This is a genomic window from Curtobacterium poinsettiae, from assembly GCF_025677645.1.
Lineage (GTDB): Bacteria > Actinomycetota > Actinomycetes > Actinomycetales > Microbacteriaceae > Curtobacterium > Curtobacterium poinsettiae_A.
Map to the genome: position 1 here is coordinate 1306485 of NZ_CP106879.1, position 230686 is coordinate 1537170.

Below are 230686 nucleotides of genomic sequence, written 5' to 3' on the forward strand. Positions count from 1 at the left end.
TGTCGGCCAGGATCAGCCCCGGCACGGTGTTGAGCAGACCGAGGTCGTTGTACGCCGCGTACAGGGCGTTCGCGACGACGATGCCGGGGATCATCTGCGAGATGAGGATGCCGAACAGCACCGCGTTGATGCCCTTGACCTTGAACTGGGCGAGCGCGTAGGACGCCGGCGTCGCGATGAGCAGGCTGACGACGACACTGCCCAGGGCGATCCCCAGGCTCGTGACCAGGGCGCCGCCCTGGTCGGCGATCGCCTGCGCGTAACCGCCGAGCTGCGCGTTGATCGGGAACCAGGCGGCCTCGATCGCGGAACCGGCCGGCTGCAGCGAGATGTTGATCATCCAGTAGACGGGGAACAGCATCACGGCGAGGATCAGGATCCCGACGCCGGACAGCACCCACTGCTTCGCGCTCGTGGGACGGACGGGTCGCCGGGTGCCGCGGGTGACCACCGCGCGGGTCCGGAGGAGGTCGTTGGTCGGCGCTGCGTCAGTCATCGACGGCCTTCCTGTTGAGGCGGAGGTAGACGATCGCGAACAGGGCGGAGATCACGATGAGGATGTTGCTCAGCGCGGCGCCCTGACCGAAGTCGAACTGCTTGAACGACAGGTCGTAGGACTGGGTCGCGATGGTCTGGGTGGCGTTCGCCGGACCGCCGTTCGTCAACCCGAGGATGATGTCGAGCACCTTGATCGTGTAGACGACGCCGAGCACGAGCGTGACGCTCACGACCGGTCGCAGCATCGGCCAGGTGATCGCCCAGAAGGCCTTCCACCCGGTCGCGCCGTCGAGTGCCGCTGCCTCGTACAGCTCGGTGGGGATGTCCTGCAGACCGCCGTACAGGATCGTGGTGTTGAAGGGGATCCCGATCCAGATGTTCACCGCGATGACGGTGATGAGCGCCACGGCGGGGCTCGTCAGCCACGGGACCGACGGGATGCCGAAGGTGCCGAGGAACTGGTTGACGACGCCCGAGTCCTGGTCGAGCATCCACTTCCAGACCGCGCTCGAGACGATGAGCGGCAGCAGCCAGGGCAGCAGGAGCAGCGAGCGCAGGAGGCCGGACAGCGGGAAGTTCCGGCGGAAGAACAGGGCGAGCAGCAGGCCGAGGACGAACTGGCCGACGATCGACCCGATCGTGAACAGCGCCGTGTTGAGCATCGCCGTGCCGAACAGCTGTGACGAGACGACCGAGGCGTAGTTCGCCAGGCCGACCCACGGGGCCTCGCCCGTGTAGAACGTCGACGTCGTGTACGCCTGGAAGCTCATGACGATGTTCTTGACCACCGGGTAGCCGAAGAACAGCAGCAGGAACAGGACGGCCGGCAGCAGGAACAGCAGCTGCGCGATCCGTTCGAAGCGCAGCGAGCGGCCCGGGCGGGGCCGCCGGGACGGAGCGGGTGCTCCGTCCCCGGCGGCCCGCCGTGGGGCGACGGGGGTCGCGGTGCTCGTCATGCTCAGTTGCTCGACTGCGCGTTCTGCAGGGCGTCGGCCGGCGAGTCCTGCCCGGTCAGCGCCGACTGCACGGCCGTGTAGATCTTCGTCGCGGCCTTGGGCCAGTCGGCACCGAGCTCGCCCGTGCGGGCGCGGGCATCGGCGACGAGGTCGACGAACACCTGCTCCTCGGGGACGTCCTTGCCGAACTGCTGCGCGACGTCGGTCTTCGAGGGGATCGTGTACCGCAGCTTCGCCATCGCGAGCTGGTTGGCGTCGCTGTTCATGCAGTCCACGATCTTCGCCGCGACGGCCTGCTTCGCCTTGTCACCGGTGTTCGGGACGGTCCAGACCTCGCCACCGAGCGGGGCCACGGCCTTGTCGCTGGCCGACTGCACGGGGATCTGGGCGATCCCGTAGTCGACCTTCGACTCCTTCAGACCGGGGATCTGCCACGGGCCGTTGATCATCATCGCGGCCTTGCCGGCCATGAACTGGTCGTTCACGTCGGCCTGGGTCCAGTTCACGACGCTCTTCGACATCGAGCCGTCGTCGACCAGGCCCTTCCAGAGCGACAGTGCTTCCTCGGTCTCCGGGGTCGCGATGTCCTTCTCGTCGCCGCCGTTCGACCACATGAACGGCAGGAACTGCCAGGTGCCCTCGTAGGTGGCGTTGGCGTCGACGGCGAACCCGTACTGGTCGCCCTTCGTCAGCTTCGCCGCGGCGGACTGCAGCTCGTCCCACGTCTTCGGCGGGGTGACACCTGCCTCGGACAGCACCTTCTTGTTGTAGAAGAGCGCGATGGTGTTCACGGTGGGGGCGAGGCCGTAGACCTCGTCCTCGTAGGTGCCGGCCTGCAGCACGCCCTTGGCGTACCCGTCGGTCGAGATGTCGTAGTCGGACAGCGGCGACAGCGCACCGGTCTCGGCGATCTGCTGCAGGTCCGGGTTGTCGAGCATCAGGACGTCCGGCAGGGTCTTCGACGACGCCTGCTGCAGGACCTTCTGGATGAGCGACGAGCCGGGCACCAGACTGCGCTTGATGGTGACGTCGTTCTCGGCCCCGCACTTGTCGAGGTACTCGCCGATGACCTTCTTGTCGTTGCCCTGGTTGTAGTAGTCGAGCACGGTGATGGAGTCCACCTTGCCGCCGGAGCTCGCGGACGAGCCACCGGAACAACCGGCGAGGACGAGGGGGACGGCCGCCAGCATGGCGACCGCGCTGAGGACCTGAGGCGTCCTGCGGTGTCGAGGCTTCATTGCTTCGCTCTTCTCTGGATGGTTGCCGGACACGAGTCGAACGTGTCGCTCGTGGATCGGGGACGACCGGACCAGAACCGCTCCGTCGCGTCCCGAGTGGGGTCGAAGCTAGCATCGAAGCGGTGAGATGGTAAAGCGCTTAGACGAACTTTTTCGGGCACCGCCCCCGCTACAGTGAGCGGGACAGGGTGAGGGGGCGGCATGGCGACGATGCAGCAGGTCGCCGACCGAGCGGGCGTCTCGATCGCGACGGTGTCCTTCGTCGTGAACGGCAACAAGCGCGTGTCCGCCGACACCCGTGCCCGGGTCACGGCGGCGATGCGCGAGCTGGGCTACCGGAACAACGTGGTCGCCCGGGCGCTGGCATCGCGCCGCACCCGGATCCTCGCGCTCGTGTTCCCGGTGCTCGAGCACCGACTCGGCCAGACCGCGCTGCAGTTCTTCACGAGTGCCGCGAGCCGCGCCTCGGAGCTCGGGTACCACCTGGTGCTCTGGCCGGCGGTGACGACGGCGGACGACGTGCAGGACCTCATCTCGGGCGGTCTCGCCGACGGGGTCGTGGTGATGGAGGTCACGATGCACGACCCCCGGATCGCCCGGCTGGCCGAGCTCGAGGTCCCGTTCGTCGCGATCGGCCGCACCGCCGACCCCTCGGGCATCTCGTACGTCGACATCGACTTCGAGCGCACCGTCGAGGATGCCCTCGACCACCTCACCGGGCTCGGGCACCGTCGGATCGGGCTCGTGGTCGAGGACCTCGACGGCACCACCATGGCCGACTACGGGCCGAAGGTCCGCTCCGAGGCGGCGTTCCACGCCGGCATCGAGCGCCGCGGCCTGATCGGCACCGTGGTCGCCGCCGGTGCCTCCGCCGAGGGCGGGCGCCGTGCGGCGGCGGACCTGCTGGTGCGCGACCCCGACGTCACGGCCGCGATCATCATGAAGGACGACTCGAACTTCGGGCTCGTCAGCGGGTTGCGGGCCGGCGGGCGCCGGGTCCCCGCGGACGTCTCCGTCATCGCGATCGTGTCCTCCGACGGCGCCGGGGCCGCGACCGAACCGGTGCTCACGACGCTGAACGCCCCCGGCCCGGAGCTCGGCCGCCTGGCGGTCGAGTCGCTGGTCGATCGCCTGGAGGGCGGCAGCACCGAGCGCACGCACACGCTCATCCCGTGCGCTCTGCACCTGGCCGACTCGACGGCCCCCGCCCCCGCCTGACCCCCTGCCGGCCTGGAGGCACGGGGCGGCCCCGCCACGTGCCTCCAGGCCGCCGGATGGTGAGCCGAGTCTCGGCTGGCCGGACGGGATGCGCCGTCGTGTCCCCGTGGGATGTCCGCGGACCCGAGACTCGGCTCCGCTCCTCGCCGCCGGCACCGCCTGGCGGACAGACCAGGCTCCGCCTGGTTGTGTGGACGTACAGGTTCGCAGCACCACACGTCGAGGAGGACGGATGGCAATCGACCGGAGGACGTTCATGCTCGGGGGAGCGGGGGTGCTGCTGCTCGCCGGCTGCTCCACCCGACCCGAGCGCACGCGGGTCGAGGACTGGCCCACCGAACCGCCCGAGGGCGAGGCGACGATCAGCTGGTGGGCCGGTCAGGTCGCCTCGAAGGACGGCGGGGACCTGCGGCGCCGGCTCATCGCGGAGTTCCAGAAGGAGCACCCGAACATCCGCGTCCGGATCGTCAGCGCCCCGAGCGACACCGACACGAACCGCACCAGCCTGACGACCCAGATCGCGGCCGGCAGCAGCACGCCGGACGTCTACCTCGGTGACGTCGCCTGGCCCGGGCAGTTCGCGAAGAACAAGCTCGCGACCCCCGTGAACCAGCTCGTCGGCGAGGACTTCTTCGACCAGTTCCCCGAGGGCCTGCGGCTGGCGGCGAGCGTCGACGGGACGTACTACATGTTCCCGCTCTACATCGACGAGTCGTTCTTCCTGTACCGGAAGGACCTGCTCGCGAAGCACTCCCTGCAGGTGCCGGGGTCGTGGGAGGAAGTGCGCGAGACCGCCGCGAAGCTCGTCGACACCGGCGACGTGTCGTACGGGTTCGCGTTCCAGGGCGACGTGTACGAGGGGCTGACCTGCAACGTCACCGAGTTCGTCGCCGACGCGGGCGGGTCGCTGCTCAACGACGACCTCACGAAGCCCGAGACCACGAGTTCCGAGACCAAGCGCGCGTTCGAGTTCATGCGGTCGCTGGTCACGTCCGGAGCGTCTCCACGGGCCACCCTGACGTACCAGGAGCAGGACACCAACGACGCCTTCTCCGGCGGCCGTGCGGCCTTCCTCCGCAACTGGTCGTACGCCTGGGGGATCGCGAACGGCCCGGACAGCCACGTCGCCGGCAAGGTGGGTCTCGCCGCCCGGCCGACGTTCGACGGCATGGACGAGCACCACTCGACGATCGGGGGGTGGGGGAACTACATCAACCCGCACACCCAGGAACCCGCGGCGGCGCTGACCTTCGCGCGCTGGATGTCGAGCGAGCCCGCGCAGCAGTTCCTGACCCGCGAGGGCGGGGTCCTGCCGGCTCGGTCGGCGAGCCTCGTCAGTGCGGACGCGAAGCGGCAGGAGCGCCCGACCTACGACACGGCAGCGGGCATCACGCTCGTGCCCCGCCCGACCTCGACGGCCTACTACCCGAAGGTCTCGCAGGGCGTCTACCAGAACGGCAACAGCATCCTCGGCGGGCAGGCGTCCGTCGACGGCGGCACCAGCGCGATGGCCTCCGCCATCTCGCTCGCCCTGCAGGGAGCGGCGCTGTGAGCGTCGGCACGGCGACACGACCGGCACGGCCTGGAGGCACGGGTCGCGTCGATCCGCCGCCCCGACCGACGGGGCGGTCGCGTCTCGACCGCATCCGCGCGCGGGGCGCGTGGGGCTTCGCAGCCCCGGCGCTCCTGGTGGTCGCCGCCGTGACGATCTTCCCGGTCGTGTACTCGGTCGTCCTGAGCTTCGCGGACGTCGAGGTCGGCTACGAGGGCTTCACGATCCAGTCGTTCGGGTTCGACAACTACGCGGCACTGCTGCAGAGCGCCGACTGGTACCGGGCGCTCGGCTTCACGGTGCTCTACACGGTTGTGACGGTGTCGGTTGAGCTCGTGCTCGGCATGCTCGTCGCACTGGTGCTCGAGCGGCTCGGGGTCACCCGCGGCTGGATGCTCGCGCTCATGCTCGTCCCGTGGTCCCTCGTCACCATCGTCAACGCGCAGCTGTGGAAGTACATCTACGACAGCACCTACGGCGTCGCGACGTGGTTCTTCGGCCTGTTCGGGGACGCCCCGGTGATCCTCGGCGAACCGGTGCCCGCGATCACCGGGCTCATGGTCGCGGACATCTGGAAGACGACGCCGTTCGTCGCGATCATCCTGCTCGCGGGGCTCGTGCAGATCTCCGAGGACCACTACGAGGCCGCCGAGCTCGACGGCGCGAGCACCTGGCAGACGTTCTGGCGCGTCGTGCTGCCGCAGCTCACCCCGACCCTGACGATCGCGGTGCTGTTCCGCATCCTGCAGGCGTTCGGTGTGTTCGACCTGCCGTTCGTGCTGACGAACGGCGGACCGGGAACCGCCACCCAGTCGCTCGCGATCATGGGCTACAAGGTGCTCTTCCAGGACATCAACATCGGACCGGGCGCGGCGATCGCGACCTCCACCGCGGTCATCGTCGCGGCCGGGTGTCTGCTGTTCCTCCGGGCGTTCCGGAACCAGGCGAAGGGAGGGGACGACTGATGCCCCGTCAACGTGTGCGCAAGGGATGGCGCAAGTGGGTCAACACCGTCAACGTCAGCGGTGTCGTCATCGCGGTGCTCACCGCGCTGCCGCTCTACTGGCTCGTCACGACGTCGCTCAAGCCGGCGTCCGAGATCGGGCAGTCGCCGCCCACGGTCTGGCCGCGGTCGTTCACCTTCGACAACTTCGTGGTGGCCTTCCGCGACAACGCGCTCGGTCAGTACATGGTGAACAGCGTCATCGTGTCGGTGTCGACCACGGTGATCGTGCTCGCGCTGGCGTTCCTCGCCGGGTACGCCCTGGCCGGCCGGTTCATCCGGGGGCGCACGGCGATCATGACCTCGCTGCTCATGCTCTCGGTGTTCCCGGCGATCGCGGTGCTGACGCCGCTGTACCTGCTCGAGCGAAACCTGGGGCTGCTCAACTCGTACCCGGGCCTGATCGTGCCGTACGTGGCGTTCAACCTGCCGTTCGCCATCTGGATCATGCGGAACTACCTGCAGGGGATCCCGTCGACGATCGAGGAGGCGTCCGAGATCGACGGCGCCGGCGCGTGGCGGACCGTGCTGTCGGTGATCCTGCCCATGGCGAAGCCGGGCCTGTTCACGGTCGGCGTCTTCACCTTCACGGCCTCGTGGAGCGAGTTCCTGATGGCGCTGACCTTCAACAGCGAGAACTCGTTCCGGACGATCCCGGTCGGCATCGCGCTCTTCGGGACGCAGTTCACGGTGCCGTTCGCGCAGATCTTCGCCGCGAGCGTCGCTGCGACGGTGCCGATCGTCATCCTGGTGCTCGTGTTCCGTCGCTCGATCGTGTCCGGTCTGACCTCCGGCGCAGTGAAGGGATGACGGGTGTCGGGCACGCGGAGATACGTAGGGATCTTACCTAGCTGCGCATGCTGGACATTCGTCCGGGCGTCGTCCTGACCGCCCGTACCCTGCCGTCAGGGGCTCGGTGCGCCGAGGTCGACGGCTGCGACGATGCGGTCGATGATCCGCACGAACCTGGCCCGCTCCCGTTCTGAGAAGGAGGCCATCAGGTCGTGCAGGTGCTTGTTCGTGCCGTCCATCGCGCGCGCGTAGTCGCGGCGGGCAGCATCGGTCAGCTCGATGTGTCGGCTCCGGCCGTCATCCGGGTTCGGGACACGACTGAGGTGTCCGCTGTGCTCGAGGCGGTCCACCATCCCGGTGACCGCCGGGCCGGTGAGCCCCAGGTGCTTCGACAGGTCCTTCACGCGAACCGTCCGGCCCGCTTCCTCGGCGCGCGAGACGAACTGCAGCAGCGTCAGGTCGCCGCCGGAGACGCCGAGCTCGTCGCGCAGGCGCCCGCGCAGTTCGGACACCGCGGCCTCGAGCCGGGTCAGGGCCGCGTCCAGGTCGAGATCGCTCACGACAACGCCCCCTCTGCACGGGTCTCGTCAGCATCACGATACGCCGCAGTCACCGACCCAGCGTATCCACATAACGCGGGGCGTGGAACGGCGCAGGTGACGACGACGGATGCGCGGCACCGTGGCTGACCGCTTCCCGACCCCGGTGTCCGCTCTCCGCGCCGGTGAACCGGTCCGTTTCGAGGTGTCCGGCGGGGACCCCGACTCGGCTGAGCGCGACCTCGCTGCCGTCCACGGCGCCGATCGGTGGTCCGTCCGGCGCATCGACGACGAGTTCTCGTACCGGTACACGGCCGTCGGGGACTCCGACGTGAGCATCCGGCGTTCGCAGCTCCGCGGTGCCGTGCGCGGCTCGGTGCCCGTCGGTGCCGACTACGTGGTGACGTGGATCACCAGCGGGACCGCGCACCTGGACTCGGGGCACGTCCGGATGGAGTTGCACCGGGACGTCCCCGTGCTCCTGCCACCCGAGGACGAATTCGTGTTCACGGCCGAGGACCACGACCAGCGGTTGGTGCACTTCGGGCGGGAGTACGTGCACCGCGTCGCGTTCGAGTACCTGGAGGTCGAGACGACGCCGCTGCGGTTCGACCCGACCCGCATGCCGGAACCGGAGACCGCCGTGCGCTGGCAGGGTGCGCTCGTCGCGCTGTCCCGGGCCCTGCGGGCCGAGGGGCCCGACTCCGACGCCTGGCACGAGGCCAAGTGGTCGGCGGCCACAGCGTTCCTGGACACCTTCCCGCCGCAGGCCGACGACCTGCCCGCGGTGCTCGGCCTGCCCCGGAACGCCCGACTGCGCGCCGCGGTGGAGTACATCCACGCGCACGCCGCCGAGCCCGTCACGGTCCAGGAGCTGTCCGAGGTCGCGGGCCTGAGTGTGCGGTCGGTCCAGGAGTCGTTCCGTCGGGTCTTCGACGTGTCGCCGCTGACGTACCTGCGCGAGGTCCGACTCGACCGGGTGCGCGGCGAACTGCTCGAGCTCGACCCGCAGTCCGGTGTCGTCGGCGACGTCGCCCGACGGTGGGGGTTCGCCCACCTCGGCCGGTTCTCGGCGGCCTACGCTGCGCGGTTCGGCGAGTACCCGAAGCAGACCCTGCGCCGCTGACGACGGCCGGTGCTCAGCGGCCGGACGCCGACCTCGGAGCGGGGCCCGTGCTCGCACGCACGCGCAGGGTCGTGGGGAGCCGGACGTGGTCCGTGGTCGGTTCGCCACGGAGCATGGTCAGGAGCATCTGCACCGCGTGCGACCCGAGTTCGGCGAGTGGCTGGGACACCGTGGTGAGTGGCGGCGTCGTGGTGGACGCCTGCGGCACGTCGTCGAAGCCCACGACCGACAGGTCCTGGGGCACGCGGAGCCCGACCTCGGCCGCCGCGCGCAGCACACCGATCGCCGACGAGTCGTTCGCGGCGAACACCGCGGTGGGGCGGTCGGCGAGGGTCAGGAGCTCGCGGGCGACGGCAGCGGACTGGTCCTCCTGGTAGCCGCCGTCACGCAGCAGGCACTCGTCGACCGTGATGCCCGCGGCCGTCAGGGCCGAGCGGTACCCGGCCGCCCGCAGCTGGGCGGAGGCCAGGTCGGCGCGCCCCTGCAGGTGCGCGATGCGGGTGTGCCCGAGTGCGAGCAGGTGTTCGACAGCCTGCACGGCTCCGGCCTCGTTGTCGGCGTCGACGGTGGCGTGCCCCTCGGGCCCGGTGTGCGGGTCGATCGCCACGACGGGGATCGACGAGCTCGACAGTGCCGTGGTCGGGGTGACGACGATCGCGCCGTCGATCAGGGTGCCGGACAGGCGGGACAGCGATCGGCGCTCCCACCCGGGTCGGTCGGCGCCGGTCATCAGGCCGGCGTAGGCGAGGAGCTCGTAGCCGGTGCCGGTGGCCGCCCGCGAGATACCGCGGAGCAGCTCGGTCGAGAACGGCTCGAACTCGGGCACCAGGATGCCGACGACCCCGGTCCGCGAACTCCGCAGGCTCCGGGCGACCAGCGAGGTCTCGTACCCGAGGTCCTCGACCACCTGCTGCACGCGGAGCATCGTGGCGGGTGCGACCCCGTCGCGCTGGTTGATCACCTTGGAGACCGTCGGGATCGAGACCCCGGCCACCCGCGCCACGTCGCCGATCGTCACCCGGCCGGCACCGGGACGCGCGCCGACTGCCGAGTCCATGTGCACACCGTACCGCTGCGCCACCGCGCTCTTGGTAAAGAAAACGTTATCGATATCGATTGACACCGGCCTGGAGCAGCAGGCATGCTCTCCGCAGCGGCAGTCGATGTCGCGCATGTCAACGACGACACTTCAGGAGTTCCACGATGACGAGGAAGATCCGTGCCGCGGCAGCCATCGCGCTGATCGGGGCCACAGCACTGGTGGCCAGTGGGTGCTCGGCGGGCAGCGATGCCTCCGAGGACGGCGGGAAGGTCACGATGACCTTCTGGCACAACTCGACCACCGGACCGGGCAAGGCCTACTGGGCCTCGACGGTCAAGGCGTTCGAGGACAAGTACCCGAACGTCACCATCAAGACCCAGGCGATCCAGAACGAAGACCTGGACGGCAAGCTCCAGACCGCCCTCAACTCCGGCGACGCACCCGACGTCTTCCTGCAGCGTGGCGGCGGCAAGATGGACGCGATGATCGCTGCCGGGCAGCTCATGGACATCTCCGACTCCATCAGCGCCGACGCGAAGAAGTCCATCAGCGCGGGCACGTTCGCCGGGTACGAGAAGGACGGCAAGACCTACGCGATGCCGGGCGCGGTGCTCCCCGAGGGCATCTGGTACTCGAAGGACCTGTTCAAGGAAGCCGGCATCGAGGGCACGCCCACGACGATGGACGAGCTGAACGACGCGATCACGAAGCTCAAGGCCAAGGACATCGACCCGGTCGCCGTCGGCGCGAAGGACGCCTGGCCGGCTGCCCACTGGTACTACAACTTCGCGCTCCGCGAGTGCAGTCAGAAGACGCTCGAGGACGCTGCGAAGTCGCTGAAGTTCGACAACGCCTGCTGGACGAAGGCCGGCGAGCAGCTCGAGGACTTCAACGCCACCAAGCCCTTCAACAACGGCTTCCTGACCACCGCCGCACAGCAGGGTGCCGGCAGCTCCGCCGGTCTCCTCGCCAACCACAAGGCGGCCATGGAGCTCATGGGTGCGTGGGACCCGGGCGTGATCGCGTCGCTGACGCCGGACGCCAAGCCGCTGCCCGACCTCGGCTGGTTCCCGTTCCCCGCGATCGACGGTGGCAAGGGTGACCCGAAGTCGATGATGGGCGGTGTCGACGGCAACTCCTGCTCGGCACAGGCCCCGAAGAAGGCGTGCACCGACTTCCTGAACTTCATCGTGCAGAAGGACAACCAGGAGGCCTACTACAAGGCCTTCAACGCCATCCCGGTCAACAAGGAAGCGCAGTCGGTCGTCGACTCGGACTACCTGAAGTCGGCCCTGGCCGCCTACCAGGAGGCACCGTTCGTCTCGCAGTACCTCGACACCCTGTACGGCCAGAACGTCGGCAACGCGCTGAACACCAGCGTCGTCGACCTGCTCGCCGGCAAGGGTGACGCGAAGGACATCGTCGAGACCACCAACCAGGCTGCGGCCAAGGGCTGAGCATGACCCTCGACACCTCGCTCGGTACGACTCCGGCCACCGGGTCGGACACGGCCGCGGGGACGTCCCCGGCGGGGAGCGGTTCGCCGCTCCCCGCCGGTCGGCGGACCAAGCGCCGCATCGCCGACTGGCGGAAGCGCGTCGAGATCGCGGTCCTCGCCGGACCCGCGGTCATCGTCTTCGTCACGTTCGTGATCCTGCCCGTGGCGCTCGCCGCGTACTACGGGTTCTTCAAGTGGCAGGGCTACGGGCCTCCCACGGACTTCGTCGGGCTGCAGAACTACCTGATCATCTTCCAGGACAAGGCGTTCCACGCGGTCCTGATGCACAACGGCTTCATCGTCGTGCTCTCGCTGGTGCTGCAGGGGCCGATCGCGATCGTGCTCGCCCTGCTGCTCAACCAGAAGATGCACGGCCGCGGGCTCGTCCGCGTGCTCGTCTTCGTGCCGTACGTCATCTCCGAGGTGATCGTCGGCACCGGGTGGAGCCTGATGCTCCAGTCGAACGGCGCCGTGAACGACCTGTTGCAGAGCATCGGCCTGGGCGGACTCCGTGCGGACTGGCTGTCGAACCCCGACATCGCCATCTGGACGCTGCTCGTGATCATCTCGTGGAAGTACATCGGCTTCGCGGTGATCCTGTTCCTCGCCGGCCTGCAGAGCATCCCCGAGGAACTGTTCGAGGCCGCCGCGATCGACGGCGCCGGCTACTGGCAGATCCAGCGGCGCATCACCCTGCCGCTGCTCGGTCCGACCATCCGCATCTGGGCGTTCCTGTCGATCATCGGCTCACTGCAGCTGTTCGACCTCGTCTACATCATCTGGGGCCAGTACATCGCGTCGACCGCGGGCACCTCGACGATGGCGACGTACATGGTCGCCAACGGCCGGACCTCGGGCAACTTCGGCTTCGGCAGCGCCGTCGCGGTCGTGATGTTCGTGATCTCGCTCGTGGTCGCCCTGATCTACCAGCGCTTCGTGCTCCGCCGCGACACCGCGGGTGCACTCACCGAGAGGAAGAACTGATGGCCACCACGAGCATCGTCGCCCCCGGGCGCCGGGCCGTGCGGGAGCGCCGGTCCAGTGCCGCGATCGGACGCGCGAACCCGTTGACCTACGTCGTCGCGATCCTGTTCGTCGCCGCGAACCTGGCACCCGTGCTCTACATCGTGCTGGGCGGCTTCCGGACCAACTCGCAGATCACCACGAGCCCCGCCGGGCTGCCGGCGCCGTTCGAGTTCGGCAACTACGGGTCCGTGCTGTCCAGCGGGATCTTCTGGCAGCAGCTCGGCAACTCCACGATCAGCGCCGTCACGACCACCATCGGGGTCGTCGTGCTCGGGCTGATGGTGAGCTTCGTGCTCGCCCGCTACCGGTTCGCCGGCCGCGGGGCGCTCTACGCCCTGTTCGCCGCGGGCCTGATGTTCCCGATCACCGTCGCGATCACCCCGCTGTACCTGCTCGTCAAGGACCTCGGACTGACGAACAGCCTGGCCGGCGTGATCCTGCCGCAGATCGCGTTCGCGCTGCCGACCACCGTCATCATCCTGGTGCCGTTCCTGCGGGCGATCCCCGACGAGCTCGAGGAGGCCGCGTCGATCGACGGGGCGAGCCGTCTCGGGTTCTTCTTCCGGATGGTCGTGCCGCTGTCGCTGCCCGGGGTCGTCACGGTCGGCATCCTGGCGTTCATCGCCAGCTGGAACAGCTACATCCTGCCGCTGTTCATCCTGAACAACGAGGCCGCGTACACGCTGCCGCTCGGGGTCCAGTCGTTCTCGTCGCAGTACTCCGTCGACACCGCCAAGGTGCTCGCGTTCACCTCGATGTCGATGATCCCGGCGCTCGTGTTCTTCACGATCTTCCAGCGCCGCATCGTCGGCGGCCTGACCGGGGCGGTGAAGGGGTGACCGCGACCGACGCGACGCGGACCGCCGGACGCGACCCGCGCCTCCAGGCCGACAGCGCGACGGACGCGACCGCGACGGACGCGACCGCGACGGACGCGACCGCGACGGACGCGACCGCGACCACCGCCGGCCCCCGCGCCGACGCCCTGCTCGCCGTGATGACCCTCGACGAGAAGGTCGCCCAGCTCGTCGGCTACTGGCTCGACCAGAACGGCGTCGTCGCCCCCATGCAGGGCGAGATGGCGGCTGTGCAGCAGGGCAGCACCCTGGCAGACATCACCCGCGACGGCATCGGGCAGTTCACCCGCGTCTACGGCACCCGCCCCGTCGAACCCGACGAGCGTGCCGCCTGGCTCTGGGCCGAACAGCGCCGCCTGCAGCGCGAGACCCGGCTCGGGATCCCCGCGCTCGTGCACGAGGAGTGCCTGACCGGCCTCGCCGCGTGGAAGGCCGCGACGTTCCCGACCCCGCTGGCGTGGGGTGCGTCGTTCGACCCGCAGCTCGTCGAGCAGGTCGCTGCCGCGATCGGTGCGTCGATGCGCCAGCTCGGCGTCCACCAGGGGCTCGCTCCGGTGCTCGACGTGATCCGTGACCCCCGCTGGGGCCGGGTCGACGAGTGCATCGCCGAGGACCCCTACCTGGTCGGCACGGTCGGCACCGCGTACGTGCGCGGGCTGCAGTCCGCCGGGGTCGACGCGACCCTGAAGCACTTCCTCGGGTACTCGGCGTCGCAGGCGGGGCGGAACCACGCCCCCGTGCACGCCGGGGCGCGCGAGGTGGCCGACGTCTACCTGCCGCCGTTCGAGATGGCGCTGCGCGACGGCGGCGCCCGGAGCGTCATGAACTCGTACGCCGAGATCGACGGCGTGCCCGTCGCGGCGAACGGCGAGCTGCTCACCGACCTGCTCCGCGACCGGCTCGGCTTCGACGGCACGGTCGTCGCGGACTACTTCTCGGTGGCGTTCCTCGAGGTCATGCACGGCATCGCCGCCGATCGTGGCGAGGCCGCGGCGCTGGCGCTCGAGGCCGGCATCGACGTCGAGCTCCCGACCGGTGACGCGTACCTCGAGCCGCTCATCGAGCGCGTCCGCAGCGGTCAGGTGGACGAGGCCCTCGTCGACCGGGCGGTGCTCCGGGTGCTTCGGCAGAAGGAGCGGCTCGGCCTGCTCGAACCGGACGCCTTCGCCGGGGACGCCCCCACCGGCATCGACCTCGACACCCCGCAGCACCAGGTACTCGCACGCCAGCTGGCGGCGAAGTCGCTCGTGCTGCTGTCGAACGGCAGCGCCACCGTCGACGGCGGCAGCGCCACCGTCGACAGCACCGCCCCCGTCCTCCCGCTCGCGCCGGGGGTGTCGGTCGCGGTCATCGGCCCGAACGCCGACCGCGCCGAGGCCCTGCAGGGCTGCTACTCGTTCGCGAACCACGTGCTCGCCTCGCACCCCGACCTGCCGCTCGGCTTCGCGATCCCGACCGTCCGCGAAGCCGTCGCCCAGGCACTCGGCCCGTCGGCGGTCCGCTTCGCAGCGGGCTGCGCCGTCACGGGCGACGACCGGGCCGGCTTCGCCGACGCGGTCGCCGTGGCCTCCGCCTCGGACGTCGCGGTGGTCGTCGTCGGCGACCAGGCAGGGCTCTTCGGCCGCGGCACGGTCGGCGAGGGCAACGACACCGAGTCGCTCGACCTGCCCGGCGTGCAGCGTGAGCTGGTCGAGGCCGTCGTCGCGACCGGTACCCCCACCGTGATGGTGCTGCTCACCGGCCGGCCGTACGCGATCGGCTGGGCGCTCGACGGCGACCAGCCGCGTCCGGCCGCGGTCGTGCAGGCGTTCTTCCCGGGCGAGGGCGGCGGGCTGGCGATCGCCGACCTGCTCACCGGTGCCGCCTCGCCCTCGGGCCGCCTGCCGCTGTCCCTGCCCCGGTCCGCCGGTGCGCAGCCGTTCACCTACCTGCACCCGCGGCTCGGCGGTCCGTCGGACGTCACGGCCGCCGACTCGACGCCGGTGCGGCCGTTCGGCTTCGGTCTCGGCTACACCGACTTCGCCTACGACGAGCTCGTCGTCGATCCGGACGTCCGGTCCGACGGCGTCTTCACCGCGTCGGTGACGGTCCGGAACACCGGGGCCCGTGACGGTGAGGACGTCGTGCAGCTCTACGGGCACGACGTGCACGGCAGCGTCACCAGGCCCGAGGTGCAGCTCCTCGGGTACGCGCGGGTCGCGGTCGCCGCGGGGGAGTCCGCGCGGGTCCGCTTCCGCGTCCCGGTGCAGCGCTTTGCGTTCACCGACCGTCGGATGCGCAAGGTGGTCGAGCCGGGCGACGTGCAGGTCTGGGTCGCGTCGCACGCGGCGGCGTCACGGCCGGGAGGCCCGGTGGCAGCGGGTGGGATCGTCGCCTCGGGCGACGGGCCGGTCCGACACCCCGTCCCCGGCACCGCCACGGAGCGCGCCACCGTCGCGATCACGGGCGCGGTGCACGAGGTCACCCCGGACGATCCCCGCCTGGTGGAGTGGTCGGTCGTCTGACCTGGTGACGGACCACCCGCCCTGGGCGTGACCGGACGACGGACAGGAGGCGCGGTGCGGGCCCGCACCGCGCCTCCTGTCCGTCAGCGGGTCGCGGTCACCCGACCGGTTCGATCCGGTCGGACAGGTCGAGTGACCAGACGGCGACGCCGGTCAGGCCGAGCCGCTCCGCCAGGGCGACCCGTTCGCGCAGGGAGCGTGCGTCGGACCACCAGAGCACCTCGCCGCTCCGCAGGGTCGCGGTCCACTCGCCGACCGTCGTGTCCCACCGGGCGGTCGCGCCCGCCTTCCGGACCCGCAGTCGTGCCTGGGCGTCCGAGAGCTGGCCGGCCGGACGCGTCCCCTTCCAGTGGTAGCCGTACCCTGCGACGCCGAGCACGATCTGGTCGGCGGGGGCGAGGGTCGCGAGGGCACGGGCGGCCTTCGACGACCACGCGAGCGACCCGACGGGGCCCGGCGCGTCCGGCTCCCAGGGGCCGTGCTGGTCGTACGCCATGAGCGTCAGGTGGTCGAGCGGGGCACGGAGGGCTCGCACGTCGTAGCCGAGACGGGCGTACCCGGCGGCGGTGGTCGACGCGGACAGGGCGATGTCGAGCCGGACGTCGTCGCCGACGGCTGCCCGGAGCTCCCGGGCGAAGGCGGTGAGACCGGGCTTCTCGGCCGGGGTCAGCGCCTCGAGGTCGATCATGACCGAGTCCCAGCCGCCCGTTGCCACGTCGGCGGCGAGCGAACGGACGACCCGGGCGCGGTTCGCGGGCGAGGTGAGCAGTTTCCGCGCGATCGGCTCGCTGAAGTCCCCGTCGGCCTCGGAGTAGTTGCTCACGAGCAGCTGCGCGGTGAGGCCGTTCGCGTGGGCCCGGTTGCGCTGGGCCTTGGCGGCGCGCGACGGGGCGGTGACCTTCGTCCCCGTGCTGTTCAGCAGCAGCCCGTCGACGCCGACCACGTCCATCGCGGCAGCGTTCGCGTCCACCAGTGCCGTGTCGGCGTTCTCTGGCTGGAAGCCGGTCACGTCGAACCCGTCGGCCCGGGCGGCGGTCGGGGCCGTGCAGCCGGCGAGCGCGAGTCCTGCGGTGAGCGCGGCTGCGAGCAGTACCGTCCAGCGGGCACGGTGGTCGGGAGTCATGCGGAGGGTCCGTCCTGTCGTTCGGGGTGGTCGGGTGCCGACCACGGCGTGAGCTCGGTCGCGGCGGACCCCTTCGAGCCGTACACCGCGCAGGTACGACGCGGGAGAGGTCTGCAGCTCTCGTCGGAGCGCGCTCTGCAGGCCGCGGGTCGACAGGTGGGCAGCGGCGGCGTTGTCCGGTACCGAGATCGCTTCGCGGGCGTGGGCGTGCACGAACCGCAGCGCCTCGTGCACGGTGCGGGACAGCCGTGCTCCGTTGTGCTCGGGACCACTCGCCGTGGTCGGTACCTGGTCCATACGTGGAGCGTACGAGGCGGTCGGGCGGATCGGCCTCCGACGCCACGACGCCGCCGGTATCCGGGGTGCGCGGATGTGGATCGCACCCGTTCGGGGGCCATTGTGGACCCCGGTGAGGGCGCTTATCGTCCGAGACGTACTCACACTGTCCCCCTCCGAACAGGGTCGGAGGCCCGGGGACAGATCGGAGGATCTGATGAGTGGTTACGAGCGTGCACCGGGGGTCACCCCGGTCCACATCACCTCCTACCGGGCGCGGGCACGCGCCGCCCGACGCGGGTGGATCGTGCAGTCCGAGGACGACGTCGACCGCGAGCGGTTCACCTTCGCGGACCTCCGTGCCCGGAGTGGGTCGGGTCGATGAGCAGCGACACCGTCCCGCGGGTCGCCGTCGGCCACGCGCTCCGGACGGCCCAGCGGTGCGGCCAGACCCCCGGGGACGCCGTCCGGACGGTGCGTGCCGTGTACGGCGGTCGCGACGTCCGGTTCGCGCCCACCGACCGGTTCGCGTTCCGGCACCGGACGGTGCGCCACCACAACGTCGCGCTGCTCTCGTCGGCGGTCTCGACGGCCGCCGCCGCCTCGTTCACGCCGGACGGCACGCCGGTGCTGGCGTGGTCGACCGCGGGCTGCCTCCGGGTCGACGACGATGCGCCCACCCGGCCCGGCCTGCCGGTGCTCCTGCCGACGGACCGGCCGTTCACGCTGCTCGTGCCGGCGGGGACCGTCCAGGTGCTGCGGGTGGAAAGGGGATTCCTCGACGCCGTCGACGGCGTCGTGTTCGACCACCGCTTCGCCGGCCGACTGCGATCACGCCCGACCGAGGCCGAGGTGCCCCACCTGGTCGCCCGCATCAACGCGGTCGCGGTCAACGCGTTGCACCCCGACCGCAATCCGGGCGGTCACCTGTCGGCGCAGGTGCTGCTGGCCGAGTCCGTCCTGCGGGCCTACGGCGGGGCGGACGCCGAACCCGACGCCCGGACGCTGCCCCGGACGGTGAACACCGTGCAGCTCGCGCAGGCCTGGCTCGCGGAGCACTGCGACCGGCCGCTCCAGCTGGCGGACGTCTGCGGTGCCATCGGGGTCAGCTCCCGCACGCTCCAGGAGAACTTCGTGCAGCACGTCGGCGTGAGCCCCATGACGTACCTGCTGCAGGTCCGCCTCGACCGGGTGCGGATCGCACTGCAACTCGCCGACTGTGCGCAGACGACGGTGGCCGAGGTCGCGCACCGGTGGGGCTTCCGCCACATGGGGCGGTTCTCGAGCACGTACCACCAGCGCTTCGACGAGTACCCGAAGGAGACGCTCCGGACGAGCGCCTGACACCCGACGCCCGTCAGCGCAAGCGGTCGGCCAGGAACGCCGCCTGACGCTCCCAGTGCCGGAACCCGCCACCCTCGTGCCCGTTGTACGGGTACACGACGATCTCGCGGTCGGTGGAGCCGAGGGCGTTGAACGCGGCGAAGGTCGTGCGTGGCGGTACGACGTCGTCCATCAGCGCGACCGAGAACAGCGCGGGAGCGGTGATGCCGGCGGCGTGGTTCACCCCGTCCAGGTAGGCGGCGGTGGCCCAGACGGTGTCGGCAGCGTCGCGGTGGACGGCGAGGTACTGCGCGAGCTCCAGGTACGGCCCACCCACCGCGACGTCGGTGCCGTTCCGCCAGTCGGCCAGGAACGCCACGTCGGGCAGCACCGCCGCGACCGGTCCGACGTGCGCCTCGACCAGGGACGCCGCGGCGATCGTGATGCCGCCGCCCTGGCTGCCGCCGGTCAGGGCGATGCGCTCCGGGTCGACCCCTGGCAGCGTGCGCACCGCCTCGACGAGCCGCACGGCGTCGGTGTAGACGCGGCGGTAGTAGTGGTCGGCGGGCGAGCCGATGCCGTTCGTCATCCAGCCGCTGGCGTGCGGTGCGGAGCCGTGCGGGTCCGGGGTGTCGCCGCCGGCCCACCCGGAGCCCTGGCCGCGGGTGTCCATCACGACGTGCACGTACCCGGCGAGGGCCCAGTGCACGCGCTCGCCCGGGCGACCACGGCCGCCGCCGTAGCCGAGGAACTCGACGACGACCGGTAGTGCGCCCGGGTCGTCCGACACCGGACGGTTGACCCAGGCGCGCACCGGATCGCCGGCGAACCCGGGGAACGTCAGGTCCTCGACGACGAGACCGGTCACCGGGGTCTCGGCCGGCACGAGGGTCGTCTCGACCCCCTCGCCCGCGGTTCGGGCGGCGACGATCGTGTCCGCCCAGAAGGCGTCGAAGTCGGCGGGACGACGGACGTCCGAGCGGTGGGCGCGGAGCGCGTCGAGGGGCAGGTCGGTCAGTGGCATGGGGGTCCTCCGGGGACGATGATGCCCCCGGTGCCCTGGTGGAGGGCGCCGGGGGCGGGGAGTGTCGGATCCGGTGCGTCGGTCAGCGCGCCGCGGCGCGGTACTGCTCGAGCACCTCGGGGTGCGGGTCGGACGGCACGGTGGTCGTCGCGGTGTCCCACGTCGGCAGTGCGCCGGTGAGCGCCCACGCGGCCTGCTTCGCAGCACCCGCGGCGACGTACTCGCCGGGCTCCGGCACCAGGACGTCACGGCCGAACACCTGCGCGGCGACGGTACGGACCGCCGGGTTCCGAGCAGCGCCGCCGATGAGCAGCAGCCGCTCGACGGTCACCCCGGTGCCCTGCACCGCGGCCAGTCCGTCGGCGAGGGCGCAGAGCATCCCCTCGACGGCCGCCCGGGCCAGGTGCGCCCGGTCGGTGGTCGCCGGCGTCATGCCGAGCAGCGATGCGGTCGCGTCCGGCCGGTTGGGCGTGCGCTCGCCGACGAAGTACGGCACCAGGACGAGGCCGTCGGCCCCGGCCGGCGCCTGCAGCGCCAGCTCGCCGAGCGCGTCGTGGTCCACGCCGAGCAGGCCGCCGATCACCTCGAGCACGCGGGCCGCGTTGAGCGTGGTGACGATCGGGAGGCGCGACCCGGTCCCGTCGGCGAAGCCCGCCACGGTCCCGCTCGGGTCGCGCACCTCGGCGTCGCTGACCCCGAAGACCGTGCCGCTCGTGCCGAGGGACACCGCGACGTCGCCCGGGCCGAGACCCAGGCCGAGCGCTGCCCCCGCGTTGTCGCCGAGTCCGGCGCCGACGACGAGGCCCGACCGCGCGACCGCGCCGCCGGGCAGCTCGACGTCGGTGGACAGGGTGCCCATCGCCTCGTCGGGAGCGACCACGCGGGGCACGACCACGGCGTCGTCGTCGCCCGTCGACGCCGGACGCATCGGCCGTCCGAGCGCGAGCTCGAACAGCTCCGGGTCGTACTCGCGGCGCACCGGGTCCCAGTACCCCGTGCCGCTGGCGTCGGACGCGTCCGTCGCCAGGGCGTCGAGGTCGGGGCCGAGCGGGCTCTCGTCCGCCGGGCCGTGGCCGCGGAGCCGCCACGACAGCCAGTCGTGGGGCAGCGCCACGGCCGCGATGCGGGCGGCGTTCTCGGGCTCCGCGTCGCGGAGCCACCGCAGCTTGGTGCCGGTGAACGACGCCACGGGCACCAGCCCCGTCCGGGCGACCCAAGCCTCCCGGCCGAGCTCCTCGACCATCTGCGCGGCCGCATCCGCACTGCGGACGTCGTTCCACAGCAGCGCGTCGCGGACCACGCGGCCGTCGGCGTCGAGCGCCACCATGCCGTGCTGCTGCCCGGCGATGGCGACGGCACCGACGTCGTCGAGGCCGCCGGCGTCGGCGATGGCGGCACCGAGGGCGTCCCACCAGTGGCGAGGGTCGACCGAGGTGCCGTCCGGGTGGGACGCGCGTCCCTCACGGACGACCGCACCGGTCGCGGCGTCACGGATGGTGACCTTGCAGGACTGGGTCGACGAGTCGACCCCGGCGACCAGCTGGCGCTCGCCCGTGTTCTCAGCCCCTTCGGCGGCAGGCCGCCTCAGCGCGCGGAATGCAGCCGCTGGCGCGTCTGCGGTCAATTCCGCGCGCCCATCAGGTGCTCGATCGCGAGCTGCTGCAGGCGGACGAAGCCGAAGCCCTTGCCGCCGAAGTAGGCGTCGGCGTCGAAGTCCTCGTAGGCGGAGCGGTCGGCGAGGAACGTGTCGTACGACTCGCCGTCGTTCAGCGTCGGCGTCGACAGCTCGCCGACCTTCGAGGCCTCGAGCGCTGCCTGCACCTCGGGGTCGGCGCGGAACGCCTGCGCACGCTCCTTGAGGAGCAGGTACATGCGCATGTTGGCGGACGCGGAGTCCCAGACGCCGGTGATGTCCTCGGTGCGGCTCGGCTTGTAGTCGAAGTGGCGGGGGCCGTCGTAGGCCGGGCCGCCCTGCGGTGCGCCGTGCTCGAGCAGGTCGACGAGCGAGAACGCGTTCTGCAGGTCGCCGTGACCGAACACCAGGTCCTGGTCGTACTTGATGCCGCGCTGGCCGTTCAGGTCGATGTGGAAGAGCTTGCCCTGGTAGAGCGCCTGGGCGATGCCCGCCGTGAAGTTCAGGCCCGCCATCTGCTCGTGGCCGACCTCGGGGTTGATGCCGAACAGCTCCGGACGCTCGAGCGTCTCGGTGAAGGCGATCGCGTGGCCGAGGGTCGGCAGCAGGATGTCGCCGCGGGGCTCGTTCGGCTTCGGCTCGATGGCGAAGCGGATGCCGTAGCCCTTGTCGGTGACGTACTGGGCGAGCAGGTTGACGGCCTCGCGGTAGCGCTCGAGCGCGGCCTGCACGTCCTTCGCGCTGTCGTACTCGGAGCCCTCGCGGCCGCCCCACATCACGAACGTCGACGCGCCGAGCTCGGCGGCGAGGTCGATGTTGCGCAGGACCTTGCGGAGCGCGAACCGGCGGACCTGCCGGTCGTTCGAGGTGAAGCCGCCGTCCTTGAACACGGGGGCGGAGAACAGGTTCGTCGTGACCATCGGCACGACGATCCCGGTCGACTCGAGCGCGCCCTTGAGGCGGTCGATCTGGGTCTGGCGCTCAGCGTCGGTGGAACCGAACGCGAACAGGTCGTCGTCGTGGAAGGTCAGGCCGTAGGCCCCGAGCTCGTCGAGCTTCTCGACCGCCTCGACCACGTCGAGGGCGGGTCGGGTCGGCCCGCCGAAGGGGTCTGAGCCGTTGTAGCCGATGGTCCAGAGACCGAAGGAGAACTTGTCTGCACGGGTGGGCGTCGTTGCCATGGTGGTCACCGTTCGTCGTCGAAACAAAATGTTGCCGCGCCCAACATAAGCGGTAGTGTTGGCTGTGGCAAGCACGTGATCGCAAAGGAGCGAGCGGATGGCAAGTGAGTCGACGGTGCAGCAACGACTGCGGGTCGCGATGGTGGGGCACGGCTTCATGGGAGCCGCGCACTCGCAGGCGTGGCGGACCGCCCCCAGGTTCTTCGACCTCGGCGCCGAACCCGAGATGGCGGTGGTCGTCGGGCGTGATGCCGGACGCACCGAGGCTGCCCGTCAGCAGTACGGCTGGCAGGCGGCGTCCACCGACTGGCGTGCCGTCGTCGCCGATCCGGAGATCGACGTGGTCGACGTCGTGTCCCCGGGGTCGTCGCACGTCGAGATCGCGATCGCCGCGCTCGAGGCCGGCAAGCACGTCCTGTGCGAGAAGCCGCTCGCGAACACCGTCGCCGAGGCCGAGGCGATGACCGCCGCCGCCGACGCAGCACGTGCGCGGGGCGTCCGCGCCATGGTCGGCTTCAGCTACCGACGCGTGCCGGCCATCGCGTTCGCCCGGCAGCTCGTGCAGGACGGCCGGATCGGCACGGTCCGCCAGGTCCGCGCGCTCTACCTGCAGGACTGGCTCGCCGATGAGGACGGCCCGATGACCTGGCGGCTCGACAAGTCACTCGCCGGTTCCGGTGCGCTCGGCGACATCGGTGCGCACGCCATCGACCTCGTCGAGCACGTCACCGGCGGTTCCCTCGCCACGGTGTCCGGCACGCTCGAGACCTTCGTCACCGAGCGGCCGCTCATGGCCGAGGGCGTCGGGCTGTCCGGTACCGCCTCCGAGGAGCGCGGCCAGGTCACGGTCGACGACGCCGCGTTCTTCACCGCACGGCTGACCGGCGGCGCGGCGGACGGCGCGATCGGCACGTTCGAGGCGACGCGCTACGCGACCGGCCGGAAGAACGGCCTGACGCTCGAGATCAGCGGGTCCGAGGGGGCGATCCAGTTCGACCTCGAGGCGATGAACGAGCTCCGCCTGTACGAGTCGAACGCCCCTGCGGGGGAGCAGGGCTTCCGCCGGATCCTGGTCACCGAACCCGAGCACCCCTACATGGCCGCGTGGTGGCCGACCGGGCACCTCATCGGGTACGAGCACACCTTCAGCCACCAGGTGAAGGACTTCGTCGACGCGATCGCGTCCGGCACCGACCCGTCGCCCTCGTTCGAGGACGGCCTGCACGTGCAACGCGTGCTCGACGCCGTCGAGCGCAGCGCCGCCGACGGCAGCAGCTGGACGGTGACCTCGTGAGCGCCGCCGACGGCACACGCCAGGCCCTGGTGGTCCGCGGCGGGTGGGACGGCCACCAGCCCGTCGAGACCACCGACCTGTTCGTGCCGTTCCTGCAGGACAGCGGCTTCGCGGTCCGGGTGTCCGACTCGACGGCCGTCTACGCCGACGAGTCCGTCATGGACGAGGTCGACCTGATCGTCCAGGTCGTCACGATGTCGACCATCGCCGACGACGAGTTCGCCGGGCTGCAGCGGGCCGTTGTGAACGGCACCGGCCTGGCCGGGTGGCACGGCGGCATCGCCGACGCCTTCCGGAACACCGCCGACTACCTGCACATGATCGGCGGCCAGTTCGCGCACCACGCGGGCAAGCACCCCGACGAACGGGTCGGCGAGCAGTCGGACAACTACATCCCCTACACCGTGCACATCACCGACCTCGGGCACGAGCACCCGATCACGCAGGGCATCGAGGACTTCGACCTCGTCACCGAGCAGTACTGGGTGCTCAGCGACGAGTACAACGACGTGCTGGCGACCACGACGCAGGAGGCCCGGGACTTCGACGCCTGGAACCGGCCGGTCACCGCGCCCGCGATCTGGACCAGGCAGTGGGGCGAGGGACGGGTGTTCGTCTCGGCTCCGGGTCACCGGCTCGAGGTCGTCGAGTCGCAACCGCTCCGCACCATCATCGAACGGGGACTCCTGTGGGCAGCACGGTGAACGAGGGGGTGCTCCGCGGCGCTGCTGCCAAGCCGCTCCGCGTCGGTGTCGTCGGCGTCGGGGTCATCAGCCAGCAGTACTTCGAGCACTTCGCGGCGCTGCCCGGCCTCGAGCTCGCCGCGGTCGCCGACCTCGACGTCGCCCGTGCCCAGCAGGTCGGTGCGGCACAGGGCGTGCGCGGGACCACCGTGGACGACCTGCTCGCCGCCGACGACGTCGACGTGGTGCTCAACCTGACGATCCCGGCCGCGCACGCCGACGTCGCCACCCGCGCGATCGCCGCGGGCAAGCACGTCTACGGCGAGAAGCCACTCGCGATGTCGACCGACGAGGCCGTACCGGTGCTCGAAGCCGCCCGCGCCGCAGGCCTGCGCGTCGGCAGCGCCCCGGACACCGTCCTCGGCACCGGCATCCAGACCGCGCGGGCCGCCCTGGACGACGGCGCGATCGGCACCCCGGTCGGTGCCGCCGTCGCCTGGAGCGCACCCGGGCACGAGCTCTGGCACCCCGCCCCGGCGTTCTACTACCAGCCGGGCGGCGGACCGCTCCTCGACATGGGGCCGTACTACCTGACCAGCCTCGTCACGTTCTTCGGGCCGGTCGTCCGGGTCAGCGGCAGCGCCACCCGCTCCACCCGCGAACGGACGATCGCGACCGGGCCGAACGCCGGCACGTCGATCCCGGTCGACATCGACACGCACGTCGTGGCGATCCTCGAGCACGAGGGCGGCGTGGTCTCCACCGTCACCGTCTCGTTCGAGGTCTGGGCCACCCGCGCCCCGCTGTTCGAGGTGTACGGCACCGCCGGCACCCTGGGCGTCCCGGACCCGAACCGGTTCTCGGACACCGTCGCGATCGCCACCGCCGACGACCGCTCGTGGCGTGACCTGCCGGTCGCCGCCGGGTACGCCGACGCCGGCCGCGGCTACGGCCTCGCCGACATGGCACACGCGATCGCGACGGACCGGCCGCACCGAGCCTCCGGCGACCTCGCGTTCCACGTGCTCGAGGTCATGGAGGCGGTCTCCGCCGCCGCCCGAGAACACACGGTCGTCGACGTGCACTCACGCGTCGAGCGACCCGCCACCGTCGCCGCCGGGTCCGCACCCGGATCCTGGTGACGGAACCCGACCACCGCGAAGAAGGACGACGACGATGACGACGACGGACGCGAGCGACACGACGGAGACGACCCGGGCCTCCAGGCCGGTCACCCTGTTCACCGGACAGTGGGCCGACCTGCCCTTCGAGGAGGTCGCCCGGCTCGCCGGCGACTGGGGCTACGACGGGCTGGAGATCGCCTGCTGGGGTGACCACCTGGACGTCCGGCGCGCCGCGACGGACCCTTCGTACGTCGCCGAGCGCAGGGCGATCCTGGAACGCAACGGGCTGCAGGTCTGGACGATCGCGAACCACCTGGTCGGCCAGGCCGTGTGCGACGACCCCATCGACCAGCGGCACGAGGACATCGTCCCGCCGCACGTGTGGGGCGACGGCGACCCCGAGGGCGTGCGGCAGCGTGCGGCCGAGGAACTGCAGTGGACCGCCCGTGCCGCCGCGGCGCTCGGTGTCGACACCGTCACCGGCTTCTCCGGCTCGTCGATCTGGAAGACCGTCGCCGGGTTCCCGCCCGTGCCCCCGGGGATGATCGACGCCGGGTACCAGGACTTCCACGACCGCTGGTCACCGATCCTCGACGTCTTCGAGGAGGTCGGGGTCCGGTTCGCGCTCGAGGTGCACCCGTCCGAGATCGCCTACGACTACTGGACCGCTCGTCGGGCGTTGGACGTCTTCGCGGACCGGCCGGCGTTCGGGTTCAACTTCGACCCGTCGCACTTCGTCTGGCAGGACCTCGACCCGGCCGCGTTCCTGCTCGACTTCGCCGACCGGGTGTACCACGTGCACTGCAAGGAGTCGGTGAAGCAGCTCGACGGCCGCAACGGTCGACTGGGCTCACACCTGCCGTGGGGCGACCCCCGGCGCGGGTGGGACTTCGTCACCGCCGGCCACGGGGACGTGCCGTGGGAGCGGGTGTTCCGCGTGCTCAACCACATCGGCTACGCCGGCCCGACCAGCGTCGAGTGGGAGGACGCCGGCATGGACCGGCTCGTCGGCGGGCCCGAGGCGCTGGCGTTCGTCCGGCGGCTCGGTACCATCGCGCCGCCGGACGCCGCGTTCGACGCCGCGTTCTCGCGGTCTCGCTGACCGGGCCGTCGCGGTCGCCGAGGTCTCGCGCTGCGCGACCGTCCACGGGCCGGCCGGTGCGAGACTCGTCGCGCAGCCCGGAACCCACCCACGACCCCACCCACCAACGAGGAGGACCCATGGCACGGCAGCCCACGGCCACACCGGGCAACGCCGCGCGCGTCCTCCGGCTCGTCCACGAGGACGGCCCCGTCACCCGCGCCGAGCTCACCCGGCGCACCGGCCTGAACCGCTCGACCATCCTCGCGCTCGTCGGGGAACTCGTCGACGCCGGTCTCGTGCACGAGGAGACCCCCGCCGCGGGGACCCCCGGTGCCGGTGTCGGACGGCCGAGCGGGGTCGTCCGGGCGTCCGGCGACGTCCTCGCCGCCGCGGTCACGGTCGAGATCGACGCCGTCGGTGTCGCCCTCGTCGGCCTCGACGGCACCGTCCGCGACCGGCTGGTCGAGCCGCAGACCACCGTGCCCACCGCGGCGCAGGCGATCGACGCCGTCGCCCGGGTCCTCGCAGCACTCCTCGCCCGCACCTCACCGGCGGCCCGGGTCGTCGGGGTCGGCGTCGCCGTGCCCGGCATCGTCCGGGTCGAGGACGGCACCGTGCGCGACGCCCCGCACCTGGGATGGCGCGACGAACCCCTCGCCGCACCGCTCGCGGAACGCCTGGGTCTGCCGGTCCGGGCCGCGAACGACGCCAACCTCGGCGCCTGGGCGGAACGGCTCTACGGCAGCGCGCGCGGCGTCGACGACCTCGTGTACCTGAACGGTGGCGCGAGCGGCATCGGCGGCGGGATCGTCAGCGCCGGCCGGCCCTTCAGCGGCGCCGACGGGTACGCGGGCGAGCTCGGGCACACCTTCGTCGCGGCGAACGGGATCCGCTGCCACTGCGGTGCGGTCGGCTGCCTGGAGACCGAGGCCTCACGCTCCGCCCTCACCGCGGTGACCGGGACGCCGCCGGACGACCTCGACGCGCTCGCCGCGGCGCTCGCCGAGGGCCGGCCCGAGGTCGAGCTGGTCGTCGACCGACAGGTCACCGCACTCGCGACCGCACTGCGGAACGCCATCCACACCGTCGACCCCGAGGTCGTCGTGCTCGGCGGGTTCCTCGGTGCGCTGCTCGGGCACGTCGGTGACCGGGTCGAGACCGACGTCCGGGCGCAGACGATGGCCGCCATGACCGACCGGCTCCGCATCGTCCCGGCGGCACTCGGCCGCGACGTCCTGGTCCGTGGCGCCGCCGAGATCGGCTTCGCGGAGCTGCTGCGCGACGCCACGATGCCGTCGGCATCGGCATCGGCATCGGCGCCGGCACCGGCACCAGTGCCAGCGACCACGCCCGCGGCACCCGCAGCCGCCCCCTCCACCACCCACACGTCCGGCCGCGACGACGCGACCGAGGAAGCGAGAACCGCATGACCTCCACCCAGCGCACCAGCGTCCTGCTCGGCACCCAGGACCTCACCGTCGAGGACCGCCCCGTCCCCGCCGTCGACCCCGGCGACGTGCTCGTCCGGGTCGCCGCCGTGGGCGTCTGCGGCTCCGACGTGCACTACTACCGCCACGGCCGCATCGGCGACTTCGTCGTCGAGGAGCCCCTCGTCCTCGGGCACGAGCTCTCCGGCACGATCGAGGCCGTCGGCGAGGGCGTCGACCCGTCCCGCGTGGGGGAGCGCGTGGCCATCGAGCCGCAGCGTCCGTGCCACCGCTGCGCGCAGTGCCTGGCCGGCCGCTACAACCTCTGCCCGCACATGCGCTTCTACGCGACGCCGCCGGTCGACGGGGCCTTCACCGAGTTCGTCACCATCGAGGCCGAGTTCGCGCACGTCCTGCCCGACGCCGTCTCGTTCGAGGCCGGCGCGCTCCTCGAGCCCCTGTCCGTCGGCATCGCCGCCGTCCGCAAGGCCGGCATCGTGCCCGGTTCGTCGGTGCTCATCGCCGGCGCCGGTCCGATCGGCATCATCTGCGCCCAGGTCGCGAAGGCCTTCGGCGCCTCGCGCGTCGTCGTGAGCGACCTGGTGCCGGAGCGCCGTGCGCGGGCCCTGGAGTACGGCGCCACCGAGGTCGTCGACCCCACCGCCGTGTCCGTCGCGTCCGACATCGTCCCCGTCGACGCGTTCATCGACGCCAGCGGTGCACCCCGAGCGGTGTCGGACGGCATCAAGGCGGTCGGCCCGGCAGGTGCCGCGGTGCTGGTCGGGCTCGGCAACTCCGAGATGACGCTGCCGGTCGAGCACATCCAGAACCTCGAGGTCACGGTCACCGGGATCTTCCGGTACACGAACACGTGGCCGGTCGCCATCGAGCTGGTCGCGTCCGGGCAGGTCGACCTCGACTCGCTGGTCACCGGTCGCTTCGGGCTCGACGACGTCCGCGAGGCCCTCGAGAGCGACACCGACCCGGAGTCGCTCAAGTCCGTCGTCTACCCCGGTGGCGTCCCGGCCTGAACAGGCACGGTGCGGGTTCCGCCGGCCCGGGCCGCGTTGCGGACCTGGTGCGGCGTTGCAGCCTGGCACGGTGCGTGGAAGCGCGCACGGGGTGGCGACGGACGCACGGTGCGGACGGGAGGCGCGGGGCGAGGCCGCCCCGTGCCTCCCGTCCGGCACGTGACCCGGAACGGGGCCACCGCCGCGTCACCGGGACGCGCTACGGTTCGCGCATGACCGCTTCACCGGCCGCCGTCGTGCCGCAGCGCACCGACCGGCGCGCGCTCGTCTCCTGGGCGCTCTGGGACTGGGGGTCCGCCGCGTTCAACGCGGTCGTCACCACCTTCGTGTTCAGCACGTACCTGGCCAGCCGGGCGTTCGTGGACCCGGCGCTCGTCGGCGACACGTCCGCGGCCGGCAAGGCGATCGTGGAACGCGAGCTCGCGCACAACGCCGCCGTCGTGTCCACCGCACTGACCATCGCGGGCATCGTCGTGGCCCTGGTGGCACCGGCCATGGGGCGGCTCGCGGACTCGTCCGGACACCGCCGCAGGTCGGTCCTCATCGCCACGATCGGCGTCGCGCTGTCGATCGGTGGCATGGTCTTCGTCGCGCCGAGCCAGCCGTACCTGTTGCTCGGAGCGGCGCTGCTCGGCATCGGGACCGTCGCCTACGAGATCGCGAGCGTCGGCTACAACGCCATGATCGGGCAGATCGCCTCCGGGGAACGCACCGGCCGCGTCTCCGCCATCGGGTGGGCGGCCGGGTACTTCGGGGGGATCGTGCTGCTCGTCCTGCTGCTCGTGCTCTGCATCCAGGACTTCCGGGGCGACGGGGTCGTCGGCGGGCTCCTGCAGCTGCCGGCCACCGTCGCCACCGGCCAGTGGGACGTCCGCGTCGCGATCGGCATCGCCGCCGTCTGGCTGGCCGTCAGCTCGATCCCGCTGTTCCTCACCGTGCCTGAAGCGGTGCCCGACCGCACCCGCGGCGGCGGCGTGTTCAGTGCCTACGCGGACCTCGGCCGGGACATCGCGCGGCTGTGGCGCGAGCGGCGCAACGTCCTCGCGTTCCTGCTCGCCAGCGCGGTGTTCCGCGACGGCGTCGGGGCCGTCTTCACGTTCGGCGGGATCGTCGCCGCGCAGGTGTTCGGGTTCACGCCGTCGCAGGTGATCCTGTTCGCCATCGCCGCGAACGTCGTGGCCGGCATCGCGACGTTCGTCTCGGGACGCCTCGACGACCGGTTCGGGTCGCGTTCGCTCATCATGGTCTCGCTCGTCGGACTCGCCGTGTGCGGGGTCGGGGTCTTCGCTGCCGGCAACGAGACGCAGTGGTTCTGGGTGCTCGGGCTGACCCTCGCCGTGTTCGTCGGCCCGGTGCAGTCGTCGTCCCGCGCGTACCTGGCGCGGCTGGCGACCCCCGGCCGCGAGGGCGAGCTCTTCGGCCTCTACGCCACCACCGGCCGGGCCGCGTCGTTCCTCGCGCCGGCGCTGTTCGGCGTCGCGGTGACCGTCGGTGGGTCGACCCGGTTCGGGATCCTCGGCGTGGTGGTCGTGCTCGTCGCCGGGCTGGTGCTGATGGCGTTCGTCAAGCGGGAGCCGCAGGGCGCGCGGGCCTGATCCACGGCGTGCCGTCGGCGCGGCCTGGAGGCGCGGTGCCGGTCCGTCCACAGGCTGCGGTTCTGCGCACGGTTCCGCACAGTGCCGTGGTCGCGTCGGGCGGCCCGGGCCGCGGTGCGCCAGGATGGGTGCATGACCGACCAGCGCATCGCCGTCGTCGTCCTCGCCGCCGGGCAGGGCACGCGCATGAAGTCGTCCACGCCCAAGGTGCTGCACCGGCTCGCCGGACTGCCGCTCATCGGGCACGTCCTGCGCACGGCGTCGTCGCTCAGCCCCGAGCACGTCGCCGTCGTCGTGCGGCACGAGCGTGACCTCGTCGCGGCCGAGGCCGTCGAGCGCGCCCCCGACGCGATCATCGTCGACCAGGACGACGTCCCCGGCACCGGGCGCGCGGTCGAGGTGGCGGTCGAAGCACTGCCCGACGACTTCGACGGCGCCGTCGTGGTGCTGTCCGGCGACGTCCCGCTGCTCGACGCCGCATCGCTCCGGCTCCTCGTCGACGCCCACGTCGGCGGCGGCAACGGGGCGACCTTCGTGAGTGCGATCGCCCCGGACCCGACCGGCCTCGGACGGATCGTGCGGGACGCTTCCGGCGCCTTCGTCAGCGTCGTCGAGCACAAGGACGCGACGGCCGAACAGCTGACCATCACCGAGGCGAACGCGGGCATCTACGCGTTCGACGTGGCACGCCTCCGGGCGGCCCTTCCGTCGCTCACCACGGCGAACGCCCAGGGCGAGAAGTACATCACCGACGCGCCCGCGCTGATCAGCGAGCGGGGCGGCCGCATCGACGTGGTCACCCTGACCGATCCGTGGCTCGTCGCCGGCATCAACGACCGGGCGCAGCTCTCCGACGCCGCGCGTGAACTCAACGCCCGCATCGTCCGCCGGCACCAGCTCGCCGGCGTCACCGTGCAGGACCCGGCGACCACCTGGATCGACCTCGACGTCACCATCGAGCCCGACGCCGAGGTGCTGCCGGGCACCCAGCTCATCGGTGCCACCGCGATCGCCGCCGGCGCCGTCGTCGGGCCGGCCACCACGCTCCGCGACACCGAGGTCGGGGCCCGCGCCACCGTGAACCGCGTCGACGCCACCCTCGCCGTGATCGGGGACGGCGCCTCGGTCGGCCCGTTCGCCTACCTGCGGCCGGGCACGATCCTCGGCGACGACGGCAAGATCGGCACCTTCGTCGAGACGAAGAACGCCCGGATCGGCCGCGGCAGCAAGGTCCCGCACCTGTCCTACATCGGCGACGCCGAGGTGGGCGAGGACTCGAACATCGGCGCGAACACCATCACCGCGAACTACGACGGCGTGCACAAGCACCGCACCGAGGTCGGCTCGAACGTCCGGACAGGCTCGCACAACGTGTTCGTCGCCCCCGTTAGGATTGGTGACGGTGCGTACACCGGCGCCGGGACCACCGTCCGCAAGGACGTTCCGGCAGGATCGCTCGCGATCAGCTACGCCCCACAGCGCAACACCGACGGATGGGTCGAGGAACACCGACCCGGCACACCGGCGGCCGAGGCTGCTCGGCTCGCGAACGGCGAATAGATCCCGGCGACCACCCGTCGCCGACATCGACCCCTCGTGGGTCAGGGAGTGAGCACCGCACTTGTCCGGAATCAAGACAACCGGCCAGAAACGACTCGTCCTCGTCTCGGGGCGAGCACACCCGGCGCTCTCTGCCGAGATCGCGGAGGAGCTCGGGGTCGACCTCGTGCCGACCGATGCCCGGACCTTCGCGAACGGTGAGCTCTACGCCCGCTTCGACGAGTCGGTCCGTGGCTGCGACGCCTTCGTCATCCAGTCGCACACCGCGCCGATCAACGAGTGGCTCATGGAGCAGCTCATCATGGTCGACGCGCTGAAGCGTGCCTCGGCGAAGCGCATCACGGTCGTCGCGCCGTTCTACCCCTACGCCCGCCAGGACAAGAAGGGCCGCGGCCGCGAGCCGATCTCGGCCCGCCTCGTCGCCGACCTGTTCAAGGCCGCCGGCGCGCACCGCATCATGAGCGTCGACCTGCACGCCGCGCAGATCCAGGGCTTCTTCGACGGCCCCGTCGACCACCTGTTCGCCATGCCGGTGCTGCTCGAGCGCTTCCGCCAGATCCTCGACCCGGAGACGCTCACCGTCGTGTCGCCCGACATGGGCCGCGTCCGTGTCGCCGACATCTGGTCCGAGAAGCTCGGCGCCCCGCTCGCCATCATCCACAAGCGCCGCGACCCGCTCGTGCCGAACCAGGTCTCGGTGCACGAGATCGTCGGTGACGTCAGCGGCCGCGTGTGCCTGCTCGTCGACGACCTCATCGACACCGGCCGCACGATCGCCAAGGCTGCCGAGGCGCTCAAGAACGCCGGCGCCACGGGTGTCGTCGTCGCCGCGACCCACGCCGTCTTCTCCGACCCCGCCACCGAGCTGCTGCAGAGCGAGTTCATCGACCGCGTGGTCGTGACGGACACCCTGCCCCTGCCGATGGAGAAGCGCTGGGACCGCCTCGAGGTCCTGCCCATCGCCCCGCTCATCGCCCGTGCCATCCACGAGGTCTTCGACGACGGCTCCGTGACGTCGATGTTCGACGGCGCAGCGTAGCGGAGCCGGCGAACCATGGGCACAGCCGACGGCGCAGGACGACCTCCGCGGCGTGACGCGTCCCGTCGCCCGTGGTGACCCACCCCGCGCGTGACGCCCTCGCGGCCCGGCTCCGGGCCGCGGGGAGCGTCTTCGCCGAGGACGAAGCCGACCTGCTGCTCGAGGCCGGTGACGGCGAGCCGGTGCGACTCCGCACCCTCGTGCAGCGTCGGCTGGCCGGAGATCCGCTCGAGTACGTACTCGGCTGGGCTGCCTTCGACGGGCACCGCATCCGGGTGACCCCCGGGGTCTTCGTGCCGCGAGCCCGCACCACGGTCGTCGTCGAGCAAGCTGCGCGTCGGCTGCAGCGCTACGACCGCGTGGTCGACCTGTGCTGCGGCGCCGGTGCGATCTCGGTGGCCCTGTTCGGTCGGGTCGGCGCGCTCGACCTCGTCGCCACGGACATCGACCCGGACGCCGTCGACGCCGCGGCCGAGAACATCGGCGACCGCGGCATCGTCGTCGCGGGTGACCTGTTCGCGCCGTTGCCCGATCGGTTCCGCGGGGCCGTGGCGGTCATCGCGGTGAACGCCCCGTACGTGCCGACGGCCTCGATCGAGCTCATGCCGGCAGAGGCCCGCGAGCACGAACACCGCGTCGCCCTCGACGGTGGTGCGGACGGCCTCGACCTGCACCGGCGGATCGCCGCGGGTGCGGGGGAGTGGCTCCGCCCCGGTGGTGCCGTCGTCATCGAGGTGTCCGAGGCCCAGGCCGAGACGTCCGCCGCTGCCTTCACGGCCGCGGGCTTCTCCACCGTGGTCGAACGGGACGCCGAGGTCGACGGCACCTGCGTCGTCGCGACCTTTCCCTGACCCCGCTCTGCCCGCCTGGTCCGGTGCTGAGCGGTCACGACATGCCGCTCAGGTTCGCCGAGGCGGCACGAGGTGTCGCTCGCGCGTCTGCGAGCCGACACGTTCTGCGACCTCGACGGCAGTCAGCGGGCGTGTCGCCGACCCGCTCCCGGACGGTCAGCGCGCGTCGACCGTCACCGTGTGCCAGCCCGTCGCACCGTTCGGCGCCGGCGGCCGGTCCACGCTCGTCTGCACCTCGCCGTCCGCACTGGTCGCACGCACCTCGATGCGGTGCGAGCCGGCGGTCGGCGTCCACCGCACCACCCACTGCCGCCAGGTGTCCGCGGAGACCGAGTCGGCGAGTTCGGCGCGCTGCCAGTCGCCGCCTCCGACGCGGACCTCGACGGCCTTCACACCCTTGTGCGGCTGCCACGCGACCCCCGCGATCGCAACCGGCTTGCCCGCGGTCACGGTCGAACCGTTCCGGGGTGTGTCGATGCGGGACTCGAGCTTGACCGGGCCACGTTCCGACCAGCCGCGCGGTGTCCAGTAGCCCTGCGCGTCGGCGGACCGGGTGACCTCGAGCTCGGTGACCCACTTCGTGGCTGAGACGTACCCGAACAGGCCCGGCACGACCATGCGTACCGGGAACCCGTGCTCGGTCGGCAGGGGCTCGCCGTTCATCCCGACCGCGAGCAGCGCCGCGGTGCCGTCGTCCTGCAGCACGTCGAGCGGGGTGCCGGCGGAGAACCCGTCGATGCTCCGTGAGAGCACCATGTCGGCGTCGGCCGTCGGACGTGCCCGGGCGAGGAGCTCCCGGATCGGGTAGCCCAGCCAGCGGGCCGTGCCGATGAGGTCACCACCCACCTCGTTCGACACGCAGCTCAGGGTCGCCACGTGCTCCTCGAGGGGCAGCGCGAGCAGCTCGTCCCACGTCAGCGTGATCTCGTTCTCGACCGCGCCGTGGATGCGGAGCGACCAGTCGGCCGGATCGACCTGCGGGACGCGCAGGGCCGTGTCGATCCGGTAGAAGTCGGCGTTCGGTGTGATGTAGGGGGTGATGCCGTCGACGTCGAGCGACGCACCCGAGGGGACCGCCGGTGCAGCGGTCGCCGCGGCTGGCAGCCGGACGGCCCGCCTGGCAGCAGCGGCCGCCTGCATCGCGGACGACCCCAGCCGGGAGGCGGTGCCCACCACGATCGCGAGGGTCGCCGTCGCGACCCCCCAGACCAGGAACGTGCGGCGCTCCGCCGAGGCGGGTCGCGGTGCCGCCGTCGGCACGGTCGCCGCGGCCTCCCACCGGCGCAGCCGCTGGAGCAGCAGGCGCAGGACGACCACGGCCGCCGCGATGCCGAGGACCGTCGGGGCGCCGTCGAGCGTCCCGCTGCCCGAGCGGGTGCTGACGGCGAGCAGCGCCAGCACACCCCCGGCGGCGAACACGAGGGCGCCGAAGGGTGGCCGCACACGTTCGAGGACCCCGGCACCGGCACTGATCGCGATGACGATCACCGTCATGAGCACGAAGAGGGCGACCTTGTCCCCGGTGCCGAACACGGCGACCATGAAGTCCTTGGCACCCGGGGGAGCGAGGTCGATGACGGCGGACCCGACGGCGACCAGGGGGCTGCCCGCTCCGCCGAGCAGCAGCGCCCCGAACTCGGCGACACCGAGGAACGCGGCGACGGCCAGGACGCCGACGATCGCGGCGATCAGCGTCCAGCGTCGGGCCACAGGGCCGTCGGGCCTGTTCGGGCCGTCCGACGGACCCGCCGTCGATCGACCGATCGGTTCGTCCGTCGTCTCGGTGGTCACCGCCCGAGCGTAGGTCGCCCGGCCGCTCGTGGGCTGTGTGTGCGTGCTTCCCCGCGCGTTCATCGGGATCGGCCAGCAGGTGGCGCGCGGCTCGTGGGAGGATCGGACCGTGCTGCAGCGTCCGGATGGTCTCCCGCGGTCCGGTCGCGCCCGCGGTGCACGGCGGACACCGATGTCTCCGGCGCGTCGACTCGCCACCCTGCGCTGGGTCATCGTCGCCGTCTGGCTGGCCCTCCTGATCACCCGGATCGTCGTCGTCTCGACGGCGCCGGGTGTCGACCTCTCCTGGTACGGCATCGTCGAGTTCGGCGCGATCGCCCTCGGCGTCGTGGTCATCGTGGTCGCTGTCGTGCGGACCGCGACGGCACGGCGGCGGCAGGCGGACGAGGCGCTCGCGCTCGCCATCCGGCGGATCGACCCGACGGTGTGGCTCGTGCCGGCGGCGCCGACACCGGAACTCCGAGGCGTCGTCGACGAAGTCCGTCCGGACACCCACCTCGGTTCGCGCGTGACCTGGGCCTTCGGCGCCACCGAGGCCTCCCTGTGGGAACTCGACGAACGGCGGGCGACCCGGCTGCTCGTGATCCGATGGAGTCGCGTCGTGCACGTCGGGCTCGAAGACGTGGCGGACGGCGTCGACGGCTCGGACTGCCCGGGGCGAACTGGCCGTTCCGGTGGTGCTCGCCGCGCGTGCGCGGTGGCGATCCACCACGTGCGGCCGGACGACACCCCCGCCGTGGCGACCTTCTTCGTCCGGACCGCCCCTGGTTCGCGTCGGCTGCTCGGGCGCGGGCCGCGGCTGGACCGGCTCGTCGCCGACCTGGCACGGGAACGCATCGTCGCCTGACGCGACGGAGGGCCCCGCGGTCAGCGAGGCCCTCCTCGAGAGCCCGCACCGACCGCCGTGGTCGGCAGCGGGCGCGGCCGTCAGTGCGTGGACGGCTCCTGCTCGACCTCGCGGCGGTCGTCGTCGGACCACAGCGTGTGGAAGGTGCCGTCCTTGTCGATGCGCTGGTAGGTGTGCGCGCCGAAGAAGTCGCGCTGGCCCTGGATCAGCGACGCGGGCAGACGGTCGGACGCGAGCGAGTCGAAGTACGACAGCGCGGACGAGAAGCCCGGCGCGGGGACGCCCGACGCGGCCGCGATGCCGACGATGCGGCGCCAGGCGGCTTCGCCCTCGGCGACCGCGTTCGCGAAGTACGGGTCGACCAGCAGCGACTCGAGCTTCGGGTTCTCGGCGTACGCGTCGACGATGCGGTTCAGGAACTGGGCGCGGATGATGCAGCCGCCCCGCCAGATCTTCGCGACGTTGCCGAGGTCGATGTCCCAGCCGTACTCCTTCGCCCCGGCGATGATGAGGTCGAACCCCTGCGCGTAGGCGACGACCTTCGAGGCGTACAGCGCCGCACGGACGTCGTCGGCGAAGGTGTCCGGCACCTCCGCGATCTGTGGACGGTTCTTGATCGACTGCTGCACGGCGGCACGCTGCGTCGGCTTCGACGAGACGGCGCGGGCGAAAACGGCTTCGCCGATGCCCGAGACGGGGATGCCGAGGCCCACGGCGTTCTGCACGGTCCAGACGCCGGTGCCCTTCGAGCCGGCCGCGTCACGGATGACGTCGACGAGCGGCTTGCCGGTGTCTGCGTCGCGCTGCTTGAGGACCTCCCCGGTGATCTCGATCAGGTAGGACTCGAGGTCGCCTTGTTCCACTCGTCGAAGACCTGCACCAGGTCCTCCACCGAGAGCCCGCCGACGCGACGGAGCAGGTCGTACGACTCGGCGATGAGCTGCATGTCGGCGTACTCGATGCCGTTGTGCACCATCTTGACGAAGTGCCCGGCGCCGTCGGTGCCGATGTGGGTCACGCACGGTTCGCCTTCGGCCACCGCGGCGATCGACTTGAGGATCGGCCCGAGCGTCTCCCAGGCCTCCTTCGAGCCACCGGGCATGATCGACGGGCCCTTGAGCGCGCCCTCTTCACCACCGGAGATGCCGGTGCCGACGAAGTTCAGCCCCTGCTCGCGCAGGTCGTGCTCACGTCGGATGGTGTCGTGGAAGTTCGCGTTGCCGCCGTCGACGATGATGTCGCCCGGTTCGAACCGTTCGGCGAGCTGGCCGATCACGGCGTCGGTGCCCTTGCCGGCCTGCACCATGATGATGGCGGTCCGGGGCTTCGACAGCGAGGCGACGAACCCGTCGATGTCCTCGGACGCGATGAACCCGGCGTCGCCGTGCTCCTGGAGCAGCTCCTCGGTGCGGGCGTACGTGCGGTTGTAGACCGCCACCGTGTTGCCTTCGCGCGATGCGAGGTTGCGGGCGAGGTTCGAGCCCATCACCGCGAGTCCGACGACTCCGATGTTCGCCTGACCGTTGTTGTCTGCCACGAGGGTCTCCTTTGTCCTGACGTTGGCGCCCAACCTACGACCGGTGGTCTGGGACCGCACAGGTGTTCCGGGAACTGGGGACCAGAGTTCACCGGATCAATACTGTGGAGGGATGAGCGAGCTCGCTGTCCACCCGCCCGTCCTCGTGATGGGCGTCTCCGGCTCCGGCAAGTCCACCATCGGCCAGGCGTTCACCGACGCCCTGGTCGCGCAGGGCGAACCGTGCGTCTTCGTCGACGCCGACGACCTGCACCCGGTCGCCAACAAGGAGAAGATGCGGCAGGGCATCCCGCTCACCGACGATGACCGCTGGCCGTGGCTCGACGCCTGCGCCCAGCGGATCGCGGCGGTCGAATCGGACGGCTCCCGGTGCGTGATGGCGAACTCGGCGCTCAAGCGCGCCTACCGGGACCGTCTGCGCGAGTCCGCGCCGGGTCTCGTCATCGCCTTCCTCGACGGGTCGCGCGACCTGATCGCCGAACGGCAGTCCCACCGCCAGCACGAGTACATGCCGACGACGCTGCTCGACTCGCAGTTCGCGACCCTCGAGCGGCCGCAGCCCGACGAAGCCGCCGTCGCGGTGCCGATCGACGGATCGGTCGACGACACGGTGCGGGAGATCCTCGCCGCGCTCGCGGTCACCACCGGCTGACGAACACCGACGACCTGCAAGGACACCGCGTCGTGAGCGCCTCGATGCCGTGCCGGAGATCGCTGCGGCTCTGAGCTCGATGGTCGCGGACGTCCGACCGGTCGCTTGAACGGACAGCGATCAGCGGCGCACCGCACTGATCGCCCCGTGCGGCCGGTGCCCCGGGTCCGTGCGGGTGTGGACGTCCACGACGTCGAAGCCCGCTTCGTCCAGCACCGTCACCAGGGACGCGACCGGCCAGCGGTACGCGCTGACGACCGCGTGGTCGAAGACTTCGACCGCGTCGCCCTCGAAGAACCCGAGCAGCAGCCCACCGACGGGGGTGAGCACCCGGCGGAACTCGGCGAGCGGCTCACCGATCCGCGACGGTTCGTGGTGGATCACCGAGTACCAGGCCAGGACCCCGTCGACGCTGCCGTCCGCGAGCGGGAGCGCGTCGAGCGACCCGACCCGGAACTCGACCGAGGGGCGGTGCGTCCGACGTGCGTGCTCGACGAACTCCGGCACCGCGTCGATACCGCTGACACGGTGCCCCTGCCGTGCGAGGTGCGCCGTCCAGTGACCGGGGCCGCACCCGGCGTCGACCAGGGGACCGCTGCGACCGGCTGCCCAGTCGTCGACGAGGGATCGGTCGTCGGGGTGGACGGCGTCCATCGACCCGAGCAGTGCCGCGTACTCGTCGGCTCGAGCGCTGTACGCCGCCGTCACCCGCTCCGTCATGCGCCCGACCGTACCGCCGCAGCGCCGGACCGTGCGAGGTTCCGTGTTCCGTGCGACCCGGCAACCCTCGCACCAGGCACGGAACCTCGCACCACGCGGCAGCGCCTCGCACCACGGCAGCCACGCGGCAGCGCCGCGCGCCGCGGCATCCAAGCGTCAGAGCTTGAACGTCGCCTTCGGGATGTCGGACACGATGCGCCGGGCGGTGCGGACGGCGTCCTCCTCGGAGACCTGGTGCGTGACCACGAGCGACGCCAGGTACGCCGCGTCCGCCCGCCGCGCCATGTCGTGCCGCGCGGGGATGGAGCAGTACGCGCGGGTGTCGTCGATGAACCCGGAGGTCTTGGTGAACGACGCCGAGTCGGTGACGGCCGCCCGGTAGCGCTCGATGGCCGCCGGGGTGTCGATGAACCACCACGGCGCGCCCGCGTACACGGCGGGGTAGAAGCCCGCGAGCGGCCCGATCTCGCGCGAGAAGACGGTCTCGTCGACGGTGAACAGCACGAGGTGGAAGCCCGGAGCGGTGCCGAAGGACTCGAGCAGCGGCCGGAGCGGCTCGGTGAAGGACCCGACGGCCGGCAGGTCGTGCCCGGTGTCCGGCCCGAAGCGCTCGAGCGTCGGGGTGTGGTGGTTCCGGATCACCCCGGGGTGCAGCTGCATGACGAGGCCGTCCTCGACACTCATCTCCGCCCAGCGGTAGAGCATGTCGTGCCGGTACGCCGCGGCCTCGGCCTCGGTGACCGACGACGCATCGCGCAGTGCCGCCGCGTGGATGCGTTCCCGCTCGCTCGGCGGCAGGGGAGCGGAGCCCGCGTCGAGCACCCCGGTGTCCGTGGCGGTCGCGCCGTGCTCGATGAAGTGGTGGCGACGTGCGCGGAGCGCCGCCAGCAGCCCTGCGTGGGTGCCCGTGTCGATGCCGGCGGCTTCGCCGATCGACGCGACCACGGGCCTCCAGTCCGACCGCGTCGGGTCGAACACGGCGTCCGCGCGGAAGGTGGGGAGCACGCGGCCGGTGAAGCCGGGGTCCGCCGCGAGCTGCGCGTGCGCAGCGAGGTCGTCCGCCGGGCCGTCCGTGGTGGCGAGGACCTCGATGCCGAAGGCGTCGAAGAGCGCGCGTGGCCGGAACGCGGGGGAGGCCAGCAGGCCGGCGATGTGGTCGTACTGGTCGTCCGCGTTCGCGGCGGACGGCGCCTGATCGAGCCCGAACACGTCGTGCAGCTCCGTCTCGAACCAGTAGCGCACGGGGGTTCCGAGGAAGTCGTCCCAGTGCTCCGCCAGCTGCCGCCAGACGGCGCGGCCTGGAGGAACGGGGGTGGTTCCCGACACGTCGGCGCGTCCCAGGGCGGCCAGGTCCACCCCGTTCGCGTGCAGCAGGCGGAGCACGTAGTGGTCGGGGGTGATGAGCAGCGACGCGGGGTCGCTGAACGGCTGGTCCGAGGCGATCAGCGCCGCGTCGACGTGCCCGTGCGGCGAGATGATCGGGGCGTCCTTGACCGCCTCGTACACGGTGCGTGCCACGGCTCGCGCTCCGGGGTCGGCGGGGAACAGCCGGTCGGGGTGCGGTGCGAGCCGGGTGGGGGTGCTGGTGCGGGTCATCATCGACTCCTTCGGGGCGGCGAGTTCGGGTCTGCGAGTGCGGGGGCTGCTCGTGCGGGATCAGCCGGTGCCGGCGCGGGCCGCCGGCCCGGTCGACTCCCGCACGGTCAGGTGGGTGGGCAGGGCGACGGCGCCGGACATGTGCTCCCCGGGCAGTTCGTCGGCGGGCAGGGCACCGAGCCGTCCGAGCAGCATCCGGATCGCCACCCGGCCGGCCCGCTCGATCGGCGAGGTCATCGTGGTGAGCGGCGGGTTGCAGAAGTCGGCACCGAAGATGTCGTCGCAACCGACGATGCTCATGTCCTCGGGGACGCGGACCCCGCGCTCCCGCAGCCGGGCGAGCATCCCGATGGCGATCAGGTCGTTGAAGGCGATGCACGCGGTCGCACCGGCGTGCACGGCGGCGTCGGCGGCCGCGGCACCGGAGTCGACGAAGGGGGCGTGCGGTCCGACCCGGGCGACGCGGATCCCCAGGCGCTTGGCGACCTGCACGAGCGCGCGCCACCGACGCTCGTTCGACCACGAGCTGTCCGGCCCGGCGACGTACAGGATCTCCCGGTGTCCGAGCGACACCAGGTGCTGCACCGCCTGCTCCACTCCGCCGGGGGTGTCGATGAGCACCGACGGCACGCCGGTGGGCCGACGGTTCACCACGACCAGGGGGATCCGCTCGGCGAACCGCGCGATCTGCGCGTCCGACAGTCGTGACGCCGTGAGCACGACCCCGTCGGCCTTGGCCCCCACGGCGGTGAGCGCGGCCATCTCGGCGTCGGCGGACTCCTCGGTGTCGACGAGCAGCTGCGTCCAACCGGCCCCGGCGAGCTGGTGCTGGGTGCCGCGGATGACGTCGAAGTAGAACGGGTTCGTGATGTCGGACACGAGCACCGCGACGGCGCGGGTACGGCCTGAGGTCAGTGCCCGGGCCTGTGAGTTGGCGACGTAGCCGAGCTCGCGGGCCGCCCGCTGGATGCGCTCCTGGGTGACGGCGTTGACCCGGTCGGGCAGGCACAGGGCGCGGGAGACGGTGGACGCAGCGACCCCGGTGGCGTCGGCGATGTCGCGGATGGTGACGCGACGCGCAGCGCCCGTGGCACCGCCCGTGCGCCCGCCGCCGTCCGTCGAGAGGTCCTTCACGAGGCCGAACGTATTCGCGTCTGGCAACAAGTGGCAACCGGTTGCCGCATGTTGCCAACGGCGGAACAGTGGTGCCACCGAGCAGCGCCGCTCGGAGGAGGTCTCGAGGAGGAAACCCCCGTGAAGACGCGAAGACTGCAAGTCCGCACCCTCGTCGGTGCCGTCGCCGTGGTCGCCCTCGCCGCACTGTCCCTGCAGGGATGTGCCGTGGTGAACGGCAGCGGCGACGACCCGAACACCCTCCGCGTGATGATGGGCGCGGACACCACCTACCCCGAGGAACGCAAGCAGTGGCAGCGGGAGACCGCCGCCGAGTTCGAGCGCACGACCGGTGCCGACATCCAGTGGGAGACCTACTCGTCCGCGCAGGAGGAGTTGACCGCGATCCAGACGAGTGTCATCTCCGGGCAGGGCCCCGACGTCTACGCGATCGGCACCACCTTCACCCCGACCGCGTACGCCACCGGGGCCTTCGTCGAGATGGGCACGAAGGAGTGGGACGCGATCGGCGGCAAGGACCAGTTCGACCCCGCGTCGTTCGGCATCTCCGGTCCGAGTCCGTCGAAGCAGATCGGGATCCCGTTCGCCAGCCGTCCGTTCGTGATGGCGGTGAACAAGGACCTGCTCGCCGAGGCGGGGATCACCGACATGCCCACGACGTGGGACGAGCTCACCGCCGACGCGAAGGCCACCACGGGTGACGGACGCCACGGCATGGCGATCGCCTACGCCGACGGCTTCGACCCCTGGAAGTTCGTCTGGGGGATGGCCCAGAACGCCGGCAACACGATCGTCGACGGCTCGAAGGCCGAGATCGACAGCGAGGTCGTCGAGAACGCCTACCGCACCTACTTCGACTGGGTGACGAAGGACGGTGTCGTCGACCCGGCCGCGATCGGCTGGAACAACGCCCAGGCCCTCGCGCAGTTCACCGAGGGCAAGGCGGCGTTCTTCCCGATGACGACCACCACCGCCATCAACTCGTTCCAGGACACCAAGGTCGACGGCAAGTACGAGTTCGCACTGCTGCCCACCGTCCCGCCGGGGGCGTCCGAGCGGCCGTCCGGCGGCATCGAGGCCGCCAGCATCCTGTCCGGCGACAACTGGGTCGTCGCCGACTACGGCACCAAGCAGGAGCTGTCGTTCGCGTTCGTCAAGCAGCTCAGCGCCCCGAAGGCCCAGCTCGAGTACTACGACCTGTTCGGCAACCTGCCGACGAACGCCTCGGCCGCCGCCGACCTGGCGGCCGACAACCCGCAGCTCAAACCGATCATCGACGCCGGCCGCCTGTCCAAGCCGACCGCGTTCACCGGCGCCTGGTCCGACATCCAGCTCGCCCTGGTCGACGTCGTCGTGCAGTCGATCCCGTCGCTGAAGTCCGGCGAGGTCACCGACGACCAGCTCCGCAAGCGACTGCAGGACGCCCAGCAGGACGCCCAGGCCACCCTCGACCGTCAGAAGAACGGAGGTCTGTGATGACCAGCACGCAGACCAGGCCCCGCACCGACGCGGCGCCGCCCCGGCCCGTCCGCCCGGTCGGCGGGACGCCCCTCTACAAGCGCGAGCGTCCGCTCTGGATGCTCGTCCCCGGCGGGGTCCTCATGCTCGCCGTCATCGTGGTGCCGCTCCTGGTGGGCTTCTGGATCGCGATGCTCGACCTCGACCAGTACACGCTCCGCCAGTGGTTCAGCGCCCCGTTCGTCGGGTTCGCGAACTTCACCGAGGCCTTCACGAACTCGCCCCTGCTCCACTCGATCTGGATCTCGGTGTCGCTGTCGGTGCTGGTCACCGCGGTCACCGTGCCGATCGGGGTCGCTGCGGCGATCTCCACGCAGAACCGGTTCCCGGGGCGCGGCCTCGTCCGGTCGATCTACCTGATCCCCTACGTGCTGCCCGCGTTCGTCGTCGGCACCTTCTTCCGCACGATGCTCCAGCCGCAGGGCGTCGTGAACTCGATCCTGCACACCGACGTGCTGTGGCTGAACGGCTCGGCGTCGTACTGGGCGCTCGCCGGCGTGATGATCTGGACGAGCTGGCCGTTCGTCTACCTGCTGTCCCTTGCCGGGCTGCAGGCCGTGGACAACGAGGTGCACGAGGCCGCCGCGCTCGACGGGGTGACCTGGTGGGCGAGGCTCCGCTACATCATCTTCCCGTACCTGCGCGGACCCCTCAGCCTCGCCGTGATCATCGCGATCCTGCACAACATCAACAACTTCACGCTGCCGTTCGTGCTGTTCGGCATCCCGCTGCCGTCCAGCGTCGAGGTGATGCCCGTCCTGACGTACATCGCGAGCTTCCAGTCGTTCCGCTTCGGTCTGTCCGCAGCGATGGCGATCTGCTCGCTCGTGATCGTCGCGATCCCGCTGTTCGTCTACCTGCGAGCCGTCAAGCTCGACACCGGTGACGACGCCGGGCCCAGCCGGAAGCAGCGTCGCGCCGACCGCGCCACGCTCGCAGCCGCCCCGACCGCCGCCGACATCGACGGAGCACGCGCATGACCACCCCGAGCACGTCCTTCAGCACCCGAACCCGCCCCACCGCGACGCTCACCGAGAGCATCACGACCGGCAGCGGCGGGCGACGGAGCAAGCGCCCCTACGACACCGACGTCACCCGGCTGCTGCCGCGCTGGCTGCTCGTCACCGTCATCGCGGTGATCATCGCCTTCATCGCCGTCCCGGTGCTCTACATCCTGTTCGGCTCGGTCAACTCCGACGTCGCGGTCGCCCGCGGCGAGTACTTCCCGTCCGAGTTCACCCTGTCGAACTACGTGGAGATCTGGTCCACCGTCGCCCTCGGCGAGGGACTGGTGAACTCGATGCTCACCGCCGGTGCCGTCGCCGTCGCGAGTGCCGCGCTCGCCGTGTCGACGGCCTACGTGCTCGTCCGGTTCCGGTTCCTCGGGCGGCTGACCATCCTGCGTGGGCTCCTCGCCCTGCAGTCGATCCCCGGCACGCTCCTGCTCCTGCCGGTCTTCGTGGTGTTCTCGAACATCGCCAGCGCCACCGGCGTGCAGATCATCGGCACCCGGTGGGGCCTGTTCGTCACCTACCTGACCTTCGCCCTGCCGTTCTCCACGTGGGTCATGGTCACGTACCTGCGCGGCCTGCCGAAGGAACTCGAGGAAGCGGCCCGCATCGACGGCGCCAGCTCGACGAAGATCCTGACGAAGATCGTGCTCCCGCTGTCGTGGCCCGGCATCGTCGTTTCCGCGATCTTCGCCTTCCTGCTCGGCTGGAACGACGTCCTGTTCTCCACGATCATGACGACCCCGAACACCCGGACGGTCGCCGTCGTCCTGCAGGTGCTCGGCACCACCCAAGAGGGCGGCGCAGTCCCGATCTACGGCCAGATGATGGCCGCCTCGATCGTCTGCGCCGTCCCCGTCGTCGCCCTGTACCTGATCTTCCAGCGCTACCTGGTCGGCGGGCTCACCGCCGGCTCCGTCAAGTAGGCCGCAACCCAGAACCGGACCGGAGGCCCGTGGCGGCCCCGCCGCGCGCCTCCCGTCCGAACGAAAGGACACCATGACCGACCAGCCCAGTTGGGAACTCTCCGGCTTCGGCGACGAGATCGACGCCGACCCCGTCGTCCAGGTCGCGGTCCTGCAGGCGCTCGGCGCGAGCGCCATCGAGGTCCGCAGCGCCTGGGGCGTGAACGTCGTCGACCTCGACGAGGACCAGCTCGCCGGACTCCACCGCCTGCTCGAGGAGCGCGGACAGACCGTGTCCGCGATCGCCTCGCCGATCGGCAAGGTGCCCGTCGACGAACCCGTCGAGCACGAAGTGTCCCGACTCGCCCGTGCGATCCGTGCCGCGCACGCCCTCGGCACGACGAACATCCGGATCTTCTCGTTCTACTTCGAAGGCCGGCAGCCGGAGGACGTCCGCGACGACGTCCTCGTCCGGATGCGCGCCCTGGCCGACCTCGCCGCACGCGAGGGCGTGACCCTGCTGCACGAGAACGAGAAGGACATCTACGGCGACGTCCCCGCGCGGGTGCTCGACATCGTCGAGAGCGTCGGGTCCCCGGCGCTCCGACTGGCCTGGGACAACGCGAACTACGTGCAGTGCGGCGTCAAGCCGTTCACCGACGGGTGGGCGCAGCTCGCCCCGTACGTCGACTACCTGCAGGTCAAGGACGCACTGGCCGCCGACTCGTCGGTGGTGCCCGCGGGCGAGGGCGACGGCGAACTGCTCCAGACCCTCACCGCGCTGCGCGACGCCGGGTACTCCGGGTACGCCTCGCTCGAGCCGCACCTCAGCGACTTCACCTCCCTCGGCGGGTTCTCCGGCCCCGCGGCCTTCGGTCGTGCCGGACGGGCCTTCCGCACCCTCACCGACCAGATCGGAGTCACCCTGCGATGACCGACCCCACCAACCCGCTCCGCCTGGCCGTCGTCGGCACCGGCGTCATCGGACGCCACCACGCCACCGTCGCCGTCCGCCACCCCGACCTGCAGGTCGTCGCCCTCGTCGACGCCGTGCCCGAAGCCGCCACGAGCGCCGCGGACGCGGTCCAGGAGCTGGGTGCCGCCCGCCCGATCACGACGTCCACCATCGAGGAGGCGATCGAACAGACCGACATCGACGTCGTCGCGATCTGCTCGCCGTCCGGCATGCACGTGCAGCTCGCCGAGGCCGCCCTGGCCGCCGGCAAGCACGTCGTCATCGAGAAGCCGCTCGACACCACGATGCCCCGTGCACGGCAGATCGCGGCGCTCGCCGCAGCCGCTCGTGACCGCGGGCTCGTCACGAGCGTCATCAGCCAGCACCGCTTCGACCCGGCGTCGGCAGCCGTCGCCCGGGCCGCGCACGACGGCGGGTTCGGCACCGTGACCTCGGGGCTCGCGAGCGTCGCGTGGTACCGGTCGCAGGGGTACTACGACTCCGGCGACTGGCGCGGCACCTGGGCCCTCGACGGCGGCGGGGCGGTGATGAACCAGGGCGTCCACACCGTCGACCTGCTCGTCTGGGCACTCGGTCGCCCGGTCGAGATCTCGGCGCAGACCGGGCTGCTCGCGCACGACCGCATCGAGGTCGAGGACACCGCCGTCGCCACCGTCCGGTTCGCCGGCGGCGCGCTCGGCGTCGTCCACTGCACGACCGCCGCGTACCCGGGGCTGTCCGCTCGCTACGCCGTGTACGGCACGCACGGCTCCGCCATCGTCGACGACGACCGGCTCGCGTACTTCCACATCGCCCCGGACACCGCCACGCTCGAGTCCGCCGCGACCACGTCGAACGCCACCGCGGTCGCCGGAGCCGTCGACCAGAAGGACAACGTCGTCCCGCCCGAGCACGTCGTCGGCGGCCCCGCTGAGCCCGACCACTTCGCCGCGGGGCACGCTCGGCAGTACACGGACATCGTCGACGCGATCCGGCACGGACGCGAACCGGGTGTCACCGTCGACGCAGCCCTGGTGTCGCTCGCCACCGTCCGCGGGCTCTACGTCAGCGCGACGCTCGGACGACCCGTGCGCATCGACGACGTGATCGAGGGGACGTACGACGACGTGGTGCCGGTCGTCGGAACACCCGCAACCGCCCCCACGACCGAAGGAGCCACCCGATGAAGTTCTCCGTGTTCACCGCCTCGACCCCCGACTGGACCCCGTCCGAAGCCGCCGAGACCCTGGCCGCGCAGGGCTGGGACGGCATCGAGTGGCGCATCGTCGACGACCGCCCGGCCGACGGCGCCGAGGTCCCCGCCGAACGGTCGTTCTGGGCGGGCAACAACTCGACGTGGCAGTACACCGGCATCCGCGACCGGGTCGGTGAGATCGCCCGGGTCACCGACGCCGCCGGGCTCGAGTACTCGGGCATCGGCGGCTACCAGCCGGCCGCCGACCACGACGGCGTCGAGACGATGCTGCGCGTGACCAGCGAACTGGGTGCCCGGCAGGTCCGCGTCACGATGCCGAACTACCGGGCCGAGAAGGAACGCGCCGGCGAGACCTACCCCGAGCTCTTCGACCGCACCCGCACCGACCTCGAGTGGGCGGCGGACCGCGCGGCCGAACTCGGCGTCAAGGTGTTGGTCGAGCTGCACCACATGACGATCACACCGTCGGCCTCCGCAGCGCTGCGGCTGATCGATGGTCTCGACCCCGCACACGTCGGCGTCATCCACGACCTCGGCAACCTCGTGATCGAGGGGTACGAGGACCACCTCGCCGCGTTCGAACTGCTCGGGCCGTACCTGGCACACGCCCACGTGAAGAACGCCCGCTGGGTCGACAGCGGCGACACCCGGGCCGACGGCAGTTCGATCTGGCAGCACGAGTGGGCACCCCTGCGCACCGGCCAGGCGTCGGTGTCCGAGTACCTCGACGCGCTCCGCCAGGTCGGGTACGACGGGTGGGTCACCATCGAGGACTTCTCCACCGACCTCCCGCTCGAGACCCGCACCGCCGACAACCTCGCCTACCTCCGCTCCCTCGTCCCCGTGTCGGCATGACCGATCGCCGTCCGGGGATCGTCCACCTGGGGGTGGGCGCCTTCGCGCGCGCCCACCTCGCCTGGTACACCGCCCACACCACGGGGGAGCCGTGGGGCATCACCGCCTTCACCGGCCGCTCGCCCGCGGCCGCCGACGCGTTGGCCGCGCAGGACTGCCGGTACACGCTGGTCACGCGAGCCGCGTCCGGCGACGGAGCCGAGGTGGTCGACACGATCGTGGCCGCCCACCCGGGCAGCGACGACACGGCCTGGAGGCACGTGGTCGCGTCCCCCGAGACGACCATCGTCACGCTGACGGTCACCGAGCAGGGCTACCGGCCCGGTTCCGACGTGCCGTCGCGGTTGGTCGCGGGGCTCGACGCCCGCCGTGCCGCCGGCTCCGGGCGCATCGCGCTGGTCAGTCTCGACAACCTGACGCACAACGGGGTGGTCCTCCGCGGTGCCGTGCTCGAGGCCGTCACCGACGACGACCTGCGCGACTGGATCGAGGCGAACGTCGCGTTCCCGAGCTCGATGGTCGACCGGATCACCCCCGCGACCACCGACGCCGACGTCGCGCACCTGTCGGAACTGCCGGGTGCGCTCGCCGGAGACCGGGTCCCCGTCGTCACCGAGCCGTTCGCCGAGTGGGTGCTCGAGGACGCCTTCGCGGGCATCGACCGGCCCGCGTGGCAGGCGGCTGGCGTCCGGATCGTCGACGACGTCACCCCGTACGAGCAGCGGAAGCTCTGGCTGCTGAACGGCTCGCACTCGCTCCTCGCCTACCTGGGGTTGCAGCTCGGCCACGACACGGTGGCCGAGGCGATGGACGACCCGGTCTGCCGCACCGCCGTCGAGCAGCTCTGGGACGAAGCCGCGCTCGAGCTCCCGCTGCCCGAGGCCGAGGTCACCGACGCCCGCGCGGCCCTGGTCGAGCGGTTCGCCAACCCGCGCATCCGGCACACGCTGCGGCAGATCGCGTCCGGCGGCTCGCAGAAGCTGCCCGTCCGCGTCGTCGACGTCGTCCGCCACCGGCTCGCCCGAGACCCCTCGGCCGGCATCGGCACCGGAGCGGCCACCGCCCTCGCCGCCTGGTGGTTGCACGTCACCGAGCAACCCGACCTGGTGGACGACCCCGGTGCCCCCGGGCCAGACTCGGACGTGCACGACGTTCTGGCCGTCGTCGCGCCCGAACTCGACACCACCCCCGTGGTCGCCGCCGTGACGGCGGCGGCCGACCGCATCCGCACCGCCGCGGCACGCGCCCGCGAACGCTCCAACGGAGGAGTCCACGCATGACCGACACGAACACCACCAACCCTGCGGCCCCGGTCCCCGGCGCCACCGACAGCGGGCCGGCCGAGACCACCGCCGGCCGTCCGGACACCTGGGCCTCGGCGGACCGCGGCCAGCTGATCGAGCGGGCCGAGGTCATCGTGACCAGCCCGAACCGGAACTTCGTGACGCTCAAGCTCACCACGGCCGACGGCGTGACCGGACTCGGCGACGCCACCCTGAACGGCCGTGAGCTCGCGGTCTCCGCCTACCTGTCCGAGCACGTCGTCCCGCTGCTCGTCGGCCGTGACGCCAGCCGCATCGAGGACGCCTGGCAGTTCCTGTACCGGTCGTCGTACTGGCGCCGTGGTCCGGTCACGATGGCCGCGATCGCCGCCGTCGACATGGCCCTCTGGGACATCAAGGCGAAGGTCGCCGGCATGCCGCTCTACCAGCTGCTCGGTGGGGCATCGCGCACCGGGCTCATGGCGTACGGCCACGCCTCGGGCAAGGAGCTGCCCGAGCTGTTCGACTCCATCCGCGAACACCAGGAAGAGGGCTACCGCTCGATCCGGGTGCAGACCGGCGTCCCCGGCCTCGAGTCCATCTACGGCATCGCGTCGAACAGGACCACCGAGGGCAACGCCGGCGTCCGCTACGACTTCGAGCCCGCGCAGCGCGGTGCCCACCCGGCGATGGAGGACTGGGACACCCGCGCCTACCTGCGCCACGTCCCCACCGTGTTCGAGGCCGTCCGCAACGAGTTCGGTCCCGAACTGCCGCTGCTGCACGACGGGCACCACCGGATGACCCCGCTGCAGGCCGCCAAGCTCGGCAAGTCGCTCGAGCCGTACGACCTGTTCTGGCTCGAGGACTGCACCCCCGCCGAGAACCAGGAGGCCCTGAAGCTCGTCCGGCAGCACACCACGACGCCGCTGGCGATCGGCGAGGTCTTCAACACCATCTGGGACTTCAAGGACATCATCCGCGACCAGCTCATCGACTACGTCCGCGGAGCCGTCACGCACATGGGCGGCGTCACCCCGCTCAAGAAGACGATGGAGTACGCGGCGCTGTACCAGGTCAGGTCCGGCTTCCACGGGCCGACCGACATCTCCCCGGTGGGACTCGCCGCGCAGATGCACCTCGGGCTCGCGATCCACAACTTCGGCATCCAGGAGTACATGCAGCACGGGCCGCAGACCAACCAGGTGTTCCACCAGACGTTCACGTTCACCGACGGCTACCTGCACCCGGGCGACGAGCCGGGCCTCGGGGTCAGCCTCGACGTCGACGAGGCCGGCAAGTACCCCTACGAGCAGGCGTACCTGCCGTTCAACCGCCTGGCCGACGGCACCGTCCACGACTGGTAGTCCTCGACGCGTGGCGGGCGCGGTGTTGAACGGGCGCGGTGTCGAACGGGCGCGGTGTTGAACGGGCGCGGTGTTGAACGGGCGCGGTGTTGAACGGGCGCGGTGTTGAACGGGCGCGGTGTTGAACGGGCGCGGTGTTGAACGGGCCTGGTGTTGAACGGGCACAGTGGTCGCGTGGAGTTCGCCGACGTCGCCAGGGAGCTGCTGCTCGTCGCGCCGCAGGACTTCGTCGCCGAGCGCACCGCTCGGCAGCGCGCGGTGCGGAAGGACGACCGTGCCCTCGCCACGGCGATCGGGCGGCTCCGGAAGCCCGCCCCGGCGGCCTGGGTGATCGACCTGCTCGCCCACGACGGTGCCCTCGACGACGCCGTCGACCTCGGGCCGGCGCTCCGCAGGGCCCAGGCCGACGCCGACCCCGACGCGATCCGGACCCTCCGTCGGCAGCGCACCGAGGTCGTCGACGCCCTCGCGCAGGCCGGTGCGGACCTGGCGTCCGACGCCGGACACCCCGTGACCCCGGCGGTGCTCGAGCAGGTCCGGGCGACGATCGAGGCGGCGATGGCGGACCCGCACGCCGGCGCGGCCGTCCGGTCGGGGCTGCTCGTGACGGCCCTCGAGAGCGTGGGGTTCGACGCGGTCGACCTCGACGGGGCACTCGCGGACCCGGACGCGGTCCCCGATGCCTGGTCCGGCAGCGATGCCCCGCCCATCCCCATCTCCCAGGCGAGGGGTGCGCGGCAGGCGAGCCGTGCCTCCAGGGCCGCGCAGCGCGATGCCCCGGAACCGGACGCCGAACCCGAACCCGAGCCCGAACCGGAACCGGCCAGCGACCCGGCCGCCGACCGGAAGGCCGCGCGCCAGGCCGAGACCGCAGCGCGCACGGAGTCCCGCGACGCCGACGCCGCACTCGACACGGCCGAGGCCGACCTCGAACAGGCGGAGGAGCGCCGCGCGGAGCTCCAGCGTGCCCTCGAGCAGGCCGAAGCCGACATCACCCGCCTCGAGGCAGCCCGCGACGAGGCCGAGGCGGCGAGCGACCGGGCCCGCGACGTCCTGCACGCCGCGCAGGAGCACCGCCGCAAGGTCGGCCGCTGAGCCGTCCGGTCGGACCTCATCACCTCGGATGAAAAGCGGCCGCACGGCTCGGTCCCCGTCCGGCGCGGCCCATACGCTCGCGTCATGACCTCCCTCCTCCGCCGGTACCGGCACCTGCTGGCCCCCGCCACCGGCGCCGTGTACCTCGTGCTCTGGATCGTCGCCGAAGCCGGGCGCGCGGAGCTCGCCGATCACGTCGTCGTGGTGTCGGCCTTCGCCGTCGCCATCGGCCTCGCCGCGTGGATGCCCGGGACCGCGCTCGGACTGGTCGTCGGCATCCCGCTCCTGCAGGCGGCCCGACTGCTCACCCGGCCGACCGACACGACCTGGCCGGAGTACCTGGCGATCGCGATCGTCGTCGGCGTCGTCGGCGCCGGCCGGTCCGACCTGCTCCGCTACCTGGCCCTCCCCGTGCTCCTGCTCGCGAGTGCGGCGGCCGCCTGGGCGATGGCGGTCCCGACCGCTGCCGACCAGGATGTCTGGAGCAGCTGGGTGGGGCACTCGGGCGGGACCCGGTCCGACCTCGTCACGATCGCGTTCGCGTTCGTGGGGGTCAGCGGTGTCGCCTGGGCGGTCGGCGTGGCCATCGGTGCCGCGTGGCGGATCGGCCTCGCCCGGGTCCGGGTGGTCGAGGCACAGCGCCGCACCGAGGTGACCACGACAGAGCTCCGGGCCGAGCAGGACCGCGCGCGGATCGCCCGTGACGTGCACGATTCGCTCGCCCACTCGCTGGCGGTCGTCGTCTCCCAGGCCCAGGGTGCCGCGGCCATCGCCGTGCGGGACGACCACGCCGCCCGAGCGTTGCAGGACATCGCCGACGTGAGCCGATCGGCACTGGGCGACGTCCGCGCCCTGGTGGAACGCATCCAAGCGAGCGACGACGCCGATCACCACGGGCTGCGCGATGTCCCCGACATGGTCGAGGACATGCGGGAGCTCGGCATGACCGCGACGTTCGAGGAGCACGGGGCCGGGCTGTTGCCCGCGGGCGGCGCCAGCGCGGTGCACCGGATCGCGCAGGAGAGCCTGACGAACGTGCTGAAGCACCAGGGCCGGACAGCGACGGCGCGGGTTGCGCTCGACTGGCGCGGACCGGGGCTCGGCGTCGTCGTGTCGTCGCGCGGGAGCGAACCCCTCGTGGAGCTCGACGGCACGGGGTCCGGTGTGGCCGGGATGCAGGAGCGCGCCCGACTGGCTGGCGGCTGGCTGCGCGCCGGTGTCGGCGACACCCCGGACGAGTGGGTGGTCACGGCGTGGTTCCCGACGACCGCGGTGGTGCCGACCGCGGCGACGGCCGGTGTGCTGCCGACCGCAGCGACGGCTGAGACCGAGACCGGCCTGCCGGAGCACGTCCGATGACCGCCGTCCGCGTCGCAGTCGTCGACGACCAGCGACTGTTCGCCACCGGGATGCAGATGCTCGTCGACGCCCAGGACGACATGTCCTGCGTCGGGACCGCCGGTGACGGTGCCGCCGCCCTCGAGCTCTGCGCCGCCGAGCACCCCGACGTGCTGCTGCTCGACCTGCGGATGCCGGTCATGAACGGCATCGAGACCTTGACGCGTCTCGCCGACTCGACCCACGACCGCCCGCGGGTCGTCGCGCTCACCACCATCCGCCGCGACGACGCCGTCCTCGCAGCACTCCGTGCCGGAGCCGCCGCGTTCCTGACGAAGGACGCCCTGCCCGATGTCGTGACCGCGACCATCCGCGACGTGCACGCCGGCCGACCGGCACCGACCGAAGCCGAGGCGCTCGACCTGCTTCGCGCGCAGGGCACCCCGGCCGTGACCGATCGGCGAGAAGAGGTCCTCGACGCGTTGACCGCCCGCGAGCGCGAGGTCTTCCTGCTCGTCGCGAAGGGGCTCAGCAACGCCGAGATCGCCGAGTCCGTCTTCCTGAGCGACGCCACCGTGAAGACCCACGTCCGCGCCGTCCTGATGAAGCTCGGACTCCGGAACCGGATCCAGGTCGTCATCACCGCACACGAACGCGGCCTCGTCCGCGCCTAGGGGGAACCATGCAGATCACCGACCGCATCGCGAAGACCGGCACCCTCGTCGTCGTCCTCGCCGGACTGGCCAGCGCCGTGGTCCACGGGCTGCCCGATCGCGCCGACGTCGCGGTCGCACCCACCGTCGAACAGGACAGCACGGCGTGGACGATGCCGCTCGACGCCTTCGCCGCACCGGCCTCGTCGAAGAGCACGTACGCGGAGAACCTGGTGGCACAACCCTGCCTGCGGAAGGCTGGCATCGACGACGCGGCTCCCTGGGCGACCGGGGCCGGGCTGCAGGCCGACGACGACGCTGGCGACACCGCCGCTCGGGCGAACCCGTCACCCGCACTCGCGACCACCCGGCCCTTGACCGCGGCGCTCGCCGAGACCCGCGGCTACCACGGGCCGTCCACCGCCGGTGCGAACCAGGAGGGCATGCGGAAGTGGGGGTACGACCCCGACCGCCAGGCGGCTTTCGCCGCGCTCCCGGACGGCGTGGCCGCCCGCTGCTGGAACGCGGCCCGGATGACCCTCGGTACCACGCTGCGCGGCACCGAGCAGGCGGCATCAGAACTGGCCCAGCGCCTGACCTACCTGGCGGCGCTGGACGCGCGCCAGGACGACCGGGTCCGTACAGCCGCGGCCGGGTGGCGTACCTGCATGGCGCCGTCCGGTGTGCCGGACCTGCCTGAGGGTCCGGAGGGCATGCCGACCCCCTCGATGCACGTCAGCGCACGTGACGGCGACCAGGTCGTCCTGTTCTCGGACGATCCGGGGAAGGCCGAGATCGCCGTCGCCGGACGGGACGTCGCGTGCCAGGGGTCCTCCGGCTACCGCAACGCGCTGTACGCGGCGGAGTGGGAGCGGCTGCTGCACGTCACCGCGACCGATGCGGTCGTGCTCCGGAAGGGCTCGACGAGGCAGCTGCAGGTCGACGCCCGCCTCGACAGGGCGATCGCGCGGCTCGCGCCGGCGGCGCCTGCAGACGTCGACTGACCCGGCAGTCGCGGGGAGCGGTCCTGGGGGGAGCGCCCCGCGCCCGCCGCGCGGGGCGACGGACGGGAGGCCCGTGGCGGGACCGCCACGGGCCTCCCGTCCGTCACTGGTGTGTGTCCGGACCGTGGCGCGCGACACGCCCGGACGGTCCTGCTAGACTCAGTCCCTGACTTCGGCGAGGGCTGCGTACGCGCGGCCGTGATCGACGCGGTGGGATACCCGGCAAGACCCTGGGATCGTTCCTCACGCGTGCACGCGTTCGAGTTGCAACACCACAGACCCCCACGATGCCGGCACCCCGGCGTCGTCCCAGACACCAGGAGGCACCATGGCCGACTACACCAAGCTCGCAGCGGAAGTCCGCACCAAGTTCGGCAAGGGCGCTGCTCGCAAGCTCCGCGCGGCCGACAAGATCCCCGCGGTCGTCTACGGCCACGGCACCGAGCCGAAGCACATCTCGCTGCCCGGTCACGAGACCATGCTGCTCGTCCGTACCGCCAACGCGGTCGTGGACCTCGACATCGAGGGCGCTGCGCAGCTCGCCCTCGTCAAGGACGTCCAGCGTGACCCGGTGCGCCAGATCATCGAGCACATCGACCTCGTGGTCCTCCGCCGCGGCGAGAAGGTCACGGTCGACGTGCCCGTCGTCGTCGAGGGCGAGTCCTTCTCCGGCACCATCCACGTGCAGGACCTCAACACGGTCTCGCTGCTCGTGCTCGCGACCGACATCCCGGAGCACGTCACGGTCGATGTCGAGGGCCTCGAGGACGGCAAGCAGATCACGGCCGCCGAGCTGACCCTCCCCGAGGGCGCCGAGCTCGAGACCGACGGCGAGGCGCTCGTCGTGCAGATCGTCACCCCGCGTGGCACCGCGGATGACGACGCCGCGGACGAGGCATCGGCCGAGGCCGGCGCCGAAGCGGGTGCCGAGGGCGGCTCCGAGCCGGTCTCCGAGTAACACCCCTCCGAAGACATCTGGTCGACGCTGTGACGGATCGAATCCTCGTCGTGGTCGGGCTCGGGAACCCCGGGCCCGACTACGCCGGCAACCGCCACAACGTCGGCCAGATGGTCCTCGACGAACTCGCCTCGCGCATGGGTGCGACGTTCAAGAAGCACAAGACGCCGAACCAGGTCGCCGAGGGGCGCCTGGTGCCCGGCGGCACGCGACTCGTGCTGGCGAAGCCCGGGTCGTTCATGAACACCTCGGGCGGACCGGTCTCCTCGGTGCTCGGTTTCTACAGCGCCACCCCGGCCGACCTCGTCGTCGTGCACGACGAACTCGACCTGCCGTTCGACACCGTCCGCCTGAAGGGCAACGGCGGGCACGGCGGCCACAACGGTCTGCGCGACATCATCAAGGCCACCGGCACGAACGAGTTCACGCGCGTCCGGGTCGGCATCGGACGTCCGCCCGGTCGGCAGGACCCGGCCGACTACGTGCTGCGTGACTTCTCCGCAGCCGAGAAGAAGACCCTCCCGATCCTGTTGGCCGACGCCGCCGACGCGGTACAGGCGATCGCCGAGGTCGGGCTGCTCGCCGCACAGCAGCGCGTGCACGCCCCGTCCTGATCCCGTCCGTCAGCCCGGCGCACGCGCTCGCGCGGGCTCGGTCCCGTCGCTGTCCTGTTCCCGCGCAGTCCCCGAACTGGGGGACCGACGGCGTACCCCGCCGCGGGTAGGTTCTCGTCGGGGCGACGGGTCCCACGACGAGGGCCGGGGGCACGGATGACGCAGGGCACGACGATCTCCGGCGGTCTCCGGGCCGCGGTGCTGCCGGGCGGCGTCGCCGTACTCGTGGCCGGGTTGGTCACCGTCGGTGTGCTCAACGGGTTCACCGTCCCCGCGGTCGGCGCCGTGCCGGACGAGTGGGCTCCCCAGACCGCGGAGACCACAGCACCGCCGGTGGCGGCGTCCTTCTCGGCACCGAACGACGTCGACCACGACGCACTCGGACGCCTCGTCGTGGCCGACTTCGCGGCGAACGGGGTCCTGCGTCGCGACGTCGACGGCGCCTGGGAGACCGTCGCCGGGTTCGGTACGCACGACGCGGCGATGTGGAACCCATCGGCCGTCGTGGCCCTGGCGGACGGACGCTTCGTCGTGGCGGAGGCCGGTCGACGCACCGTCGCGGTGCTCGACGGTGGCTCGGTCCGACGCATCCCCGCACCACCCGTCCGCCGGTCGGTCTCCGAGCTCGCCGTGGACGGCACGACGGTGTGGGCTGCCGTCCCCGGGAGCGGCGAACTGTGGACCGCGGACCTGGGATCGGGCGACTGGACGACGGTCACCGGCCCCTGGACGGACCCGGGCGGGGTCGCCCTCAGTGCGGACGGCAGCGCGCTCGTCGTCACCGATGCCCAGCGCGACGAGGTCTGGCGGATGCAACGGTCGGACGGCAGCGTCCAGGCCCTCGGGTTCCCGGCCACCGAGCGCGCCCGTCTGCTCGGGGTCGCGGTGGACGACGACGACTCGGTGTTCGCCGTCGACAACAGTGGCGGGAGGGTGTGGTCGTACGACGGTGAGGCCTGGACGGTGGCACTCGACGCAGCGCCTGACGGGTCCCCGCTCGCGAACCCGACGGCGGTGTCGGTCGACGGACCCCGGATGGCGGTCGCGGACTACAACCGGCGTCGCGTCGTCACGGCCACGCGCTCCCTCGCGGCCGAGCCGACCGCGAGCACGACGGTCGTGGGGCCGCCGACGACGCAGGCCCCGGAACCGGTGCCGACGACCCCTGCACCCGAACCGACCGGTGCGCCGACGCCGACGCCGGTTCCGGTCCCGACGGCCACGGTCACCCCGACGGAACGGCCGACGACCGCCCCTGTTCCGGTACCGACCGTGCCCGACCCCACGACCGGGCCCGTGCCACCGACCCCCGAGGTCTCCACGCCGGTCGCTCCGACACCCGGGGCGACGGCCCCCACGGCGCCGGTGCTCACCGGGGGCGCGGCAGCCGCGGGTCCCACCACAGCCGGCGGTGCTGCCACTCCGACCACGGCCGCCGGGACCGCTGCCCCTGCCGTTCCTCCGACACGGTCGGCCCTCGCCGTCACCGGTGCCTCCGTCGCCGGTCCGCTCCTCGCCGCCGCGGTCCTGCTCGGGCTCGGGCTCGTGGTCCGCAGCTCTCGCACCCGCCGGAACCGCGGCTGACCGCACGACCACCCCGCACACCGGCCCCTGTTCGCCCGCTGCGCACACCGGTCCGGGTGTCGGACCTCGCCGGTACCATGGGCGGAGTGACGATCTCGGGCATCATCCCTGCGCTCTCGCGCGCCTCCGCCTTCGATCGCGTGCTGCGCGCCGCACCGCGCGACGCCGACTTCTCCGTCGTGGACGGCCTGCGCGTGCCGCTGCTCGGCGCGCTGCTCGCCGAACGCAACGGTCCGCAGTGCGTCCTCGTGATCACGGCGACCGGGCGTGAAGCCGAGGCGGTCCGAGAAGCGTTCGGCAGCTACGTCCCCGACGCCGACGTGCTCGAGTTCCCGGCGTGGGAGACCCTGCCGCACGAACGCCTCAGCCCGAGTGCCCAGACCGTCGGCACGCGCATCGCGACGCTCCGGAAGCTCGCGGCGTGGCAGGCGGCGGACCCGGCCGAGCGTCGCCAGACCATCGTCGTCGCGAGCGTCCGCGCCGCGCTGCAGCCGATCGCGAGCAACCTGACGTCCCTGGCGCCGGTGGTGCTGCGGACCGACTCGCGGGGCAACGATCTGGCGGCGATCGCGTCCCAGCTGGTGGACCTCGCCTACTCGCGCGTCGACCTCGTCACCCGCCGTGGTGAGTTCGCGGTGCGCGGTGGCATCCTCGACGTCTTCCCGCCGACGGCCGACCACCCGGCACGCGTCGACTTCTTCGGCGACGAGATCGAGGCGATCAAGGCGTTCTCCGTCGCCGACCAGCGCACCACAGAGGACGACCTCGGCTCGGTCGAGCTGACGGCCTCGCGCGAACTCCTGCTCAGCGACGACGTCCGGCAGCGGGCGCGCGAGATGCTGCACGAGTTCCCGAACCTGTCCCAGATGCTCGCGAAGATCGCCGAGGGCATCCCGGTCGAGGGCATGGAGTCCCTCGCACCGGCGCTCGTGCAGGACCTCGTGCCGATGACCTCCTACCTGCCGGACGAGGCCACCATCGCGGTGTTCTCGCCCGAGCGGGTGAACGGCCGCGCGAACAGCCTGGCCGAGACGAACACCGAGTTCCTGCAGGCGGCCTGGAGCGCCGCGGTCGCCGGTGCCCAGGCCCCGATCGACCTCGACGCGGGCAACTTCCTGACCGTGCAGCAGCTCAAGAACACCCGCGGCCAGCGCACCTGGTGGACAGTGTCGCCGTTCGACTCCGGCCTCGACGAAGGGGACACGGAGCGCGTCCTCACCGACGCCGAGGCCGCCGCCGAGGCCGGCGAGTACATCCGCGTCCGGGCCGAGGCCGTCCCGAGCTTCGCCGGCAGTGCCGACGGGGCGATCGCGCACGTCAAGTCGCTGACGGACGACGGGTGGGCGGTCGTCGTGACCGCGCAGGGCCAGGGCCTCGTCGAGCGTGCGGTGCAGGTCCTCGCCGACGCCGGGGTCGCCGCACGTGCCGACGCCGTGACCGCGCCGCCCGAGCCCGGCGTCGCCGTCGTGACGACGGCGAGCGTCGAGCACGGCTTCGCGATCCCCGACCCCCGCATCGTGGTGCTGAGCGAGGCCGAGTTCTACGGCCGCAGCGTCCAGCAGGGCGCCCGCACCGTCAAGAAGCTCGCGAGCCGGCGCAAGAACGTCGTCGACCCGCTGCAGCTCAAGCCGGGGGACGTCGTCGTGCACGCGACCCACGGCATCGGCAAGTTCGTCGAGCTCGTCAGCCGCGAGGTCTCCAGCGGCGGCCGCAACGCCGTGAAGACGCAGCGCGAGTACCTCGTGCTCGAATACGCGCCGTCGAAGCGCAACTACCCGGGCGACAAGCTCTTCGTGCCGACCGACCAGCTCGACCAGCTGTCACGGTACGTCGGCGGCGAGTCCCCGACCCTGTCGAAGATGGGCGGCTCGGACTGGTCCGCCGCCAAGTCGAAGGCGCGCAAGGCCGTCCGCGACATCGCCGTCGACCTGGTCAAGCTGTACTCGGCGCGCATGGCGTCGAAGGGGCACGCGTTCGGTCCGGACACCCCGTGGCAGCGCGAGCTGGAAGAGGCGTTCCCGTTCGCCGAGACCGCCGACCAGCTCACCACGATCGACGAGATCAAACGCGACATGGAACGCCCGATCCCGATGGACCGCCTGCTCTCCGGCGACGTCGGCTACGGCAAGACCGAGGTCGCGATCCGTGCCGCGTTCAAGGCCGTGCAGGACGGCAAGCAGGTCGTCATGCTCGTCCCGACGACCCTGCTCGTCCGCCAGCACATGGAGACGTTCCAGGAGCGCTTCGCCGGGTTCCCCGTGCACCTGCGCGCCCTCAGCCGGTTCCAGACCGAGAAGGAGTCGAAGGAGACCATCGCCGGGCTCGCCGACGGCACGGTCGACATCGTCATCGCGACCCACCGGATCCTCTCGCAGGGCATCACGTTCAAGGACGTCGGGCTGGTCATCATCGACGAGGAACAGCGGTTCGGCGTCGAGCACAAGGACCAGCTCAAGAAGTTCAAGACGAACGTCGACGTCCTGGCGATGTCGGCGACCCCGATCCCGCGCTCGCTCGAGATGGCGGTCACGGGCATCCGCGAGATGTCGACCCTCGCCACCCCGCCCGAGGACCGCCACCCCATCCTGACCTTCGTCGGGCCGCAGTCGGACCTGCAGGTGGCGGCGGCGATCCGCCGCGAGCTGCTGCGCGAGGGGCAGGTGTTCTACGTCCACAACCGCGTGAAGGACATCCAGTCGGTCGCCGCGCACCTGGCCGAGATCGTGCCGGACGCCCGCATCGCCGTGGCGCACGGGCAGATGTCGGAGAGCACCCTCGAGCAGGTCATGGTCGACTTCTGGGAGCGCCGCTTCGACGTCCTGGTCTCGACGACGATCATCGAGACGGGCCTCGACATCGCCAACGCGAACACGCTCATCATCGACAAGGCGGACAAGTACGGTCTGTCCCAGCTGCACCAGCTGCGCGGTCGGGTCGGCCGCGGGCGGGAGCGCGGGTACGCGTACTTCCTCTACGACTCCGAGAAGCCGCTGTCCGAGACCGCGCAGGACCGCCTCGAGACCATCGCCGCGAACAACGAGCTCGGCGCGGGCATGCAGGTCGCCATGAAGGACCTCGAGATCCGCGGGGCCGGAAACCTGCTCGGCGGGGAGCAGTCCGGCCACATCGCCGGCGTCGGCTTCGACCTGTACCTGCGGATGATCGGCGAGGCGGTGTCGCAGTTCCGTGGCGACGTCGCCGAGGGGCAGACCGAGCTCCGGCTCGAGATCCCCGTCGACGCGCACATCCCCGAGGACTACGTCGAGTCCGAGCGACTCCGGCTCGAGGCGTACCAGAAGCTCTCGGCCGCCTCGGCCCCGACGGCGCAACCGAACGCGATCGACATGGTCCTCGACGAGCTCACCGACCGCTACGGACAGCCGCCGCAGGCCGTGCAGACCCTGGTCGAGGTCTCCCGCCTCCGTCGCATGGCGCAGCAGGTCGGCCTGTCCGACGTCGTGGTGATGGGCTCGAACCTGCGGGTCGCCGGCAAGGAACTCGCCGACTCGTCGCAGGTGCGGCTGAAGCGCATGTTCCCGGGGGCGCGCTGGTTCCCGCAGCAGAACGCGACGAGCATCCCGATGCCGCGTCCGCACGACCAGGCGCTGCCGGACGACGCCCTCATCCGGTGGGTGGAGAGCATCCTCACCGCCGTGTACGGGGCGACGACCCCGGCCGAGGCGCCGGCCGCGTAGACGCGAGCGCAGACGGACCGGAGGCACGGTGCCAGCTGGCACCGTGCCTCCAGTCCGTCCGTCGCCACGTCCACGGCGCACACGCCGTCTGCGACGGTCCACGCGTCGAACGACGCGTGCTCTGTCGCGGAACGGGTGCGAACCCCGGCCCGCGAGTCGCTACTCGGTGTATTCGGCCTCGGACAGCTCGCGGCGTGCGCGGTAGGCGCGCGCCCGGAGGGTGACGACGACCGCCGACGCGACGATCGCGATGCCCGATCCGACGAGCACGGCGAGGACGCCCTCGTCGAGGATCTCCTCGTTGCGGGCGAACGCCAGTTTGTTCATGAGCAGCGACACCGTGAACCCGATGCCGCCGAGCACACCGACGGTGATGATCGAGAAGAACGACAGCGACGAGCGGCCGGGCGAGCGGAAGATCCGCGTGGCGATCGTGCCGAACAGCGTGATGCCGATGACCTTGCCGACCGGCAGGGCGACGACGACCGCCCAGAACGTGGGGGAGAGCTCGCTGATGCCGACCGCGGGGATGACGACGGCGGCCGATGCGAACGCGAACACCGGAAGCACGACGGCGTTCGACCACGGTTCGACGTTCTCGTGCAGGGTGTGGCCAGGGCGGCGGGGGAGCACGAGACCGAGGGCGACGCCGGCGATCGTGGCGTGCACACCGGAGTGGTACACGAGCCACCACGTCACGAGCCCCACCAGGACCATCACCACGATGATCAGCGTCTGGCCGCTGCGCCCCGGGCGGAGCATGCGGCCGAGCAGCCAGAACGCCGCGAGCGCGACCACGGCACCCACGAGGGCCAGGAAGTCGGTGTCGTGGGCGAACACCACGGCGATGATGATGATCGCGATGAGGTCGTCCAGCACAGCCAGCGCGAGCAGGAACACCCGGATGCCGCTCGGCAGCCCGCGGCCGAACATGGCGAGCACCCCGAGCGCGAACGCGATGTCCGTCGCCGTCGGGATCGGCCACCCGTGCGTGTACGTCGTGCCCGCGGTGACGAGCAGGAAGATGCCGGCCGGGACGAGCACCCCGCCGACCGCCGCGATGGCGGGGATGATCGCGGTCTTGGGGTTCGACAGCTCGCCGTCGACGAGTTCCTGCTTGAGCTCGATGGCGACGAGCAGGAAGAAGACCGCGAGCAGACCGTCGCTGATCCAGTGCGCGATCGACAGGTCGAGGCCGAGGGCACCGAGCGGCAGGTGCGCGTCGAGCAGCCGTTCGAGGCCGGGGCCGATCGGGGAGTTCGCCACGACCAGGCCGAGCACGGCGGCGGTGAGGAGCGCGATGGCGCTGAAGCGGGGAGAGCGGACGAGGGACGACATGGATCTCCGTCTCGAGGGGTCGGGTGAGTGTCCGTCGACCAGACTTCCCGACACACCACGGCCAGTCTACGCGGGTGGCACGATGACCAGATGACCGCCGTACCCGACCTCGTGACCGTCGTCGACCGCCTGCTCGCCGAGGACGGCGGGTGCGTCTGGAACCGGGCGCAGACCCACGCCTCGCTCGCCCGCTACGCCGTCGAGGAGTCGTACGAACTCGTCGACGCCGTCGACGACGGCGACCCGGACGACGTCCGCGAGGAACTCGGCGACCTGCTCTACCAGGTGGTCCTGCACGCGGGGATCGCCGCCCGGGCGGGGGACTTCACCCTCGAGGACGTCGCCGCCGGGGTCCGGGACAAGATGACCCGGCGGCACCCGCACGTGTTCGGGGACGAGACCGCGGACACCGTCGAGGACGTCGTCCGGGTCTGGCGTGCGGCCAAGGCGGCCGAGAAGGCGAGTCGGCGGAGTGCGTTCGACGGGGTGCCGCGGGCGATGCCGCCCCTGGAGCGTGCGGTGAAGCTGCTGGAACGCCTGGAGGAACGTGGGGACGCCGACGCGGTCGTCGCGTCCGTCGTCGGCGTCGGTTCCGGCGCTGGCCTGGAGGCCCGTGGTGCGTCCGCCGCGCCGGCTGCGGACGACGGGGTGGGGACGGTCGACGCCGAGTGGGGGCGAGCGGTGCTCGGGGAGGTCGCGGCGGCGGCAGGACGCGGGGTGGACCCGGTCGCGAGTCTGCGGGCCGCCGTGTCAGCGCTGGAGGAGGCCGGTCGCGCTGTGGAGTGATCCCCGGCGCGCGACGTCGTCCCGTTGCGCGACGTCGCCTCGGGGCTCGGAGGATCCGGGCAGGGGGAACGGGCGCCCTCCCAACCCGAAAAAGAGAGGGCGCCCGGGAGCGGGCGTCGGCTCCACCAGGGAGAGGGGCCGACAGGGAAGCCCGCTCGAACCGCGGGACGCACTGCAGCACGTCGCCCCGCGAATCGGTCCGGAGCGCGGATCAGGCACGATCCGGACCGAGGTTCTGCATGCAGTATGTCAGTGAGTCGGAGGATGCGCAAGGCCGGGACGCCCATCTGCCAGGATTGACCGCATGGCAACGACCGTGACGGCACCCCGTGGCATGCGTGACTTCCTCCCGGCGGACAAGGCCCGGCGCGAGCACGTGCTCGGTGTCGTGCGGGACGTCTACTCGCGACACGGTTTCGACGAGATCGAGACCCCGGTGGTCGAGGACGCTGCGCGGCTGCACTCCGGACTCGGCGGTGACAACGAGAAGCTGGCCTTCGCGGTGATGAAGCGCGGGCTCACCACCGACGACCTGCGGGCGGCCGAAGCACCGCTGGACCTCGCCGACCTCGGTCTCCGGTTCGACCTGACGGTCCCGCTGGCCCGGTTCTACGCCTCCCACCGCGCGGAGCTGCCGTCGGTGTTCCGATCCGTGCAGATCGCCCCGGTCTGGCGTGCCGAGCGCCCGCAGAAGGGCCGCTACCGCCAGTTCGTGCAGTGCGACATCGACATCCTGGGTGAGCCGGGGCAGCTCGCCGAGATCGAGCTCATCCGCGCGACGACCGCGGCCCTCGACGCCCTCGGGGTCAGCGGGACGACGATCCGGATCAACGACCGCCGGATCCTGCTGGCGCTCCTCGCGTCGTGGGGGATCACCGGGACGGCCGCCGCCGACCGCGCGCTCATCACGATCGACAAGCTCGACAAGATCGGCGCGGACGGCGTCGCGGCGGAACTCCGCAGCACCGTGGGCGCCGACCTGCCCGGGCTCGAGGAGACCATCCGCGCACTCGAGGCCGCCGACTGGACGTCGGTCGAGGGGGCGCCGTGGCTCGACGCCGAGGCCTTCGCCGACCTGCTCCGCCTGCGCGAGGCGCTCCCCGGGGTGGACCTGCGCTTCGACCCGACGCTCGTGCGCGGCATGGGCTACTACACGGGCACGATCTTCGAGGTCGCGCACCCCGACTTCGGCTACAGCCTCGGTGGCGGCGGCCGGTACGACGGGATGATCGGCCGGTTCCTCGGGCAGGACGTCCCCGCGGTCGGGTTCTCGCTCGGGTTCGAGCGGCTCGTCGACCTCGTGACCCTCCCGGAGTCCGCCGAGGCCGACGCCGTCGTGCTCGTGTACGACAAGGACGTCGACCCGGTCCGGCTCGCCGCGCTGAAGACCGAGGCGATGGCGTCCCACCGACGCGTCCGGCTCGAGCGCCGCACGAAGAACACGAAGAACCTGCTCGCCGGCCTCGCCGCCCAGGGCTTCACGGCGTTCGCGACCGTCTCGGCGGACACCGCGTCGCTCGAGGGCGTCGAGTTCCGCCCGCTCGACTGAGCACCCGGTCCTCGTTCCAGCGCGGACTCGTCCACGGCGGGGCGTCACGGCCGACGTCGTGTTCACCTCCGCTCGCTAGGATCAACACCGCAATCACCACAACCAATGTGTAGGGAGTACCCCGTGGCCCTGATCGATGCCGTAGGCGCACGCGAAGTCCTCGATTCCCGAGGCAACCCGACGGTCGAGGTCGAGGTCCTCCTCGACGACGGCGTCGTGTCCCGCGCGCTCGTCCCGTCCGGTGCATCCACCGGCGCGTTCGAGGCGTACGAGCTGCGCGACGGCGACGCCTCGCGCTACGGCGGCAAGGGCGTGCTCAAGGCCGTCGACGCCGTCCTCGACGAGATCGGCCCGGCGCTCGAGGGCTTCGACGCCACCGACCAGCGCCTCGTCGACGCCGCGCTCATCGAGCTCGACGGCACCGAGAACAAGTCCCGCCTCGGCGCGAACGCGATCCTCGGTGCCTCGCTCGCCGTCGCCCGTGCCGCGGCCGACTCGGTCGACCTGCCGCTCTTCCGCTACCTCGGCGGCCCGAACGCGCACACGCTGCCCGTCCCGCTGATGAACGTCGTCAACGGTGGTGCCCACGCGGACACCAACGTCGACATCCAGGAGTTCTTCCTGGTGCCCTACGGCGCCGAGTCCTTCTCCGAGGCACTCCGATGGGGCGTCGAGACGTACCACGCCCTCAAGGGTGAGCTGAAGAAGCAGGGCCTGGCCACCGGCCTCGGCGACGAGGGCGGCTTCGCGCCGGAGCTCGCGTCGAACCGCGCGGCGCTCGACTTCCTGCTCACCGCGATCGAGAAGGCCGGCTACACGCCCGGCAAGGACATCGCCGTCGGCCTCGACGTCGCGTCCACCGAGTTCTTCTCGGACGGCAAGTACCAGTTCGAGGGCAAGCAGCTCTCGAGCCAGGAGTTCACCTCCTACTTCGCCGAGCTCGTCGCGAACTACCCCCTCGTCACCATCGAGGACCCGCTGGCCGAGGACGACTGGGAGGGCTGGTCGCACCTGACCGCCGAGCTCGGCGACAAGGTCCAGATCGTCGGCGACGACCTGTTCGTCACCAACCCGAAGCGTCTGCAGCGGGGCATCGACGAGAAGGCCGCGAACTCGATCCTCGTCAAGGTCAACCAGATCGGCACGCTCACCGAGACCCTCGACGCGGTCTCGCTCGCGCACCGTCACGGCCTGACCTCGATCCTGTCGCACCGCTCCGGCGAGACCGAGGACACCACGATCGCGGACATCGCGGTCGCGGTCGACGGTGGCCAGATCAAGACCGGTGCCCCGGCCCGCTCGGACCGTGTCGCGAAGTACAACCAGCTGCTCCGCATCGAGGAAGAGCTCGGCGACGCCGCGGTGTACGCCGGTCGCTCGGCCTTCCCGCGCGCCGCGTCGCTGTAACCAGCCCGACCAGCAGCACCCGCACCACCGAGACGCCGTTCTCCTCCGGGAGGACGGCGTTTCGTCGTGCGTGTGGCCCCGGAGTGCCGAGCGGTCAGGACGTGCCGCGCGTGCTGCGTCGAGTGGTCACCAGTCGTCGGCTGGACCGGGTCTGGCCGACGGGACGTGACCACCGGACGTGAACCGGGCGGTGTGTGGTGACCACTCCAGGTGCGGGACGGGAGGGACGGGCCGGAGCCGTGCCTCCCGGCTGCCTCGGCGTGACGAGGCGGGACGCTGGGAGGGCGCCGAACGGCCGCGTGCCGGGCGGCCCCGACCGACCGTGCCGGGTTATCGTCGGACCGTGCCCAGCCAGAAGCCCCGCGTCCGCCGCGTCCCCGTGGCGTTGCCCGACGGCAGCACGCCCGCGCAGCCCTGGTACCGCTCGATCCACTTCTCCGGGTTCAGCCTGCTCATGCTCGCGATCATCGTGCTCTTCGTGGTGGTGCTCGCGCCGTCGCTCCGGACGCTCATCCAGCAGCAGGAGCAGATCGCCCAGCAGCAGCAGGAGGTCGCGAGCCAGAAGGCCGACGTCGCGCAGAAGAAGCAGGACGTCGCGCGCTGGGACGACCCGGCGTACATCGAGGCACAGGCCCGCGATCGGCTGCTCTACGTGTACCCGGGCGAGGAGAGCTACCTCGTGATGGGCGCCGAGGACGGGGCCGCCGACACGACCCCCACCACCGACTCGGGCACCCCCGTGAGCGCGAAGGTGCAGACGCCCAAGGTCGACTGGGTGCAGGCGATGCTCTCGTCGGTGCTGCAGTCCGGGCTCACCGACGAGCGGGCAGCCGACCTCGTCGCCCCCGACGTCTCCGGGACGGGCGAGAGCAAGTAGTCGCGGGGGCGCGGGGCGCGGGGCGCGGAGCCGTCCGGCCCGACGGTGCGAGGGGTTCCGCTTCTCCGGTAGGCTCACGTTCCCGTGACGACCCCTCCCTTCGACCCGCCCTCCGACCACGACGTCCAGGTCGTGTCGGCGCAGCTCGGCCGACCGGCACGTGACGTCATCGGGATCGCGGCACGCTGCGTCTGTGGCAACCCCACCGTCGTCTCCACGAAGCCCCGGCTGTCGAACGGCACCCCGTTCCCGACGTTCTACTACCTGTGCCACCCCGCGGCCACCGCTGCGGTCAGCACCCTCGAGGCCAACCAGGTCATGCCCGAGCTGGCAGCCCTGCTCGAGGACCCCGAAGTCGCCGCGCAGTACCGCGCGGCCCACGAGTCCTACCTGGCCGATCGCGAGTCGATCGAACACGTCGACGAGATCGACGGCATCAGCGCCGGTGGCATGCCCACCCGCGTGAAGTGCCTGCACGCCCTCGTCGGCCACGCCCTCGCCGCCGGACCCGGCGTCAACCCCATCGGTGACCTCGCGCTCGAGCGCGCGGACTGGTCGCCCTCCCGGTGTACATGCCGGGCGTATGATGACGGTGCAGACGCTGGAGTCGGGGCGGGTGGCGGCGAAGTCTGACTCGACTCCCGCACACCCCCATCCAAGGAGATCATCCCCCGTGCCCAAGATCCTCGTCGTCGGCGGCGGTTACGCCGGTTTCTACACCGCATGGAAGCTCGAGAAGCACCTTCGCCAGGGCGAAGCCGAGGTCGTCATGGTGGACCCGCTGCCGTACATGACGTACCAGCCGTTCCTGCCCGAGGTCGCCGCCGGTTCCATCGAGCCGCGTCACGCGGTCGTCGCGCACCGTCGTCACCTCAAGAAGACCCGCGTCGTCACGGCGAAGGTCACCGGGGTCGACCACGCCACCAAGACGGCGACGATCACCCCGACCGAGGGCGAGGCGTGGGAGGAGTCCTACGACCAGATCGTCATGACCGCCGGCGCGGTGTCCCGCACGTTCCCGATCCCGGGCGTCGCGGACGAGGCCATCGGCCTGAAGACCATCGAGGAAGCCGCGTCGATCCGCGACCGCATCCTCAGCAACTTCCACAAGGCGGCGAACCTGCCGGCCGGTCCCGAGCGCGACCGCCTGCTCACCGTCGTCGTCGTCGGTGGTGGCTTCGCCGGCATCGAGGTGTTCGCCGAGCTCCGCTCCTTCGTCACCGACCTGCTGAAGAGCCACCCGCAGCTGTCCTTCGACGACACGCACTTCCACCTGGTCGAGGCGATGGGCCGCATCATGCCCGAGGTCTCGCTCGAGACCTCGCACTGGGTGCTCAAGAACCTCGCCGAGCGGGGCGCGACCGTGCACCTCGAGACCCAGCTGGCCTCGGCCGTCGGTGGCGTCTGCGAGCTCAAGACGAGCGACGGAGCGATCGAGACGATCCCGTCCGACCTCATCATCTGGACCGCCGGTGTCATGGCGAACCCGATGGTCAAGGGCACCGACTTCCCGCTCGAGCAGCGTGGCCGCATCCGCGTGCAGCCCGACCTGCGCGTGGTCGACGACAACGGCGTGATCGCCGACGCATGGGCCTGCGGCGACGTCGCAGCCGTGCCGGACCTGACCGGTGGCGGTGTCGGCGGGTTCTGCGTGCCGAACGCCCAGCACGCCGTGCGCCAGGCCAAGCAGCTCGCGAAGAACGTCGTCGCGACCATCCGTGGCGAGGCGACGACCGATTACAAGCACGAGAACCTCGGCGCCGTCGCCGGCCTCGGCCTGGGAACCGGTGTGTTCCAGTCCGGCAAGTTCGCCATGAAGGGCTTCCTGGCCTGGGGTGCGCACCGCGGCTACCACGGCCTGGCCATGCCGTCGTGGGAGCGCAAGTGGCGCGTCATCGGCGACTGGGTCGGTGGCTTCTTCCTCGGCCGCGACATCGTGTCGCTCGACGACCGCGAGACCCCCCGTGCCGCGTTCGAGGCGTTCGCGTCCCGTCCGAAGCCCGCTGCCGAGGCTCCGGCCGCGCCCGCCGCAGCCCAGGCTCCGGAAGAGGGCAAGGTCGCCGGTGCCGCCGGCCCCGTCTACGGCGAACCCGCGAAGGACGTCTCCAACGCCGCCGAGCCGGTGACGGCCCCGGCCGACGCCAAGTAGCACCACTCGTCACGAAGGCGGTCATCTGCGAAGGGTGACCGCCTTCGTGCATCGGTAGGCTGTTGCGGCCCGCCCCCGTGGCCCAACCGGTAGAGGCATGCGACTTAAAATCGCCGAGTTGTGGGTTCGAGTCCCACCGGGGGTACCGACTTCGTGAACCGACACGCGACTCACAATCGCCGAGTTGTGGGTTCGAGTCCCACCGGGGGTGCCGAACACCGCGCGCCCAGTAGCATCGACGATCGTGGTCGGACTCGGAAGCGCACTCGCCAACCTGCAGAACGCCCTCCGCCGACCGGAGGCCCACGTCGAGGTCGTCGACGGCGAGAGCGTCCCGGTCGGCATGCTCCTCGGCACCCTCGGAGCCCTGCTCCTGGACGCCGGCAGCTCCGTCACCGACGTCCGGTCGGCGCTCGAGAAGGCGCGGGACGCCGCCGGGGTCGGACCGACGCTCGCGATCGGCGTCCTGCCCGCCCTGGTGATGGTGAGCGAGGTCTCGACGGGCGCCGCCACCATCGTCAACGCCGAGGGCGTCGAACTGTCCTCCCGCCAGGCCGCCCGCGCCAACCGCGTCGTGCTCGGGCTCGAGAGCGGCTCCATCGCCCTCGCCGAGATCCCGGCCCGCGTCCGGGCCATCCGCGCCGGCACCGTCCCGCCACCCGCCCTGCCGTGGATCCTCGGCAACGCCCTGACCTCCGCCGGCCTGGCCGTCGTCTTCCGGTGCCCGTGGTGGGCGATCGTGCTGGCGCTCGTCGTCGGTGGCCTGGTCGGCGTGATCGGACTGGTGCTCCGACGCTTCCGCGAGGCCGTGGCGATCATCCCGTTCCTGGCCGCGTTCGTGTCGACGGCGATCGTCGGCCTGGTCGCCGCGGGCACCGGGTTCGAGCAGGTCCCGCTCTTCGCGGTCTGCGCCCCGGTGGCGGTGTTCGTCCCGGGCGCGCTCATCACCAACGCGTTGCTCGAACTCACCGCCGCGGACATCGTCACCGGGTCGTCGCGGCTGGTGCAGGGCCTCATCATGCTCGGCTTCATGGCCGCCGGCATCGCGTCCGGCAGCGCCCTGACCGGGTTGCACGTCGACCCGTCGTCGGCCGCGCTCGTCGGCGAGGTCGCGGGGGTCGGCACGGACCTGGCCGGCTGGGAGTCCGTGCCGGCGTACTGGGTGTCGTGGGTCGCCGTCGTGGTGCTCGCGGTCGGGCTCGGTCTGGTGTTCCGGTCCGGGTGGCGCCTGACGCTCGTGTCGGTGGCGGTCATGGTCACCGCCTACGCCGTGGTGAGCACGACGACGCCGCTCTGGGGCAGCGTCGTCGCGACCGGTGCCGCAGCGGCGCTGCTGTTCGTCGCGACCCGGTTGCTCGAGCGGCTCGTGCCGGCGATCCCGGCGACGGTGTCGTTCTTCCCGGCGTTCCTGCTGCTCGTGCCGGGGACGGTCGGGCTCGTGGCGGTTGCCACCTTCGATCCCGAGGCGCTCTCGACCCCGCTCGCGACCTTCGTCAGCCTGTGCATCGGGACGAAGATCGGCGGGCTCCTACCTGGGCTCTTCGCCCGCAACGCGCCCCGGCGCGCGGTGGACGCGACCAGCTGACGGACCGGAGGCCCGGTGCGGCGCCGCCACGGGCCTCCAGTCCGTCACCGGTCGGGTACCGGGCCCGCTACGGCTCGATCAGCCGGCCGGCTGCCTGGTCCGCCGCGGCCGTGTCCTTCGCCAGGTAGTGCACCTTCTTGCCGGTGGCGTTGTAGGGGACGTCCGTGACGAAGCGGTACCGCCGCGGGCGCTTGTACCGGGCGAGGCCCGGATGGGATCCGGTCCACTCCTCGAGCACGGCGGCTGCCTCGGCGTCGTCGGCCGGCAGCCGATCGCCGGCACGGACGACGTACGCCGTGACGACCTCGCCCCACCGCGGGTCCGGCACGCCCACCACGATGGAGTCGGCGACCCCGGGGTGCTCCTGCAGCACCGCCTCGACCTGGACGGGGTGCACGTTCTCGCCGCCGGAGATGACCATGTCGTCCTTGCGGCCCACGATCGTCACCCGCTCGTGTTCGTCCCACGTGGCGAGGTCGCCGGGGTAGAACCAGCCGTTCGCGAACTTCTCGGCCTCGAGCCCGGGGTTCCGGTACGAGTAGCCGGACTTCACGGTCCGCACGGCGAACTCGCCGATCTCGGCGCCGTCCTTCGCCACCGTGTCGGTCGGGTCTGCCAGACGGTCCTCGTGCACGCGGACGACGGCGACGTCGTCGTCCGTCGATGCGCGACCGGTCGAACCGGCGCCGTCCGGGAAGTCCTCTGGCCGGAGGAACGTGTTCCAGAAGGTCTCGGTGGTGCCGTAGCCGTTGAAGATCCGCGGCGACAGCAGCTCCTGGTAGCGCAGGGCCGCGGCGCGGTCGAGCGGTGCGCCCATCGTGACGATGCCGTTCAGACTCGACAGGTCCCGCGCCTGACGTTCCTGCGCGTCGGCGAGCTGCACCAGGTTCGGCGGAGCGCCGATCAGGAACGTCAGGCGTTCGGACTCGACCAGGTCGAGCACCCGGTCGGCGTCGAAGTGGCGCAGGGTCGTGAGTTCCGCGCCGACGTAGAACACCGGGTTCGGGCCGCCCGAGTACAGGCCGCCGCGGTGGAACAGCGGCGACATGTTGAGCGTCTTGTCGAACGGACTGAGCGGGAAGTGCATGACCACGTCGTGCGCGCTGAGCACCTCGACCAGGCTCGGCAGCGGCACCGGCTTCGGCCGACCGGTGGTGCCCGAGGTGTAGAGCCGGGTGGACTCGTCGTAGGTGCTGCGCGGACCGATCGTCGCGAGCTCGTCCGGTGAGAGGGGCTCGGACGCGAGCAGCTCGGCGAACCGGTCGTGGTCGCCGCCGACCGGGACGACCTGGTCCGGCCGGTGCGGCGACGACCCGAGCGCGGCGGCGATGGCAGTCGTCCGCTCGGTGTCGTGCACCAGGACGGCGGGTGCGGAGTCCTCGATGATGAACGCGACCTCGTCGGGGGCGAGCCGGAAGTTCGTCGGCGAGAACACCGCGCCGATGCGGTGGCAGGCCAGGTAGAGCATCGCGAACTCGGGTGTGTTGAACAGCTCGACCATCACGACCGAACCCCGTCCGCCACCGTGCCGGACGAGCCACCCGGCGATCCGGTCGACGACGTCGCCGAGCTCGGCGTAGGTCCACGAGCGGTCCGACTCCGGCTCGCGCAGAGCGAGTCGGCCGGCGAAGCGGTGGGTGTTGCGGACGAAGCCGTTCGCGTAGGTGAAGCTGCCCTCGAACACCTCGCGGAAGCGCGTCGCGTCGTAGTCGGACCGCGTGGGGGTGCCGGTGTCGGGTCGGGTGTCGGTCATCATCGCTCCTGCCGCGGTCGTGCGGTGCACGCTGAGTGTCCTGCGCGGGCACCGGTCACGAGGCGCCGCTGCCCCGCTGGTCCGGTGCGGCGTGGTCGGCCGCGCGCGACGGCGAAGGTGCTCCGTGCGGTGCGACGTGCACCGCTCGTCACACTATCCCGCCGTCCGCGAACCGGGTCCGATGTGCGGTTCCTGTCCCACGGCCGGTGCGGAGCGCCGCTCGGGAGGCTCGGCTCCGCTCAGACGCGGGCCGCGCGCCGGCCGGTGCGCAGCCAGACCAGGGCCGCGATCGCGGCCGCCACGCAGGCCGCGGCGATCCCGACGAGCAGGGCCGGTGCGGCGTGCGTGCCGGTCGTCCCCGAGTAGACCGCGGTGGTCAGCGCGACGGCGACCACCGCGAGCGCGACGTACCGAGCGCGCGAGGCGGCGAGCAGCGCGCTGCCGGCGGACCCCGTGACGGGCAGCAGGGTCGCGACCACGGCACCGAGGCCGCCGACGCACAGTGTGATGGCGAACTCCGACCCGAGCGACACCCAGAAACCACCGCCCGCGAGCAGGCTGTGCAGCACCCAGCCGGCCGCGGCGAGTCCGAGCAGCGCCAGCACCCGCCAGGTCGCATCCCGGGCGCTCGTCGCGATCCCGGTGCCGAGGCGGAGCGGGCCGGTCCCGAGTCCGGGGCGGACGGACGGCACGAGGACGACCCCGACGATGAGTGCGGGGGACAGGTCCGCCGCGCGGGTGACGCCGCACGCCACGAGGGCTCCGAGCACGAGCCAGGGCGACACCCGGAACCCGACCGTGCGGTGGTCGCTGCCGGCTGCCCACCGCGTGGCGAACACGACGGCGGCGGTCAGGACGCCGGTACCGGCGAGGACGGCGATCGCCAGACGGGCGTAGCGGGCCTCGAGCTCGACGCCGACCCCGAGCAGGGTGCACAGCGCCGCGACGGACACCGCGACGGTGATCGACGCCCAGGTCGGCAGGACGTCGTCGCCGCGGGAGCGGTCCGACCGCGAGCGGTTGCGTCCGAGCAGCCCGGCGAACGGCGAGCGGAGGCGGCCCCGGGTGACCGCGGCCACGAGGGCGAGCGGCGCGGCGACCAGCACGAGGAACCCGGCGGCGACGGCGGTGGCGACCAGGACGGTCCGCCACGAGAACGCGGCCTGGATGGTCGGGACGGTGCGGTCGTACGTCGTCGCCGCGGTCCAGTCGCCCGCGGGGCCGGACCAGTCGGGGTGGCCTCCGGCGCTGCCGGCGCCGACCGGGGCGCTGCCGGTGCCGGTGCCGTTGCCTGCTGCGCCGCCGGCTTCGTCGCTGTTGCCGCCGTCGCCCCCGTGACCCGCGGCGTTCGTGCCGTTGCCGTTGCCGCTGCCGTTGCTGGTGCCACCGTGGCCGGTCGCGCCGGGGGTGCCCGTCGTCGTGCCGGACCCCGGCGTCGACGCGCCCGGCGTCCCCGGGGTGTCGGTGGCGCCCGGGGTCGGTGTGGCGGTCGGGGCCGTGGTGGTCGACCACGCCGTGACACGGACGGCGGCCGACGACCGGGAGTAGTTGCCCGCGACGTCGTGCTGCGTCGCGGTGAGCTGGTGCACACCGGCGCGCAGCGTCGACCCCGCGGTGGAGCACGACCACGAGGCGTCCGACGCGACCACCACGCCGCACACCGGCGCACGGTCGACGTACACGGTCACGCGGGCGCCCGGCTCACCGGTCCCGGCCACCGTCGTCGAGCGGGTGCCGATCCGTTCGCCGTCGTCCGGCGTCGCGATGCGCGGGGCGGCGGGCGCCGTGCGGTCGACCGTGACCGTCACGGGAGCGGATGCCGCGCTCCGCAGGTCCGACCGGTAGCCGCGCGCCGTGCTGGCGGTCTGCGACGCGGTGACGGTGAACCGGCCGTCGGCGAGCGACCCGAGGGCGGCCACCCACCGGCCGTCCGCACCGACCCGGGCGGTCTGCTGGGCCGACGACCCGGTCACCGACAGCAGCACCGTCGATCCGGGGTACCCCGTCCCGGAGACCGTGCCGCCGGTGGGCCCGGCGGCCGCCAGTGTCGGCGGGACGATGACGTCCGAGGCCGGTGCACTCGCGACGGGCAGCGCGGCGACGAGGTCGCGCACCGTGAAGACCTGTTGCGGGCCCGAGCGGACGGTGCCGAGGCAGGCCCAGGAACCGTTCGGGTCCACCCGGGTCGTGCACCCGGACGGACCCGTCGCGGCCGGGCCGGTCACCCGGACGGTGTGCCCGGGGGTGCCGGTGCCGTGGAAGCGCGTCGTCCCCGTCGTGACGTCACCCGGGTCGGCGATGGTGGGCCGGACGGCGGGACGCGTGGGGGTGGGCGTCGGAGCGCCCGGCCGGCCGGGACTCGGCGGAGCGATCTCGCTCGGCTCGGGGGTCGCAGTGGGAGTGGCGGCTGCCCGGGCGACGGGGACTGCCGGGGCGTCCGCAGCGGCAGCCTCCACCGACGTGCCGTCCGCGGCGACCGCGACGGCCGGGGCGACGGCGGCGCCGAGCAGACCGGCGACGAGGACCGTCGTCGCCGCTGCGAGCAGGGCGAAGCGGGGACGACGACGAGGGCCGTCGCCCCCGACGGCCCCCTCGTCCACGTTCTCCCCGCTCATGTTCACCGGACCCATCCCACGGGATCTCGGGCGTCCGGTCAATACACCTCGCGGATGAGGTTCGGTATCGGGCCGCAGTCCGGGAACCCGGTGTGCGTGACTCGGGAATCGGCCGTGAACACTGCTCACGGAACGGAGCATGCTCAGCGCGTCGATAGACTTCACGATGGCCGTTCAGGCCAACGCAGCACCGCGGATCCCGACGCGCAAAGGAGTACGCCCGCATGGACACCGGACTCGTCACGACGCTCATCGTCGTCGGAGTGGTGGTGGTCGTCCTGGTGATCATCGGGATCTACCTCTGGGTGACGTACAACTCCCTCGTCACGCTCAAGGTCCGGGTCGACGAGGCCTGGAGCGACATCTCGGTGCAACTGAAGCGCCGCGCCGACCTCATCCCCACCATCGTGGACACGGTCAAGGGGTACGCCACGCACGAGAAGGCGGTCTTCGACGACGTGACGAAGGCCCGCGCCGAGACCCTGTCCGCCGGTGACGCCGACACGGCCTCCACCGCCGAGGGGCACATGCAGAAGGCGCTGAAGAGCGTGTTCGCGGTGGCCGAGGGGTACCCGCAGCTGCAGTCGAGCCAGAACTTCCTGCAGTTGCAGTCCGAACTCGTCGACACGGAGGACAAGATCCAGGCGGCCCGCCGCTTCTACAACGGTGGCGTGCGTGAGCTGAACACGAAGATCCGGGTGTTCCCGAACTCCGCGTTCGCGAAGAACCGCGGCTTCTCCGAGGCGCCGTTCTTCGAGACGAACGAGCCGGCGGCCATCGCCGAGCCGCCGCGCGTCCAGTTCTGACCCCAGCGTCGGATCCGACGTGTACAGCGCCATCGCGCGGAACAAGCGCAACACCGTGGTCATCGTCCTGGTGTTCCTGCTGATCATCGGCGCGCTCGGGTTCCTCGGCGGGTACCTCGCCGGCAACGTCTCGATCGGCTTCATCGTCCTCGTGGTCGCCCTCGGGTACGCGGTGGTGCAGTACTTCCTGGCGGCACGGCAGGCCACCGCGATCGCCGGTGGGGTCGAGATCGACCGCGTCTCCGAACCACGGCTGTGGCGGACCGTCGAGAACCTCGCCATCGCGACCGGCATGCCGATGCCCCGGGTGTTCGTCATCCCCGACCCCTCGCCGAACGCCTTCGCCACCGGGCGCGACCCCGAGCACGCGGTGGTGGCGGCGACGACGGGGTTGCTCGAGCTCATGGACGACCAGGAGCTGCAGGGCGTGATGGCGCACGAGCTCGGACACGTCCGGAACTACGACATCCGGGTGTCCACGATGGTCTTCGGTCTCGTCGTGGCCGTCGGCCTCATCGCCGACGTCCTGCTCCGCATCTCGATCTTCAGCGGCCTGTCCGGCGGGCGGAACCGCAACTCGGACAACGGCGGCAGCGCCAACCCGGTGCTGCTCATCGCCGGGATCGTCGCCGTCATCGTGGCCCCGATCGCCGCGGCCGGCGTCCAGGCGGCGGTGTCCCGGCAGCGCGAGTACCTGGCGGACGCGACGGGGGCGATGACGACCCGGCACCCGGAGGGCCTGGCGCGGGCCCTCGAGAAGCTCGGTGCGTACGGCCGACCGATGCAGACGCAGAACTCCTCGATGGCGCACCTGTGGATCGCCGACCCGATGCGCCCCGGCGTGATGGACCGGCTGTTCTCGACCCACCCACCGCTGCCCGACCGCATCGCGCGGTTGCGGGCGAACGCCGACCGGTTCTGACGGATCAGAAGACGCGGTCGGCGGCCGTGTCGTCGGCCGTCTCGACCGGTTCCGGGGCGTCCGCGTCGTCAGCGGACTCGTGCGGCACCAGGGGCACTCCGAGCGACCCGGCGACGGCCGCAGCAGCGGTACCGCGATCGGTCACCTCGATCGCGCCGAGGCCCTGCCAGCTCGCGGTCCGTCGCAGTGTGTCGGCGAGACGCTCGGGGTCCAGGTGCTCGCCCGGCTCCTGCCAGGCGGTCCGGACGCGGAGCACGCCGCGCTGCCGGTCGCTCTTCAGGTCGATCCGGCCGACGAGCCGGTCGTCCTGCAGCACCGGCAGCACGTAGTAGCCGAACACCCGCTTCGGGGCCGGCGTGTAGATCTCGATCCGGTAGTGGAAGCCGTACATCCGCTCGGCCCGTCGCCGGAACCAGACGACCGGGTCGAAGGGGCTCAGCACCGCGTCCGCGGTCATCTGCCGGGGGACCCGAGCGCCCGCGTGCAGCCAGGCCCGCTCGCCCCACCCCTCGACCCGAACCGGCAGGAGCTCGCCGGCGTCGGTGAGCTCGGCGATCGCGGTGGCCGTGTCGTCGGAGCGCAGCCGGTAGTAGTCCGCGATGTCCGCTCGGGTGCCGATGCCGAGCGCCCGTGCGGCCTGGCGCACGAGTTCGCGCACGGCGTCGGCACGCGGTGGGGCGGTCTCGAGGAAGCCTGCGGGCAGCACCTGCTCCGGCAGGGCGTACACCCGCTCGAAACCGGCTCGTCCGGCACTCACCGCCTCGCCCCAGCGGAACATCTGCTCGAGCCCGAGCTTCACGTCGCTCCACCCCCACCAGGGGCCGCGCCGAACGTTCGACTCGTGCTCCACGGCGCTCGCCCGCATCGGCCCCTCGGCCCGGAGCAGCGCGTGCAGTTCGCGCCGGACGGCAGCGGTCCGGGTGACACCGTCGACCCGGGTCGGGCCGGCGTCACGCTCCCGCAGGGCGTCCATCCGCCACCGGAAGAGCCGCAGGTCGTCGCGGGGGATGAACGCCGCCTCGTGCGCCCAGTACTCGGTGTACGGGCCCGAGCGTCCGAGCGTCAGCCGGTCGAGCGTCGACCGGTCGTAGGCCCCGAGCCGGGCGAAGAGCGGCAGGTAGTGGCTGCGCTCGAACACGTTCACGGAGTCGATCTGCAACAGCCCGAGCCGGCCGAACGCGGCGTTCAGGGCACGCGTCGAGACCGGCTCGGCGGGTGGTCGTCCGAACCCCTGTGCGGCGAGTGCGACCCGGCGGGCCTCGGCGGCGGAGAGCGTCGACCTGGGCATGCCGTGACGCTACCGAACCCCGCCGACATGAGGGTCCACGAACGTATGCCGCATCTGGCACCTGACGCGAAGCACATCGCTACACTCGGGCCCATGGCATGGGGAAGCAAGCAGACACACCCCGACCCCGTGGTCGAGGAATCCGTCCCGGTCGGCGTGCGCATCGCCGGTGCGTGGTCGTGGCGGGCGCTCGTCGTCGTGGGCGTGATCGCCGTCTTCATCTGGCTCGTCACGGTCTTCAGCGAGATCCTCATCCCGTTCCTGGTCGGCATCGTGGTCTCGGCGCTCCTCGTGCCGATCTCGAACTGGCTGCAGCGGCACCACGTGCCCAAGTGGCTCGCCGTCGTGATGAGCCTGCTCGGCGGCATCGCGGCACTCGGCGGCCTGATCTGGCTCGTCGTCGACCAGATCATCGCGTCCTACCCGTCCCTGCGTGACCGGACGGTCGACCAGTACGCGAACATCAAGGACTTCGTCCTGAGCTCCGGGTTCGGCATCAGCCAGTCCGACGTGAACGGCTGGCTCGACGACGGCACGAAGTGGCTGCAGGACAACTCCGCGTCGATCCTGTCCGGGGTCGCCAGCGCGGGTTCGGGTGCCACGCATGCCTTCGAGGCGCTCTTCATCATCCTGTTCACCACGATCTTCCTGCTGATCGACGGCAAGAACGTCTGGCGCTGGTCCGTCCGGCTGTTCCCGAAGAAGGCCCGCGCAGCGGTGGACGGCGCCGGTGTCGCCGGTTGGATCACCCTGACGAGCTTCATCCGCGTGCAGATCTTCGTCGCGTTCGTCGACGCGGTCGGCATCGGCCTGGGGTCCTTCATCGTCGGGCTCTTCTTCGGCGGCATGCCGCTGGTCATCCCGATCGCCGCCTTCGTGTTCCTCGGCGCCTTCATCCCGGTCGTCGGTGCCATCGTCACCGGCTTCCTCGCGGTGTTCGTCGCGCTGATCTTCAACGGTCCCCTCGCGGCTGTCCTGGTGCTCGGGGTCGTGCTGCTGGTCCAGCAGATCGAGGGACACATCCTGCAGCCGCTCGTCATGGGCAACGCGGTCAAGGTCCACCCCCTGGCGGTCGTCCTCGGCGTCACCGCGGCCTCCGGTCTCGCCGGCATCGCCGGCGCGTTCTTCGCTGTCCCGCTGATCGCGACGCTGAACGCCATGGTCACCACCATCGCGAGCGGACGCTGGCGGCGGCTCGACTCCGACCACGTCCTCGAAGCGACGCCGAAGCGCGGGCAGCACGGGCAGATCCAGTTGCTCCGACGCCGTCGGCACAAGGTCGGCGACGACGTGCCGGCACCGGGCGTCGACTCGGGTCCCTCGGCCGAAGAAGACACCGCCAGCACCAACTGAGCGTCACACGAGTTCGCCGCGGGGGCCGGGAGCGACGATGATGGGGGAGTGACCGACACCAGCGCCTCTCCGCACACGCTCACCGCGATCCCGACCCTCGCGGACATCGAGACGGCGCGCGAGACCATCAAGGGTGTCGCACGCGTCACCCCGATGGAGACGTCGCAGTTCCTCGCCGAGCTGCTCGGGTCCCCCGTCCACCTGAAGTGCGAGAACCTGCAGCGCACGGGTGCCTACAAGGTGCGCGGTGCCTACAACCGCCTCTCGACCCTGTCCGCGGAGCAGCGAGCCAAGGGCGTCGTGGCCGCGAGCGCCGGCAACCACGCACAGGGCGTCGCCCTCGCCGCGCGCGAGCTCGGCATCCCCGCGACGATCTTCACGCCGGTCGGAGTCGCACTGCCCAAGCTGCAGGCCACCCGCCACTACGGCGCCGACGTCGTGCTGCGGGGCCACTCCGTGGAAGAGGCGTTGAGCGCCGCGAAGGACTTCGCCGCCCACACCGGCGCCGTGTTCATCCCGCCGTTCGACCACCCGGCCGTGATCGCCGGGCAGGGCACGCTCGGCCTCGAGATCATCGACCAGGTGCCGGACGTCGACACCGTCGTGGTGCCGATCGGTGGCGGCGGCGTCATCTCCGGTATCGCACTCGCCGTCAAGGGCATGGCCGAGCGCCTCGGACGGCCGATCCGGGTCATCGGTGTGCAGGCCGAGAACGCCGCGGCCTACCCGTCCTCGATCACCGCCGGCGAGCCCGTCACCATCACCACGAAGCCGACCATCTCCGACGGCATCGCGGTGGCACGCCCCGGCGACCTGAACTTCCCGATCATCCGCGACCTGGTCGACGACATCGTCACCGTCTCGGACGACGACACCGCCCGCGCACTGCTCGTCCTGCTCGAGCGCGCCAAGCTCGTGGTCGAGGCAGCGGGGGCCGTCGGCGTCGCCGCGATCATGTCCGGTGCCGTCCGCGACACCGGCCGCACCGTGGTGCTGCTGAGCGGCGGCAACATCGACCCGCTCATGATGGAGCGCGTGATCACCCGTGGGCTCGTCGCGGCCTCGCGCTACATCGGCATCCGCATCATGCTGCCGGACCGCCCGGGTCAGCTCGCCCGGGTCGCCCAGGTCATCTCGGATGCCGGTGCGAACGTGGTCGAGGTGCTGCACACCCGCCACGGACAGGGCCTGGTCATCAACGAGGTCGCGCTGGACCTGTCGATCGAGGCACGCGGCCCCGAGCACGCGCAGGAGGTCATCCAGCGCCTGCACGAGGTCGGCTTCCGCCCGGAACTCCTCGAGCACTAGTCCGCGACGATCCACGAGTCGTTCGACGCGTGGGCCGTCGGACGCGCGGTGCGCGTCCTGGGCGGGACCAGCGGACAGACAGGAGGCCCGTGGCGGCGTCGCCACGGGCCTCCCGTCTGCAGTGGGCCGGGTCTACGGCTCGTAGCGCTCGATCTTGACGACCTCGACGGCGATCTCCTTGCCGTTCGGCGCCGTGTAGGTGGCCTCGTCGCCGGCCTTGAGGCCGACGATGGCCGCCCCGACGGGGCTGACGGGGCTGTAGACCGTCAGGTCGGAGCCCTCGGCGACGATCTCGCGGCTGCCGACCAGGAAGGTGGACTCGTCGCCGGCGATGACCGCCGTGACGACGGTACCCGGCTCGACGGTGCCGTCGAACTCGGCTTCGCTGACGGTGGCGTGCTTGAGGAGCTCGGTGAGGACGCGGATGCGGGCCTCGATCTTGCCCTGCTCGTCCTTCGCGGCGTGGTAGCCGCCGTTCTCCTTGAGGTCACCTTCCTCGCGAGCCGCCTCGATGCGGCGCGCGATCTCGGCACGGCCCTCGCCGCTCAGCTCGTCGAGCTCCGCCTTGAGACGGTCGTGCGCCTCCTGGGTCAGCCAGGTGACCTGCGTGTCGTTGCTCATGTTCTGTCCCTTCGACCATGAAAAAACGAGACCGGCCGAGTGGTCGGTCTCGAGAGGCGAATCAGGACAGTCTAGGGAATCCAGCAGTCGTGGATCAAGCCGGTCACGCCCCGCGTCGTCGTGGTGACCTGCGTGGAGATGCTCCGGCTGCGCTGTTCGGACGCCGGGACGGTGATCTCCTTCCAGCCCACGATCGAGTAGCTCTTGTCGAGGACCTGCACGGCGCACTTCGCCTCGACGCCCGGGTCGACGGACACCTGCGAGTGGACGACGGTGCTGTGCTCGGACAGGACCTCGTACCCGATGACGTCCTGGTCGAGGCCGCGGTCGGACTGGTCGAGCCCGGCCCAGATCACCCACGCACCGAAGACCACGACGACCGCGATGGCCGCGACGATCGCGAAGAGGCGGCTGCGGCGCTTGCGGGCCGGGGTGCGGCCGTAGCGCTCGTCGAGGGTGGCGGTCTGGTGCTGTTCGGACAGTTCGGGGCTCCCGGGGTGGATATCCTGATCCCAGGGTAGTTCACGCGATGCTGTGCGCTGCCCGCGTCCGACGCCGCTCACCCGCAGTGAGGAACCCCACGTGCCCTACCGTCTGCTGGCCGTCCACGCCCACCCCGACGACGAGTCGAGCAAGGGTGCCGCGACCGCCGCGAAGTACGTGGCCGACGGGCACCAGGTGCTCGTCGTGTCCTGCACCGGTGGCGAGGCCGGCGACATCCTGAACGACCAGCTCGGCGAGCCGGCGACGAGCCGTGCGCACCGTGACATGGCGGGGTACCGCCGCACCGAGATGGCCGCGGCGCAGCAGGCGCTCGGCATCGACCACGTGTGGCTCGGCTACCACGACTCGGGGTTGCCCGACGCCGAGAAGGGCGAGACGGTCCGGCAGGGCACGTTCTCCACGGTGCCGCTCGAGTACAGCACCGAGGCCCTCGTCCGCGTGATCCGCCGGTTCCGCCCGCACGTGCTCGTCACTTACGACGAGAACGGCGGCTACCCGCACCCCGACCACATCCGCACGCACGAGGTGTCGATGGCCGCGTGGTCCGCTGCCGCCGACCCGTCGGCGTACCCGTCCGCCGGTGCCCCGTGGTCGATCGCGAAGCTCTACTACGAGCGCACGATGAACCCGCGACGCTTCAGCACGATCTTCGAGGCCCTGCAGGAGCGCGACCCGGACAGCCCCGCCGTCGAGCAGCTGCGCGAGTGGGTCGAGCGGTTCGCCGACCGGCCCGACCTCGCCACCACCCACGTCGACGTGCACGAGTACTTCGACCAGCGTGACGCCGCACTCCGCGCGCACGCCAGCCAGGTCGCACCGGACAGCGCCTTCTTCTACTGGCCGAACGACCTCCTCGCGACGGTGTGGCCGACCGAGGACTACCAGCTCGTGGAGGCACGCGTGCCGACCGAGCTCCCGGAGACCGACCTGTTCGCCGGGATCCCAGCCGACAAGGAACCGACCTCGTGAGCACCATCGCGGCGGCACTCGCCGCCACCCCCAGTCCCAGCCCCTCGGTCGTCCCCGACGTCGACGTCACCCCGGGTGTCGTCGGGTTCATCGCGATCGCACTCGTCGCGATCGTGACGATCCTGCTCGTGGTGGACATGACCCGACGCATCCGTCGGACCCGCTACCGCGCCGAGGTGCGCGAGCGGCTCGAGGCCGAGGCGAACGGCACCGCGACGGACGAGCCGGAGTGGCGCGCGGCCGAGGGCGGCCGGGCCGACGTCGGCGACGACACCGAGCGCGGCTGACGCGACTCCGAAGCGGACGGGAGGCCCGTGGCGCGACCGCCACGGGCCTCCCGTCCGCCTCGTGCGCGCCGACCGGAACCGGACGTACCGGGTCGAACCGGGCGTACCTGGTTGAACCGGGCGTACCTGGTCAGAAGTTCCTGGTGAGGACGCCCGGGACCACCAGGCATCGCACCCGTTCTGGGAAGGAAGGTGCGACGGTCAGCGCACCGGGTCCAGCGCGACGATGAGCACGCCGACCCACTGCGCACCGAAGGCCACCACGGTCAGGGCGTGGAACACCTCGTGGAACCCGAACTGGGTCGGCACCGGGTTCGGGCGCTTGAAGCCGTAGACCAGCGCGCCGATGATGTACGCGACGCCACCGGACAGGATGAGCACGGTCATCGGGACGCTCGCCGCGAAGAACTGCGGCAGCAGCCCGAGGGCAGCGCACCCGAGCACCAGGTAGATCGGCACGTACAGCCAGCGGGGCGCGTTGATCCAGAGCACCCGGAACGCGATGCCGAGCGCGGCGCCCGACCACATCACCCAGAGCACGACGACCATGAGCGTGTGCGGCAGGGCGCAGATCGCGACGGGCGTGTAGGTGCCGGCGATGAGCAGCAGGATGTTGGTGTGGTCGATGCGCTTCAGTACGGCCTTCACCTTCGGCCCCCACGGGAACCGGTGGTAGGTCGCGGAGACGCCGAACATCGCCAACGACGTCGCCATGAACACGGCGCTGCCGACCTTCGCCGCGGTGCTGTCGGCGAGGGTGATCAGGACGACCCCCATCGCGATCGCGAACGGGAACGCGCCGAGGTGGATCCAGCCACGCCAGGCCGGACGGGGTTCGGCGGTCGTGGTCGCCGACGCTTCTTCCGTGAACGGGACGTGGGGGAGTGTTCCGGTCTCGTGCTCGTCCTGCATGGTCCCGACCATAGGGCCTGACCCCGAACGACAGCCACGTGTCCGGAGAGCGGGAGCCTCAGGGAGCGTGTGTCGGTGGTGCACTACGCTCGGTGCGTGACCGGGACGGCGGGATGGACAGGGCGAGGGATCCTCTACCGCGCCTACCAGCGCCGGATCCGCCGCCAGCTCGACGGTGCAGCGAAGCCCAAGCACGTCGCCATGATCGTGGACGGCAACCGCCGCTGGGCGAAGCAGCTCGGGCTCGAGTCCGCCGCACACGGTCACCGTGCCGGCGCCGCGAAGATCCCGGAGTTCCTGACGTGGTGCGACGACCTCGGCATCGAGGTCGTGACGCTCTACCTGCTGTCCGCCGACAACCTGACGGGTCGTGGCGGCGAAGAGCTCGAGGAACTCGTCGGGATCATCGCCGACCTCGCCGGGGTCCTGGCCGACAACCGTGACTGGCGCGTGCAGCACGTCGGCTCGAACGAGGGGCTGCCGGACAACCTGGTGACCGCGCTCGAACGGGCCGAGCAGCGCACCGCCGGACGCACGGGGCTGCACGTCAACCTCGCCGTCGGGTACGGCGGTCGGCGTGAGATCGCGGACGCCATGCGCAGCATCGTGCAGGCGCACGGCGCGGGCGGCGGCACCATCGACACCCTGGCAGAGGTCCTGACGCCGGAGCTCATCGGCGACCACCTGTACACGCAGGGCCAGCCCGACCCCGACCTGGTGATCCGGACTTCGGGCGAGCAGCGGCTGTCCGACTTCATGCTGTGGCAGAGCGCGCACAGCGAGTTCTACTTCGTCGAGGCGTTCTACCCGGACCTGCGCGAGGTCGATTTCCTCCGGGCGGTCCGCGACTTCGGACTCCGGTCGCGTCGGTTCGGCGGCTGAGCACGGTCGGGCGCGGCCGGCTACCGAACCACCAGCGACCAGCCACCTGCCGCACCGGGTTCGGCGGCGGAGCCGCGTCCCAGTAGGCTCTCAGGGTTCGACCCTGTGAAAGGTGCACCACCTGTGAACATCGACGAGTACGCCGCCGGCTTCTCCGAAGACCCCGGTTACCTCGACCACGCTGCGTTCGGCCCCGTGCAGACCGCCGTGCTCGAGGAGCAGCGTGTGCTCGGCACGATCCAGGCACACATGCGCTTCGGCGCGATGGAGACCCTCGACGAGCAGGACGCCCGCGTCCGCACCGTCGCCGCCCGCCTGGTCGGCCGCCGCGAGGACCAGGTCGTCTCGCAGGCCGCGACGACCCCCGGCTTGCTGCACACCGCCTTCGGCCTGACCGGTGGCGTGCTCGTGTCCGCCGACGAGTACCCGTCGCTGCCGCTCGCGCTGGCCAGCGCGGCCTCGGCCACCGGCGGACGGGTGCAGCCCGTCGTCATCGAGTCGGGTGCCGGCTGGGTGACCCCCGAGCTGATCCGTGAGCGCCTGACCGACGAGGTGACCGCCGTCGCGGTGTCCCTGGTCGACTGGCGCACCGGCTACCTGACCGACCTCGCCGCCATCCGCGAGGTCATCGGCGACCGCCTGCTCATCGTCGACGCGATCCAGGGCTTCGGCGTCGTCGACGCCCCGTACGAGGTCGCCGACGTCGTCGCCACCGGCGGGCAGAAGTGGCTGCACGCCGGGTGGGGCACCGGCTTCGTGGCGTTCAGCGATCGCGCCCTGAACCGGATCCGTCCGGCACTGTCCGGTCCGCACGGCACCTCCGGCTGGCCCACCGAGGTCCCGGCGGTGCGTCCGGGGGCCGCCGGCTTCCAGATGTCCCGCATCGACCCGGTCGCGCAGGCCCGGCTCGCGGTGTCGCTCGAGCGCCTCACCGCGGTCGGCGTCGCCGCCGTGCAGGAGCGTGTCACCGACCGCGTCGAGCGCGTGTTCGCGATCGCGGACGAGTTCGGGCTCGAGGTCGAGTCCAGCCGCGACCCGGCCGAGCGCGCCGGCATCGTCGTGCTCCGGCCGACGCAGGGTCGCGTGACGGCCCTGTCCGCCGCGATGCACAACCACGGCGTCACCGCGACCACGCGGCTCGGGGTCGCGCGGGTGTCCGTGTTCCCGTCGACCACCGACGAGACCCTGGACATGTTCCGCGACGCCTGCGTCTCGTACGCCACGATGCAGTAGCAGCGTCTCGTGCCGCCCGTCCGGGGCAGGCGAGCGGTCACGACACCCCGCTCGCGTCCGCCGGGTGGTCACCACCTGTCGGCTGGCACCGTCGCAGCCGACAGTTCGTGACCACTCGGCGTCACCGGCGTGCGCGGCTGCGCGAGCCACGCTCGCGTTGTTCACGCGACCGTAACTCCGGAAACCGCGTGTCGCTGGCGGGGTGTCGGGGGCCGGACGTACGTTGTCCCCATCGGGCACCGCGCCCGATCGAAGCGGCCACAGTCGGTGCTTCGGGATCCGCTCCGTGGCCGCGTTCGAGGACAGGACCGGGCCCGTCGCGGCCCGGGGATGGAGTGGTCGTGACCTCTCAGAACGTCTCTCGCGGAGCACAGCAGCAGCACACCGCGGACTCGTCCACATCGGTCGCCCAGCGCACGTACGTGCTCGACACATCGGTGCTCCTCAGCGATCCGCGGGCCTTGTTCCGCTTCGCCGAGCACGCCGTGGTCCTGCCCGTGGTGGTCGTCAGCGAACTCGAGTCGAAGCGCAACGACCCGGAGATCGGGTACTTCGCCCGGCAGGCCCTCCGGCTGCTCGACGAACTGCGCATCGAGCACGAGCGGCTCGACTTCCCGATCGCGATCGGCGACGGCGGCTCGTTCCGCGTCGAACTGAACCACTCCAACCAGTCCGTCCTGCCGTCGGGCCTGCAGCTCGGCGACAACGACTCGCGCATCCTCGCCGTCGCGTCGAACCTGAAGAACGACGGACTCGACGTCGTCGTCGTGTCGAAGGACCTGCCGCTCCGGGTCAAGGCGTCGTCGATCGGCATGGCGGCCGAGGAGTACCGCGCCGAACTCGCGGTCGACTCGGGCTACACCGGCATCGCCGACCTGCAGGTCTCGGGCGAGCAGATGTCCGACCTGTACGAGAAGGAGGAGATCCGCTCCGCGAAGCTCGACGGGGTCCCGGTGAACACCGGGGTCGTCATCCACTCGGAGCGCGGATCGGCCCTCGGTCGCGTGCACGTCGCCGGAGCCGTCGCCCTGGTGCGCGGCGACCGCGAGGTCTTCGGACTCCGCGGACGCTCGGCCGAGCAGCGGCTCGCCATCGACGCCCTGCTCGACTCCGAGATCGGCATCGTCTCGCTCGGCGGCAGCGCCGGCACCGGCAAGTCGGCGCTCGCCCTGTGCGCCGGACTCGAGGCGGTGCTCGAACGGCAGCAGCACAAGAAGATCATGGTGTTCCGGCCGCTGTACGCCGTGGGTGGGCAGGACCTCGGCTTCCTGCCCGGCGATGCCGGCGAGAAGATGAACCCGTGGGCGCAGGCCGTCTACGACACCCTCGGTTCGGTGGTGTCGGACAACGTGCTCGACGAAGTGGTCGAGCGCGGCCTGATCGAGGTGCTGCCCCTGACGCACATCCGCGGCCGCTCCCTGCACGACGCCTTCGTGATCGTCGACGAGGCGCAGTCGCTCGAACGGAACGTGCTGCTCACGATGCTCTCCCGCATCGGTCAGAACTCGCGGGTGGTGCTCACCCACGACGTCGCGCAGCGCGACAACCTGCGGGTCGGTCGGCACGACGGGATCGCGTCGGTCATCGAGCGGCTCAAGGGGCACCCGCTGTTCGCGCACGTCACGCTGACGCGTTCCGAACGCTCCGCGATCGCCGCCCTGGTCACCGACCTGCTGGACTCGCCGGACCTGGCGTGAGGCGGGTCGAGCCGGCTCCTGACTGAGGGGAGGCCCGGTGCCAGCTGGCACCGGGCCTCCCGTCCGTCGTGGGGGTGCGTCAGGAGCGTCCCGCTAGTTCGGGTGGGTCATGCTGAGGACGTCGAGCGCCTCGTCGAGCTGTGCCTCGGTGACCTCGCCGCGCTCGACGTGGCCGAGGGCCACGACGGCGTCGCGCACGGTGATGCCCTCGGCGACGGCGTACTTCGCGACCTTCGCCGCTGCCTCGTAGCCGATGACCCGGTTGAGCGGGGTGACGATCGACGGCGAGGACTCCGCGAACGCGCGAGCACGCTCGAGGTTCGCCTGCAGCCCGTCGATGGTCTTGTCCGCGAGCACCCGCGAGCTGTTCGCCAGCAGCCGGATCGACTCGAGCAGCGCCGTGCCCATCACCGGGATGGCGACGTTGAGCTCGAACGCACCCGAGGCACCGGCCCAGGCGATGGTGGCGTCGTTGCCGATGACCCGGGCGCCGACCATCAGGGTGGCCTCGGGGATCACCGGGTTCACCTTGCCGGGCATGATCGAGGAGCCGGGCTGCAGGTCGGGGATGTGCAGCTCGCCCAGGCCGGTGTTCGGACCGGAGCCCATCCAGCGCAGGTCGTTGTTGATCTTCGTCAGGCTGACGGCGAGCACCTTGAGCGCACCGGAGGCCTCGACCAGGGCGTCACGCGCCCCCTGCGCCTCGAAGTGGTCGACGGCCTCGGTGATCGGCAGGTCGGTGTCGCTCGCGAGCTGGGCGATGACCCGCTGCGGGAAGCCCTTCGGGGTGTTGATACCGGTCCCGACCGCGGTGCCGCCGAGCGGGACCTCGGCGACGCGGGGCAGCGTCGCCTGCACACGCTCGATGCCCAGGCGGATCTGGCGTGCGTAGCCGCCGAACTCCTGCCCGAGGGTGACGGGCGTGGCGTCCATCAGGTGCGTCCGGCCGGACTTCACGGCGTCGGCCCAGAGCGTGGCCTTCGCTTCGAGGGACTCGGCGAGGTGCTCGAGGGCGGGCACGAGGGTGCGGAGGAGCGCCTCGGTCACGGCGACGTGCACGGAGGTGGGGAAGACGTCGTTCGACGACTGCGAGGCGTTGACGTGGTCGTTCGGGTGCACCGCCGAGCCCGCGATGTCGGACGCCAGTGTCGCGAGCACCTCGTTCATGTTCATGTTCGACGACGTGCCGCTGCCGGTCTGGTAGACGTCGACCGGGAACTGGTCGTGGTGCTGCCCGCCGATGATCAGGTCGGCCGCGCCCGCGATGGCGTCGGCGACGGCGGGTTCGACGATGCCGAGTGCACCGTTCACGACGGCCGCCGCACGCTTGATCCGTGCGAGCGCCACGATCTGCGCCGACTCGAGCCCGGTGCCCGAGATGGGGAAGTTCTCGACGGCGCGCTGGGTCTGGGCACGGTAGAGCGCCGACTTCGGCACCCGTACCTCGCCCATCGTGTCGTGCTCGATGCGGAACTCGGTCGCAGCGGTGTCGTTCGCAGTGGTGTCGGTCACGTCGTCGTGGTCCTTCCTGGGGTGCTCGCCGGTCGCGGTCGCGCCGGCCCGTGCCTGCGCCCCGGGGTCGCCGGGGCGGTCGTCGGGGTCGGGTGGGTCAGACCTGGCCGACGACGGTGTCGATGGTGACTTCTCCGGTGGCGAGGTCGTACGTCGCCCCGACGACCGCCAATCTACCCTTGGCCACGGCGTCGGAGACCGCGCCGGAGCGCTCGATCACCTGGCGGAGGGTGGCTTCGAGGTGTGCGGCGCCGACGGCTTCCTGCGGGAGCTCGGCGTCGGTGAGCCGGACCTTCTCGACGCTCGGGGCGATCGCATCGACGAGGGCCTGCAGGTGCGGGGCGGGGACGGGCTCACCGGAGCGCGCTGCCGCGACGGCACCGCACCGGGTGTGCCGGAGCACGACGACCAGGGGCGTGCCCAGGGCGACGACCGCGAACTCGATCGAGCCGAGCACGACGTCGTCGACGATCTGGCCGGCGTTGCGGATGGCGAACAGGTCACCGATGCCGGCGTCGAAGACGTGCTCGAACGGCACCCGCGAGTCCGAGCAGCCGAGGACGGTCGCGAACGGCGACTGCGATCCTTCGAGCTCGGTGCGGCGGTCCGGGTCCACGCGGCCCATCCGGCGCTTGTCGGCGGCGAATCGTGCGTTGCCGTCGACGAGCAGGCGCAGGGCGTCGGACGGGGTGGAGGCGGCGCGGTCGGGCATGGGGCTCCTCGGTTCGGGTGGGACGGGGTGGTGACTGACGGGGCGGTGCCCGTCGTCTACTCGGTCAGTTCTCGGGAGACGGCGGTCGCGACGGTCCGGAAGGCCTTGTCGTCGGCGGTTCCGGAGAGCACGATCGTGTTCTTGCCGAACGTCGAGACGAGTGAGTAGGCGTGGTTGCCGGCGTCGGTGCCCTCGGCGCGGCGGTCGTAGACGGTCCACTCCGTGTCACCGATCGTGCGGTCACCGGTGGACGGCCGCTGGTCGAGCTGGTTCGACACCCACGAGGCGTTGGCGTCGATGCCCTGCTGCACACCGAGGTACTGCTTGTCCGGCGTCACGAAGCCGACGGTCCAGACGTCCACGCCGTCGGTGGTCTTGCTCGCGAAGTCCGCGCGGTTGGCGCTGTAGCCGTTCGGCAGCGGCGGCGCGACCAGGGTGACGTCGTCGACGTTCGCCTTCGCCGCGATCTGCTGGTAGTCGACGGTGCGGTCCACGGTGGTGTCGGGCCGGACGACGACCGCCACCAGGAACAGCACGATGCCGAGTGAGGCGATGAGCGCGATGACCAGGTTGAACGCGGTCTGGTGCTGACGGCGGGCGGTCCGGGCGGCGTCCTTGCGAGCCCAGGTCTCCTCTGCCGTCTCGGGGCGACCGAGCTCGGCGACGATCGGGCGGCCGGTGGGGTCGGTCATCGCCCGGAGCCGTCCTGGGCGTCGCTGGCGGCACGGGCCGCGTCGAGCCGTGCACGGGCGCCGACGAGCCACTCTTCGCACCGGGCGGCGAGGGCTTCGCCCCGCTCCCAGAGCGCCAGCGAACGCTCGAGGGTCGCGGAGCCCTGTTCGAGCTCGCTCACGACGCGCACGAGTTCGTCGCGGGCAGCTTCGTAGCTCAGCGACTGGACGTCGGTCTGCTCGGGTTCCTGCTGGGATGGCACGGGTCGATCCTACCGAGCGTCCACCGACGATCCGCCGCTCGGACCCAGGCTGTGGAGAACACCCGTGGTGGTCAGGAGCCGTCCGGGCCGGGGCCGTCCGGTTCGAGCGTGCCCGTGGCCGTGCCGGCGCCGAGCGTGACGTGCACCGGCGTCGCTCCGGACAGGTCGTCCGTGCCGCGGACGACGCCCCCGTCGGCCCGCTGCACGATGGCGTACCCGCGGCGCAGGGTGTCGCGCGGTGAGAGTGCCCGGAGCCGAGCGGTCAGGTGCCCGACCTCGGAGTGCCCGCGCTCGAGCCGGCGGTCGAGCAGTTCGCGGGCGCGGGACAGGTCGCGGGCGACCTCTTCCGCACGGGTGTCGACGAGCCACGCGGTCGACGCCAGAGCCGGGCGCGACCGCAGCGCGGCGAGCCGGTCGGCCTCGACCGACAGCGTGTGCGAGAGCCGGAGCCCGAGTCGGGCGCGGGCCGCCCGGACGTTGGCGAGCTCCTCGGCAACGTCGGGCACGACCCGCTTCGCGGCGTCCGTGGGGGTCGAGGCGCGCAGGTCGGCGACCTCGTCGAGGATCGGGCGATCGGCTTCGTGCCCGATCGCCGAGACGATCGGGGTCGACGCAGCGGCCGCGGCACGGACGAGCCCTTCGTCGCTGAAGCCGAGCAGGTTCTGGAAGTCGCCGCCGCCACGGGCGATGATGATGACGTCGACCTCGGGGTCGGCGTCGAGCTCGAGGATCGCCGCCGTGACCTCGCCCATGGTCCGTTCGCCCTGCACCGCCGTGTGCACGGTGCGGAACTCCACATGGGGCCACCGCAGCTGCGCGTTGCGCTTGACGTCCTTCTCGGCGTCGGAGTCCTTGCCGGTGATCAGGCCGATGCGGTGCGGCAGGAAGGGCAGACGCTGCTTGCGGGACCGGTCGAACAGCCCTTCCTCGGCGAGGGTGCGGCGGAGGCGCTCGAGGCGTTCGAGCAGGTCACCGAGCCCGACGTGCTTCATCTCGACGACCTGCATCGTCAGTGAGCCGCCCTTGACCCAGTAGTTCGGCTTGAGCGCGGCGACGACCCGGTCGCCCTGCTTGATGTCCGCCGGCACCCGGGAGCGCACGCTCGACCAGATGGAGAACGACACGGTGGCGTCCACCTCGACGTCCTTGAGCTTGCCGTACACGTTGCCCCCGGCGACGTTCCACTGCGTGATCTCGCCCTCGACCCAGGCGGTGCCGAGCCGGTCGATCCAGTCGCGGAGCTTCGCGCCGAGGAGCGCCACGGGCCACGGGTTGTCGGCCGTCGGCGGGCCCTGTTCGATCGCCATGTCGCTCCTCGTCCTGCTGGGACGTCCATCGTGCCCGAGACCGGTGACAGGGGACGGACGTCGTGTTCTCCACAGGCACTCCACGCGCCCAGGTCGCGTGCGTGCCGCTCACCTATCATCGGGGACGTGACGATCACCAACGGCCACACGGTCCCGCTCGCCCCGCCGCGTGTGCACGCGGCACGGGGCAGACTGCGTGACGAACCGGTCGCCGGCCCCAAGAAGGTGCTGCTCGCGGCCCCCCGTGGTTACTGCGCCGGGGTGGACCGCGCGGTCGTGGCGGTCGAGAAGGCGTTGGAGCAGTACGGCGAGCCCGTCTACGTCCGCAAGCAGATCGTCCACAACGTGCACGTGGTGTCGACGCTCGAGCAGCGCGGTGCCGTCTTCGTCGACGACGTGGCAGAGGTCCCCCGGGGCTCGCACGTCGTCTTCAGCGCGCACGGTGTGTCGCCGGCCGTCGTCGCGGGCGCCGCCGAACGCGACCTGCACGCCATCGACGCCACCTGCCCCCTCGTCACCAAGGTCCACCGCGAAGCCACCCGGTTCGCCAAGGCCGAGCGCACCATCATCCTGATCGGCCACGCCGGCCACGAAGAGGTCGAGGGCACGATGGGGCACGCCCCGGACCGCACGATCCTGGTGAACGGCCCCGACGACGTCGCCGCACTGTCCGTCTCCGATCCGGACAACCTCGTCTGGCTGTCGCAGACCACGCTCAGCGTCGACGAGACGATGGAGACCGTGCGGCTGCTGCGCGAGAAGTTCCCGGCCATCCAGGACCCCCCGTCGGACGACATCTGCTACGCCACGCAGAACCGCCAGGTCGCGATCAAGAAGGTCGCGCCCGGTGCCGACCTGGTGATCGTCGTCGGCTCGGCGAACTCGTCGAACAGCGTCCGCCTGGTCGAGGTCGCGCTCGAGCACGGTGCCCGCGCCGCTCACCGTGTCGACTACGCGGAGGAGATCCAGCAGGAGTGGCTCGACGGTGTCGAGACGGTCGGCGTGACGAGCGGTGCGTCCGTGCCGGAAGAACTCGTGGCCGAGGTGCTCGAACAACTCGCCGACGCCGGCTACGCCGCCGTCGAAGAGGTCGTCACCGCACACGAGGACCTGATGTTCTCGCTCCCCAAGGAGCTCCGCACCGACGCCTCGGGCAACCCGACGCGCGCGCTCGGCGGGCGTCGGGCATGAGCGGCTCGGACGGCTGGTCCTCGGTCCCGCGTCGCGACCCGGCGGACCACGGTGACGCCGGTGCTGGTGCCGGCCAGGAGGCCCGGGGTGCGTCCCCGACGGCGGCCGCCGGTCCCGCGAGCGGTCGGCCCCAGGGCCGTCCCGCCCCCGGGTACGGCGAGTACGCGCCCGAGGGCTGGGTGAACCCGGTCCTCATCGAGCAGGAACGCCAGGAGCGGGAGCGTCAGGCACGGGAGCGGCAGGACCAGGCCCCCGCCACCGGCGTGCGCGACGCTGCTCCTCGCGACCGCTCCGGCGGCGACCGCACTGGTACGGATGCTCGCTCCGGTGCAGTCCCTGCCGGGGCGCAGCGGTCGATGGTCCGCAGCCGGTTCGGTCGCACACCGGTTGACTTCGTGCTCACCGTCGGGCTGCTCGCCTTCGGACTGGTCTCCGTGGTGCAGTCCCTCTCGGTGGGCGAGGTCGCCTCCACCGTGCGGCGCACCCTCGAGACCCAGTACACGGCGCTGAACGACCCGAGTGCCCTGAGCACGGCGGCCGCCATCGCCGCGATCACCAACGTGGTCGTGTTCGCCCTGGTTGCCTGGTGGTCCATCCGCCGGCTCCGGGCACGGAGGCGGACGTTCTGGGTGCCGCTGGTCGGAGCCGTCGTCGCCACGGCGATCAGCACGATCGCGTTCGTCGTCGTGGTCATGCAGGACCAGGCATTCGTCGACTTCATGCTGCGCCAGTCCGGCGCCTGACCGCCTGACCGCGGGGTTGTTCGCGCCGCCGGCCTCCGCGCGCCGAGTGGTCGCAACACGCCGCGGCCCCGCCGTCGAGTGGTCACGAAGTGTCGTCTGGCACCGACTCGACCGACACTTCGTGACCCCTCGGCCCTGCGCGTGCGGGGAGTCGTGATCACCCCAGCCAGCCGACGCCGGCCGGAGGTCAGCCGGCCAGGAAGGCGGCGACCGCTCCGTGCAAGGCAGCCAGGTCGTCGACGTGCACGAGCTCCCGGATCGAGTGCATCGACAGCAGTCCGACGCCGATGTCGATCGTCGGGATCCCGAGCCGGGTCGCCGCGATCGGGCCGATGGTCGAGCCGCCGGGGATCGTGTTCACGTTGACGAACGGCTGCCACGACACACCGGCGGTCTCGCACGCGGCTGCCCAGACGGCCTCGCCCTTCGCCTCGGTCATGTAGCGCTGGTTCGCGCTGATCTTCAGCAGCGGTCCGGCTCCCGGGCGCGGTCGGTTCGTCGGGTCGTGCTTCTCCGGCTGGTTCGGGTGCACCAGGTGCCCGGCGTCGCTCGACAGCAGCCACGACGCACGGAAGGCCCGGGCCGCTTCGGAGCGGGTGGCGCCGAGGCCCTCCTGCACACGGCCGAGGACGTCCTCGAGGAACGGACCACCGGCACCGGACGGCGTCGACGACCCGATCTCCTCGTGGTCGAACGCCGCGAACACCGGGATGTGGTCACCGTCGGTCGGCGCGTCGACGATGCCCCGGAGTCCGGCGTGCACGCTCGTCAGGTTGTCCATCCGGCCGGACGCCAGGAACTCGCGCTCGATGCCGATCCGGGCCGGCACCTGGGTGTCGGCGAGGAACAGGTCCCACGACACGGCACCATCGCCGAGCCGGGCGAGCAGCCACTCCACGACAGCGGTCCCACCGGCGTCGCCATCGACCCCGACGATCGGCAGGGTGTGGCGCTGGCGGTCGATCTCCTTGCCGTCGTTGACCCCGCGGTCGAGGTGGATCGCGAGGTTCGGGATGCGGGCGACGGCGTCCGTGCTGACGAGCCGCACGCTGCCGTCGGCGTCGACGACCCGGCCGGCGATCCGCAGGTCGCGGTCGAACCAGGTCGACAGGAGCGCGCCGCCGTAGACCTCGACGTTCAGCTGCTCCCAGCCGCCCGTGCGGACGCCGGGGTTCGGCTTCACGCGGAAGCCGGGGGAGTCGGTGTGGGCGCCGAGGATCCGGAACGGCGTCGTCGGGCCGGCACCGTCGGGCAGGCGCCACGCGATGACGGCGCCGTCGCGGACCACCACGTACGCACCGGACTCGGTCGGCCAGGCGTCGAGTTCGGACAGCTCGGTGAACCCGGCAGCGACGAGACGGTCACGGGTCGCCGCCGCCGCGTGGAACGCGGTGGGCGACTCGGTGACGAACTGGGCGAACTCGGAGGCGATGGCGTCGACGGTCACCCGTCCATCGTGGCACGCGGTGGAGACGACCCGACGCAGAACGGGGCGCGTCCGTCGGACGCACCCCGTTCCTCCAGGCCGGTGGACCCGACCCGACGGATCTGCTCAGCCCTGGGTGTGACCAGCGGAGCCGAGGACCTTCGCGGCCTCGCCGACGCGAGCCGCCATGGCGGTCTCGGCGACCTTGCCCCAGGCACGGGGGTCGTACTGCTTCTTGTTGCCGACCTCGCCGTCGATCTTCAGGACGCCCTCGTAGTTCCGGAACATCGAGTCGGCGATCGAGCGGGTGAACGCGTACTGCGTGTCCGTGTCGATGTTCATCTTGATGACGCCGTTGCGGACGGCCTCGTGGATCTCGTCGTCGGTCGAGCCGGAGCCGCCGTGGAAGACGAGGTCGAGGGGGTTCTCGCCGGTGCCGTGCTTCGCCGCGACCGACGCCTGGATCTCGCCGAGGAGCTCGGGGCGGAGCTTGACGTTGCCCGGCTTGTAGACGCCGTGCACGTTGCCGAAGGTGAGCGCCGCGATCCAGCGGCCCTTGTCACCCAGGCCGAGTGCGTCGACGACCTTCTCGACGTCGTTCGGGGTGGTGTAGAGCGCGTCGTTCGTGCCCTCGTGCTGGACGCCGTCCTCTTCGCCGCCGACGACGCCGATCTCGACCTCGAGGATCGCGTTGATGTTCCGCGTCTTCTCGATCATGGTCTTTGCGATCTCGATGTTCTCGTCGAGCGGCACGGCTGAACCGTCCCACATGTGCGACTGGAAGATCGGGTTGCGACCCTGCCGGACCTCTTCCTCGCTCGCCGCGATGAGCGGCAGGACGAAGCCGTCGAGGGCGTCCTTCGGGCAGTGGTCGGTGTGCAGCGCGACCGTGATGTCGTAGTTCTTGGCGACCTCGTGGGCGAACTTCGCCATCGCCAGGGCACCCGCTGCGCGGTTCTTGATGGTGTGGCCGGCGAAGTAGTCGGCACCGCCCGTCGTGACCTGGAGGATGCCGTCGGAACCGGCTTCCTGCAGGCCCTGGAGGACCGCGTTGATGGTCTGCGAGGAGGAGACGTTGACCGCGGGGTACGCGAACTTGCCCGCCTTCGCGCGTTCGATCATCTCGGCGTACTGTTCCGGCGTTGCGATGGGCACGTGGATCTCCTTCGACTTCGGTGATGTCCCCGCCGATCGTAGTCAGAAGCTCTGGGCCCCGACCGCCGGTTCCGGTGCGACGCGCCAGCGGCGCACCGGCCGTGCCGGTCGGGGAGGTGCGGTCCGGGTTACGCGGTCGGCTCACGTCCGGCGTGCACATGCGTGCACGGGCCCGGTGTCCGGACCGCGGGTCGGCCGCCGGTCGGTAGGCTCGGGTCGTGACTCCCACTACGGAAACCGGCTCCCTGTTCCTCCAGCCCGACCGCAACCTCGCGCTCGAGCTCGTGCGTGCGACGGAGGCCGCCGCGATCCGTGCGCAGCCGTGGGTCGGGCGTGGTGAGAAGAACCTCGCCGACGGTGCTGCGGTCGACGCGATGCGCAAGTTCCTCGGCACGGTGAACTTCGACGGCGTCGTCGTCATCGGCGAGGGCGAGAAGGACAACGCCCCGATGCTCTACAACGGCGAGCACGTCGGCAACGGGCACGGCCCGGCTTGCGACATCGCGGTCGACCCGATCGACGGCACCTCGCTCACCGCCGCCGGCCGCCAGAACGCCATCTCCGTCATGGCCGTCTCGGACCGCGGTTCGATGTACGACCCCTCCGCCGTCTTCTACATGGACAAGATCGCCGCCGGCCCCGAGGGTCGCGGTGTCCTGGACCTCGAGAAGCCGATCGGTGACAACATCCGCGCGCTGGCGAAGGCCAAGGGCAAGGACCTCGAGGACATGGTCGTCGCCGTGCTCGACCGTCCGCGCCACGACGAGCTGATCCGCGCCATCCGCGCGACCGGTGCCGGCACGCGACTGCTGCTCGACGGTGACGTCGCCGGTGGCATCGCCGCCGCCCTGCCCGGCTCGACCATCGACATGTGCGTCGGTGTCGGCGGCACCCCCGAGGGCATCATCACGGCGTGCGCGATCAAGGCGCTCGGCGGCGTGATCCTCGGCAAGCTCCAGCCGAAGGACGACGAGGAGCGCGAGCGCGCCATCGCCGCCGGCCACGACCTGGACAAGGTCCTCGACCAGGACGACCTGGTGACGGGTGACAACACGTTCTTCGTCGCCACCGGCGTCACCGACGGCGTCCTGGTCGACGGCGTGCGTCGTTCGCGCGGCGTCATCCACACCGACTCGCTCGTGCTCCGCTCGCGCTCGAACACGATCCGCCGCATCCAGGCGGACCACCGTGCGGAGAAGTGGTTCTGATCCGCACGCGGTCCTGATCGGCGCGGATCCGCGCTGCACCACTGCAACCCGTCCGAACCACGCGATCCCGTGGTTCGGACGGGTTTCCGTTGTGCCGTGCGGTGCGGTGCGGTGCGCCGCTGCGCCGCTGCGCCGGACGTCGCGCTGCGCTGCGCTCCGCCGTCAGTCCTCGTCGACGGCGCCGACGAGCTCCGGGGCCGTGAGCAGCCGCGGCTCGTCCTCGATCGACGCCGGGTCCGCGATCACCTTCGACTCGTCGAGCAGCGACAACCGACGGGCACTCGGCAGGACCTGGCGTTCGAGCGACCCGACGAAGCGGTTGTAGTCGACGACGGAGCCCCGGATCGAGCGGCCGAGCTTGTCGACGTGCCCCGCCATCGTGGACAGCCGGCCGTAGAGCTCGCGGGAGACCTTGAAGAGCTCGTGCGCCTCTTGCGACACGACGTCCTGCTGCCACGAGAACGCCACGGTCTTCAGCACGGACCACAGGGTCACGGGTGAGGCGAGTGCGATGCGCTTGCGGAAGGCGTGGTCGAGCAGGCCGGGGTCGGCGGCGAGGGCGCTCGAGATGAGCGACTCGGACGGGATGAAGGCGACGGTGAGCTCGGGGGAGGCGTCGTAGCCGGTCCAGTACTCCCGTGCGGCGAGGGCGTCGACGTGCGCGCGGAGCGCCTTGACGTGCTGGGCGATGAGCTGGTCGCGTCGTGCTGCCTCGGCACCGGTGGCGGTCGCCGGGATCTCGGCTGCTTGCAGGTAGGCGCTGAACGGCACCTTGGCATCGACGGCGATGGTCTTGCCGCCGGGGAGGTGCACGACCATGTCCGGGCGGGCGGAGCCGACGGCGGTGGTGACGGAGGACTGCACGTCGAAGTCCACCCGTTCGAGCAGCCCGGCGGCCTCGACCACGTTGCGCAGCTGCGTCTCGCCCCAGACGCCGCGCGTGCTGTTCGACGACAGGGCGCTGGCCAGGGTGTCGGCGGTGGCGCGCAGGCGCTCTTCCGACTCGGCGGCCGACCGGAGCTGTGCCGACAGCGCGCCGTACTGCTCGCTCCGGGACTGCTCGAGCTCGGCGATCTTCGTGCGCATCACGTCGAGCGTCTGCGCCACGGGGCTGAGCGCCGAGAGCACCTTGGACTCGTTCTGGTTGCGCGCTGCGTCGACGCCGTGCATGCGCTGCACCAGGTGCTCGAGTTCGGCGGAGCGCCGTTCGAGCGAGTCGACCTGGCGGCGGTACTGCGTGTCCTGGGCGTCGAGGCGTTCCTCGGCGTCACGCCGCACCGCCTCGAGCTGACCGCGCAGGGCCTCGGCCGTCGCGCGGGCCGACGCGGCGTCGACGCCCGCGCGCGAGCGGGCGAGCGACCAGGCGACGACCGCACCGACGGCGATGCCGATCACGAGACCGATGACCAGGGCGAGGATCTGCATGTCGCGACCCTGGCAGAACCCACCGACACCGCGCCTCCCGGCCCACCGGCGCGCCCCGCAGGACCGGCGTGACCGGCGCCACGCGACGCGCGTGACGGACCTCGGAATCCATGTCATGACATTAGGGCAAACAGGGTGTACAGTCGTGATCGTCCGCCGATGAAGCCGCACGGAAGGTCCACCGCGTCGCATGACGAACCAAGCCCCCCACGCCTACGACGTGATCACGATGGGACGCGTCAGCGTCGACATCTACCCGCAGCAGACCGGCCCGCTCGAGGACGTCTCGACCTTCTCGAAGTCCGTCGGCGGCAGCGCCACGAACGTCGCCATCGCCGCTGCTCGCCACGGAGCGGACGCCGCGGTCATCACCCGGACGGGCAACGACCCCTTCGGCCGGTACATCGCCCGCACGCTGCCCGAGTACGGCGTCGCGAACGCCTTCGTCGAGACGGTCGAGGGGCTGAACACCCCCGTCGCCTTCTGCGAGATCTTCCCGCCGGACGACTTCCCGCTCTACTTCTACCGGGCCCCGAAGGCGCCGGACCTGATGATCACGGCGAAGTCCCTGCCGCTGCACGAGATCGAGCGCGCGAAGATCTTCTGGACCACGGTGACCGGCCTCAGCGAGGAGCCGAGCCGACAGGCGCACCACGTGGCGTACGAAGCCCGGTCCGCCGTGCAGAACAGCACGAAGACCCACACCGTGCTGGACCTGGACTACCGGTCGATGTTCTGGTCGAGCCCCGAGGCCGCGACGCGCGAGGTCGCGATCGCCCTCGAGCACGCCACCGTCGCCGTCGGCAACCGCGAGGAGTGCGAGGTGGCGGTGGGGGAGACCGACCCGGTCCGCGCCGCTGACGCCCTGCTCGACCGCGGGGTCGAGATCGCGATCGTCAAGCAGGGGCCGAAGGGCGTGCTGGCGAAGACCCGGGACGAGTTCGTCGAGTTCCGTCCGCACCACATCGACGTCGTGAACGGGCTCGGCTCGGGCGACGGTTTCGGCGGTGCACTGACCCACGGACTGCTGCAGGGCTGGAGCCTCGCGCGGATCCTGGCGTTCTGCAACGCCGCCGGCGCGATCGTCGCGACGCGGTTCGAGTGCTCGACGGCGATGCCGACGAGCGACGAGATCGAACAGTTCCTGACCGACAACCCGGCCGAGGGCACGACGCACACGGGTGAGGCGCACACGGGTGAAACGAACACGGGTGAGACGAACACCGAGGAGAAGACCCATGCCTGAGCTCAGCCCCGCTGACTTCCAGCGCCTCCGCGACATCCGTGCCGGCCAGCCCGACCTGGTGCGTGCCACGCTCGACGCCCGCCACAAACGCTCCCTGCTCGCCGACGACGGCAAGCTCTTCATCGTCGCCGCCGACCACCCCGCACGCGGTGCACTTGCGGTGCGCGACGACGAGTCCGCGATGGCGGACCGCTACGACCTGCTCGAGCGGCTCGTCACGGCCCTCGGCCGGCCGGGGGTCGACGGCGTGCTCGGCACCCCCGACATCCTCGAGGACCTCGCACTGCTCGGCGCCCTCGACGGCAAGGTCGTCGTCGGGTCGATGAACCGCGGCGGACTGCGCGGCGCGACCTTCGAGATGGACGACCGGTACACGGCGTACTCGGCGCAGGCCATCAAGGACTCCGGGCTCGACTTCGCCAAGCTGCTGGTGCGCATCGCCCTGGAGGACTCGGGCACCGCGCCGACGCTCGAGGCCACGGCCCGCGCCGTCAGCGAGGCCGCGGCACTCCAGCTGCCGATCATGCTCGAGCCGTTCATGTCGGAGTGGCGGGACGGCCGGGTCGTCAACGACCTGTCGGCAGATGCCGTGATCACCTCGATGGCGATCGCTGCGGGCCTCGGCGAGTCCAGCGCCTACAGCTGGCTCAAGATCCCCGTCGTCGACGACATGGAGCGCGTGATGGCGGCGACGACGCTGCCGACGCTGCTGCTCGGCGGCGACCCGGCTTCGCGCCCGCTGGAGACGTACGCCAAGTGGGCTGACGCCCTGGCACTGCCCGGCGTCCGCGGCCTGGTCGTCGGACGCACCCTGCTCTACCCCTCGGACGGCGACGTTGCCGCCGCCGTGGACGTGGCCGCCGGTCTCGTCCACAGCCAGGAGGCCCGGGGCGGGTTCTCCACAGATGCCCACGACCCAGCCGCTCGGCTCGCGGGCGCCACCACCATGGACTCGTCCATCTCGGAAGGAAGCAACGCATGACGCTCACCGACACGACCACCACCACGGTCGGGCACTGGATCGACGGCAGGCGCGTCGAATCCGCGTCGGGCAACACCGCCCCCGTGTACGACCCGGCGCTCGGCGTCGCGACGAAGCAGGTCGCCCTGGCCGACGAGTCCGAGATCCAGGCGGCCATCGGCAGCGCCAAGGCGGCGTTCCCCGGTTGGAGCAACCTGTCACTGGCCAAGCGTCAGGCGATCCTGTTCTCGTTCCGCGAGATCCTGAACCGCGACAAGGCCGAGCTGGCCGAGATCATCACGAGCGAGCACGGCAAGGTCATCGACGACGCCCTGGGTGAGATCGCCCGTGGGCAAGAGGTCGTGGAGCTCGCCACCAACATCCCGAGCCTGATGAAGGGCGAGTTCTCCGACCAGGTCTCGACCGGCATCGACGTCTACTCGATCCGCCAGCCGCTCGGCGTCGTGGGCATCATCAGCCCGTTCAACTTCCCGGCGATGGTGCCGCTCTGGTTCCTGCCGATCGCGATCGCCGCGGGCAACACCGTCGTGCTGAAGCCGAGCGAGAAGGACCCGTCGGCCGCCATCTGGCTCGCCGAGAAGTTCAAGGAGGCCGGGCTGCCCGACGGCGTCTTCAACGTGCTCAACGGCGACAAGCTGTCCGTCGACGGCCTGCTCACCAACGACGACGTCGAGTCGATCTCGTTCGTCGGCTCCACGCCCATCGCGCAGTACGTCTACGAGACCGGCACGAAGCACGGCAAGCGCGTGCAGGCCCTCGGCGGCGCGAAGAACCACATGCTCGTCCTGCCGGACGCCGACCTCGACCTGGTCGCCGACAACGCGATCAACGCCGGCTTCGGTTCGGCCGGCGAACGCTGCATGGCGATCTCGGTCGTCGTTGCCGTCGAGCCGGTGGCGGACGAGCTCATCCAGAAGATCAAGGACCGCGCGGCGACCCTGCGCATCGGCGACGGTCGTCGCGGGTGCGACATGGGGCCGCTCGTCACGAAGCAGCACCGTGACAAGGTCGCCTCGTACATCGAGGTCGCAGAGCAGGACGGTGCGGTGGTTGTGGTGGACGGCCGCACCGTCCGACCCGACGGCGACGAGAACGGCTTCTGGTTGGGCCCGACGCTGATCGACCAGGTGCCCACCACGAGCCGCGTCTACACCGAGGAGATCTTCGGTCCGGTGCTGAGCGTCGTGCGGGTCGCCACCTACCAAGAGGGCCTCGAGCTCATCAACTCCGGCGCGTACGGCAACGGCACGGCCATCTTCACGAACGACGGTGGCGCCGCCCGGCGGTTCCAGCGCGACGTGCAGGTCGGCATGATCGGCATCAACGTCCCGATCCCGGTGCCGGTCGCCTACTACTCGTTCGGCGGCTGGAAGAACTCGCTGTTCGGTGACCACAAGGCCTACGGTGCCGACGGCGTGAGCTTCTTCACCCGTCAGAAGGCGATCACGAGCCGGTGGCTCGACCCGTCGCACGGCGGCATCAACCTCGGCTTCCCGTCGAACAACTGACCCGCAGCATGGCGAACGAACAGCACCAGCACGACCACGACCAGTGGTTCATCCCGGCGGGCTCCCGGCCCGAGGCAGGCTGGACCGACGTGGTCGACGGTCGCATCGAGGGGTGGGCGCACACCGGGCTCCGGACCGGCGCGCTGACCGACGGAGGCGAGTTGCGCCTCCCGGCCGACGCCGTGGAGCGCATCGTCGTGCCGCTCGCCGGGTCGTTCCACGTGGCCCACTCGGGCGATGCCGGCGACGGCGAGCAGGCCCTGCAGGGGCGGGGGAGCGTCTTCGACGGCCCGACCGACGTCCTGTACCTGGGCTCGGGGTCCGCGGCCACCATCACCGGCAGCGGGCGGTTCGCCGTCGCGGAAGCCCCCACCGACACCGTCAAGCCGACCACCTACGTGGCCCGGCCGGACGTGCCGGTGGAGCTCCGCGGCGCTGGGCAGTCGAGTCGTCAGGTGCACAACTTCGGCACGCCGGCCGCGCTCGACGCCGTCAAGTTCATCGTGTGCGAGGTCATCACGCCGGCTGGCAACTGGTCGTCGTACCCGCCGCACAAGCACGACACGAACGTGCCCGGGTCGGAGTCCAACCTCGAGGAGATCTACTACTACGAGGCAGCGGTGTCCCGCGGGCTCGAGTCGATCGCTCCCGAGGCCTCCGACCCGTTCGCCCTGCACCGCACGTACGCCTCGGACGACCGTGTCATCGACGAGTTCCGGCAGGTCCGGACCGGTGACATCGCCCTGGTGCCGTACGGCTGGCACGGCCCGGCGGTCGCCGCTCCGGGCTACGACATGTACTACCTCAACGTGATGGCCGGGCCGGACCCGGAGCGCGTCTGGAACATCACCGACGACCCGGCCCACGGGTGGGTCCGGCAGGCGTGGGCATCGGAATCGATCGACCCACGACTGCCCTACGAAAGGAAGCAGGCGTGACCACCACCACGCGGAAGATGACCGTCGGCCAGGCACTCGTCGAGTTCCTGGCCAACCAGTGGACCGTCGACGGCGACGTCCGCGAACGCACCATCCCGGGGATCTTCGGCATCTTCGGGCACGGCAACGTCGCCGGGGTCGGTCAGGCCATCAAGCAGCTCCACGTCGAGCAGCCCGGGCTGCTGCCGTACCACCAGGCCCGCAACGAGCAGGCCATGGTGCACGAGGCCGTCGGCTTCGCCCGCATGCACCGCCGCCGTGCGACCTACGCGTCGACGGCATCGGTGGGCCCGGGTGCCGCCAACATGCTGACCGCCGCGGCGCTGGCCACGACGAACCGGCTGCCGGCACTGCTGCTGCCGTCGGACACCTTCGCCACGCGCACCACGGACCCGGTGCTCCAGCAGATCGAGCTGCCGCACGACACGTTGCTGCAGGTCACCGATGCCTTCCGGCCGCTGTCGCGCTACTTCGACCGCGTGGAGCGTCCGGAGCAGCTCTTCTCGATCGCCCTCGCCGCGATGCGGGTCCTGACCGACCCGGCCGAGACCGGTGCGGTGACGATCGCCCTACCCGAGGACGTCCAGGCCGAGGAGTTCGACGTGCCCGTCGCGTTCCTGCAGCCGCGCGAGTGGCACATCCGCCGTCCGCTGCCCGAGCGCGGTCCGCTCGAGCGTGCGGTGGCCGCGGTCCGTGCCGGCAAGCGTCCGGTCATCGTGGCCGGCGGCGGGGTGCTGTACTCCGACGCCGCCGACGAACTCCGCGCCTTCGTCGAGGCCACCGGGATCCCGGTCGGCACGTCGCAGGCCGGTGGCGGGTCCCTGGTCTGGGACCACCCGCAGTACCTCGGTGGGATCGGTGCGACCGGCACCGCGGCCGCCAACGCGATCGCCGCCCAGGCCGACGTCGTCATCGGGATCGGCACCCGCTACAGCGACTTCACCACGGCGTCGCGCACCGCGTTCCAGAACCCGGACGTCACGTTCGTCAACGTCAACGTGGCCGCGTTCGACGCCTACAAGCACGGTTCGCAGCTGCCGCTGATCGCGGACGCCCGGGAGGCGCTGGTCGCCCTGACGGAGTCGCTCACGTCGGACACGGCGTACGTCGTCGAGCCCGCCTACGCGTCCGAGATCGCCTCGCTGAAGGCGGCGTGGGACGCCGCCGTCGACGGCGCGTTCGCGGCGTCCGGCGCGGACCTGCCCGGCCAGCCCGAGATCATCGGCGCCGTGCAGTCGGTGTCCGACCCGCGCGACGTCGTGATCCAGGCGGCGGGCTCGCTGCCCGGCGACCTGCACAAGCTCTGGCGGGTCCGCGACGAGCTCGGGTACCACGTCGAGTACGCGTTCTCGTGCATGGGCTACGAGATCGCCGGCGGCATCGGTGTCCGACGCGGAGCTCCGGACCGCGACGCGATCGTGATGGTCGGTGACGGCAGCTACCTCATGCTGCACACCGAGCTTGTCACCGCCGTGGCCGAGGGCATCAAGATCATCGTCGTGCTCATCCAGAACCACGGGTACGCGTCGATCGGGCACCTGTCCGAGACCGTCGGCTCCGAGCGCTTCGGCACGAAGTACCGCTACCTCGACGAGACCGAGTCGTTCGAGAACGGCGAGCCCCTGCCCGTCGACCTCGCCGCCAACGCCCGCTCGTACGGCGTCGACGTCATCGAGGTGCACCCCGGTCCGGACAGCATCGAGGACCTGAAGGCCGCGCTGCGTCAGGCGAAGGCGAACGACCACACCACCCTGGTGCACATCAACTCCGATCCGCTGGTCTACGCCCCCGAGGGCGACGGCTGGTGGGACGTGCCGGTCGCGCAGACCTCCACCCTCCCCAGCACCCAGGCCGCCCGCGCCGAGTACGAGCAGCAGGTCGCCACGCAGCGTCCGCTGCTCGGCTGAACCGTTCACGAGACAGAAAGCGACAGCGACGTCATGACCGACACCGCCACCCCCATCGGCAGCCCCGCCACCGACGCGGCGCCCGCCTCGATCCGTATCGGCACCGCCCCGGACTCGTGGGGCGTCTGGTTCCCGGACGACCCGAAGCAGGTGCCGTGGCAGCGCTTCCTCGACGAGGCGTCCGCCGCCGGGTACGAGTGGATCGAGCTCGGCCCGTACGGGTACCTGCCGACCGACCCGTCGCAGCTGTCCGACGAGCTCGAGTCCCGCGGGCTCAAGCTGTCTGCGGGCACGGTCTTCACCGGTTTCCACAAGGGCGAGGACCAGTTCCAGCGTGCGTGGGACCAGGCCGTCGCGGTCGCCGGTCTGGCAGCGAAGCTCGGCGCCGAGCACCTGGTGACGATCCCCGACCTGTGGCGCTCGGACGCCACCGAAGAGGTGCTCGAGGCGCGCACGCTCACCGACGAGCAGTGGGAGCGACTCGGCAAGGGCCACGACCAGCTCGGCAAGGCGCTGCTCGAGGAGTACGGCGTCCACCAGCAGTTCCACACCCACGCGGACAGCCATGTCGGCACCTACAAGGAGACCGTGCGGTTCCTCGAGGTCACGAACCCCGAGTACACGAACCTCTGTCTCGACACCGGCCACTTCGCCTACTACGGCGGCGACAACCTCAAGCTCATCGCCGCCCACCCGGAGCGCATCGGCTACCTGCACCTCAAGCAGGTCGACACCGACCTGCTGTTCGACGTGCTCAAGAACGACGTGCCGTTCGCGACCGCCGTGTCGCAGGGCATCATGACCGAGCCGCCGCACGGCACCCCGGAGCTCGCCCCGATCATCGAGGCCGTTGCCGCGATCAACCCGGACGTCTTCGGCATCGTCGAGCAGGACATGTACGGCTGCTCCGTCGACGCCCCCGGCCCGATCGCCGAGCGCACCTTCCAGCACATCTTCGGCTCGACCTCGGCCGCCCGCGCCTCCTGACGCGCCGTCCACGCAGCGTCAACGAACCCCAGGAGAACACCACCATGACCACCACGCAGAACCTCCGCGTCGCCGTCGTCGGCGCCGGCATGATGGGCGCCGACCACGTCCGCCGCATCACCGCCAAGATCTCGAACGCCGACGTCGTCGCCGTCGTCGAGCCCGATCAGACTCGTGCCGCCGCGGCAGCCGCCCTGGCCCCCGGCGCGATCACCGCCGCGTCCTTCGATGAGGCACTCGAGCAGACCGAGATCGACGCCGTCATCATCGCGACGCCGGGCTTCCTGCACGAGCCGATCCTGGTGACCGCGCTCGAGCGCGGGCTCACCGTCCTGTGCGAGAAGCCGCTGACGACCAGCGCTGAGGACTCCCTGCGCATCGTGGAGCTGGAGCAGCAGCACGCCGCCCGACCCGTGATCCAGGTCGGCTTCATGCGCCGGTTCGACTCCGGGTACCAGGAGCTCAAGGCGCTGCGCGAGTCGGGGGCGAACGGCGCCCTGCTCGCCCTGCACCACGCGCACCGCAACCCGACGACACCGCCCAACTTCAGCGAGTCGATGCTCATCCACGACTCGGTGATCCACGAGATCGACATCATCCCGTTCCTGACCGGCGAAGCGATCACGAGCGTCGAGGTGAAGAAGCCGCGGAAGAACTCCCTCGCGCCGGCCGACCTGCCCGAGCCGCAGTTCGTCCTGTTCACCACCGAGTCGGGCACCATGGCGATCGTCGAGATCAACGTCAACGCCCAGTTCGGCTACCAGGTCACCACCGACGCCGTGTTCGAGTCCGCTGTCGCCTCCATCGGCCGCGACACCTCGCTCTCGCTCGTCGCAGCCGGAGCGACCTCGCAGGGCGTCACGCCGTCCTTCAAGGAGCGTTTCGCCGCCGCTTACGACGAAGAGGTCCAGCGCTGGGTCGACGCTGCCCGGACCGGCGGCATCGACGGGCCGAGTGCCTGGGACGGCTACACGGCCTCCGTCGTCGCCGAGGTCGCGGTCCGCGCCCAGCAGTCCGGCGCGCACGAAGTGGTCGAGTACGCGGTCACGAAGCCGTCGTTCTACGACGAGACGAGCGACGCGACGAGCGACGAGACCGCCGCGCTCGCCGGGGCCTGATCGATGCCGAAGATCGCGCTCGACCCGACCCCGTTCCACCACGACCTGTCGCTGCTCGAGTTCCCGCGCAAGGTGGCGGAGCTCGGCTACGAGTACCTGCAGCTCACCCCGCACCAGGACTTCATCCCTTTCTACCGGCACCCCAAGGCCGACGACGACCTGGTCGACGCGTTCGCCGCGGCCTGCCGTGACGCCGGGGTCCAGGTGGCGAGCGTGCTGCCGGTGCTGCGCTGGTCGGGCCCGGACGAGGACGCCCGACAGGCTGCGGTGCGCAAGTGGAAGCGGGTCATCGAGATCACGAAGCGCCTCGGTGTGGACACCATCAACACGGAGTTCTCCGGCCGCCCCGAGCGTGCTGAGGAGTCCGAGGACCAGTTCTACCGGTCGATGGAGGAACTGCTGCCGATCATCGAGGACGCCGGCATCCGTGTGCTCATCGACCCCCACCCCGACGACTTCGTCGAGGACGGGCTCGAGGCGCTCCGGGTGATCCGCGGCCTGAACTCGAAGCACGTCGGCTTCGTCTACGTCGCCTGCCACACGTTCCACTACGGCGGCAACATGGACGAGATCATCGACGCCGCCGGTGACTCGCTGCAGCTGGTCCACGTCGCCGACGCGTACGACCACCGTCGCTCGCACGGCCTGCGGTACATCACGAATCCGCCCGGCAACCCGGTCCGCGTGCACCAGCACCTGCCGGTCGGCCAGGCGGACGTCGACTTCGACGCCTTCTGGGCGGCACTCGACCGGGTCGGTTTCTCGGCGCGCGAGGACACCGTCGCGGTCTCGAGCGTCTTCGCCGAGGACGAGAACGCCGACGCGGTGTCGCGGTTCCAGCTCGACACGATCACGAAGGGACTCCAACGATGACCACCACCCTCGAGACGCAGGCGTCCACCGCCGCCGACTCCCGTCCCGTCACCCTGCAGGCCGCGGAGCAGACCCCGACCGCCCTGTGGAACGACTCCGCCGACCCGCGCGAACTGTCGACCGCCATCCACGAGTACGGCGCCGTCGGTGCGACCTGCAACCCGGTGATCGCGTACACCTGCATCCAGCAGGACCCGGACACCTGGGTCCCGCGCATCCGCGAGATCGCCGAGGAGTACCCGACGGCGGGGGAATCCTGGATCGGCTGGAAGGCCGTCGAGGAGCTCTCCATCGCCGCCGCGGCGCAGCTGCTGCCCGCGTTCCAGGCGTCCGGCGGCCGGAACGGTCGACTGTCCATGCAGACCGACCCCCGGTTCCACCGCGACGCCGACGCGCTCGTCGAGCAGGCCGTCCGGTTCTCGCAGCTCGCGCCGAACATCATCGTGAAGATCCCCGCCACCAAGGTCGGCATCGCCGCGATCGAGGAAGCCGCCTACCGCGGGGTCTCGATCAACGCCACGGTGTCGTTCACCGTGCCGCAGGTCGTCGCCGTGGGCGAGGCCATCGAGCGGGCACTCGACCGCCGTGCTGCCGAGGGCCTGCCGGAGCAGGAGTTCGGCCACGTCGTCACCCTGATGGCCGGCCGCTTCGACGACTGGCTGAAGGCCGTCGTCAAGCGCGACCACGTGATGGTGGACCCGGGCATCCTCGAGTGGGCCGGCGTCGCCGCGGTGAAGAACGCCTACCGCGTCTTCCAGGAGCGTGGGTTCCGCTCGCGCGTCCTGGTCGCCGCGTTCCGCAACGCACTGCAGTGGTCCGAGTTCCAGGGCGGTGACCTGGTGGTGTCGCCGCCGTTCCAGTGGACGAAGGACATCAACGACAACGCGTTCCCGTTCCGTCCGCACGCCATCGACGACGAGGTCCCCGCGCACGTCATCGAGGCGCTCCGGGCCGCGACGCCGGAGTTCGCCCGCGGCTACGACGTGGACGGCATGACGATCGACGAGTTCGATCGCTTCGGTGCGACCGTGACGACGCTCCGGCAGTTCCTGGACGCCGACGCCAAGCTCGACGCCCTGGTCCGCGACATCCTCGTCCCCGCGGTCTGAGACGCGATCTGCTGCGCGGTGCGATCCGCGGTCGCAACGACGGGTCGCGCCCCGCGCGCTACCGCATCAGCCTGGAGGCCCGGTGCCGGTCCCCGAGACCGGCACCGGGCCTCCAGACGGTTGCGTCATGTGCTGACAAAGTCCGCCGCGTGGGCTAGGCTCATTGTCGCGCTCCAACGCGCGTCACCTGAACGAAGGAGTTCTCCATGGACAGCATCGGCGTCGGGCTGATCTCGGTCGGCTGGATGGGGCGGTTGCACTCGCGTGCCTACCGAGCGTTGCCTGATCACTTCCCGGAGCTCGGCGTCCACCCGCGGCTCGTCGTCGCGGCGGACCCGATCGAGGCGGCACGTGACCAGGCGGTGACCCGGCTCGGGTACGCGCGGGCCGTCGCCGACTACCACGAGGTCCTCGCCGACCCGGCGGTCGACGTCGTGTCGATCTGTTCGCCCAACTTCCTGCACCGCGAGATGGCCGTCGCCGCGGCCGAGGCGGGCAAGCCGTTCTGGATCGAGAAGCCGATGGGCCGGTACGCCAGCGACTCGCGCTCCATCCACCGGGCGGTGCAGCGGGCCGGCGTCATCACGAGCGTCGGCTTCAACTACCGGCACGCCCCGGCGATCGAGCGCGCCCGTGAACTCGTCCGCAGCGGGCGACTCGGACGCATCACGAACGTCCGTGGGTCCTTGCTCGCCGACTACTCGTCCGACCCGGCGGCCCCGCTGACCTGGCGCTTCGAGCGCGAGCGTGCCGGATCGGGTGTGCTCGGCGACCTGCTGTCGCACGGACTCGACCTGGCGCAGTACGTGGTCGGCCGGATCGCCTCGGTCAGTGCGCTCGCCGAGACGTTCATCGAGTCGCGTCCCCGCCCGGGTGCCGGCATCGTCGACCGCAGTGCGGCGGCGATGGGCGAGCTCGGTGCCGTCGAGAACGAGGACTACGCCGCGCTGCTGTTCCGGTTCGAGGACGGTGCGGTCGGCACGATGGACTCGAGCCGGGTGATGCGCGGGCCGCACGCCGAGTACACGCTCGAGATCTACGGCACCCGCGGTTCGGTCCGGTGGGACTTCCAGCGTCTCAACGAGCTCGAGGTGTACCTGGACGGCCAGGAGGTCGACGGGTACGCCACCCACTACGTCGCCCCCGGGGACGGCGAATTCGGTCGCTTCCAGCCGGGCGCCGGCACCGCGATGGGCTACGACGACCTGAAGACGATCGAGGCGGCGCAGTTCATCGCGAGCGTCCGGAGCGGGCAGCAGCTCGCGCCCTCGGTCGCCGACGGCCTCGCCGCGGCGTCGATCGTGGAGGCGGCGGAGGCCTCGCTGGTCGACGGCGCCTGGCACGACGTCGCCCTGGTCGACGGACCCTTGACCTACGGGGCGCCCACGCCGAGGTTCTAGACACCTGGCCCTGCTTGCTTGTTAGTATGTAAGGACAAAGTCTGAGCAACCAGGAGGCACCATGCCGCTCGTCCGTATCGACCTCGCCACCGGCCGCACGCCGGAGGCCGTCCGTGGCATCGCCGACGCCATCCACCAGGCCATCGTCGACGTGTACGGCATCCCGGTGCGCGACCGGTTCCAGGTGATCACCGAGCACCCGGCGCAGCAGATCATCGCCGAGGACGCCGGCCTGGGCTTCGAGCGCACCGAGGGCGTCATCGTCATCCAGGTGTTCACGCAGCGCGGGCGGACCGACGAGGCGAAGGCCGCGCTGTACCGGGCGGTCCACGATGCCCTCGCGGCGGTCGATGTCGCGTCCGAGGACGTCTTCATCGGCTACGTCGAGAACGGGCCGCAGGACTGGTCGTTCGGCTTCGGGCGTGCCCAGTACGTCACGGGTGAGCTCGGGGTACCCGCGCTCGGTTGAGGTCGGCGCAACCGCGGGTGCGGGCTCGGATGCGGTGTGGTCACGACACCCCGCTCAGGTCCGCCGAGTGGTCACGAACTGTCGGTTGCCGGACGCCCGGGCGACAGTTCGTGACCACTCGGCGCACGACCGACGGCATGTTGTGACCCCTCGACGAGCGGCCCCGGCGACGGAACCTGACCGAGCGGCCTACTTGTCGACGAGCGTGACCTCGAACGAGTACCGGTCGGGGCGGTAGCAGTGCACGCCGTACTCGACCGCACGGCCCGAGGCGTCGTACGCGGTGCGGCTCATCGTCAGCACGGGGTCGCCGTCCTCGATCTCGAGCAGGCCGGCCTCTTCGTCGGTGACCGCACGGGCCCCGATCCGCTGCTTCGCCACCCGCATCGTGACGCCGCGCCCGCGCAGCAGCTGGTACAGCCCGTGCGCCTGCAGGTCGTCGTCGGTCAGGTCGAGGAACTCCGGCGGCAGGTAGTTCTCGAGGATCGCCATCGGGACGTCCTCGGCGAACCGCACCCGCCGGATGTGCGCGACGGTCGTGCCGGGTTCGAGGCTGAGCGCCGCAGCGACCTCGTCGGATGCGGGGACGTCGTTGCGCTGCAGGAGCTTCGTCGCCGGAGCCTGCGCACCCTGCGCCAGGTCGTCGTACAGGCTCGTCAGCTCGACCTTGCGGGTCACCGGGCCGTGCACGACCTGGGTCCCGATGCCGCGACGGCGAACCAGCAGGCCCTTGTCGACGAGGTCCTGGATGGCACGACGGATCGTCGGCCGCGACAGGCCGAGGCGCTCACCGAGGGCGATCTCGTTCTCGAGCCGGGCCCCCGGTGGCATCGCGCCGGAGCGGATCGACTCCTCGATGCGCGAGGCGACCTGGAAGTAGAGGGGCATGGGACCCGACCGGTCCAGGTCCATGAACAGGTCGGACGGCAGCTGGCCTTCTTTGGTCATCGCGGTCCTTCACACGTGCGGAGATGCCGGCGTCGGTGCCGACGGCATTGTCGTGACAATACCACCGGGGATGTGCCACCCCGGCCGCACGCAGCGGGCGTTGCGTCAGTCGGCGAACACCATCGGCCGGTTCGACAGCCGCGGCTGATTCGCGGCCTTCGGCTTCTCGGCACGTGCGCGGACCGGGGCGATCGTCACCCGGGTCGCCGCGCCGAGCGCCTCGACCGTCTCGACCCCGTGGTGCCCGGCGGCGTGCACGACGATCGCGGCGCAGGCCTCGGCGTCGGCAGCGGCGTCGTGGTGCTGGAACCCCTCGAACCCGGCGGCCATCGCGGCGACCGGCAGGCGGTACGAGTCGAGCGTGTAGGTCTTGCGGGCCACGGCCAGGGAACACAGTGAGTGGTGCTCGGCCAGGTCGATGCCCGTCGCGGAGCACCCACCGGCGATGACGCCCATGTCGAAGCGGGCGTTGTGCGCCACCAGGACGTCGCCCTCGGCGAAGGCCACGAGGTCGGGGTACTGCTGCTCCCACGTCTTGGCGTGCGTGACGTCCTCGGCCACGATGCCGTGGATCCGCGTGTTCCACTCCAGGAACGCGTCGTGCCCGAACGGCGGGCGGATGAACCACGACGCCCGATCGACGACCCGGCCGGCCCGGACCTTCACGAGGCCGACGGAGCAGGCGCTGGCGGGCGAGCTGTTGGCGGTCTCGAAGTCGATCGCGGTGAAGTTCAACGGCACGGTCCCGATCGTCGCACGGGGTTCCGACATCGCCCTCCGTTCCCGTCGGCGTTGCGTGTGGCTACTGTCGGCGCATGGGGAACGAGACCGACCGCCGTCCGCTCGTCCTGGTGCTCGCCGGCGCCGGCTACGGGCAGCAAGCGCCGCTGCTCTGGTGGACGAGCGAGATCGCCACCGCGGCAGGGTGCGAGGTCGTCGCGCCACGATGGCAGGTCGACGACGCCGCCGGTGCCGATCCGGTCGGGTTCGTCGAGACCGCTGTCGCAGCAGCAATCGGGAACCGGCTGCCCGACCTCGTGATCGCGAAGTCGTTCGGCTGCTTCGCCCTGCCGTGGGCGATCCGCCACGCGGTTTCCGGCGTCTGGCTGACGCCGGTCCTCACGCACGACGACGTGGCCACGGCGCTCGCAGCTGCCACCGACGCGCACGACGCGATCGGGGGTGGAGACGACACCATGTGGCAGCCCGAGCGGGTCTCGGGCACTGCTGCGTGCCTCCAGACCGTCGACCGTGCCGACCACTCGCTGCAGGTTCCGGGGGACTGGCGGCGTTCGCAGCGGCTGCAGGCCGACGTCTTCGACGTCGTCGAGCGCCGCATCACGGCCCTGCGACCCCGGAGCGGCGGGTCGCGTCCGCTGTCCTGACGGACGGACTGGAGGCCCGGGGCGGCTCCGGCAGGTCGCCGCCGGTAGGCTGTCCTTCCGTGGCTCTCACCATCGGAATCGTCGGTCTCCCGAACGTCGGCAAGTCGACCCTGTTCAACGCCCTCACCAAGAACCAGGTCCTCGCCGCGAACTACCCGTTCGCGACGATCGAACCGAACGTCGGCGTGGTGAACCTGCCGGACCCGCGACTCGACCAGCTCGCCGAGCTGTTCCACTCCGAGAAGACCGTGCCGGCGCCGGTGTCGTTCGTCGACATCGCGGGCATCGTCAAGGGTGCGAGCGAGGGCGAAGGCCTGGGCAACAAGTTCCTTGCCAACATCCGTGAGGCCGACGCCATCGCGCAGGTCGTCCGCGGCTTCACCGACGACGACGTCGTGCACGTCGCGAACAAGGTCTCCCCGAAGGACGACCTCGAGGTCATCAACACCGAGCTGATCCTCGCCGACATGGAGACCATCGACAAGGCGCTCCCGCGGTACGAGAAGATGCTGAAGCTGAAGCAGGCCGAGCCGGTCGTGCTCGAGACCGCTCGCGAGGCCCGTGCCGCGCTCGAGCAGGGCACGCTGCTGTCCGCGACGAAGATCGACCTCACGCCGATCGCCGAGCTCGGACTCCTGTCCGCCAAGCCCTTCATCTTCGTGTTCAACGTCGACGAGGCAATCCTGACCGACGACGCCCGCAAGGCCGAACTGGCCGCGCTCGTCGCCCCCGCTCAGGCCGTGTTCCTCGACGCCCAGGTCGAGTCGGAGCTCATCGACCTCGACCCCGCCGACGCCGCCGAACTGCTCGAGTCGACCGGGCAGACCGAGTCCGGCCTCGACCAGCTCGCCCGCATCGGGTTCGACACCCTCGGGCTGCAGACCTACCTGACGGCCGGTCCGAAGGAAGCCCGAGCGTGGACGATCGGCAAGGGGTGGAAGGCTCCCCAGGCTGCCGGCGTCATCCACACCGACTTCGAGAAGGGCTTCATCAAGGCCGAGGTCATCTCGTTCGACGACCTGGTCGAGACCGGCTCCATCGCCGAGGCCCGCGCTGCCGGCAAGGCCCGCATCGAGGGCAAGGACTACGTCATGCAGGACGGCGACGTGGTGGAGTTTCGATTTAATAACTAGATCGTTGATCTGGTGCGGATCTAGCCTTGAAATCTGACACAGATTTGACTCATAAATCGCCCTCTGTGTCGAGTTTGTGTCAATCGACGGGAGGCTCATCGCCTCCACGATTGAGGCTGTAGCTGCCCGTCTCAGGCATGATCTGCCTCCGGGCGCACATGCTGTCGGCCTCGACGCGAAATCGCTCCTGCGGCGCAGCCATGGCCCCCAGACGGGCGGGTTGTTTCCCGTGTGTCCTCTCTGACAGGGTCATGAGTGATCTACAGCTTTACGAAGCGGGATTCCATGACGGATCTTGCTGTTGCCACTCCGGATCAGTTGCTAACCGCCGACGAGGTGGAGGTCTCGGACCTCTACGACGAGGACAAGATCCCGGCAGGCGTCACCAACGCCGTCGAGGTCGTCAGCCAGGTCGAGGACCCGGCCGCGCTTGGCTACATCGTCACCACCAGGTCCGAGGACGGGGAATCGGCGGAGGTTCTGACGGTCGGTCTTGATCGTCACTTCAAGAACTGGAACCTTGAGGACAACCCCAACGCCTACTTCCTTGCGCTGCACAAGGTGATCCAGCTTCAGTACGGCGTCGATGTTCGGCTCGCATCCAAGCAGGATGTCGAAGAGCATGCCGGTGAGCGCGAGGTTGCCGAGGCGGTTGCCCGTCACCGCAACTGGGAGGACGACGAAAAGAAGCGCCGAGCGGCCAACTCGGCCGTCATCACTGGGGTCAATCGGCTTAGCTGCGCCAGCGGCGTCGGCTGCGACTGCTGACAGCCAGGTAGGAGCGGACTACTCGCTGGCGGTGGGCAGCGAGACGGCCACCCTTGAGGAAGGGCAGACCGTCAGCTACCCGATGGTCGCTGTCGAACAGCCAGGAACCGTGCACACCGATGCTGTTTACGACTCCAACTACGGCACCATCACTGTCACCGCAGCCAAGGGTGTCTTCCACTACGAGGTGTATATGAAGGTTCCCGCTACTTCCTTCACAGGAGCGTTCCAGATCACGGACCGCACCAGTGGGATCAGTGGCGGCAGGGATCTGAAGTTCAGCTTCTCGGGAAGCACTCCCACGAGCAAGCTGAAGAACCATCTCTACGCTGGGACACTGACCGGAACCGCCTACTTGGCGGGTGTCCCGATCGCGAACACTGTGCCGAACTCGACGCAGTACAAGTACAGCGACTTCTAACCAAGTTGTGAACCTCCGGCGCGGCATCAGGTATTAGCTGCCTGATGCCGCGCCGCTATGAAGGGGCCATGCCTGATGACCAATCAGCAGAGCGTTTCAGAAGAGCTTCGAGGCTTTGTCGAACGCAATCAGATCTCGTATCACTCACTCGCCGCTATCACAAGCATTGAGGCCGATACGCTTCGGGCCTTCGCTGATGCCTCGCCGGAAGGTTTGACCAGACCGCAGAGCGGGTCGCTCTCTCTTGACGAGGGAGAGCGAGTGTCGATGCTTGTTTCGCAGCTCACAGCGATTCGGGAGATCCCAGACTCCGATCGCGTAGAAGGCATCCTTGCCGCCCTTACACAAACCTATGGGTTCACTATCCCGGCTCTCGCTGCACTGCTTGGGGTCGAGCAATCGTCGCTGGAGAGCCTGTCGGAGTCCTTCGACTCTGTACCTGAAGCATCGAGAACGGCTCTCGCGGTGCGGCTCACATTCCTAGTGAATGCCATCAACCTTGCGGGCCCACGGCTCTGATCCGAAGCAAAGCAAAACGGCGGCGAGAATGGTAGACGCTCGCCGCCGTTGGTGTGCGCACACCTGACGGTTTGTGCAGTTCGTTCACTCTCAGAGATCCCAGACATTCCCCGAGAACGGCTTGCCCTCGGCGTCTGTGAGCAGTGCTGTTCTGAATAGCGGCTGCTGCTTCCGATCCTCTTCCGGCTTGTCCTTCTGCCGTTCCATCTCGTCGTAGTACTCCTGAGCAGTTTCCATGACTCGCTTCGCGATGGCCTTTTGGTTGGTCAGATAGACGACCTTGCCAATCGGCGTAGGGCCTTCGCGGCGGAAGTAGGTTGCGACAATCCGCCTCATTTCGTCTGGCGTCTTCTTGCTCAACTCAATCTCGACGGCGACCGAAGGCAGACCGATCGGGGCGAGATTGAGAACAAGATCGGCAGGTGCTGGTACTTCGCTTCGCTCGGTCCGGTGTAGATGAGCTTGCCTACGATCATCCATAGTTCGGGGTGCTGAAGAAGTAGCGCATTAACCGACTGACCGTCTGGCCGGTTTCGTGTGATGTCCTGCCACAGTGCCTCCGCTTCGGCTGCTCGGTAGGTGAGGCTGCGGGCCGCGTCGAACTCGTTCCGCCCGTGCTCGACGATCATGGCGCACTCGGCGAGCAGGTCGAGGAAGCTGGCTTGGAGCGACGGCCACCGCTCCTCGAGGGCAGAAGGGTCACGGTCGTTGCGGGGCCGAGGCGTGAACCGGGGAGCCGGCATCACAGCGGCACGGCTTCGTCGAGGACGTGGGCGAAGTGCTCGTCGTCCTCGAGGTCGTCGGTGAGGACGTCGACCTCGAAACCGGTGATGCGCTCGACCTCGTGCGCGAACCCACCGAGATCGAACAGCGATGCCGCGGGGGTCAGGTGGACCAACAGGTCGATGTCACTGTGTTCGGTGTCCTGACCGCGAACAGCGGAGCCGAAGACGCGGACGTCGTCGAGGTGGAAGCGCTTCGCCTCGTCGAGGATCGCGTCGGCGTAGATCGCGAGGGGGATGCTCGGGCGGGTGTGAGCCGCTTCGAGGATCCGCCGGAGCGACTCCGGGCGCGGCTGCTTTCGCCCGCTCTCGTACGCCGAGATGGTGGGCTGCTGCATGCCTGCGGCGGCAGCGAGACCGGTCTGCGAGAGACCGAGGTCCTCGCGGGCAGCGCGGATCAGCTCCGCAGCACGTTCGACCCGCATGGCGACCCTCCTATAGCTCTCGACTGTAGACGACCGCCCGGGAACGACGAAGCGCCGCCGAGCGGACTCGGCGGCGCTTCGTGGTGGTGCTGGTGTGACCTAGGCCGCGAGGGCCATCTCGCCCGCCCGCACGGACTGCGCCTGCAGTAGGGTGCGGCTGGCCTCGCCCGCCCAGGAGCGGCCCGGGACGGTCCAGCCGGCCTCGCCGACGGCGTCGAGCCGGGTGCCGCGGGTGACGAAGGTCTGCAGGTCGTCGGCCGCGATGCGGACGAGGTACTCGCGCTGCGAGCGGTCGTCGCGCACCGGGAACTCGGCGATGCGGTCTGGGGTGATCGTCGGGGCCGCGAGTGCGGTCCCGAACACGGTGATTCGTTCGTTGCTGGTCATGGTGCTGTACTTCCTGGTCATTCGGCGCCAGGGCGACTCGGTGTCGGCGGACGTCTCAGTCCAGCGCGACGCATCGAGTGCGGGGCGCGCACGTCGAGTTTCAACGTGCAGCTCGTCCGTTCGGATCGAGCGGTGTCTCGAGTGGAATGCGACTCGGGTGAGTCGGTGTCGAGAGGGTGGTGTGCGCGAGTCAGATGGGTTCGCTGCAGTGCACCAATCACAAACTATACGCCCACCCTGCCGAGAAGTCCAGCGAGCGACCGGACCGAGCGTCAGGACGCCAGGAACGCGGCCCAGCGTTCTCCGCCGGAGGCGACGTTGCCCGACCCGTCCAGGCGAGCGGCCGCGGACGACGGCTTGCGGTCAGTCTGCTCGTGGATCAGCCCGTCGAAGGTCGCCGAGAAGTCCAGGCGGGGCAGCGCGGCCGTGACGGCCCGCAGGTCGTCCGCCGACCACCTTTCGAAGCCCACACCGGAGACGTCGAGCGAGGTCGCGACCTCGAGCAGGTGCCCCTCGGCGTCGAGCTCCGGGTCGACGGACCGCCACATGTGCCGCTCGATGATCTCCCCGACCCGACGGGCTCGCACGGCGTCCCACCCGGCTCCGAGCGCGAAGACCGAACCGACCGCGCCGCCGGCGTCCTCGAAAGGCACCCGGTGTGCGTCGAACGACGGGGTCACGCCGAGGTCGTGGAGCATCGTCGCGACGAAGAGCAGCTCGGGATCGGGTTCGAGGTCGACCGTCGGGGCGAGCAGGACCGCCCACGCCCACGACCTTCGGCAGTGGTTGACGAGAGCCGGTGACGACCACGCCCGCACGACGTCCAGGGCGCGCGCAGCGACGGGCGAGGGCGGGGTGAGCAGGGCTGCGACGTCGACCGACATGGCACGACAGTAGCGGCAGGAACGAGCCGTAACGGGGCGGAAACGTCCGGGCCAGAACCGGAAACAGCGCCCCGTTAGCTTTCGGTTCACTGAGTACCCGCTCAGCACCCCTCCACCCCACCCGAAGGAACTGCGCCCATGCAGCACCGACCACGGCTGCGCTCCCGCGCGACGATCGTCTCCTCGACGCTCGTCGCTGCCGGGGCGTTCGGCCTCGCCGTCCTGACGGCCGCTCCGGCCCAGGCGGCACCCACCGCGACCACCGCCACCATCGACGCCCCGGCCACCGTGACCGTCGGCACGGCGTTCGACGTCGACGTGACGATCCCCGACACCGCCGACGTCTACGCGTACGAGATCACGCTCGAGGCTGACTCGGTGCAGTACCGGGCCGACAGCGTCACCGGCCCGGACGGGGGCTTCGACAGTGTCGAGCAGGACGGCGACGCCCTGACGATCGTGCACACCCGCCTCGGCACCTCGCCGGCACTCGACGGCGACCTGGCCACCTCGATCTCACTGACCCCGACTGCGGTCGCCAGTGTCGACCTCGACGTCACGAGCATCACCCTCGTCGGCTCCGACGGCACGTCGACCACCCTCGACGACCCGGCGAGCACCACCGTCGTCGTCGCGGCGGCTGCGACCACCGCCCCGACGGCCACGCCGACCCCGGGCGCGACCACGCAGCCCGGCGCCGGCGGCGGCACGGGTACCCCCACCGCCCCCGGCGACCCGACGGCACCGGGCACCGACCCGACCGACGGCGCCACCGCCGTGGCGGCAGCCGGAGGGGACGACCGTCCGACCGGCGGCGACCTCGCCTGGACCGGCGCCGACGTCGCGCCGTGGATCGCCGCGTCCCTGGCCCTCCTCGCCGCCGGCGGGACCCTGATCACCCTGCGGGCGCGCCGCGCCCGCCGCGAGCGCACCGGAGCCTCCGCATGACCGCCAAGAAGCGAGCCGCCCGCAAGCAGGCCGCCAGCAAGAAGCGCACCGCCGTCGCCGGCGCCTCGCTCATCGCCCTCGTCGGCACCGTCCTCGCCGCGACCCCCGCGATCACCGCCGCCGCAGCACCCGCGGCCGTCGACGCCAGCCCCGCCGCCATGCTCGCGCCGTACTACACGGACCTCGACCTGACCGGCGACGACCAGGTGACGAAGGCCGACCTCGCCGTGCTCACCGACCACCTCGGTGCGACGACCGCGAGCACCGACTGGGCGACGGTCAGCGCCGCGGACACCGACGCCGACGGCACCATCAGCGTCGCCGACCTGGCCGGGTTGTCGCAGCGGATGATCTACGACGACGGCCCGTTCCAGCTCGTCGAGGCGTCGACCATCGACATGCAGGCCGCGATGAACGCCGGCGTCACGACCTCGGTCGCGATCACGCAGGAGTACCTCGACCGCATCGCCGCGTACGACCGCACCAAGGTCGACCCAGCGTCGACCGGGCGCGCGCTCAACTCGATCGTCACCACCAACGCCGACGCCCTGGCCGCCGCGAAGTCCGCGGACGCCGAGCGCGCCGAGCACGGGATGACGAGCATGCTGCTCGGCGTGCCGATCGCGGTGAAGGACAACTACGACACGAAGGACATGCCGACCACCGGTGGCTGCGGCTGCTGGGACGACAACCAGACCGACACCGACGCGGCCATGGTCACCGGTCTGCGCGACTCCGGCGCCGTGATCCTGGCGAAGGCCAGCCTCGACGAGTTCGCCTACGGGTTCGTCTCCGAGTTCTCGTCGAACCAGCCCGCCGGCTCGTCGCTCCTGGTCGCCAGCCCGTACAACACGGCGCAGACGGCCGGTGGCTCGAGCGGCGGCACCGGTGCGGCGATCTCCGCGAACCTCGCGGGCATCGGCTTCGGCACCGACACCGGCGGTTCGATCCGTGTGCCGTCGACGTACAACCAGCTCGTCGGCATCCGGCCCACGGTCGGCCTGACCAGCCGTGACGGGATCATCCCGCTCGCGCTGTCGCAGGACACCGGCGGCCCGATCACCCGCTCGGTGACCGACGCCGCGGTCGCGCTCGACGCCGTCACCGGTGTGGACGCGGCGGACCCGGCGACGAGTGCGCAGGCCGGCAAGGTGCCGACGTCGTACACGTCGTCGCTCGACGCCGACTCCCTGCAGGGCGCCCGCATCGGCTACGTGACGAGCATGGTCGGCACGAACGCCACGACGAAGCGCCTGTTCGACGCCTCCGTCGCGAAGCTCGAGGCCGCCGGTGCCACCGTCGTCCCGATCACCGCGACGACGGCCTTCAACCGGGTCCTGTCCGAGGGCAGCGGCAGCACGAACGAGTTCAAGCACGACCTGGACGAGTACGTCGCGAAGCACCTCGACCTCGACGTCACCGCGCGTTCCCTGCAGGGCATCCTGGCCTCGGGTGAGTACGTGCCGAGCCGCAAGAGCACCTACCAGTCGCGCGACCTGATCACCGACGCGCAGTACCAGGCGTGGGCCGGACCGACGGGGTCGCACACGACGCAGCTCGCCACCGGCAAGCAGCTCGTGACGCAGATGCTCGACGACCAGGACCTCGAAGCGCTCGTCTACCCGTCGGGCACGCCGTACGGCACGCAGTCGACGAACATGCGCCTCAGCCCCAACACCGGCATGCCGGCGATCACCGTCCCGATGGGTCAGGCGACCGCTGCCGACAACACCATCACCGGTGCCGGCGTGAACCTGGAGTTCCTCGGCCGCTCGTTCGACGAGAGCACGGTCATCGGCCTCGGCTACGCCTTCGAGCAGGAGACGCACGCGCGCACCACGCCCGCGCTGTACCCGGCGCTCGGCTGAGCTGAGCGGGTCGCGATCGCGACCACAGGACGGACGGGAGGCCCGTGGCGACACCGCCACGGGCCTCCCGTCCGTCTGCTTCGTCAGTTCAGGGTCGGGGTGTCCTCCGGCACGACGCCGTCGGCGTACAGGTCGGTCGCCAGGTCGCGGAGCGCGCGCAGTGCGACGCGCTGCGTGAGCGGACCGTAGGAGATGCGAGCGACGCCGAGCGCTTCGTACTCGGCAGCGGGCAGGGCGCCGGGCAGGCCGATGACCGAGAGCTTGCCGCGGCCGAGACCGGCGACGAGCCGCTCGACCACGGAACGCTCGATCGCGCCGGGCACGAAGACCAGGGCGGCGCCGTTGTCCAGGAAGGCCGTGCCACGGGCGATCGCGTCCTCGATGCTCTCGTCGATCGGACGGTCGCCGCCGCGGGCGATCGCGTCGGTGCGGGCGTTCAGCTGGAAGTCGACGCCCTCGGCCTGGGCAGCGGCCGTGATCGCCGCGACGCGGGCGACGGCCTCGTCGAAGGGGCGCAGGCGGTCCTCGACGTTCGCGCCCACGATGCCGGAACCGATGGCGCGCCGGATGGTCTCGGCGGGGTCCTCGTAGCCGTCGTCCAGGTCGGCGGTGACCGGCAGATCCGTGGCGGCGGCGACGATCGCTGCCCCGGACAGGGCGAGGTCGAGGGGCATCCCGCCGTCCTCGTACCCGTACGACGCGGCGATCGAGTGGCCGGCGGTGGCGATCGCCTTCGTGCCGGGCAGGTCGCTGACGACCTTCGCGGTGATCGCGTCCCACACGTTCACGACGCGCAGGATCTCGGGGGCTTCGTGCAGCTGTTTGAGGGTGACGGCCTTGTCGGCGTTGCTCGTGCTCATGGGACCGACAGTAGGCGGGGCGACGCCCTGCGTCCCAGGGTGCGCGGAAGACGACGCAGGATGACGGGCGGGCTCGCGCCGGGCCTCCCGGTCGGTGCATGCTGGATCGCATGGCGAGCGACGAGGAGGACCCGGTCGGCACGCTCCGCGGGGTCCGGACGAGCATCAAGTGGACGCGGTACGCGCCCGACGTGCTGCCCCTGTTCGTCGCCGAGATGGACCACGACGTCGCGCCGGCGATCCGGCAGGCCCTGATCGAACGGGTCTCGCAGTCGGACCTCGGGTACCTCGACGGCCCCGGGCCGCTCGCTCCCGCGTTCGCGCAGTTCGCGCTGGACCGGTGGGGCTGGCACATCGACCCGTCGCGGATCCACCTGGCCACCGACGTCAGTGTCGGGATCGTCGAGTCGCTCCGGCTCGCGCTGCCCGACGGCGGCCGCGTCGCGATCACACCGCCCGTGTACCCGCCGTTCTTCGAGCTCGTCGAAGAGGCCCGATGTCAGATCGAGGAAGTCCCGCTGCTCGAGCAGTGGGGGCAGTACCGGCTCGACCTCGACGGGCTCGAGCGGGCGTTCGCCAGCGGGGTCGGCGTCTTCCTGCTCTGCAACCCGCACAACCCCGTCGGCCTGGTGCACGACCGCGCCGACCTGGTCGCGATCGCCGAGCTCGCGGCGAAGTACGACGTCCTCGTCATCAGCGACGAGATCCACGCGCCCCTGACCCACCCCGGCGTGCAGTTCACCCCGTTCGCTGCCGTCGCCGAGCCGCTCGGTGCCCGCAGCGTGTGCGTTACCTCGGCGAGCAAGGGGTGGAACCTCGCCGGTGTGAAGTGCTCGGTCATCGTCGCCGGCGATCCCCGGACCGCCGCGCTCCTCGACACCCTGTGGGAGGAGGTCGCCTGCCGCACGAGCATCCTCGGGCTGCACGCGAACCTGGCGGCGTTCACCCTGGCGACGGACTGGCTCGACGACGTCGTGGCGCGCATCGTGGCGAACGACCGGCTGCTCGCCAAGCTCCTCGCCGAGCACCTGCCCGCGGTCGTCTACACCCGGCCGCGCGCCGGGTACCTGGCGTGGCTCGACTTCCGCGGCATCGGCCTCGGCGACGATCCCGCGGTGCCGCTGCGCGAGAACGCGTACGTCGCGCTGAACTCCGGGCTCGGGTTCGGGTCCGAGGGGCGCGGGTTCGTCCGGCTCAACCTGGCGTGCTCACCGGAGACCCTGCGCGAGGCCGTGTTCCGGATCGCTTCGGCGTACCCGTCCAGTGCGCAGGAGGGGCTGGTCTGGCACGTCGCGTGAGCGCTGGGGTCAGTCGATGTACTGGTTGCGGCCGACGACGCGGATGCGCAGGTCGTCGTCGCGGTCCATCGCGAGGAGCTCGCGGGCCACGAACCCGACGGACGGCCACCGGGACACCTCGGTCACCATGAAGCCGTCGATGAACACCTGCCACGCGCCGGCCTCGCGGACCGCCTGCACCTCGTACGTCGCCATGCCGTGAGCGTACCGAAGCGGGCCGGTCCGCCGTCAGTGCAGCTCGAACGTCAGTGCGGCTTGAACATCAGTGCAGCTCGAGCGTCATGTGGACGTCGGCCCGGACGTAGGGGCTCGGCACGAGCTCGTCCTCGCGCAGGTGCCGGAAGCCGAACGCCTCGTACAGGTGCACGGCACTGGCCAGCTGTGCGTTGCTCTCCAGGTCGATGCGGTGCGCGCCGAGCTCGCGGGCCCGGTCGAGCGCCGCGGTGATGAGCTTCCGCCCGGTGCCGTGCCCCTGGTGATCGGGGGAGACGGCCATCTTCACGAGCTCGAACACCCCGGGCGTCGTCGGGACGATGCCGATGCAGCCGACGACCTGGTCGTCGAGCCGGGCGACCAGGACGGCCCCGCCGCGCTCCACGACGCGACCGACGGGATCGGTGAGGAACACGCGGTCCTCATCCTCGAGGGTGAAGTACCGAGTGATCCACGCCTCGTTGAGGGTGCGGAACGCCTCGGCGTCCGCGGGGGTGGCGAGGTCGGCGATGGTGACGGTGGAGGTCGCTTCGGGCATGGCTCCATCCTCGGACCACGATGAGGTCACGTCCAATACTCGTTCGCTTCGATCGATAAGCTCCGTGCATGGATCGGGAACCGGACGTCGACCTCCGTCAGCTCCGCGCGTTCCTGGCCGTGGCCGACGAACTGCACTTCGGTCGGGCTGCCGAGCGACTCCGCATCGCGCAGCCCGCGCTGTCCCAGCAGATCCGGCGGACCGAGCGCGCGCTCGGCGTCGACCTGTTCGTCCGCACGAGCCGCAGCGTCGCGCTCACCGCCGCCGGCCGGGTGCTGCAGGGCCGTGCGCGATCGCTGCTCGGGCAGGTGCGGCGGGACCTCGACGAGACGGTGCGGGTCGGCCGGGGCGAGATCGGTCGGCTCGACGTCGGGTTCGTCGTCTCCGCGCTGCCCCTCGGTCCGATCGAACGCGTGCAGGCGTTCCGGGAGCGCTACCCCCTGGTCCGGGTGGACCTGACCGAGGGGTACTCGTCGACCCTGCTCGCCCGGATCGTCCGCGGCGAGCTCGACCTCGCCGTCGTCCGCGATGCCGACCCGGACCCCGCCGTGCGGCTGCTGCCGTTCCGGTCCGAGGCCTTCGTCGCGGCGGTCCCGCGTGGACACCGGCTCGCGGGCCGTGCGGCCATCCGCGGGACCGAGCTCGTGAACGAGCCGTTCGTGTTCTTCCCCGCCGTGGCCGGTTCGCTCGCGACCGAGCGCAACCTCGCACCGGTCACCGCCGGTGGTCGCCGTCCCGTCATCGTGCAGGAGGCCACGACCTGGGCGACCGTGCTGCACCTGGTGGGGGTCGGCCTCGGTGTCACGGTGGTGCCGGAGAGTGCCGCGCTCGCCGCACCCGACACCGTGGCGCTCCTGCCGCTCGAGGGCAGCGACCACCGCAGCGAGCTCGCCTGGGCGATGCGCGCCGACGACGACCGCGAGATCCTGCGCAACTTCGTCGCCGCGGACTGACCGAGCGGACCGGCTGCGCGGGTGGACGCCGGTCGGGCGTCCTCGCTCAGCCGAGCGCGAGCACGGGTGCCCGGTGGTCGCCGAGCTCGTCGATGCGCCACGGCCGAGCCCCGCGCACCGTCAGGCCGAGCTGCACGAGCACGAACCCGACGTGCGGCTCGACGTCGGGGTCCCACGGCCCCTCGACGCCCAGGCCGAACGCGCCGAGTTCGTCGTCAGCCTCGTCCCGCAGGGTCAGCCGCCACCGCCCGTCGCCGAGTTCCTCGACCACGGCCCAGCGGGCGGTGCCGAACCGGCTCACGCCGTCCCGGTGATGTCCGCGGTGAAGTTCTGCACGCGCTGCAGCAGGGAGGCGCCACGCATCGCGATGGTCGCGGGCGGGTTCAGGTGCGGCGGCGCGGTCCGGATGAGCATCGGGCACCCGAGGTCTTCGCAGATGTAGGTGCCGATCGTGTTGCCGTTGCGCCCGGACTCACCGGCACGCGCTGCGGAGAACAGCCGGACCTGGGTCGCGGGCTGCGGCGAGTGGCAGAACGAGCACATCGCGGCGATGCCGGGGCGCAGCGAGCCACCGGCGGACCGGACGACGATGCCCGCCGGGCGCTCGTCCATCCAGGACACGATGTACCCGCGGCGGGCGGCCTGCGGGTCGCGCCAGCCCAGGAACTCGCGTTCGTCCCAGAGCGTCTCGTGCAGGCCGGGGATGGGCAGCTGTGCGAGTTCGTCGGGGGTGGCGTTCACGAACGACGATCGGATGTCGGCTTCGGTCAGTGGCTTCACGGTGCTGACACCCTATTCCTCGCCTCCGACAGGGGCGCTACGACAGCCTGGAGGCACGGATCGCCCCGAGCGCGCTGCTCCCGTCCGCCACCAGCACCGCCCGGCGCAGTGCGTCGCGTCCGACGCGACGGGCCGCCGCGTCGTCCGCGGCGAACTCGACGAGCACACGCGTCGACCGCGCCATCGCGCGCGCGCCGGGCACCCACGGGACCGCACGTTCGATCGATTCCGCGACCGCGACCGCAGCCGCGTGGTGCTGGGTCAGGTGGGCGCGTTCGTGGGCGACCACGGCCTCCAGTTCGTCGGTGCGCAACCGGTCTGCCAAGCCGGTGCTGACGAGCACGCCACCGCTCCGACCCGGCACGGCGCACGCCAGTGCGTGGTCGGCCTCGACGACGGCGACGGGGGTGCCGTCGATCTCGCGGTGCGGGGCGACGCCGGAACGCATCGCCTGCCGGACGGCCTCGTGTTCCGGACCGGGGCGCACCCGGACCGCGACGACGAACGCGACGACCGCGAGCAGCGCGACGCCGACGTTGAAGCCGTGCGTGGGGGAGTCGTCCCCGCCGAACAGCTCGGTGACCGGACGGTCGGCGAGCACCACGAGGGTGATGCCGGCCACGAAGCCGACGACGCCGAGCAGGACCGCGACCGACCAGCAGACCAGCGCGGTGCGGGGCAGGTCGATCGTCCAGGCGGAACGGGTCAGGACCCGGGGTGCGAACACCACCACCGCGAGTGCGAGGACGATGAGCGCGATGCCGGCGACGACCACGGTGCGCGGCCGGTCAGGAGCGGGCGCGGGCGTCGAGGGCGCGGCGCAGGGCCTCGAGGTCGTCCGAGGCGAGTGAGCCGGTGAACCGCAGCAGCGCGGCCTCGCGGTCGGACGATGCGGCCAGCGCGCTCGACATCAGGGAGGCGGTCTGCTCGTCGCGACTGTGCACGGCGCGGAACGTCAGGGGAGCGTCGTCGTGCTGCTCGCGTTCCACCTGGCCCTTGCGGCCGAGCCGGTCGAGCACGGTGAGGACGGTCGTCAGCGCGGGGCGGGGCTCCGGGAACGCGTCGAGCACCTGGCGTGCGGTGCGCCCGGCGTCGGCGGAGCGGAGTGCGTCGAGCACCGCCTGCTCCAGCTGCCCGCGGGGGCGCGATCGTTGTCCGGCCATCCCCGCATTCTACGAGATGTCGAACGGCCGTTCGCGACACACGCTCGAAACGCGGCCTCGGTATGCTCGTCGCGGACAACTGAACACACCGGCCGCTCATCCGTCGCGGGAGACGCCGTGCACGTACCTCCGGGTACGTCGTGCCCTCGGGTACACCGCGCCCTCGGGCGCACGCACGGCACCGAAGGAGCAATCCCCCCGTCAATCTCTCAGGTCCCACACCGCAGCGGACAGGCCACTCTGAAAAGCAGACGCTCGGTCGTCTCGCCCACGGTGAAAGCCGCCGGACCTCACGGGCCGCGGTGAAACTCTCAGGCCCATGACAGAGGGGGAGTTCCACCCGGCGATCGTCGCCGGGCCCTGCCGATGCCAGGAGAACTCCGCCATGAGTCCGTCCCCACTGCCCACGCCGGGTCAGCGTTCGTCGCCGCTCGAAGCCGTGCACGAGGCCGCCGGTGCGACCTTCACCGACTTCGCCGGGTACCGCATGCCCGTGCGCTACTCGTCGGACCTCGCCGAGCACCACGCCGTGCGCCAGGCCGCCGGGGTCTTCGACCTGTCGCACATGGCCGAGATCGGGGTGACCGGCACCGACGCCGTCGCCTTCCTCGACCACGCGCTCGCCGGGTCCTTCGGCACGATGCCGATCGGCCGCGCCAAGTACTCGCTGCTGCTCGCCGAGGACGGCGGGATCCTCGACGACCTGGTCGTGTACCGGACCGACGACGACGTCTTCCTGGTCGTCGCGAACGCGGCCAACCGCGACGTCGCCGTCAGCGCGCTCACCGCCCGTGCCGACGGGTTCGACGTCGAGGTCTCCGACGACTCCGACACCACGGCCCTCGTCGCGATCCAGGGCCCCGCGGCTGCCGGCACGCTGGACGCGCTCGTCGTCGCCGACCGCCTGCAGCCCGAGACCCCGCTCGACGAACTCGGGTACTACCGCGTGCTGCACGCGCTGTTCGACGGTGCCGACGTGCTCGTCGCGCGGACCGGGTACACCGGCGAGGACGGCTTCGAGGTCTACTCCGCCCCGGACACCGCCCCCGTGCTGTGGGACGCCCTGCTCGAGGCCGGTGCCGACCGCGGGGTCGTCCCCGCCGGGCTCGCCGCACGGGACACGCTGCGGCTCGAGGCCGGCATGCCCCTGTACGGGCACGAACTCGGCACCGACGTCCGTCCGGCCCAGGCCGGCCTCGGCCGCGTCGTCGCGAAGGACGGCGACTTCGTCGGAGCTGCCGGCGTCACCCCGTCCGCGGACGCCCGGGTGCTCGTCGGCCTGGTGACCGAGGGACGCCGCGCTCCCCGCGCCGGCTACGACGTCGTGCTCGACGGCACGGTCGTCGGCACCGTGACCTCGGGCGCGCTCTCGCCGACGCTCGGCCACCCCGTCGCGATGGCCTTCGTCGACCCCGCCGCGCTCGCGGCCGTGTCGGACGGGGCACAGGCCCTCCACATCGACGTCCGCGGGACTGCCGTCCCCAGCACGATCTCCGCGTTCCCCTTCTACCGCCGCGCCTCGAAAGGCTGACCCCATGACCGACCAGACCGCACTCCAGTACACGGCCGACCACGAGTGGCTGCTCGTCGAGGGCGACACCGTCACCGTCGGCATCACCGACCACGCCGCCGAGCAGCTCGGTGACGTCGTCTACGTCGAGCTCCCCGCCGTCGGCACCGCCACGACCGCCGGTGCACAGATCGGCGAGATCGAGTCGACCAAGAGCGTCGGCGAGCTCTTCGCCCCGATCGAGGGCGAGGTCGTCGAGGTCAACGACGCCGTCGTCGACACCCCCGACACCGTCAACCAGGACCCGTTCGGTGCTGGCTGGCTCGTGAAGATCAAGGTCGACGGCACCTCGTTCCCCGAGGACCTGATGGACCACGACGCGTACCGGGCCTCCATCGCATGACCGCGTTCGAGAACCTCCAGACGTCCTTCGCCGACCGCCACATCGGCACCACCCCCGCCGACCAGCAGGCCATGCTCGACGTCGTCGGACAGCCGTCGCTCGACGCGCTGGTCCGTGCGGCGATCCCGGAGTCCATCCACGTCGGCCCCGTCGCCGACTCGGTGATCCCGGCCGCCGTCGGCGAGACCGAGGCGCTCGCCGAACTCCGCGCCAAGGCCGGCCGCAACACCGTCCGCCGCGCCATGATCGGCCTCGGCTACCACGGCACCCACACGCCCGCGGTGATCCAGCGCAACGTGCTCGAGAACCCGAGCTGGTACACGGCGTACACGCCCTACCAGCCGGAGATCTCGCAGGGCCGCCTCGAAGCGCTCATCAACTTCCAGACGATGGTGTCCGACCTGACCGGCATGGCCACCGCCGGCGCCTCGATGCTCGACGAGGGCACCGCCGTGGTCGAGGGCATGCTCCTCGCCCGCCGCGCGTCCAGGGTCAAGGGCGACGCGTTCCTCGTCGACGCCGACCTGCTGCCGCAGACCCGTGCACTGCTCGACCACCGTGCCGACGCCGTGGGCATCACGCTGCGCGCGTTCGACGCTGCCGACGGCCCGAGCGACGACCAGCTCGACGGCGCGTTCGGCGTCATCCTGCAGTACCCGGGCGCCTCGGGCCGCATCGTCGACCCGTCGTCCGTCATCGAGCGGGTCCACGCCGGTGGCGGCATCGCCGTCGTCGCCGCCGACCTGCTCGCGATGACCCTGCTCGCCAGCCCCGGTGACCTGGGTGCCGACGTGGCCGTCGGGACGAGCCAGCGCTTCGGCGTCCCGCTCGGCTTCGGTGGCCCGCACGCCGGCTACCTCGCCGTGCGCGCCGGCCTCGAGCGTCAGCTCCCCGGTCGCCTGGTCGGGGTGTCCTTCGACGCCGACGGTCAGATGGCCTACCGCCTCAGCCTGCAGACCCGCGAGCAGCACATCCGCCGCGAGAAGGCGACGAGCAACATCTGCACCGCGCAGGTCCTGCTCGCCGTGATGGCCTCGATGTACGCGGTCTACCACGGGCCCGAGGGCCTGCGGTTCATCGCCGGCCGGGTCGCACGGACCACCGGGGCGCTCGCCGCCGTGGCGCGTGACGCCGGGGTCGAGGTCGTGCACGACGCCTTCTTCGACACGCTCACCCTGCGGGCCGTCGGTCGCGCCGAGGTGATCGTCGCGGCAGCGCAGGACGCCGGCTACCTGCTGCACGTCGTGGACGCCGACACGTTCCAGCTGTCCGTCGACGAGACGACCACGCCCGACGACGTCGTGGCGCTCGCGGGCGTGCTCGGGGCGGTGGACGTGACCGTCCCCGCGACCGAGACCGCCGTGCGCGACGCAGCCACGGGCCTCCCGGCCGCCCTCCAGCGCGAGAGCGACTACCTGACGCACCCCGTGTTCAGCGCGCACCGCAGCGAGACCCGCATGATGCGGTACCTCAAGCACCTGTCCGACAAGGACTACGCGCTCGACCGCGGCATGATCCCGCTCGGCAGCTGCACGATGAAGCTCAACGCGGCGACCGAGATGGCCGCCGTGACCTGGCCGGAGTTCGCGAACATCCACCCGTTCGCACCGCGCGAGGACGTCGAGGGGTACCTCGACATGATCGGCGACCTCGAGTCGTGGCTCGCCGAGGTCACCGGCTACGACACCGTGTCCCTGCAGCCGAACGCCGGCAGCCAGGGTGAGCTCGCAGGACTGCTGGCCATCCGCGGGTACCACCAGGCCAACGGCGACAGCGAGCGCACGGTCTGCCTGATCCCGTCGAGCGCGCACGGCACGAACGCCGCGTCCGCCGTGCTCGCCGGCATGCAGGTCGTCGTGGTGGCCTGCGACGAGAACGGCAACGTCGACCTCGAGGACCTCCGGGCCCGCGTCGAAGCCAACGCCGACACCCTCGCGGCGCTGATGATCACGTACCCGTCCACGCACGGCGTCTACGAGCACGACATCCGCGAGATCTGCGACGCCGTGCACCACGCCGGCGGTCAGGTCTACGTCGACGGCGCGAACCTCAATGCGCTGCTCGGGCACGCCCGCTTCGGCGACTTCGGCGGCGACGTGTCGCACCTCAACCTGCACAAGACCTTCTGCATCCCGCACGGCGGTGGCGGCCCCGGCGTGGGACCCGTCGCCGCGAAGGCGCACCTGGCACCGTTCCTGCCCGGGCACCCGTTCGCACAGCAGGCCGACCGGCGCTCCGGTGCGACCGCCGCCGAGGCGGACGACCGCCTGGCGCACGCCGGCGGCCCGGTCAGTGCCGCGCCGTACGGCAGCCCGAGCATCCTGCCGATCACGTGGACGTACGTCCGGATGATGGGGCTCGAGGGCCTCACCCATGCGACCGAGGCCGCGGTGCTCGGGGCGAACTACATCGCGGCTCGCCTGCGCGACGCGTTCCCGGTGCTGTACACGGGCGACGACGGACTGGTCGCGCACGAGTGCATCCTCGACCTCCGCCCGCTGCGCGACACCACCGGCATCACGGTGGACGACGTCGCGAAGCGCCTGGTCGACTACGGGTTCCACGCCCCGACGATGTCGTTCCCGGTGGCGGGCACGCTCATGGTCGAACCGACCGAGAGCGAGGACCTCGCCGAGCTCGACCGCTTCGTCGACGCGATGCTCGCGATCCGGGCCGAGGCCGCGGCGGTGGAGCGCGGAGAGTGGCCGGCGGACGACAACCCGCTGGTGCACGCGCCGCACACCGCCTCGTCGGTGATCTCGGGGGACTGGGCACACGCCTACACCCGGGAGCAGGCCGTCTACCCGCTGCCGGGCATCAGCGGCCGGAAGTACTGGCCGCCGGTGCGTCGGATCGACCAGGCGTACGGGGACCGCAACCTGGTGTGCGCCTGCCCGCCGATCGAGGCCTTCGCCTGATCCCGACCGGCGCCGACACCCCATCGTCGCCGTGCGCTCCGTCGCCGAGCGCCTCGTGCCCCGTCCGGTCCTCCGGGCGGGGCGCGGTCGTGTCCGGCGGGGGTCGGACGGGGCACGGCCGCGTCCCGGGTGGTCACGACACCCCGTTCAGTTCCGCCGACCGGTCACGAACCGTCGTCAGAACCCGTGCCGACCGACAGTTCGTGACCACTCGGCGAGCCAACCACGGCGGGTCCTCCCCGCTCGGCGCAGCCCGCAAGCCGTACCCCTGAGCGATGCTCGGCCGTCCCCCGACTTGCACAGAAGTGTGACGCAGTGCAATGGATTTCATGCGGATGCAACAAAAACGCACCCTTCACCGGCAGGCGCGCGAATGTTGCATCTTCTCGCAAGGATCGTGCAAGTTGGTTACCGGCGTGTAACCGTTCGCTCCAGGGTTTGGACGCCGCTGTTCACCTTGCCTACAGTGCAAAGGTCAAACGCGCCCGGGCGACACCGCTGTGCCCTGCGCGTCCCATGCACCAGGAGGAACCTTGATCAAGAAGCGCGCCGGGCTCTCAGCCCTCGCCGTGCTCGGGGCCACAGCACTCGCCCTGACCGCCTGCTCCAGCAACAGCTCCGACGGGGGTGGCTCGGGCTCGGCGAACGCGTCCGGGATCGTCACCACCAACGGCAGCGAGCCCCAGAACCCGCTGATCCCGTCGAACACCACCGAGACCGGTGGCGGCAAGATCATCGACTCGCTCTTCGAGGGCCTCGTCTCGTACGACGCCGACGGCAAGCCGGTCAACGAGGTCGCCAAGAGCATCGACACCGATGACTCGAAGACGTTCGACATCACGCTGAACACCAACTACACCTTCACCAACGGCGAGAAGGTCACGGCCGAGTCGTTCACCAAGGCGTGGAACTGGGCAGCCCAGAAGTCGAACGCCCAGGGCGCCAGCTACTTCTTCGAGAACATCGAGGGCTACAACGCCGACAAGGACTCCGAGCTCACCGGCCTCAAGGTCGTGGACGACGACGAGTTCACCGTCACGCTGAAGTCGGCGCAGTCCGACTTCCCGCTGTCGCTCGGCTACTCGGCGTTCGTGCCGCTGCCGTCGGCGTTCTACGACGACACCAAGGCGTTCGGTGAGAACCCGATCGGCAACGGCCCGTACAAGCTCGACGGGAAGAAGGCCTGGACGCACAACCAGTCCATCAAGCTCGTCACCAACAAGGACTACGAGGGCAAGCGCAAGCCGAAGAACGGTGGTCTGACGATCACGTTCTACGCTTCGCAGGACACCGCGTACTCCGACGCCCAGGGCGGCAACCTCGACGTCCTCGACGCCGTGCCGGACAGCGCCTTCAAGACCTACAAGTCCGACTTCCCGGACTCGAACGTCAACCAGCCCGCCGCGATCTTCCAGGCGATCTACCTGCCCTACTACCTCGATCACTGGAAGGGTGAAGAGGGCAAGCTGCGTCGCGAGGCCGTCTCGATGGCGATCAACCGCAAGCAGATCACCGACAAGATCTTCGACGGCACCCGCACCCCGGCCAAGGACTTCACCTCCCCGGTGATCGCCGGCTGGAACGACGACCTCGACGGTTCGGACGTCCTGGACTACGACGAGTCCGAGGCCAAGAAGCTCTGGGCCGAGGCCGACAAGATCTCGAAGTACGACGACACGCTCACCATCACGTACAACGCCGATGGTGGCCACGAGGCCTGGGTGACCGCGGTCACGAACTCGATCTCGAACACGCTCGGCATCAAGGCCGAGGGCAACGCGATCCCGACGTTCCAGGAAGCCCTGGACCTCCAGACGAACGACAAGCTCACGGGCGGCAGCCGCACCGGTTGGCAGGCCGACTACCCGTCGCTGTACAACTTCCTCGGCCCGACCATGGGTGAGGGCTCGTCGAACAACTACTCGCGGTACGACTCCAAGGAGTACAACGAGCTGCTCGCCAAGGGCCGTTCGGCTGCGACCGTCGAAGAGGGCAACAAGTCCTTCGACCAGGCTCAGGAACTCCTGTTCGAAGACCTGCCCGAGATCCCGCTCTGGTACTCCAACGTGACCGGTGTCTGGAACGCGGACAACGTCTCGAACGTGAAGTTCGGCTGGAACTCGGTGCCGCTGTACTACGACATCGAGGTCAACAACTGATCCAGGTCTCCTAGAGACCGAAGCGCGAGCAGGTATCCTGCTTCGCGATCACCGGACGGGGGTTCGGGGGCCGCACAGGTCCCCGAACCCCCGTACCACGGTGACAACACCCCCACACAGCGGGCGCCCTCCCGCACCGGACATCCGTGCCGACCCTCGGACCGTCCACCCCTCACCACAATGAACCTGATCGACATCGCTCCGGACCGGGCAGTGATCTGATGCTCTGGTACCTCGGCAAGCGCCTCCTGCAACTCATCCCCGTGTTCTTCGGGGCCACGTTCCTCATCTACTTCCTGGTCTTCTCGCTGCCCGGCGACCCGATCGCCGCGCTGTTCGGCGACCGGCAGCCGTCGCCGCAGGTCATCGAGACGCTGCGTCAGCAGTACAACCTCGACAAGCCGTTCATCGTGCAGTACCTGCTCTGGATCGGCGGCGTGTTCCGCGGCGACCTCGGCGTGACCTACTCGGGTCTGCCCGTCAGCCAGCAGCTCGCATCGGCCTTCCCGATCACCGCGCGCCTGGCGATCCTCGCGCTCGTGTTCGAGGCCGTCGCCGGCATCGTCGTCGGCGTCATCGCGGGTCTGCGCAAGGGCAAGCTGTTCGACGCCACCGCGCTCGTCGTGTCGCTCCTGCTCATCTCGGTGCCGACCTTCGTCGTCGGGTTCGTGCTGCAGTACGTCTTCGGCATCAAGCTCGGACTGTTCCGGGTCACGGTGTCCGGCGAGGCGCCGTGGAGCGAACTCGTCCTGCCGGCGATCGTCCTCGCCTCGGTCTCGTTCGCGTACATCGTGCGTCTGACCCGGGCCAGCGTCGCCGAGAACATGAGCGCCGACTTCGTGCGGACCGCCACGGCCAAGGGTCTGCCCCGTCGTCGTGTCGTCGGCGTGCACATCTTCCGGAACTCGCTCATCCCCGTGGTGACCTACCTGGGTGTCGACATCGGCAACCTGATGGTCGGCGCGATCGTCACCGAGGGCATCTTCAACATCAACGGTGTCGGCGGCACGGTGTTCCGCGCCGTCAAGCTCGGCGAGGGCCCGACGGTGGTCTCCTTCGTCGCCGTGATGGTCATCATCTTCATGCTCGCCAACCTCCTGGTGGACCTGCTCTACGCCGTCCTGGACCCGAGGATCCGCTATGCCAAGTAACGCCGCACCCCGCTCGGCGACGCACTACGTCGCCCCGCTCGAAGAAACCCCACTGCAGGCGGTCGACCAGGTCAACGAGGACGAGAAGACCCGTTCCCTGTGGACCGACGCGTGGGAGTCCATGCGGACCCGTCCGACGTTCTGGATCTCCTCGATCCTGATCCTGCTGATCATCGTCGTCGCGGTCTTCCCGGGGCTCTTCGCCCACGTCGACCCGCGGGCGTCGAACCTCGACAACAGCGACGGCGGACCCGAGGCCGGGCACATCCTCGGCTTCACGCGTCAGGGCTCGGACGTCTACGCCCGCGTGATCTGGGGTGCCCAAAACTCGCTCATCGTCGGCATCGTCGCGACGATCCTGGTGTCCGTCATCGGCATCGTGATCGGTTCCCTGGCCGGCTTCTACGGCGGCTGGCTCGACACGATCGTGTCCCGCATCGGTGACATCTTCTTCTCGATCCCGACCGTCCTCGGCGCGATCGTGATCATGTCGGTCATCCCCGCGCGGAACGCGATCACCGTCGCGCTCGTCCTCGCTGCGTTCGCGTGGCCGCAGATCGCCCGCATCATGCGTGGTGCCGTGCTGAGCGCGAAGCAGGCCGACTACGTCATGGCGTCGGCAGCCCTGGGCGTCAGCCGGTTCCGGACGCTCGTGCGCCACGTCATCCCGAACTCGCTCGCTCCGGTCATCGTGGTCGCGACCGTGTCGCTCGGCACGTTCATCGTGGCCGAGGCCACGCTGTCGTTCCTCGGCATCGGTCTGCCGCCGTCGGCGCTGAGCTGGGGCCTCGACATCGGCACCGCCCAGACCTCGATCCGCACGAACCCGTCGACGATCTTCTGGCCGTCGGCAGCCCTGTCCATCACCGTGCTCGCGTTCCTGCTCCTCGGTGACGTGGTGCGCGACGCGCTCGACCCGAAGGCGAGGGCCCGCCGATGAGCGAGACACTGACCCAGCCGAACAGCAGCCGCACCGGTGGTACCGGTGCGCCGCTGCTCGAGATCACCGACCTGCAGGTCGGCTTCAAGACCCAGAGCGGCCTCGTGCAGGCCGTCCGCGGCGTCAACCTCACCCTCGAGCAGGGCGAACGCCTGGCCATCGTCGGCGAGTCCGGTTCCGGCAAGTCGACGAGCGCCCAGGCGATCATCAAGCTGCTGCCCGGCACCGGTGAGGTCACCGGCGGTTCGATCAAGTTCAACGGGCGCGAGCTCGTCGGGCTGAGCGACAAGGAGATGTCCGAGATCCGTGGGAAGGAGATCGGCTACGTCCCGCAGGACCCGATGTCGAACCTCAACCCGCTGTGGTCGATCGGCTTCCAGGTCGAAGAGGCGATCCGTGCGAACGGCATGGCCACCGGCAAGGCGGCCGTCCGCGACCGCGCGATCGAGGTCCTCAAGGAGGCCGGGCTCGGCGACGCGTCGACCCGACTCAAGCAGTACCCGCACGAGTTCTCCGGCGGCATGCGGCAGCGCGTGCTCATCGGCATCGGTCTGTCGAGCCGCCCGCAGCTGCTCATCGCCGACGAGCCGACGAGTGCGCTCGACGTCACGGTGCAGCGCGTCATCCTCGACCACCTCGAGAGCCTGACCCGCGACTTCGGCACCTCGGTGCTGTTCATCACGCACGACCTCGGTCTCGCCGCCGAGCGAGCCGAGAAGCTCGTCGTGATGTACAAGGGCCAGGTCGTCGAGGCCGGTCCCTCGAAGGAGATCCTGGCCAACCCGCAGCACCCGTACACGCAGCGCCTCGTGGCCGCGGCGCCCTCGCTCGCGAGCCGCCGCATCCAGTCGAAGGTGCAGCACGAGCGCGTCGACATCGCCGACGCCGGCTCCGACGACGCCGAGCTGATCGCCCGGGCCCAGGAGCGCGAGCACCGTCCGGCCGAGGACCTCATCGTGGTGAAGAACCTCGAGAAGGTCTACAAGCTGCGCGGGAAGAACCTCGCCACGCGCGAGCTCAAGGCGGTCGACGACGTGTCGTTCTCGATCCAGAAGGGCACCACCACGGCGCTCGTGGGCGAGTCCGGTTCGGGCAAGTCGACCGTCGCCAAGCTCGTCCTGCAGCTCGAGAGCATCACGAGCGGCACCGTGCAGTTCGACGGCATCGACATCGGCGCGCTGAAGGGCAAGGACCTCTTCGACTTCCGCCGCCGCGTGCAGCCGGTGTTCCAGGACCCGTACGGCTCCCTGGACCCGATGTACAACGTCGGGAACACGATCGCCGAGCCGCTCGCCACGCACAAGGTGGGCGACAAGGCCTCGCGTCGTGCCCGGGTGCTCGAGCTGCTCGACCAGGTCGCGCTGCCGAAGTCGATGGTGAACCGCTACCCGAACGAGCTGTCCGGTGGCCAGCGACAGCGCATCGCCGTCGCCCGCGCGCTGGCGCTCAAGCCGGAGGTCATCGTCCTCGACGAGGCCGTCTCCGCGCTCGACGTGCTCGTGCAGGGGCAGATCCTCGACCTGCTCACCGAGCTGCAGACCGAGCTCGGCCTGACGTACCTGTTCATCACCCACGACCTCGCGGTCGTCCGCCTCGTCGCGGACAACGTGTGCGTCATGCGACGTGGGCAGATCGTCGAGAAGGCGACGACCGACGAGGTCTTCGCCGCCCCGAAGGAGCAGTACACGAAGGACCTCCTGGCCGCCATCCCCGGCGCCGGGTTCGAGTTCGGACGCTGATCCACCTGGACACGAACGAGGCCGGACGCCCCGTCGTCCTCCGCGCTGGTCGCGGGGGTGCGGTGGCGTCCGGCCTCGTCGCCGTCCTGGGGCTGTTCCTGCTCGGCGATGCGGCGTTCCGGGGGAGCTGGGACGTCGTCCTCCGTGCCGCCGGCCCGATCGCCGTGCTCGTCTGGGCGCTCTGGGTCCTGACCTACCGCCCCTGCATCGTGATCGACGAGCGCGCGGTCACCGTGGTCAACCCGCTCCGCCGCACCCTGGTGCCCTGGCCGGCCGTCGCCGACGTCCGGCTCCGCTGGCAGATCGTGATCGAGACGGTCGCCGGCCGGAAGATCCAGTGCTGGGGCGGCCCGTCGCTGCCGCGGCCCAAGCCGGCCCGGCGCGGTGAGCGGGCGGTCCTGCGGCAGCCGGACGAGATGACCGTGCTGCTCGACCGCTGGTCCGAGCACCGCGACGGTGCCGGTGCCGGCGCCGGCGACGCCGTGCGCGGCTGGGACGTGCCGGCCCTGGCGGTCGGCGCAGCCGCGCTGGCGCTGCTCGCCGCCTCGCTGCTCAGCCTGTGGCTGGGAGCCTGACGCGGCTCGCGATCGCGACCACGGGACGGACGGGAGGCCCGGCGCACGACGCGCGCCGGGCCTCCCGTCCGTCTGCTGGTCACGTCCACTGCCGCGCTCGGTGAGCAGAAATGGTCGAGTCGGCGAACGGGACCCGACCATTCCTGCTCACGATCTGGAGCGGTGCACGTGACCGGCGTCGTCAGACGACCGCGCCGACCCGTTCGGTGAGTAGGTGCTCCTGGTCGGTCTGGATGCAGGCGACACCGCGGCCGTGCACGGGCTCGAGACCCGGGTCGATCGTGCGGCACTGCTCCTGCCGGCCCTCGTCGAGGAGCTGGTAGAGCGGGCAGCGCGTGCGGAAGCGGCAGCCGTCGATGCGCTCCGTGGGGGAGGGCAGGTCGCCCTCGAGCAGGATGCGCCCGCGGGCGGCCTCGGCCATCGGGTCCGGAACCGGCACGGCCGACAGCAGGGCCCGGGTGTACGGGTGCTGGGGGTTCGAGAAGACCGCGTCGCCGTCGCCGTACTCGACGATGCGGCCGAGGTACATGACCGCGACGTCGTCGGCGATGTGCCGGACCACGGACAGGTCGTGCGCCACGAACAGGTAGGACAGCCCGAGGCGGTGCTTGAGGTCCTCGAGCAGGTTGATCACACCGGCCTGCACGGAGACGTCGAGCGCGGAGACCGGCTCGTCGAGCACCAGGATCTTCGGCTCGACGATGAGCGCACGGGCGATGCCGATGCGCTGCCGCTGGCCGCCGGAGAACTCGTGCGGGTACCGGTCGATGTAGCTCGGTTCGAGTCCGACCAGCTCGAGCACCTCGCGCACCCGCCGGCGGATCTCGTCCTTCGCGACGCCGTGCACGGTGAGGGGTTCGCCGATCACCGAGCCGATGTCGAGGCGGGGGTCGATCGACGCCATCGGGTCCTGGAACACGACCTGGATGTCGCGGCGCAGTGCCAGACGGTCCTTCTTGGACAGCGAGGCGGTGTCGACGCCGTTCACCCGGATGGTGCCGTGCTGGGCACCGGCGAGCTCGAGGATCTCCATGATGGTGGTCGTCTTGCCGCAGCCGGACTCGCCGACCAGGCCGAGCACCTGCCCGCGCTTGAGGGTGAGGGAGATGCCGTCCACCGCGTGCACCTCGCCGATCTGCCGACGGAACAGCGCACCCTTGGTGAGCGGGAACGTCTTGACGACGTCCTGCAGCTCGAGCACGACCTCGTCGCCGTGGTCGACCGCTGCCTCGGGGACGTCCTCGGGGCGGGGGAAGATCTCCGAGCGCTCGAGGGTGCCCGCGGCGATCTCGTCGCGACGGATGCACGCGGCGGTGTGGTCGTCGAGCAGGGTGCCGTTGCCGATCGTCTGGACGGCACCGGTCAGGACCGGGTTGTCGGCGCTCTGCGGCACCGACGGTGCGACGAGGGCGGGTTCGCCGTCGCGGCACGCGTCGATGACGGCGGGGCAGCGGTCGGCGAACGGGCAGCCGGTCGGCTTCTGCGTGAGCAGGGGCGGGCGGCCGTCGAGCGGGACGAGCCGCTCGGTGCGGGCGGACGTCATGTTCGGCATCGACCGGAGCAGCCCGATCGTGTACGGCATCACCGGCTCGCGGAACAGGGGGAGCACCGGCGCCGTCTCGACGATCCGGCCGGCGTACATCACGGCGACGCGGTCGGCGTTGCCGGCGACGACGCCGAGGTCGTGCGTGATGAGCACGACGGCCGCGCCGGTCATGTCCTTGGCGGTCTGCAGCACGTCGAGGATCTGCGCCTGGATCGTCACGTCGAGCGCCGTGGTCGGCTCGTCGGCGATGATCAGCTTCGGGTCGTTCGCGATGGCGATGGCGATCATCGCGCGCTGTCGCATGCCGCCGGAGAACTCGTGCGGGAACGCGTCGAGTCGTCGCGCCGGGTTCGGGATGCCGACGATGCGCAGGAGTTCCTCGGCGCGGGTGCGTGCGGCGTGCTGGGTGAGGGAGCGGTCGTGCAGGCGCAGGCCCTCGATGATCTGCTGGCCGATCGTGTACACCGGCGTCAGGGCGGACAGCGGGTCCTGGAACACCATCGCGATGTCCCGACCGCGCAGCGCCGACATCTCGCGGTCGTTCCTGCCGACGAGCTCCTGCCCGTCGAACCGGATGCTGCCCTGCACCTGGGCGGACGACGGCAGCAGACCCATCACGGCCATCGAGGACACCGACTTGCCGGAACCCGACTCGCCCACGATGCCGAGGAACTCACCGGGGGCCACCGAGTAGTCGACACCCCGGACCGCGTACACGGGCTTGGTCTTCGGGTTGAACGTGACCGACAGGTCGGACACGGTGAGCAGCGGCTCAGTCACGGTTGGCTCCGGAGGTGGGGTCGATGGCGTCGCGCAGGGCGTCGCCGAGCAGGCTGGTCGAGAGCACGGTCGCGACCAGGGTCGCGGCGGGCAGGACGAACAGCCACGGTCGGGTGACGGCGGACTGGCTGCCGGCGGCGAGCAGGGTGCCGAGCGAGACGTCGGGGATCTGGATGCCGAAGCCGAAGAAGCTCAGCGAGCTCTCCGCCAGGATCGCGGCGCCGACGCCGAGCGTGGCGTCGATGATGAGCAGCGACGCCACGTTCGGCAGGATGTGCCGGCGGATGATCGTGAACGCCGGGACGCCCATGAACCGGGCGGCCTTGACGTAGTCGCGCTCGCGCAGGGACATCGTCTGGCCGCGGATCACGCGGGCCATCACCATCCAGCTGAACACCGCGAGGCCGACGATGAGGGCCACCCACGTCAGGTTCTTGAAGACCGGGCTGAGCAGCACGAGCGCGTAGAACGACGGGATCACGAGCAGCAGGTCGATGACCCACACGAGCAGCCGGTCGGTGACGCCGCCGAAGTACCCGGCGATCGCGCCGACGATGCCGGCGATCAGGGTCGCTGCCGGCCCGGCGATCAGGCCGATGAGCAGCGACTTCTGCAGGCCGACCAGGGTCTGCGCGTAGATGTCCTGGCCGATGTCGTTCGTGCCGAACCAGTGCGCGGCGCTCGGCGGCATGCCGAACGCCAGCCCGTCCGAGTCGACGGCGTTCCAGTGGTACAGGTACGGGCCGAGGAACGCCCAGAGGATGATGAGCAGCAGGGCGCTGCCGCCGATGCGCGCGCGCCAGGTGCCGAACACCTTGCGCCAGAGCGGGGTGCGGCCGCCCGTCACCTCGATGACGTGCGCCGGCGTCCCGGCGTTGCCGTCGCCGGGGTCACCGGCGGTGGTCGTGGTCGTGGGGTCGAGAACAGACACGGGTCACACCCTCACTCGCGGGTCGAGCGCGGCGTACAGCAGGTCCGCGAGGGTCCCTGCGATGAGCACGAGGATCGCTGTGAAGAGGATCGTGCCCGATGCCGCGTTGATGTCGTTGTTGCTGATGCTCTGGACGAAGTACTCGCCCATCCCGTGCCAGCTGAAGACCAGCTCGGTGATGCTCGCGCCGGTCAGGATGAGTCCGAACGAGTACGCGAAGAAGGTTGACATCGGGATGAGGGCGACCCGCACGCCGTGGCGCATGATCGCCGACCCGCGGGTGCGGCCCTTCGAGCGTGCGGTGCGGATGAAGTCGTTCGACAGCACGTCGAGCATCGCCGAGCGCTGGTAGCGCGAGTACGTGGCGACGGCACCGATCGTCAGCGAGATCGTCGGTAGCAACAGGTGCACGAGCCGGTCGCCGAGCACCGGGAAGAACCCGGTCACCCCCGGCGTGTACTCGCCCGTGAACCGGATCACCTGCGTCCCGACGCCCTGGTTGAGCGTGGTCGCGAGGATCATCAGCACGACCGCGATGACGAAGGTCGGGGTGGCGAGCACCGCGAACGACAGGTACGTCGAGACCTGGTCGGAGGTGCGGTACTGCCGGACCGCGTTCCAGACCCCGAGGAGCACCCCGAGGACCGCGCCGAGCAGCGTGCCGATCACGAGCAGCCGCAGGCTCGTGCCGGAGCGGGCGATGATGTCGGCCGTCACCTCGGTGCCGCGGGTGCTCATGCCGAGCGAGCCGTGCGTCACCAGACCGACCCACCAGTCCCAGGTGCGGACCAGGAGCGGGGTGTCCGGATCGGCGCCGAGCTTGCGGAGCGACGCCTCGATGGTGCCCTGCGGCACGGCCGGGTTGCGCCCCAGGAACCGGGCCGCCGGGTTGAGCGTCGTGCTGGCGAGGATGTACCCGAGCGTGGTCGCCACGATCGTCAGGACGATGTAGTTGACGATCCGCTTTGCGATGAAGGCGAGCATGTGGTTCGTGACCTCTGGGTGCGGCCGTCCGACCGGACGGCGTTGTCGGTGGCGACAGGCTAGCCGTTCGGGCGACTGGTTGGGACAACGGAAGTGACGCTATGCAACATTCGTTACGAGCGTGTTTCGATTCATCGCACAGACCCTTGTGCCGCCTTCGGATGTGGCTAGGGTTCTCAACCAACAGACGCGACGGCGGGGGCCGCCGCGGTCCAGCGCGATCCGCGCGAACCACAACGAAAGGGAATCCTCGCCATGCGAAAGAGGATCAAGGGCATCGCCGTCCTCGCCACCGCTGCGGCTGCCGCCGTCGTGCTGGCGGGCTGCTCGGGCGGCGGACAGGCCGGCAACAGCAGCTCCGCGGTCGCCGAGTCGTCACTGAAGTCGACCGGCTGGACCGTCGCGGACCGCGCCGACGTCAAGGACGGCGGGTCGATCACCCTGCCGATCGACACGGCTCCGGCCAACTGGCAGCTGCAGAACCTGGACTCGGGGACGGTCGACGACAACACGATCTCCGGCACCTACCTGCCGAGCTTCATCCAGTTCAAGGAGAACGGCGAGTGGGAGGCGAACAAGGACTTCGTCGACTCGATCGAGCTGACGAAGGACTCGCCCCAGACCGTCGAGATCAAGATCAACCCGAAGGCCGTGTGGTCGGACGGCACCCCGATCAGCGCGAAGGACGTCATCGCGAACTGGAAGGCGCTGAACGGCACGAACAAGGCCTTCGCGCCCCTCGCCACCAACGTGTGGGAGGACGTGGACTCGGTCAAGCAGGGCTCCGACGAGCGTGACGTCATCATGACGTTCTCGAAGACCAACGCCGACTGGGCGTCGGTCTTCACGGCGATCTACCCGTACTGGGCCGTCGACACCCCGGACCACTTCAACAAGGCCTGGGCCAAGGGCCCGTACGCGGCCGACGGCAAGACGTACGTCTCCGGTGGTCCGTACATCCTGAAGTCCTTCGACGCCAACGGCGGCGTCGTGACCTTCGAGAAGAACCCGAAGTGGTGGGGCGACGAGGGCAAGCTCGACACGATCGTCTTCAAGACGGTGTCCCGTGACGGTGTCGCCCAGGCGTACGGCAACAAGGAGCTCGACGCGTTCAACCTGAACGGCAGCGCCGACAACCTCAAGACGGCGAACTCGCGCTCGGACTCGAAGATCGAGCGGTCGCTCGGTACCACGCAGCGCCAGATCACGCTGAACGGCACATCGGACGTATTCAAGGACCAGGACGTGCGCCAGGCGTTCGCGCAGGCGATCAACCGCAAGGTGCTCGCCCAGGCGATCCTGTCGCCGGTGAAGAGCCCGGGCGACGTGCTCAACAACCTGACGTACCTGCCCGGTCAGGAGGGCTACCAGGACGACGTGTCGAGCGTCTACGGCTACAGCACCGAGAAGGCGAAGTCGAAGCTCGAGGACGCGGGCTGGAAGATCGGCTCGGACGGCTACGCGACCAAGGGCGGCAAGGAACTCGACGTCCGCTTCGTGATCCCGTCGGACAACCCGAACTCGGCGAACATCGCGCAGCTCGTGCAGCAGCAGACCAAGCTCGCCGGCTTCAAGGTGACCATCGACACCGTGCCCACCGACGACTTCTTCACGAAGTACATCACCACGACGACCCGTGACTTCGACGCCACGTACTTCGCGTGGCAGGGCACGCCGTTCCCGATCTCGTCGCTGAAGTCGATCTACTACCCCGCCGACGCCGGCCAGAACTACACCGGCGTGACGGACGACTCGCTCGGTGCCGCGTGGGACAAGGCGAACGGCGAGCTCGACCCGGACGCTCGCATCAAGGACGCCCAGGCCATCGACAAGAAGATCGTCGCGGTCGCCGGCACCATCCCGCTGTTCGCCGAGCCGTACGCCTGGGGTGTGCGCAAGGACCTGGTGAACTACGGTCCGGCGCAGTTCCAGCAGTCCTCGGTCAAGTGGCAGGACGTCGGCTACACGAAGTAGTCGCGACCGCGTTCACGAACGACACCCTCGACGTCGCACGACGTCGGGGGTGTCGTCCTGTGTCGGGGCGCTGTCGTGCGGCACGGCCGCGAGGACTGCGCGGACTGCGCGGACGCTAGAACCGTGCCGCCGCGAGCGACGCCGCGACCCCGAGGACGACCATCGCCAGGATCGTCCAGCCGTGGGTGCGGTGCGTGATCGGCGCAGCCGTCACGGTCGACGGGGGTGGGCCGTCCTGCGCTGCCGGGGCGGGCACGTGGGCCAGCATCCGCGCGGCCGCAGCGTCGACGTCCAGGCGATCCGGGCCTCCCGGCTGGTCACCGGTGTGCTCGGCGAGACGCGCCGTCGGGCGGGTCGCGATCCAGACACGGCGGACGCCCTCGCTGGTGACCACCTCGATGCCGTACTTCGTTCGCACCTCGCTGATGCGGGACCAGGTGTAGGTGCTGGTCCGCCGGACGTCCACGATGCGCAGGTGCTCCGGCGTCAGCTCGATCCGGGGACGCCACAGCGCAGCCCAGGCGACGAACGCGACGGCGATGCTCGGGATCGGCACGAGCCAGGCGGCGCCGCCGCCGAGCAGGGCCAGCGGAACGAGCACGACTGCCACGACCCAGAGAACGACGGCGAGGGCGCGCAGGCCGGGGGCGACGATGGTGGTGGGCACCGGACGAGGGTACGAGATGCCTCCCCGGAGACGCCCGGGGAGCGGGTGTGACACACCGGCGCGTATCTCCGGACGACCCGATTCCCCGGGGAGGCAGATCCTGGACGGACCCTCGTGCCGACAATGGTCGTCGCCCCCAGTTGGGGTGTCAATACCCCATCGCGACGCATTCAGGGGACTCCCACGCCCGGGACTACGAAACGAGCAGTTCGATCTGTTCGCGGATGGTCTCGGCCTTCGGGAACCGCAGACCGACCAGACCGATGTGCCGCCAGCGGACCACGCCGTCGGGGCCGATCACGAAGACTGATCGGCGCAGGCCGATGCCCGGTGCCTGCACCCCGTAGGCGCGGACCACCGAGCCCGCGGTGTCGCTGAGCAGCGGGAACGCGAGCGATGATCCGCGTGCGAACCCCTCGTGCGAGTCGAGTGCCTGCGGGCTGATGCCCCACACGGTCGCGCCGAGGTCGCTGAACTCGTCGAGTTCGGCCTGGTAACTGCAGAGCTGGGCGGTGCAGACCGCCGTCGCGTCGCCCGGGTAGAAGGCCAGCACCACGGTCCGGCCGATCTCGGCGGACAGGTCGTACTCGTCGTCGGTGCGGATGCCGCCGCGCACGACCATCCCGGGCAGGGTGAACGACGGGGCCGGTTCGCCGATCGCGGGGATGCTCATGGGTCTCACGGTAGGGCGGCACGGCGGTGGTCGCCCCTCGGCGCGCTGTGCGGGGGCTGTGGATGCGCTCGGGGGAGCGCTGAACGGCCAGCGGCGCGTCGACGAGCCGCTGGCGTGGCCTACGAGAACAACTGCGGGAACGCGTGCGCCACCCAGGGGTACCCGACGAAGACCACCGCGTCGAGCAGGGCGTGCGTGATGACGAGCGGCAGGAGCCGGCCCCACCGCGTGTAGATCCAGCCGAAGACGATGCCCATCACCGCGTTGCCGATGAACGCGCCGAACCCCTGGTACAGGTGGTAGCTGCCGCGCAGCAGAGCGGTCGACAGGATCACCTGCCAGCGGCCCCACCCCAGGTCGCCGAGCCGGGCGTACAGGTACCCGATCACGATCACCTCCTCCTGCAGGCCCGAGCGGATCGCGGACAGCAGCAGGACCGGGACCGTCCACCAGTACGAGTTCAGTGCGGCGGGGTCGACCGCGACCGTGATGCCGAGCGCCCGACCCGCGAAGTACAGTGCGAGCCCCGGGATCCCGATGCACAGGGCGATGAGCGCCGGGCCGCCCAGGTCCGGCTTCGCCCGGAACCGGTCGATCCCGAGCCGGCCGAGGTGCGGCCGCGACGTGTCCCACAGCAGGTAGCAGACGAGCGCCACCGGGGCCAGGTCCACCGCGATGCCCAGGAGCTGCCGGGCGAGGTCGACGTACTGCACCGTCGTCGACGAGGTGTTCAGCGCCGTCGACTGCTCGCCGAGCGGGGTCGTCTGCGACAGGTCGTCGATGATCTGCAGGATCGACCAGAGGGCGCTGGCGCCGAGCGAGAGCAGCAGGACGATGGCGATCTCGACCCACGTTCGCCGACGGCTCATGCGCTGTACTCCTGTCGCTTGCGAACTACCGGTAGACTGGCGTGTCGGGCGTTCTGCCCACGGGTGCGGTGCCGATCGACCAACGGGGTTGATCACCAGCTGGCCCGACACTCTCCCAGAAATTGAAGGATGTCCTGTATGGCGCTCGCCACCCGGTCCGACCTGCGCAACGTCGCCATCGTGGCACACGTCGACCACGGCAAGACCACCCTCGTCGACGCGATGCTCACGCAGACCAACTCGTTCGACGCCCACTTCGAGGGCGAAGACCGCATGATGGACTCGAACGACCTCGAGCGCGAGAAGGGCATCACGATCCTCGCGAAGAACACGTCGGTGCTCTACAACGGCAAGCACGCCGGTGAGTTCGGCGCGGGCGGTCCCATCACCATCAACGTGATCGACACCCCCGGCCACGCCGACTTCGGTGGCGAGGTCGAGCGCGGCCTGTCCATGGTCGACGGTGTCGTCCTGCTCGTCGACGCGTCCGAGGGTCCGCTGCCCCAGACCCGCTTCGTGCTCCGCAAGGCGCTCGCCGCGAAGCTCCCGGTGATCCTGCTCGTCAACAAGACGGACCGCCCCGACTCCCGCATCGACGAGGTCGTCTCCGAGTCGCAGGACCTGCTGCTCGGGCTGGCCTCGGACCTGTCGGACGAGGTCGACGACCTCGACCTCGACGCGATCCTCGACGTCCCCGTGGTCTACGCCTCGGGTCGTGCCGGTGCCGCGTCGCGCAACAAGCCCGCGGACGGCTCGCTGCCCGACAACGACGACCTCGAGCCCCTGTTCGAGGCCATCCTGCAGCACGTGCCGGCGCCGAAGTACGACGACCAGCACCCGCTGCAGGCCCACGTCACCAACCTCGACGCGTCGCCGTTCCTCGGTCGCCTCGCGCTGCTGCGCATCTTCCACGGCACGATGAAGAAGGGCCAGACGGTCGCGTGGGTCAAGCACGACGGCACCGTCGTCAACGCCCGCATCACCGAGCTCCTCATCACCAAGGCGCTCGAGCGCTACCCGGCCGAGTCGGCCGGCCCCGGTGACATCGTCGCCGTCGCCGGTTTCGACACGATCACCATCGGTGAGACCCTGTCCGACCCCGAGGACGTCCGTCCGCTGCCGACCATCACGGTCGACGACCCGGCGATCTCGATGACGATCGGCACGAACACCAGCCCGCTCGTCGGCAAGGTCAAGGGCCACAAGCTGACCGCCCGCATGGTCAAGGAGCGCCTCGACCGCGAGCTCATCGGCAACGTCTCGCTCAAGGTCCTCGACATCGGTCGTCCGGACGCGTGGGAGGTCCAGGGTCGCGGCGAGCTCGCACTGGCCATCCTCGTCGAGCAGATGCGTCGTGAGGGCTTCGAGCTCACCGTCGGCAAGCCCCAGGTGGTCACGAAGCGTGACGACAACGGCAAGCTGCTCGAGCCGTACGAGCACATGACGATCGACACGCCGGAGGAGTACCTCGGCGCGATCACGCAGCTCATGGCCGCCCGCAAGGGCCGCATGGAGAACATGACGAACCACGGCACCGGCTGGGTGCGCATGGAGTTCATCGTCCCGTCGCGTGGCCTGATCGGCTTCCGCACGTCGTTCCTGACCGAGACCCGCGGAACCGGCATCGCCAACGCGATCTCGCACGGCTACGACGAGTGGGCCGGCCCGATCCAGACCCGCATCAACGGCTCGATCGTGTCCGACCGCTCGGGTGTCGTCACGCCGTTCGCCATCACGAACCTGCAGGAGCGGATGACGTTCTTCGTCAACCCCACCGAAGAGGTCTACGAGGGCATGGTCATCGGCGAGAACTCGCGCGCCGACGACATGGACGTCAACATCACGAAGGAGAAGAAGCTCACGAACATGCGTTCGGCGAACGCCGACTCCTTCGAGTCGATGACGCCGTCGCGCCAGCTCTCCCTCGAGGAGTGCCTGGAGTTCGCGCGCGAGGACGAGTGCGTCGAGGTCACCCCCGACGCCGTCCGCATCCGCAAGGTCGAGCTCGACGCGCAGGCCCGCCAGCGCTCGTACGCCCGCCTGAAGCGCCAGGACGCGTAAGCACCGGCACGAGCAACACCCGCGGAGGCCCGTCCTCCGTCCGACGGCCCGGTCACCTGCAACAGGTGGCCGGGCCGTTCGCGGTTGTACCGTGGTCAGCGTGACTCTCGACCTGCTCTCGATCTACCAGGACCTGCACGCCCACCCGGAGCTCGGCTTCCAGGAGCACCGCACCGCCGGTGTCATCACTGCGAAGCTCGCCGAGATCGGTGGGATCGAGGTGACGACGGGCGTCGGCGGCACCGGCGTCGTCGGTGTCGTGTCGAACGGCGAGGGCCCCGTGGTCTGGCTCCGCGCCGACATGGACGGCCTGCCCGTGCAGGAGCGGACCGGCCTGTCGTACGCCAGCGAGCACGTCGGCACCGACGACGAGGGCCGCGAGGTCCCCACCATGCACGCCTGCGGCCACGACATCCACGTCACGTGGCTGCTCGGCACGCTCGAGCGCTTGGTCGCGACCACGGGGGACTGGCGTGGCACGGTCGTCGCCGTCTTCCAGCCTGCAGAAGAGGTCATCTCCGGCGCCCGCGCGATGGTCGAGGACGGCCTGGTCGAGCGGTTCCCGAAGCCGGACGTCGTGCTCGGGCAGCACTCCGCACCCGCACCGGTCGGCATCGTCGCGGTCGGCACCGGCCCCGTGATGGCGTCGAGCGACCGGCTGACGGTGACCTTCAACGGCCGAGGGGCGCACGGTTCGGCGCCGCAGGCCTCGCTCGACCCGGTCGTCACCGCGGCCTCGGCCGTCGTGCGGCTGCAGACCGTCGTCGCCCGCGAGGTCTCGCCGAGCGACGCGGGGGTCGTCACCGTCGGCAGCTTCCACGCCGGCACGCGGGCGAACATCATCCCCGACGAGGCCGTCATCGAGATCTCGACCCGCGCCCGCAACGAGGAGACCCGCCAGCGCATCATCGCCTCGATCGAGCGCATCGTCCGGGCCGAGAGCACGGCCGGTGGCCTGTCCGAGCCGACGATCGTGCGTGCACCGGGCGCCGAGGTCACCGTGAACGACGCCGAGGCCGCCGCCACCGTGCTCGACGCCATCCGCGCCGAGGTGCCGGGAGCCCGCGACCTGGAGATCGGCCTCGCCATGGCGTCGGAGGACGTCGGTCAGCTCGCCACCGCCGCCGGGGCGCCGCTCGTGTACTGGTTCACGGGCATCACCGACCCGGAGCGCTTCCGCCGCGGCGAGGAGATCCCGAGCAACCACTCGCCGTTCTACGCGCCGCAGGCCGAGACCGCGATCCCGGTCGGCGTCGACGCCCTGGTCGCGGCAACGCGCGCCTACGTCGCCTGACACGTCCGTCGGGAAGGAGGCCCGGGGCGGCCCCGCCGCGCACGTGACCGCCCCGGGGACGGCACGTTCACAGCCAACTCGCGCCGGGCCTCCCGGCTCGTCCGTTACGGTCGCGCCATGCGTTCCTTCCGTACCCCGCTGATCGCCGCCGTCGCTGCCGGCATCGCCCTGGCCGGACTCACCGGCTGCTCGACCCAGGCCGTGCAGCAGGCCACCGACCTCGGATCCTCCGTCGCGTCGAACGTGGCCGACGGGGTCGCCGGCATCGACGGCAAGGCGATCCAGGACGGCATGTCCTCGGTCGCCGGCGGCATCGACGGCGCGCTCGACACGGCGCTCAAGGGTGCCGACGTGACCTCCGACGGCAAGGTGCCCGACGGGTTCCCGTCGGCCGACGTCCCGCTCGTCGACGGCACCGTGCTCGGCGGGGGAGCCGGACCGAACGGCTCCGGGTGGGTCGCGCAGGTCCGGGCGGCCTCGGTCGACGACTTCCAGACCGCCGTGCAGCAGCTCACCGAGGCCGGGTACACCGAGTCGGCCAAGCGTGCCGACTCGTCAAGCGCGTTCGGCATGTTCCGGAGCGACGCCTACCGCGTCGTCCTGACCTTCTCGGAGACCAAGGACAGCGGCGGCGTCACGGCGACCTACATCGTCACGCCCCGCTAGTCCCGTACCCTTGGGGACGATGTTGAAGGCCCCCGTCACACGCCCCGAGCGCGTCCTGATCGTGCACGCCCACCCCGACGACGAGACGCTCTCGTCGGGCGGGACCATCGCGACCCTGCTCGAGCGCGGCGCCGAGGTGACCGTGCTCACCGCGACCCGGGGCGAGCGCGGTGAGATGCTCACGGAGCAGTTGGCCCCGCTGGCTGGGGACCCCGCGCGGGTGGCACGGCACCGGGAGACCGAGATCGCCGCGGCCCTCGCCGCCCTCGGCGGTCCGCAGCACCTGTGGCTCGGCGGGCCCGGGGCCCGGCCGACCGACCTGCCGGAGCGCCGCTACGTCGACTCCGGCATGCAGTGGGGCCCGGACGGTCGGGCCACCGCCGCGGACGACGCCCCGGCCGACTCGCTGACCGCGGCCGACCTGGGCGAGGTCGTCGACGACGTCCGCGCGGCGATCCGCTCCACCGGTGCCGACGCGGTGATCAGCTACGCCGACGACGGCGGCTACGGGCACCCCGACCACGTGCGGATGCACCACGCGGCGCAGTACGCGGCCCGTGCCGAGGAGGTCCCCTTCTCGATGATCGTCGACCCCGCCAGCGGCCAGGCCGACGTCACGGTCGACGTCCTGCCGGTCCGCGCCAAGGTGCGTGCGGCCGTCGAGCAGTACCGCTCCCAGGTCGCCGTCGACCCCGTGGACCCCGCCAACCCCGCGGCCCTGTCGTGGGTGATGCCGCACGGCGTCCGGCAGCACGCCCCGGCGGTCGAGGCGTTCCGGCACGACGCGGCCCCGCAGCCAGCGGCCCCGCAGACCTACGCCGAGATGTCCGGCCAGGGCAAGGCCGCGGCGGTCGTCGTCTCGCTGCTGCTCGGGCTGCTCGCCGGCGGGCTCGGGACGGTCACGCACCAGCAGACGCTCGGCGCGTTCCCGGTCGGGCTCGTCGTCACCACCCTCATCGTGCTCGGCCTGACCGTGGGCGTGCGGCTCGTCTACCGCTCGCGGGCGATGGTCGCCGCGATCGGCATCGGGATCCTCGTCGCGACGCAGGTGCTCGTGTCGGTCGGCGGGGAGAGCTCGCCGCTCGTCCTCGCCAACGCGGCCGGGTACGTGTGGACCTTCGCCCCCGCGGTGATCGCCGCCCTGGTCCTCGCGTGGCCGGACCTGTCGGGGCTGCGGTCCCGGACGGCCCCGGGCCGCGAGTAGACTCGAACCCGCTCGTCGAAGGGAGCACCCGAACCGTGACCTACGTGATCGCCCAGCCCTGTGTCGACGTCAAGGACCGCGCCTGCATCGACGAATGCCCGGTCGACTGCATCTACGAGGGTGACCGCTCGCTCTACATCCACCCCGACGAGTGCGTCGACTGCGGTGCGTGTGAGCCGGTGTGCCCCGTCGAGGCCATCTACTACGAGGACGACCTGCCCGACCAGTGGGCCGACTACTACAAGGCCAACGTCGAGTTCTTCGACGAGGTCGGGTCGCCCGGCGGCGCCGCGAAGGTCGGCGTGATCCACAAGGACCACCCCGTCGTCGCGGCCGAGCCCGTCCGCGGCTGACCGGACCCCTCGTGGCGCTCGACCTCCCCGACTTCCCCTGGGACCAGCTCGTCCCGTTCAAGCAGCGTGCCGCGGCGTACGAGGGCGGCATCGTCGACCTCAGCGTCGGATCGCCCGTCGACCCCACGCCCGAGGTCGTCCGCACCGCACTGGCCACCGCGACCGACGCGCACGCCTACCCGCAGGTCGCCGGCACCCCGGCGCTGCGGCAGGCCATCGCGGACTGGTACGGCCGCCGGCACGGCGTCGCCCTGACCGAGGCGAACGCGCTGCCGACGATCGGCTCGAAGGAGTTCATCGCGGGCCTGGCGCTCTGGCTGGGCATCGGCCCCGGTGACACCGTGGTGTTCCCGGCCGCCGCGTACCCGACGTACGAGCTCGGTGCCGCACTGGTCCGTGCGGAGGCCCTCGCGTCGGACGACCCCGCCGCGTGGCCGTCCACCACCAAGCTCGTGTGGCTGAACTCCCCGGGCAACCCGGACGGCCGTGTGCTGACGATCGACGAGCTCCGTGCCGCCGTGGTGCGCGCCCGCGAGCTCGGAGCCGTCATCGTCGGCGACGAGTGCTACGCCGAGCTCGGGTGGGACCCGGAGTACGCCACCACCCCGACCCCCACGATCCTGGACCCCCGGGTCGTCGGCGACTCGCTCGACGGCGTGCTGAGCGTGTACTCGCTGTCGAAGCAGTCGAACCTCGCCGGGTACCGTGCGGCCTTCGTCGCCGGTGACGCCGCGATCCTGGCCGACGTCCTGGCCGTCCGGAAGCACGCCGGGCTCATGCCGCCGCTGCCCGTGCAGCAGGCCATGGTCGTCGCGCTCCAGGACGAGACCCACGTGCAGCAGCAGAAGGCCCGCTACCGAGCGCGACGGAACATGCTCCGGCGAGCACTCGAGGGTGCCGGGTTCCGGATCGACCACAGCGAGGCCGGGCTCTACCTCTGGGCCACCCGGGGCGAACCCGCACTCGACACCGTGGCCTGGCTCGCCGACCGCGGGATCCTCGTCGCACCGGGCACGTTCTACGGTGCAGCGGGGGGCGAACACGTCCGCGTGGCCCTCACAGCGACCGACGAACGCATCGCCGCGGCGGCACAGCGACTGGCGAGCAGCCGTCGCCTCGGCACCGCGTAGCACGGACACGAGTGGTTCCGGTGGTGCCCGCAATCCGTGGGAACCACCAAATCGTCACCTGGGATGTGTGCACGACCGACAGGTGCCGCGATTAGGCTGTCCTCGTGACTGACACTGCCAATGACGCTCAGAAGACGGCCACACCGCCCACCACGCCCGTCCCCGTGAGTCCCGCCGCCGAACAGCAGGGCGCGACCGCGACGCTGACGTTCCCGGGTGGCACGGCGGAGTTCCCGATCCTGCAGAGCGTCGACGGCGCGTCCGCGATCGACATCTCGACCTTCAAGAAGCAGACCGGGATGAACACGCTCGACTACGGGTTCGTGAACACCGGAGCGACGAAGAGCGCGATCACCTACATCGACGGCGACCAGGGGATCCTGCGCTACCGCGGGTACCCGATCGACCAGATCGCCGCGAACTGCACCTTCCTCGAGGTCGCGTGGCTCCTGATCTACGGCGAGCTGCCGACCCCCGCCGAGCTCGAGCAGTTCGACGCCCGCATCCGTCGGCACACCCTGCTGCACGAAGACCTCCGCCGCCTGTTCGACGCCCTGCCGCACTCGGCGCACCCGATGTCCGTGCTGTCGAGCGCCGTGAGCGCCCTGTCCACGTACTACGAGGACGACATGGACGTCGACGACCCCGAGAAGGTCGAGCTGCAGACCGTCCGGCTCCTCGCCAAGCTCCCGGTCATCGCCGCGTACGCCCACAAGAAGGCCATCGGGCAGGCGTTCCTGTACCCGGACAACTCGCTGTCGTTCGTCGACAACTTCCTCCGGCTGAACTTCGGCACCATGGCCGAGACCTACAAGCCCAACCCGGTGCTCTCGAAGGCGCTCGAGCGGCTCCTCATCCTCCACGAGGACCACGAGCAGAACGCCTCGACCTCGACGGTGCGCATGGTCGGCTCGACGAAGGCGAACATGTTCGCCTCGATCTCGGCCGGCATCAACGCCCTGTACGGCCCGCTGCACGGCGGTGCGAACGAGGCCGTGCTCGAGATGCTCCAGCAGATCAAGGACTCGGGCGAGCCCGTCACGCGCTTCGTCGAGCGGGTGAAGAACAAGGAGCAGGGCGTCAAGCTCATGGGCTTCGGGCACCGCGTGTACAAGAACTACGACCCGCGCGCGAAGCTCGTCAAGGAGTCCGCGCACGAGGTCCTCGAGTCCCTCGGCGTGCAGGACGACCTGCTCGACATCGCGATGGAACTCGAGCAGATCGCGCTCGAGGACGAGTACTTCGTCAGCCGCAAGCTCTACCCGAACGTCGACTTCTACACCGGCATCATCTACAAGGCGATGGGCTTCCCGCCGCGGATGTTCACCGTCCTGTTCGCCATCGGGCGTCTGCCGGGGTGGATCGCCCAGTGGCGCGAGCTGAACAACGACCCGCTCAACAAGATCGGGCGCCCGCAGCAGCTCTACGTGGGGGCGCCCGAGCGCGACGTCCCCACGCGCTGACCGACTCCGAGCGCCCCGCCCCACGGTTCCATGGCGCGGGGCGTTCGTGCGTGTGCGCCGGGTGCCGCCGTCCGGCAGGGACGCGCCGCTCACCTCCGCCGAGTGGTCGCGAACTGTCGTCCGGCGGGTGTCGAAACGACGGTTCGCGCGCCCTCGGCGCACGCGGACGGCGTGTTGTGACGGCTGGCGGGGGCGGGGCGGGCTCTGGACGCGACGGCCGGGAGGCCCGGTGCCGGTCTCGTGGACCGGCTCCGGGCCTGGCGTGCGTGCGTCGGTCTGCGTGAGGAGGCAGGACGTGCCCCTCACTTCCGCCGAGCGGTCGCGAACTGTCGTCCGGCGAGTGCCGGAGCGACGGTTCGTGCGCGCTCGGCGCGCGCAGGCGGCGCGTCGCGACCGCTCGCCGAGCGCTACGCGTGCAGCGCGGTGTTCAGCTGGATGCCCTCGCCCGTGCGTTGCAGCGCCTCGACGGCGCCGCTGATGCTGTTGCGGCGGAACAGGATGTTCGGGGTGCCGGAGAGCTCGGCGGCCTTGACGGTCTTCTTGGTGCCGTCAGGGTTCGGTGCCGCACCGACCAGCACCACCTTCGTGCCGGCCGTGACGTAGAGCCCGGCCTCGATGACGGAGTCGTCGCCGAGCGAGATGCCGAGGCCCGCGTTCGCGCCGAGCAGCGCGCGCTCGCCGAGCGAGACACGGTGCGTGCCGCCGCCGGAGAGCGTGCCCATGATCGAGGCGCCACCGCCGATGTCGGTGCCGTTGCCGACGACGACGCCCTGCGAGACGCGCCCCTCGATCATGGCGTCGCCGAGGGTGCCGGCGTTGAAGTTGACGAAGCCCTCGTGCATGACCGTCGTGCCCGGCGCCAGGTGAGCGCCGAGGCGGACGCGGTTGGCGTCGCCGATGCGGACGCGGTCCGGCACGACGTAGTCGAGCAGGCGCGGGAACTTGTCGACGGCGTGCACGGCGATGCCGGCGCGCTGCAGGGACGGGCGCAGGCGCGTCAGTGACTCGGGGTGCACCGGGCCGGCGTTCGTCCACGCGACGATCGGCAGGTGGCCGAAGACGCCGTCGAGGGAGACCTCGTTCGGACGGACGTGCAGGTGGCTCAGCAGGTGCAGGCGGAGGTAGGCGTCCGGGGTGCTCGTCGGGCCGGCGTCGATCGTGATCTCGGTGGTGACGGCCTCGATCCGGACCTCGCGGCGGGGGTCGTCACCGACGTGCGCCTGCAGCTCGGCGGGGAACACGGCGTCGGCGGGCAGGGCGCCGAGGTGCGTCTCCGGGTACCAGGTGTCGAGCGTCGTGCCGTCGGCGGCGATCGTCGCGAGGCCGTGGCCCCAGGCGTGGGTCGGGCGGTCGGTGGCAGTCGTGTCGGTCACGGCTCCAGGGTACCGAGCGGCCGTCGGCGGGCACCGTCCGGCCGGACGGCCGGGGCGGGTGGGGTCGCCGACCGTCCGGACTGCCGGGGCGGTGCGAGGGGCGGCCGGTAGGCTGCCCGCATGCCGGAGCACCTCGACCTCACCGCCTCGTCCATCGACATCACCCGTGCCATCTGCGACATCGAGTCGGTGTCCGGCAACGAGCAGGCCCTCGCCGACGCGATCGAGGCCGTGCTCGCACCGCTGCCGCACCTCGAGGTGATCCGCGACGGCGACGCGATCGTGGCGCGGACGAACCTGGGCCGCGACCGCCGGGTCGTCATCGCCGGTCACATCGACACGGTGCCGCTCAACGACAACCTGCCGACCGAGTTCCGGACCACCGAGGACGGCACCGAGATCCTCTGGGGCCGCGGCACCGTCGACATGAAGGCCGGCTGCGCGGTGCAGCTCAAGCTCGCGTACGACCTGGTCGACCCCTCGGTCGACGTCACGTGGGTCTGGTACGACCACGAAGAGGTCAGCGACGCCCTGAACGGCCTCGGCCGCCTGGCCCGGACGCGACCCGAACTCCTCGCCGCTGACTTCGCGATCCTGGGTGAGCCGTCCGGGGCGCAGATCGAGGGCGGGTGCAACGGCAACCTCCGCGCCGAGATCCGCACGTTCGGCAAGCGGTCGCACAGCGCCCGGAGCTGGATCGGCGACAACGCCATCCACAAGACCGCCCCGATCCTGGCCACCCTGGCCGCGTACGAGCCGCGGACCGTCACGGTCGACGGGCTCGAGTACCGAGAGGGCCTGAACGCGGTCGGTATCAGCGGCGGCATCGCGGGCAACATCATCCCGGACGAGGCGATGGTGCACGTGAACTACCGGTTCGCCCCCTCGCGCTCGGCCGACGAGGCCGTCGCCCACATCCGCGAGCTGTTCGACGGGTACGAGGTCACGATCGTCGACCTCGCCGCCGGTGCCCGCCCCGGGCTCGACGCCCCGCTCGCGCAGGACTTCGTCGCGGCCGTCGGTGGACCGGAGCCCCGTCCGAAGTACGGCTGGACCGACGTCGCACGCTTCTCGGCGCTCGGGGTCCCCGCGGTCAACTACGGCCCCGGCGAGCCGGTCTTCGCCCACCACGACGACGAGCAGGTCCCGGTCGCGCAGATCACCGCGGTCGAGGCCGGGCTGCGTCGGTGGCTGACGGCCTGACGACGGCGGGGGTCGCCCGGAAGACCCCTGCTCGGAACCGCTGGCGGGCCCGGTACCGGGTCGTCCCGTGGTGGGTGCGCATCACGGTCGTCTACGTGCTGGCGCGGCTCGTCACGGGCGCCATGATGCTCGCCTTCGCCCGCGTGCAGGCGGCGAACTCGTTCACCGTGCAGAGCCCGGGCTACCTGTCGTTCGCGTCGATCTGGGACGGCGCCTGGTACCGCGTGATCGCCACGGGCGGGTACCCGTCGACCCTGCCCGTCGACGCCGCAGGGCACGTGACCGAGAACGCGTGGGCGTTCATGCCCGCGTACCCGTTCCTGGTGCGCGCGCTCACGCTGCTCACCGGAGCGTCGTTCGAGTCCGTCGCGGTCTCGGTGTCGTTGCTCGCCGGACTCGGGGCCGCGCTGGTGTTCCGCCGGCTCATGGGACGGTTCCTCGACCCAGGACGGGCGACGTTCGCCACGGTGCTGTTCTGCGTCGCACCGGTGTCGGCGATGTTCCAGGTGGCCTACGCGGAGTCGATGGGTCTGTTCCTGCTGCTCGTCGCGCTGCTGCTCATGGTGGATCGACGGTGGTGGGCGATGCTGCCCGTCGTGCTCCTGCTCGGCATGACCCGACCGACGGGACTCGCCTTCGCGTTCCTGGTGGTGCTCTTCGTGGCCGCGTGGGCGATCCGCCCGGCCTGGGTGCGCTCGTCGGAACCGCTGACCCTCCGCCGGCTGGTACCGCCCGCGGTGGTCGCCACGGTGTCGGGTCTGGTCGGTCTGGCCTGGCCTGCGATCGCATGGGCGGTCACCGGCGTGCCGAAGGCCTACACGGACACCGAGCTCGCCTGGCGGTCGTCGTACATCGGCTGGAAGGAACTCGTGCCGTTCGCGCCGTGGGTGCAGGGGTTCGGGTGGTGGTTCGGACAGCCGGCGGGCACGGTGCTGCTCGTCGTCGTGCTCGTCGGGTTCGCGGCGTTCGTGGGCATGCCGGCCGCACGTCGGATCGGCATCGAGCTCCGACTCTGGGGCGTGGCGTACCTGGTGTACCTGCTCGCGGTGTTCTTCCCGCAGTCGAGCACCTGGCGCATCCTCGTGCCGATCGCACCGCTGCTCGGCATCGTGGCGCTGCCGCGGTCGCGGGTGTACCGCGTGGCCGTCGTCGTCGCGTTCATCGGGCTGCAGTGGGTCTGGCTGTACTCCACGTGGTGGATCGACGGCTACGACTGGACCCCGCCGTGATCGATGCGGGGTGCCTGAGGCCCGTGGATCCGCGTTCTGCGGAGCATCCGAACCGCACATCCGACACCCCCAACCTGGGCGGTTTCGCAGTTGCCCCCTCCATACGGGATAATGGGGCTGCATTTACTGCACGAAAGGGGACATCTGATGGCAGCCATGAAGCCGAGGACCGGTGACGGGCCGATGGAGGCTGTTAAGGAGGGTCGACTCATCATCGTGCGGGTTCCGCTCGAAGGTGGAGGCCGCCTGGTCGTCTCGGTCAACGATGCCGAGGCCAAGGAACTCCACGACGCACTCGCTGAGGTCGTCTCGGCCTAGTACGTCGAAGCACCAGAACGGAAGGCCCGGAGCATGTACGCTCCGGGCCTTCCGTCTGTCCGCCGACGATCCCGCGGCGGGAGCATCCCGGGCGCTGTCGGTCGGCTCCGGCAGGATGGGGCCGTGCCGAGGACAAGACTGCCGATCCGCCGCGTCGAGGAGTACGCGCCCGACCCGATGCCGCGCGATGTCTGGCCCGCGACCCTTGCGCCCGTCCGGCAACTCCTCGACGACGGGCTCGACCTCGCTCCGGTGACGGTGCTGGTCGGTGAGAACGGTGCCGGCAAGTCCACCCTGGTCGAGGCGATGGCGCTCGCCTTCGGTATGGGGCCAGAGGGCGGTTCGACGAAGTCCGGGCACAGCACCCGCCCGAGCGAATCGCAGCTCTGGGAGCACATCGCCCTGCACCGGGAGCCCGGCGCGGTGCGGTCCGGCTTCTTCCTGCGGGCGGAGACGATGCACGGGGTCTTCACCTACCTCGAACAGCACCCCGGGGGAGCCGAGCCGCTGTTCCACGAACGGAGCCACGGTGAGTCGTTCCTCGACTTCGTCATCCACCGGTCGCAGTGGCCCGGGCTCTGGATCCTCGACGAGCCGGAGTCCGCGCTGTCGTTCTCGGGGTGCCTGGCGCTGATCGGGCTCCTGCAGTCCATCGTCGAGACGGGTGTCGGCCAGGTCGTGCTCTCGACCCACTCACCCGTGCTCGCCGCGTTCCCCGGGGCCGAGATCAACGAGGTCGGCGAGTGGGGTCTGCGGCGCACCGGATGGCGCGACCTCGACCTGGTGCGGAACGAGCGTGCGTTCCTCGAGTCGCCCGAGCGGTACCTGCGGCACCTCGACTGACCTGCGCGAGCGTCGGCGGGTCGAGGGCTAGTTGGTGACCTTCGTCAACTGCAGCAGCCCGTCACCGGCGGGCGACAGCGCGCTCCGCACCGCACCCGAGGTCGACACCTCGGTCAGGAGCAGCCGGAAGTCCGTGGTGGCGCGGTCACGCTTCACCGGGTCGGCCACGCGCCCGCGCCACAGGGCGTGCGGCACCAGGACGGTGCCGCCCAGGCGGGCGAGGCGCAGCCCGTGCTCGACGTACTCGATGACGTGCTCCGGGTCGGCGTCGACGAGCACGACGTCGTACGACGCCTCGTTCATGCGGGGGAGCACCTGGTTCGCCCGACCGGGGATGAGCCGGATCCGTGCGGGAGCGGTACCGGCGCTGATGTAGGCGTCGCGGGCGAACTGCTGGTGGTCGACCTCGACGTCGATCGTGGTCAGGGTCGCGTCCGGGGCGCCGGCGAGCAGGTACAGGCCGGAGACCCCGAGGCCGGTGCCGATCTCGATGATGCTCGTGGCTCGCGAGGCTGCGGCGATGACCCCGATCTGCGCACCGATCGCGGGCGAGATCGCTTCGACCCCGAGTTCCAGGGAGTGCTCACGAGCACGGGCGATCGCCTCGGTCTCCGAGACGATGTCCTCGGCGAACTTCCAGTTCGACTCTTTCTCTGACACGCACACTCCGTTCGGGAGACAACTCTAGAGGTGCAACGCAGCAGCACGCGTTAGGCTCGCTCGCGTGGACATCCCGCTCGACAAGATCCTGATCATCGGGGTCATCGGCGTCCTCTTGCTCGGCCCGCAGCGCCTGCCGATGTACGCCCAGAAGCTGGCCGAGTTCGTCAAGGCCGTGCGTCGGTTCGCCGACACCGCGAAGGAGCGGATGCGCGACGAGATGGGCCCCGAGTTCGACGACATCGAGTGGCAGAAGCTCGACCCGCGCCAGTACGACCCGCGTCGCATCATCCGAGACGCACTGCTCGACTCCGGCACGAGTGCCGCAGCCGTCCAGACCGCCCAGGTGACGGCCTCCAAGGTGCGCGCGACGGCTCCCGTCGTGCCCCTGGCCGCCGGTGAACCGGCACCCTTCGACGCCGAGGCGACCTGACGCCCGTCACGTCCCCACGCGACGGACGGGAGGCCCGGTGCCAGCTGGCACCGGGCCTCCCGTCCGTCCGGTGCGCGCCTACCGCAGCGCCGCCAGGAACCGGTCGGTCCACGCGAGCGGCGCCGACCCCGTCACGGAGTTGCACGTCGGCGACGCCGTGCTCTGCGGTGCCGGGCACGGGGTGTCGCGGTCGAGGGACCAGGTGTGCACGCCGGCGAGGCCGTGCGACTTCGCGTAGGCGGCCACGGTGTCGACGTCGGCGAGGGTGAAGACCTCGTCCTGGGTGTCGTTCACACCGATCATCGGCGTGACCTCGATCTTCGAGGACGCGATCCCGTAGGTGTGCTGCAGGTTCGTGACCGCCTGGATCGTGGACTGCCCCATCTGACACGTCGACCCGACGATCACGCAGTTGGCCGTGGTCGCACGCCCGAAGTCCATCGTCATGAGGTTGATCGTGTAGTTCGTGAGCGCCGAGGCCTTGATCGCCTTGGCGGTGGCGTCACCGGTGCTGTTCAGCCCGCCGAACGAACCGTCGGACGCCGCCAGGGTGGCGAGCGTGAACGAGAAGCGCAGGCCGGGGTACTTCGACTGCGCCAGGGCCGCTGCGCTCACCAGGTTCTGCACGTCCGCGGCGGATTGCCCGCTCTCGATGTCGAAGTCGACGCCGATCATGTGCGGCGAGGCGTACCGGGCGATGAAGGACTGGAGCGCGGTGCCGGAACACTTGAACGAGCCTGCGGCGCCACCGGTGCTGACGATGTAGTCGACCCCGGCAGCGTCAAGCTTCGCGATGTTGGCGCTGGCGAACGCGTCGGCGGCCACACCTCCCCAGTTCTCGCTGCCGCAGGTACCGGTGGCGAAGGCGAGCGTGATGGCCTTGAGACCGGGTTCCCGCGTCGACACGAGGCTGTTGGTCGACCCGACGACCGGGATCCGCGTGCCGGTGACCGCGGTGTTCATGACGTTCGTGTTCCAGTCGAGGTTCACGGTGATGTCCTTGTACGGGCTGAAGACCAGCCCGCTCGCGGTCCCGGTGCTGCCGTTGCCCGGGGTCGTCGTGCCGCCGCCCGGAGGTGTCGTCCCACCGCCCGTGCTGCCGCCGGTGCACGCGCCGGTCGACGTCCACGGCTGGCCGCTGCCGGTCGTACCGGAGTGGGTCGCCGGTTCGTCGCCCTGGGTCCACCAGTTCGCGGTGTAGTTCGAGCCGTTCTCGCTGACGGTGGCTCCGCTGTTGTAGGCGGTGCCGGCGCTCCAAGCGGTCGCACAGGTCGTCGCGGCGAAGGCTGGCGCCGCAGTGAGCGAGCCCCCTGCGATGATGACGGCGGCGATGGTGGCCACGAGGCCCGATCGCACACGGGTGTTCTGGTTCACACGGTTCTCCTGTCCTCGGTCGGACGTCGTCGTCCGACGGGTGGAGCCCTCACATCATATTCCGCAAGGGCATTGTGTAATGCCCTTGCATAATGCGCCGGGGTAGAACGCCCTGTCCATGAACGAACGCACAGGATGCGCCGAACGGACCAGGGGACGCGTCAATCGCGGGTCGCGACGATCGTGTAGGTGGTGGGGATCCGGTCGCGGTCGTGCTCCGGCCAGGCCCACGACCCGGTGCCGGTCTCGACCATGCGCGAGCTGAAGCGCCACGGCAGCGTCCGGCCCTCGTCGAGCCGCCGGATCCGCAGCCCGGCCCCGAGCAGGGCGTTCACGATCTCGGACAGCGGGTGCGGCCACTCGAAGGTGCGAGTGTTCGCCACCGTCCCGTCGCCGGCGTAGGTGCCGGCGTCGTCCCACTGCTGCGCCGTGCCGTCCGGGAAGTACCGGTACCGGGTGACGAGCTCGTCGGCGTCCTCGTCGAGGGCGTACAGCGCCGGGTGGCCGTCGCGGATGAAGAACACCCCGCCGGGGCGCAGCAGGCCGGCGACCTGCGCAGCCCAACGGTCGAGGTCGGGGAGCCAGCAGATCGTGCCGATGCTCGTGTACACGACGTCGAAGTCGCCGGTGACGGCGGCCCGGGCATCGAGCACGTCGGTCTCGACCCAGGTGACGTCGAGGCCGAGGCGTGATGCGAGCCCGGCGGCCGAGGCGAGGGCGGCGGGGGAGAAGTCGACGCCGGTCAGTCGAGCACCCTCGCGGGCGAGTGACACCGTGTCGGTGCCGATGTGGCACTGCAGGTGACAGACGTCGAGGCCCGCGAGCGATCCGGTCGGCAACCAGGGCGTCAGGGCCGGCAGGTCCTCGCGGACGACGTCCGAGCGGTGGCCGGGGTCGGCGAGGGCGTCGATCGCGTAGGCACCCTCGTGGATCGGCACCCGGTCGTCCCAGTTCGCGCGGTTGGTGGCGCGTGCGTGGTCCCAGTCGACGTCGACGTGATCCGTGCTCATGCCCCGAGCCTAGGACAGCGACAACCCGAGCTTCCGACCCGCGAGCCCGCGTCCCATCGTGGTGATGCGGTCGGCGATCGCCGTCAGCGCCACGGCGGACGGGTCCTCGGGGGTACTGAGCACCACCGGCACGCCCGCGTCGCCGCCCTCTCGCAGCGGCACGGACAGCGGCACGCTGCCGAGCACCGGGACGGGGGCGTCCTGCCCGCGGGAGAGCCGCGCGGCCGTCTCGGCGCCACCGCCCTCGCCGAACAGGTGCAGGACCGATCCGTCGGGTTGCACGAGCCCGGCCATGTTCTCGATCACGCCGATGACGCGCTGCCCGGTCTGCCGGGCGACGATCCCGCTGCGTTCGGCGACGTCGGCCGCGGCGGCCTGCGGGGTCGTGACGACCAGGACCTCGGCGTGCGGCAGCAGCTGCCCCACCGAGATCGCGACGTCACCGGTGCCCGGGGGCAGGTCGAGCAGCAGGACGTCGAGATCACCGAAGAACACGTCGGTCAGGAACTGGTTCACGGTGCGGTGCAGCATCGGTCCGCGCCACGACACCGCGGTCGAGACGTCGTCGACGAACATGCCGATCGACACGACCTTCACGTCGTGCGCCACCGGCGGCAGGATCATGCTGTCCACGCGGGTCGGACGGGGTGCGACCCCGTGCTCGTCCGTCAGACCCATCAGCCCGGGGACGCTGAAGCCGTGCACGTCGACGTCGACGACCCCGACGCGCAGACCCCGCCGAGCGAGCGCGACGGCGAGGTTCACGGTGACGGTGGACTTCCCGACGCCGCCCTTGCCGCTCGTGACGGCGATGACCCGGGTGAGCGAGTCCGCGGTGAACTGGACACCCTTGGGGCGGCCGGCCCGCAGCCGCTCGGTGAGCGCGGAGCGCGTCGCCGGGTCCATCACGGACACGTTGACGGCGACTGCGGCGACCCCCGGCACGGACCCGGCGGCGACGCGGACGTCGCGCTCGATGGTGTCGGCGGCCGGGCATCCCACGATCGTGAGCTGCAGGTCGACGCGCACCGCGCCTCCTGGCTGCACGTCGACACCACGGATCATGTCGAGCTCGGTGACGGGGCGGCGGATCTCGGGGTCGATGACACGGCCGAGCGCAGCGAGGACCGCCGTGCCGAGCTGCTCGTCGGTGGGGGCGGCGTCAGCCACGGGTGGAGCTGTCGTGTTCGTCCGCGTAGCCGGCCTCGTCGGCGTCGCGGCGGTCGAGCTCCTCGAGCAGGGAGCGGAGCTCGGCGCGGATGAAGTCCTTCGACGCCATGTCCCGCATCGCCAGGCGCAGGGCGACGACCTCGCGGGCCAGGTACTCGGTGTCGGCCAGGTTGCGCTCGGCGCGCTGGCGGTCCTGCTCGAACTGCACGCGGTCGCGGTCGTCCTGCCGGTTCTGCGCGAGCAGGATCAGGGGAGCGGCGTACGAGGCCTGCAGCGAGAGCACGAGCGTCAGCGCCGTGAACCCGATGGCCGCCGAGTCGAACTGCCACGGCTTCGGTGCCAGGGTGTTGTAGCCCATCCAGACCACGCAGAACAGCGTGAGGCCGATGAGGAACCACGGCGTGCCCATACCGCGGGCGATGCCCTCGGTGGCGCGACCGAAGGTGTCCCCGCGACCACGGCGGCGGCTGGGGAGCACACGCGTGCGCATGCCCTTGGGGGAGTCGAGCCGGACCTCCTGGCGGTCACGGTCGCGACGGTTGTCATCCGTTCGGGCCACGGGTGGTCCTCCTTCCCGTCGTCACGGGTGTCCTGCGCGGGCGTTGGCGTGGAAGCGGTGAGGGTTCCCCCTCGCCCTGACTTCGCCAGTCGTCCGGCAGGACGTGGTCGAGGACATCGTCGATCGTCACCACCCCGACGAGACGGTGGGCGTCGTCGACCACGGGGACGGACAGCAGGTTGTAGGTCGCCATGATGCGGGTGACCTCGGCGGCGCTCGCGTCGACCCGGACCGGTTCGGTCTGCTGGTCGATGAGCGTGCCCAGCCGCTCGTTCGGCGGGTAGCGGAGCATCCGCTGGAAGTGCACGAGCCCGAGGAACCGACCGGTCGGGGGCTCGTACGGCGGCAGGGTGACGCAGACGGCGGCGCCGAGCACCGGCGCGAGCTCGTGGCGGCGGACCAGCGCCAGGCCCTCGGCAACGGTGGCGTCGGCCGAGACGATCACCGGCTCGGTGGTCATCAGACCACCGGCGGTGTCCGGCTCGTACTCCAGGAGCATGCGGACGTCCTGCGCCTCCTCCGGCTCCATGAGCTGCAGGAGGGCCTCGCTCCGCTCGTCGGAGAACTGGGCGAGGACGTCGGCCGCGTCGTCCGGCTGCATCTGGTCGAGGACGTCGGCGGCGCGGGCGTCGGCCAACCGCGTGAGGATCTCGATGCGCTCCTGGTCGGGCATCTCCTCGAGCACGTCGGCGAGGCGGTCGTCGGGCAGTTCCTCGGCGACCTCGAACCGGCGCTCGGCGGGCAGGTCGAGCAGCGTCGACGCGAGGTCGGCGGGCAGCAGGTCGGAGTAGGCGGCGATGACGTGCTCGGCGGACTGGGCCTCGCCGGGGAGTTCGTCCTCGGTGACCTCGTTCCACGTCGCGAACGTCGTGGGGCCCTTGCCGAACGGCGACGGCGTGGTCTTCGGCTTGCGGAGGAAGAGCTGCGCGACCTCCCAGTCGCCCTGTCCGCGGTCCTCGATCGCGACGTCCTCGATGGTGGCGCGGATCCGCTGGTTCTTGATGAGCACCTTGCGGCCGAGCATCTCGGCGATGACGCGGACCTCGCCGCCGCGCTGCTCGAAGCGGCGCATGTTCACCAGGCCGGTGGTGATGACCTGCCCGGCACCGATGGAGGTGATGCGGCCGATGCTCACGAAGATCCGGCGCTTGCCGGGCACCTCGACGATGAGCCCGACGACGTGTGGGGGATCGGCCCGGCGGTAGACGACCAGGACGTCCCGGACCCTGCCGACGCGGTCGCCCGCGGGGTCGAAGACGGAGCACCCGGCGAGGCGGGCGACGAAGACCTTCGTGGCGCTCACCCGACCCAGCGTAGTCGCTCGGGTGTGCGCGCTCGGCCCGCGCCGGTCGGCTGCTTCCGATCGGCTGCTTCCCTGAGAGTGCACGTGCGATTGCAAGGTGTGCGGTGAATGATGGCTGTGTGAGCAATCAGAGCCCCTTCGCCGGCAGGACCGCCCAGGCGTTCCCGACGCTGCCCAAGGGCGACGTCCTGGGAACGTACGACAGCTACCCCGACGCGCAGCGCGTGGTGGCGAAGCTGGCCGAGGCCGACTTCCCCGTCAACCAGCTCTCGATCGTCGGCAACGACCTGAAGACGGTCGAGCGGGTCACCGGCAAGATGACGTACGGCCGCGCCGCCATCGCCGGCGCGCTGTCCGGTCTGTGGCTCGGGTTCTTCTTCGGCATCGTGCTCACGCTGTTCTCACCGCAGGCAGGTGGGCTGTTCTTCGCCGCGGCCGTCATCGGCGCCGCGTTCGGCATGCTCTACGGCATCGTCTCGTTCGCGATCACGAAGCGGCAGCGCGACTTCACGAGCGTGCACCAGGTGCTCGCCACGAACTACCAGATCGTCGTCAACCCGCAGCTGACCGGGCAGGCGCAGCGGATCCTCGGCGAGCACGGAGCGACCCCGTCCACGCACTGGAACGACGCTCCCCAGCAGCAGCAGCAGCAGTGGCGTCCGGGCCCCGGTGGGGTCCCGCCGCAGCAGCAGCAGTCGCCGTACGGCGGGCACGCCACGCCGCACCAGCAGCCAGGAGGCCTGCAGCACCCCGGCGCGTCGGCCCCCGGGGCGCAGACGGGTGCGCGTTCGGGCCCGCCGCGCTACGGCACGAACGACGGACCCCGGTACGGGGAGACCCCGGAGACGGCTGCCGCCCCCGCGGCCCGGCCGGTGCCGGAGCGTCGGCCCGAGGAGCCGCCGCGCTACGGCGAGCGGGTCGCCGGTGCCACGCCGCCGGAGCCCTCGTCCTCGCCGGATGCCCAGCGCGACGGGGACGGCGACCGCCGCTAGCTGCGCTCCGGCTGGCGCGACCGGGCTTCGTCCTCGGGTCGCGCGAGATCGGGTTGCGCGAGATCGGGTCGTGCGAGATCGGGTCGTGCGAGATCGCTCGACACGCCGTTCACGTCCGCCGACGTCGCGCGAACTGTCGCCGCCGATCGTCGCGGGCGGCACGTCGTGCGACCCCGGCTGCGGAGTCCGGAGGGCGGACGTTCGGACGGTCGCCACACCCCGCGAGCCCGGGGTCGAGCGGTCAGCGATCGTCGTTCGGCGCCGGCACAGACGACGGTTCGTGACCGCTCGTCCTCGGGCCGACGGCACGTCGTGACCGGACGCGGTGCGGGACCACGCGCGGCGCGGGCCCGCGCGCGGCGCGGGCCCGCGCGCGGCGCCGACTTGCGCACGGAACGGCATCGCACGGCACGGAACCGCCGGGCGGCTTCGTCGCGACTAGAGGACCTTCGAGTAGCAGACCGACAGGGGTGCCCCGACGTAGGGCCCGAAGTTCGCGATCCGCCGGAACCCCTCGCGCTGGTAGAACCCGACGGCGCGCTGCTGCTCCGTCCCCGTCTCGAGGACGAGCGCCGGGGACCCCAGGTCGAGCGCGGCTTCCTCCAGCCGTCGCAGCAGGGCAGCCGCGACGCCGGACCCGCGGGATTCCGGTCGGACGTACATCCGCTTGATCTCGGCGATGCCGTCGTCGACGATGCGCAGGCCCCCGCACCCCAGGGGAGTACCGGACTCGTCCCGTGCGACGAAGAACACCGCGATCGACTCGGCCGTCGGCTTCTCACCGGGTTCGGTGTCGCCGCCGTGTGCCCGGTCGATCTCCAGGCGCTGGGCGGCGCGGAGTCGTTGGGCGTCGGGGGAGTCGAAGTGCTCGACCTCGATCGAGAACGCGTTCGGGGAGGCCTCGGGCATGGTCACCCGATCAGGCTAGCGGCCAGAGCGGGCGATCCACCCCTCCACTTCCGAGGGGGTCCGGGGGATGCCGACGGACAGGTTCTCGGCGCCGTCCTCGGTCACCAGGATGTCGTCCTCGATGCGGACACCGATGCCGCGGAACTCCTCCGGCACGGTCAGGTCGTCCTGCTGGAAGTACAGTCCGGGCTCGATCGTGAAGACCATGCCGGCCTGCACGGTGCCGTCGAGGTACATCTCGCGGCGGGCCTTGGCGCAGTCGTGCACGTCGAGTCCGAGGTGGTGGCTCGTGCCGTGCACCATGTAGCGGCGGTGGAACTGGTTGTCCGGCTCGAGCGACTCGGCGGCCGAGACCGGCAGGAAGCCCCACTCGGCGGTCTTGCGCGCGATGACCTCCATCGCGGTGGCGTGCACCTGGCGGAACGTGATGCCGGGCTTGACGATCGCGAACGCGGCATCGGCGGCCTCGAGCACGGCTTCGTAGACCATGCGCTGCACGGGTGAGAAGGTGCCGCTCACCGGCAGCGTGCGGGTGATGTCGGCGGTGTAGAAGGAGTCGACCTCGACGCCGGCATCGATGAGGATGAGGTCGCCCGGCTGCACGGCGCCGTCGTTGCGGGTCCAGTGCAGGATGCAGGCGTGGTGGCCCGAGGCGGCGATGGTGTCGTAGCCCACGGTGTTGCCGTCGGCGCGGGCCCGGCGGTTGAACGTGCCCTCGACGATGCGCTCTCCGCGCGGGTGCGCGAGCACGGCGTCGAAGTCGCCGATGACGTCGTCGAACCCGTGCTTCGTGGCGTCGACGGCCTTGCGGAGCTCACGGACCTCGTACGGGTCCTTGACCAGTCGCAGCTCGGACAGGTCGCGGGAGAGCAGGTCGTCGGTGGCCGGCGATCCCTCGGTCTCGACCGCACCACCGATCGCCGCGCCGATGCGGGCGTCGAGCGAACGGGTCAGGTCGTCGTCGGCTTCGCGCACGAGCAGTGCCGATGCGTCGAGTGCGTCGGCGACGGCGGAGAACGCCCCGAGGTCAGCCGTGGCCAGCCCGAGGTCGGCGGCGACGGCGTCGAGCGAGGGGCGCGGACCGACCCAGAACTCGCCGATCTCGGGGTTGGCGTAGAACTCTTCCGAGTCGCGGCCTGCGGTGGCGCGGAAGTACAGCGTGGCGTCGTGGCCGGAGCCGTTCGGCGTCATCACGAGCACGGAGCCGACGACGGTGTCGGTGCCCCAGCCGGTCAGGTGCGCGAAGGTGGAGTGCGGTCGGAACGGGTAGTCGCAGTCGTTCGAGCGGACCTTGGCCTGCCCGGCGGGCACCACGATCGTGCGGCCCGGGTGTAGTTCGGAGATGCGCGCGCGACGCTCGGCGGCGAACGCGGCCTGCTCGCGGGGCTCGGGCTGCGCTTCCGAGCGCTCGGCCCACTGCGACCCGATGAAGTCCTTGAAGGTCGAGGACCCGGGGGTCGTGGATCGGTTGCTCGTCGCGCGGGGAGTCGTGTCGGCCATGCGTCCATCATCGCACCGCCCGGGGACACCCGGCCTGTGCGGCCGCTCACCTGTGGATAGCATTGGCCACGTGCCAGACCCGTTCATCGACCTGCACGCGCACTCCAGTGTCTCCGACGGCACCGAGCGTCCCGCGGAGCTCGTGCGAGCGGCCGCAGCCGCCGGACTCGACGCCGTCGCGCTGACCGACCACGACACGACCGCGGGGTGGGCGGACGCCACGGCCGCGGCGCACGAGCTGCCCCTGACCCTGCTGCCGGGCCTCGAGCTGAGCACCCGGATCGGCTACCGCAGTGTGCACGTGCTCGGCTACCTGGTGGACCCCGAGCACCCCGGACTGGTCGAGGAGACGACCCGCATCCGCGACGGCCGGCTCTCCCGCGCGCACCGCATGGTCGACCGCATCGCCGAGGACCACCCGATCACCTGGGCGGACGTCCTGGCCCAGTCCAGCCCCGGTGCCACGATCGGCCGTCCGCACATCGCCGACGCCCTGGTCGCCCGTGGGCTCGAGTCCGACCGTTCCGCGGCGTTCCGCGGCATCCTGCACCCCGCGTCCGGCTACTACGAACCACACGAGGCACCGTCGCCCCTGCGCGGCGTCGAACTCATCCGGCAGGCAGGCGGCGTGCCCGTCATCGCGCACCCGGCGGCGTCCTCGCGCGGGATCGTCATCGATGAACCGATGCTCCGCGACCTCGTCGACGCCGGGCTCGGCGGGCTCGAGGTCGACCACCGCGAGAACCTGGCACACGGCAAGCGCACGCTGCTCGACTGGGCGACCCGCTACGGCCTGTTCGTCACCGGTTCGAGCGACTACCACGGCACCGGCAAGCCGAACCGGCTGGGGGAGCACCGTACCGCACGCGTCTCCTTCGACGCGATCGTGTCCGAGGCGAGGGGCAGCGCTCCCGTGGTCGGACCCGGCTCGCGCCTGTCCTGACGCGTCGCGCCGTCCCACCGAAGCGACAGATCTCGCTCGGCGCGGCGTGACCCATCCGCGGGAGCGACAGATGCCCGCTGACCCTTTGCGGCGATCTGTCGCTCCCACGGTGCAGTCGGGGGGGGGGAGACGGCGAAGGGCCCGTCGCGTCAGCGACGGGCCCTTCGGTCTGGAGGCGTTACTCGCCTTCCGACGTGCCCTGCGGTGCCGAAGCGGTCGCCGAGGCATCGCCGGTGCCGGCTCCGCGACGGCGGCGACGGCGACGGCGCTTCGCGGCGCCGTCGGTGGTGGAACCAGCCTCGGCGGCCGAGCCGTCCTCGGTGCCCGTCGCGGCGGTGGGGGCGACCGACTCGGTGGCCGGAGCCTGCGCGGCGGACTGCTCCGAGCCTCCTGACCGGGTGCGGCTGCGCGACCGCGAACGCGACGCGTCACGCGAACCCGAGGCCGGACGGTCGCTGCTGCGCTTCTCGACGGGCGCGCCGGCAGAAGCCGCGTGCGACGACGAGCCGGGCAGACGGCCCTTGGTGCCCTTGGGGATGTCGAGTTCCTCGAACAGGTGGGGCGACGACGAGTAGGTCTCGACGGGCTCGGGGATCCCGAACTCGAGGGCCTTGTCGATCAGCGTCCACTTGTGCAGGTCGTCCCAGTCGACGAACGTGACCGCGATGCCGGTCTTGCCCGCTCGGCCGGTGCGGCCGGCGCGGTGCAGGTACGTGTCCGGGTCGTCCGGGATCGTGTGGTTGATCACGTGCGTGACGTCGTCGACGTCGATGCCGCGGGCCGCGACGTCGGTGGCGATGAGCACGTCACGCTTGCCGGCCTTGAACGCCGCCATCGCGCGCTCGCGCTGCTCCTGGTTGAGGTCACCGTGCACCGCTGCGGCGTTGAACCCACGGTCCTTCAGTTCCTCGACGAGCTTCGCCGCGGCACGCTTGGTCCGGGTGAAGATCACGGTCTTGCCGCGGCCCTCGGCCTGGAGGATGCGGGCGATGACCTCGTCCTTGTCCAGGGAGTGCGCGCGGTAGATGAGGTGCTTGATGTTGGCCTGCATGAGGCCCTCGTCCGGGTCGGTCGCCCGGATGTGCACCGGACGGCTCATGAACCGGCGGGCGAGGGCGACGATCGGCGCGGGCATCGTCGCCGAGAACAGCATCGTGTGCCGCACCTCGGGGACGGCCTGGAAGATGCGCTCGATGTCCGACAGGAACCCCAGGTCGAGCATGCGGTCGGCCTCGTCGAGCACGACCTCTTGCACGTGGGAGAGGTCGAGTAGACGCTGCCGCTGCAGGTCGATGAGCCGCCCGGGCGTGCCGACGACGATCTGGGCACCGGCCTTGAGCTGCTCCACCTGGCCCTCGTAGGCCTTGCCGCCGTAGATCGAGACGATCGTGGTCGGACGGTTCGAGGCCGCGAGTTCGAGGTCCTCGGTGACCTGGACCGCGAGTTCACGGGTCGGGACGACGACGAGCGCCTTCACACCGTGCGCCGGGTCGGCGCCGAGCCGCTGGATCAGCGGGAGGCCGAAGCCGAGCGTCTTGCCGGTACCCGTCTTGGCCTGGCCGATGATGTCCTGGCCGGTCAGGCCGAGCGGGATGGTCTGTTCCTGGATCGGGAAGGGCTCGAGGATGCCCTTGCCGGCCAGTGCATCGACGATGTCCTGGTCGATGTTGAGGTCTGAGAAAGTCAAAGAATCACCTTAGTTCTGGTGGAAGTCCCGGCCAGTCTACCGACGGGCGCGTGGTCCGGGCGCTCCGGGGTCCGTCGGGGCGTCGGCGCGGGCGACCGGCGGGCGTCACTGGACGTCGGGCGGGTGACCGGTCGGCACCGCTGGAGGTCGGGCGGGTGACCGGCGGGTGCCCTCTATGCTGGACGGGTGGTGTCGTGGTGGAACCGGAAGCGCGCGGCGCAGCTCGCTGCCGCATGGCTCGCGTCGCGGAGCCCGCGCGGAGCCGCACAGGTCAAGCGGCTCGCGCTCGACGACGTCACCCCGGAGCTCGACGTCTACCTGGGGCAGGCCGCGTACCTGCAGCTCTCCGTCTACGAGACCATGGGACGAGCCGGTGCTTCCGCACCGACGCTCTCCGGCCGTCTGGTCACCGGGGTGCTCGCGACGACGGCGCTCGAGCGGCACCGCACGATCGTGGCCGAGATCGAGCGCAGCGGCGGAGACCCGGCGGCGCTGATGGCCCCGCACCGCGAGGCGATCGACCTGTTCCTCGAACGGACCAGCGGTGCCGACTGGTACGAGTCGATGCTGACCGGCTACGTGACGGCCGGCATCCTGAACGACCTGTTCGGCAACCTGCTCCGCTCGCTGCCGATCGACGTGCGGCAGCGGCTCCGTTCGGTGTTCGACGCGCGCGAGGAAGCGGCGGTCGTCGAAGAACTGACGGCGCACATCGAGGACGACCCGCAGATCGGTTCGCGTCTGGCGATGTGGGGACGTCGCCTGGTGGGTGACACCCTGCTGGTCGCCCGGTCGGCGCTGGCGTCGCACGCCCGCGAGGACCAGGAGCGGCTCGAGCCGGTCTGGACCGAACTCATCGCCGCGCACACCCGACGGATGGACGCACTCGGTCTGACGGCCTGAGCGGTCAGGCTGCTCGAGCGTCGGGCCGCCTGCTGGTCAGGCGCCGCGCGTCCTGAGCTGCTCGTAGTACGCGGCGTCGCGCTTGTCGCGCTGGGTGCCGAGGAGCCACTCGACGACGAGGGCGACCACGCCGGACCCCACGAGGGCCACGACCCAGATCCAGGTGCCGTCGTACCGCCACCCGGCCCAGGTCAGTGCCTCCCAGAGGACGGCTGCGGCGATGCCGCCGACCGCGGGGCCGACGAGCACGCCGCGGTTCGACCGCCACGGCAGGATCACGTGCGTGACCGCGCCGATGATGACGCCGCCGAGGACGGCGAAGAGCAGTTCCACGTCGTCAGGCGACGAAGCCGATGCGCCGTGCCTCTTCCGCGCCGACCTCGACGTACGCCAGGGCCGAGACGGGGACGATGAAGCGACGACCCTTGTCGTCCTGCAGCGACAGGTGCGTCGACTTGGCGGTGAGTGCCTCGGACACGGCCTCCTCGACCTCGTCCGCGGTCTGGGCGGTCTCGAAGGCGATCTCGCGGGGGCTGTTGATGATGCCGATCTTGATGTCCACGAGCACAGCGTATCCGAGCCGTCCCGTGCGGCATCGGGCGTTCGCCGCGGGCGCACTCGACGCCGTGACGACCGGTGTCCCGCGCGTCCGCAGCGGCGCTGTCGGCGGTCCTGGGTACCGTACGAGCGTGCCGCAGACCACGCTGACGTTCGCTCCCGAGGACACCGGGTTCGCGCGCGCACTGGTCGACGACCCCTCGCAGGCCGCGGTGCTCGCGCTGCCGGACGGCCGTCACGCCGCGGTGATCGGTGCACCGGGCAGTGGCAAGACGACCACGCTCGCACGGCTCGTCGCCGACCGGCTGACCCGACCCGACGCCATCACCCCCGACGGCCACGCGACGGTCCTCGCCCTGACCTCGGCGCGGACGGCCGCGACGGCGCTGCGCGACCGGCTCGCTCGGGCGGTCGACCGGGTCGTGCCGGGTGCACTCGCCCGCACCGTGAACTCGCTGGCGTTCCAGATCGTCACCCACGCGGCGTCGGTGCAGGGGCAGGAACCCCCGACGCTGCTGACCGGTGGGGAGCAGGACCGGATCATCGCCGACCTGCTCGCCGGGCACGAACTCGACGGAGCCGGACCGGCCTGGCCCGACCCGATCACCGCCGTCGTCCGTGAGCGAGCGGGTTTCCGCACCGCCCTGCGTGACGTCATGATGCGTGCGGTGGCCGCCGGCGTCGAGCCCGACGACATGCGGGAACTCGGCGACGAGCTCGGACGACCCGAGTGGCGGGCCGTCGGGGACTTCGTGGACGACTACCGGGCATCGGTGACCGCGTTCCGACCGACCGGACTCGACTCCGGCGAACTCGTGGCGTACGCCACCGCCGCGGTGCTGCGGCACGAGCTCCCCGCGAGCATCGCCGCCCTGCGCCTGGTCGTGGTCGACGACACGCAGGAACTGGTGGAGGGTGAGATCGCCCTGCTCGGGGCACTCGCCCGCTACGGCGTGCAGCTCGTGGCCTTCGGCGACCCGGACATCGCCGCCTCGGCGTTCCGCGGCGCCGAACCGGACGTCCTCGGTCGCCTGGCCGTGCGACTCGGCGTCGACCGCGTCGACGAGCTGTTCCTCGGCGCAGTGCACCGGCACCCCGCCCCGATCCGTGCCCTGGTCACCGGTGTCACGGGTCGCATCGGCACCGCGGCGGCCGGTCGGCAGCGCAGTGCCTCGGCGGGCGACCAGGATGCGCGGTCCGACGCCGTCGTGCACCTCGAGGCCGCCAGCCGGTCCGCGCTGGTCGTGGCGATCGCCCGTCGACTGCGCGAACACCGCCTGCTCGACGGTGTGCCGTGGCACCGGATGGCCGTGGTCACCCGCAGCGGTGCTGCCATCCCCGAACTCGTCCGGGCACTCTCCGTGGCCGAGGTCCCGGCGACCGCCGGTGCCGCGCCCGTCCGTCCGCGCGACGACTCCGCGGCGCGGGCGCTGCTCGACGCGGCTGCGGTGGCGCTCGACGTCCTGCCGCTGGACGCCGCCCTGGCCACCGCGTTCGCCACGGGACCCCTCGGTGGCCTCGACACCCTGGCGATGCGCCGGCTCCGGCTCGCCCTGCGGCGCGAGGAACTCGCGGGCGACGGCAGCCGCACCGCCGACGAACTGCTGGTCGATGCCCTGGGCGCACCGGAGCGCCTGGCGACGGTGGACGCCGGGTTCGCGCGCCGGGCGACCCGGCTGGCCCGGAGCCTGGTGCAGGCACGTGCCGACGCCCAGGCGGGATCGAGCATCGAGGAGATCCTCTGGGGCCTCTGGGAACGCAGCGGTCTCGCGAAGTCGTGGGGTGCCCAGTCCGCCGCCGGTGGGGTCGGCGCCGGGGAAGCCGACCGGCACCTGGACGCCGTCGTCGGCCTGTTCACCGCCGCCAAGCGCTTCGTCGAGCGCACGCCGGACGCTCCCGCGCGGGTCTTCGTCGACGACCTGCTCGGCGCCGACCTGCCCGAGGACTCGATCGGCCCCGACCGGACCGCCGGCCGGGTGCGGGTGCTGACGCCGTCGGCGACGATCGGGCTCGAGTGCGACGTGGTCGTGGTGCTCGGTCTGCAGGACGGCGTCTGGCCCAACACCCGGGTGCGCGGCAGTCTGCTCGACCCGGACGGACTGGTCCGCGCTGCTGCCGGGGTCGAGCGTTCGCCCATCGACGACCGTGCCGCGGTGGTCGCCGACGAACTCCGGCTGTTCGCGCGGGCCGTCTCGCGCGCCACCACCCAGGTCGTCATCGGCACGGTCGCGAACGACGACGAGTCGCCGTCACCCTTCGTCCGACTCGTCCCGGTGCCGCCGGACCGTCAGCCGACCGTCCACCCGCTGTCCCTGCGTGGGCTCGCCGGGTCGCTGCGCCGCCGGGTGGTGGGCTCCGGCGACCACGAGGCCGCGTCCGCGCTGGCCCGCCTGGCCGAGGCCGAGGTACCCGGGGCGGCACCGGACGAGTGGTACGGGCTCGCCGAACCGACCACGGACGACCCCCTGGTCGACCTCGACGCCGAGCCCGCGCCCGAGGTCGAGGGTGGCGAGCCCGTCGCTCCGGCCGTGTCGGTGTCGCCGTCGCGGATCGGCACCTTCGAGGAGTGCCCGGTGCACTGGTTCGCCCAGACCTTCGGCGGCGGTGCCCCGAGCCCGGCGATGGGCATCGGGACGATCGTGCACGAGGCGATGGAGCACGCAACCGAGATCGACGTCGAGTCGCTGTGGGAGCGGGTCGAGGCCCGGTGGGACGAGCTGACGTTCGAGTCGCCCTGGGTCGCCGACCGCGAGCGCGCCCGGACCCGGCGGATGATCGAGGGGCTGAGCGACTACCTCCGTACCTTCGCCCGTGCCGGCCGCCGGCTGCTCGGAGCCGAGACGTCGTTCGCGCTCGTGACCGGGCCCGCCCGGATCCGGGGGAGCATCGACCGCATCGAGGTCGATCCCGAGGGCCGGGTCAGCGTCGTCGACCTGAAGACCGGCCGGTCGATGCCCAGCGAGAAGAACGACATGCCGGAACACCCGCAGCTCGGCGCCTACCAACTCGCGGTCGAGGACGGCGCGGTCGAGGGCGTGCCGGCGGGTTCTCCGATGACCGACGCCCGGCTGGTGTTCGTCCAGAACCCCCGCGGTGGGCAGGCGTTCTCCGAGCGGACGCAGCACGCGTTCGACGCCGAGGCGCGTGAGGCCTACCGCGAGCGGTTGCACGGGGTGGCGCGGGGCATGGCCGGCCGGACGTTCGTGGCGAACGTGGACGACCACTGCGAGAAGGCCCGGACCGGGGTCGAGTGCCGGATCCACGTGGTGGCGGAGGTGACCTGGTGAGCGACACGGCGGACAGGACCGACGCGGCTGACGCGACCGGCACGGCTGCTGTGGCTGGCGCGGTCCGCACGGCTGCCGCTGTGCCGCCCGTCATCCGGCACGACGCCGACGCCATCGCTGACGCCCTCGGCCGCCCCCGCCCCACCGCCCAGCAGCGCGCGGTCATCGAGTCGCCGCTCGTGCCGGCGCTGGTCGTCGCCGGAGCCGGCAGTGGGAAGACCGAGACGATGGCGTCGCGCGTCGTCTGGCTGCTGGCCAACGGACTCGTCCGCCCGGACGAGGTGCTCGGCCTGACCTTCACCCGCAAGGCCGCCGGTGAACTCTCCGTCCGCATCAACGACCGCATCCGCGCGCTCGAGGACGTGGGGCTGATCACCCCGGGGGACGCCTTCGAGGCGCCCACCGTCTCGACGTACAACGCCTTCGCCAACGCGGTCTTCCGCGAGAACGCCCTGCTCGTCGGGCGTGACGGAGAGTCCCAGGTGCTGACCGAACCCTCGGCCTGGCAGCTCGCCCGTCGGGTCGTGGTGGCCGCCCGCGACGACCGGCTCGCCGGACTCGACCGCGATGTCGACACCCTGACCGCGGCCGTGGTCGCCCTCGCCGGCGCCACGTCCGAACACCTCGTCGAGCCGGAGGACCTGCGCCGGTTCGCGATGGAGTTCTCCGAGCTGCTCGAACTCCCCGGCAACCGCGGCAAGCCGTACAAGGCGATCACCGACGCGGTCGCCGCGATCGGTGCCCTCGAACCCCTGGCCGACCTGGTCGCCGAGTTCCGACGGCAGAAGGTCGACCGCGGGTTCGTGGAGTTCTCCGACCAGATCGCCCTCGCGCTCGCCGCGGCCGAGTCCGCGCCCCGCGTCGTCACCGACCTGCGGAGCCGGTACGGGGTGGTGCTCCTCGACGAGTACCAGGACACCTCGGTGGTGCAGACCCGGTTCCTCGCCCGGCTGTTCCGCGGGCACTCGGTGATGGCGGTCGGCGACCCGCACCAGTCGATCTACGGGTTCCGTGGTGCGAGTGCGGCGAACCTCGCCCGGTTCCCGCACGACTTCGGCAGCGACGAACCCGACGTGGCCGAACCCGTCACCTTCGCGCTGTCGACCAGCTGGCGGAACCCGGTGGACGTGCTCGCGGGGGCGAACGCGATCGTGTCACCGCTGTCCGAGGCGTCCGAGGTCGACGTCGAACGGCTCTCGCCGCGGCCGGGCGCGGACGCCGGCACCGTGCGGGTGGTGTTCCCGGAGACCCTGCCGGAAGAAGCCGACGAGGTCGCGGCGTGGTTCCAGGACCACCGCCGTCAGGACCCGACGGGCTCGATGGCGCTGCTGCTGCGCGCGCGGAAGGACCTCGCGGCGTTCACGGCGGCGCTCGGTGCCCGCGGGGTGCCGTACCACGTGCTCGGCACCGGAGGACTGCTCCAGCGTCCGGAGATCGTCGACCTGGTGGCGTGCCTGCGCGTGCTGCACGACCCGGCGGCCGGCAACGACCTGATCCGGCTGCTGGCGGGTGCACGGTGGCGGGTCGGGGCGGCGGACATCGTCGCCCTGCACCAGCTCGCCCGGTGGCTGTTCCAGCGCGACCACACCCAGCAGCGCCTCGACGACGACCTGACCGCGGCCTTCCGGGCCTCGGTGGCCGCCGGGGAGCACGGGTCGATCGTCGACGCCCTCGACTTCGTCGCGACCGCACCCGACGAGCACGGCGCGCTCGAGGGCATCACCGCCGCCGGGCGCAGCCGGATGCGTGCGCTCGGCGGGCAGCTCGCGATGCTCCGCTCACGCGCGGGGAGCGACCTGGTCGACTTCGTGACGCTCGTCGTGCAGGAGATGCGACTCGACATCGAGGTCGCCGCGCACGAACAGGGCAGCGGCGCCTACCTCGACGCCTTCATCGACGAACTCGCCGGCTTCGTCTCGACCGACGACCGCGCCGACCTCGGTTCGTTCCTCGGGTGGATCGACGCCGCAGCCCGGCGTGACGACATGGGTCCGCGTTCCGAGGAGCCCGAGGCCGGGACCGTGCAGATCCTGACGATCCACGGGTCCAAGGGGCTGGAGTGGGACGCCGTCGCGGTGCCCCGGATGGTCGAGGGCGGGCTGCCGGCGCGTCCGCAGGAGGGCTCGTCCGGTTGGCTCGGGTTCGGCCGACTGCCGTACGAGTTCCGCGGGGACGCCGCCGAGCTGCCGCGACTCGCGTGGCGCGGGCAGGAGACCCAGAAGGACGTCACCACGGCGATCGACGCCTTCAAGGAACAGGTGAAGGCCCGCAACGAAGACGAGGAGCGCCGGCTCACCTACGTCGCCCTGACCCGTGCCAAGCACGACCTGCTGGTGTCCGGCTCCTTCTGGGCCGGCGGGGTCCGACCCACCGAGCCGAGCCGCTACCTGCGCGACCTGGTGGACGCCGGCGTCATCGACGGTGCTGCGATCCCCGAGACGACGGTGCACGACGAGAACCCGATGGGGGAGAGCGGCGCGACCCAGACCTGGCCGCACGTGCCGTTCGGGCAGCGCGCGCCGCGGGTCCTGGCCGCGGCGGAGCGGGTGCGGAACGCGAACCCCGGCGCTGCGGGGCGCTTCGCTGCCGACATCGACCTCCTGCTCGCCGAACGGCACGCCACCCGGAACGCGAAGCACGCGGTCGCCGTCCCGCACCGGGTGCCGGCCTCGGGCTTCAAGGACTACCTGACCGAACCCGACTCGGTCGCCGAGCGGCTCCGCCGGCCGATGCCGGAGCGACCGTACCGCGCAACCCGGCTCGGCACGCTCTTCCACCAGTGGGTGGAACAGCGGGCGCAGAGCGGCGGCGCGCTCGAGACGCTCGACGTGTGGGACGGGGAGCTCGACCTCGATGCCGACGACCTCGCCGACGCGTCGCCAGACGCCGTGGTCACCGACGACGACGCCCGTCGACTGGCGGACTTCCAGGCGACGTTCGCCCTCTCCCGGTGGGCTGGGCTGACACCGATCGAGGTCGAGCGGGAGATCCACATCCCGTTCCTCGGGCACAGTGTGGTCTGCAAGCTGGACGCCGTGTACGAGATCGACGGACGCGCCGAGGTCGTCGACTGGAAGACGGGCAAGGCGCCGTCGGGCGCGGACGACCTGGCCCGCCGAACGCTGCAGCTCGCGCTGTACCGCGTCGCCTACGCCGAGTTCACCGGGCGACCGCTCGACCAGGTCGACGCGGTGTTCTACTTCGTCGCCGACGACCTCGAGGTCCGTCCGACCGAGCTGCTCGACCGCGCCGGACTCGAGCGTGCGTGGGCCGAGGCCATCGGCAGCTGATCCCCCCTGCGTCACGCGGGTGGCGCGTCGCGCCCGTCCTGTACCGCGCCCGTGTCGCGCTGCGCCCGCGTCGTGTTCCGCCCATGTCGCGCTACGCCCCGCGTCGCGCAGGGCCCGTGTCGAGTCGCGCCCGTGTCGGGTCGTGCCCGTGTCGTGCTCCGCCCTGGAGGCCCGGTGCGGGTCCGCCCTGCCGGCACCCGGCCTCCAGGCGGTCGCGCCAGGTGCCCGGGCGGCGGCCGGGACCGGTCACCACTCCCCGCAGGACGCACAGCGAGTGGTCACAGACCGTCGGGCGGCCGCGCTGGGACCGACGAGTCATGACCCCTCGGCGGAACTGAGCGGGGAGTCGTGACCGCCGTGCGTGGAACGAGACAGCGTGGAACGAGACGGCGTGGAACGAGACGGCGTCAGCCGTGGCGGCGTTCGGTGGAGGACAACAGCTGCTCCACCTCGCCGATCTCCATCGTCTCGGGTGACACCGACTGCAGCGGTTCCGCACTCGGGGCGTGCACGGCGTCGACCAGGCGGTGCATCATCGCGACGGCATCGTCGACGACCTCGGTGCTCTTCGCCTGCACGCCGTGGAGCAGCCAGTGCGCCGTCTCGAGTTCGTGGTGCACGCGTGCACGCTGTGCGAGCTGGCGGTCGCGTCCGCCGCCGTTCGCCTCGTAGGCGCTGAGGACGGTGTCGAAGGCATCGCGGCGGCCGGCGAGCACCCAGGCGAGGTCCTTCGCCGGGTCGCCGAGCCGCAGCTCGCCCCAGTCGAGGACCCCGGTCACCGCGTCGCCGTCGACCAGCAGGGCGCCGGTGCCGAGCGACCCGTGCACGACGGTCGGTGTGAACTGCCAGAGCTGCTGGTCGCGAGCGGCACCCTCCCAGCGTTCGACGAGCGCGGCGGGGACGAGCTTGGTCGCCACGGCGCGGTCCATCACCGAGACGGCGGACCGGAGTACCTCGAACGGCGTGAGCGACGGCAGGCCGGCGTCGGAGACGAAGCTCGTCGGCAGCTGGTGGATCGAGGCGACGGCACGGCCGACGCTGGTGGCGAGGTCGGGGCGCTCGACCAGCGAGGCGAGGGTCGGGTGAGCCCCGGCCAGTCGGGTCGTGACGATGGCGCGCGTCGACCCGATCGGCGCCTGGCCGCGGTACTCGGCGACGCCGAACGGCAGACGCGTGCGGATGCCGGCGCTCAGCGCACGGATGGCGACGAGGTCGGCCGACTGCCGCGCTTCGGCGCGCTGGTTCCGGGGGCGGCGGATGACGATCTCGGTGCCGTCGGCGTCGCGGAGGAGCGCCGACTCGTAGTCGCCGGCCGCGGCCGAGCCGAGCGTGCGCGTGCCCGTGACGAGGAGACCGGGAACGGCCGTCGTCGCCAACGCGGCTAGAGTGAACTGGGATCCCGCCATGCCCCTCAGGGTAGGCGCGTGAGCCGTGCACGGCTGCACGCCACGCTGTTCGGCGGCCCGCACGCCCACCGCACGTCTCCTGCACGTCCGTACCCGATCCGAGGAGCTCTCCCGCCGTGACCGTCGAGTTCGCCGCCCGGCTCCCGCTCTCCCGCAACGAACTCGACCGCGACGCCGAGTTCCGCACGACCGACGACGTCGAGCGCGTCCTGCGCGATGACGAACACACCCGGTACCTGCCGGTGCGTGGTGCCGAGATGCTCCGGAACGCCGACGGCACCCTGCGCTTCGTGACCGCGCCGGAGATCCCGGTCGACACCGTGACCCTGTACCTCGGCCGTGCGGTGTCGGACGCCGCCGACGCCCCGGCGGGTACCCGCTTCGTCGCCGCCCTGATCGACAGTGCGACGGCGACCGCCATCGAACCCGACGACGACGCCTGGCAGAGCCTCCGGATGTTCGGCACCGAGCTCTCGCCGCGCGACCAGGGCCTGGCGGTCGAAGCCGTCGCGATGGCCAACTGGCACGCCGTGCACGGCTTCTCGCCGCGCACCGGGTCGCCCACCGCCGTCGTGAGCGGCGGATGGGTCCGCCGCGACCCCGAGGGGCACGATCTCTTCCCGCGCACGGACGCGGCGATCATCGTCGGGGTCGTCGACGCCGACGACCGGATCCTGCTCGGTTCCAACGCCGCCTGGGACGCCGACCGGTACTCGCTGCTGGCCGGGTTCGTCGAGCCGGGGGAGTCGCTCGAGGACGCCGTCCGTCGCGAGGTCTGGGAAGAGTCCGGCGTCCGCGTCGAGGAGCCCGAGTACCTCGGCTCGCAGCCGTGGCCGTTCCCCGCGTCGCTGATGGTGGGCTTCCGTGCCCGCGCAGTCGGCGGTGACCCCACGACCGCCCGCCCCGACGGCGTGGAGATCCTGGACGTCCGGTGGTTCTCGCGCGACGAGATCCGCGAGCGCGCCGGCGACACCCTGCTGCTGCCGGGACGCACCTCGATCGCCCGCGCCATCATCGAGGAGTGGTACGGCGGGCCGCTGGACCTGCCGTGAGTGCCGCCGGTCCGCGCGCCGCAACGGGCGCAGGGGCGGTCGAGCCCCGGCCGCCGTCGCCCGACGAACTGCTCGCCGCGCTCGACGCCGAGCAGCGGGCGGTCGCCCGCACCCTGCTCGGTCCGGTCGCGGTGCTCGCCGGCGCCGGGACGGGCAAGACCCGTGCGATCACGCACCGGATCGCCTACGGCGTCGCCACCGGGACCTACGCCCCGAACCACGTCCTCGCGCTGACCTTCACGACCCGTGCCGCCGGCGAGCTGCGGTCGCGCCTGCGCGCGCTCGGGGCCGGGACGGTCCAGGCGCGCACCTTCCACGCCGCCGCGATGGCGCAGCTCAGCTACTTCTGGCCGGACACCGTCGGCGGGCACGCCCCGAAGATCGTCGAGTCCAAGGGGCGGATGATCGCCCACGCCGCGGACACGGTCGGCATGCACGTCGACACCCCGGTGCTCCGCGACCTGGCCGCCGAGGTCGAGTGGCGCAAGGTGCAGATGCTCTCGCTCGACGAGTACGAGGCCGCCGCCGCCGACCGGGTGATGCCGCGCGACACCACACCGCGCCGGGTCATCGACCTGATGAAGGCGTACGAGCGACTGAAGGACGACCGGCGGCAGCTCGACTTCGAGGACGTCCTGCTGGCGACCCTCGGCATGGTCGAGTCCGAGCCCCGCGTGGCGTCGTACGTGCGGCAGCAGTACCGGTTCTTCGTCGTCGACGAGTACCAGGACGTCTCGCCCGTCCAGCACGACCTGCTGCGCGCCTGGCTGGGCGGCCGGGACGACCTGTGCGTGGTCGGGGACGCCAGTCAGACCATCTACTCGTTCGCCGGCGCCTCGAGCGACTACCTGCTCGGGTTCGGGTCGGAGTTCCCACGCGGGTCGGTCCTGCGCCTCGAGCGGAACTACCGCTCCACTCGCGAGGTCGTGTCCGCTGCCAACACGCTGATGCGCGGCCAGCCCGGCGCGCTCGACCTGGTGGCCCAGAGCCAGGAACCGGGCCCGGAGCCGGTCGTGCTGGCCTGCGTCCACGACGGCGACGAGGCACAGACCATCGCCCGGCGCATCGCCGAGGTCATCGGGGCCGGAGCGTCCTACGGGGACTGCGCCGTGCTCTTCCGCGTCGGGGCGCAGTCCGCCGCGCTCGAGTCCGCGCTCGGCCGGAACGGCATCCCGTACCGCGTGCAGGGAGGCACCCGGTTCTTCAACCGCCCGGAGGTCAAGCTCGCCGTCCACCACATGCGCGGCGAGGCGATCCGGCAGACCGACGACGAGCTGACCCGACGGGTCCGGCTGGTGCTGCAGGTCAGCGGTTGGACGGAGACACCGCCGGAGGGCACCGGCGCAGTGCGCGAGCAGTGGGAAGCGCTGCAGGCGATCATGGGCCTGGCCGAGGACGCCCCCGCCGGCACGACGATGCAGCAGTTCACCCAGGACCTGGTGGACCGTGCGGCGACGCACCACGAGCCCGAGGTCGACGCCGTCACGCTCGCGACGCTGCACTCGTCGAAGGGTCTGGAGTGGCCGCACGTGGTCATCGCCGGCGCCGCCGAGGGGCTCCTGCCGATCTCGCACGCGTCGACCGACACCGAGGTGGACGAGGAACGACGCCTGTTCTACGTCGGGCTGACCCGAGCCCGCCGATCCGTCACGATCACGTGGTCGCAACAGGGCTCCACGCGTGGGGGAGCCCGGGCTCCGAGTCGGTTCCTGGCAGCGCTCGGCACGCGCACCGCGGATGGGGCCGGACCGGCGAACGGCTGACCGACAGGTCGTCGCGCTCGAAGACGAGCTGGTCGGGCTCGGCCAGTTGCGTCCGGAGCGGGAGCCGTTCCAGCAGCATCCGCGTCGTGGCGGCGGCCACCGCCGCTGCTCGCCACGGCGACAGCGGTGCGGGGTGCCGCCCCCACACCTGGGCGGCGATCGCCGGCCAGGCCGGGTCGTCGTCGACGCGTGCGTACTCAGCGCACTGGAGGCACGGCCCGGCTCCCGGCACGACGAACGGACCGAGACGGACGCGTCCGTCCCCGACGACGACCGCCAGGTGCGGCACGCCCCGGCGGGTCCACGCGGCGCGGAGCGCCGGATCGACGACGTGGTCGGCCACCACCACGGCGAGGCGCGGTTCGGGCTCGGGCAACGCGATCGGGCCCCCGGCGGGCGCGGTGGTGCGACTGACCGTCACACCCTCGCCGGAGAGGAACGTCGCCACGATGTCGGCGAGGACACCGTCGCCGTGCACCTCGATGCGTTCGAGCGGCTCGGGCAGGACCTCGACCACCGCGGGCGACGCCGCACCGAGCACACCCGCAGCACGTTCCGGCGAGCACCCCGACGCGGCCGCCAGGCCTGCCAGCACGTCGTGGCCGGTCTCTCGTCGCAGGCCGTCGAGGAAACGCTCTTCCCCCGTGGTGGGCACCGCGACGACGGCGCGTGGAGGATCGACCCCGAGCTGGACCGTGGCGGGGTCACGCCAGACGAACTCGAGCGTCGGATCGATGCGGATGCCCATGACCCAACGGTGCCGGAGTGCGCGGCACGTGTGGGGTCACCAGGGGCATCTGTGGAGAACTCAGCGGGGCTGGTCGCCCGTGTCGTTCCCCGGCTCGTCGTCCGCTCCACCCTCGGGGTCGTCCGCCACACGGCCGGACTCGTCCTCGTGCGGGCGCGCACCCGTCGAGTCGTTCAACAGGTCCTCGAGGGCCCTGTCGAACGCGTCGTCCTCGTCGCTCTGGGACGGATTCCGCAGCCGTGCGACGAGGGCATCGGGTGCGTCGACGTCGTCCGAGGTCGGCACGAGGTCGAAGTGCGACCAGAGGGCGTCGCGCTGTTCGGCGCCGAGCTCGTCGGTCACCCGCTGCCACATCGCCGCGGCCTCACGCAGACGACGTGGACGCAGCTCGAGGCCGACGAGTGTGGCGAACGCCGACTCGGCCGGGCCACCGGCCGCACGGCGGCGGCGCACCATCTCGGCGATCGCCCCGGCCTTGGGGAGACGGACGGTGGCGGCAGCGGTGACCGTGTCGACCCAGCCCTCCACCAGGGCGAGCATCGTCTCGAGCCGGGCGAGTGCGGCGTCCTGCTCAGCGGTGCGCGGCGGGATGAGGGCACCCGAGGCGAGTGCGTCGCGCAGTTGCTCCTGGTTGGTCGGGTCGATGTCGGCCGCGAGTTCCTCGACGCGGTCGAAGGGGATGTGGATGCCCCGCGCGTAGTCCGTGATCGACGAGATGATGTGCAGTCGCAGCCACCGTGCCGACCGGAAGAGCCGGGCGTGGGCGAGTTCGCGGACCGCGAGGTAGATGCGGACCTCGTCCTCGGAGACATCGAGGCCCTCGGCGAACTCGGCGACGTTCTGGGGCAGGAGTGCTGCGACCTGCTCGTCGAGGAGCGGCACGCCGACGTCACCGCCGGACACGACCTCCTTCGACAGCTGCCCGACGACCTGGCCGAGCTGGATCGCGAACAGCGCCCCGCCGATGCCGCGCATCGCCTTCGAGACGTCGCCGAGCATCGCCTTGAGCTGCTCGGGAGCACGCTGGTCGATCGCCTCGGTCAGGGCATCGGCGATGCTGAAGGCCACCGGCTCGGCGATCTGCGTCCACACCGGGACGGTCGCCTTGGCCCACTGCTCACGCGTGTACAGACTCGGGGTCGCGGTCAGTTCGGCGACCGTCGTGACCTCGTCGAGCCACAATGCGGCGACCTGGAACGCCTGGTCGGCGGCCTGCGAGGTGGCCGGGTCGACGGGGTGGCCGCCGTCCCGAGCGATCGCGGTGGCGCGTTCGGCGGTGGCCGAGAAGTCGATGCCGTCACCGCCGGACTGCGCGGCGCGCTGGAGCTGGCTCATCAGGTTCGCCACGGAGGCCGGGTCGTTCGGCAGACCGGCGGCACCGGCGAGCTGCGACGGGTCGATCTGCCCCTCGCCCGAGAGCAGCTTGCGCAGCATCTCCTGGAAGTCGTCGTCCGGCCCCGGCTGTGGTTCATCAGGCATGCCGACTACGCTAATCGCTGCTCACGGGGCCGCACCTGGGATGCCCCCGTGGGAACGCCCGGAGTGCTGCGCCCAGGGCGAACAGCCCCGTCGCGAGACGTGGGCGACCACCCTGCCGCCAGGCGCGGGTGCCCACCTCGGAAGGACCCCGCGTGACCCTCTTCGCCCCCGCGCCCCGTCGTCGCTCGCGTGCCCGGACCGTCGGGTGGGCGTTCCTGATCGGCGCGGTCGTGCTGGGCCTGCTGGCGAGCCTGCTGCCCAGCCCGTACCTCATCGAGGTCCCCGGGCCGGTCTACGACACCATCGGCACGCAGAAGCAGGGGACGGGCAAGGACGCGAAGGACGTCAAGCTCATCCAGGTGTCCGGCCACGAGACGTACCCGACGGCAGGCGCCCTCGACATGCTCACCGTCGGCATCCAGGGCGACGCCACGAACCGTCCGTCGTGGACCAGCGTGATCCGCGCGATCTTCACCAGGTCGCAGGCGGTGATCCCGGTCGAGGCGATCTACCCGAGCGGCACCACGACCGAGCAGGTGAACGAGCGGGACTCCGCCGACATGCAGGCGTCGCAGCAGTCGGCCGTCGCCGCCGCCCTCATCCAGCAGGGGAACGACCTGCCCACGGAACTCGAGGTGAGCGCCGTGCAGCAGGGCTCAGCGGCCGACGGCGCGATCGAGAAGGGCGACGTCATCACGGCGTTCGACGGCAAGCCGCTCACGACCAACGCCGACGCAGGGAGCCTGCGCGAAGCCGTCGCGCAGCACGGCACCGCGAGCCCCGCGACCGTCACCGTCGAGCGGGACGGCGCGACGAAGGACGTCCGCGTGACGCCGCGCAGCGAGCAGGGCACGGCGCTGCTCGGTGTCGGCGTCACCGAGCGCTACGAGTTCCCCTTCAAGGTGTCGATCCGTCTGCAGGACGTCGGGGGCCCGTCAGCCGGCATGATGTTCGCGCTCGGGATCATCGACGAGATCACGCCGGGCAAGCTCAACGGCGGCAAGCACGTCGCGGGCACCGGCACGATCACGGCGGACGGCGAGGTCGGCCCCATCGGCGGGATCCGGCAGAAGCTCTACGGCGCCGCGGACGCTGGCGCCACGGTGTTCCTCGCCCCCGCGGACAACTGCGACGAGGTCGTCGGGCACGTACCGGACGGGCTCGACGTCTACAGCGTCTCCACGCTCGACCAGGCCGTCACCGACCTGCAGACGATCGCCGACGGCAAGAGCACCGCGAAGCTCGCCCGCTGCGGTTCCTGACCCGGTCCTGAGTCCCCGTACAGGTTCACGCTCGGTCCGGTCCCATAGGATCAGAGTCACTGACGGCCCGCCGCGAGCCGGGCCCGCCGGTCCGACACGTCTGGAGCACATCAAGTGACGACAACCTCGTCCACCTCGGGGCGGCGTTCGCCGCGGGTCCCCATCGTGGTCACGATCATCGTGCTGGCCGCACTGGTGATCGCCTTCTTCATCTTCGCCAGCCTGTACACCGACTACGCGTGGTTCGCGCAGCTCGGGTTCCAGCAGGTCCTCACGACCCGGTGGATCGCCGGGACCCTGATGTTCCTGGCGGGCTTCCTGGGCATGGCGGTCCCGGTCTTCGTGAGCATCGCGCTCGCGTTCCGGTTCCGGCCGGTGTACGCGAAGCTCAACTCGCAGCTCGACCGCTACCAGCAGGTCATCGAGCCGTTGCGGCGCGCCGTGATGATCGGCATCCCCGTGGTGCTCGGCATCTTCGCCGGGCTCTCGACGGCGGGCCGCTGGAGCATGGTCCTCGAGTACTTCAACCGCACGCCGTTCGGCAAGACCGACCCGCAGTTCGGACTGGACATCGGGTTCTACGTGTTCGAGCTGCCGTTCTGGCGCTCGATCGTGGCCTACTCATCGGCCGTCGTCCTCATCGCCGGCCTCGCTGCGCTCGCCGCGAGCTACCTCTACGGTGCGCTCCGCTTCGGTGGGTGCGAGGTCCGGATCTCCCGTGCCGCGCGCATCCAGCTCGCGGTCACGGCGGCGCTCTACGTCGCGCTGCAGGCCGTCAGCCTCTGGCTCGACCAGTACGCGGCGCTGACGAAGTCGAACTCGCTCATCACCGGTGCCCAGTACACCGACGTCAACGCGGTGATCCCGGGCCGCGAGATCATGGCGGGCATCGCGGCGATCGTCGCGCTGCTCTTCATCGTCACGGCGGTCATCGGTCGCTGGCGCATCTCGATCGTCGGGACGGGCCTGCTGCTCGTCGCCGCGATCGTCGTCGGCGGCATCTACCCGTGGGTCGTCCAGCGTCTGCAGGTGAAGCCCTCGGAGCGCACCTTCGAGTCGGCCTACATCGAGCGGAACATCAAGGCCACGCGTGACGCCTACGGCGTCGCCGGGGTAGAGGAGCAGAACTACGACGCCACGACCGAGGCGAGCTCGGGCGCCCTGGCGCAGGACGCCCAGACGACGGCGAACATCCGCCTCATCGACCCGAAGATCGTCTCCGACACCTTCAGTCAGCTGCAGCAGTACCGGCAGTACTACCAGTTCCCGAACGAGCTCGACGTCGACCGCTACGACGTCAAGGGCGAGACCGAGGACACCGTGATCGCCGTGCGCGACATCGACCTCGACGGCCTCAGCTCGGCTGCGAACACCCAGTACAACCGGGCGTTCGTCTACACCCACGGCTACGGCGTCACCGCGGCCTACGGCAACCAGCGCGCGAGCGACGGGAAGCCGGTGTTCCTCGAGTCCGGTATCCCGTCGAACGGTGCGCTGGGCGACTTCCAGCAGCGCGTGTACTTCGGTGAGACCTCGCCGCCCTACTCGATCGTGGGTGCCCCGAAGGGTACGAAGGACGTCGAACTCGACTACCCGTCCGGCTCCGACGACGACAACGGCGGCAACGCGACCACCACGTACGCCGGCGACGGCGGTCCGAGCCTCGGCAACTTCTTCAACCGGCTCGTCTACGCCGCGAAGTTCCAGTCGGAGCAGATCCTGCTCTCGAACGCGGTGAACAAGGACTCGCAGATCCTCTACGACCGCGACCCGATCACCCGCGTGCAGAAGGCCGCGCCGTACCTGACCGTCGACAGCGACGCCTACCCGGCGATCGTCGACCACCGCATCCAGTGGGTGGTGGACGGCTACACCACGAGCGACGCGTACCCGTACTCGCAGAGCCAGAGCCTGTCGGACAGCATCGCCGGCGCCGAGTCCTCGACGTACCGCACCGACCAGGTGAACTACATCCGGAACTCGGTGAAGGCCACGGTCGACGCGTACACGGGCAAGGTGACGCTGTACACGTGGGACACGAAGGACCCGGTCCTGAAGACCTGGCAGAAGATCTTCCCGACGTCGATGAAGCCGGTTTCGAGCATGAGCGCCGAGCTCCTCGACCACGTGCGGTACCCGACCGACCTGTTCAAGGTGCAGCGCTCGATCCTCGGCACGTACCACGTGACCAACGCGAACTCGTTCTACTCGGGTGACGACGCGTGGAACACCCCGCAGGAACCGACGAGCACGGCGACGTCGGACAGTGACGCCGACACCGCGGCGACGTCGACGAACGCGCTCGGCGCGCAGACGACGACGACCGCCAACAGGGCGAACCTGCAGGACCCGTACTACCTGACGATGAAGGTGCCGGGGCAGGGGACGGCGTACTCGCTGTACACGACCTACATCCCGCAGCAGTCCGCCGGGGCGAACAACCGCAACGTGCTGACCGGGTACCTGGCGGTGAACTCCGACGCGGGTGGAGCCGGCAAGGGCGAGAAGGCGTCGGACTACGGGAAACTCACGTTGTTGACGATGCCGAAGACCGACAACATCCCGGGCCCCGGGCAGGTGCAGAGCCTGTTCAACGGTGACTCGACCGTGTCGCAGGAGCTGAACATCCTGAAGCGGGGCAACTCGACCGTGAAGCAGGGCAACCTGCTCACGCTCCCGGTCGGCGGTGGGTTCCTCTACGTGCAGCCCGTCTACGTCCAGTCGACCTCGAGTGGTTCGTACCCGCTGCTGCAGAAGGTCCTCGTGGCCTTCGGCGACAAGATCGCGTTCGAGGACACCCTCGACGAGGCCCTGAACTCGCTGTTCGGCGGTGACTCCGGTGCCGCCGCCGGCGACTCCGGCGCGAGCGGTTCCGGTTCCGGCAGTGGTTCCGGATCCGACAGCGGTTCCGGCTCCGACACGGGGTCCGGTTCCGACACGGGTTCCTCGGGCTCCGGCTCGACCGGCGGCTCGACGGGATCCGGCTCGACCGACAACGACGCCCTGCAGGAGGCCCTGGCCGACGCCAAGGCAGCCCTGCAGGACCGTCAGGAGGCCTACGCCGACAACGACCTGGTCGCTGCGGCGGAAGCCGACCAGCGCCTCCAGGACGCGATCGAGGCCGCCACGGCAGCCGAGAACGGCAACTGACACACCGTGGCGGGGCACTCGATTTGTGTCCCGCCACGGCCCCGTGTAGGCTTCTAAACGTGCCGCGGGGTGGAGCAGTTCGGTAGCTCGCTGGGCTCATAACCCAGAGGTCGTAGGTTCAAATCCTGCCCCCGCAACCAAGCGTCACATGAAGGCCCCGGTCCAACAAGACCGGGGCCTTCTTCGTGTCCCCGGTCGCGAGACGACCCACCGCGAGACGACCGGTCGCGAGACGACCCGCCGCAGGCCCCCGGGTACGCTCACCCCATGGCCACCCTCACGATCGCGGCGGCGCAGTTCGCCCCCGTGGACGACCCAGTCGCCAACCTCGACACCGTGCGCGCCGCCGCCGCCGACGCGGCCGCCCGCGGCGCGGACCTCCTCGTCACGCCGGAGTACACCTCGTACTTCACCGCCGACATCGACGATCGTTTCGTGGCGGCCGCGCAGCCCCTGGAGGGTCCGTTCGTCTCGGGCCTCCGCGACGTCGCCCGCGAGACCGGGATCGCCCTCGTCGTCGGGGTCGCTGAGTCGACGGACACGCCGGAGCGCTTCCGGAACACCCTGGTCGCGGTGCTCCCGTCGGGCGACCTGGCAGCGACGTACCGAAAGGTCCACCTCTACGACGCCTTCGGCTCGCGGGAGTCGGACCGCATCGCGTCCGGCGACCCGGAGCAGCTGCCGGTCTTCGAGCTCCACGGAGTCCGCATCGGGCTCGAGACCTGCTACGACCTGCGCTTCCCCGAGGTCACCAGACGGCTCGCCGCTCCGGAGACCGGAGCGGCCGACGTCGTCGTCCTCCCCGCGGAGTGGGTGCGCGGTCCCGGCAAGGAGCACCACTGGCGCACGCTCCTCACCGCTCGCGCGATCGAGAACACCGTCTGGGTCGTCGGGGTCGGCCAGACGCCGCCGATCGGGATCGGCGGCTCGGTCGTCCTCGACCCGTCGGGTGTCGCGGTCGCCTCGGCAGGCGCCTCGCCGACGACGCTCGCCGCCACGATCGACACCGCCGTCACCGACGCCGTCCGGCGGGTGAACCCGTCGCTGTCGCTGCGGCGGTACGACGTCGCACTGCGCCCCCTGCCTGGAGGCCCGGGGCAGCCCTGACACGTCGGTCGCGTCCCGACGCGGTCGCGTCTCAGGCGCGGGGGCGCGCTCCGAGGGTCGCCAGGCGTGCGGCGGCGTCCTCCAGGACACTCCGGCGCTTGCAGAACGCGAAGCGCACCAGGGACCGGTAGCCGGAGACCCGGTCCGGGCGGACGAACGCCGAGACCGGCACGCCCGCGACACCGGCCAACGCGGGGAGATCGAGGCAGAACGCACGGGCGTCGTCGTACCCGAGCGGCGCGGCGTCCGCGAGCACGAAGTACCCGCCGTCGGGTCGCATCACGTCGAAGCCCGCCGCCGTCAGTCCGTCGGCCAGCAGTTCGTGCTTCGCGCGCAGGTCGGCGGCGATGGTGGTGAAGACCGCGTCGGGCAGCCGGAGTCCCACGGCGACGGCCGGTTGGAAGGGCGCACCGTTCACGAAGGTCAGGTACTGCTTGACCGTCGTGATCGCGTCGACGAGCGCCGGGGGAGCGGTGAGCCAGCCGACCTTCCACCCGGTCGTGTTGAAGGTCTTGCCGGCGCTCGACACCGACACCGTCCGCTCGGCAGCGCCGGGCAGGGTCGCGACGGGCGTGTGCGGGACGTCGAACGTCAGGTGCTCGTAGACCTCGTCCGTGATGATCACCGCGTCGCGCTCGGTGGCCAGGTCGACGATCGTCTGCAGTACCTCGGTGGGCAGGACGCGGCCGGTCGGGTTGTGCGGGGTGTTCACGAGCACGGCGCGGGTGCGGTCGGTGAAGGCCGCGCGGAGCGTGCGCTCGTCGGGCAGGAAGTCGGGCGCGGTGAGCGGGACCGTGACGTGCACGCCGCCGGCCAGCCGGATGAGCGCGCCGTAGGCGTCGTAGAACGGCTCGAAGGTGACCACCTCGTCGCCGGGTTCGACCAGCGCGAGGATCGTCGCGGCCAGCCCCTCGGTGGCCCCGGCGGTGACGAGGACCTCGCGGTCGGGGTCCACCGCGAGCCCGTACCACCGCTGCTGGTGCTCGGCGATCGCCGCCCGCAGGTCGGAGGTGCCCCGGCCCGGCGGGTACTGGTTCACGCCGTCGCGGATCGCCTGCACCGCGGCCTCGAGCACCTCGGCCGGCCCGTCCTCGTCGGGGAAGCCCTGCCCCAGGTTGACCGCACCGGTGCTGGCCGCGAGGGCGCTCATCTCGGCGAACACCGTCGGTGCGGGGACCCCGTCCGGTCCCAGCAGCATCGCTCCGTCGGCGGCTCGCAGCCACGGTCCTGCCTGGCGCATGTGGTTCCCTCCCGTGCGGGCGACGACGTGTCGCGCTGAACGGACCCCAACCTAGCTGTCCGTCCCGCGGCGGACCGGGCCACCGTGTACAGCGCACGCATAAGATCGCCAGGGGTGGCTCGCAGCGTCGCCAGAAGGACCGCTCAGGTGCTTGCGACAGACTGCACGAGCTTGAAGGGAGCACGTCCAGCATGACCGACACCACGCCCAGCGGGCAGGGCGACGACCGCCGTCCGGACGATGCGGCTCCGCCTGCCGCCAGTGAGGACGCCGCAGCAGCGGCCACGAGAGGGAACACGTCGATGCCGAACGACTCCGACCAGCCGGACGAGACCCGTCGCCCGAACCAGAACCAGAACGACACGACCCCGGACAACACGGACGTGATCCCGTCGTCGACGGACCACCCGACCGACCGCTACACCGCGCCGTACCCCGCCGTCTCCGGCGACTCCTCGGGCGCGCAGCAGGGCGGCTACGGCCAGCAGACGTCGCCGTACGGACAGCAGCCCCAGCAGAGCCAGAGCCCGTACGGCCAGCAGTCCCAGTACGGCCAGCAGAGCCAGAACCCGTACGGCCAGCAGTTGCCGTACGGCCAGCAGACGCCGCAGGCCCAGAGTCCGTACGGCCAGCAGTCGCAGTACGGCCAGCAGAGCCAGAACCCGTACGGCCAGCAGTCCCAGTACGGCCAGCAGGGCCAGAACCCGTACGGCCGGCAGTCCCAGTACGGCCAGCCGGGCGCCGAACGCCCCCGCTACGGCGAGTACGCGCAGCCGACGTCCTCGTCCGCTCCGAGCTCGTCCTCCGAGTACGCGAACGCGTCCGCGCAGGCCCCGCAGTCCGCCACGAGCGCCTTCGGCGACGTCGACGGCGCGAACCAGCGCAACGGCCACTACTTCAGCGACGACGCCTCGGGTGCCGCGGCGTCCACGACGACCAAGGACCGCTCGGGCCGGAACCGGCTGCTCCTGCCGGTCATCGCGGCGGTCATCGCGGGCGGTCTGGTGGGCGGCGGCGCCGGTTGGGCCGTCTCCTCCGGCAACGACGGTGGCAGCGTCGTGTCCTCCGGATCGTCGCAGGGCGGCAACCTGACCGTCAACGACTACGACTCCGCCACCGTCGTCACCGCCGTCGCGGCACAGGCGACCCCGTCGGTCGTCACCATCAACGTGTCCGCGAGCAACGAGGCCGGCACCGGTTCCGGTGTGGTGATGAGCAAGGACGGCTACATCGTCACGAACACCCACGTGGTCACCCTCGACGGCGACAGCTCGAACGGCCGGATCACCGTGACGACCTCGAACGGCAAGATCTACGCGGGCAAGCTCATCGGCACCGACCCGACGGTCGACCTCGCGGTCATCAAGATCGACGCGACCGACCTCAAGCCGATGGAGTTCGCGGACTCGTCGAAGCTCAACGTCGGGGACACCGCGGTCGCGATCGGTGCGCCCCTGGGGCTGTCGAACACCGTCACCGACGGCATCGTCTCGACCCTGAACCGCAGCATCCAGGTCACCTCGAGTGCCCCCAGCGAGGGTGGCGACTCGAACGAGGGCGGCAACGGCGGCTCGGGTCCCTTCGACTTCTGGGGCAACGGGGACAACGGCAGCAGCTCGTCCGCGAACACCACCGTGTCGCTCCCGGTCATCCAGACCGACGCATCGATCAACCCCGGCAACTCCGGCGGTGCGCTGCTCGACTCGAAGGGCCGATTGATCGGCATCAACGTGGCGATCGCCTCCGCCGGCAGCTCGTCGTCGTCCGACTCGGCCGCGGGTAGCATCGGCGTCGGCTTCTCGATCCCGGCCAACCTGGTCAAGCGGGTGGCGAACGAGATCAAGGACAACGGCTCGGCGACGCACGGGCTCCTCGGCGCGACCGTCGGCGACGCCACCGAGGACGCCAGCGCCACCCAGGTCGGCGCCCTCATCAAGTCGGTGTCCAACGGCGGTGCCGCGGCGAAGGCCGGTCTGCAGAAGGGCGACGTCGTCACGAAGATCGGTTCGGCGTCGGTCTCCGACGCGACCGACCTGACGGCGCAGGTGCGCTTCTTCGCGGGTGGCGCGTCGACGACGATCAGCTTCGTCCGCGACGGCCAGACCCGCCAGGCCGACGTGAAGCTGGGGACGTTCGACAGCAAGGGCTGACGCCACCACACGACGGACAGGAGGCCCGGGGCACGACGTGCGCCGGGCCTCCTGTCCGTCACGGGGCGCGTCCCGCGCCGACGCAGGTGGGTGGTTCGGCCTCTTGATAGGCTCATGGTCGCTCTGCGGGGCGGCACCGCCCCGGTGCGTCCCGTGCCGCCAGCCAGCACCCCGAGGTACGCATGCAGTCAGACGGACAGCCCCTGCCGGGCGTCTCGTACGTGATGCCCGTGCTCAACGAGGTCACCGAGGTCCGAGCCGCGGTCGGCAGCCTGCTCGACCAGGACTACACGGGCCCGTTCGAGGTCATCCTCGCGCTCGGGCCGTCGATCGACGGCACGAACGAGCTCGTCGCCGAGATGAGCGCTGCCGACCCCCGGATCCGCGCGATCGACAACCCCGTCGGGTCGACGCCCGCCGGGCTGAACGTCGCGATCCGTGCGTCCGTGCACCCCGTCGTCATCCGGGTCGACGCGCACTCGGTCCTGCCGACCGACTACACGCGCATCGCGGTGCACACGCTCCTCGAGTCCGGTGCGGACAACGTCGGCGGCATCATGCGCGCCGAGGGCCGGACCCCCTTCGAGCGGGCCGTCGCCCTGGCCTACGGCAGCCGTGTCGGGCTCGGTGGCACGCCGCACCACGTCGGCGGCACCGCGGGGCCGGCCGAGACCGCCTACCTCGGCGTGTTCCGACGCGAGCGGCTGTTCGACGTCGGACTCTTCGACGAGGGCATCAAGCGCGGACAGGACTGGGAACTCAACCGGCGGCTGCGCCAGACCGGCGGGACCGTCTGGTTCACGCCGGAACTCGTCGTCACGTACCGCCCGCGGCCGAGCCTGAAGCGCCTGGTGCGGCAGTTCGTCGCCACCGGGCTCTGGCGCGGTGAGCTCGCCCGTCGGTTCCCGGCGAACAACGGCCTGCGCTACTTCGTGCCGCCGGCCATGGTGGCGGCGATGGCGCTGGGCATCGTCGCCGGGCTCGTCGGCGTCGTCGGCGCCGTGCTCGGCACGCCGCTCGCCTGGGCGCTGCTCGGGTTCGTGGTGCCCGTCGTCTACCTGCTCTTCGTCGTCCTGGGGTCGATCGCCGTGGCGCGCCGCTCCGGGCTGCCGACGCTCCTCTGGCTGCTCGTCGTGCTGCCCTGCATCCACGTGGGCTGGGGGCTCGGGTTCATCATCGGGTTCCTGACCCGCACGTCCGAGCTGACCACCCACACGGGACGGTGACCGAATGACCGACCAGCCCACGACCGGCCGCGGATCCGCACGGCCGACCTCGATCGCCGAGCTCCGGGCCGTCGCCCAGCCGGACGAGGTCCGCGCCCGCGCCAACGCCGAGCACTGGACGGCCTCGCTGTACCTGCGCGACGTCTCGCCGTACCTGACCTGGGTGCTCCTGAAGACCCGCGTCAGCGCGAACCAGGTCACCGGTCTGATGATCCTGGTCGGCTGGAGCGTCGCGGCCGCCCTGCTCATCCCGGGCATCTGGGGTGCTGCGCTGGCGCTCGTGCTCGGCCAGCTGCAGATGCTCGTCGACTGCTCCGACGGCGAGGTCGCCCGGTGGCGCGGCACCAAGTCGCCCGCCGGGGTGTTCCTCGACAAGGTGGGGCACTACACGACCGAGGGGCTGATCCCGGTCGCGCTCGGCATCCGGGCCGCCACGTGGCCGATCCACGACGCCGACTGGATGTGGACCACGATCGGCTGCGCACTCGGCCTGGTCATCGTGCTGAACAAGGCCCTCAACGACATGGTGCACGTGGCCCGCGCGAACGCCGGGCTCGACAAGCTCGTCGACCGGCGGGACGCCTCCACCGCGCCGTCGGGTCGGAAGCTCGCCTCGCTCCGCCGACTGGCGAGGTTCCTGCCGTTCCACCGCCTGTACCACTCGGTCGAGCTGAGCATGCTCGCGTTCGTCTTCGCCGTGCTCGCCCTGGTGATCGGCGACCCGCTCGCCAGCCGGATCCTGGTCGGTGCGCTGTTGCCGCTCGCGGTGCTCGCGACGATCGGGCACTTCCTGGCGATCATCGCCTCGAAGCGGGTCAAGGCGTGACCGAGGACACGACCGCGCCCGGAACGGTGCGCCGCCACGCGGTGGTGCACCGCGGACGACCGCGCGTCGCCGTGGTGAGCCTGTCGCAGGGCACCCGGCCCGACGACCTGCGCCGCGGGCTGGACAGTGTGCTCGCGCAGCAGGACGTCGAGCTCGACGTCGTCTGCGTCGGCAACGGTTGGACGCCGACCGGGCTGCCGGACGGCGTGCGGGCGCTGGCCCTGCCCGAGAACGTCGGGATCCCGGCCGGGCGCAACGCCGGAGCCGAGGTCGTCGACGGCGACTACGTGTTCTTCCTCGACGACGATGCGTCGGTGCCGTCGCCGACGTTCCTGCGCGACGCGATCGCGGTGTTCGAGCACGATCCGTCGCTCGGCCTCGTGCAGCCCCGGGTCGTCGACCCCACGGGCGCCGCGAACCCCCGCCGGTGGGTGCCGCGGATCCGGAAGGGCGAGCCGGACCACTCGTCGCCGGTCTTCTCGGTCTGGGAAGGTGCCGTCGTGCTGCCGATGGACGTCTACCGGGCCGTCGGCGGCTGGGGCGCCGAGTACTTCTACGCCCACGAGGGCATCGAGCTCGCGTGGCGCGTGTGGGACGCCGGCCGTCGGACCTGGTACGCCGGGGACCTCGTCGCGCACCACCCCGCGATCGACCCGGCGCGGCACACCGAGTACTACCGGTTGAACGCCCGGAACCGGGTGTGGCTCGCTCGGCGCAACCTGCCGGCGGTGCTGCGCCCGGTGTACGTGGGGTCGTGGGCCGCGATCCAGATCGCGCGCTGGTGGCGTCACCCCCGCCGGCTGGCCACCTGGTTCGGAGGGATCCGTGAAGGATGGTCGACCGACTGCGGTCCTGTCCGGCCGATGGGCTGGCTCACAGTCGCACGGATGACCATCGCAGGGCGGCCGCCGGTCGTCTGACCCCGCCCACCCCGTACCGCCCGAGCAGACCCGGAGAACGACCATGTCGATCATCAGCGACCTGCGGACCGCCCTGCGGCTCGTCGAGCGACTCCTGGCGTCCCGCCGGAGCCGACGGCAGCTCGCACAGCGACTGCCGTCCGCGCCGGAGCCGGCGCCCGGTTCGGTCGAGATCGCCGTGTACTTCGCCGACGGTCCGGTCAACATGTACCAGGTGCGCCAGTGGTACGCGCCGCTGGCGGAACTCGCGAAAACGCACCCGGTGGCGATCGTCTCGCGGAGTCCGGGCACCATGCTGACCCTGCTCGACGAGTCGCCCGTGCCCGTGGTCTACGCCCGGCAGGTGGTCGACCTCGAGCACTTCGTCGACACCCAGGCGCCGAAGGTGGTGCTCTACGTCAACCAGAACGCCCGCAACTTCCAGATGATGCGGTACGGGCGGATGTGGCACGTCTTCGTCAACCACGGCGAGAGCGACAAGATGTACATGACCACGAACCAGTTCAAGGCCTACGACTACGCCCTGATCGCGGGGGACGCAGCACGCGATCGTCTGGCCGAGGCGCTGTGGGACTACGACCTGGACGCCCGGACCATCGCGATCGGACGCCCGCAGGCCGACCACTTCGCCGGAGCGGCCCCGTACCCCGACGACGACCGGACCGTCGTGCTCTACGCCCCGACGTGGGAGGGCGACCGCGGTGCCGCGGCGTACGGGTCGATCGCGTCGCACGGCACGGTCATCGCCGCGCAGGTGCTCGCATCACCCCGCCACCGTCTGGTGTACCGCCCGCACCCGCGCAGCGGCGTGCTCGACCCCGCCTACCGTGCGGCGCACGAGCGGATCGTCGCGGCGATCAGCGCCGCCAACGCCGCCGACCCGGCCGCACACCACCTGTACGACGACAGCGGTGCCCTCGGATGGCAGCTGGCGGACGCCGACGTGGCGATCACCGACATCAGCGCGATGATCTACGACCGGCTGGCGGTCGGCAAGCCGCTCATCGTCACGCGGCCGGTCTCGCCCGAGGCCGACGTCGACGAGCGGGGCTACCTGAGCGACGCGAACTGGCTGACCGCGGCCGATGCCCCGTCGGTGCTCGCCCGTGTCGACGCGGCCGCGAGCGACGCCGAGGAGCTCGCGCGCCTGCAGCACTGGGTCGCACGGTACTTCGGCGACACGACCCCGGGCGCCGCCACGGAGCGGTTCCACGAGGCCGTGGAGTGGCTGCTCGAGCGGTGGCGGACCGTCGCGGCCGAACGCGACGGGCGCTGACGGCCGGACGTCACCCGGTGTGCCGAGGCGCAGATCGGCGCAGGGTCACGGCTGGAACCCCGGCCCGACGAGTGACATCCGCCAGAGGTACTCGGACCGGTCGGGCCGACGCCACCGCACGATGACGATTCCCGTGTCCTCGGGGTCGGCACCGAAGACCGCCAGGGACAACGACCGGCCCGGATCGAGGCGGCGCACCGCGAGCGGCGGGCAGTAGCCGTTGCCCAGGTGGGTGAGGGAGAGGCCGTCGACCGGCTCGGGGCCGGTGTTGACGAGATCGTACCGACGCGGTGCGTGCGATCGGTCGACGGCGAACGGGACGGCGTACGCGGTTGGTGGGTGGTGCATGGGTGGAACGCTAGGGGGAGGGTCCGACGGCGGGACCCCGGGGGCGCTCACGAGCGCCGGTGCTGTGGAGGGAGCCAGCGATACCGGTGTTGGTGCAGGGGGAGTACCCCGGCCGGTCAGGAGCCGTAGTCTGCCGCGTACCGGGCCAGCGCGGCCTCGATGGTGCCGTCGAGCTGCAGACGACCCTTGTCGAGGTACAGCCCCCGGTCGCAGAAGCGGCGGAGGTCCTTGTCGCTGTGCGAGACGAAGAACAGCGTCCGGCCGCCGGCCAGGAGCTGCTCGATCCGCTTGTAGCACTTCTCGCGGAAGGCCTTGTCGCCCACCGCCAGCACCTCGTCGACCAGGATGACCGGTTCGTCGAGCCGCGAGATCACCGCGAACGCGATGCGGACCTTCATGCCGCTCGACAGGTGCTTGTAGGGGGTGTCCACGAAGTCGGCGATCTCGGCGAAGTCGATGATCTCGTCGAAGGCGTCGCGGATCTCGGCCCGCGACATGCCGTGCAGACCCGCCGTCAGGTACACGTTGTCGCGCACCGTGAGATCCCCGACGAAGCCACCGGTGATCTCGATGAGCGGGGCGACGCCGGCGCCCACGTCGACGCGGCCCTCGTCGGGCAGCATGACCTGGGCCACCAGCTTCAGCAGGGTCGACTTGCCCTGGCCGTTCCGCCCCACGACGCCGATCGCCTCGCCCGGACGGACGTCGAACGACACGTTGCGGAGCGCCCAGAACTCGTCGGCACGCTTGCGGCGCCCGCGTCCGGCGAACAGGTCCTTGAAGTTCCGGCTCGCGCGACGGTTGCGCTTGAAGCAGATGCCGGCGTCCCGTACCGAGATGACCGGTGCGACGGTCTCGGTGCGGCGGGTCTGGTCGGTCGCGGTCATCACAGCTCCTTCAGCACGCGGTGCTCGCTGCGGCGGAACACCGCGAAGCCGATCACCAGGACGATGCCGGTCACGACCACCGAGGCGCCGACCTCGAGCCAGTCGAGCTGGCCGGGGAAGAACGCCGCGCGGTACATGCCGAAGATGCCGGTGAGCGGGTTGATCGCGGCGATGTCCCGCAGTGCGGACGGCAGCGCGTGGGTGCCGTAGATGATCGGGGACGCGTAGAACAGGAACCGCAGCACGAGCTTGGTGGCGCGCTCGAGGTCGCGGAAGAAGACCACGAGCGGGGCGACGATGAGGCCCAGGCCGTAGACCAGCGCGCACTGCAGCACGATCGCCAACGGGAAGAACACGACCTGCCAGTGCAGGTGGGCACCCGTCGCGATCGCGAAGGCGGCCAGGACCGGCAGGCTCAGCAGGAACTCGATGCCCTTCGACGCGTCGATCCGTGCCACCCAGATCGTGCGGGGGATGGTGGTCGAGCGGATCAGCTTGGATTCCTTGATGAACGCCCGGGTGGAGTCCGAGACGCCACCGGTGAACCACATCCACGGCAGGAGTGCGGACAGCAGGAACACGATGTACGGATCTTCACCGACCGAACCGCGGTGGAAGACCTGCGTGAAGACGAACCAGTAGATCCCCGACATCACGAGCGGGTCGAGGATCGACCACACGTAGCCGAGCGCCGACGTCGAGTAGCGGACCCGGAGGTCGCGAACGGTCAGCAACCACAGGGCCTGACGATAGCGCCGACCGGCGCTCCGGGCCTTCGCGGGTGCGGGAGCCACGGGCGCGGTCGGCGCACTCGCTGTGGTCACGGTATCCCTTCGGGCGGAACCGCCGAGGGGGTCCTGACGGTGGTTCAGGCGAACAGGTTGTTCGCGCGCTCGAGGTCCTCGGCGAAGTCGATCTCGACCGCGTACAGGTCGGAGATGTCGATCGGCGTCCAGCGTAGCCCGTCCTCGGCGATGGCAGCCTCGATGCCGCCCTCGAAGTACTCCTGGTCGTCGACGCGGCCGAGCTGGCGGATGAGGGCCTGCTTGTCGGCGGCGGAGACGTAGTTGATGCCGACGGCTTCGCCGAGACCCCCGACGACCTGCTTGGAGAGCTTGTGGATGAAGCCCTCGGCGTCGACGGTGTACTTGACCTCTTCGTCGGAGACCTTGTCGGTGTTGACGCTGACGAAGGAACGGCCCTCGTCGATCATGTCGGCCGCACGGACGAGCGCCATCGGGTCGAAGACCACGTCGCCGTTCATCCAGAGGACACCGCTCTTGCCGGTGGCCTTGAGGGCACGCAGCAGGCTCTTCGAGGTGTTGGTGGAGTCGTAGGACTCGTTGTAGACGAAGTTCGCGTCGGGGAACGCCTCGACGATGTGCTCCGACTTGTAGCCGACGACGATCGTCACGCGGGCGCTCGAACCGAACGCGGCGCGGATGTTGTCGAACTGCTGCTGCATGATGGTGCGGCCGTCACTGAGCTCCGTGAGCGGCTTCGGCAGGCTGCGGCCGAGACGGCTGCCCATCCCCGCTGCGAGGATCACGATCTGCGTGGTCATGCTGGTCCCTTCTGGTGTCCGCCCGCGCACCCTGGGGTACGGGCGGGCCTCGTCGAGTCTGCGCTTCCAACGTCCGAGTTACCCGAGAACCGGTCGCGTCGACGTGGTCGTCGCTGCGAGGAGGCTGCCGGGATCGCCTGCTGGAGCAGGTTTCCAAGTGGTGAACACTCCTTCGTGCCCTGGTGAATGATACGGAAACACCCCCTCGCGGGGTACGGGTCTGCGTGCTTCGTACTCAATTCGTGACCCTGGCCGAGACGGTTCCCGCCGGTCGGAGAGCGTTGGTACGGTGGGTCGATGCCAGCGCGAGCAGAGAACGAGGACGTGTACGCCACGGCCGACGCTGCCTGGATGACCGAGGCGGGGGACGCCGACGACGCGGACACCGCCGCGGCTGCTGAGGACGACGCAGCCGACGACGACACGGGGGACACTGATGCGGACGACGCCGCCACTGATGACGCGATGACCGACGGGACGGCCGTCCGCACCGACGCGACGACGGAGACCCGCTCCGACGACGCAACGACCGAGACCGGCACCGACGACGCGACGGCCGGAGCGCCACGCCCCGCGAAGGCGCGCAACGGCAAGGGACGCACCAAACGCCCGACGAAGGCCGCCCCGCGGACCGACGCCGCGCCTCCCGTCCCGTCCGACGCGGACGACGCGATGGACGACGCCGACCGGGCGAACGCCGCAGCCCCGCCTGCCACGAAGAAGCGTGCGCCCCGCACCGCCGCGCCGAAGCAGCCGCAGACGCTCCAGCCCGTCGTGCTCGCGGCGAACGGCCTGGTCAAGCGGTACGGGCAGACCCTGGCCGTCGACGAGGTCGACCTCGAGATCCGGCAGGGCTCCATCTTCGGCGTGGTCGGCCCGAACGGCGCCGGCAAGACGACGACCCTCTCCATGATCACCGGACTGCTGCGCCCCGACGCCGGCTCGGTGACGGTGCTCGACCACGACGTCTGGGCCGACCCGACGGCGGCGAAGCGCAGCCTCGGCGTCCTGCCGGACCGCCTCCGTCTGTTCGACCGGCTGACCGGTGCGCAGCTCCTGTACTACTCGGCCACGCTCCGCGGGCTCGACGGGGCCACCGCCCGGAAGCGCAGCGCCGACCTCGCCGAGGCCTTCGGGCTGGGCGAGGCGCTGGGCCGCCAGGTCGCCGACTACTCCGTCGGCATGGCGAAGAAGATCGCCCTGGCCGCGACCCTGATCCACTCGCCGCGGGTACTCGTGCTCGACGAACCGTTCGAGTCGGTCGACCCGGTGAGTGCAGCGACGATCACGGACATCCTGCGCCGGTACACCCGGGGCGGCGGCACGGTCGTGCTGTCCAGCCACTCGATGGAGCTCGTGCAGCGCACCTGTGACTCGGTCGCCATCATCGTCGGCGGCAAGGTCCTGGCGTCCGGCACCATGGCCCAGGTCCGGGGGCGCAAGAGCCTCGAGGACAAGTTCGTCGAACTCGCCGGCGGTCGTGTCGTCGCGGAGAGCATGGAATGGTTGCACAGCTTCTCCGGCTGAGGGCGGACCTGCTCGCGGGCGAGGTCCGCGGCACCGCCCGCCGGTCCGTCGCCGTCGTGCTCGCCAGCCTCGTCGGACTCCTCGCCGCCGTGTTCGTCGCGTCGCAGACCATCGCCCTCGGTGACGCGGACCCGGACGTCGCGCGTGCGGTCATCGTGCCCGTCGGCACCCTGATCACCTTCGGGTTCACGGTCGTACCGCTCGTCGTCGGCCGGAGCGACCAGCTCGACCCGCGGCGCTTCGCGGTGTTCGGCATCGGGCGCCGTCGCCTGGCGATCGGACTCGTCGTCGCCGGGCTCGTCGGCATCCCGGTGATCGGCGTGGTCGTCGTCGCGGTCGGCCAGGTCGTCGCCTGGGCCCGCGACCCCGGTCTCGGGCTGCTCGCGGTGCTCGGCGGGCTGCTCGGCGTCGCCACGTGCGCGCTCCTCGTCCGCGTCTGCTGCACTGTCGGCTCCCGGCTGATCGGGCCGGACCGCTCCCGCGACGCCGGGTGGCTGGTGGCGCTCGTCATCATCGCGCTCTCGATCCCGACGGTGGCGCTGCTGCTGCGCGTCGACTGGCTCGACCCGCGGGGCGCCGAGATGCAGCGCGTCGCGGACGTCGCCGGGTGGACCCCGTGGGGTGCCGCCTGGGCTGTACCCGCCGAGGTCGCGAGCGGCCACGTCGGCGCCGGTGTCCTGAAGCTCCTCGTCGCGGTCGCCGTCGTCGCGCTCCTCGCCTGGGCGTGGTGGGCGCTCGTCGGCCGTGCGCTCGAGACCGTCGACGACCGTGCCCGCACCCGCCGCTACCAGGGCCTGGGCTGGTTCGACCGGTTCGGGTCGGCGCCGGTGTCGGCCGTCGCCGCCCGGGCGCTCACCTACTGGGTCCGCGACCCGCGGTACCGCACGTCGTACCTGATCATCCTGCTCGTGCCGATCGTCGTCATCCCGCTCGGTGTCGCCGGGGTGCCGTGGCAGTGGACCGCCCTCGTGCCGCTGCCGCTGATGGCCCTGATCGCCGGGTTCCTGCCGCACAACGACGTCTCGTACGACAACACCGCCGTGTGGCTGCACGTCGCCTCCGGTGCGCCCGGGTGGAGCGACCGGCTCGGTCGTGTCGTGCCCGTGCTGGTCGTGGGGGCACCCGCGATCGTCGCCGGGGCCGCGTTGTCCGCCCGGTTGTTCGGAGACTGGGCGGCGTTCCCGCTGCTCATCGGCGTGAGCGCGAGCGCACTGCTGTCCGGCCTCGGGTTGTCGAGCGTCCTGTCCGTGCTCCTGCCCTACCCGACCGTGCGCCCGGGCGACCACCCCTTCCAGCAGCCGCAGGCAGCCGGCGTCACCGCCACGGTCGCGCAGGCGTCCATGGTGATCGGCATCGTGCTCTGCACGGTCCCCGCAGCCTGCCTCGCGGTGCTCGCCGTCGTGCAGGGTCCGGAGCCCTGGTCGGTGCTGACGCTCCTGGTGGGCATCGGGGTCGGTGCCGTCGTGCTCGTGATCGGGGTCTCTGCCGGCGGACGCCTGTTCGACCGCCGCGGCCCCGACCTGCTCGCCGCGGCACAGCGCAACTAGCGAGCACCTGGCACCTGGCACCGAGCGGCTCGCCATGATCGCCCGGCGCGGACGAGCGGCGCGCCCGAGGGCGGACCGTCGTACCCTGGACCCATGAGCATGACGGAACCAGGCGGCGGCCTCGACGTGATGGACCGGGAGCTCGAGAAGCTCCTCGAAGACGAAGCGATCGAACCCGGTGACCACGAGCGGTTCTCGCACTACGTGAAGAAGGACAAGATCCTGCAGTCGGCGCTGTCCGGCAAGCCGGTCAAGGCGCTGTGCGGCAAGAAGTGGATCCCGGGTCGCGACCCGGAGAAGTTCCCGGTCTGCCCGGACTGCAAGGCCATCTACGAGAAGATGAAGGCCGAGTAGACGCGACCAGCAGACGGACGGGAGGCCCGTGGCGATGCCGCCACGGGCCTCCCGTCCGTCTGTCGCTTCGTGAGCAGCATTGGTCGGGTCCGTCACACAGACCCGACCATTGCTGCTCACCAAGCGACACCGCGCCACGGACGCGCGTGCGAGTGCGCGTGCGCGCGTGCGCGCGCTAGATCACCAGGGTGGGGATGGCGGGGTCGCCGCGCCCGATGCGCGACGCGTCGGCGGGCAGCTCCGCCTTCGCCCGCTCGTGGTGCGCGCGTGCGGCCTCGACGCCCTGCGTGCCGAGGAACGCCGGGTCGACCTCGCCGCCGGTGACGACAGGCACCAGCAGCGGCCGCTCGTCAGGACCGACCTGCGCCCCCGTGAGCACGATCTCGGCGGTGGCGACGCCGTTGCGGAGTCGTCGGCCCGCCTCCTTCCGGCCGCCGATCGACGCCTTGTCCGCCGACTTCTTGGCGACGGGGACCCAGTCGCCGCCGTCCGCGTCCCGGTGCGCGACGAGCTTGAACACCATGCCGGCGGCCGGGTGCCCGGAGCCGGAGACGACCGAGGTGCCGACGCCGTACGAGTCGACCGGTGCGGCTCGGAGTGCGGCGATCGTGTACTCGTCGAGGTCGTTCGTCACCGTGATCTTCGTGCCCGTCGCGCCGAGGCGGTCGAGCTGCGCACGCACGGCGGCGACGACGGACGGCAGGTCGCCGCTGTCGATCCGGACGCCGCCGAGCTCGCCGTCGGTGAGCCGGACGGCCGTCTCGACCGCGGCCTCGATGTCGTAGGTGTCGACGAGCAGGGTCGTGCCGCTGCCGAGCGCGTCGAGCTGCGACCGGAACGCCTGCTCCTCGGAGTCGTGCAGCAGCGTGAAGGCGTGCGCGGCGGTGCCCATCGTCGGGATGCCCCAGGTACGGCCGGCCTCGAGGTTGCTCGTCGCACCGAAGCCGGCGATGTACGCGGCACGCGCGGCGGCGACGGCGTTCCACTCGCCGGTGCGGCGGGAGCCCATCTCGGCGAGCGGGCGGCCGTCGGCGGCGGACACCATGCGGGCGGCGGCGCTCGCGATGGCGCTGTCGGCGTTGAAGATGCTGAGCGCGAGGGTCTCGAGCACGACGGCCTCGGCGAAGGTGCCCTCGATCTGCAGGATGGGGGAGTTCGGGAAGTAGACCTCGCCCTCGCGGTAGGCGCGGACGTCCCCGCTGAACCGGTAGTCGGCGAGCCAGGCTGCGGTGCCGGCGTCGATGACCCCGCGGTCGCGCAGGAACCCGATCTCCTCGTCGCCGAAGCGGAAGTCGGCGAGGGCGGTGAGGAACCGACCGAGTCCGGCAGCGACGCCGTACCTGCGGCCGTCCGGGAGCCGTCGGGCGAACACCTCGAAGACGCATCGGCGATCGGCGGTCCCGTCCTTGAGGGCGGCGTCGACCATGGTGAGTTCGTACTGGTCGGTGAGGAGCGCGGTGGTCACCTCTCCGACACTAGTGACGTGTCCCTCTGGAGGCCCACCGACGGTTCCGGCGCGACGCGCCAGCGGCGGGCTGGCCGTGCCGGTGAGGAGGCCCGGATCACCCCGTGCGCCCGGCCTGCGTGGCGCGCGTGGTCGCGTCGGTGCTGGTCGGCGGGCGTCGGTACGCTGGTGCCGTGACGGATGCACCGATCGGAGTCTTCGACAGCGGGGTCGGCGGCCTCACCGTGGCCCGTGCCATCATCGACCAGCTCCCGCGCGAGAGCATCCGGTACGTCGGCGACACCGTGCACTCGCCCTACGGCCCGAAGCCCATCGCCGACGTCCGCCGCTACGCGCTCGAGGTCATGGACGACCTGGTCGAGCAGGGTGTGAAGGCCCTGGTGATCGCGTGCAACACCGCCTCGTCCGCCGTGCTCCGTGACGCCCGCGAACGGTACGAGCAGGCGTACGGCATCCCCGTGGTCGAGGTCATCCAGCCCGCGGCCCGAGCAGCCGTCAAGCAGACCCGCACGGGCCGCATCGGGGTCATCGGCACCGTCGGCACCATCGCGTCGCGCGCCTACGAGGACGCCTTCGCGGTCGCCGCCGACGTCACGCTGACCACCGCCGCGTGCCCCCGGTTCGTCGAGTTCGTCGAGGCGGGCGACACCTCGTCGCCGTCGCTGCGCGAGATCGCGGCCGGCTACCTCGACCCGATCCGTGCCGCCGACGTCGACACCCTCGTGCTCGGCTGCACCCACTACCCGCTCATGTCCGCCGCGATCCAGTTCGTCATGGGTCCGGAGGTCACGCTCGTCTCCAGCGCCGAGGAGACCGCGAACGACGTCTACCGCCGGCTCGTGGAGCACGGGCTCGAGCGAACCGCGACCACCGCCCCGACGTACTCGTTCGAGGCGACGGGCGACGACAAGAACGGCTTCATCCGGCTCGCCCGGCGCTTCCTCGGCCCCGAGGTCTCGAGCGTCGGCCACCTCCAGACGGGGGCCATCACGCTGCCCCGCACCGAAAGGACCCCATGACCGACAACCTCCGCGTCGACGGCCGCACCGCCACCGACCACCGTCCCGTCACCATCGAGCGGGGGTGGAGCACGCAGGCCGAGGGCAGCGCGCTCATCTCCTTCGGCAACACCAGGGTGCTCTGCACCGCGTCGTTCACCAACGGCGTGCCCCGCTGGCTCGCCGGCAAGGGCACCGGGTGGGTCACCGCCGAGTACTCGATGCTGCCGCGGTCGACCAACGAGCGCATGCAGCGCGAGTCCATCAAGGGCAAGGTCGGCGGTCGCACCCACGAGATCTCCCGCCTGATCGGGCGTTCGCTCCGCGCCGTCGTCGACACGAAGGCCCTGGGCGAGAACACCCTCGTCATCGACTGCGACGTGCTGCAGGCCGACGGCGGCACCCGTACGGCGTCGATCACCGGTGCGTACGTGGCGATGGCCGACGCGATCGAGTGGGGCCGCGCCAAGGGCTTCATCGCGAAGAAGGCCACCCCGCTCACCGACAGCGTGCAGGCGATCTCGGTCGGCATCGTCAAGGGGGAGCCGATGCTCGACCTGGCCTACACCGAGGACTCGGCTGCCGACACCGACATGAACATCGTCACCACGGGGTCGGGCAAGTTCATCGAGGTGCAGGGCACCGCCGAGCACGCGCCGTTCGACCGCGACGAGCTGAACGTGCTGCTCGACCTGGGCCTGGCCGGCAACCAGTCGCTCGCGGCGATCCAGCGCTCGGTCCTGGGTCTGGCGTGACGTCCCGCGAGGTGGTCCTGGCCACCCACAACCAGGGCAAGGTCGTCGAGCTGCGCGAGATCCTCGGGTCGGCGTTGGGCGAGGGGGTCGAACTCGTCGGGTACGACGGCCCGGAGCCCGTCGAGGACGGCGACAGCTACGCCGCGAACGCCCTGATCAAGGCTCGTGCCGCCGTCGCGCACACCGGGCTGCCGGCGCTCGCCGACGACTCCGGGATCGCGGTCGACGCCCTCGGGGGCGCACCGGGCATCCACTCGGCCCGGTACGCCGGGACCCGCTCGGACGCCGACAACATCGCGCTGCTGCTCACGAACCTGCAGGGTGTCGTGGAGCGCACCGCCGCGTTCGTGTGCGCTGCCGCCTTCGTGACGCCCGACGGTCAGGAACACGTCGTCGAGGCGGTCTGGAACGGCGAGGTGCTGACCGAGCCCGTCGGTGACGGCGGCCACGGCTACGACCCGGTGTTCCGACCGGACGACGCCGACCGCTCGTCGGCGGAGCTCACCCGCGACGAGAAGAACGCCCTGTCGCACCGCAGCAAGGCGTTCCGGGGCATCGCGCCGATCGTGCGGGAGCACTTCGGCGTCTGAGTTCCTACGCTCGTGTCGTTCCGCACGACGGAGTCGCCCCGGACCACGTGGTCACGTGGTCCGGGGCGACTCCGGTCGTGCGCCGGTGCTGCGGCTAGAGCGTCGGGTCGGCCGTCGGGGCGGTGGTGGCCTCGGCCTCGTTCGCGCGCTTCGCCTTGCGGGCGTTGCGCAGGTACGTCAGCGCCATCGGCACCACGGTCACGACGACCGCGGCGAGCAGGATGATGTCGATGTACTCGCGGACGATGTGCGCCACGAAGGGGATGTGCCCGATGAAGTACCCGAGGAACGTCACGCCGACGCCCCAGACCACGGCGCCGATCGCGTTGTAGAGCGAGTACTTCCTGTAGTCCATCCGGCCGACGCCCGCGGCGATCGGGGCGAAGGTGCGGACGACCGGCACGAAGCGCGCCAGGATCACGGCCAGGGGGCCGAAGCGGTGGAAGAACGCGTTGGTGCGCTCGACGTTCGCCTTCGAGAAGAGCCCGCTGTCCTTCCGCTCGAAGATCGGGGGCCCGGCCTTCTTGCCGATGTAGTACCCGAGCTCGCCGCCGAGGAACGCGGCGGCACCGCTCATCAGCGCCGCGACCCAGATCGGGATGCCGCCGATCTCGCCGCCGCGGTCGAAGGCGAACAGGCCGGTGATGACCAGCAGGCTGTCGCCCGGGAAGATGAAGCCGATGAGCAGACCGGTCTCGGCGAACACGATCGCGCAGACCACGAGCACGGCGATGGCCCCGAAGTGGTCGAGGATGTACTGCGGATCGAGCCACGGGATCAGGGCGAGTGCGACGGAGTGCATGGTTCTTCCGGTCGTGGAGCGGGAGTCACGGGGAGGACTCCCGCGGGATGAGGGTACCGCCCGGAAGTGACCGGGCCATCCCTCGCAGGGTTGACCTGCTCGAGGCGTGCGGATGACCGCAACGGTGCGCCAGGAGGGACTCGGTGCGGAAGGAGGGACTCGAACCCTCACGCCTGGGGCACAGGAACCTAAATCCTGCGTGTCTACCGATTCCACCACTCCCGCGAGCAGCGGCAGTCTACCGAGCGCGGGGTGCGGGGCGGACGTGCACCGGGCCTCCAGGCCGTGGGACACACCGTGCGCGCTCCGCGACCCGGTGCGAGGAACCGGACGTGGTGCGGGGCGGGCCGGATGCCACCGAGTACGGAACCTCGCACGTGACGACAGCGCGTCAGCGCGACAGTGCAGCAGCGCGTCAGCGCAGCGGGCGCGGCAGGTACCGGGGCACGTACCGGAGCAGGATGCCCGCGCCGACCAGGCCGAGCACGCCCATCACCCCGCTCGCGACGGCGATGGACGCGACGGCGGTCACGCCGGAGATGAGGAGCGGCGCCGCCGCCGACCCGAAGTCGCCGGTGAACCGCCAGGCCCCCAGGAACGGCGCCGGGGCGTCGCGGGGCGCGAGGTCCGCGCCGAGCGTCATGAGGATGCCGGAGCCGACCCCGTTCGCCAGCGACATGCCCATCGCGATCGCGACGAACCAGCCGACCCGGGCGTCCAGGTGGCCGCTCCAGGCGAGCAGGAAGTAGCTGATGCTCAGGCCGAGCATGCAGGGCAGCGCGCTCGCGAGCCGTCCCCACCGGTCCATGATCTGCCCGCTCGTGTAGAAGAGCGCGAAGTCGACGGCTCCGGCGATGCCGATCACGAGTGCTGCGGTCGAGTCGTCGAGGCCGACGCTCACCGCCCAGAGCGGCAGGATCACCTGCCGTCCGGCGCGCATCGCGCCGATCAGGCCGGCGCCGCTGCCGAGCCGGAGCAGGACCGCCCCGTTCGCGAGGATGGTGCGGAAGAGCCCCTGCGCCTCCTGCTGGACGAACTGCGCGCCGGTGTCGGCGGGCGGTTCGGTCGCGTGGCCGCTCGCGTCCGTCGCCTGGTCGGCCGACGACCGGGAGGCCCGTGGCGGCAACCGCAGGCCGCGTGTGCCCGTCGCGGGGTCGCGCAGCACCAGGAGCACGGTCGCGGCCGCCAGGCAGCAGACGACGTGGATCCAGAAGGCACTGCCGGTGGTCCCGGTCAGGTGGATGACGCCGGCGGCGATGAACGGGCCGACGAAGTAGCCGAAGCGGAAGACACCGCCCAGGCTCGACAGCGCCCTGGCCCGGATCCGCAGGGGGATCGCGGTGGTCATGTAGGCGTGCCGGGCGAGCGCGAACACCGCGGTGGAGACGCCGACCAGGAACACCCCGAGAGCCAGGACCCAGGCGTTCGCGGCCGTCGTGGCGACGACGAGCCCGACCACCGACACGAGCGCGGCGCCGATCATCGCGTTCCGCTCGCCGACGCGGGCGACGACGATGCCGGACGGCACGTCGCCGATGAGCTCCCCGACCAGGATGAGCGAGGCGACGAAGCCCGCGAACGCCAGACTGGCGCCGAGGGAGTCGGCCGCGATCGGGATGATCGGGATGATCGCGCCCTCGCCGATCGCGAAGAGCGCGGCGGGCAGGAACCCGGACAGCAGGACGGACCGGAAGTCGAATGAGTCGTTCCCCGCTGTGGTCATCGCCCGACCAACGGTACGCCAGCGGTACCGCTTCGTCGGCGGGTTACCCTGGACACATGCGTGTTCTTGCGGCGATGAGCGGTGGTGTCGACTCGGCGGTGGCCGCAGCCCGGGCGGTCGACGCTGGCCACGACGTGGTGGGCGTGCACCTGGCCCTGAGCCGGATGCCCGGCACCCTGCGCACCGGCAGCCGCGGGTGCTGCACCATCGAGGACTCGATGGACGCGCAGCGCGCGGCGTCGGCCCTCGGGATCCCGTACTACGTGTGGGACTTCTCGGCCCGGTTCAAGGAGGACGTCGTCGACGACTTCGTGGCCGAGTACCAGGCCGGCCGCACCCCGAACCCCTGCATGCGCTGCAACGAGCGGATCAAGTTCGCGGCGCTGCTCGAGAAGGCACTCGCGCTGGGGTTCGACGCCGTCGCGACCGGGCACTACGCCTCGATCGTCACCGGTCCGGACGGCTCCCGCGAGCTGCACCGGTCGGCCGCGTGGGCGAAGGACCAGTCGTACGTGCTCGGGGTCCTGACCGCCGAGCAGCTGCAGCACGCGATGTTCCCGCTCGGCGCGACCCCGTCGAAGGACGAGGTCCGGGCCGAGGCCGCCGAGCGCGGGCTGACGGTCGCCCAGAAGCCGGACTCGTACGACATCTGCTTCATCCCGGACGGCGACACCCGCGGCTGGCTGGCGGACCGCGTCGGCACCGCCCCCGGTGAGGTCGTCGAGCGCGACGGCACGGTCGTCGGATCGCACGAGGGCGCGACCGGCTACACCGTCGGGCAGCGCCGCGGCCTGGCCCTCGGGCGCCCGGCACCGGACGGCAAGCCCCGGTTCGTGCTCGAGATCCGCCCGAAGGACAACACCGTCGTCGTCGGCCCGAAGGAGGCCCTCGCCGTCACCTCGATGTCCGGGTCGCGGTTCACCTGGGCGGGCACGGCACCGGCCGACCCCGCGACGCCGTTCGCCTGCGACGTGCAGATCCGCGCGCACGCCGACCCGGTGCCCGCGACGGCCCGCGTGCAGGACGACGTGCTCGTGATCGACGTCGACGAGCCGCTGCACGGGGTCGCTCCCGGGCAGACAGCCGTGGTCTACGTCGGCACGCGGGTGCTCGGCCAGTGCACGATCGACACCACGGTCAGCGCCGTCCCCGTCGACGCCTGACCCCGCCGCTCCCGGGGCACACGCTCGCTGCACGCCGCGTCGGTGGTGCACGGTAGAACTGATGCCATGAGCGAGACCGACGCGACGTTCGAGACCATCGACCCCGACGGGCTCGACGCCGCCCAGGCCGCGCGCGAGGTCGACCGGTTGCGCGCCCGCGTCGACGAGCTGCGCCACGACTACTACGAGGGCAACGCCTCGCCCCTGTCGGACGCCGACTACGACGCCCTGGTGCACCGCCTCGACGCGATCGAACGGCGCTTCCCGGAACTCCTGACGCCCGACAGCCCGACGCAGACGGTGGGCGGGCAGGCGCAGACGACGCAGTTCGCGCCGGTCGAGCACGCCGAGCGCATGCTCTCGCTCGACAACGTCTTCAGTCCCGACGAGCTCACCGAGTGGGCGGGCAAGGTGCAGCGGGACGCCGGTGACGAGCGGGTGCGGTTCCTGACCGAGCTGAAGATCGACGGCCTGGCGATCAACCTGCGGTACGAGCACGGTCGGCTCGTCTCCGCCGCCACCCGTGGCGACGGCGTGGTCGGCGAGGACGTCACCGGCAACGTCCGCACGATGGGGACGATCCCGGACCGCCTGTCGGGCAGCGGCCACCCGCCCCTGGTCGAGGTCCGGGGCGAGATCTTCTTCCCGGTCGCCGAGTTCGACGAGCTCAACGCGAACCAGCGCGAGGCGGGGGAGCGCGTGTTCGCCAACCCGCGCAACGCCGCCGCCGGGTCCCTCCGACAGAAGGAAGAGGGCAAGTCCGAGGCGAAGCGGGCACTGATGGTCGACCGGCTCCGGCGTCTGCGGATGCTCGTGCACGGCATCGGCGCCTGGCCCGTCCGTGAACTCGAGCAGGGCACCGACGTCCGCAGCCAGTCCGAGGTGTACGAGCTGCTGCAGACCTGGGGACTCCCGACGAGCAGCCACTACCGGGTGTTCGACACCATCGACGAGGTCAACGGCTTCGTCCGGACCACGGGGGAGCGCCGTTCGTCCGTCGAGCACCAGATCGACGGCGTCGTCGTGAAGGTCGACGACCTCGCCCTGCACGAGGAGCTCGGGTCGACGTCGCGGGCGCCGCGGTGGGCGATCGCCTACAAGTACCCGCCGGAAGAGGTGCACACGACGCTCACCGACATCGTGGTCAGCGTCGGGCGCACCGGCCGTGCCACCCCCTTCGCGGTGATGGCCCCGGCCGAGGTCGCCGGGTCCGTCGTCCGCCAGGCCACACTGCACAACCAGCAGGTCGTCAAGGCGAAGGGTGTGCTCATCGGTGACACCGTCGTGCTGCGGAAGGCCGGCGACGTCATCCCCGAGGTGCTCGGCCCGGTGGTCGAGCTCCGCAACGGCTCCGAACGCGAGTTCGTGATGCCGACGAACTGCCCGGAGTGCGGCACCGAGCTCGCCCCCGCGAAGGACGGCGACATCGACCTGCGCTGCCCGAACGCGAAGAGCTGCCCGGCGCAGGTGCGCGGTCGGGTCGAGCACATCGCCTCGCGCGGGTCGCTCGACATCGAGGGGCTCGGCGAGGTCGCGGCCGCGGCGCTCACGCAGCCGCTCCGCCCGGAGACCCCGCCGCTCGTCACGGAGGCCGGACTGTTCGACCTGACGATGCAGGACATCGTCCCGATCGAGGTCATCGTCCGCGACGCCGAGACCGGCATGGAGAAGGTCGACGACGACGGCACCCCGAAGCGCGTCACGCCGTTCAGTCGGGCGCGCAAGAAGACCGACCCCCCGTTCGACCCCGAGGCACGGGGCACCGACTACACCGGTGAGCCGAGCCGCTACCCGTCGAAGAACGCGTTCGAGATGCTCGCCAACATCGACGCGGCGAAGACGAAGCCCCTGTGGCGGATCCTGGTCGGCCTGAGCATCCGCCACGTCGGACCCGTCGCCGCCCGAGCCCTCGCGAACCACTTCGGCTCCCTCGACGCCATCCGGTCGGCATCGCGCGAAGAACTCGCCGCCGTCGACGGGGTCGGCGGGATCATCGCCGACGCCCTGCTCGCCTGGTTCGACGTCGACTGGCACCGCGAGATCATCGACCGCTGGACCACGGCCGGCGTGCAGTTCACCACCCCGGGCCACCCCGGCCCGGGCAGTGCCGACGTCGAGGGCGGCGTGCTGAGCGGCGTCACCGTCGTCGCGACCGGGTCGCTCGAGGGCTACACGCGCGAAGGGGCACTGGAGGCGATCATCACCGCCGGCGGCAAGGCGGCCTCGAGCGTGAGCAAGAAGACCGACTTCGTGGCGGCCGGTCCGGGTGCCGGTTCGAAGCTCACGAAGGCCGAGCAGCTGGGCGTCCGGATCATCGACGCCGAGCAGTTCCACCTGCTCGTGACCGAGGGACCGGCAGCGCTCGCCGAACCGGAAGCGCCGACGACCGAGGACTAGCGGGGCGCGCAGCATGCCCGGTCGCATCCGCTGAGCGCGGCGCGCCGTCGAACGCGCCCAGTTCGGGGGACAAGTTGCATCGCGCATGGATGATCCGTGGACATCTCCATAGACTCGACCGAGCATCACCCGTCGTCTGCAGGGGGACGGCGGGACGGCCTTCCCGGGGGAGACCCGAATGCTGCTCATCGCTGCGGCTCTGCTCACCGCCTCGGTGCACTCGCTCGGAGTGATCGAGGCCCCAGGCATGCCCCCGGCGCACCAGGTCACGGTCGCCAGCACCACCACGACCCGCATCATCCCGGCCGACGACCGGCTCTCGTCGGCGTCGGCGTCGGCGTCGGCGTCCGTGTCAGCGTCCGTGTCAGCGCCCGTGGCGATGCCGGTGGTGGCAGCGGTGTCGTCCACGACAGCGGTGGGGGTCGACGACCTCGCCGCCGCACACGGGCGCGCGTTCGTCGAGGACCTCGGCGCGCTCGGCGCCGCAGACCTGCGGAGCGCGGCCACCGACCGCCGTGTCGTGGCGACGGTGCAGGACGATCCGCCGCCCGCGCAGACCGTCGCGCAGTGGTGGTCGCACCTGCCCGCCGACGAGCAGGACCGACTCCTCGTGCACGCGCCCGCCCTGGTCGGGAACCTCGAGGGCGTGCCGTACGCCGTCCGCGACCAGGCCAACCGGGCGACGCTGACGTCCGGCCTCGCCGACGCCCAGGTGGGTGCAGCCCGGGCCGCGATGCTCGGGCAGGTCCGGGACTCCCTGGTGCAGGAACCGGGCGACCCGCGGCGCTTCCTGGTGGCACTCGACACCCGGGGCTCCGGGCGTGCGGCGATCAGCATCGGCGACCTCGACACCGCAGCCGACGTCACCGTCGTGGTGCCGGGCATGTTCTTCACGGTCACCGGGCAGATGACCGACTTCACGAACACCGCCAACGACCTGTCCCGCGAGCAGGCCACCCTGGCCCCACTCGCCGCGACCGGCAACGGGTCGGGTGTCGCCGTCGTCGCGTGGATGGGGTACCGGACGCCGGACCTGTCGAACATCCTGTCACTCGGGCTCGCACGGACCGGGGCGGAGCGGCTCGAACGGACCGTCGCGGGCCTGCGCGCGATCCGCGCCGGCGATCAACCGCGGGTGAACATCGTCGCGCACTCGTACGGTTCGACCACGGCGATGACGGCCCTGGCGTCCGGCCGGATGACGGCCGACACCCTGACCGTGCTCGGGTCGCCGGGCAGCGACGTCCGGACGGCGGCCGACCTCGCCGTCGCCACCGGGCAGGTCTTCGTCGGCGGCGCGCACAGCGACCCCATCGCGGGCTCCGGGTACTTCGGCACCGACCCGGGTGGGGCGTCGTTCGGGTCGACCGTGCTCGACCTGGCCGGCGGCGCCGACGCGCTGTCGGCCGGTGACGTGTTCCGGCGACCCGTGGGGCACAACGACTACCTCAAGCCGGGCACGGCATCGCTGCACGACGTCGCCCTGATCGGCATCGGTCGCGGTGACCTGGTGCGCGAGCAGGTCCGACGCGGGAAGTCGGGGGGCGACGACATCGTCGGCGCTTCGCCGGACATGTACCTCGTGCGTCCGCAGGACCTGCAGCCCCGTGACTGACCGGCCGTGACGGACCGGGATCCACCCGACCGCCCGATGACCGACCGGGTGGACCCGCCGGTCGAGGCGACGCGGTGGGCGTGACCCGATCGTGACCGGCGGCCGACGTGCGGGAGGCATGGCGGGCCTCCCGGCCGGATCGGTGCACCCGTGCGGATCGCGACGCGTCCTCGGAGCGGGCTGGGTGGCAACCTGAACGCGACCGCAGCCTGCACTCGTTCCGGGGCAGAACCAGTACAGCCCTGCTGCCTACGGTGCCGTCATGCGTGTGGTGCGATGGCCTGGTGCTCTCCTGATGTTCGTGGTGATGTCCGTGCTCGCGGGCATGCTCGTCGCCGTCGCGGTGACGCCGGCGGTCGCCGTCGCGGGAGAGGGGACGTCCGGGGCGGTCTCGTTCTTCGAGGACCTGCCGACCTACCTCGACGTGCAGACCCCGCAGCAGGTGTCGTCCGTGTACGCGGAGCAGGGCGGGAAGCAGGTCAAGATCGCCTCGTTCTACGCCGAGAACCGCACGAACGTGACGGCGGACCAGATGGCGGACTCGCTCAAGCAGGCGGCGATCGACACCGAGGACCCGCGCTACTACGACGAGGGCGGCATCGACGTGCTCGGGACGCTCCGGGGCGTCGCCGCGACCGTCGTCGGCGGGGACGTGCAGGGCGGCTCGAGCATCACGCAGCAGTACGTCAAGAACGTCCTGGTGCAGCAGTGCGAGGAGCTCACCGGCAAGGACCAGGCCGCCACCGAGAAGAAGGTCGAGGCCTGCTACCAGGACGCGGCCGGCGTCACGCCGCAGCGCAAGCTGCAGGAGATGCGGTACGCGATCGCGGTGAACAAGAAGTACTCGAAGGACGAGATCCTGACCGGGTACCTCAACATCGTCGGGCTCGGCGGGCGGGTCTACGGTGCCGAGGCCGGGGCTGAGTACTACTTCGGCGTGCACGCGAAGGACCTGTCGCTCGTGCAGTCGGCCACGCTCGTCGCGATCCTCAACAACCCGTCGAACCTGCGCATCGACGTGCCGAGCGACAAGGACAACGGCAAGGCCAACGGGTACGCGCTGACGAAGGAACGCCGCGACTACGTGCTCCGCCGGATGCAGGCGCACGGGTCGATCACGAAGGCACAGATGACGAAGGCGATCGCGACGCCGGTCACGCCGAAGATCACCGAGACCGCCAACGGGTGCTCGACCGCCGCGACGAACCACGACGCGGGCTACTTCTGCGACTACGTCCGCGACCAGGTGCTGCAAGACCCCGCCTTCGGCAAGACCGCGGCGGCACGCATCGCCACGCTCGACACCAAGGGCCTGCAGATCCACACCTCGCTCGACCTCGACCTGCAGGGCCAGGCCCAGTCCGCGCTGTCCACCTACGTACCGTCCACGATGGCCGGCGTCGACGTCGGCGGCTCGAACGTCACCGTGGAACCCGGGACCGGCCGGATCATGTCGATGGTCCAGAACACCACGTACACGCAGGGTGACAACGCCGCGGCCGGCGCCACCGCGGTGAACTACAGCGCCGACTCCGGGTACGGCAACTCGGGTGGGTTCCAGACCGGCTCGACCTACAAGGTGTTCACCCTGGCCGAGTGGCTCGCCAGCGGGCACACCCTGTCCGACTCGGTCACCACCTCGGAGCACCAGTTCCAGAACGCCGAGTTCACCAACAGCTGCCAGAACGTCGCGGGCGGCACCTGGAACGTCGCGAACGCCGAGAGCGTGCCGTCGTCGATGTCGGTCGAGGCGGCGACGGTCGAGTCGATCAACACCGCCTACGCCCAGATGGGCAAGCAGCTCGACCTGTGCAAGATCGCCCAGCTCGCGCAGTCGATGGGCATCCACCGCGCCGACGGCGGCGACCTGACGCAGACGCCGTCCTCGATCCTCGGCGTGAACGAGCTGTCGCCGATCGACCTGGCCGAGGCCTACGCGGGCTTCGCCAACGGTGGCGTCGTGTGCACGCCCACCGCGATCGACTCGGTGACCGAGGCGGACGGCACGAAGATCACGCCGACGCCGTCGTCCTGCACGCAGGGTGTCTCGGCGGACGTCGCGGGCACCGTCGACTACGCGCTGCAGGGCGTGCTGTCCGGGTCGGGGACGGCCGCGAGCGCGAACCCCGGGGACAGCGTGCCGAAGTTCGCGAAGACCGGCACCACCGACGGCGACGTGCAGAACTGGCTGGTCGCGTCGTCGACGAAGTACACGAACGCCACCTGGGTCGGCAACGTGCAGGGGAACGTGAGCCTGGCGAACTGGCCGTTCCTGCAGGGCACCACCGGGTACAGCGCGAAGTTCGGGGTCGGGAAGTCGATGATGGCGTACCTGGACCAGACCGTCGGCGGGGGAGCGCTGCCCGCGCCGAGCCAGGCGATGATGGGGCAGGCGAGCAAGTCGTCGTCGTCGTCGTCTTCATCGTCGGGGTCCTCGTCCGCGCAGGGGATGACGCAGGACGCCCAGACGACGCCGACGCCGACGCCGACGCCGACGCCGACGGCTGCGCCAGCCGCTCCGGCTGCACCCGCTGCTCCGGCTGCGCCGGCGCCCGCCGCGACGGTGGCTCCGGCTGCGAGGAACCAGAACGGGAAGTGACCCTCTGACCCTCTGGAGGCCCGGTGCCGGTCCGGCGGACCGGCACCGGGCCTCCAGCCCGTCGTCCACAGCCGCGCCTGCGCGCCCGACGCAGCCAATAGACTGTGGGGCATTCCACGAACCGATCGACGGAGCACCATGCCTGACATCACGAGCGAGCAGGTCGCGCACCTGGCGAACCTCGCACGTATCGCACTCACGCCCGACGAGATCGAGAAGCTGACCGGGGAGCTGGCGCACATCGTCGAGAGCGTCGCCAAGGTCGCCGAGGTCGCGACCGACGACGTCCCGGCGACGAGCCACCCCGTGCCGCTCGGCAACGTCACCCGACCCGATGTGGTCGGCACGACGCTGACGCAGGAGCAGGCGCTCTCCGGGGCGCCCGACTCCGACGGCGAACGGTTCCGCGTGACCGCCATCCTCGGCGAAGAACAGTAGGGCGAAGAACAGTGACTGACGACATCACGAAGCTGAGCGCCGCGGCGCTCGCCGACGCCCTCGTGGCGCGCGACGTCTCGAGCGTCGAGGCCACCCAGGCCCACCTCGACCGGATCGCCGCCGTCGACGGCGACGTGCACGCGTTCCTGCACGTCAACCAGAACGCCCTCGCGGTGGCGAAGTCGATCGACTCCCGCCGTGCCGCGGGCGACGACCTCGGGCCGCTCGCCGGTGTGCCGATCGCCGTCAAGGACGTCCTGTGCACGCAGGACATGCCCACGACCGCCGGCTCGAAGATCCTCGAGGGCTGGGTGCCGCCGTACGACGCCACCCCCGTCGCGAAGCTCCGCGCCGCCGGCCTCGTGCCGCTCGGCAAGACCAACATGGACGAGTTCGCGATGGGCTCGACCACCGAGTTCTCGGCCTACGGCCCGACCCGCAACCCGTGGGACCTCGACCGGATCCCCGGCGGATCCGGCGGTGGTTCGGCCGCCGCGGTCGCCGCGCACGAAGCACCCTTCGCCCTCGGCTCGGACACGGGTGGCTCCATCCGTCAGCCCGGTGCCGTGACGGGCACGGTCGGTGTGAAGCCGACGTACGGCGGGGTGAGCCGCTACGGCGCCATCGCCCTGGCGTCCAGCCTCGACCAGATCGGACCGGTGTCCCGCACCGTCCTCGACGCCGCGCTCCTGCACGACGTCATCGGCGGGCACGACCCGAAGGACTCCACGTCCATCCCGGACGCCTGGCCCTCGATGGCCGCCGCCGCACGCGAAGGGCTGCAGGAGGACACGCTCCGCGGCCTGCGCGTCGGCGTGGTGCGGGAACTCGCCGGGGGCGACGGGTTCCAGGCCGGGGTCACCCAGCGCTTCCAGGAGACGGTCGCGCTGCTCGAGTCGGCCGGTGCGGTCGTCGTCGAGATCGACGCTCCGTCGTTCGCGTACGCGATCAGCGCGTACTACCTGATCCTCCCGGCCGAGGCATCGTCGAACCTCGCCAAGTTCGACTCGGTGCGCTTCGGCCTCCGGGTCACGCCCGAGAACGGTGCCACCGTCGAGGACGTCATGGCCGTCACGCGTGAAGCCGGTTTCGGACCGGAGGTCAAGCGGCGCATCATCCTCGGCACCTACGCCCTGAGCGCCGGCTACTACGACGCCTACTACGGCTCGGCGCAGAAGGTCCGCACGCTCGTGCAGCGGGACTTCCAGGCCGCCTTCGAGCAGGTCGACCTGCTCGTCAGCCCGTCGGCGCCGACGACCGCGTTCCCGATCGGTGAGCGCATCGACGACCCGCTGGCGATGTACCTCAACGACCTCACGACGATCCCGGCGAACCTCGCCGGCGTGCCCGGCATGAGCATCCCGAACGGCCTCGCGCCCGAGGACGGCCTGCCCGTCGGCGTGCAGCTGATGGCGCCCCAGCGCGAGGACGCGCGGCTGTACCGCTACGGTGCCGCCCTCGAGCGTCTGCTCGAACAGCAGTGGGGCGCGCCGCTCATCGCGTCCGTCCCGGACCTCGACCAGAGTCAGCAGTCCGCTGCGCAGGAAGGTGTGATCTGATGGCGCAGAAGGACGCGCTGATGGACTTCGACGAGGCGCTCGAGCGCTACGAGCCGGTGCTCGGTTTCGAGGTCCACGTCGAACTCGCGACGAAGACCAAGATGTTCTCGGACGCCCCGAACTTCTTCGGCGGCGAGCCCAACACGAACGTCACCCCGGTCGACCTCGGGCTGCCCGGGTCGCTGCCGGTCGTGAACGCACAGGCCGTGCGGTACTCGATCCAGCTCGGGCTCGCGCTCGGCTGCTCGATCGCCGAGTCCTCGCGGTTCGCCCGGAAGAACTACTTCTACCCGGACAACCCGAAGAACTACCAGGTCTCGCAGTACGACGAGCCCATCGCCTACGAGGGCGAGGTCGAGGTCGAGCTCGCCGACGGCACGATCTACAACATCCCGATCGAGCGCGCCCACATGGAAGAGGACGCCGGCAAGCTGACGCACGTCGGCGGTGCCACCGGCCGCATCCAGGGCGCCGAGTACTCGCTCGTGGACTACAACCGTGCCGGTGTGCCCCTGGTCGAGATCGTCACGAAGCCGATCTTCGGCGCCGAGCACCGGGCCCCCGAGCTCGGGGCCGCCTACGTGCAGGTCATCCGCGACCTCGTCCGGGCGCTCGGTGTCTCCGAAGCCCGCATGGAGCGCGGCAACCTGCGGTGCGACGCGAACATCTCGCTCCGCCCCCGCGGGCAGGAGAAGCTCGGCACCCGCACCGAGACCAAGAACGTCAACTCGTTCCGCGCCGTCGAGCGTGCGATCCGCTACGAGATCCAGCGCCAGGCAGCGATCCTCGCCGCCGGTGGCACGATCACGCAGGAGACCCGGCACTGGCACGAGGACACCGGCCGCACCTCGGCCGGTCGTCCGAAGTCGGACGCCGACGACTACCGGTACTTCCCGGAGCCCGACCTGCTGCCCGTCGTGCCGGACCCGGCCGTCGTCGCGGAGCTCCGTGCCTCGTTGCCCGAGGCTCCGGTCGCACGTCGCCGTCGTCTGAAGGGCGAGTGGGGCTTCGCCGACCTGGAGTTCCAGGACGTCGTCAACGGCGGCCTGCTCGACGAGGTCGAGGGCACCGTCGCTGCCGGCGCCGCACCACAGGCAGCGCGAAAGTGGTGGACCGGTGAGATCAGCCGCGTCGCCAACGCGCAGGACGCCGCCCCAGGTGACCTGGTGTCGCCGAAGCACGTCGCCGAGGTCATCGCGCTCGTCGAGTCCGGCGACCTGACCGACCGCCTGGCGCGCCAGGTGCTCGAGGGTGTCATCGCCGGCGAGGGCTCGCCGGCGCAGTTCGTCGAGGCCCGCGGGCTCAAGGTCGTCTCGGACGACTCCGCCCTGACCGCAGCGGTCGACGAAGCACTCGCGGCGCAGCCCGACGTGCTGGCGAAGATCCAGGACGGCAAGGTCCAGGCGGCCGGCGCGATCATCGGTGCGGTCATGAAGGCCATGAAGGGCCAGGCCGACGCCGCCCGCGTGCGGGAACTCGTGCTGGAGCGCGCGCAGCAGTCGTAGCAGTCCCACCTCGGAGGGCACGGTACCGGTCGGTGTCGTGCCCTCCGTGCGTCCCGGTCGTCGTGTGCATCCTGGGGACGCGTCAGCGATCCGGTGACAGGATGAGTCGTGTCCGCAACGATCCGCGCCATCGGAACCGCCGTCCCCGAGACGACCCTCGACCAGCCCAGGGTGCGTGACCTCTTCTCCGCCCAACCCGACCTCGGGCGGCTCGGCAGACGGCTCGTCCCCGCCGCGTTCGACGGGTCGGCGGTCGACCAGCGGCACACCGTCCTCGAGGAACTCGACTCCGAACGTGTCGGTGGTGCCTTCCGTGACGACGACGGCACCCTGCGCTCGCCGTCCACCGGTTCGCGCAACGACCGGTACCGCGAACTCGCCCCGCCGCTGTTCGTCGCCGCCGCCCGCGACGCGGTGGAACGCGCCGGCATCGCGCCGGAGGCCGTCACACACCTGGTGACCGTGTCGTGCACCGGGTTCACGCAGCCCGGACCCGACATCGACGTCGTCGAGCAGCTCGGGCTGCCCGGGGGCGTCTTCCGGCACCACATCGGTTTCATGGGGTGCTGCGCCGCGTTCCCCGCGCTCCGGATCGCCGCGGCGTTCGTCGACCAGGACCCGGACGCCGTCGTGCTCGTGGTCTGCGGTGAACTCTGCACCCTGCACGTCCGTGCCTCGAACGACCCCGACCAGATCGTCGCGAACAGCGTCTTCGGCGACGGTGCCGCGGCAGCGGTGGTCGCCCGCGACGGAGCCGGTCTGCGCTTCGACGAGTTCACGACGGCCGTGGTGCCCGAGGGAGCGTCCGAGATGGCGTGGAACATCGGGGACGAGGGCTTCGAGATGGTCCTGTCGACCGCCGTGCCGAAGCTCGTCGGCCTGCACGTCCCGAGCGCCGTGCAACCGCTGCTCGACGGCGGGTCGGCTTCGGACGTGCCGGTGTGGGCGGTGCACCCGGGCGGCCGGGCCATCCTCGACCGCGCCCAGGAGTCCCTCGGGCTGCCGGACAGCGCGATGGAGTCGAGCCGGCGCGTGCTGCGCGAACACGGCAACATGTCGAGCGCCACCGTGCTCTTCGTGCTGCGCGACGCCGTCGACGCCGGCCTCGAGGACGGCAGCGCCGTCGTCGCACTGGCCTTCGGCCCGGGTCTGACCGTCGAGAGCGCACGGCTCACCGCGGTGCGGACCGAGGCGTCGCTCGCGGCAGGACCCCTGGAGTCGCTGGCGGCCGAACCTGCGGCATCGCCCGCGGTGGAACCCGCTGTCGAACCCGCCCGCGTCCCCGTCGCGACCACGGGCGCGGCGTGAGCCGCCAGCGCGGCGGCACCACGGGCCTCCCGGCCGTCGACCTGCGCACCCGCGCGCTCGACCTGACCGAACTGATGGACGACCCGGACTGCGACCCGCGTGCGCTCGCGCGCACGTTTCGGCGCTTCGCCGTCGTGAACGCGCTCGTGAGCGGCTGGCGCGCGGCCTGGCGATCACACGTCGTGCCGGCCCTGCCCGCCAGCGGCCGTGGCCGGGTGCTCGACCTGGGGTGCGGTGGCGGCGACCTGGCCCGCTCGCTGGTGCGCTGGGCGGCGAGCGACGGCTTCGACCTCGAGGTCGTCGGGGTCGACCCGGACGAACGCGCCATCGCCGCGGCACGACGGTCCTCCCCGGCTAGTGTGACGTTCCGGCAGCAGTCGAGCGGTGACCTCGTCGCCGCTGGTGAGCGGTTCGACGTCGTCGTGTCGAACCACGTGCTGCACCACCTGGGCGACGAGGAGCGGCGGGGGTTCCTGGCCGATTCCGAGCTGCTCGCGAGCGGGCGCAGCCTGCACTCCGACATCCGGCGGTCGCCGGCGGCCTACCGGGCGTACGCGCTGGCGTCACCGCTCGTCGCGGCGGGGACGTTCATCCGCGTCGACGGCCTCCGGTCGATCCGTCGGAGCTTCACCGTGCCCGAACTCCGCGACGTGCTGCCCGGCGGGTGGCGGGCCGAGGCGGCTGCGCCGCACCGGGTGCTGGCGATCCGCGACGCCTGACCGGGCGTCGGCTGCCCGACGCGACCAGGCGACGGACGGGAGGCCCGTGGCGATGCTGCCACGGGCCTCCCGTCCGTCTGCCGGTGCGTCCACGACGCGCGCCGCTACGGGCGCAGCAACACCTTGATGGCGCGGCGCTCGTCCATCGCGCGGTAGGCCTCGGCGGCCTCGTCGAGCGGCAGCTCCAGGTCGAAGACGCGACCGGGGTCGATCGCGCCGGACAGCACGTCGGGCAGCAGTTCGGGGATGTACTTCCGGGCCGGGGCCATGCCGCCCGCGATGGCGATGTTCGTGTCGAACAGGTAGCGCGTGCCGATCGTCGGGACTCCGTGCGGGACCCCGACGAAGCCGACGTTGCCGCCGGGCCGGACCGAGTGCAGCGCCTGGTCCATGCTCTCCTCGGTGCCGACGGCCTCGACCGCGCAGTCGGCCAGGTCGCCGCCGAGCAGCGTACAGACCGCGGCGACGCCCTCGTCGCCGCGCTCCGCCACGATGTCGGTGGCACCGAACTCGCGGGCGAGCGCCTGACGGTCGGCGTGCCGGCTCATCGCGATGATGCGGTCCGCGCCGAGTCGCTTCGAGGCGAGCACGGCGGAGAGGCCGACCGCGCCGTCGCCGACCACGACGACGGTCTTGCCGGGGCCGACCGCGGCCGACACGGCGGCGTGGTGGCCGGTCGAGAAGACGTCGGACAGGGTGAGCAGCGACGGCACCAGGGCCGGGTCGACCGGGCCGGGGACCGCGACGAGCGTGGCGTCGGCGTCCGGGATCCGCACGTACTCGGCCTGTGCGCCGCCGACGGGGTCGCCGTACGCGTCCGTGCTGCCGAATCCGGACAGGTGGTCGCAGCCGGTGGTCATGCCGTTGCGGCAGGCCTGGCAGGTGCCGTCGTTCATGGTGAAGGGGGAGATGACGAAGTCGCCCTCGTGCAGGCCGGTGACGTCGTCACCGACGGCGACGACCTCGCCGACGAGCTCGTGGCCGATCGGCCGGGGCTGCTTCGTCTCGGTGACGCCGCGGTAGGGCCAGAGGTCCGATCCGCAGACACAGGCCGCGAGGACCTTGACGACGGCGTCCTTGCCGGAGAGGAGCCCGGGTCGGTCGCGCTCCTCGACGCGGATGTCGTTCGGGGCGTGGATGATCGCTGCGCGCACGGGCGGGCCTTCCGTCGAGATGATGGGGAACCGGCGCGGTCGACGTCGTCCGGGCCGTCGTCGACAGTACCCTCGTGCGGGTGGACGACGACCGGTACGGCGGCGATGTGCTCTCGGGGGACTGGCGCTCGCGCGGGGTGAAGAAGGTGCGGCAGGTGCCGCTCGAACGGGACATGGTGCTCGAGGACCCGGACTCCGGGTGGGCCGGTGCCGTGGTGGGGCTCGAGGCGGGCAACATCGCGCTCGAGGACTGGAAGGGCCGCACGCGCTCCTTCCCCTTCACCGGGCAGTTCCTGCTCGAAGGCGAGCTGGTGACGCTGGGGTGGCCGTCGGCGCCGGTCGGCCGGTCTGCCGCGGCCGCACCACCGGACAGGAGGCCCGGGGCGGCTCCGACGGTCAGGCACGCGTCCGACGGCGGTCGCCTCCGCACCGCGTCCGGATCGTTCGCCGTCGAGTCGCAGCGTGCTCGGGTGGCGCTCCCCAGCCGCATCATGGTCGAGGGCAAGCACGACGCGGAACTCGTCGAGAAGGTGTGGGGTGCCGACCTGCGCGTCGAGGGAGTCGTGGTCGAGGAGCTCTCCGGCGTCGACAACCTGGCCACGGTGCTCGACGAGTTCCAGCCGACGCGCGAGCGCCGGGTCGGCGTGCTCGTCGACCACCTGGTGCCCGGGTCGAAGGAGTCCCGGTTCGCCGACGCCGTGATGCGCGGCAAGTGGGGAGCGCACGTGCTCGTCGTCGGGCACCCGTTCGTCGACGTCTGGCAGTCGGTCAAGCCGGCGCGGGTCGGCCTGCAGGCGTGGCCGACGATCCCGCGCTCGATCGAGTGGAAGGCGGGCATCTGCCAGGCACTCGGCTGGCCGCAC

The 230686-nt window shown here is 71.2% G+C and carries 202 protein-coding genes, 3 tRNA genes, 1 pseudogene and 2 riboswitches (2 of these 208 only partly in view); of the genes and pseudogenes, 132 read left to right on the forward strand and 74 right to left on the reverse strand.

Annotated features, from left to right (window positions below; all coding sequences use genetic code 11):
- The 3 genes in view from OE229_RS06490 to OE229_RS06500 are tightly spaced (at most 2 nt apart) and all read right to left on the reverse strand, a layout consistent with a single transcriptional unit that may run on beyond the window.
- A protein-coding gene (locus OE229_RS06490) for a carbohydrate ABC transporter permease (RefSeq protein ID WP_410007306.1) crosses the window boundary here: on the reverse strand, nt 1-496 show its 5' portion. 392 nt of this gene lie to the left of the window's left edge; only the first 496 of its 888 coding nucleotides appear in the window; the start codon lies at nt 494-496; its stop codon lies off the left edge, out of view.
- Nucleotides 489-1454: a carbohydrate ABC transporter permease gene (locus OE229_RS06495; protein WP_111033625.1), complete on the reverse strand. Its 966-nt coding sequence runs from the start codon at nt 1452-1454 to the stop codon at nt 489-491. Before OE229_RS06495 ends, OE229_RS06490 begins: the two co-directional genes overlap by 8 nt.
- Nucleotides 1455-1456: 2 nt before the next feature.
- Entirely contained in the window at nt 1457-2692 is a 1236-nt protein-coding gene (locus OE229_RS06500; protein WP_209133720.1) for a sugar ABC transporter substrate-binding protein, read from the reverse strand.
- Between the two features lie 201 nt (nt 2693-2893).
- Here OE229_RS06500 and OE229_RS06505 point away from each other — a divergent pair, with 201 nt between their 5' ends.
- The 4 genes from OE229_RS06505 (at nt 2894) to OE229_RS06520 (ending at nt 7275) form a co-directional block, all read left to right on the forward strand.
- Nucleotides 2894-3910: a LacI family DNA-binding transcriptional regulator gene (locus tag OE229_RS06505; protein WP_259362898.1), complete on the forward strand. Its 1017-nt coding sequence runs from the start codon at nt 2894-2896 to the stop codon at nt 3908-3910.
- A gap of 232 nt (nt 3911-4142) precedes the next feature.
- Nucleotides 4143-5462, forward strand: coding sequence for an ABC transporter substrate-binding protein (locus tag OE229_RS06510; RefSeq protein WP_262137054.1), 1320 nt, complete (start codon nt 4143-4145; stop codon nt 5460-5462).
- The gene (locus tag OE229_RS06515) at nt 5459-6427 is read left to right on the forward strand and encodes a carbohydrate ABC transporter permease (protein WP_262137056.1); all 969 of its coding nucleotides are present in this window, start codon (nt 5459-5461) and stop codon (nt 6425-6427) included. The genes OE229_RS06510 and OE229_RS06515 overlap by 4 nt, the downstream gene beginning before the upstream one ends.
- Nucleotides 6427-7275 carry a carbohydrate ABC transporter permease gene (locus tag OE229_RS06520; protein ID WP_247737520.1) on the forward strand — a complete coding sequence of 283 codons (849 nt, stop codon included), beginning with the start codon at nt 6427-6429 and terminating at the stop codon, nt 7273-7275. The genes OE229_RS06515 and OE229_RS06520 overlap by 1 nt, the downstream gene beginning before the upstream one ends.
- Nucleotides 7276-7370: 95 nt before the next feature.
- Here the strand turns inward: OE229_RS06520 and OE229_RS06525 are convergent, their stop codons facing one another.
- Nucleotides 7371-7817 carry a MarR family winged helix-turn-helix transcriptional regulator gene (locus tag OE229_RS06525; protein ID WP_182066456.1) on the reverse strand — a complete coding sequence of 149 codons (447 nt, stop codon included), beginning with the start codon at nt 7815-7817 and terminating at the stop codon, nt 7371-7373.
- A 121-nt stretch (nt 7818-7938) separates the two neighbouring features.
- Between OE229_RS06525 and OE229_RS06530 the strand changes: the two genes are divergently transcribed.
- A complete protein-coding gene (locus tag OE229_RS06530) occupies nt 7939-8922 on the forward strand; it encodes an AraC family transcriptional regulator (protein WP_182066457.1) in 984 nt (327 codons plus the stop codon).
- A 13-nt stretch (nt 8923-8935) separates the two neighbouring features.
- Here the strand turns inward: OE229_RS06530 and OE229_RS06535 are convergent, their stop codons facing one another.
- On the reverse strand, nt 8936-9979 hold the full coding sequence (locus OE229_RS06535) for a LacI family DNA-binding transcriptional regulator (RefSeq protein WP_209133714.1): 1044 nt from the start codon (nt 9977-9979) through the stop codon (nt 8936-8938).
- A gap of 146 nt (nt 9980-10125) precedes the next feature.
- Between OE229_RS06535 and OE229_RS06540 the strand changes: the two genes are divergently transcribed.
- Genes OE229_RS06540 through OE229_RS06555 form a run of 4 tightly spaced genes read left to right on the forward strand, consistent with a single transcriptional unit; the run spans nt 10126 to nt 15849 of the window.
- On the forward strand, nt 10126-11421 hold the full coding sequence (locus tag OE229_RS06540) for an ABC transporter substrate-binding protein (RefSeq protein WP_182066459.1): 1296 nt from the start codon (nt 10126-10128) through the stop codon (nt 11419-11421).
- Nucleotides 11422-11423: 2 nt separating this feature from the next.
- A complete protein-coding gene (locus OE229_RS06545; RefSeq protein WP_182066460.1) occupies nt 11424-12446 on the forward strand; it encodes a carbohydrate ABC transporter permease in 1023 nt (340 codons plus the stop codon).
- Nucleotides 12446-13327, forward strand: a complete 882-nt coding sequence (locus OE229_RS06550; RefSeq protein ID WP_111024614.1) for a carbohydrate ABC transporter permease — start codon at nt 12446-12448, stop codon at nt 13325-13327. The genes OE229_RS06545 and OE229_RS06550 overlap by 1 nt, the downstream gene beginning before the upstream one ends.
- Nucleotides 13324-15849, forward strand: coding sequence for a beta-xylosidase/alpha-l-arabinosidase (locus OE229_RS06555; protein WP_410007307.1), 2526 nt, complete (start codon nt 13324-13326; stop codon nt 15847-15849). The genes OE229_RS06550 and OE229_RS06555 overlap by 4 nt, the downstream gene beginning before the upstream one ends.
- Before the next feature lie 97 nt (nt 15850-15946).
- On the opposite strand, the gene OE229_RS06560 is transcribed toward OE229_RS06555, so the two are convergent.
- Nucleotides 15947-17269, reverse strand: coding sequence for a glycosyl hydrolase family 18 protein (locus tag OE229_RS06560; protein WP_262137058.1), 1323 nt, complete (start codon nt 17267-17269; stop codon nt 15947-15949).
- Nucleotides 17270-17465: 196 nt separating this feature from the next.
- On the opposite strand from OE229_RS06560, the gene OE229_RS06565 reads away from it, so the two are divergent.
- Entirely contained in the window at nt 17466-17633 is a 168-nt protein-coding gene (locus OE229_RS06565; protein WP_209133708.1) for a hypothetical protein, read from the forward strand.
- Nucleotides 17630-18592: a helix-turn-helix transcriptional regulator gene (locus OE229_RS06570; RefSeq protein WP_262137061.1), complete on the forward strand. Its 963-nt coding sequence runs from the start codon at nt 17630-17632 to the stop codon at nt 18590-18592. Before OE229_RS06565 ends, OE229_RS06570 begins: the two co-directional genes overlap by 4 nt.
- Nucleotides 18593-18605: 13 nt before the next feature.
- Here OE229_RS06570 and OE229_RS06575 read toward each other — a convergent pair whose 3' ends face one another.
- From OE229_RS06575 to xylA, 3 genes are all read right to left on the reverse strand, one after another.
- Nucleotides 18606-19595 (reverse strand): acetylxylan esterase, encoded by a 990-nt coding sequence (locus OE229_RS06575; protein ID WP_209133704.1) that lies wholly within the window; start codon nt 19593-19595, stop codon nt 18606-18608.
- 82 nt (nt 19596-19677) lie between these two features.
- The gene (gene xylB, locus OE229_RS06580; RefSeq protein ID WP_262140100.1) at nt 19678-21135 is read right to left on the reverse strand and encodes a xylulokinase; all 1458 of its coding nucleotides are present in this window, start codon (nt 21133-21135) and stop codon (nt 19678-19680) included.
- 80 nt (nt 21136-21215) lie between these two features.
- Nucleotides 21216-22409: a xylose isomerase gene (xylA, locus tag OE229_RS06585; protein WP_262137063.1), complete on the reverse strand. Its 1194-nt coding sequence runs from the start codon at nt 22407-22409 to the stop codon at nt 21216-21218.
- Nucleotides 22410-22506: 97 nt separating this feature from the next.
- On the opposite strand from xylA, the gene OE229_RS06590 reads away from it, so the two are divergent.
- The 10 genes from OE229_RS06590 to OE229_RS06635 all read left to right on the forward strand — a co-directional run bounded on the left by OE229_RS06590 (nt 22507) and on the right by OE229_RS06635 (nt 34097).
- The gene (locus OE229_RS06590) at nt 22507-23703 is read left to right on the forward strand and encodes a Gfo/Idh/MocA family protein (RefSeq protein ID WP_262137065.1); all 1197 of its coding nucleotides are present in this window, start codon (nt 22507-22509) and stop codon (nt 23701-23703) included.
- Nucleotides 23700-24407: a ThuA domain-containing protein gene (locus tag OE229_RS06595; protein ID WP_262137067.1), complete on the forward strand. Its 708-nt coding sequence runs from the start codon at nt 23700-23702 to the stop codon at nt 24405-24407. The genes OE229_RS06590 and OE229_RS06595 overlap by 4 nt, the downstream gene beginning before the upstream one ends.
- Nucleotides 24392-25528: a Gfo/Idh/MocA family protein gene (locus tag OE229_RS06600; protein WP_262137069.1), complete on the forward strand. Its 1137-nt coding sequence runs from the start codon at nt 24392-24394 to the stop codon at nt 25526-25528. The genes OE229_RS06595 and OE229_RS06600 overlap by 16 nt, the downstream gene beginning before the upstream one ends.
- Nucleotides 25529-25562: 34 nt before the next feature.
- Nucleotides 25563-26612 carry a sugar phosphate isomerase/epimerase family protein gene (locus tag OE229_RS06605; protein WP_262137070.1) on the forward strand — a complete coding sequence of 350 codons (1050 nt, stop codon included), beginning with the start codon at nt 25563-25565 and terminating at the stop codon, nt 26610-26612.
- A 119-nt stretch (nt 26613-26731) separates the two neighbouring features.
- Nucleotides 26732-28024 (forward strand): ROK family transcriptional regulator, encoded by a 1293-nt coding sequence (locus OE229_RS06610; protein WP_262137072.1) that lies wholly within the window; start codon nt 26732-26734, stop codon nt 28022-28024.
- Nucleotides 28021-29052, forward strand: coding sequence for an NAD(P)-dependent alcohol dehydrogenase (locus OE229_RS06615; RefSeq protein ID WP_262137074.1), 1032 nt, complete (start codon nt 28021-28023; stop codon nt 29050-29052). The genes OE229_RS06610 and OE229_RS06615 overlap by 4 nt, the downstream gene beginning before the upstream one ends.
- Nucleotides 29053-29264: 212 nt before the next feature.
- Entirely contained in the window at nt 29265-30647 is a 1383-nt protein-coding gene (locus tag OE229_RS06620; protein WP_262137075.1) for an MFS transporter, read from the forward strand.
- A gap of 132 nt (nt 30648-30779) precedes the next feature.
- A complete protein-coding gene (gene glmU / locus OE229_RS06625) occupies nt 30780-32207 on the forward strand; it encodes a bifunctional UDP-N-acetylglucosamine diphosphorylase/glucosamine-1-phosphate N-acetyltransferase GlmU (RefSeq protein WP_262137076.1) in 1428 nt (475 codons plus the stop codon).
- 61 nt (nt 32208-32268) lie between these two features.
- On the forward strand, nt 32269-33246 hold the full coding sequence (locus tag OE229_RS06630; RefSeq protein ID WP_182066255.1) for a ribose-phosphate diphosphokinase: 978 nt from the start codon (nt 32269-32271) through the stop codon (nt 33244-33246).
- A 74-nt stretch (nt 33247-33320) separates the two neighbouring features.
- Nucleotides 33321-34097 (forward strand): putative protein N(5)-glutamine methyltransferase, encoded by a 777-nt coding sequence (locus OE229_RS06635; RefSeq protein ID WP_317853266.1) that lies wholly within the window; start codon nt 33321-33323, stop codon nt 34095-34097.
- A gap of 156 nt (nt 34098-34253) precedes the next feature.
- On the opposite strand, the gene OE229_RS06640 is transcribed toward OE229_RS06635, so the two are convergent.
- Complete coding sequence (locus OE229_RS06640; RefSeq protein ID WP_262137079.1) at nt 34254-35888, reverse strand: molybdopterin-dependent oxidoreductase; 1635 nt, start codon at nt 35886-35888, stop codon at nt 34254-34256.
- Nucleotides 35889-36060: 172 nt separating this feature from the next.
- On the opposite strand from OE229_RS06640, the gene OE229_RS06645 reads away from it, so the two are divergent.
- Nucleotides 36061-36735, forward strand: a complete 675-nt coding sequence (locus tag OE229_RS06645) for a hypothetical protein (RefSeq protein WP_262137081.1) — start codon at nt 36061-36063, stop codon at nt 36733-36735.
- 80 nt (nt 36736-36815) lie between these two features.
- On the opposite strand, the pseudogene gndA reads toward OE229_RS06645, so the two are convergent.
- A pseudogene (gene gndA / locus OE229_RS06650) lies at nt 36816-38221 on the reverse strand (NADP-dependent phosphogluconate dehydrogenase).
- A gap of 163 nt (nt 38222-38384) precedes the next feature.
- Here gndA and OE229_RS06655 point away from each other — a divergent pair.
- Nucleotides 38385-38924 (forward strand): gluconokinase, encoded by a 540-nt coding sequence (locus OE229_RS06655; protein ID WP_209133681.1) that lies wholly within the window; start codon nt 38385-38387, stop codon nt 38922-38924.
- 120 nt (nt 38925-39044) lie between these two features.
- On the opposite strand, the gene OE229_RS06660 is transcribed toward OE229_RS06655, so the two are convergent.
- The 3 genes from OE229_RS06660 to OE229_RS06670 all read right to left on the reverse strand — a co-directional run bounded on the left by OE229_RS06660 (nt 39045) and on the right by OE229_RS06670 (nt 42374).
- Entirely contained in the window at nt 39045-39644 is a 600-nt protein-coding gene (locus tag OE229_RS06660; RefSeq protein WP_209133679.1) for a class I SAM-dependent methyltransferase, read from the reverse strand.
- 156 nt (nt 39645-39800) lie between these two features.
- Nucleotides 39801-41240: a glucuronate isomerase gene (uxaC, locus tag OE229_RS06665; protein ID WP_262137083.1), complete on the reverse strand. Its 1440-nt coding sequence runs from the start codon at nt 41238-41240 to the stop codon at nt 39801-39803.
- 60 nt (nt 41241-41300) lie between these two features.
- Nucleotides 41301-42374 (reverse strand): LacI family DNA-binding transcriptional regulator, encoded by a 1074-nt coding sequence (locus tag OE229_RS06670; protein ID WP_262137085.1) that lies wholly within the window; start codon nt 42372-42374, stop codon nt 41301-41303.
- Between the two features lie 120 nt (nt 42375-42494).
- Here OE229_RS06670 and OE229_RS06675 point away from each other — a divergent pair, with 120 nt between their 5' ends.
- From OE229_RS06675 to mfd, 16 genes are all read left to right on the forward strand, one after another.
- On the forward strand, nt 42495-43850 hold the full coding sequence (locus OE229_RS06675) for an ABC transporter substrate-binding protein (protein WP_262137087.1): 1356 nt from the start codon (nt 42495-42497) through the stop codon (nt 43848-43850).
- Entirely contained in the window at nt 43850-44872 is a 1023-nt protein-coding gene (locus OE229_RS06680) for a carbohydrate ABC transporter permease (RefSeq protein WP_262137089.1), read from the forward strand. The genes OE229_RS06675 and OE229_RS06680 overlap by 1 nt, the downstream gene beginning before the upstream one ends.
- Nucleotides 44869-45828 (forward strand): carbohydrate ABC transporter permease, encoded by a 960-nt coding sequence (locus tag OE229_RS06685; RefSeq protein WP_206647628.1) that lies wholly within the window; start codon nt 44869-44871, stop codon nt 45826-45828. Before OE229_RS06680 ends, OE229_RS06685 begins: the two co-directional genes overlap by 4 nt.
- Before the next feature lie 73 nt (nt 45829-45901).
- A complete protein-coding gene (locus OE229_RS06690) occupies nt 45902-46741 on the forward strand; it encodes a sugar phosphate isomerase/epimerase family protein (protein WP_209133669.1) in 840 nt (279 codons plus the stop codon).
- Complete coding sequence (locus OE229_RS06695; RefSeq protein WP_262137092.1) at nt 46738-47949, forward strand: Gfo/Idh/MocA family oxidoreductase; 1212 nt, start codon at nt 46738-46740, stop codon at nt 47947-47949. The genes OE229_RS06690 and OE229_RS06695 overlap by 4 nt, the downstream gene beginning before the upstream one ends.
- The gene (locus tag OE229_RS06700; protein ID WP_182066269.1) at nt 47946-48833 is read left to right on the forward strand and encodes a sugar phosphate isomerase/epimerase family protein; all 888 of its coding nucleotides are present in this window, start codon (nt 47946-47948) and stop codon (nt 48831-48833) included. The genes OE229_RS06695 and OE229_RS06700 overlap by 4 nt, the downstream gene beginning before the upstream one ends.
- Nucleotides 48830-50113, forward strand: coding sequence for a mannitol dehydrogenase family protein (locus OE229_RS06705; RefSeq protein WP_262137094.1), 1284 nt, complete (start codon nt 48830-48832; stop codon nt 50111-50113). Before OE229_RS06700 ends, OE229_RS06705 begins: the two co-directional genes overlap by 4 nt.
- Nucleotides 50110-51462: a D-mannonate dehydratase ManD gene (gene manD / locus OE229_RS06710; RefSeq protein ID WP_259362876.1), complete on the forward strand. Its 1353-nt coding sequence runs from the start codon at nt 50110-50112 to the stop codon at nt 51460-51462. Before OE229_RS06705 ends, manD begins: the two co-directional genes overlap by 4 nt.
- A gap of 174 nt (nt 51463-51636) precedes the next feature.
- Nucleotides 51637-52557, forward strand: a complete 921-nt coding sequence (locus OE229_RS06715; protein WP_262137097.1) for a hypothetical protein — start codon at nt 51637-51639, stop codon at nt 52555-52557.
- A gap of 84 nt (nt 52558-52641) precedes the next feature.
- Complete coding sequence (locus tag OE229_RS06720) at nt 52642-53916, forward strand: sensor histidine kinase (RefSeq protein WP_262137099.1); 1275 nt, start codon at nt 52642-52644, stop codon at nt 53914-53916.
- Nucleotides 53913-54569 carry a response regulator transcription factor gene (locus OE229_RS06725; RefSeq protein ID WP_182066273.1) on the forward strand — a complete coding sequence of 219 codons (657 nt, stop codon included), beginning with the start codon at nt 53913-53915 and terminating at the stop codon, nt 54567-54569. Before OE229_RS06720 ends, OE229_RS06725 begins: the two co-directional genes overlap by 4 nt.
- A gap of 8 nt (nt 54570-54577) precedes the next feature.
- Nucleotides 54578-55552, forward strand: a complete 975-nt coding sequence (locus tag OE229_RS06730; RefSeq protein WP_262137102.1) for a hypothetical protein — start codon at nt 54578-54580, stop codon at nt 55550-55552.
- Nucleotides 55553-55880: 328 nt separating this feature from the next.
- Nucleotides 55881-56510: a 50S ribosomal protein L25/general stress protein Ctc gene (locus OE229_RS06735; protein ID WP_182066275.1), complete on the forward strand. Its 630-nt coding sequence runs from the start codon at nt 55881-55883 to the stop codon at nt 56508-56510.
- A 29-nt stretch (nt 56511-56539) separates the two neighbouring features.
- A complete protein-coding gene (gene pth, locus OE229_RS06740) occupies nt 56540-57124 on the forward strand; it encodes an aminoacyl-tRNA hydrolase (protein ID WP_182066276.1) in 585 nt (194 codons plus the stop codon).
- Nucleotides 57125-57280: 156 nt separating this feature from the next.
- Nucleotides 57281-58708, forward strand: a complete 1428-nt coding sequence (locus OE229_RS06745; RefSeq protein WP_262137105.1) for an NHL repeat-containing protein — start codon at nt 57281-57283, stop codon at nt 58706-58708.
- Nucleotides 58709-58794: 86 nt separating this feature from the next.
- On the forward strand, nt 58795-62403 hold the full coding sequence (mfd, locus tag OE229_RS06750; protein ID WP_262137107.1) for a transcription-repair coupling factor: 3609 nt from the start codon (nt 58795-58797) through the stop codon (nt 62401-62403).
- Nucleotides 62404-62562: 159 nt separating this feature from the next.
- On the opposite strand, the gene nhaA is transcribed toward mfd, so the two are convergent.
- Nucleotides 62563-63741, reverse strand: a complete 1179-nt coding sequence (nhaA, locus tag OE229_RS06755) for a Na+/H+ antiporter NhaA (protein ID WP_262137108.1) — start codon at nt 63739-63741, stop codon at nt 62563-62565.
- 90 nt (nt 63742-63831) lie between these two features.
- Here nhaA and OE229_RS06760 point away from each other — a divergent pair, with 90 nt between their 5' ends.
- From OE229_RS06760 to OE229_RS06795, 8 genes are all read left to right on the forward strand, one after another.
- A complete protein-coding gene (locus OE229_RS06760; protein WP_262137110.1) occupies nt 63832-64527 on the forward strand; it encodes a MazG family protein in 696 nt (231 codons plus the stop codon).
- A 304-nt stretch (nt 64528-64831) separates the two neighbouring features.
- Nucleotides 64832-66076, forward strand: a complete 1245-nt coding sequence (gene hisS / locus OE229_RS06765; RefSeq protein ID WP_262137112.1) for a histidine--tRNA ligase — start codon at nt 64832-64834, stop codon at nt 66074-66076.
- A gap of 123 nt (nt 66077-66199) precedes the next feature.
- The gene (gene eno / locus OE229_RS06770) at nt 66200-67483 is read left to right on the forward strand and encodes a phosphopyruvate hydratase (RefSeq protein ID WP_027464494.1); all 1284 of its coding nucleotides are present in this window, start codon (nt 66200-66202) and stop codon (nt 67481-67483) included.
- 343 nt (nt 67484-67826) lie between these two features.
- On the forward strand, nt 67827-68360 hold the full coding sequence (locus OE229_RS06775; RefSeq protein WP_262137114.1) for an FtsB family cell division protein: 534 nt from the start codon (nt 67827-67829) through the stop codon (nt 68358-68360).
- Between the two features lie 84 nt (nt 68361-68444).
- The gene (locus tag OE229_RS06780; RefSeq protein ID WP_182066283.1) at nt 68445-68993 is read left to right on the forward strand and encodes a DUF501 domain-containing protein; all 549 of its coding nucleotides are present in this window, start codon (nt 68445-68447) and stop codon (nt 68991-68993) included.
- A gap of 40 nt (nt 68994-69033) precedes the next feature.
- Entirely contained in the window at nt 69034-70509 is a 1476-nt protein-coding gene (locus tag OE229_RS06785; RefSeq protein ID WP_182066284.1) for an NAD(P)/FAD-dependent oxidoreductase, read from the forward strand.
- A gap of 71 nt (nt 70510-70580) precedes the next feature.
- Nucleotides 70581-70654: transfer RNA gene (locus OE229_RS06790), tRNA-Leu, on the forward strand.
- A gap of 99 nt (nt 70655-70753) precedes the next feature.
- Nucleotides 70754-72094, forward strand: a complete 1341-nt coding sequence (locus tag OE229_RS06795; protein ID WP_262137116.1) for a threonine/serine exporter family protein — start codon at nt 70754-70756, stop codon at nt 72092-72094.
- Between the two features lie 67 nt (nt 72095-72161).
- Here the strand turns inward: OE229_RS06795 and OE229_RS06800 are convergent, their stop codons facing one another.
- The gene (locus OE229_RS06800; protein WP_262137118.1) at nt 72162-73877 is read right to left on the reverse strand and encodes a class I adenylate-forming enzyme family protein; all 1716 of its coding nucleotides are present in this window, start codon (nt 73875-73877) and stop codon (nt 72162-72164) included.
- 209 nt (nt 73878-74086) lie between these two features.
- Complete coding sequence (locus OE229_RS06805; protein ID WP_262137119.1) at nt 74087-76462, reverse strand: Ig-like domain-containing protein; 2376 nt, start codon at nt 76460-76462, stop codon at nt 74087-74089.
- A gap of 224 nt (nt 76463-76686) precedes the next feature.
- Between OE229_RS06805 and OE229_RS06810 the strand changes: the two genes are divergently transcribed.
- Nucleotides 76687-77268, forward strand: coding sequence for a LemA family protein (locus tag OE229_RS06810; protein ID WP_262137120.1), 582 nt, complete (start codon nt 76687-76689; stop codon nt 77266-77268).
- Between the two features lie 19 nt (nt 77269-77287).
- Nucleotides 77288-78190, forward strand: coding sequence for a M48 family metalloprotease (locus OE229_RS06815; RefSeq protein WP_182067134.1), 903 nt, complete (start codon nt 77288-77290; stop codon nt 78188-78190).
- Between the two features lie 4 nt (nt 78191-78194).
- Here OE229_RS06815 and OE229_RS06820 read toward each other — a convergent pair whose 3' ends face one another.
- Nucleotides 78195-79478, reverse strand: a complete 1284-nt coding sequence (locus tag OE229_RS06820) for a winged helix-turn-helix domain-containing protein (protein ID WP_262137123.1) — start codon at nt 79476-79478, stop codon at nt 78195-78197.
- Nucleotides 79479-79571: 93 nt separating this feature from the next.
- Between OE229_RS06820 and OE229_RS06825 the strand changes: the two genes are divergently transcribed.
- Together OE229_RS06825 and ilvA are read left to right on the forward strand one after the other, a co-directional pair.
- Nucleotides 79572-80831, forward strand: a complete 1260-nt coding sequence (locus OE229_RS06825) for an AI-2E family transporter (protein WP_051596497.1) — start codon at nt 79572-79574, stop codon at nt 80829-80831.
- A 48-nt stretch (nt 80832-80879) separates the two neighbouring features.
- Nucleotides 80880-82139: a threonine ammonia-lyase gene (gene ilvA / locus OE229_RS06830; RefSeq protein ID WP_209133644.1), complete on the forward strand. Its 1260-nt coding sequence runs from the start codon at nt 80880-80882 to the stop codon at nt 82137-82139.
- A 132-nt stretch (nt 82140-82271) separates the two neighbouring features.
- Here the strand turns inward: ilvA and greA are convergent, their stop codons facing one another.
- Nucleotides 82272-82760 carry a transcription elongation factor GreA gene (greA, locus tag OE229_RS06835; RefSeq protein WP_182067140.1) on the reverse strand — a complete coding sequence of 163 codons (489 nt, stop codon included), beginning with the start codon at nt 82758-82760 and terminating at the stop codon, nt 82272-82274.
- Nucleotides 82761-82831: 71 nt separating this feature from the next.
- Complete coding sequence (locus OE229_RS06840; RefSeq protein WP_017886738.1) at nt 82832-83323, reverse strand: DUF4307 domain-containing protein; 492 nt, start codon at nt 83321-83323, stop codon at nt 82832-82834.
- A 19-nt stretch (nt 83324-83342) separates the two neighbouring features.
- Here OE229_RS06840 and mca point away from each other — a divergent pair, with 19 nt between their 5' ends.
- Both mca and OE229_RS06850 read left to right on the forward strand, forming a co-directional pair.
- Complete coding sequence (mca, locus tag OE229_RS06845) at nt 83343-84233, forward strand: mycothiol conjugate amidase Mca (protein WP_209133642.1); 891 nt, start codon at nt 83343-83345, stop codon at nt 84231-84233.
- Nucleotides 84230-84520 (forward strand): hypothetical protein, encoded by a 291-nt coding sequence (locus tag OE229_RS06850; protein WP_262137126.1) that lies wholly within the window; start codon nt 84230-84232, stop codon nt 84518-84520. Before mca ends, OE229_RS06850 begins: the two co-directional genes overlap by 4 nt.
- Before the next feature lie 201 nt (nt 84521-84721).
- On the opposite strand, the gene trhA is transcribed toward OE229_RS06850, so the two are convergent.
- Nucleotides 84722-85432: a PAQR family membrane homeostasis protein TrhA gene (gene trhA / locus OE229_RS06855; RefSeq protein ID WP_247737514.1), complete on the reverse strand. Its 711-nt coding sequence runs from the start codon at nt 85430-85432 to the stop codon at nt 84722-84724.
- A gap of 96 nt (nt 85433-85528) precedes the next feature.
- On the opposite strand from trhA, the gene OE229_RS06860 reads away from it, so the two are divergent.
- The 3 genes from OE229_RS06860 to OE229_RS06870 all read left to right on the forward strand — a co-directional run bounded on the left by OE229_RS06860 (nt 85529) and on the right by OE229_RS06870 (nt 89244).
- Entirely contained in the window at nt 85529-86314 is a 786-nt protein-coding gene (locus OE229_RS06860) for an isoprenyl transferase (protein WP_259362993.1), read from the forward strand.
- A 123-nt stretch (nt 86315-86437) separates the two neighbouring features.
- The gene (locus OE229_RS06865; RefSeq protein ID WP_110860697.1) at nt 86438-87547 is read left to right on the forward strand and encodes an aminotransferase class V-fold PLP-dependent enzyme; all 1110 of its coding nucleotides are present in this window, start codon (nt 86438-86440) and stop codon (nt 87545-87547) included.
- A gap of 335 nt (nt 87548-87882) precedes the next feature.
- Nucleotides 87883-89244, forward strand: coding sequence for a PhoH family protein (locus OE229_RS06870; RefSeq protein ID WP_182067150.1), 1362 nt, complete (start codon nt 87883-87885; stop codon nt 89242-89244).
- 93 nt (nt 89245-89337) lie between these two features.
- Here OE229_RS06870 and OE229_RS06875 read toward each other — a convergent pair whose 3' ends face one another.
- The 5 genes from OE229_RS06875 to xseA all read right to left on the reverse strand — a co-directional run bounded on the left by OE229_RS06875 (nt 89338) and on the right by xseA (nt 93709).
- On the reverse strand, nt 89338-90756 hold the full coding sequence (locus tag OE229_RS06875) for a class II fumarate hydratase (RefSeq protein WP_259362746.1): 1419 nt from the start codon (nt 90754-90756) through the stop codon (nt 89338-89340).
- A gap of 97 nt (nt 90757-90853) precedes the next feature.
- Entirely contained in the window at nt 90854-91468 is a 615-nt protein-coding gene (locus OE229_RS06880; RefSeq protein WP_262137130.1) for a carbonic anhydrase, read from the reverse strand.
- Nucleotides 91469-91524: 56 nt separating this feature from the next.
- A complete protein-coding gene (locus tag OE229_RS06885) occupies nt 91525-92160 on the reverse strand; it encodes a DUF4245 domain-containing protein (protein WP_262137132.1) in 636 nt (211 codons plus the stop codon).
- On the reverse strand, nt 92157-92402 hold the full coding sequence (locus OE229_RS06890; protein ID WP_017886728.1) for an exodeoxyribonuclease VII small subunit: 246 nt from the start codon (nt 92400-92402) through the stop codon (nt 92157-92159). The genes OE229_RS06885 and OE229_RS06890 overlap by 4 nt, the downstream gene beginning before the upstream one ends.
- A gap of 71 nt (nt 92403-92473) precedes the next feature.
- Nucleotides 92474-93709 (reverse strand): exodeoxyribonuclease VII large subunit, encoded by a 1236-nt coding sequence (gene xseA / locus OE229_RS06895; protein WP_262137133.1) that lies wholly within the window; start codon nt 93707-93709, stop codon nt 92474-92476.
- A 126-nt stretch (nt 93710-93835) separates the two neighbouring features.
- Between xseA and OE229_RS06900 the strand changes: the two genes are divergently transcribed.
- Complete coding sequence (locus tag OE229_RS06900; RefSeq protein WP_371830610.1) at nt 93836-94900, forward strand: 4-hydroxy-3-methylbut-2-enyl diphosphate reductase; 1065 nt, start codon at nt 93836-93838, stop codon at nt 94898-94900.
- Entirely contained in the window at nt 94897-95643 is a 747-nt protein-coding gene (locus OE229_RS06905; RefSeq protein WP_262137134.1) for a DUF6264 family protein, read from the forward strand. Before OE229_RS06900 ends, OE229_RS06905 begins: the two co-directional genes overlap by 4 nt.
- Nucleotides 95644-95830: 187 nt before the next feature.
- On the opposite strand, the gene OE229_RS06910 is transcribed toward OE229_RS06905, so the two are convergent.
- A complete protein-coding gene (locus tag OE229_RS06910) occupies nt 95831-97090 on the reverse strand; it encodes a M18 family aminopeptidase (RefSeq protein ID WP_182065184.1) in 1260 nt (419 codons plus the stop codon).
- Nucleotides 97091-97195: 105 nt separating this feature from the next.
- Entirely contained in the window at nt 97196-98224 is a 1029-nt protein-coding gene (gene fbaA, locus OE229_RS06915; RefSeq protein WP_262137135.1) for a class II fructose-bisphosphate aldolase, read from the reverse strand.
- Nucleotides 98225-98442: 218 nt separating this feature from the next.
- Here fbaA and glpX point away from each other — a divergent pair, with 218 nt between their 5' ends.
- Nucleotides 98443-99432 carry a class II fructose-bisphosphatase gene (gene glpX, locus OE229_RS06920; protein WP_017886722.1) on the forward strand — a complete coding sequence of 330 codons (990 nt, stop codon included), beginning with the start codon at nt 98443-98445 and terminating at the stop codon, nt 99430-99432.
- Nucleotides 99433-99594: 162 nt separating this feature from the next.
- Here glpX and OE229_RS06925 read toward each other — a convergent pair whose 3' ends face one another.
- Nucleotides 99595-100857: a DNA recombination protein RmuC gene (locus OE229_RS06925; protein ID WP_262137136.1), complete on the reverse strand. Its 1263-nt coding sequence runs from the start codon at nt 100855-100857 to the stop codon at nt 99595-99597.
- Between the two features lie 190 nt (nt 100858-101047).
- Between OE229_RS06925 and iolC the strand changes: the two genes are divergently transcribed.
- The 11 genes from iolC to OE229_RS06980 all read left to right on the forward strand — a co-directional run bounded on the left by iolC (nt 101048) and on the right by OE229_RS06980 (nt 113394).
- Nucleotides 101048-102103 carry a 5-dehydro-2-deoxygluconokinase gene (gene iolC, locus OE229_RS06930; protein ID WP_262137138.1) on the forward strand — a complete coding sequence of 352 codons (1056 nt, stop codon included), beginning with the start codon at nt 101048-101050 and terminating at the stop codon, nt 102101-102103.
- Nucleotides 102096-103085 carry a class I fructose-bisphosphate aldolase gene (locus OE229_RS06935; RefSeq protein ID WP_182065188.1) on the forward strand — a complete coding sequence of 330 codons (990 nt, stop codon included), beginning with the start codon at nt 102096-102098 and terminating at the stop codon, nt 103083-103085. The genes iolC and OE229_RS06935 overlap by 8 nt, the downstream gene beginning before the upstream one ends.
- A complete protein-coding gene (locus OE229_RS06940) occupies nt 103082-104593 on the forward strand; it encodes a CoA-acylating methylmalonate-semialdehyde dehydrogenase (RefSeq protein WP_262137140.1) in 1512 nt (503 codons plus the stop codon). Before OE229_RS06935 ends, OE229_RS06940 begins: the two co-directional genes overlap by 4 nt.
- Before the next feature lie 8 nt (nt 104594-104601).
- The gene (gene iolB, locus OE229_RS06945) at nt 104602-105531 is read left to right on the forward strand and encodes a 5-deoxy-glucuronate isomerase (protein ID WP_262137142.1); all 930 of its coding nucleotides are present in this window, start codon (nt 104602-104604) and stop codon (nt 105529-105531) included.
- 17 nt (nt 105532-105548) lie between these two features.
- Nucleotides 105549-107438 (forward strand): 3D-(3,5/4)-trihydroxycyclohexane-1,2-dione acylhydrolase (decyclizing), encoded by a 1890-nt coding sequence (gene iolD, locus OE229_RS06950; RefSeq protein ID WP_262140102.1) that lies wholly within the window; start codon nt 105549-105551, stop codon nt 107436-107438.
- Between the two features lie 33 nt (nt 107439-107471).
- The gene (locus OE229_RS06955; RefSeq protein WP_017887103.1) at nt 107472-108425 is read left to right on the forward strand and encodes a sugar phosphate isomerase/epimerase family protein; all 954 of its coding nucleotides are present in this window, start codon (nt 107472-107474) and stop codon (nt 108423-108425) included.
- Between the two features lie 44 nt (nt 108426-108469).
- Nucleotides 108470-109543: a Gfo/Idh/MocA family protein gene (locus OE229_RS06960; RefSeq protein WP_182065191.1), complete on the forward strand. Its 1074-nt coding sequence runs from the start codon at nt 108470-108472 to the stop codon at nt 109541-109543.
- A 3-nt stretch (nt 109544-109546) separates the two neighbouring features.
- A complete protein-coding gene (locus OE229_RS06965) occupies nt 109547-110416 on the forward strand; it encodes a sugar phosphate isomerase/epimerase family protein (RefSeq protein WP_209133628.1) in 870 nt (289 codons plus the stop codon).
- Nucleotides 110413-111525, forward strand: coding sequence for a transaldolase family protein (locus OE229_RS06970; protein ID WP_262137145.1), 1113 nt, complete (start codon nt 110413-110415; stop codon nt 111523-111525). Before OE229_RS06965 ends, OE229_RS06970 begins: the two co-directional genes overlap by 4 nt.
- A gap of 206 nt (nt 111526-111731) precedes the next feature.
- A complete protein-coding gene (locus tag OE229_RS06975) occupies nt 111732-112925 on the forward strand; it encodes a Gfo/Idh/MocA family protein (protein WP_262137147.1) in 1194 nt (397 codons plus the stop codon).
- 61 nt (nt 112926-112986) lie between these two features.
- Entirely contained in the window at nt 112987-113394 is a 408-nt protein-coding gene (locus OE229_RS06980) for a tautomerase family protein (protein WP_262137148.1), read from the forward strand.
- Between the two features lie 189 nt (nt 113395-113583).
- On the opposite strand, the gene OE229_RS06985 is transcribed toward OE229_RS06980, so the two are convergent.
- Together OE229_RS06985 and OE229_RS06990 are read right to left on the reverse strand one after the other, a co-directional pair.
- Complete coding sequence (locus OE229_RS06985) at nt 113584-114342, reverse strand: GntR family transcriptional regulator (RefSeq protein WP_209133622.1); 759 nt, start codon at nt 114340-114342, stop codon at nt 113584-113586.
- 105 nt (nt 114343-114447) lie between these two features.
- Complete coding sequence (locus tag OE229_RS06990) at nt 114448-115113, reverse strand: exonuclease domain-containing protein (RefSeq protein WP_262137151.1); 666 nt, start codon at nt 115111-115113, stop codon at nt 114448-114450.
- A gap of 44 nt (nt 115114-115157) precedes the next feature.
- Between OE229_RS06990 and OE229_RS06995 the strand changes: the two genes are divergently transcribed.
- The 5 genes from OE229_RS06995 (at nt 115158) to OE229_RS07015 (ending at nt 118568) form a co-directional block, all read left to right on the forward strand.
- Nucleotides 115158-115727 (forward strand): hypothetical protein, encoded by a 570-nt coding sequence (locus tag OE229_RS06995; protein WP_262137153.1) that lies wholly within the window; start codon nt 115158-115160, stop codon nt 115725-115727.
- 59 nt (nt 115728-115786) lie between these two features.
- Entirely contained in the window at nt 115787-116860 is a 1074-nt protein-coding gene (ychF, locus tag OE229_RS07000) for a redox-regulated ATPase YchF (protein WP_182065199.1), read from the forward strand.
- A gap of 255 nt (nt 116861-117115) precedes the next feature.
- Nucleotides 117116-117628, forward strand: coding sequence for a hypothetical protein (locus OE229_RS07005; RefSeq protein ID WP_262137155.1), 513 nt, complete (start codon nt 117116-117118; stop codon nt 117626-117628).
- Nucleotides 117629-117659: 31 nt separating this feature from the next.
- The gene (locus tag OE229_RS07010; RefSeq protein ID WP_262137157.1) at nt 117660-118049 is read left to right on the forward strand and encodes a hypothetical protein; all 390 of its coding nucleotides are present in this window, start codon (nt 117660-117662) and stop codon (nt 118047-118049) included.
- Nucleotides 118050-118124: 75 nt separating this feature from the next.
- Nucleotides 118125-118568 (forward strand): HTH domain-containing protein, encoded by a 444-nt coding sequence (locus tag OE229_RS07015; protein WP_262137159.1) that lies wholly within the window; start codon nt 118125-118127, stop codon nt 118566-118568.
- Nucleotides 118569-118658: 90 nt separating this feature from the next.
- On the opposite strand, the gene OE229_RS07020 is transcribed toward OE229_RS07015, so the two are convergent.
- From OE229_RS07020 to OE229_RS07040, 5 genes are all read right to left on the reverse strand, one after another.
- Entirely contained in the window at nt 118659-118928 is a 270-nt protein-coding gene (locus tag OE229_RS07020; RefSeq protein WP_262137160.1) for a hypothetical protein, read from the reverse strand.
- Nucleotides 118925-119197: a hypothetical protein gene (locus tag OE229_RS07025; RefSeq protein WP_262137162.1), complete on the reverse strand. Its 273-nt coding sequence runs from the start codon at nt 119195-119197 to the stop codon at nt 118925-118927. The genes OE229_RS07020 and OE229_RS07025 overlap by 4 nt, the downstream gene beginning before the upstream one ends.
- Nucleotides 119198-119310: 113 nt before the next feature.
- Complete coding sequence (locus OE229_RS07030) at nt 119311-119775, reverse strand: helix-turn-helix domain-containing protein (protein ID WP_182065204.1); 465 nt, start codon at nt 119773-119775, stop codon at nt 119311-119313.
- 99 nt (nt 119776-119874) lie between these two features.
- On the reverse strand, nt 119875-120162 hold the full coding sequence (locus OE229_RS07035) for a hypothetical protein (protein ID WP_182065205.1): 288 nt from the start codon (nt 120160-120162) through the stop codon (nt 119875-119877).
- Between the two features lie 272 nt (nt 120163-120434).
- The gene (locus tag OE229_RS07040) at nt 120435-121046 is read right to left on the reverse strand and encodes an HD domain-containing protein (RefSeq protein ID WP_182065206.1); all 612 of its coding nucleotides are present in this window, start codon (nt 121044-121046) and stop codon (nt 120435-120437) included.
- Between the two features lie 138 nt (nt 121047-121184).
- Here OE229_RS07040 and OE229_RS07045 point away from each other — a divergent pair, with 138 nt between their 5' ends.
- Together OE229_RS07045 and OE229_RS07050 are read left to right on the forward strand one after the other, a co-directional pair.
- Nucleotides 121185-121994, forward strand: coding sequence for a hypothetical protein (locus OE229_RS07045; RefSeq protein WP_182065207.1), 810 nt, complete (start codon nt 121185-121187; stop codon nt 121992-121994).
- Nucleotides 121991-123862 carry an amidase family protein gene (locus OE229_RS07050; protein ID WP_262137166.1) on the forward strand — a complete coding sequence of 624 codons (1872 nt, stop codon included), beginning with the start codon at nt 121991-121993 and terminating at the stop codon, nt 123860-123862. The genes OE229_RS07045 and OE229_RS07050 overlap by 4 nt, the downstream gene beginning before the upstream one ends.
- A gap of 83 nt (nt 123863-123945) precedes the next feature.
- Here OE229_RS07050 and OE229_RS07055 read toward each other — a convergent pair whose 3' ends face one another.
- The gene (locus OE229_RS07055; RefSeq protein ID WP_209133602.1) at nt 123946-124722 is read right to left on the reverse strand and encodes an isocitrate lyase/PEP mutase family protein; all 777 of its coding nucleotides are present in this window, start codon (nt 124720-124722) and stop codon (nt 123946-123948) included.
- A gap of 110 nt (nt 124723-124832) precedes the next feature.
- On the opposite strand from OE229_RS07055, the gene OE229_RS07060 reads away from it, so the two are divergent.
- Nucleotides 124833-126020 carry a MalY/PatB family protein gene (locus OE229_RS07060; protein ID WP_259580664.1) on the forward strand — a complete coding sequence of 396 codons (1188 nt, stop codon included), beginning with the start codon at nt 124833-124835 and terminating at the stop codon, nt 126018-126020.
- 9 nt (nt 126021-126029) lie between these two features.
- On the opposite strand, the gene OE229_RS07065 is transcribed toward OE229_RS07060, so the two are convergent.
- Together OE229_RS07065 and OE229_RS07070 are read right to left on the reverse strand one after the other, a co-directional pair.
- Nucleotides 126030-126215: a hypothetical protein gene (locus OE229_RS07065; RefSeq protein ID WP_110860597.1), complete on the reverse strand. Its 186-nt coding sequence runs from the start codon at nt 126213-126215 to the stop codon at nt 126030-126032.
- Nucleotides 126216-126282: 67 nt separating this feature from the next.
- Nucleotides 126283-126771 carry a GNAT family N-acetyltransferase gene (locus OE229_RS07070; RefSeq protein WP_182065211.1) on the reverse strand — a complete coding sequence of 163 codons (489 nt, stop codon included), beginning with the start codon at nt 126769-126771 and terminating at the stop codon, nt 126283-126285.
- 68 nt (nt 126772-126839) lie between these two features.
- On the opposite strand from OE229_RS07070, the gene OE229_RS07075 reads away from it, so the two are divergent.
- Nucleotides 126840-127724, forward strand: a complete 885-nt coding sequence (locus OE229_RS07075) for a LysR substrate-binding domain-containing protein (protein ID WP_262137169.1) — start codon at nt 126840-126842, stop codon at nt 127722-127724.
- Nucleotides 127725-127770: 46 nt separating this feature from the next.
- On the opposite strand, the gene OE229_RS07080 is transcribed toward OE229_RS07075, so the two are convergent.
- From OE229_RS07080 to OE229_RS07095, 4 genes are read right to left on the reverse strand one after another with little or no spacing between them, the layout of a single operon-like run.
- Entirely contained in the window at nt 127771-128025 is a 255-nt protein-coding gene (locus OE229_RS07080; protein ID WP_259580672.1) for a hypothetical protein, read from the reverse strand.
- Nucleotides 128022-128504: an FBP domain-containing protein gene (locus OE229_RS07085; RefSeq protein ID WP_262137170.1), complete on the reverse strand. Its 483-nt coding sequence runs from the start codon at nt 128502-128504 to the stop codon at nt 128022-128024. The genes OE229_RS07080 and OE229_RS07085 overlap by 4 nt, the downstream gene beginning before the upstream one ends.
- A 37-nt stretch (nt 128505-128541) precedes the next feature.
- Nucleotides 128542-129279: a M56 family metallopeptidase gene (locus OE229_RS07090; RefSeq protein WP_111092456.1), complete on the reverse strand. Its 738-nt coding sequence runs from the start codon at nt 129277-129279 to the stop codon at nt 128542-128544.
- A 13-nt stretch (nt 129280-129292) separates the two neighbouring features.
- On the reverse strand, nt 129293-129667 hold the full coding sequence (locus tag OE229_RS07095; RefSeq protein WP_182065216.1) for a BlaI/MecI/CopY family transcriptional regulator: 375 nt from the start codon (nt 129665-129667) through the stop codon (nt 129293-129295).
- 96 nt (nt 129668-129763) lie between these two features.
- Nucleotides 129764-129901, forward strand: a riboswitch (glycine riboswitch).
- Nucleotides 129902-130003, forward strand: a riboswitch (glycine riboswitch).
- Between the two features lie 49 nt (nt 130004-130052).
- Here OE229_RS07095 and gcvT point away from each other — a divergent pair.
- From gcvT to OE229_RS07135, 8 genes are all read left to right on the forward strand, one after another.
- The gene (gene gcvT, locus OE229_RS07100) at nt 130053-131198 is read left to right on the forward strand and encodes a glycine cleavage system aminomethyltransferase GcvT (RefSeq protein WP_182065217.1); all 1146 of its coding nucleotides are present in this window, start codon (nt 130053-130055) and stop codon (nt 131196-131198) included.
- 4 nt (nt 131199-131202) lie between these two features.
- Nucleotides 131203-131580, forward strand: a complete 378-nt coding sequence (gene gcvH, locus OE229_RS07105) for a glycine cleavage system protein GcvH (protein WP_027464550.1) — start codon at nt 131203-131205, stop codon at nt 131578-131580.
- Nucleotides 131577-134498, forward strand: a complete 2922-nt coding sequence (gcvP, locus tag OE229_RS07110) for an aminomethyl-transferring glycine dehydrogenase (RefSeq protein ID WP_262137173.1) — start codon at nt 131577-131579, stop codon at nt 134496-134498. The genes gcvH and gcvP overlap by 4 nt, the downstream gene beginning before the upstream one ends.
- A 533-nt stretch (nt 134499-135031) precedes the next feature.
- Complete coding sequence (locus OE229_RS07115; protein WP_182065219.1) at nt 135032-136657, forward strand: peptide ABC transporter substrate-binding protein; 1626 nt, start codon at nt 135032-135034, stop codon at nt 136655-136657.
- Between the two features lie 221 nt (nt 136658-136878).
- Nucleotides 136879-137808, forward strand: coding sequence for an ABC transporter permease (locus OE229_RS07120; RefSeq protein WP_027464553.1), 930 nt, complete (start codon nt 136879-136881; stop codon nt 137806-137808).
- Entirely contained in the window at nt 137798-138748 is a 951-nt protein-coding gene (locus OE229_RS07125) for an ABC transporter permease (protein WP_182065220.1), read from the forward strand. The genes OE229_RS07120 and OE229_RS07125 overlap by 11 nt, the downstream gene beginning before the upstream one ends.
- Complete coding sequence (locus OE229_RS07130) at nt 138745-140487, forward strand: dipeptide ABC transporter ATP-binding protein (RefSeq protein ID WP_262137176.1); 1743 nt, start codon at nt 138745-138747, stop codon at nt 140485-140487. The genes OE229_RS07125 and OE229_RS07130 overlap by 4 nt, the downstream gene beginning before the upstream one ends.
- 62 nt (nt 140488-140549) lie before the next feature.
- A complete protein-coding gene (locus OE229_RS07135) occupies nt 140550-141062 on the forward strand; it encodes a PH domain-containing protein (protein ID WP_182065222.1) in 513 nt (170 codons plus the stop codon).
- 181 nt (nt 141063-141243) lie between these two features.
- On the opposite strand, the gene OE229_RS07140 is transcribed toward OE229_RS07135, so the two are convergent.
- From OE229_RS07140 to OE229_RS07150, 3 genes are read right to left on the reverse strand one after another with little or no spacing between them, the layout of a single operon-like run.
- Nucleotides 141244-143388 carry an ABC transporter ATP-binding protein gene (locus OE229_RS07140; protein ID WP_262137179.1) on the reverse strand — a complete coding sequence of 715 codons (2145 nt, stop codon included), beginning with the start codon at nt 143386-143388 and terminating at the stop codon, nt 141244-141246.
- Entirely contained in the window at nt 143381-144319 is a 939-nt protein-coding gene (locus OE229_RS07145) for an ABC transporter permease (protein ID WP_111235438.1), read from the reverse strand. The genes OE229_RS07140 and OE229_RS07145 overlap by 8 nt, the downstream gene beginning before the upstream one ends.
- A gap of 3 nt (nt 144320-144322) precedes the next feature.
- A complete protein-coding gene (locus OE229_RS07150; RefSeq protein WP_262137182.1) occupies nt 144323-145303 on the reverse strand; it encodes an ABC transporter permease in 981 nt (326 codons plus the stop codon).
- A gap of 255 nt (nt 145304-145558) precedes the next feature.
- Between OE229_RS07150 and OE229_RS07155 the strand changes: the two genes are divergently transcribed.
- The gene (locus OE229_RS07155; protein ID WP_182065224.1) at nt 145559-147277 is read left to right on the forward strand and encodes an ABC transporter family substrate-binding protein; all 1719 of its coding nucleotides are present in this window, start codon (nt 145559-145561) and stop codon (nt 147275-147277) included.
- A 115-nt stretch (nt 147278-147392) separates the two neighbouring features.
- On the opposite strand, the gene OE229_RS07160 is transcribed toward OE229_RS07155, so the two are convergent.
- The 3 genes from OE229_RS07160 to OE229_RS07170 form a co-directional block, all read right to left on the reverse strand.
- Nucleotides 147393-147944, reverse strand: a complete 552-nt coding sequence (locus OE229_RS07160) for a PH domain-containing protein (RefSeq protein ID WP_182065225.1) — start codon at nt 147942-147944, stop codon at nt 147393-147395.
- A gap of 193 nt (nt 147945-148137) precedes the next feature.
- Complete coding sequence (locus tag OE229_RS07165; RefSeq protein WP_182065226.1) at nt 148138-148617, reverse strand: peroxiredoxin; 480 nt, start codon at nt 148615-148617, stop codon at nt 148138-148140.
- A gap of 119 nt (nt 148618-148736) precedes the next feature.
- Complete coding sequence (locus OE229_RS07170; protein ID WP_182065227.1) at nt 148737-149486, reverse strand: CPBP family intramembrane glutamic endopeptidase; 750 nt, start codon at nt 149484-149486, stop codon at nt 148737-148739.
- Nucleotides 149487-149624: 138 nt separating this feature from the next.
- Here OE229_RS07170 and typA point away from each other — a divergent pair, with 138 nt between their 5' ends.
- The 7 genes from typA (at nt 149625) to OE229_RS07205 (ending at nt 157657) form a co-directional block, all read left to right on the forward strand.
- The gene (typA, locus tag OE229_RS07175; RefSeq protein ID WP_182065228.1) at nt 149625-151547 is read left to right on the forward strand and encodes a translational GTPase TypA; all 1923 of its coding nucleotides are present in this window, start codon (nt 149625-149627) and stop codon (nt 151545-151547) included.
- A 100-nt stretch (nt 151548-151647) separates the two neighbouring features.
- Nucleotides 151648-152841, forward strand: a complete 1194-nt coding sequence (locus OE229_RS07180; protein ID WP_164941235.1) for an amidohydrolase — start codon at nt 151648-151650, stop codon at nt 152839-152841.
- Nucleotides 152842-152958: 117 nt separating this feature from the next.
- Entirely contained in the window at nt 152959-153507 is a 549-nt protein-coding gene (locus OE229_RS07185; protein ID WP_262137183.1) for a hypothetical protein, read from the forward strand.
- A 19-nt stretch (nt 153508-153526) separates the two neighbouring features.
- Nucleotides 153527-154711 (forward strand): PIG-L family deacetylase, encoded by a 1185-nt coding sequence (locus OE229_RS07190; protein WP_262137184.1) that lies wholly within the window; start codon nt 153527-153529, stop codon nt 154709-154711.
- Nucleotides 154712-154746: 35 nt separating this feature from the next.
- Entirely contained in the window at nt 154747-155064 is a 318-nt protein-coding gene (fdxA, locus tag OE229_RS07195) for a ferredoxin (protein WP_017887060.1), read from the forward strand.
- An 11-nt stretch (nt 155065-155075) separates the two neighbouring features.
- Nucleotides 155076-156194 (forward strand): succinyldiaminopimelate transaminase, encoded by a 1119-nt coding sequence (gene dapC, locus OE229_RS07200; RefSeq protein WP_262137185.1) that lies wholly within the window; start codon nt 155076-155078, stop codon nt 156192-156194.
- Between the two features lie 164 nt (nt 156195-156358).
- Entirely contained in the window at nt 156359-157657 is a 1299-nt protein-coding gene (locus tag OE229_RS07205) for a citrate synthase (RefSeq protein ID WP_262140107.1), read from the forward strand.
- 407 nt (nt 157658-158064) lie between these two features.
- Here OE229_RS07205 and dapD read toward each other — a convergent pair whose 3' ends face one another.
- A complete protein-coding gene (dapD, locus tag OE229_RS07210) occupies nt 158065-159030 on the reverse strand; it encodes a 2,3,4,5-tetrahydropyridine-2,6-dicarboxylate N-succinyltransferase (protein ID WP_262137187.1) in 966 nt (321 codons plus the stop codon).
- Nucleotides 159031-159150: 120 nt separating this feature from the next.
- On the opposite strand from dapD, the gene dapE reads away from it, so the two are divergent.
- The 4 genes from dapE (at nt 159151) to OE229_RS07230 (ending at nt 162623) form a co-directional block, all read left to right on the forward strand.
- Nucleotides 159151-160233 (forward strand): succinyl-diaminopimelate desuccinylase, encoded by a 1083-nt coding sequence (gene dapE / locus OE229_RS07215; protein ID WP_182065235.1) that lies wholly within the window; start codon nt 159151-159153, stop codon nt 160231-160233.
- A complete protein-coding gene (locus OE229_RS07220; protein WP_182065236.1) occupies nt 160218-161462 on the forward strand; it encodes a hypothetical protein in 1245 nt (414 codons plus the stop codon). Before dapE ends, OE229_RS07220 begins: the two co-directional genes overlap by 16 nt.
- Nucleotides 161463-161609: 147 nt before the next feature.
- Nucleotides 161610-161780, forward strand: a complete 171-nt coding sequence (locus tag OE229_RS07225) for a DUF3117 domain-containing protein (protein ID WP_017887054.1) — start codon at nt 161610-161612, stop codon at nt 161778-161780.
- Nucleotides 161781-161903: 123 nt separating this feature from the next.
- The gene (locus OE229_RS07230; RefSeq protein WP_262137189.1) at nt 161904-162623 is read left to right on the forward strand and encodes an AAA family ATPase; all 720 of its coding nucleotides are present in this window, start codon (nt 161904-161906) and stop codon (nt 162621-162623) included.
- Between the two features lie 27 nt (nt 162624-162650).
- Here the strand turns inward: OE229_RS07230 and OE229_RS07235 are convergent, their stop codons facing one another.
- Nucleotides 162651-163283, reverse strand: coding sequence for an O-methyltransferase (locus OE229_RS07235; RefSeq protein WP_182065237.1), 633 nt, complete (start codon nt 163281-163283; stop codon nt 162651-162653).
- 64 nt (nt 163284-163347) lie between these two features.
- Between OE229_RS07235 and OE229_RS07240 the strand changes: the two genes are divergently transcribed.
- Complete coding sequence (locus OE229_RS07240; protein WP_027464570.1) at nt 163348-163716, forward strand: Sec-independent protein translocase family protein; 369 nt, start codon at nt 163348-163350, stop codon at nt 163714-163716.
- Between the two features lie 78 nt (nt 163717-163794).
- Here the strand turns inward: OE229_RS07240 and OE229_RS07245 are convergent, their stop codons facing one another.
- The 5 genes from OE229_RS07245 to OE229_RS07265 form a co-directional block, all read right to left on the reverse strand.
- The gene (locus OE229_RS07245; protein WP_262137192.1) at nt 163795-165090 is read right to left on the reverse strand and encodes a carbohydrate-binding protein; all 1296 of its coding nucleotides are present in this window, start codon (nt 165088-165090) and stop codon (nt 163795-163797) included.
- Nucleotides 165091-165251: 161 nt separating this feature from the next.
- Entirely contained in the window at nt 165252-166100 is an 849-nt protein-coding gene (locus OE229_RS07250) for a class I SAM-dependent methyltransferase (protein WP_262137194.1), read from the reverse strand.
- Between the two features lie 9 nt (nt 166101-166109).
- Nucleotides 166110-167270, reverse strand: a complete 1161-nt coding sequence (locus OE229_RS07255) for an Mrp/NBP35 family ATP-binding protein (RefSeq protein ID WP_262137196.1) — start codon at nt 167268-167270, stop codon at nt 166110-166112.
- A complete protein-coding gene (locus OE229_RS07260; protein WP_042539423.1) occupies nt 167263-167760 on the reverse strand; it encodes a DUF1003 domain-containing protein in 498 nt (165 codons plus the stop codon). The genes OE229_RS07255 and OE229_RS07260 overlap by 8 nt, the downstream gene beginning before the upstream one ends.
- A gap of 52 nt (nt 167761-167812) precedes the next feature.
- Nucleotides 167813-169132, reverse strand: coding sequence for a magnesium transporter MgtE N-terminal domain-containing protein (locus tag OE229_RS07265; RefSeq protein WP_182065240.1), 1320 nt, complete (start codon nt 169130-169132; stop codon nt 167813-167815).
- A gap of 119 nt (nt 169133-169251) precedes the next feature.
- On the opposite strand from OE229_RS07265, the gene OE229_RS07270 reads away from it, so the two are divergent.
- Nucleotides 169252-170124, forward strand: coding sequence for a YflT domain-containing protein (locus OE229_RS07270; RefSeq protein ID WP_262137198.1), 873 nt, complete (start codon nt 169252-169254; stop codon nt 170122-170124).
- A gap of 438 nt (nt 170125-170562) precedes the next feature.
- Here the strand turns inward: OE229_RS07270 and OE229_RS07275 are convergent, their stop codons facing one another.
- Both OE229_RS07275 and OE229_RS07280 read right to left on the reverse strand, forming a co-directional pair.
- Complete coding sequence (locus OE229_RS07275) at nt 170563-171033, reverse strand: GNAT family N-acetyltransferase (RefSeq protein ID WP_262140110.1); 471 nt, start codon at nt 171031-171033, stop codon at nt 170563-170565.
- A 15-nt stretch (nt 171034-171048) separates the two neighbouring features.
- Nucleotides 171049-172533, reverse strand: coding sequence for an aminopeptidase P family protein (locus OE229_RS07280; protein ID WP_182065242.1), 1485 nt, complete (start codon nt 172531-172533; stop codon nt 171049-171051).
- Between the two features lie 70 nt (nt 172534-172603).
- On the opposite strand from OE229_RS07280, the gene OE229_RS07285 reads away from it, so the two are divergent.
- Nucleotides 172604-173476 (forward strand): PHP domain-containing protein, encoded by an 873-nt coding sequence (locus tag OE229_RS07285; RefSeq protein ID WP_262137201.1) that lies wholly within the window; start codon nt 172604-172606, stop codon nt 173474-173476.
- Between the two features lie 178 nt (nt 173477-173654).
- Here OE229_RS07285 and OE229_RS07290 read toward each other — a convergent pair whose 3' ends face one another.
- Nucleotides 173655-175163 (reverse strand): DEAD/DEAH box helicase, encoded by a 1509-nt coding sequence (locus OE229_RS07290; RefSeq protein ID WP_262137203.1) that lies wholly within the window; start codon nt 175161-175163, stop codon nt 173655-173657.
- A gap of 189 nt (nt 175164-175352) precedes the next feature.
- On the opposite strand from OE229_RS07290, the gene OE229_RS07295 reads away from it, so the two are divergent.
- Entirely contained in the window at nt 175353-176066 is a 714-nt protein-coding gene (locus tag OE229_RS07295; protein ID WP_259362753.1) for a ferritin-like domain-containing protein, read from the forward strand.
- A 36-nt stretch (nt 176067-176102) separates the two neighbouring features.
- Here the strand turns inward: OE229_RS07295 and OE229_RS07300 are convergent, their stop codons facing one another.
- Together OE229_RS07300 and OE229_RS07305 are read right to left on the reverse strand one after the other, a co-directional pair.
- Nucleotides 176103-176399 carry a hypothetical protein gene (locus tag OE229_RS07300; protein ID WP_262137204.1) on the reverse strand — a complete coding sequence of 99 codons (297 nt, stop codon included), beginning with the start codon at nt 176397-176399 and terminating at the stop codon, nt 176103-176105.
- A gap of 4 nt (nt 176400-176403) precedes the next feature.
- Complete coding sequence (locus OE229_RS07305) at nt 176404-176628, reverse strand: DUF3107 domain-containing protein (RefSeq protein WP_262137205.1); 225 nt, start codon at nt 176626-176628, stop codon at nt 176404-176406.
- Nucleotides 176629-176755: 127 nt separating this feature from the next.
- Between OE229_RS07305 and OE229_RS07310 the strand changes: the two genes are divergently transcribed.
- Together OE229_RS07310 and OE229_RS07315 are read left to right on the forward strand one after the other, a co-directional pair.
- Nucleotides 176756-179911 carry a UrvD/REP family ATP-dependent DNA helicase gene (locus OE229_RS07310; protein ID WP_262137207.1) on the forward strand — a complete coding sequence of 1052 codons (3156 nt, stop codon included), beginning with the start codon at nt 176756-176758 and terminating at the stop codon, nt 179909-179911.
- The gene (locus tag OE229_RS07315) at nt 179908-183201 is read left to right on the forward strand and encodes an ATP-dependent DNA helicase (protein ID WP_262137208.1); all 3294 of its coding nucleotides are present in this window, start codon (nt 179908-179910) and stop codon (nt 183199-183201) included. Before OE229_RS07310 ends, OE229_RS07315 begins: the two co-directional genes overlap by 4 nt.
- A gap of 407 nt (nt 183202-183608) precedes the next feature.
- Here the strand turns inward: OE229_RS07315 and OE229_RS07320 are convergent, their stop codons facing one another.
- Complete coding sequence (locus OE229_RS07320; protein ID WP_259580744.1) at nt 183609-184607, reverse strand: phosphotransferase; 999 nt, start codon at nt 184605-184607, stop codon at nt 183609-183611.
- A 116-nt stretch (nt 184608-184723) separates the two neighbouring features.
- On the opposite strand from OE229_RS07320, the gene nudC reads away from it, so the two are divergent.
- Together nudC and OE229_RS07330 are read left to right on the forward strand one after the other, a co-directional pair.
- A complete protein-coding gene (gene nudC, locus OE229_RS07325; protein WP_262137210.1) occupies nt 184724-185659 on the forward strand; it encodes an NAD(+) diphosphatase in 936 nt (311 codons plus the stop codon).
- Nucleotides 185656-187422: an ATP-dependent helicase gene (locus OE229_RS07330; protein WP_262137212.1), complete on the forward strand. Its 1767-nt coding sequence runs from the start codon at nt 185656-185658 to the stop codon at nt 187420-187422. Before nudC ends, OE229_RS07330 begins: the two co-directional genes overlap by 4 nt.
- Here the strand turns inward: OE229_RS07330 and OE229_RS07335 are convergent.
- The gene (locus OE229_RS07335; RefSeq protein ID WP_262137214.1) at nt 187313-188170 is read right to left on the reverse strand and encodes a TOMM precursor leader peptide-binding protein; all 858 of its coding nucleotides are present in this window, start codon (nt 188168-188170) and stop codon (nt 187313-187315) included. The genes OE229_RS07330 and OE229_RS07335 overlap by 110 nt on opposite strands.
- 60 nt (nt 188171-188230) lie before the next feature.
- Entirely contained in the window at nt 188231-189649 is a 1419-nt protein-coding gene (locus OE229_RS07340) for a zinc-dependent metalloprotease (protein ID WP_262137216.1), read from the reverse strand.
- 152 nt (nt 189650-189801) lie between these two features.
- Here OE229_RS07340 and OE229_RS07345 point away from each other — a divergent pair, with 152 nt between their 5' ends.
- From OE229_RS07345 to OE229_RS07360, 4 genes are all read left to right on the forward strand, one after another.
- A complete protein-coding gene (locus OE229_RS07345; RefSeq protein WP_262137220.1) occupies nt 189802-190911 on the forward strand; it encodes a YlbL family protein in 1110 nt (369 codons plus the stop codon).
- Nucleotides 190912-191076: 165 nt separating this feature from the next.
- Nucleotides 191077-194061, forward strand: a complete 2985-nt coding sequence (locus tag OE229_RS07350; RefSeq protein ID WP_262137222.1) for a UPF0182 family membrane protein — start codon at nt 191077-191079, stop codon at nt 194059-194061.
- Between the two features lie 63 nt (nt 194062-194124).
- A tRNA-Met gene (locus OE229_RS07355) sits at nt 194125-194201 on the forward strand.
- A 127-nt stretch (nt 194202-194328) separates the two neighbouring features.
- On the forward strand, nt 194329-195168 hold the full coding sequence (locus OE229_RS07360; protein WP_209133549.1) for a carbon-nitrogen hydrolase family protein: 840 nt from the start codon (nt 194329-194331) through the stop codon (nt 195166-195168).
- Between the two features lie 31 nt (nt 195169-195199).
- On the opposite strand, the gene OE229_RS07365 is transcribed toward OE229_RS07360, so the two are convergent.
- Nucleotides 195200-196408 (reverse strand): aminotransferase class I/II-fold pyridoxal phosphate-dependent enzyme, encoded by a 1209-nt coding sequence (locus tag OE229_RS07365; RefSeq protein WP_209133547.1) that lies wholly within the window; start codon nt 196406-196408, stop codon nt 195200-195202.
- 191 nt (nt 196409-196599) lie between these two features.
- On the opposite strand from OE229_RS07365, the gene OE229_RS07370 reads away from it, so the two are divergent.
- The 5 genes from OE229_RS07370 (at nt 196600) to OE229_RS07390 (ending at nt 202806) form a co-directional block, all read left to right on the forward strand.
- Entirely contained in the window at nt 196600-198558 is a 1959-nt protein-coding gene (locus OE229_RS07370) for a S1C family serine protease (RefSeq protein ID WP_263345185.1), read from the forward strand.
- Nucleotides 198559-198740: 182 nt separating this feature from the next.
- Nucleotides 198741-199784, forward strand: coding sequence for a glycosyltransferase family 2 protein (locus OE229_RS07375; RefSeq protein ID WP_111029537.1), 1044 nt, complete (start codon nt 198741-198743; stop codon nt 199782-199784).
- A 4-nt stretch (nt 199785-199788) separates the two neighbouring features.
- Nucleotides 199789-200610 (forward strand): CDP-alcohol phosphatidyltransferase family protein, encoded by an 822-nt coding sequence (locus OE229_RS07380; protein ID WP_182065908.1) that lies wholly within the window; start codon nt 199789-199791, stop codon nt 200608-200610.
- 44 nt (nt 200611-200654) lie between these two features.
- The gene (locus tag OE229_RS07385; RefSeq protein ID WP_262140112.1) at nt 200655-201530 is read left to right on the forward strand and encodes a glycosyltransferase family 2 protein; all 876 of its coding nucleotides are present in this window, start codon (nt 200655-200657) and stop codon (nt 201528-201530) included.
- Between the two features lie 43 nt (nt 201531-201573).
- Nucleotides 201574-202806, forward strand: coding sequence for a CDP-glycerol glycerophosphotransferase family protein (locus OE229_RS07390; RefSeq protein WP_262137230.1), 1233 nt, complete (start codon nt 201574-201576; stop codon nt 202804-202806).
- A gap of 45 nt (nt 202807-202851) precedes the next feature.
- On the opposite strand, the gene OE229_RS07395 is transcribed toward OE229_RS07390, so the two are convergent.
- The 4 genes from OE229_RS07395 to OE229_RS07410 form a co-directional block, all read right to left on the reverse strand.
- Complete coding sequence (locus OE229_RS07395) at nt 202852-203154, reverse strand: hypothetical protein (RefSeq protein WP_209133544.1); 303 nt, start codon at nt 203152-203154, stop codon at nt 202852-202854.
- Between the two features lie 116 nt (nt 203155-203270).
- Complete coding sequence (locus tag OE229_RS07400) at nt 203271-204041, reverse strand: ABC transporter ATP-binding protein (protein ID WP_071405446.1); 771 nt, start codon at nt 204039-204041, stop codon at nt 203271-203273.
- Complete coding sequence (locus OE229_RS07405; RefSeq protein WP_259362829.1) at nt 204041-204865, reverse strand: ABC transporter permease; 825 nt, start codon at nt 204863-204865, stop codon at nt 204041-204043. Before OE229_RS07405 ends, OE229_RS07400 begins: the two co-directional genes overlap by 1 nt.
- 44 nt (nt 204866-204909) lie before the next feature.
- Nucleotides 204910-205605 (reverse strand): phosphocholine cytidylyltransferase family protein, encoded by a 696-nt coding sequence (locus OE229_RS07410; RefSeq protein ID WP_110862735.1) that lies wholly within the window; start codon nt 205603-205605, stop codon nt 204910-204912.
- Nucleotides 205606-205902: 297 nt separating this feature from the next.
- Here OE229_RS07410 and OE229_RS07415 point away from each other — a divergent pair, with 297 nt between their 5' ends.
- The 3 genes from OE229_RS07415 to OE229_RS07425 all read left to right on the forward strand — a co-directional run bounded on the left by OE229_RS07415 (nt 205903) and on the right by OE229_RS07425 (nt 209033).
- Complete coding sequence (locus OE229_RS07415) at nt 205903-207132, forward strand: ABC transporter ATP-binding protein (protein ID WP_259580772.1); 1230 nt, start codon at nt 205903-205905, stop codon at nt 207130-207132.
- On the forward strand, nt 207108-208679 hold the full coding sequence (locus OE229_RS07420; protein WP_262137231.1) for an ABC transporter permease: 1572 nt from the start codon (nt 207108-207110) through the stop codon (nt 208677-208679). Before OE229_RS07415 ends, OE229_RS07420 begins: the two co-directional genes overlap by 25 nt.
- Before the next feature lie 93 nt (nt 208680-208772).
- Nucleotides 208773-209033, forward strand: coding sequence for a DUF3039 domain-containing protein (locus OE229_RS07425; protein WP_099051947.1), 261 nt, complete (start codon nt 208773-208775; stop codon nt 209031-209033).
- 175 nt (nt 209034-209208) lie between these two features.
- Here the strand turns inward: OE229_RS07425 and OE229_RS07430 are convergent, their stop codons facing one another.
- Nucleotides 209209-210498: a nicotinate phosphoribosyltransferase gene (locus OE229_RS07430; protein ID WP_209133542.1), complete on the reverse strand. Its 1290-nt coding sequence runs from the start codon at nt 210496-210498 to the stop codon at nt 209209-209211.
- Between the two features lie 173 nt (nt 210499-210671).
- Here OE229_RS07430 and murI point away from each other — a divergent pair, with 173 nt between their 5' ends.
- From murI to rdgB, 3 genes are read left to right on the forward strand one after another with little or no spacing between them, the layout of a single operon-like run.
- Nucleotides 210672-211517, forward strand: a complete 846-nt coding sequence (murI, locus tag OE229_RS07435; RefSeq protein WP_027464600.1) for a glutamate racemase — start codon at nt 210672-210674, stop codon at nt 211515-211517.
- Entirely contained in the window at nt 211514-212251 is a 738-nt protein-coding gene (rph, locus tag OE229_RS07440) for a ribonuclease PH (protein WP_173035740.1), read from the forward strand. The genes murI and rph overlap by 4 nt, the downstream gene beginning before the upstream one ends.
- A complete protein-coding gene (gene rdgB / locus OE229_RS07445; protein ID WP_027464602.1) occupies nt 212248-212841 on the forward strand; it encodes an RdgB/HAM1 family non-canonical purine NTP pyrophosphatase in 594 nt (197 codons plus the stop codon). The genes rph and rdgB overlap by 4 nt, the downstream gene beginning before the upstream one ends.
- 94 nt (nt 212842-212935) lie before the next feature.
- On the opposite strand, the gene OE229_RS07450 is transcribed toward rdgB, so the two are convergent.
- From OE229_RS07450 to OE229_RS07460, 3 genes are all read right to left on the reverse strand, one after another.
- Nucleotides 212936-213643 (reverse strand): DedA family protein, encoded by a 708-nt coding sequence (locus tag OE229_RS07450; RefSeq protein WP_262137233.1) that lies wholly within the window; start codon nt 213641-213643, stop codon nt 212936-212938.
- 144 nt (nt 213644-213787) lie between these two features.
- Nucleotides 213788-213868 (reverse strand) — tRNA-Leu (locus OE229_RS07455).
- Nucleotides 213869-214058: 190 nt separating this feature from the next.
- Nucleotides 214059-215366: an MFS transporter gene (locus OE229_RS07460; protein WP_262137235.1), complete on the reverse strand. Its 1308-nt coding sequence runs from the start codon at nt 215364-215366 to the stop codon at nt 214059-214061.
- A gap of 56 nt (nt 215367-215422) precedes the next feature.
- Between OE229_RS07460 and mnmA the strand changes: the two genes are divergently transcribed.
- The 9 genes from mnmA (at nt 215423) to OE229_RS07505 (ending at nt 228669) form a co-directional block, all read left to right on the forward strand.
- Nucleotides 215423-216529 (forward strand): tRNA 2-thiouridine(34) synthase MnmA, encoded by a 1107-nt coding sequence (gene mnmA / locus OE229_RS07465; protein ID WP_031259645.1) that lies wholly within the window; start codon nt 215423-215425, stop codon nt 216527-216529.
- Nucleotides 216530-216595: 66 nt separating this feature from the next.
- Entirely contained in the window at nt 216596-218926 is a 2331-nt protein-coding gene (gene ligA, locus OE229_RS07470; RefSeq protein WP_262137236.1) for an NAD-dependent DNA ligase LigA, read from the forward strand.
- A gap of 178 nt (nt 218927-219104) precedes the next feature.
- Nucleotides 219105-220541, forward strand: a complete 1437-nt coding sequence (locus OE229_RS07475; RefSeq protein ID WP_262137238.1) for an alpha/beta hydrolase family protein — start codon at nt 219105-219107, stop codon at nt 220539-220541.
- Nucleotides 220542-220803: 262 nt separating this feature from the next.
- Nucleotides 220804-223140, forward strand: coding sequence for a transglycosylase domain-containing protein (locus OE229_RS07480; protein ID WP_262137241.1), 2337 nt, complete (start codon nt 220804-220806; stop codon nt 223138-223140).
- 138 nt (nt 223141-223278) lie between these two features.
- Nucleotides 223279-223578: an Asp-tRNA(Asn)/Glu-tRNA(Gln) amidotransferase subunit GatC gene (gene gatC, locus OE229_RS07485; RefSeq protein ID WP_182065897.1), complete on the forward strand. Its 300-nt coding sequence runs from the start codon at nt 223279-223281 to the stop codon at nt 223576-223578.
- 11 nt (nt 223579-223589) lie between these two features.
- Complete coding sequence (gene gatA / locus OE229_RS07490; RefSeq protein WP_262137242.1) at nt 223590-225137, forward strand: Asp-tRNA(Asn)/Glu-tRNA(Gln) amidotransferase subunit GatA; 1548 nt, start codon at nt 223590-223592, stop codon at nt 225135-225137.
- Nucleotides 225137-226642, forward strand: a complete 1506-nt coding sequence (gatB, locus tag OE229_RS07495; protein ID WP_262137243.1) for an Asp-tRNA(Asn)/Glu-tRNA(Gln) amidotransferase subunit GatB — start codon at nt 225137-225139, stop codon at nt 226640-226642. Before gatA ends, gatB begins: the two co-directional genes overlap by 1 nt.
- A 108-nt stretch (nt 226643-226750) precedes the next feature.
- Nucleotides 226751-227950, forward strand: a complete 1200-nt coding sequence (locus tag OE229_RS07500) for a type III polyketide synthase (protein WP_262137245.1) — start codon at nt 226751-226753, stop codon at nt 227948-227950.
- Complete coding sequence (locus tag OE229_RS07505; protein WP_262137246.1) at nt 227947-228669, forward strand: methyltransferase domain-containing protein; 723 nt, start codon at nt 227947-227949, stop codon at nt 228667-228669. The genes OE229_RS07500 and OE229_RS07505 overlap by 4 nt, the downstream gene beginning before the upstream one ends.
- Nucleotides 228670-228773: 104 nt before the next feature.
- On the opposite strand, the gene OE229_RS07510 is transcribed toward OE229_RS07505, so the two are convergent.
- Nucleotides 228774-229823, reverse strand: coding sequence for a zinc-dependent alcohol dehydrogenase family protein (locus OE229_RS07510; RefSeq protein ID WP_262137248.1), 1050 nt, complete (start codon nt 229821-229823; stop codon nt 228774-228776).
- Nucleotides 229824-229903: 80 nt separating this feature from the next.
- On the opposite strand from OE229_RS07510, the gene OE229_RS07515 reads away from it, so the two are divergent.
- A protein-coding gene (locus OE229_RS07515; RefSeq protein ID WP_262137250.1) for a DUF3097 domain-containing protein crosses the window boundary here: on the forward strand, nt 229904-230686 show its 5' portion. It continues 132 nt past the right edge of the window; 783 of the gene's 915 nt are visible here — the first part of the coding sequence; it begins with the start codon at nt 229904-229906; the stop codon falls past the right edge of the window.

What these genes read in the sequence shown, in the direction of transcription:
- OE229_RS06495 (WP_111033625.1), bottom strand. Translation starts at nt 1,454, where the DNA reads ATGACGAGCACCGCGACCCCCGTCGCCCCACGGCGGGCCGCCGGGGAC.
- OE229_RS06500 (WP_209133720.1), bottom strand. Translation starts at nt 2,692, where the DNA reads ATGAAGCCTCGACACCGCAGGACGCCTCAGGTCCTCAGCGCGGTCGCC.
- OE229_RS06505 (WP_259362898.1), top strand. Translation starts at nt 2,894, where the DNA reads ATGGCGACGATGCAGCAGGTCGCCGACCGAGCGGGCGTCTCGATCGCG.
- OE229_RS06510 (WP_262137054.1), top strand. Translation starts at nt 4,143, where the DNA reads ATGGCAATCGACCGGAGGACGTTCATGCTCGGGGGAGCGGGGGTGCTG.
- OE229_RS06520 (WP_247737520.1), top strand. Translation starts at nt 6,427, where the DNA reads ATGCCCCGTCAACGTGTGCGCAAGGGATGGCGCAAGTGGGTCAACACC.
- OE229_RS06535 (WP_209133714.1), bottom strand. Translation starts at nt 9,979, where the DNA reads ATGGACTCGGCAGTCGGCGCGCGTCCCGGTGCCGGCCGGGTGACGATC.
- OE229_RS06540 (WP_182066459.1), top strand. Translation starts at nt 10,126, where the DNA reads ATGACGAGGAAGATCCGTGCCGCGGCAGCCATCGCGCTGATCGGGGCC.
- OE229_RS06545 (WP_182066460.1), top strand. Translation starts at nt 11,424, where the DNA reads ATGACCCTCGACACCTCGCTCGGTACGACTCCGGCCACCGGGTCGGAC.
- OE229_RS06550 (WP_111024614.1), top strand. Translation starts at nt 12,446, where the DNA reads ATGGCCACCACGAGCATCGTCGCCCCCGGGCGCCGGGCCGTGCGGGAG.
- OE229_RS06560 (WP_262137058.1), bottom strand. Translation starts at nt 17,269, where the DNA reads ATGGACCAGGTACCGACCACGGCGAGTGGTCCCGAGCACAACGGAGCA.
- OE229_RS06565 (WP_209133708.1), top strand. Translation starts at nt 17,466, where the DNA reads ATGAGTGGTTACGAGCGTGCACCGGGGGTCACCCCGGTCCACATCACC.
- OE229_RS06570 (WP_262137061.1), top strand. Translation starts at nt 17,630, where the DNA reads ATGAGCAGCGACACCGTCCCGCGGGTCGCCGTCGGCCACGCGCTCCGG.
- OE229_RS06575 (WP_209133704.1), bottom strand. Translation starts at nt 19,595, where the DNA reads ATGCCACTGACCGACCTGCCCCTCGACGCGCTCCGCGCCCACCGCTCG.
- xylA (WP_262137063.1), bottom strand. Translation starts at nt 22,409, where the DNA reads ATGGCAACGACGCCCACCCGTGCAGACAAGTTCTCCTTCGGTCTCTGG.
- OE229_RS06590 (WP_262137065.1), top strand. Translation starts at nt 22,507, where the DNA reads ATGGCAAGTGAGTCGACGGTGCAGCAACGACTGCGGGTCGCGATGGTG.
- OE229_RS06605 (WP_262137070.1), top strand. Translation starts at nt 25,563, where the DNA reads ATGACGACGACGGACGCGAGCGACACGACGGAGACGACCCGGGCCTCC.
- OE229_RS06610 (WP_262137072.1), top strand. Translation starts at nt 26,732, where the DNA reads ATGGCACGGCAGCCCACGGCCACACCGGGCAACGCCGCGCGCGTCCTC.
- OE229_RS06615 (WP_262137074.1), top strand. Translation starts at nt 28,021, where the DNA reads ATGACCTCCACCCAGCGCACCAGCGTCCTGCTCGGCACCCAGGACCTC.
- OE229_RS06620 (WP_262137075.1), top strand. Translation starts at nt 29,265, where the DNA reads ATGACCGCTTCACCGGCCGCCGTCGTGCCGCAGCGCACCGACCGGCGC.
- glmU (WP_262137076.1), top strand. Translation starts at nt 30,780, where the DNA reads ATGACCGACCAGCGCATCGCCGTCGTCGTCCTCGCCGCCGGGCAGGGC.
- OE229_RS06645 (WP_262137081.1), top strand. Translation starts at nt 36,061, where the DNA reads ATGTCTCCGGCGCGTCGACTCGCCACCCTGCGCTGGGTCATCGTCGCC.
- OE229_RS06655 (WP_209133681.1), top strand. Translation starts at nt 38,385, where the DNA reads ATGAGCGAGCTCGCTGTCCACCCGCCCGTCCTCGTGATGGGCGTCTCC.
- OE229_RS06660 (WP_209133679.1), bottom strand. Translation starts at nt 39,644, where the DNA reads ATGACGGAGCGGGTGACGGCGGCGTACAGCGCTCGAGCCGACGAGTAC.
- uxaC (WP_262137083.1), bottom strand. Translation starts at nt 41,240, where the DNA reads ATGACCCGCACCAGCACCCCCACCCGGCTCGCACCGCACCCCGACCGG.
- OE229_RS06680 (WP_262137089.1), top strand. Translation starts at nt 43,850, where the DNA reads ATGACCAGCACGCAGACCAGGCCCCGCACCGACGCGGCGCCGCCCCGG.
- OE229_RS06685 (WP_206647628.1), top strand. Translation starts at nt 44,869, where the DNA reads ATGACCACCCCGAGCACGTCCTTCAGCACCCGAACCCGCCCCACCGCG.
- OE229_RS06690 (WP_209133669.1), top strand. Translation starts at nt 45,902, where the DNA reads ATGACCGACCAGCCCAGTTGGGAACTCTCCGGCTTCGGCGACGAGATC.
- OE229_RS06695 (WP_262137092.1), top strand. Translation starts at nt 46,738, where the DNA reads ATGACCGACCCCACCAACCCGCTCCGCCTGGCCGTCGTCGGCACCGGC.
- OE229_RS06700 (WP_182066269.1), top strand. Translation starts at nt 47,946, where the DNA reads ATGAAGTTCTCCGTGTTCACCGCCTCGACCCCCGACTGGACCCCGTCC.
- OE229_RS06705 (WP_262137094.1), top strand. Translation starts at nt 48,830, where the DNA reads ATGACCGATCGCCGTCCGGGGATCGTCCACCTGGGGGTGGGCGCCTTC.
- manD (WP_259362876.1), top strand. Translation starts at nt 50,110, where the DNA reads ATGACCGACACGAACACCACCAACCCTGCGGCCCCGGTCCCCGGCGCC.
- OE229_RS06720 (WP_262137099.1), top strand. Translation starts at nt 52,642, where the DNA reads ATGACCTCCCTCCTCCGCCGGTACCGGCACCTGCTGGCCCCCGCCACC.
- OE229_RS06725 (WP_182066273.1), top strand. Translation starts at nt 53,913, where the DNA reads ATGACCGCCGTCCGCGTCGCAGTCGTCGACGACCAGCGACTGTTCGCC.
- OE229_RS06730 (WP_262137102.1), top strand. Translation starts at nt 54,578, where the DNA reads ATGCAGATCACCGACCGCATCGCGAAGACCGGCACCCTCGTCGTCGTC.
- OE229_RS06735 (WP_182066275.1), top strand. Translation starts at nt 55,881, where the DNA reads ATGGCCGACTACACCAAGCTCGCAGCGGAAGTCCGCACCAAGTTCGGC.
- OE229_RS06745 (WP_262137105.1), top strand. Translation starts at nt 57,281, where the DNA reads ATGACGCAGGGCACGACGATCTCCGGCGGTCTCCGGGCCGCGGTGCTG.
- nhaA (WP_262137108.1), bottom strand. Translation starts at nt 63,741, where the DNA reads ATGTCGTCCCTCGTCCGCTCTCCCCGCTTCAGCGCCATCGCGCTCCTC.
- OE229_RS06760 (WP_262137110.1), top strand. Translation starts at nt 63,832, where the DNA reads ATGACCGCCGTACCCGACCTCGTGACCGTCGTCGACCGCCTGCTCGCC.
- hisS (WP_262137112.1), top strand. Translation starts at nt 64,832, where the DNA reads ATGGCAACGACCGTGACGGCACCCCGTGGCATGCGTGACTTCCTCCCG.
- OE229_RS06805 (WP_262137119.1), bottom strand. Translation starts at nt 76,462, where the DNA reads ATGAGCGGGGAGAACGTGGACGAGGGGGCCGTCGGGGGCGACGGCCCT.
- OE229_RS06810 (WP_262137120.1), top strand. Translation starts at nt 76,687, where the DNA reads ATGGACACCGGACTCGTCACGACGCTCATCGTCGTCGGAGTGGTGGTG.
- OE229_RS06820 (WP_262137123.1), bottom strand. Translation starts at nt 79,478, where the DNA reads ATGCCCAGGTCGACGCTCTCCGCCGCCGAGGCCCGCCGGGTCGCACTC.
- OE229_RS06825 (WP_051596497.1), top strand. Translation starts at nt 79,572, where the DNA reads ATGGCATGGGGAAGCAAGCAGACACACCCCGACCCCGTGGTCGAGGAA.
- greA (WP_182067140.1), bottom strand. Translation starts at nt 82,760, where the DNA reads ATGAGCAACGACACGCAGGTCACCTGGCTGACCCAGGAGGCGCACGAC.
- trhA (WP_247737514.1), bottom strand. Translation starts at nt 85,432, where the DNA reads ATGCAGGACGAGCACGAGACCGGAACACTCCCCCACGTCCCGTTCACG.
- OE229_RS06880 (WP_262137130.1), bottom strand. Translation starts at nt 91,468, where the DNA reads ATGCCCGACCGCGCCGCCTCCACCCCGTCCGACGCCCTGCGCCTGCTC.
- OE229_RS06885 (WP_262137132.1), bottom strand. Translation starts at nt 92,160, where the DNA reads ATGACCGACCCCACCGGCCGCCCGATCGTCGCCGAGCTCGGTCGCCCC.
- xseA (WP_262137133.1), bottom strand. Translation starts at nt 93,709, where the DNA reads ATGGCGATCGAACAGGGCCCGCCGACGGCCGACAACCCGTGGCCCGTG.
- OE229_RS06905 (WP_262137134.1), top strand. Translation starts at nt 94,897, where the DNA reads ATGAGCGGCTCGGACGGCTGGTCCTCGGTCCCGCGTCGCGACCCGGCG.
- OE229_RS06925 (WP_262137136.1), bottom strand. Translation starts at nt 100,857, where the DNA reads ATGCAGATCCTCGCCCTGGTCATCGGTCTCGTGATCGGCATCGCCGTC.
- iolC (WP_262137138.1), top strand. Translation starts at nt 101,048, where the DNA reads ATGACGAACCAAGCCCCCCACGCCTACGACGTGATCACGATGGGACGC.
- OE229_RS06935 (WP_182065188.1), top strand. Translation starts at nt 102,096, where the DNA reads ATGCCTGAGCTCAGCCCCGCTGACTTCCAGCGCCTCCGCGACATCCGT.
- OE229_RS06940 (WP_262137140.1), top strand. Translation starts at nt 103,082, where the DNA reads ATGACGCTCACCGACACGACCACCACCACGGTCGGGCACTGGATCGAC.
- iolB (WP_262137142.1), top strand. Translation starts at nt 104,602, where the DNA reads ATGGCGAACGAACAGCACCAGCACGACCACGACCAGTGGTTCATCCCG.
- iolD (WP_262140102.1), top strand. Translation starts at nt 105,549, where the DNA reads ATGACCGTCGGCCAGGCACTCGTCGAGTTCCTGGCCAACCAGTGGACC.
- OE229_RS06955 (WP_017887103.1), top strand. Translation starts at nt 107,472, where the DNA reads ATGACCGACACCGCCACCCCCATCGGCAGCCCCGCCACCGACGCGGCG.
- OE229_RS06960 (WP_182065191.1), top strand. Translation starts at nt 108,470, where the DNA reads ATGACCACCACGCAGAACCTCCGCGTCGCCGTCGTCGGCGCCGGCATG.
- OE229_RS06965 (WP_209133628.1), top strand. Translation starts at nt 109,547, where the DNA reads ATGCCGAAGATCGCGCTCGACCCGACCCCGTTCCACCACGACCTGTCG.
- OE229_RS06970 (WP_262137145.1), top strand. Translation starts at nt 110,413, where the DNA reads ATGACCACCACCCTCGAGACGCAGGCGTCCACCGCCGCCGACTCCCGT.
- OE229_RS06975 (WP_262137147.1), top strand. Translation starts at nt 111,732, where the DNA reads ATGGACAGCATCGGCGTCGGGCTGATCTCGGTCGGCTGGATGGGGCGG.
- OE229_RS06980 (WP_262137148.1), top strand. Translation starts at nt 112,987, where the DNA reads ATGCCGCTCGTCCGTATCGACCTCGCCACCGGCCGCACGCCGGAGGCC.
- OE229_RS06985 (WP_209133622.1), bottom strand. Translation starts at nt 114,342, where the DNA reads ATGACCAAAGAAGGCCAGCTGCCGTCCGACCTGTTCATGGACCTGGAC.
- OE229_RS06990 (WP_262137151.1), bottom strand. Translation starts at nt 115,113, where the DNA reads ATGTCGGAACCCCGTGCGACGATCGGGACCGTGCCGTTGAACTTCACC.
- OE229_RS06995 (WP_262137153.1), top strand. Translation starts at nt 115,158, where the DNA reads ATGGGGAACGAGACCGACCGCCGTCCGCTCGTCCTGGTGCTCGCCGGC.
- OE229_RS07015 (WP_262137159.1), top strand. Translation starts at nt 118,125, where the DNA reads ATGACCAATCAGCAGAGCGTTTCAGAAGAGCTTCGAGGCTTTGTCGAA.
- OE229_RS07025 (WP_262137162.1), bottom strand. Translation starts at nt 119,197, where the DNA reads ATGATCGTCGAGCACGGGCGGAACGAGTTCGACGCGGCCCGCAGCCTC.
- OE229_RS07030 (WP_182065204.1), bottom strand. Translation starts at nt 119,775, where the DNA reads ATGCGGGTCGAACGTGCTGCGGAGCTGATCCGCGCTGCCCGCGAGGAC.
- OE229_RS07035 (WP_182065205.1), bottom strand. Translation starts at nt 120,162, where the DNA reads ATGACCAGCAACGAACGAATCACCGTGTTCGGGACCGCACTCGCGGCC.
- OE229_RS07040 (WP_182065206.1), bottom strand. Translation starts at nt 121,046, where the DNA reads ATGTCGGTCGACGTCGCAGCCCTGCTCACCCCGCCCTCGCCCGTCGCT.
- OE229_RS07045 (WP_182065207.1), top strand. Translation starts at nt 121,185, where the DNA reads ATGCAGCACCGACCACGGCTGCGCTCCCGCGCGACGATCGTCTCCTCG.
- OE229_RS07050 (WP_262137166.1), top strand. Translation starts at nt 121,991, where the DNA reads ATGACCGCCAAGAAGCGAGCCGCCCGCAAGCAGGCCGCCAGCAAGAAG.
- OE229_RS07055 (WP_209133602.1), bottom strand. Translation starts at nt 124,722, where the DNA reads ATGAGCACGAGCAACGCCGACAAGGCCGTCACCCTCAAACAGCTGCAC.
- OE229_RS07060 (WP_259580664.1), top strand. Translation starts at nt 124,833, where the DNA reads ATGGCGAGCGACGAGGAGGACCCGGTCGGCACGCTCCGCGGGGTCCGG.
- OE229_RS07065 (WP_110860597.1), bottom strand. Translation starts at nt 126,215, where the DNA reads ATGGCGACGTACGAGGTGCAGGCGGTCCGCGAGGCCGGCGCGTGGCAG.
- OE229_RS07070 (WP_182065211.1), bottom strand. Translation starts at nt 126,771, where the DNA reads ATGCCCGAAGCGACCTCCACCGTCACCATCGCCGACCTCGCCACCCCC.
- OE229_RS07075 (WP_262137169.1), top strand. Translation starts at nt 126,840, where the DNA reads ATGGATCGGGAACCGGACGTCGACCTCCGTCAGCTCCGCGCGTTCCTG.
- OE229_RS07095 (WP_182065216.1), bottom strand. Translation starts at nt 129,667, where the DNA reads ATGGCCGGACAACGATCGCGCCCCCGCGGGCAGCTGGAGCAGGCGGTG.
- gcvT (WP_182065217.1), top strand. Translation starts at nt 130,053, where the DNA reads ATGAGTCCGTCCCCACTGCCCACGCCGGGTCAGCGTTCGTCGCCGCTC.
- gcvH (WP_027464550.1), top strand. Translation starts at nt 131,203, where the DNA reads ATGACCGACCAGACCGCACTCCAGTACACGGCCGACCACGAGTGGCTG.
- gcvP (WP_262137173.1), top strand. Translation starts at nt 131,577, where the DNA reads ATGACCGCGTTCGAGAACCTCCAGACGTCCTTCGCCGACCGCCACATC.
- OE229_RS07120 (WP_027464553.1), top strand. Translation starts at nt 136,879, where the DNA reads ATGCTCTGGTACCTCGGCAAGCGCCTCCTGCAACTCATCCCCGTGTTC.
- OE229_RS07125 (WP_182065220.1), top strand. Translation starts at nt 137,798, where the DNA reads ATGCCAAGTAACGCCGCACCCCGCTCGGCGACGCACTACGTCGCCCCG.
- OE229_RS07130 (WP_262137176.1), top strand. Translation starts at nt 138,745, where the DNA reads ATGAGCGAGACACTGACCCAGCCGAACAGCAGCCGCACCGGTGGTACC.
- OE229_RS07150 (WP_262137182.1), bottom strand. Translation starts at nt 145,303, where the DNA reads ATGCTCGCCTTCATCGCAAAGCGGATCGTCAACTACATCGTCCTGACG.
- OE229_RS07155 (WP_182065224.1), top strand. Translation starts at nt 145,559, where the DNA reads ATGCGAAAGAGGATCAAGGGCATCGCCGTCCTCGCCACCGCTGCGGCT.
- OE229_RS07165 (WP_182065226.1), bottom strand. Translation starts at nt 148,617, where the DNA reads ATGAGCATCCCCGCGATCGGCGAACCGGCCCCGTCGTTCACCCTGCCC.
- OE229_RS07170 (WP_182065227.1), bottom strand. Translation starts at nt 149,486, where the DNA reads ATGAGCCGTCGGCGAACGTGGGTCGAGATCGCCATCGTCCTGCTGCTC.
- typA (WP_182065228.1), top strand. Translation starts at nt 149,625, where the DNA reads ATGGCGCTCGCCACCCGGTCCGACCTGCGCAACGTCGCCATCGTGGCA.
- OE229_RS07185 (WP_262137183.1), top strand. Translation starts at nt 152,959, where the DNA reads ATGCGTTCCTTCCGTACCCCGCTGATCGCCGCCGTCGCTGCCGGCATC.
- OE229_RS07190 (WP_262137184.1), top strand. Translation starts at nt 153,527, where the DNA reads ATGTTGAAGGCCCCCGTCACACGCCCCGAGCGCGTCCTGATCGTGCAC.
- dapE (WP_182065235.1), top strand. Translation starts at nt 159,151, where the DNA reads ATGCCGGAGCACCTCGACCTCACCGCCTCGTCCATCGACATCACCCGT.
- OE229_RS07225 (WP_017887054.1), top strand. Translation starts at nt 161,610, where the DNA reads ATGGCAGCCATGAAGCCGAGGACCGGTGACGGGCCGATGGAGGCTGTT.
- OE229_RS07250 (WP_262137194.1), bottom strand. Translation starts at nt 166,100, where the DNA reads ATGAGCACGGATCACGTCGACGTCGACTGGGACCACGCACGCGCCACC.
- OE229_RS07260 (WP_042539423.1), bottom strand. Translation starts at nt 167,760, where the DNA reads ATGCGCACGCGTGTGCTCCCCAGCCGCCGCCGTGGTCGCGGGGACACC.
- OE229_RS07275 (WP_262140110.1), bottom strand. Translation starts at nt 171,033, where the DNA reads ATGCCCGAGGCCTCCCCGAACGCGTTCTCGATCGAGGTCGAGCACTTC.
- OE229_RS07280 (WP_182065242.1), bottom strand. Translation starts at nt 172,533, where the DNA reads ATGGCCGACACGACTCCCCGCGCGACGAGCAACCGATCCACGACCCCC.
- OE229_RS07320 (WP_259580744.1), bottom strand. Translation starts at nt 184,607, where the DNA reads ATGGCGGGATCCCAGTTCACTCTAGCCGCGTTGGCGACGACGGCCGTT.
- OE229_RS07335 (WP_262137214.1), bottom strand. Translation starts at nt 188,170, where the DNA reads ATGGGCATCCGCATCGATCCGACGCTCGAGTTCGTCTGGCGTGACCCC.
- OE229_RS07340 (WP_262137216.1), bottom strand. Translation starts at nt 189,649, where the DNA reads ATGCCTGATGAACCACAGCCGGGGCCGGACGACGACTTCCAGGAGATG.
- OE229_RS07360 (WP_209133549.1), top strand. Translation starts at nt 194,329, where the DNA reads ATGGCCACCCTCACGATCGCGGCGGCGCAGTTCGCCCCCGTGGACGAC.
- OE229_RS07365 (WP_209133547.1), bottom strand. Translation starts at nt 196,408, where the DNA reads ATGCGCCAGGCAGGACCGTGGCTGCGAGCCGCCGACGGAGCGATGCTG.
- OE229_RS07370 (WP_263345185.1), top strand. Translation starts at nt 196,600, where the DNA reads ATGACCGACACCACGCCCAGCGGGCAGGGCGACGACCGCCGTCCGGAC.
- OE229_RS07375 (WP_111029537.1), top strand. Translation starts at nt 198,741, where the DNA reads ATGCAGTCAGACGGACAGCCCCTGCCGGGCGTCTCGTACGTGATGCCC.
- OE229_RS07380 (WP_182065908.1), top strand. Translation starts at nt 199,789, where the DNA reads ATGACCGACCAGCCCACGACCGGCCGCGGATCCGCACGGCCGACCTCG.
- OE229_RS07390 (WP_262137230.1), top strand. Translation starts at nt 201,574, where the DNA reads ATGTCGATCATCAGCGACCTGCGGACCGCCCTGCGGCTCGTCGAGCGA.
- OE229_RS07395 (WP_209133544.1), bottom strand. Translation starts at nt 203,154, where the DNA reads ATGCACCACCCACCAACCGCGTACGCCGTCCCGTTCGCCGTCGACCGA.
- OE229_RS07400 (WP_071405446.1), bottom strand. Translation starts at nt 204,041, where the DNA reads ATGACCGCGACCGACCAGACCCGCCGCACCGAGACCGTCGCACCGGTC.
- OE229_RS07410 (WP_110862735.1), bottom strand. Translation starts at nt 205,605, where the DNA reads ATGACCACGCAGATCGTGATCCTCGCAGCGGGGATGGGCAGCCGTCTC.
- OE229_RS07415 (WP_259580772.1), top strand. Translation starts at nt 205,903, where the DNA reads ATGCCAGCGCGAGCAGAGAACGAGGACGTGTACGCCACGGCCGACGCT.
- OE229_RS07420 (WP_262137231.1), top strand. Translation starts at nt 207,108, where the DNA reads ATGGTTGCACAGCTTCTCCGGCTGAGGGCGGACCTGCTCGCGGGCGAG.
- OE229_RS07425 (WP_099051947.1), top strand. Translation starts at nt 208,773, where the DNA reads ATGAGCATGACGGAACCAGGCGGCGGCCTCGACGTGATGGACCGGGAG.
- rph (WP_173035740.1), top strand. Translation starts at nt 211,514, where the DNA reads ATGACCGACAACCTCCGCGTCGACGGCCGCACCGCCACCGACCACCGT.
- OE229_RS07450 (WP_262137233.1), bottom strand. Translation starts at nt 213,643, where the DNA reads ATGCACTCCGTCGCACTCGCCCTGATCCCGTGGCTCGATCCGCAGTAC.
- OE229_RS07460 (WP_262137235.1), bottom strand. Translation starts at nt 215,366, where the DNA reads ATGACCACAGCGGGGAACGACTCATTCGACTTCCGGTCCGTCCTGCTG.
- mnmA (WP_031259645.1), top strand. Translation starts at nt 215,423, where the DNA reads ATGCGTGTTCTTGCGGCGATGAGCGGTGGTGTCGACTCGGCGGTGGCC.
- ligA (WP_262137236.1), top strand. Translation starts at nt 216,596, where the DNA reads ATGAGCGAGACCGACGCGACGTTCGAGACCATCGACCCCGACGGGCTC.
- OE229_RS07475 (WP_262137238.1), top strand. Translation starts at nt 219,105, where the DNA reads ATGCTGCTCATCGCTGCGGCTCTGCTCACCGCCTCGGTGCACTCGCTC.
- OE229_RS07480 (WP_262137241.1), top strand. Translation starts at nt 220,804, where the DNA reads ATGCGTGTGGTGCGATGGCCTGGTGCTCTCCTGATGTTCGTGGTGATG.
- gatC (WP_182065897.1), top strand. Translation starts at nt 223,279, where the DNA reads ATGCCTGACATCACGAGCGAGCAGGTCGCGCACCTGGCGAACCTCGCA.
- gatB (WP_262137243.1), top strand. Translation starts at nt 225,137, where the DNA reads ATGGCGCAGAAGGACGCGCTGATGGACTTCGACGAGGCGCTCGAGCGC.